This is a genomic window from Lonsdalea quercina subsp. quercina (assembly GCF_000688695.1).
Lineage (GTDB): Bacteria > Pseudomonadota > Gammaproteobacteria > Enterobacterales > Enterobacteriaceae > Lonsdalea > Lonsdalea quercina_D.
The window spans coordinates 57,672-279,081 of sequence record NZ_JIBQ01000010.1 but is presented as its reverse complement, the minus strand read 5'-3'; the positions used below and the strand labels follow the sequence as shown (position 1 = coordinate 279,081).

Here is a 221,410-nt window from a genome sequence, read left to right as displayed (position 1 = left end):
TGGGGGCGACAAGCGTTCGATATTCTGCCCAAAGCCCAAAGCCCAAAGCCCAAAGCCCAAAGCCCAAAGCCCAAAGCCCAAAGCCCAAAGCCCAAAGCCCAAAGTCGATTTGCTCCTTGCCCTTTGCCGACATCCGGCGTTGCCCGCCTATCTTCCGCTGTACTCCGCCTGTGTTCAGAAACCCAGCGCGTAGAGCCAGCAGGCGCTTTGTCCGCGGGTCTCCGCCCGTCTCCCGTCATTTATACTCCCCACTAGACGACCGGTCTATTTAATGTTACTTTCATGTTATGAATTCGATGAACAAAACAAAACAGACGCGTCAACAAATCCTCGATACCGGCCGCTTATTAGTGCTGCGGCAGGGTTTTGTCGGCGTCGGGCTTAAAGCGATTCTGGATGCCTGTCAGGTGCCCAAGGGATCGTTCTATCATTACTTTTCCTCCAAAGAGCAGTTCGGTTGTGAACTGCTGGCGGATTATGTCAATGAATATCAGCAGCGTCTGGATGCGCTATTCAGCGTAGCAACGGGAAGCGGTCGCGAGCGGTTAATGCGTTACTGGACCGCGTGGATCGACGATCCCTTGCTGGGCGGCTGGGCCGAACACTGTCTGGTAGTCAAGCTGGCTGCGGAGGTCGCCGACCTCTCCGAAGATATGCGGCTGATATTGTGCGATGGCGTGTCACATCTGGTGGCGCGTATCGCCGAGACGGTGGGCGAGGGGCAAGCGGACGGTTCGTTACGGTTGTCCCTGCCGCCTGCGGAAACCGCGCAAACGCTGTATCAGCTGTGGCTGGGCGCCGCGCTATTGTCCAAGCTGAGTAAGGACAAAGCACCGTTGCACCAGGCATTAATCACCACTGAACTACTACTTCCCCCCGCAGGGGGCCTTAAGGACGCCGAAACGGTTCTCGGCGTATCTTCATCCTCTTTTTAGGAGTCTTGTATGAACATTCTGATGGTATTAACGTCGCACGATCGTCTTGGCAATACCGGCAAGAAAACGGGTTTCTGGCTGGAAGAGTTTGCGGCCCCTTACTATGTCTTCAAGGATGCGGGTGCGGCTATCACTTTGGTGTCTCCGCTTGGCGGGCAGCCGCCGCTGGATCCGGTCAGCGACGCACCGGAAGCGCAAACTGCCGCGACTGAACGTTTTCGGCAGGATGCGGATGCTCAGAATGCGCTGAGCCATACGGCGAAACTGGCTGACGTCAATGTGGCCGACTTCGACGCGGTGTTCTATCCCGGCGGACATGGGCCGTTGTGGGATCTGGCGGAAAGCGCTGACTCCATCTCGCTGCTTGAAGCGTTCGATCGTGCCGGGAAACCACTGGGGCTGGTCTGCCATGCGCCAGGCGCATTGCGTCACGTCCGCGGCGCCGACGGCGAACCGCTGATTAAAGGACGCAAAGTGACCGGTTTCTCGAACAGCGAAGAAGCCGCGGTACAGCTGACTGAGGTGGTTCCGTTCCTGATTGAAGACGAATTTACGCAGCTGGGCGGACGCTATGAAAAAGGCGCCGACTGGCAGCCCCATATTGTGACCGACGGCCTTCTGACCACGGGTCAAAACCCGGCGAGTTCAGAAGGGGTCGCCCAGGCTCTGCTTAAGCAGCTGGCCTAACCCGCATTTCTATTTCGGAGTGAATCATGAGTTCTTCAGTTACTGCGGCCTCTTTGGCCGCCACCGTCGCAGACATGAAGCGTGCGCACGTGCAGGACGGGCCTGCCAGTAGTGAATTGCGCCGCGACCGCATTGAGCGCGCCATTCAGTTGCTGACCCGCCATCATCAGGAGCTGGAAGCGGCGGTTCGCGCCGACTACGGTCACCGGAGCCCTTATCAGACCATCATGGCGGATATTCTGGGGTCCGTGAACGCGCTGAACTACGCCCGTGAAAATCTGGCGCAGTGGATGCAGCCTGACGAACAGCCCGCCCCGGGGCCGGGTATGCATGCGCGGGTGCAATATCAACCGCTTGGGGTCGTCGGCATTATTAGTCCGTGGAACTTTCCGCTGAATTTGGCGTTTTGTCCGCTGGCGGGCGTCCTCGCCGCCGGTAACCGCGCGTTGATCAAGCCTTCTGAGCTCACGCCGCGCACGGCTGAACTGCTGGCGGACTTGGTCGCGCGTTACTTCGACCCGCTGGAAGTGACGACCGTGCTGGGCGATGCGGATGTCGGCAAGGCGTTTAGCGCGCAGGCCTTTGATCACCTGATCTTCACCGGCAGCACCAGCGTCGGCCGTCACGTCATGCGAGCGGCCGCGGAGAATCTGGTGCCTGTGACGCTGGAACTGGGCGGAAAGTCACCGGTGATGGTCGATACCGATGCCGATATCCAAACGGCGGCCGAGCGCGTGATGACGGTCAAGACGTTCAACGCCGGACAGATCTGCATGTCGCCGGACTATGTGCTGCTGCCTGAGTCCGCTCGCGATGCATTTGTGACCCATGCGCGTACCTTTATCGCTGAAACGTTCCCAACGTTGTCGGATAACCCCGATTACACCGGCATCATCAGCGATCGTCATTTCCAGCGGTTGCAGCAGCTGCTGACCGATGCGCGTGAAAAAGGGGCAACAATCATCGAACTTTCCGCTGAAGGTGAGTCGGGCGTCGCGCTTCCGCAGCGTAAACTATCGCCAACGGTGGTGCTGAACGTGACTGACGATATGTTGGTTATGCAGGAAGAAATTTTCGGGCCGATTCTACCGTTGAAAACCTACGCGAGTCCGGAAGAGGCTGTCGCCTACATCAACGCGCATCCGCGTCCGTTGGCGGCCTATTACTTTGGTCAGGACCCGGTGCGCCAACGTGAATTCAGCGAGCGCACGACGTCCGGCGCATTGGTGGTGAATGACATCATGACGCAGGCCACAATTGAGAGCGTGCCGTTCGGCGGCGTAGGCGCGTCCGGCATGGGCGCCTATCACGGCATCTACGGCTTCCGCCGCTTTAGTCATGCCAAAGCGGTGGTGGTGCAGAGCCCTGGCGGAGAATCCAACCTGCGGATGCGTGCGCCTTATGCGCCAAAAATGGCGGAGATTGAATCCGTACTGAAACCTTAACCGCTCGTTCAGCCTTCCCCGGGCCGTGGATGCACCGCGGCCCGCTTTCTCCAGTCATCACGTTTCACGCTCTGTAATGTGATGTCGCTACCGACAATGACCTTTCCCACCGCGCAGAATCCCGCGCGTTTCTTTCCTGTGCCGCCATGGCTTATTTGACCGTTGTGTGAAATGTGCCGTCGCGCGTATTCCTCCCGGAATTTACGTCTCGCAGGGATGTCTAAACGTGAGCTGATAATGCCGCGGTTTTGCTAAACACGGCTCGAGCAGTTGGAGCCACCGATATTCATTGATGTTGTCATGTTCTGACAGTGAAGGATAAAGCATTTATGGTGACCCGCTCGCGAGTGCTGTTTTTCGTCCGTTACGCGCACCCCAGGCATTGGCCGCTGTGGTTCGGTCTGGCGGTGTTGTATCTGTTGATTCAATTGCCTTATCCCCTGCTGGTGCGTCTTGGCGGCTGGTTGGGGCGGCGTTCTATGCGTTTTTTGAAACGACGGGTCAGCATTGCCCGGCGTAACCTCGAGTTGTGTTTCCCTGAGATTTCCGAGCACCAGAAACAGGTCAAATTGATCGAGCATTTTTCTTCGCTCGGCATCGCGCTGCTGGAAACGGGGATGGCTTGGTTTTGGCCGGATAAACGCATAAAAAAATGGTTCGACATCGTCGGGCTGGAACATCTGCATAATGCGCAGGATCGGGAAAAGGGCGTCATGGTGATCGGCGTACATTTTATGACGCTGGAGCTGCATTTTCGCATTCTCGGCCACTGCAAACCGATGGTGGTCATGTACCGTCCGCACAACAGCTCCATTCTGGAACGGGTGCAGAAGTGGGGGCGATCGCGGTCGGGGAATGTGCTGGTGAACCGCAAAAATCTGATCAGCATGGTACACACGCTTAAACACGGCGGCACCGTGTGGTTCGCGCCGGATCAGGATAACGGGCCGAAAGGCAGCGTATTCGTCCCATTTTTTGGTGTAGAGAAGGCGGCGACCTCAAACGGCACTTTCACCATCGCGCGTCTGGCTCAGCCGAAACTGGTGACGGCCGTTGTCATCCGCAAACCGGCGGGGCAGGGTTATCAGCTGGTGATTTCCCCGGCGCTAGAACACTATCCCTATGACGATAACCTGGCCGCTGCAGCCTATATCAATCGGGCTATAGAACGCGAAATCATGAAGGCGCCGGGCCAATATCTCTGGCTGCATCGCCGGTTTAAAACGCGTCCGGCGGGCGAGCCCTCTCTGTATCTCTAGTCATCCGATGCACGCGGGGCCTCAACAGCCTCGCGTCTCTCAGCCCCTGTCCTGGCAAGAATATCAGCCGTGATGTTTGATCACGTTAGGTCAATATGTCGTGAAGATATGCGGTGAAAGTGGAAATTTACCGTAAATACGCGACATCAACGGTGATATTCGCGGGATTGATTCAAAGATAAATCAATAAACTTCCATGAAGTGATGCCGATTAATGGGCGACGAGTTGGGATTTATCAAGGCCGGGGAAGTCAACATGAAGTCAATAAATAAAATGATACTAGCGATGGTTGTCGCTGGGATTATGGGGGGGATATTGATTTTGTTGCTCCTGAGCCAGCGGGTGATAGCAAAAAACGATCAAAAGAAATTGCAGGATTTTGCCGAAGCCATAATGAAGCGTTCCGATGACGTCGTCACTGAATCCAATACCGCGATTAATGAAGCCTACGCATTGAAGTATCCTCTCTGCTCTGAAGACGATTTATTTCAGCTTCGCTACATGGTTTATAAGTACCGCTATATTATCGACCTTGGCCGAATACGGAACGGCGAATTGTTATGTACCGCCGGGCGTGGCGTGCTGTCCTCGCCCATTACGCTACCAGAAACAGACGTTCAAAAAAGGGACGGCACCCAGCTTTGGACCGCCGTACGAGGCCTCTTTGATCCCCGCATTCAAACGGATATCGCCAGTCGCAAAAACGTCGTGGTATTCACGTCACCCGATGCCTTCCGTAGCTTTTCTTATCCGCTGCACGGGTATGGCGCGGTGTTAACGTCGGCGGATGATAGCCACGTTTTCCAGACTTTTGGCAGTACAAGCGTGACGCCGACCCGCTATGAAAGCTCCTGGCTCGCTCAATATCGCCAGTCTTACCTGTGCAGCAGACTGTATGAAATCTGTATTCATGCGCGGCTGAGCGCTTCCGGCGTTTTACAGATGCCGGCCTATATGATCTCTGCTATCTCGTTGCTGGGCGCTATATTAGGCGGCACGCTGACGTTAGTTATTTTTCTGCTGCTCGACATCAATCGTTCAATGACCAAACAGCTGCGTCTGGCCGTCAGCCGTAAAAAGCTTCATGTGAATTACCAGCCGATCATTTACCTTAATGATGAAAAAATCATTGGCGTTGAAGCGTTGGCCCGGTGGACAAATAAACACGGTCAGCTCGTGTCTCCCGACGTCTTTATCCCCTTAGCGGAAAAACAAGGGATCATCGGTGATATTACGCGGCATATTACCCAGCGCTCGGTTGCCGAGATGCAAAGCGTTTTATTGAATAACCCGGAGTTTTACCTCAGCATCAATCTGGATATCTCCGACGTTCTGGACACCGATTATCAGACGTACCTGAATGAGCAGGTCGCGCATTTTGGTGTGACGCCGAAACAAATTATTCTGGAGATCACGGAGCGTTCGACGGCCAATTATGCGACGTTGGCGAAAAGGTTATCCGAGCTGCGCACGCAGGGATATCGTATTGCCATCGACGATTTCGGTACGGGCTACTCTAATTTTTCGTATCTCTCCAGCCTGCCGTTTGATGCCTTGAAGATCGACCGAATGTTTACCGAAGCCATCGGCACCGACTCCGTCAACGCCCGCATGGTGGATTTATTGTTTACGATGACGTCCATGCTGAATACCTGCGTCATTGTCGAAGGGATCGAAACGGCCGAACAGGCCGCCTATGTCAAAGAACATTGCAAGGACGCCGTGGGACAAGGTTGGTACTACGGCCGACCTATGAGTGCGACACGGCTAAAAGCGTTGCTGTCGTAATGCGGCGGACGGGATGAATTCGTTACTGTATTTATTGAATGCAAACATCGGTGCAGTAAAAACAGTAAGCGGTCTAGGCGGAATAAGAGGCGTTGACGGTCGCAGTAAGGAAACGCAATGGCGATAAAATGCGCAAATTATCATAGTGAACTCTTCGTGAAATATGATCATGGCTGGATTCATCTCGCAATAATTATTTTCCACTCCCTCCGCCGCTATGAATAAATATCAATAATGCTTTAGGATGACTCGCTATGAAATATTTGGTAATATTTTTTAGCCAATTCTGGCTAAATATAAAATCAGTTAAAGAGTCATTTTCAAATGAAAAAATTAGCAGTCTTTGCTTTATCTGCAGCAATATTACTTTCTGGATGCGCCACTATTGTTGGAGAACGATCTCAGGTGGTCAACGTTGATAGTCATCCCTCTGGTGCAAAATTCTCGATACAGGATGAAACCGGGCAAGTTGTCGTCACCGGTAATACGCCTCAAAACGTGGTTTTGGATAAATCTAACGGACATTATTTTGGTGGTAAAAAATACCTGATTACGTTCACAAAAGATAGCTATCAGCCGCTGACCTTGCCCGTTCGATCATCTGCGAACGGGTGGTATATCGGCGGGAACCTGGTATTCGGCGGTCTTATCGGCTACTTACTGGTGGATCCTTTCAACGGCGGTATGTATACGCTTCACCCCAAAGCCGCCAATGCAATATTAACACCTCAAGCGCAATAACGTCTCTTTGCACTCTTGCGATAGGCTTCAATAATAATTTTTTAATAAGAGCAGCGGATAAACTGCTCTCCATTTATTTTGGGTAAATAACCATGAAAAGAGTATTTTTTCTATTTTTCGCATTGATATTGAGTGGATGTTCCAGACCGCACGGTCCTGCAGAATATATATTGGATCCGACTATCATCACGCCAAATAATCAGGTCGAACAGACCAAAGTGACCGTGACTCGAAATAAACAGTTTATCGGTAGCGGGAGCGGCGGTCTCTGTAAATTCGTGGTCGCTGTTGATGGTAAAGAGATTGCGCTGTTAAGACAAAATCAGTACGTCACGGCCTATTTGAATAACGGCTTGCACAAACTGAGAGTGAGCAACGAATGCTCAGTGGCGTCAATGGGTATGAGACGGACCGTGGATGTGCTTGCCGACGGCACCGAGCAGGAATATCTGACGGAAGTCGGTATCTGGGGCCAGTACCGGCTGTGGCGTACGCAGTAATTGCGATTGACCCAGCCTTGATAAGCAGGATGAGCCGGCGTAGCTTCGTGAGAGACGATGCGCCGGTTTTTTCTCCAGACTGACTTCGCGGGATTTTTATCACAGAAAGGACTGGGGATAACTGCTTGAATAATGGCGGAGAGAGAGGGATTTGAACCCTCGGAGGGATGACTCCCTCAACGGTTTTCGAGACCGTCCCGTTCAGCCGCTCCGGCATCTCTCCACGGAAGGGCGACTATGATGCCCGTTTTCGGCGCATTTTAACAGCCCCTATCCACGTCTTTAGACCTGAGTGACGACATAGCGAGCAATATGCATGAAGTGGCAATGGAAAACCTCATCGCCTTCGCCTGAAGAGGGGGCTGCGTGGCAGACTGCACTGTCTATCCCACTGTTGGCGCCGCTGGACGAACGCGAACGGCGCCAGCTGATTAACCTCGCGCAGCAGTTTCTGCGGCAAAAACGACTGGTGCCCTTGCAGCATGTTGAGCTGGATGCGTTGATGCAGCAACGCATCGCGCTGTTGTTTTGCCTCCCCGTGATGGAGCTCGGCATCCACTGGCTCGATAGCTTTCATGACGTCCTCATCTATCCTTCGCCGTTCATCGTGACGGACGAATGGGAGGACGATATTGGCCTGGTCCATTCGGGGGAGGTCGTGCAGTCAGGGCAAAGTTGGGAGCAGGGGCCCATCGTGCTCAACGGCCAGGATATCCAAGATTCCTTCGACCTGTCGGGATTCAATCTGGTGATCCACGAAGTCGCGCATAAGCTGGATCTGCGTGGCGGGCATGAAGTCAGCGGCGTTCCACCGCTTCCGCTGCGTGAAATGGCGCCGTGGGAGCAGGCGCTCCACGGGGCGATGAGCGAGTTGCAGGAGGAGATTGACCTGGTGGGAGAAGAGGGCGCCAGTATGGATCCCTATGCCGCGACCGATCCCGCGGAGTGTTTCGCCGTGCTGTCCGAGTATTTTTTTAGCGCGCCCGAACTGCTCTATGAGCGTTTCCCCGTGGTTTATGACGTGTTCACGCGGTTCTACCGACAGACGCCGCTGGAGCGCCTACAGCGCTGGCGAAAAGGGGCCGAAACCGCCTTATCGCACAACTCTTGAGCATAAAAGCGCGGAATTGAACAGAGGCTAAGCAGTTGGGATATAAACGCGATTTTGGCGTTGACAGCCCAGAGTGACCCAGATACTATGCGCCCCGTTCACACGATTCCTCTGTAGTTCAGTCGGTAGAACGGCGGACTGTTAATCCGTATGTCACTGGTTCGAGTCCAGTCAGAGGAGCCATATTTAGAAAAGCCCGCTTAAGGAAACTTAAGCGGGCTTTTTGCATTACATCAGGGGATGTTCCTTCCCTCAGCCTGGCAGGCTTTCAAAAACGGTCCCCCCGTTTGAAGGGGTTAGGTGAAGCCTGTTTCAGTGTTTATCTATTCCCATAAAAATATAGGGAAGATAGAGAATTACCAGCTCTTCACCGCAGCATTCTTCTCGGTGCATCCCGTGTAATAAATATCATTGTTCACCAGACGCGTTAACGAACAGTTTTTGGTTTTCCCGCTGATGGCCGCGTCAAAGGTAAACTTCTGGACCCCAGAACCGGTGATGCCTGTTTCGTTACCTTCATACTCTTGAATGTTGCTGATGGTGATCTTTTCTGGGGAGATATTCATAGACTCAGAGAAGCCTTTCTTAATCACTTCGTTAGAAGGTGGGGACTTCACTTTGTTGATGACATGCATGCCGACAGACGTACATCCCGATAATTGGATAACAAGAAACGTCACTGCGATATTTGAAAACATACAATTTCTTTTCATGAAATGAATTTCCCTTCTGAAACAATGAATTAAATTCACCTGGCGTTAATGCTTGAAGCAGCACAGGACAACGAAGGAAAACCACTCATTTTTGATTCTGTAAATCTAACGGCATACGTTTGAAATGTTACATAAGTGAAATAACTCGTAATACTTGATCAAACTCATCTATTTTTATTTTACTTTTAAGTGGGTTAATTCTGAAAATGAAGGACGGAATTTAAGCGTTCTTTCTCACTTGGAGCCGGTAGGTCAGGCTTCCCCTTCGCCGCATAGACAAAAACGACGTCGATATAACCTTATGTCTGGGGTCATTGCGGCAACCCGAGTCAGCGCTGGTAGAAAAACGTCTTTTTAAGGAAACTTTGACGTATTTTGAGGGCGAATTTGCCACGATATAGAACCTATGGATCCCACTTTTTGCCGCCTTTTACTGCCGTTTCAGGCTGTGCTAAACCGCGCTTTTTCACCGAAGGGCGTCTGCGCTAATGCTTGCTCACCGTTATCGGGCTTTGCCTCTTCGGGCCGGTCGTCTTGATCACGTTCTTACGTTCAAACAGGGACAAGACAGGTGACCAACGATCTCAATGCTGTTGCTAAACCACAGGAGCGTGGTTTCAGCATGAGAATATCTTTATGAATCAACGCAATTTTCTATGGAAGGTGCCGCGACCGGGCTGGACAAGAACGGCGTGATGGGATCGGACCATTGGAATGACGTCTATTCCCATGTCGATATCTTTTTTTTGATTAAGGGATGTTTCGATTCCTGAGTATTTTAACAAAATATTTTCGTTAATAACGACTAAGCATTATTAAACTCTGGCTTTATGCTCTCTTTGACGTTGAATAATTAGGATATAAATACAAACATCTTTGCCTTCTTTTTTGATTCATTTAAAAGTATGCTTCTATCGAAGCGAATATAGATTACTGTAGTCGTTTCAATCTATTATTCGCGTTGCTTTTTTTTCTTACTTAATATTAATCTATTTGGTTTCTTAATAAGAACTGGAGGTGGCAATAATAAGAAAATTAAGGAAAGTTTAGGGGAATATAACGGTCTTCCTATTATCGTTAGCGTCTATTACCGCTCTTCGCGCATTCGCAAAAGAAGAGAGGTTATGAATAAAACCAATCTTGCCTAATTATTTTTATAAATATTATTCAGTAAAGCATGAAAAGTGCTAAAAACGAGGAAAGTCTATGGAAGGAAAATCTCAGAAGACAGTGGCGGAAATCCTGGTCAGTCATTTAGAAACTGTGGGGGTAGATGTCGCCTTCGGTGTTTCAGGGGCTTATATATCCCCAGTGTGGAAGGCACTGTCAGAGTCTTCGATCAGAACCGTTCATTGCCGACATGAGACTGGCGCGACGTTTTGTGCTTCTGAATACAGCTTGTATCATCACAAGCCTGCCGCCGTCTTTACCACCGCGGGACCGGGTATCATCAACGCATTAACGGCAGCGCGCACGGCAAAGCTGGATGGCGCTAAAGTGATATTCATCGCCCCGATTACCACGGCGCAAAGTAACGGATTGTGGGGGTTGCAACAAACGACGGNAGAGGACGTCCTTGCCCTGCAAGGAGAAGGAATTTCGGGATACTTCGATCGTGTTGTGTGTGTCGATGAAAAAGCAAAATTGAGTGAAGCGCTCGACGCCATCAATCATTTCAACGTTTCTCAGGGCCACGTACTGGGAATTTTCATTCTTCCCAACATACAGAAGTCAGATATTGCAGAAGAGGAATACAGCGACAAATCATCCTATATTCCCTCACCGATCGGTCGCGAAGATAAGGACGCTCTGGATGCGCATCAGCAAGAAATAGCAGAGGTTCTGGCTGCGGGTGATGCCATTATCTGGAATGGCTTTGGTTGTCTCGACGCGTCGGATGTATTAACGCGACTCGCCATTGAAACCCAGACGGCGGTTATGTCTACGCCTCGCGGGAAAGGTATCTTCCCTGAAAACCATCCGTTATATATAGGCTCCACCGGTTTAGGGTGCGATGAGCCAGCACTTCTCTCTGCCATTAATAAACTGTCGTTGAAATCAATGGTTATTTTGGGGACGCGGTTGGGGGAATCCAGCGCGCATTATCTCCAAAATAAAATAAAAGGAATCAGAGTCTTTTATGTCAGCCTGGAAAATGCGGATATTAAAAATAACCTGCCTCCAGAAACTGAAATTATTCATGCCGAACTGACAACCTTTCTACAGGGCGTCTACGAGAAAATAAAAACGTTGCCTCTCGCTCAACGGTCAACCGCTCTTCCACCGCTCGAATCGTCTCAATGTGAAGTCCCGGTCAAGAGCAAGGATGGCGTGGTCAATCCAGTCGATGTCATGGCCGCCATTCAAAAAGTCGCGATTGATGAACACGACTGTCTGGTGGCGTCCGATGCCGGTAACTCGCACGTTTGGGCAAACCGATATTTGCAGTTTCAAAAGCCCAATCGTTATCGGGTCAATTCCGCGTTGGGAACCATGGGGCATTATGCCTGCGGCATTGTCGGGCTGGCGATGTCAGGAAAAGTCACCGTCGGCATCATCGGCGATGGTTCTATGCTGATGAATAACGAAATCAGTACCGCAGTGCATCACCGAGTCCCGGCGATTTGGGTGGTATTAAATGATGGCGGCTACAACATGTGCCGGCAGGGGTTGAACTCGGTCGGTTATCCGGCGCTGGACTGTGTGATTCCAAAGGTGGATTTCGCTATGTTCGCTCATGCGCTAGGGGCGAACGGTGTCAGCGTCACAAGTCGTGCCGAGTTGGAAAGCTCGCTACGTACGGCGATCAACCAAGCGGTTCCCACGGTCATTGATGTCCGCATAGACAGGGACGTGCTGCCGCCGGTATTGGGACGACAAAACGCCGTCAAATCGCTGTAAATCCGTTATCACCGTTGAGTTAAGCATCAAGCCTGCGGGTGTTCATTCCCGGGAGAGACTCAGGCTAGGGTTTATCCACAACTTCTTTGCGAAGAGAAGGGCGTAAATCCAGGGTGAAAGGTCTCACGGTTCTCTCTGAGGCGAGTTCAGGCGTTCATATTTACCCGCCTCGTGAGGACTCTTCGGGGGTGGCGGCTATCGTGCCCGAGGGCAGCCTATTACCTCATCTCTAGGTAATAGGCTTTCTTGGTTAGCGTCCTGTCTGCCGACGTCTCACTTCCTTGTTAACCTTCTATTCCAGACTGACCACCACCACGGATTTCGCGGGGATGGCGAGATTCAGTACCGACCCGTCGATTTTGCCGCCGTGAAAGACTGCGGGATGAATGGCTTCGGCCTGACCGGGGACGTTATGCGCATCCGACACCGTGCTGGTCAGCACCTCTCCCGACACTGTTTTGACGTTCAGTGCCCCCAGTTTGATGGCCAGATCGTAGCCCGCGTGCTGGTTCATATTCGCGACGCCGATGTATATTTTGCCGTCTTTCCCTCTGGCGGCGGAGACATTGAAGGCTGGGAACGTGTGCCCGCCATACGTCAGCCGAGGGGCTTTCACCGTTAGCGGGATGGCGGTGGAATCCTGGAATGGCACATACATTTTGTAGGCATAGTAGGTCGGCGTTAACGCGATTTTATCGCCTTCCGTCAGGATCATCGCCTGGAGCACGTTGATGGTCTGCGCGATGTTGGTCATCCGTACGCGGTCGGTATACTGGTGGAAAATGTTAAAGTTGGCGGCCGCCAAAATGCCGTCCCGCAGCGTATTCTGTTGGAAAAGATGGCCGTGATAGGTGCCGGGCTCGACGTTATACCAGGTCCCCCATTCGTCCACGAATAGGCCGATGCGTTTTTCCGGATCGCGCTTATCCATGACGGCGATATGCTGGCGCAGAATGTCATCCATGCGCAGCGTCTGTTGGAAAATGGCATTCCACTGTTCATCGGGGAAACCGGTGGCGGACGCCTGATTGCGGTTCTTCCAGTCGCCGGTGAGCACGGTATAGAAGTGCAGAGAAATGGCGTCCAGATGCGCGCTGGCGTTTTTCATGACCACGTCGGTCCAGTTCGTGTCGTCATTATTCGCGCCGGAGCCGACACGCATCGCCGTGTTGTCGTTATCGTTATGGAAGTTGGTGCCGTTTTTATGGAACAGCGCGCCAAAGCGGCGTAATTCGTTCGCATAGTATTCGGGCGTCATATTGCCGCCGCAGCCCCAGCTTTCATTGCCGATGCCGATAAACGGCACGTTAAAAGGCGCGTCCCGACCGTTAGCGCGTCGTTCGTCCGCCAGGCTATCCCGGTCTTTGGACGTGAGATATTCGATCCATTCGCGCATCTCCGTCGGCGTGGACGAGGCCACATTGACGGAAATATACGCCTCCGCACCGATCTGCTCGGCGAAATCGAAGAACTCATGCGTGCCGAACGCATTGGTCTCCGGCGCGCCGCCCCACCAGTTGTTCTTGCGCACCGGGCGTTTGTCGCGGGGACCGATGCCGTCGCGCCAGTGATATTCATCCGCAAAGCAGCCCCCAGGCCAGCGCACGACCGGCACTTTAATGGCTTTCAGCGCGGCGACTACATCGTTTCTGATGCCGCGCGTGTTGGGGATGGGGGAGTCGGGACCGACCCAGATGCCGTCATAAATGCCTCGTCCCAGATGCTCGGAAAACTGACCATAGAGGTAGCGAGAAATCGGCGGCCCGGGATGGTCGGCCTGCAACGTGGCTTCTATCCGGCTATTGTCGGCGGCGGACGGTGAGCCTAACGGTAGGGCCAGCGCGGCCAGAGTGACGCTCATTATTCCTGTGAACCTGATTTTTTTCATAGACACCTCGGTGATGGCGCAAAAAAAAAACCTGAACGGCCTCTCGTAAGAGGACCCTTCAGGTTTTGCCTGGCCGGCGGCCAGTGACAATCCAACGGTGATAGGGGGGAAGGCTACGTAAATTGCCGCGCCGCGGCTGTTAGACGGGTCACATTTCCACCGTTTCCGCAGGCGCGCCTGGTTTGTACCGTCGTCAACGGCGGTTAAAATTCATCTGCGGCGTCAGAAAGGCGCTGCGAAACCACAGTCGGAAGGCGTTCATCGACGGGGTGAAAATCGCGTCTTTACGCCACGCCAGCCCAACATTCATGGGATGCAGATTGTCGGTCAGCGCACGGGTTTCGATCCTTTTACCTTCCAGCGACCACGGACGATAGACCAGATCGGACAGGATGGCGACGCCCAGCCCGTCGGCTACCATGCTGCGCACGGCTTCGACGGAGCTGGTCCGCAGCATCACGTTGGGACGCTGCCCGCTTTCTTCCCAGTAACGCATTGCGCTATGGTCGGCTTCATCGACGGTCAGCATGATAAACGGCTCTCTGGCGACATCCGCGAGCGTGAGATGCGGTTTATCGCACAGTGGATGACGGCTGGGTAGCCAGAGACGGCGCTCGGAATTAAACAGCGTTTCCGAGGTGATGCCTGGGAGCGTCAGGTTAGCGGTTAGCACCAACGCGATATCCAGCGAGCCATCCAGCAGACCGCGCTCAATATCGATGCGCTCACGCTCGTAGAGATTAATATTCAGATGGGGGAAGGCGGAAGAGAGCCGCTGCAAATGATAGGGAAGAAAATACCCCATCACCGTGTAGGAGGCGGCCAGATTCAGCTGGCCGCAAATTTGGTCGTCCGTCGAGGGAATATGCAGCGCATCGTCCACGCTGCGCAGAATGGAGTAGGCATGGTGCAGAAAGTGGGTGCCGGTCTCCGTCAACGTCATGCCCCGCACCGAACGTCGGAACAGCGGCTTCCCCAACAGGCCTTCCAGCTCCTGAATGGCGCTTGTCACGCCCGACTGCGAGATATTCAGATGTATGGCGGCCTGTGATATTTGCCCCATTTCCGCCGTGGCGACGAAGTATCGAATCTGGCGTAGTGTCAACATGCTCTTCTCCGGTATGAGGGGCTGAAATCAGTCCGGCGTCGTCACCGGGATAGGGCTTCATTTAGCGATCTCTTTTTTCGATGGCTTGCTATCAGAAAATAATGCTATTCGTCTGTAAAAAACTTCCCCTATATTATTTTTAAATCAATGAGCTACCAATAATAAAATATTATGACAAAACACATCGATTTAAATTCTGATATGGGCGAAGACTTTGGGTCCTGGGTAATTAACGGCAATATCGATCAAGAAATTATGTCATTCATAAGTTCTGCCAATATTGCCGCCGGGTTTCATGCCGGCGATCCCACCGTGATGCGTAAAACCATCGAGATGGCGAAATATTACGGCGTCGCCATCGGCGCGCATCCCGGTTACCGCGATTTAATTGGTTTTGGCCGCCGACATATTGCCATGCAACCGGATGAATTAGTTAACGATATCGTTTATCAGCTGGGCGCATTGCGGGAATTGGCGCGGTTATATCAGATGGAGTTACAGCATATAAAACCGCACGGCGCGCTCTATATGCATTTGGCTAAAGAGGAGGCTTCAGCGCACTGCTTTGTTGACGCGCTGCATCGCATCGCGCCGGATTTGCTGCTGTATTGCATGCACGGCAGCGCCGTGTGGCGAGCGGCCCAGGCGTTACAACACCCTGTTATCTGTGAGTTTTATGCGGATCGTGACTATGACCTGAGCGGTTCTATCGTCTTTACCCGCCGGGTGGGCGCGCTGGACCCGGACGAGGTGGCGCAGAAGGTGCTGCGCGCGTGTCGGGACGGCGTCGTGCGTACCGTTGAGGGAGAAGATATTCCTATCGTTTTCGAGTCGGTCTGCATGCATAGCGATACGCCGGACGCGCAGACGTTGTTAAAGGCGACCTGCGAATTATTAACGGCGTCGTCTATTGAAATTACAGCACCAGAAAAGCAACGCCTGTTTTAAAAATAATAATGCCGTATCAGGAGTGATTAATATGAAAGAATATGAAGTTTATTCTCCTTTGCCGGGAGTTTTTTATCGGCAACCTGCGCCCGAAATGCCGCCTTTTACGGAAGAGGGCGATGATGTTCAGGAAGATACGGTAATTGGCCTGATTGAGGTAATGAAACAATTTACCGAAATGGTGGCGGGACATTCAGGAAAATTAATTAAATTCAACGTTGAAAGTGGCGATCCGATCGAACCCGGACAGGTTATAGCCATTATTAAAAGCGATCGCTAAATAAAAGTTTTTATTATCGCTGAGCGTTTATTCAATCACCGCGGAAGTGGAGATATTGATGCCGATAAATAAATTATTGATTGCCAACCGAGGGGAAATTGCCGTCAGGATTATTCGCGCCGCTCAGGCGCTGGGGATCCCAACGGTGGCGGCGTGCAGCGAGGCGGACGTTGCCTCGCTGCCGGCGCAACTGGCCGACGAATACCGCATCATCGGCGCGGCCAGGGCCGACCAGAGCTATCTGAATCCGCAGGCGGTGCTGCAAGCGGCGCGGGAGAGCGGCGCGGATGCCATCCATCCGGGGTATGGATTTTTGTCGGAAAACGCGGCGTTCGCCGCCGCCGTCGGGGAAGCTGGCATGATTTTCGTCGGGCCGACGGCGGCGGTGATCCGGTCGATGGGCGACAAGGCCGCCGCCCGTCGTACCGCGCAGGCGGCGGGCGTGCCGGTGGTGCCGGGATCGGAGCAGGACATCACCACGCTCGACGACGCATTGCAGGCCGCCGAGCGTATCGGCTATCCGTTGTTGATCAAAGCAGCGGCAGGCGGGGGCGGGCGAGGCATTCGCATCGTGCAGTCAAAGGAAGCGCTGCAAGCCGCTTTTCCGCTGGCGCAGCAGGAAGCCAAGGCCGCCTTTGGCTCTGGCCAGGTCTATCTGGAGCTGTTTATCGAACACGCCCGCCACATCGAAGTCCAAATCCTTGGCGACGGCGAACGGGTGGTACATCTGTTCGACCGGGAGTGCTCGCTGCAGCGGCGGCGCCAGAAACTCTTCGAGGAAGCGCCATCTCCCGCGTTGACCGACGCGCAGCGTCAGGCGCTGTGCGACAGCGCGGTGAAGCTGGCGCAGAGCCTGTCCTATCAGGGCGCGGGCACGCTGGAATATCTCTTCGATTCGGCCACCGGCCGCTTCTACTTCATTGAAATGAACACCCGCATTCAGGTTGAACACCCGGTGACGGAAATGGTCACGGGCGTCGATCTGGTGCAGTGGATGCTGCGTATCGCCGGGGGCGAAAAGCTGACTTTACGGCAGGAAGCGATCGCGCTGAACGGTTCGGCCTGCGAGATGCGCATCAATGCGGAAGATCCAGAACGCAATTTCTTCCCCTGTCCTGGCACGGTAACGGACGTCAATTGGCCGCAGGGCGCGTGCGTACGCATCGAAAGCCATTTGTTCGCCGGCTATCGTATCCCGCCGTATTACGACTCGCTGGTGGCGAAATTGGTCATCCACGGAGAGGACCGCGCACAGGCTTTGTCCCGCGCCGCCGCCGCGCTGGCGGATCTGCGCATCTCTGGTATCACCACCACCCAGTCGCTGCACCAATGGCTGTTGGCGGACTCGCGCCTGAAGGCGGCTGACTTTACCACGACGGCGCTGGAGCGCTGGTTGGCTGAACGGGCCGCCGCGGATGCTGCGGCCGCTCAGGAGATATGACATGACGACAAAAGCCATTCGTTACAGCTTTGGCGGCGACGAACATTTATTTGCGGAAATCGACGAAGCCATGTCGCTGGACGCATTCTTTCGCGGCATGGCGATCACGCGCGCGCTGGAGTCGCAGGCGCTGCCCGGCGTGCTGGATATCTGTCTGGCGAACGCGTCGTTTCAGGTGCGCTTCAATCCCGACATCATCGCGCCGGAGGCAGTGCTGGAGCAGGTGAAAAACGCCGAGGCGCAGGCCACCACCGGCACCTCGCTGTCGACGCGCATCGTCGAAATTCCGGTGCTTTACAACGACCCGTGGACGCACGAAACGCTCATGCGGTTTCGCGATCGTCATCAAGATCCGCAGGCGACCGATCTGGAGTATGCCGCCGCGATTAACGGCTATGCCGAGGTGGCGGATTTTATCGCCGCGCATAGCGGCACGCCGTGGTTTGTCTCGATGGTAGGGTTTGTGGCGGGGTTGCCCTTCATGTTCCAGATGGTGGAAGAAGCCAAACAGCTGGAAGTGCCTAAATATCTGCGCCCGCGCACCGACACGCCGCGCCAGTCGCTCGGTCACGGCGGCTGCTTCGGCTGCATCTATTCGGTGCGCGGCGCGGGCGGCTATCAGCTGTTCGGCGTCACGCCCGCGCCGATCTACGACCCAAGCCAGCGTCTCGACTATCTGCAAGCGTCGATGGTGTTCTTCCGCGCGGGCGATATCGTCCAGTTCCGGGCGATGGATCGCGCCGAATACGACCGCGCCGTGGCAGAGGTCGAAGCGGGGACGTTCAGCCTGCGTATCCGACCGGTGACTTTCGAACTGGAAAAATTCAGCGCGGATGCCGCGCACTACACCCACTATCTGCGGGAGGTGCTGTATGCCGATTAAGGTTATCAAGCCCGGACTGGCGACCTCGGTACAGGATACCGGTCGCGAGGGGTACTACCACCTCGGCATACCGCCTTCGGGCGGAATGGACAATTATGCCTTGCGCATGGCCAACCTGCTGGTGGGCAACAACGAGTCTGCCGCCGTACTGGAAATCACGTTGATCGGCCCAGAGCTGGCGTTCGGTAAAGAGGTCTTGGTGGCGGTCACGGGCGCGCGGATGACGCCTCGGCTGGACGGCGCGGAAATGCCGCTGGACACCGCTTTTCGAGTCAGACCCGGTCAGGTGCTCAAGTTTGATTTCGCCAAAGCGGGCTGTCGCAGCTATCTCGCCGTGGCGGGTGGCATCGACGTTCCGCTGGCGCTCGGCAGCCGCTCCACCTACACCCTGGGCGCGCTCGGCGGATGGGAAGGGCGGCGGTTGCAGGAGGGCGACCGGTTGCCAATCGGCGCACCGACCGGCGTGGGGGCTGAAGGCGCGCAGGCGCCCAAGGCGTTGTGTCCAAGCTTCGAAAAGGAGGTCACGCTGCGGCTGGTTCGCGGCCTCTACATTCACCGCCTGACTGATGAAGCGGCGGCACAGTTTTTCGCCGATACCTGGCGGGTCGGCACGGAGGCGGACCGCATTGGCTATCGACTGAAAGGCGGTAAACCGCTGGAGTACCTACCGCGTACGCCGCCGTTCGGCGCGGGTTCCGACCCGTCCAATATTGTTGACGCCTGCTATCCCATCGGTTCCGTACAGGTGCCGGGCGGGCTGGAGCCGATAATTTTGCTGCGCGACGCGGTTTCCGGCGGCGGTTATATGACGTTGGGAACGGTCATCAGCGCGGATCTGGATCGGGTGGCGCAGTTGCAGCCCCATCATCAGGTGCGATTCGTGCCGGTATCGTTGGAAGAGGCGCTCTCCGCCCGGCGGCAGTATCAGCAGCGGCTGGCGCAGTTAAGAGACTGGATTGGCCTTCAGACGGTCTGATCCCGCCCGGCGGCCTTCGCCGGTGACGGTAGCGTAGCCGTACTCATCGTCTTCTCACGGGCCATGCGGTATCGACCATCCGCATGGCGATGGGGGCTGTCTGCTACTCGCGGTTTATCGCTAAAACGTGGCCTTTTCCGATGTTCGTCGGTCAGGTGTGTTTTCCCTCTTTTGCACTCAGGAGTCCCCTATGGCAGATCTTTCCGATGTCAATCTGACCGCCCCGGAGACCGAGTCCGGCACGGTCTCCGCTAACGAGCGCATGGGCAAACTCTCGCTCACCATGGCGTGGTGGGCGGTATGCAGCGCGCTATTTTACATCGTGGTCGGCGCGTCGCTCGCACAGAGCTGGGGCGCGAAAAACGCCATTATCGGCATGGTGTTGTCGGTCGTTTGTTACGGCGTGGTGAATGGGATCATTAGCCGATTCGCGATAAAAACCGGGCTGTCCGTCTCCCTGTTTTCGCAGGCGCTGTTTGGTCGGCTCGGTTCATCGCTCGCCACGTTAATCTTCTTCTCTACGGCCATCTATTACGCTGTGTTCGAAGGGTCGGTCATCGCCTTCGCGCTGAACCACCTTTTTCCGGCGCTGCCTTATGCCGTCGCCGCGCTGGTGGTGGTGCTGTACAGCGTGCCGCTGATCTTCGGCAGCGTGCAGCACTGGCTGGACAAATTTAACGGCGTACTGCTGCCGTTTTACCTGCTTGGGCTGCTGCTGACCGTGGCGGTGTCTATTCAGCAAAACGGCTATAACCCGCAGTGGCTGGCGTTCGGTCCCGCCGATCCGCCGGCCTACGGCTGGTGGCACTGCTTCACCTACTACATGGGCGTGTGGATCCTGATGATGTATACCTTCGACTACGCCCGGTATGGCAAAGCGAAGGACGCAAGCTACCACGCGGGGATCAACTTCGGCATGCCGTTCTATCTCATCACCTTTTTGCTCAACGGCGTGGCGGGCATCTATCTGGTCAGCGGGTTTTCGGAAAGCGACGGACTCAGCGAAACCGGCGTGGTGGTGGCGATCCTCAACCTGCTGGGGCTGTGGGGACTGTTCTTCGTCTGGGTCACGCAAACCCGCATTAACACCGCCAACTATTTTCTGGCGACGGTCAATATGCAGGACTTTTTCCGGCTGTTGTTCCGGCTGCGCTTCCGGCGGATTATCTGGGCCTGTCTGGTCGGGGTGGTGGTCTATGTGCTGATGCTGGCGGATGTGTTTAGCTACATCTTGCAGGCGTTGGCCTGGCAGGGGATCTTCGTGGTGGCCTGGGTGGGCGTGGCGTTGAGCTACATCCTGACGTCCTCGCGTCAGGCGCTGGGCATCAACTATGAGCGCAACATTAACCTCTCAGGGTTGACTGCCTGGGGCGCGAGCGTCGCCGTCGGCATCCTGTTGATGTATGCGGACGCGGCATGGCAGTCCTGGTCTGCGCCCGCCACGTTCATTACCGCTTTCGTCTTGTACCGTCTTCTGCCCGCCGCGACGCCGCGCGCGGCCGCATGACCGCTCTGAGCCGTCGTCGACAGACGGCGGCGTTTCCCGCCCGCCCGCTTAAAGACACGCATTCGCACAATCCTGCGAGTTTAGAGACGCTGACTGACGTCCCGGCCGCGTCCATCCATCATCATTTCTTATTGCTAATCATCCGCTTGGCAGCGCTGTGGTCTCAACACGTCGCGCTGCAGACCGGTTTTTTTCATGTATTCACGAAAAAACGGCGTGAAATGTCTCGATATAAAACGCTTAAAAAATCGACACTCGCCATGTATTCAACCGGTCGCCCGGTTCAATGCCGCAGCATCTGCACCCAATCCAGCTAAATCGTAGTGATTTCGCGGCTATTGGCCGCACATTTGGCGCCTTTTCCCTGTATTGACTTGACCCGGTCATCGTGCTTTTTTTGAACCAATTACCAATTGGAGTGAACCAATGAGCGACATGGCCCGCGTCAAGAAAACGGAAAATTCACATTATGCGCTCGAGAAACTGCGTGAACTTCTGCGCGAGAGCGCATTGGAGCCTGATGGAAAACTGCCGACGGAGCGGGCGCTCTCTGAGCTGTGGGGCGTGGGACGACGCGAGGTGCGGCGCGCGCTGGAGGTGGTGGAAGCGGAGGGGCTAATCTGGCGTAAGCAGGGTTCCGGCACGTTTCTCGGACAAAAGCCGGACCATTGGGGAACCCACGCGGCCAACCTGATCGAAGGAACCAATTTCATGGAAATCATGGAGGTGCGGCTGCGCATCGAACCGCAGCTGGCGCAGTTGGCCGCGCTGCGCGCCAAGCCGTCGGACATCGAACGGATGCGGGCGCTGCGCGACAAAATTTACGAGCGCACCGACGCCGACTGGCGTGAGCTGTGGGATGGCTCTTTGCACCGGCTGATTGCGCAAAGCGCGGGCAACCAGCTGTTTCTCTCGTTGTTCGACGTGGTGAACCGCGTACGGCAGTACCCGGCCTGGCAGGCGCTACGCGCGTTGGCCCGCAGTCACAATGCGTCGCCCACCGACTCGCACAGCGATCATACGGAAATCATCGACGCGATTGCCGCCCACGACCCGGTGAGGGCGGGCGAGGCGATGCGCCAGCACCTGCTGACGCTGGAGGATAGGCTCATTCGCCATACCGCGCTCCGCGACGACGCGCCGGCCGACGCGGAAGCGCTCCGCCGCTAAATTTTTCCGCGGGCCAGCGCCGTCTGACCTGCATTCATTGCGCCGACTCTCGGCTTTTGCTATCGACCAGAGGAAACATGACATGAACCGACTTATCAAACAGACCGGGCTCTTGCTGGCCGGTGCAGTGATGGCGACGACGGCGCAGGCGGCAGAATTACGCATCGGCCTGCAAGACGACCCTGACGTACTGGACCCGGCCCAGTCGCGCACGTTTGTCGGGCGCATTATCTACACCAGCCTGTGCGATCGGCTGGTGGACGTCGACAACTCGCTGTCGATCGTTCCTCAACTGGCGACGCAGTGGTCGTGGGGCGACGGCGGCAAAACGCTGACGATGGATCTGCGCAAGGGCGTGGTGTTCCACGATGACACACCGTTTAACGCGGAAGCGGTGGTGTACAACATCCAACGTTACATGACGATGCCGGAGTCCCGCCGCAAAAGCGAGCTGGCCTCCGTCGCCCGCGTGGAGGCGATCGGCGAATATCAGGTGAAATTCACGCTGAAAAGCCCCGACGCCAGCCTGCTGGCTCAGCTGTCCGATCGCGCGGGCACGATGATCTCCCCGACGGCGGGCAAACGGCTCGGGGCCAATTTTGGTTCGGATCCCGTCTGCTCCGGCGCGTTTAAATTCGTGCAGCGCGTCCAGCAGGACCGCATCGTGCTGGAGAAATTTCCCCGCTACTGGAACGCCGGCAACATCTTTCTCGATAAGGTGACCTTCCTCCCCATCCCGGACACGACGGTACGGTTAGCCAACTTGCAGTCCGGCGAGCTGGATCTGGCCGAGCGTATCTCGGCGTCGGATGTCGCCGCCGTGCAGCAGAACCCGAACCTCAACTACGGCAAGGTCATCGGACCGGGCTATATGGCGCTGTACATCAATATTGGCAACGGACCGCAGGCCAACAACCCCTTCGGCAAGGACAAACGGCTGCGTCAGGCCTTCTCGCTCTCTATCGACCGTGAAGCCATCAATCAGGTGGTCTTCGAGGGCACGGCGCTCGCTGGCAATCAGCCGTGGCCGTCCACCAGCCCTTGGTATAACCAGCATCTGCCGGTCCCGGCGCGGGACGTGGCGAAAGCCAAGGCGCTGATGAAGGCGGCGGGCTATGAGAAATACGATATCGAACTCCAGCACGCCAACAACACCACGCAGACCCAGATGATGCAGGTGATCCAGTCCATGGCGGCCGAAGCGGGTTTCAACGTCAAACTGAAAGCGACCGAGTTCGCCACGCTGCTCTCCGAACAGACGGCGGGGAACTACGTGCTGTCGCGCTCCGACTGGTCCGGCCGTTCGGATCCGGACGGCAATATTCACCCGTTTGTGACCTGCGACGGCGGCATCAACGACACCAAATATTGCAATCCTGCGGTCGACAAGCTGCTGAACGAGGCGCGCGAATCCACGGATAATGCGGTGCGCAAAGCCCGGTACGACGCCGCCACCAAGATTCTGGACGACGATCTGCCGCTGATCTATCTCGGTCATCAGGCCTACCTCTATGCCTACTCCAAAAAAATCGCCGGATTTACGCCGTCCGCCGACGGCATGATCCGCCTGACGGGCGTCAAAAAAGGCAACTAATTCGGCGTGCGCTCGCCGGGGGGGAGGCACGTTATCCCCTCGGCGGACCCGGTTGAGGCACTCTTTAAATAAGGAAACGCGCGAATGCACATCTATATCGGCAAACGCCTGTTGGTGGCGATACCGACGCTCCTGATTATCTCCATTTTCGTTTTTTCGCTGCAAAAGCTGCTGCCGGGGGATCCGATCCTGGCGATGGCGGGCGAAGAGCGCGATCCGGCGGTGTTGGAGCTGCTGCGTGAAAAATATCGCATGAACGACCCGGTGGTGTATCAGTACTTCTACTGGCTCGGGGCCGTGGCCCAGGGCGACTTCGGGGTGTCGCTCCGCACCAATCAGCCGGTGCTGGATTTGATTGGCGAAAAACTCCCGGTCACGCTCCAACTGGCGGTAATGGCGATGTTTTTCGCGCTGATCATCGGTGTGCCGATCGGCATTCTGGCGGCGGTGAAGCAGAACACGACGCTGGATTATCTGGCTAACGTGGTGGCGTTGTCGGGGCTGTCGATCCCCAATTTCTGGCTCGGCATCATGCTGATTTTGCTGGTGTCCGTACAGTTAGGCTGGCTGCCTGCGTCGGGCTACGAATCGTTGTTCACCGATCCGCTGCGTTCCCTGCAAACCACGCTCATGCCAGCCTTCGTGCTCGGCACCGCGCTGGCGGCCACGTTGATGCGGCATACGCGCTCGGCGATGCTGTCGGTCATGAAAGCAGACTACATTCGCACGGCGCGCGCCAAAGGGCTATCCAACCGAGAAGTGGTGCTGAGCCACGCTTTCCGCAACGCGCTGTCGCCTATCATCACGCTCACGGCGCTGCTGTTCGGCGAACTGCTGGCGGGCGCGGTACTGACCGAACAGATTTTCACGATCCCCGGTTTCGGTAAGCTGATCGTCGATGCGGTCTTCAACCGCGACTATGCGGTGGTGCAGGGCGTGGTGCTGTGTACAGCGGTGGGCTTCATCGTCATGAATCTGCTGGCGGACGTCGCCGCCATGCTGCTGAATCCGCGAATGAGGAGCGCGCTATGAGCCTGACTGAACCCGTCGTCGTCGCGCCGCAGGCCGTGGCCGGAAACCGCGCTTGGAAGAAGATGAAGCGCAACCGCAGTTCGATCGCCGGTCTCATCATCATCGTCTTTTTCGCCCTGTTGGCGGTGCTGGCGCCGCTGCTGCCGCTGGCCGATCCGCTGGCGACCAGCTGGAGCGCCATCCGCAAGGCACCGTCGGCCGCGCACTGGCTGGGGACGGACGACATCGGCCGCGACGTGCTGTCGCGTATGGTGTGGGGCGCGCAGGCCTCGCTGATGGCAGGGGTGATCTCCGTTGCCATCGCCGTGCTGACCGGCGTCCCTTTCGGCCTGATTTCCGGCTACTTCGGCGGCTGGGTCGATCAGGTGATTTCCCGCGTGACCGAGGCGTTTCTGGCGATGCCTTTCCTGATTATGGCGATTGCGCTGGCGGCATTTCTCGGTCCGAGCCTGACGAATGCGATGATCGCCATCGGCCTGTCCGCAATGCCGATTTTTATTCGGCTGACGCGCTCGCAGGTGCTGGCGGTCAAAACCGAGGACTACATCGAAGGCGCGCGCTCCATCGGACTGGGCCACGGCGATATTCTGCTGCGTTACATCCTGCCGAATATCCTGCCGCCAATTATCGTTCAGGCGACGCTGACGGTGGCGNCGGCGATTATCGCGGAGGCCAGCCTGTCCTTCCTCGGCCTCGGCCAGCAGGCGCCTGCGCCCAGCTGGGGATCGATGCTGAATGTCGCCAAAAACTTTCTGACGCAGGCGCCCTGGATGGCGCTGTGGCCGGGGGCCGCCATCTTCCTGGTGGTGATTGGCTTTAACCTGCTGGGCGATGGCTTGCGAGATGCGCTCGACCCGCGTGAAAACTCATAACAGAAGGAGAGCGTCATGAACGCATTTACCACGCGTCCGGAGATTTTAGGCACTTTCGGGGTGGTCACGTCCACCCACTGGATCGCCTCGGCGGTGGGCATGAGCATTCTGGAAAAGGGCGGCAACGCGTTTGACGCGGCCGTCGCCACCGGCTTTGTGTTGCAGGTGGTCGAACCGCATCTGAATGGACCCGGCGGCGATATGCCCGCCGTCATCTATTCGCGCAAAAAGGACAAAGTCGAGGTGATCTGCGCGCAGGGTACTGCCCCGGCGGCGGCGACGCTTGAGCACTACACCGCCGAGGGGCTGGAGCTGATCCCCGGCGACGGCCTGCTGGCGACGGTGATCCCCGGCTCATTCGACGGCTGGATGCTGATGCTGCGCGACTACGGCACCCTGACCGTGCGTGAAGTGCTGGAACCGGCGATCGGCTATCTGGAGCTCGGTCATCCGTTGCTGCCGCGGGTGGCGGCGACCATCACCGATCTGGCCGAGTTCTTTCGCACGGAGTGGCCGACGTCGTATGACACGTGGCTGCCCGGCGGAACGGCGCCTGCCGCGCTGTCGAATTTCACCAATCCGGTGCTGGCCGAAACCTGGAAGCGCATTATTCGGGAGTCTGAAGCCCGGCCGGGACGCGAGGCGGGTATCGACGCGGCGCGAGATGCCTTCTATCGCGGTTTTGTCGCCGAGGCGATCGCGGACTATCTGCACTCGGCGGAAGTGATGGACGCCAGCGGCCATCGCCATAAAGGCGTATTGACCGCCGACGATATGGCGAACTGGCAGGCAACGGTTGAAGCGCCCACGATGTATGACTACCACGGCTGGACCGTCGCCAAAACCGGTCCTTGGGGGCAGGGGCCGGTGCTATTGCAGTCGCTGGCGCTGCTCAAGGGCATCGACATCGCCGCCATGGATCCGGCGGGGCCGGACTTTGTACATACGGTGGTGGAAGCCATGAAGCTGGCCTATGCGGACCGTGAAGTCTATTACGGCGACCCGAACTTTGCCGCGGTGCCGATGCAGACCTTGTTGTCCGACGGTTATAACGCCGATCGCCGCAAACTGATCGCCGCCGAGGCATCGCTGGCGCTGCGGCCGGGGCGTCTGCCGGGTTTCACCGATCAACACGATCTGACGCTGCGCATGCTCGCCGCGCAGCGCGGCAGCGGCGCCGTGTATGAACCGACCATGTCGCACCTGACCGAAAAACGGGGAGACACGGTGCATATCGACGTCATCGATCGCGAGGGCAATATGGTGTCGGTCACGCCGTCCGGCGGTTGGCTGCAGTCGTCGCCGGTGATCCCGGGGCTGGGCTTCTGCCTGAACTCCCGCGCGCAGATGTTCTGGCTAAAACCGGGCCTGCCGACATCGCTGGCGCCCGGCAAGCGTCCGCGCACCACGCTCACGCCGTCGATCGCCCTGTATGAAGGTCGGCCGACGCTGTCGTTCGGTACGCCGGGCGGCGACCAGCAGGATCAGTGGCAATTGGCGTTTTTCCTGCGTTACGCCCATTACGGATTGAACTTGCAGCAGGCCATCGACCTGCCGCTATTCCACNCCGCGCATTTCCCCGGCTCGTTCTACCCGCGCACGCGTCAGCCGGGCCACGTGATGATTGAAAGCAGTATCGGCGACGCCACGCTCTCGGCCCTTAAAGCGCGAGGTCATGACATTGTGGCGTCCGATCCCTGGACGATCGGTCGTTTAACGGCCGCGCGCCGGGACGAAGACGGGCTGCTGCGCGCCGCCGCCACGCCGCGTTTGATGCAAGCGTATGCGATAGGGCGATGAGGNGCGTCGCCCGGCGGCGTGAAAGGGAGCGAGACAATCGGGTCAATACGGTGTGCGGAGACGGCCGCCACTCACGGGGGAGACAGAACCATGAATGAGCAAAAACCGCTGCGGGAATGCGTACTTTCCGTACAGAATCTCACTACCTCTTTTCGGGTGGACGGCGTGTGGAAAACCGTCGTGCGTGGGATCTCCTTCGAGGTCAGAGCCGGTGAAACGGTCGCCGTCGTCGGCGAGAGCGGCTCCGGCAAAAGCGTCACTTCGCTGTCGGTGATGCGTCTGCTCGATCCGCGTTCGAGCCGTATCGAAGGCCGCATTTTGTTAAACGGAAAAGAGATTTTGTCGCTCCCGGAGAAGGCGATGCGCGCGGTGCGCGGCAACGACGCCGCGATGATTTTCCAGGAACCGATGACGTCGCTCAACCCGGTGTTCACCATCGGGCGGCAGATTTCGGAAGTATTGCGGCAGCACAAGGGCATGAGCAAGGTGGCCGCGCGGGCCGAAACGCTCCGGCTGCTGGACAAGGTGCGCATCCCCAATCCCGCCGCCCGGTTCGACGACTACCCACACCAGTTCTCGGGCGGTATGCGCCAGCGCGTCATGATTGCAATGGCGCTGGCCTCTAAGCCCAAACTGCTGATTGCCGATGAGCCGACGACCGCGCTCGACGTCACCATTCAGGGCCAGATTCTGGATCTGATCAAAACCCTGCAGGAAGAGGAGGGGATGGCGGTGCTGTTCATTACGCATGACATGGGCGTGGTGGCGGAAATTGCCGATCGGACGCTGGTGATGTTTCGGGGTGAACAGGTGGAAACGGGCGAGACGGCGGAGGTGTTCCGGCACGGCAAACATCCCTACACGCGCGCGCTGCTCGCCGCCGTCCCGACGCTGGGGTCGATGGTGGGGCAACCTTGGCCGCTGCGCTTTCCTCGTATCGACATGCAGAGCGGCGAAGTCCTTCCTGCGAATAACGTGTCCCACACGGTGGAGAGCGGCAAAACGCCGGTGCTGTCCGTAAAAAATCTGGTGACGCGGTTCACTCTGCGTTCAGGCCTGCTGGGGCGATCGAGCGGCGCCGTGCATGCGGTCGAGAATGTGTCGTTCGATCTGTTTCATGGCGAGACGCTGGCGCTGGTAGGCGAGTCCGGCTGCGGCAAATCGACGACCGGACGTTCTATCATTCGCCTGATCGAACCACAAAGCGGCGAAGTTCAGCTGGACGGTTACGATGTGCTCAACCTTGACGTCGTCGGTCTACGCACGATGCGCCGCAGCGCGCAGATGATTTTTCAGGATCCGTTCTCCAGCCTGAACCCGCGGATGACGGNGGGGGCGGCCGTCGCCGAGCCGATGATCAAACACCGGCTGGCCACGCCGTCCGAGGCGCGGCAGAAGGTGGCCAAACTGCTGGAGCAAGTGGGACTGTCGGCGTCCATGATGGATCGCTTCCCGCATGAATTTTCCGGCGGCCAGCGCCAGCGGGTGGCGATTGCCCGGGCGCTGGCGTTGAATCCCAAGGTCATCATTGCGGATGAAAGCGTCTCGGCGCTGGATGTGTCGATAAAAGCGCAGGTGTGTAATCTGCTGCTCGATTTGCAAGAGCAGTTCAATATCGCCTTTCTATTCATCTCCCACGATATGGCGGTGGTGGAGCGCGTCAGTCACCGGGTGGCGGTGATGCGTCTCGGGGAAATCGTCGAGATTGGGCCGCGCGAGGCGATCTTCGCCAACCCGCAGCATCCGTACACGCAGAAGCTGATTGCGGCAGTGCCGGTGCCAGATCCTGCGCGTCGCGGTATGCGGCGTAATGCGGCGATCGAAGAGTTGAAAAGCCCGGTGCGTCCTGTGGGCTATGTGCCGCCGCCGCGCGTATATCTCGAGGTCGGCCCCGGACATCGGGTGATGGCGTCTGACGCCTCGTGAGAGCGCGGCGACAGGTGAATCATGACCGCAAGACGTCGGCGGATCAGTTCAGCATCACGCCGCCGTCCATCCCCGCTGCTGTCCGGTGATGAAATCTTTTTTCATCAGGAACAAAGTGGCGGCCGCCAGCGCTTCAATTTCCGTCGTCCGCCCCTGCGGAATGAGGACAGCGAAGCGCTGACGCATCTGTTCCACGCTCTCTGCGGATTGGGCGCGCCAGAAGATCGTCGGGGTCCCTGTCGGCGTGACGGCGTTGACGCGGATTGCGGGCGAGAGTCAAATCGATAACGGCACTGCCGCCCATCATCACCCTCTATTTTTCGCGTAATTCACTCATATCTATGTCCTCGTTCAGGCATCCGGTTTGCCCATCGCGCTGAGATGGCCTGATAACATAAGGGAGAATGTTTGTTGTTCTCTTTTGAGCAAGTTACGTCTTTAGGCACGGGGTGGGAGCGGCTTTACACCCAGCTTGCCTTCAACGTAAGCGATAGGCGTGAACGGCAGGTCCTCTTAACAGGCTATTCTCGTCCATAAAAAAAGGCCCGGTTAGGGGCCTTTGTGCTTGCCGCGCTAAAGCGGCGAAGGTGACTTACTTACGGCCGAGTAAAAATCCCAGCACAATCCCGGTCGCGGCGGCAATCGCGACGCCTGCCATCGGGTTGGATTTAACCTGGCTTTTCACCACATCAGCCGCATCGCGTGCGGCATAGCTGGCCTGGGAAGCGTACTTTTTCGCCGCCCCTTTGAACTGATGCTCGTGTGAGTCAGTGGCCTCGCCGAAAGTTTCCTGAGCAGCGCCAGCCGCTTCGTTTACTTTATCTTCTGCTTTTCCGAACATACCAGCTCCTTTACTAATGGCTAAATGTCACACTAAGCGTAGCAAAGGCTGGCAGGAATGCTGGAAGGAAACATCTTAATTATCCTTTATCGCGTTTTTGACGCGGTTCAGGCTGATAATCGCAGTTCAGGGTATCCGTAAAGCACGCAATAACCGGGCATGGCATGCGCTGTGCCCGGTAGATCCGCGACCTAAAATTAATCACGGTGGCGACGGTCTAGCGCCAACTGGGGGGGATCTCAGGGAAGTTATCCGTCTGCCAGACGGCATGTTGCCAATACTCCTGGGCGATTTCTTCCGCCATCTGTTTATGCTCATGGAGAGACATGCGGAGGATGTCATCGACGCGGCGTCCCCGCTGACGCAGATAGCTAATAATGCAGCGATAGCCGTCAATGTCCGCCAACGTGTCACGGCACTCGGGGTGTGCCCATATCTGTACCATCTCATCCAGCAACGACTTCAGTCCGCCACCGGGGTAAAACATCTCCCATACGCGTTTTCTGGCGCGTTTCAGGAAATGCTCGGTGGAAGGCATGGGGATGGGCTCGAAAGACCAGTCGTACTGCTGGCCCCAGGCTTGGTGTTTGACCATTTCCTGCAATATGGAGACGGAGCCGCCCTCGAGAATAATCAGCGGATGGATCTTGGCGTAATGGTCCACCAGTAGATGCAGCCGTTCAACGGCCTGTGGCGCAGAGATGATGCTTTGTTCAATGGGGCGAGAGCTTAGGTAAACGCGCTCGGTGCCATGCAGCTCTTGTTCAGTCGGACGTCCGCTGCCCATCGTCACTTCAGGGCAGCATTGAATACGGTCAAGAACCAATACCGGCGCGCCGGTTTTTTCCGCCAGCGCCACCGATCTTGCGGTTTTCCCGGTACTTGTTGGTCCCCAGATGAGGTGTAAAGTGGTGTTCATGGCGGCATCCTCACTCATGATATTTAGAACAGCAGGTGGACATATAGCGGTTGATCACTTCTTTGACGTGGCTGAGCGCCCCCGTTTTCCAGTTATCCGAAATGGAGAGGCGGCTCTTATAATCAATTGCCCGGGAGGGAATACGCCACTCTATTTGTCCCTCAATGACGTTGATATGGGATTTGCTTTGGGGGGAAATAATACGTTCGATAATAAACACATGAATATTTCTGCGCATGAACGCTTTCATTCGTTGAATTCTGTCGCTGGCGCTGATGGCGGCGGAGTGGATTTGATGAGCAAATTTGAAAACGACATCATGAGGTTCAAGATTATCCACGGGTCCCTGATAATTTATAAAGAGACGCCGGTTACCGGTTGAGGAGATTAATAGTGGTGGAGGCGGCTCTTCGGACTGGAACATGGTGGATAAATAATAATTTATTGATGTGAATGCTATATCTTCGAAACTCAACAACTCCATAAGCGCGATTAGCTCAAAATCATCCGGACTGTTGATTGTGCTCGAATCGTCCGGTGGAATGACCGTTTCCATGTAGATGCAATCCTTTTATAGGAATAATGACTCGCTTTATTGATCGATACCTGACAAATATCGAGAGTGACTAAGCCATTTAGGAAGAGAATATAACGCCGATATTTCACCTATCGATAAGCGTGAGACGGCATGTGAAATGAAAATAAATCGTGTCGTAAGGGTGTCGCTATCGACCTACTGAGCTGCTGGGGCTTGGTATGCCTATAATGCGCCGTCGTTGCTCCAGCCGGTTCCTCGTGCTTCTGCGTCCTGTGGATCAAAACTCACGCCTCCTTGTCTATGTCGCCCCATGCATGACGGTTTAATTTTGTTAAACATATCAAGACTTGAAGAGCGATTCTATGTCTATACTCATTAGCGTTCGTAATCTTACGTATCTTCAATCTAAGGAGTCATGATGGACGTTACCAATCAAATAAGACCGTTCAAAACAATATCGTGGGGTAGCATTATCGGTGGCGTGGTCACGGTTCTCGCCGTGTCTATGCTGTTGTCGACGTTAGGCACCAGCATGGGCTTTGCTATTGTTGATCCCAATGCCGAAAATCCGACTAATGGTGCCGGTATGGCCTTTGGGTTGTGGACTGCGATTTCGATCGTCATCAGCCTGCTGGCCGGTGCTTTCGTGGCAGGTCGCCTGGCTGGCAACGATGGCATGATCCACGGTTTCCTGGTGTGGGCCACGTCGCTGATTGTCGCGGCGATCCTGGGCGCGATGCTGGTCGGCTCTGCTGTCCGCACGGCGGGTAACGTGTTGGGTTCAATCGCTTCTGCCTCCGGTTCGGTCATCTCCGGTGCTGGCAATATGCTGGGCCACGGCGCCGCAGGTCTGGGCGAAATGGGCAAATCCGCGTTCAATCAGTTCACCCTGAATACGGATGTTCAGTCCGATAAGGTGCAGGACAACGTTGCCGCCGCGCTGAAAAAATCCAACATCCCGACGCTGCAGCCGGACTATCTGAAACAGCAGATGATGGAAGCGAAAGACGAAATCACTCAGGCGGTGAAACAGTTGGCCACTGCGCCGAACAACAGCGATGCAGTGATCCAGGGGCTGACAGACAAACTCAAAGCGCGTGCGGACACGATTTCCAAAGGGATCAACCGCGACGACCTGAAGAAAGCACTGACTGAAAATACCTCGATGACGCCGCAAGAAGTGGATAAAACCGTCGACAATATGATTCAGGCCCGTGAAAAAGCGGCTCAGGAAGTGGACAAACGTCTGAGCCAGGCTCAGGCGCAGATCAATCAGGCTAAACAGCAGTACGCTGAATTCAAACAACAAGCAGCTGAAAAGGCAGCAGAGGCAGCCAGCATGATGGCTAAAGCCGCATTGTGGTCCTTCTTCGCACTGCTGGTCGGCGCAGTGGTTAGCGTTCTGGGCGGTCTGTGGGGCGTGAAAACCAACCTTAAACATACTGCCGCTTAACGAGGGCATTATCAGAGAATTGCCAAGCGCATTCCAAGTCTGACCTCTGTCCGCACGCTCTTTCACAGATCGTGCGGACATTTTTTTGTCTGGGCTGACGACTGATGAGGACGGCGAGTGTGGGTGGAAAAGTGAAAAAGGGGAGACAGGTCAATAGGGAGATAAGAAAGATAAGTTAAGGCCCCGAGAGGCCTTTCAATAGCGTTATTCGGCGTCCGTCTCGTCTCGGATATCGGTAGATGGCCCGTTTTTTTGCACGGATTCAATGCCTTTTTTCGCCCCTTGCTTAGAAGCGTACATCTCACTGGTGGCGATAGTCTCGCCATTAGAGGCAACTAGCTTGAAATAGTAGGGTTGCTCCGTTGTCTTCTTCGTTTTCTTGATAATGTAATAGCCCATTCATCCTCCTAAAATTTGGTCAAGAATGTACACCACTATTAACTATTGTTCGATTAGTCGGTTTTATCAATGCCAAAAGTAAATGTTTAGTAAAATTGATTGTTTACGGCGGTGTTTCATCGACAGGATTGTATTTGCGACTTTCATCCCCACCTCTATTTAAGCGATTATCACAGCCGGAGTGATTAGCTTCGGACTCTGCGCAAAGGGGGGGGAACGTGTCAGTGAGGAGTTCGACTGCGACCCAGTTTGAAAGGGGCAGTCAATAACCCGGGTGGGATCAATATTGAGCAGATTGAAATAACCCGGTCTTAGATTTACCGACAATTGGCATATTAACGCCGTGCGACTATGGTTACCTTGACTATCCTCGAATGGAGAAAGCGTATGGGATTCTGGAGAATTGTTTTTACGATTATTTTACCCCCGCTGGGCGTGCTGTTAGGCAAAGGGCTGGGTTGGGCTTTCATCATTAACATTATTCTGACGCTGCTGGGTTATATTCCAGGCCTGATTCACGCATTCTGGGTGCAGACCAAATCGGATGCATAAATAAAGGGTCCGCTAATCCAATTATCTTTTATCAGACGTGGCGTTGATGGCGCCACGTTCACTTCAATCCACGACACACATCGGCTATTTCCCTCAAGGTGATAAGGATTATTACCGCCTTCGTCATTATTTCACCGGTCGCTTCACTGTTTTATTCTCAGGAAGCGCGCGTTTTTTTGCTTTTACGGCGTCGCCGCCGCGTCAGTGAATGTAATGTTTTGTCTATTATCCCTTTCACCACCGACTAAAGCCTGTACCGGCGATTTTTACTGTGGTTAACTTTGCGAGTTTTTTCCCCTGTGGCGGGTCAGAGAGGCCTTATGGTGAATACCCAAGAGATGTCGGATACCTACCGCTTCCGCGCGCTATTGTTAATTAATCGAAAGGCCCGCAATGGCGATACCTCAATCGACGCTATTGCTCAATGGCTGCGCGATGAACACATCGATCCCGTTATCCCGAAAATGGACAAGCACAGCCGTTACTGGGATGTCATTCGCACGCATGCCGGTCATGTGGATATGGTCATTGTCGGGGGCGGCGACGGGACCCTGAACTCGACGGCTAACGCGCTGATGGAAACCGGTCTGCCGCTGGGAATTCTGCCGTTGGGAACGGCGAACGATCTGGCGAGAACGTTAGGGATCCCGCGCGATATCAAGCAGGCCGTGGAGGTTATCGCCCGCGGCGCGGTGCGCGCCATCGATCTGGGCGAGGTGAACGGTCATCCTTTCTTCAACGTCTCCAGCATTGGCTTTTCCGCCGCAATGGCGCGCGGACTGTCGGCCAAATCGAAAAAACGCTGGGGAACGGTGGGCTATGCGCTGGCGGCCATTCGACTCTTGAAACAGAGCCGGCCGTTTACGGTGGAGATCGACCACGACGGTCAGCGCGAACGGGTCAAAACCGTGCAGGTGTCCGTCGGCAATGGGCGTTTTTACGGCGGGGGGATGACGGTGGAGCAAAGCGCCAGACCGGACGATGGGCTGTTCGATGTCTACAGTCTCGAAATCGACCACTGGTGGGAGATGATTGCGCTGATCCCGTTTCTCCGCCGCGGCACCCATGGCCGCTGGCGTAAGGTCCGCGCTTTTTCGACCACCGCGCTGACGTTGCAGACGTCGCGGCCACACGATATCAATGCCGACGGAGAGATTGTCGGCACCACGCCCGCGAGATTCCGTATTCGCCGAAGCGCGGTGCGGGTATTTGCCCCGACGCCTGACGCGGGGCCGACGCCGTCGTCACCGAAGTGACGCGCCGCCCAAAAAAACAGGGACTGCCGTCGAGCGGGAGTCCCTGTTAACGATTGAAGGTGTGACTAGCCGTGGAGGCGGCGGGTGATGTCCGCCACTCGAGCGCCATACAGTTTGGCGGTTTCCAAATCGCCCGTCGGGATGGCGTCCGCACCCGCGTCCGCAGGAGACTGCACCAGCACGCCGACTGAGCCGCCGAGATGATTGACGTCGCTGCGAGTCGATGCTTGCGTATTAGCAGGCAGTAGTCCCAGACTGACCCAAATGCCGCCGTGCTGCGCGGCCAGCGTTTGCAGATAAATCAGGGTGACTTCCTTGTCGCCGTTCAGGCTGGCGCTATTGGTGATGCCGCCAAACACTTTGTTCTGCCAGCCGCGTTCAGCCCACACTTTGGATGACGCATCCGCAAATTTCTTAAACTGCCAGGCGACCGACCCCATATAGGTGGGGGTGCCGAAAATGATACCGTCGGCATTAGCCAGCGTCTGCCAGTCCGCCTCTTCGATTTCCCCGTTGTTGTCGATCGGAATCAACGTCGCTCCGGCGCTTTCCGCCACCACTTCAGCAACAAGCTTGGTGTGACCGTAGCCGGAAAAATAAACTACAGCGATCTTACTCATGTGTCTGCCTCTCTGTTTCAGTCAATGAAAATCAGAACGCGCACAGGCTTTGTATACGCAGGATGTTCGAAATGAACGTGTTGATACTAGTCCCCCCTCATAAACAACACAATCGGAGGGTTTTCGGTGACGTTCTGCCGACGATGGGAAGGAGAAAAGGGAAACATTGGGATGGCGGCGTTGAAAAGGGCCGCGGGCGTGAACGCCCGCGGCGCGCAGAACCGTTACTTAAAGATACGGAAACGATGGTCATCCGGGATAAACGTTTTGTCGCCCGCGGGCTGTTCGATAGCGCCGAAAGGCATCTCAGCTCGCAGGTGCCAGCTCTCCGGCAGGGACCAAGCGGTTTTGATATCGTCGTCGATCAACGGGTTGTAGTGTTGCAGCGATGCGCCGATGTGTTCCTGCGCCAGCGCCGACCACACGGCAAATTGCGCAATGCCGGTCGAGTGTTCAGACCAGACCGGGAAGTTGTCCGCGTAGGTGGCGAACTTCTTCTGCAACGCTTTCACCACCTCGGTGTCTTCGAAAAACAGAACCGTTCCGGCGCCTGCGGCGAACGAGGCCAATTTTTTTTCGGTTGGCTCAAAAGACTCGGCGGGCACAATCTTTTGCAACTGTCGTCGGGTGATGTCCCAGACGTTTCGATGCTGCTCGCCAAACAGAATCACGACCCGCGAGGTCTGCGAGTTGAAGGCGGATGGGCTAAGTTTGACGGCGTCCATGATGATGTGCGTGACCTGATCTTCCGACAAGGGAAGCGTAGGGCCGAGCGCGTAAATGGAGCGACGGGCCTTGATGGCCTCAAGAAATGCATTACTCATAGGTCATTCCTCTCTGCAAGGGACGAGTTCCCTTGATCTCTCTGGCGCCGCTGAATAGGGGTTGCGATGCGGGTCAGCGGCCGTGGGATAGATACCTGACTAATGATAGAAGATGTGTGCACCCTGTGAGGGCGCCACGGCGAAATTTTGTGGATCAACGGGGAAAAGAGGAAGACGGGCTGCCGCACACCTCGCAGGATGGATCTTTGGGTAGGGCCAGTTCGCGGAACTGTAGCGTCATGGCATCTACCATGATCAACTTTCCCGTGTTGAGGGTGCCGAAGTGGGTCAGTAATTTCAGGGTCTCCATCGCCTGAAGAGAGCCGACAATACCGACCAGCGGGGCCATGACGCCGCTTTCCACACAGGTGGGCGCGTTGTCGCCGAATAACCGACTGAGGCATTGATAGCAGGGGGCTTCCGGCTGGTAGGTGAAGACGGCGAGCTGTCCTTCCATACGAATGGCCGCGCCGGAGACGAGCGGCTTTTTCAGCCCGAAACAGAGTCTGTTGAGCTGGTTGCGGGTGGTCAGGTTATCGGTGCAGTCGACGACGACGTCGTGTGTGGCGATGCGCTCCTGTAGCGCGGGGTCGTCCAGGCGGGCGTCCACCGGCTCCACCGCGATGTGTGGATTGATGTCGTGTAGCTCGACGGCGGCAGAGGCGACTTTCGCCATACCGATTCGGTCGTCGCGATGCAGAATCTGCCGTTGCAGGTTCGAGAGCGAGACGGTATCGAAGTCGAGCAACGTCAGGTGCCCCACGCCCGCAGCGGCCAAATATTGCGCCGCCGCACAGCCCAGCCCCCCGAGACCAACGACGAGCACGCGGGCGTCTTTCAGCGCCTCCTGGCCGTCGAAGTCAAAGCCGCGCAGGACAATCTGCCGGTTGTAGCGCAGCGCTTCGGCATCCGTCAGCGTCGCCATCATGCCCCTCCCAGAAGAGGGCTGAACGGCTCAATCTCCACCCACTCGCCGGCGGCGACATGGCCGCGCTCGGCGTCGAGCACGATAAAGCAGTTTCCCTGACTGAATGAGCTGAACACATGCGAACCCTGATGACCGGTGCTGCGTACCTCGATGTCGCCGTCCGCGTTACGCGAGAAAATACCGCGCTGGAAATCGAGTCGACCGGGGGTCTTTTTCAGCGGAGTCGAGGTTTTGACCCGCATACGGGCCGGCAATCGCCATTGCGAATAGCCGTATAGCTTCGCCAGTAGCGGTTGCACCAACTGATAAAACGTCACGGCGGCAGAGACCGGATTCCCCGGCAGACCGCAAAACCAGGCGTGGGGGAGCTTGCCGAAGGCAAAGGGTTTACCCGGCTTGATCGCCAGCTTCCAGAAATGGATGTCGCCTAGCTCATCAAGCATCGACTTGGTGTAGTCAGCCTCTCCGACGGAGACGCCGCCGCTGCTGACGATGACGTCCGCGCAGGCATCGGCGTCGGTAAAGGCCTGACGCAGTGCCGCCGGGTCGTCTGGGATAATGCCGAGGTCGATCACGTCATAACCCAACTGTTCCAGCATCAATCGCACCGCGAAGCGGTTGGTATCGTAAATTTGCCCCGGCTGCAACGGTTGTCCTACGGGCTGTAGCTCGTCGCCGGTCGAAAACACGGCGACGCGTAGTCGGCGATAGGCGTTCACTTCCGCGATGCCGAGAGAAGCCAGCAGCGGCAGTTCGGCCGTTCCAAGCCGCGTACCTGGGCTCAGAACCGGCTCATTTTCGCGAATATCTTCCCCGGCGCGGCGAATATTTTGCCCCGGCGTGATCGGATGCATAAACCGTACGCCGGTGTCGGACACCTCCGTGTGTTCCTGCATCACAACGGCGGTCGCGCCCGAAGGAAGGGGGGCGCCGGTCATAATCCGAATACAGCTGCCGGCGGGCCAGTCGCCCTCGAACGGCGCGCCCGCGAAGGCTTTTCCTGCTACCGGCAGCGGGTGGCTGAAGTCCTCATCGCCGCGCACGGCATAGCCGTCCATCGCGGAGTTGTCGAAGTGGGGGACGTTGATCGGGGAGGTCAGCGGCGTTGCCGCGATGCGGCCATCGGCCTGATAAATCGAGACCGTCTCGGTATCCGCGATCGGCGTAATGAGCGCCAGCATGCGCTGTAGCGCTTGGTCGAGGGAAATAAGGCCGGATGTGTTCATGAATACTCCACAAAGGGTTGCGCCGCAGGCAGGATCGCAGGCGAAAACAGGGTTCCTATGCCATCATTATGTCAGAGAACGCCTGAGGGGAGAACGCGGTGGATGAGTGCGCGCCGCGCCGCAGGTTGAAAATGTGAACAAGGGGGCTTCTTTGGCCTTATAGCGCGAGAGCATGTGTAGTAACTTTTTGTTATAAAAGATCTTTTTATCAACTCGGCGAATGATTTGTGCTTTACATTGACGCCAGCGCTAAATATAGTCGAAAACCGATGAGGATCCCGTAACGACAGCGGCGGGAAGCGAGTTTTATGGGAGATTCACCGTACATGACACTGTCGTCTCAGATAGATCTATCACCTACCTCCGAGGCAGGCAGCGCAGGGACGCTGCCCCCACACCGCGTACTCGACGTTCGCGGGCTGGGCGTTAATTTCATGCAACATCAGCATCGGGTCGATGCGGTTCAAGACTTATCTTTCACCATCGATCGCGGCGAGACGCTGGCGATCGTCGGGGAGTCCGGCTCCGGCAAGTCGGTCACGTCACTGGCGTTAATGCGCCTGATCGAGCAGGCGGGCGGCGCATTCTCCGGCGGCGAACTGCTGTTCCGCCGTCGCGGCGGGCAGGTCGTCGACCTTCGTCAAATCCCCCAGTCCCAGATGCGGCATATTCGCGGCGCGGATATGGCGATGATTTTTCAGGAACCCATGACGTCCCTGAATCCGGTCTTTCCCGTCGGCGAACAAATCGCCGAGTCGGTACGTCTGCATCAGGGGCTGGACCATGCCAGCGCCCGACGTGAGGCCCTGCAAATGCTGGAGCGGGTGCGGATCCCGGAAGCCGCCAACGTTCTGAAGCGCTATCCGCATCAGCTCTCTGGCGGCATGCGCCAGCGCGTGATGATTGCGATGGCGCTCTCTTGCCGCCCGAAGCTATTGATTGCGGATGAGCCGACGACGGCGCTGGATGTGACCATTCAAGCGCAAATTCTCGCGTTAATTCGTTCGCTGCAGCGCGAGATGGAAATGGGGGTGATCTTCATCACTCACGATATGGGCGTGGTGGCCGAGATGGCGGACCGGGTGCTGGTCATGCACCGTGGCGTCTGCGTCGAATCCGGCGCTGTCGCGCCTTTGTTCTCCGCGCCGCAGGAGCCTTACACGCAGGCCTTGCTGGCCGCCGTTCCGCGCCTGGGCGCCATGAGCGGACACCCTTTCCCTCTGCCTTTCGATTTGCCGGGCCACTCGCAGGAAGTTGCCGCGGTTCCGCAGGACACCATTCCCGCTGGCGCGGCGCCGGTCCTGCAAGTTGAGAATCTGGTGACGCGATTCCCCCTTCGTTCAGGGATCTTGAACCGCATCACCCGTCAGGTTCATGCGGTAGAACATGTCAGCTTCGACCTTTATCCGGGCGAAACGCTGGCATTGGTGGGCGAGTCCGGTTGCGGCAAATCCACCACCGGCCGCTCGCTGCTGCGGCTGGTCGACAGTCAGGATGGCGTGATTACCTTTAGTGGACGGCGTATTAACCAGCTGAAAGGGGCCACGTTGCAGCATCTGCGGCGAGACATTCAGTTTATCTTTCAGGACCCGTACGCATCGCTGGACCCCCGTCAGACGGTGGGGTATTCCATCATGGAGCCGCTATTGGTGCACAAGGTCGCCCATCGGGCGGAGGCGGAGCAGCGCGTCGCCGCGTTGCTGGAGCGCGTGGGGCTGTCGGCGGAACATGCGCAGCGCTATCCCCACGAGTTTTCCGGCGGTCAGCGCCAGCGTATCTGCATCGCACGGGCGCTGGCGCTCAATCCTAAGGTGGTGATCGCGGACGAGTCCGTTTCGGCGTTGGATGTGTCCATTCAGGCGCAGATCGTCAATTTGATGATGGATATTCAGCGTGAATTCGGTACCGCATTTTTGTTTATTTCCCACGACATGGCCGTGGTAGAACGCATCAGCCATCGTGTGGCGGTGATGTATATGGGACAAACTGTCGAGATTGGCACGCGTCAGGACGTTTTCGAAAACCCGCAGCACCCCTACACGCGCAAGCTGATGGCGGCGGTGCCCAGCCCCGATCCTGCCCGACGTCATCAGGAACGGATGCTACAGATTGATGAAATACCCAGCCCGATCCGGGCATTGGGCGATGAGCCCGCGACGGCGCCGCTGGTGCAGGTGGGAGAGCGGCACTTCGTCGCCCGCCACCGCATCGCCGGCGCCTACTGATAGGGAACACAAGGAGAATGCACAACATGAAAACAGTTAAGACGCATCGCTGGCTGTTGGCCGCGGGCATCGCTGCTTCAATGACCGCCGCGCCGGTATGGGCGGCGAAGGACGCAGTCATCGCCGTCGCCTCCAACTTCACGACGCTCGATCCTTACGACGCTAACGACACGCTGTCTCAGACGGTGGCCAAGTCGTTCTATCAGGGGCTGTTCGGCTTTGATAAGGAGATGAAGCTGACCAACGTGCTGGCGGAGAGCTATCAGGCCAGCCCCGATGGCAAGGTGTATACCATCAAACTGCGACCGGGCGTGAAATTCCATGACGGTAGCGACTTCAACGCCGAAGCGGTGAAGGTCAACTTCGATCGCGCCAGTAATCCGGACAACCACCTGAAGCGTTACAACCTGTTCAAGAGTATCGCCAGCACTGAAGTGGTCGATCCGCTGACGGTGAAAATCACGCTGAAAACGCCGTTCTCCGCGTTCGTCAACAATCTGGCGCATCCTGCGGCGGTCATCATCTCGCCCGCGGCGCTGAAGCAGTACGGCAAAGAGATCGGCTTCCACCCGGTTGGGACGGGGCCCTACCGCTTTGTGACCTGGAATCAGACCGACTTTGTGAAGGTGGAAAAATTCGCCGGATACTGGCAGTCCGGTCTGCCGAAGTTGGACAGCATCACATGGCGTCCCATCGTCGATAACAATACGCGCGCGGCGCTGTTGCAGACCGGCGAGGCGCAGTTCGCCTATCCGATCCCCTTCGAGCAGGCCAAGCTGCTGGAAAAAGACAAGGACATCTCGCTGGTGGCGTCGCCGTCGATCCTGCATCGCTACATCAGCTTTAATGTGACGCAAAAGCCGTTCGACAATCCCAAAGTTCGTCAGGCGATCAACTACGCCATCAACAAGAATGCGTTAATCAAGGTCGCGTTTTCGGGCTATGCGGTGCCGTCCGAGGGACCGCTGCCCGCCGGCATCGACTATGCGGTGCAGTACAAGCCGTGGCCGTACGATCCGGCCAAGGCGCGTGAGCTGCTCAAAGAAGCCGGTTATCCCAACGGGTTCACCACCACGCTGTGGTCGTCGCATAACCACAGCACGGCGCAGAAGGTATTGCAGTTCACTCAGCAGCAGCTGGCGCAGGTGGGCATCAAGGTACAGGTGACCGCGATGGACGCCGGACAGCGCGCCGCGGAAGTGGAGGGCAAAGGGGTGAAAGAGAGCGGGGTCAGGATGTTCTACACCGGTTGGTCCGCTTCCACCGGCGAGGCCGACTGGGCGCTGAGCCCACTGTTCTCGACCGCCGCCTGGCCGCCCGCGCAGTTTAACACCGCGTTCTACAGCAACCCGGCGGTAGATGCCGATCTGACCAACGCGTTGAAAACGACAGATCGCGCCGAGAAGCAGAAACTCTATGCCGACGCGCAGGACAAAATCTGGGCCGATGCGCCCTGGGCGTTCCTGGTAACGGAAAAACTGGTGTCAGCCAATAGCAAGAAACTGACCGGCTTCTACATGATGCCGGACACCTCGTTCAGTTTTGATAACGCCGACCTGACTGAGTAATCAACCTGCGCCGCCGGCTTCAGACCGGCGGCTTTTCCGTCCGGCGTATCGGTCGGGCGGCGAAACACCGTATGTGGAAAGGCGTCAATGCTGAATTATTTTCTCAAACGTTTACTGGGACTCATCCCGACCTTATTCATCGTCATGGTGCTGGTGTTTCTGTTTGTTCACCTGCTGCCGGGCGATCCCGCGCGTCTGGTGGCCGGACAGGATGCGGATGCCGAAGTGGTGCAGATGGTGCGCCAGGAGCTGGGGCTGGATCGACCGCTGCCGCAGCAGTTTTTGCATTTTCTGGCTAATGTGCTGCAGGGGGATTTCGGCCACTCGATGGTGTCCAAACGGCCGGTCACGGAAGAGATCGCCACCCGCTTCATGCCGACATTTTGGCTGACGGTATGCAGCATGGCCTGGGCGACGCTATTTGGCATGAGCATGGGTATGGTTTCCGCCGTGTGGCGCAATCGCTGGCCGGACCGGGTCGGCATGACGCTGGCGGTATCGGGACTCTCTTTTCCGGCTTTCGCGCTGGGCATGTTATTGATGCAGGTTTTCTCGGTCCAACTCGGCTGGCTGCCGACCGTCGGGGCCGACAGCTGGCGGCACTATATCCTGCCCTCCATCACGCTGGGCGCGGCCGTGGCGGCGGTGATGGCCCGTTTTACCCGCGCGTCCTTCGTCGAGGTGATGCAGGAAGACTATATGCGCACCGCCCGCGCCAAAGGGGTGCGGGAGTCGCTGGTCATCGTTAAACACGGATTGCGCAATGCGCTGATCCCCGTCGTGACGATGATGGGTCTACAGTTCGGCTTCCTGCTGGGCGGCTCCATTGTGGTTGAAAAGGTCTTCAACTGGCCGGGACTGGGCCGATTATTGGTGGACGCCGTGGAGATGCGCGACTACCCCGTGATTCAGGCGGAAGTGCTGCTGTTTTCGCTGGAGTTTATTCTTATCAACCTATTGGTGGATATGCTGTATGCGGCCATCAATCCGGCCATTCGTTATCAGTGAGGGACAGAATGAAAAACTGGCGACGCAACGCCGTGATAGCGGCCATGCCGACGGCGACGGTGGGGAAAAACCGGACGCCGCTGCGGGAATTTTGGCGGCGCTTCTGTCAACAGCGGGTGGCGCTGGTCGCCGGCCTGTTTGTCGTGCTGCTGGTGCTGGTGGCGGTGTTCGCCCCATATCTGGCGCCGTTTGACGCGGAAAATTACTTTGACTACGACCGGTTGAACGAAGGGCCGTCGGCGCTGCACTGGCTGGGCGTCGATTCGCTGGGGCGGGATATTTTCAGCCGGATACTGCTGGGCGCGCGGATCTCGCTGGTGTCCGGCGTCTGTTCCGTCCTGGTCGGGATGGCGATCGGCACGGCGCTGGGGTTGCTGGCGGGGTACTACGAAGGCGTGTGGGACCGCCTCATCATGCGTATCTGCGATGTGTTGTTCGCTTTCCCAGGGATCCTGCTGGCGATTGCCGTCGTGGCGATCATGGGCAGCGGCATGGCGAACGTGGTGGTGGCGGTCGCGATATTCAGCATTCCGGCCTTTGCCCGTCTGGTACGCAGCAACACGCTGGTGTTAAAACACCAGACGTTCATTGAGTCGGCGCGCAGCATCGGGGCGTCCGATTGGACTATCGTACTGCGCCATATTCTGCCCGGCACCGTGTCGTCCATCGTCGTGTATTTCACCATGCGTATCGGGATGTCGATCATCGCCGCCGCGAGCCTGTCGTTTCTGGGGCTGGGCGCGCAGCCGCCGATGCCGGAGTGGGGGGCGATGCTTAACGAGGCGCGGTCGGATATGGTACTGGCGCCGCACGTGGCGATTTTCCCCAGCCTGGCGATCTTTCTGACGGTGCTGGCATTCAACCTGCTGGGCGACGGTTTGCGTGACGCGTTGGATCCGAAACTGAAGTCGTAGTCACGGCATTCAACGGTCTGCACCGGACTTGTACGTTGAAAAAAAGACGCCGCGTCGAACATGACGCGGCGTCTTTGTGTCTGGCGTCCGCGCGGCGAATGCGGCGCGGACAAGGTGAGATTAGAACGAGGTACGTTTGTACGTGCGGTACTGTGGGTGCCAGAAGTTGTGCTCGATCGCCTTGATCAGCGCTTCTTCGGAGGTCACTTCCGCTACGCCGTCTTCTTGCGCCATCTTGGCGACTTCCAGCGCAATGTGATGCGACACTTCCTGAATTTTCTCGATCTCCGGCAGCAGGCCGCCTTTGCCTTCGTTCGCCAACGGTGAACAGTCGGCCAGCGCGCGACTGGCTGCCATCAGCATACCGTCGGTGATGCGACGCGCGCCGCTTGCCAGCACGCCGAGACCGATGCCCGGGAAGATATAGGAGTTGTTGCACTGGGCGATCGGGTAGATCTCGCCTTTATGCGTGACGGGAGCGAACGGGCTGCCGGTCGCGACCAGCGCCGTACCGTCGGTCCAGTTGAAGATATCTTCCGGTCGGGCTTCCACGCGCGAGGTCGGGTTGGAGAGCGGCATAACGATAGGACGCGCGCAGTTGCTGTTCATCTCACGGATGATCTCTTCCGTGAACAGCCCCGGCTGGCCAGAGACTCCGATCAGCACGGTCGGCTTGGCGTTTTGCATCACTTCCAGCAGAGAAATCGCGTCGCTGCTGACATCCCAATGCGCGATTTTCTCGCTCTTCTGCACCAGCGGACTTTGGAAGTTGAGCAGGTTAGGCAGTTTATCGGTCAGCAGGCCGAAACGGTCGACCATGAAGACGCGTGACCGCGCTTCTTCATCGGTCAGGCCCTCGGCCACCATCTGGGCGATAATCTGCTCTGCGATGCCGCAACCGGCGGAGCCAGCGCCGAGGAAGGCCACGGTCTGGTCGCGCAGCTGGCTGCCGGCGGCACGGCTGGCGGCAATCAGGCTGCCCAGCGCCACGGCGGCGGTGCCCTGAATATCATCGTTGAAGCTGCAGATTTCATCCCGGTAGCGTTTCAGCAACGGCATGGCGTTGCCCTGCGCAAAGTCTTCAAACTGCAGCAGGACGTTCGGCCAGCGGCGTTTTACCGCCTGAATGAATTCGTCCACAAAGGCGTAGTACTCGTCGCCGGAAATACGCGGATGACGCCAGCCCATGTAGAGCGGATCGTTCAGCAACTGCTGGTTGTTGGTGCCGGCATCCAGCACGACCGGCAGCGTGTAGGCCGGGCTGATGCCGCCGCAGGCGGTGTACAGCGACAGCTTACCGATAGGAATCCCCATGCCGCCGATACCCTGATCGCCCAGACCCAGAATACGTTCGCCATCGGTCACTACGATGACTTTCACGTTCTGTTTCGTGGCATTCTGAAGCATATCGTCGATATGCTCACGGTTCGGGTAAGAGATGAACAGGCCGCGCGCGCGACGGTAGATATCGGAGAAATGTTCGCAGGCTTCGCCGACGGTTGGGGTGTAGATAATCGGCATCATCTCACTCAGGTGACCCTGCAGCAGTCGGTAGAACAGCGTCTCGTTGGTATCCTGAATGTTGCGCAGATAAACATGCTTTTCGATGTCGTTTTTGAAGCCTTCGTATTGACGCCAGGCGCGTTCGGCCTGTTCTTCAATGGTTTCGACCGCTTCCGGCAGCAGGCCGGTCAGGTTGAAATGGGATCGTTCTTCTTCGGTAAAGGCGCTGCCTTTGTTCAGTAGCGGAAATTCGAGAAGGATGGGTCCAGCATAAGGTATGTAGAGAGGGCGTTTACTTTCGTATTCTAATTCCATGACTTTTAGCTCTTTTTTTTAGGGGTAACAGAAATGGGTTCAGGTGCAGCAACGAAATGAAGTGTCTTTAAAATCTTAAAGAACCCACTGAATATGTACAGGCAATGTTAATTAAAATAATTACATATGACTTGCATTCAACTAAAAAGTGAGCAAGGTCACACCCTGTTTGGCCTTGGGCAACAATCACGTAATAACAACGTACCGTAAATCAACATCTCTCAAAGCCCCTAACATGGCCTGCGTGGCGCTCCACTGACTGATGACGGCCTGTTGACGTTCGACCAGCACCGCATGACGCAAATCTGCGGTTTTTTCCCCTGACAGATTCATCAGGTTCAGCGCCGCCTGTAGCGGCGGCAGGCTGGGGTTGAAGGCCGCATTTTCAGCGTAGCAGCCGGTGTAGATCGCGCCCGAGTACGTCTGCAGGGCGATGCCGCTGTAGGCCTCCGTATACGGCGCATGGCTGCGGTTGGCCGCCGCCAGCGCGGCCTGTACTAACGTGTCTTCGCTATACAATCTTAACCCGTGATGTACCTGGTCCATCAGCAGCGTGGCGACATTCAAATCTCGCGGGCCGAAGGCGTCGGGCAGATAGTGAGAAAGAGGCTGAGGCGAGCGTTCGGGCAGGCTGATACTCAGCGTCGCCGCGGAGTTCAGTTCGTTGATGAACTGACGGCAGTGGCCGCAGGGCGAATAGTTGACGGTCAGCGTGCGCAGTGCCCGCTCGTGACGGAGCCAGGCATGGGTGATAGCGCTTTGCTCTGCATGGACGCTTTGTTGCAGCGGCATGCCGGGAAATTCCATATTGGCGCCGAAATAGAGGTTGCCGCTGGCGCCCTGCGCGACCGCGCCGACCTGAAAATGCGAGATCGGCGCGTGGGCGCAGGCCGCCGCCAACGGAAGCAGCATCAGCGCGAGCTGTGTTTCATCAACTTGACCGGCGAGGCGGAGACGTCCAACGTCCGCGGCGGACAGCCATGCGGCGAAATCTCCCCGATTAAGCATCGGCGTGAGCACCGCCTGCATCGCGTCGGGCAACTGACTGAGTGCGGCGTGAAACCGTGATTGCATCTACGTCCCCCTTTTCATTCTTCTTTTTTCAAGCATAGCGGACAGCCGAAGTTGAATCGCATAAATGTGATCTTTAGCACAATGACATGAAACGGAATGAAAAGCTGAGTGACAATATTAATCAAAATATGACTCGCGTGAGCGCTCATCCGCACCAGCCGGAGAGCGCTCCTGTCTTTAGTGCGCCATCAGCAACAGCAGCGGGAAGACGAACGGGGCGAGCAGCGACGTCATAATGCCGCAGATCACCAATGCCAGCGAACTGAACGCGCCTTCCTGAAAGTCGACTTCCGCGCAGCGGGCGGTGCCCAGGGCGTGGGACGCGGTGCCCATCGAGAGTCCGCGCGCCGACTTCACCGTAATCTTGAGCCGATTGAGCAGGCTGTGTCCCATTACCGCGCCGAGGATCCCGACGAAAATCACGCAGACGGCGCTAATGGCGGGAATGCCGCCTATCGAGCTGGCGACCGCCATCGCGATGGGGGTGGTGACGGACTTCGGCAGGACCGACGCGGCGATTTCCGGCGTCGCGCCCAGCCACAGCGCCACCAGCGTGCCGCTGACGATCGCGGTCAGGCTGCCGACAAAGCAGACGGTAATAATGGATTTCCACCGGGCGCGAATTTGATGAATCTGCTCATAAAGTGGGAACGCCAGCGCGACCACGGCGGGCTGCAACAGGTTGTTCAGCACTTCGCTGCCTTTGAAATAGTGTTCATAAGGAATGCGTAGCAGCAGCAGGACGGGAATAATGATGAGCATGGACACCAGCAGCGGATTGAGCAGCGGCATGTTCAGTTTAATCGCCACCCGACGCGCGCCGAAGAACACCAGCAGCGTCAGCGGCAAGGACCACCATAAATAGGTCAGCATTGCTCTTTTTCCTTAGCTGCCCGCGGGGTTCCCGGCAGCGTCCTTTCCCTGTGCATGATCTGGGTGCAGTACCCAACAACCACCATCACTATCAGCGTGCTGATCAGGCAGGAGACGACGATGGGACCAAACTGGCTGCGCAATAGATCGAAATAGCTCATCACGCCGACGCCGATAGGGACGAACAGCAATGCCATATAGCGGATCAGCACGTGACAACCGGGTCGGACCCAGTCGGCGGGAAGGATTTGCGAAGAGAGCAGGGCGAAAAGGATCAGCATGCCAATGATGCTGCCGGGGATGGTGATAGGCAGTAACGCGGATATCGTATTGCCTGCGTAAAGGCACAGGTAAATCAATACGAAAGCGCGTAAATACTGCCAGCAGAGTGTGATCGTATTACGCATGGAAGGATTCCTGATTATCTGGGGGAATTTATGATAGCGCTAACCGAAAGCCGGTGCTACGGGTTGCGCAGCACCGTTTCCCCCATTGGGAAACCAAGGCGTTTTCGTCGCTAAACCGGGGTTTTGTCGAACAATTCACTCTGCGACAAGGCTTCGGCGATCGCATTCGTGAGTCGGGATAAGGATTCCGCTGAAATAATATACGGCGGCATGAGGTAGATCAGTTTGCCAAATGGCCGTATCCAGACACCTTTGTTAACAAAAAAGCGTTGCAGCCGCGCCATATTCACCGGCGCGACGGTCTCCACCACGCCGATGGCGCCCAAAACACGGACATCAGCAACGCGCGGAGAGGCGGCCAGAGGCAATAACTCAGCGCGCAGCTGCGCTTCAATCGCCGCGACCTGAGACGACCAATGTCCCTCTTCCAACAGCGCCAGGCTGGCGTTGGCGGCCGCACAGGCGAGCGGGTTCCCCATAAAGGTGGGTCCGTGCATAAAGCAGCCCGCCTCGCCGTCGCTGATGGTGTTGGCGATGTGTCGGGTGGCGAGCGTCGCGGACAGCGTCATATAGCCGCCGGTGAGGGCTTTACCGAGGCACAGAATATCCGGCGTGATGCCTGCATGTTCGCAGGCGAACAGTTTGCCGGTGCGGCCGAAGCCGGTGGCGATCTCATCGGCGATGAGCGGGATGCCGTACTGGTCGCACAGCTGTCGCACCCGGCGCAGATACTGGGGATGATAGAAGCGCATGCCGCCAGCGCCCTGCACGATCGGCTCCAGAATCACGGCCGCGATGCTCTCCGCATGCTGTTCAACGATCGCCGTCAGCGAATCGCCGTCTTCTTCCCGCCACGTTTCGCCAAAGCGACACTGCGGCGCATCCGCGAACAGATGCGGCGGTAAATACCCCTGATAGAGGCTGTGCATCGAATTCTGCGGATCGCACACCGACATCGCCCCCAGGGTATCGCCGTGATAGCCATGACGCAGCGTCACAAACTGACGACGCGACTGTCCCTGCGCCTGCCAATACTGCAACGCCATCTTCATGGCGACCTCGACCGCCACCGATCCGGAATCCGCCAGAAAAACGCACTCCAGCGCATCCGGCGTCATCGCCACCAGCCGTCGGCACAACGCGATGGCGGGCGCATGGGTGATGCCCCCGAACATGACGTGGGACATCTGGCCCAGCTGTTCCGTGACGGCCTGATTGATGCGGGGATGGTGATAGCCGTGGATCGCGGCCCACCAGGAGGACATGCCGTCTACCAGCTTGCGGCCGTCTTCCAGCTGCAGCTCCACGCCGTGTGCGGCGCTGACCGGATAGCAGGGCAGTGGCTGGGTCATGGACGTATACGGATGCCAGATATGGCGTTGGTCAAACTGGAGATCGTCTGGAGTGATCATAACTTGTCAACTAAATCTAATTCAATTTGGTTGACAGTATATCCCCATAAATTACACTGACGAAATCTTTTTCACCCGGAGTTGTAGTGATGTCAGAACGAGTTCAATGGACGTTGGAACAGGCGCAAGACCTGTTTAATAAGCCCTTTCTGGAGCTGATGTATGAGGCGCAGACCGTTCACCGGCAGCATTTCGATCCGCGCCAGGTTCAGGTCAGCACGCTGCTGTCTATCAAGACCGGCGCCTGCCCCGAAGACTGCAAATATTGCCCCCAGAGTTCCCGTTATCGTACCGGCATCGAAACCGAGCGTCTGATGCAGGTTGAGCAGGTAATGACCTCCGCCCGTCAGGCCAAGGCCGCAGGCTCGACCCGTTTCTGTATGGGCGCCGCCTGGAAAAACCCGCATGAGCGCGACATGCCCTATCTCGAAGAGATGGTGCGCGGCGTGAAAGCGCTGGGAATGGAAACCTGCATGACGTTGGGGACGCTACAGGGCGATCAGGCGGAGAGACTGGCGGAAGCGGGGCTGGATTTCTACAACCATAACCTCGATACCTCGCCGGAATTCTACGGCAGCATCATCACCNCCCGCACTTATCAGGAACGTCTGGATACGCTCGGCAAAGTGCGCGAAGCGGGGATCAAAGTCTGTTCCGGCGGGATCATCGGTCTGGGCGAAACGGTGCGCGACCGCGCCGGTCTGCTGGTGCAGCTGGCCAATCTGCCGACGCCGCCGGAGAGCGTGCCGATCAACATGCTGGTCAAGGTCAAAGGTACGCCGCTGGCCGAAAACGAGGACGTCGATCCGTTCGATTTCGTGCGTACCATCGCCATCGCCCGCATCATGATGCCGACGTCGCACGTCCGTCTGTCCGCCGGGCGCGAACAGATGAGCGAGCAGACGCAGGCCATGTGCTTTATGGCCGGGGCCAACTCGATTTTCTACGGCTGCAAGCTGTTGACGACCCCGAACCCGAAGGAAGACAAAGATCTGCAGCTGTTCCGCAAGCTGGGACTCAACCCGCAGCAGACCAGCACCGAGTACGGCGACAACCAACAGCAGCAACATCTGACCGAGCAGCTGATGAACGCCGACACCGAGCAGTTCTACAACGCGGCGGTCTAAATGGGCTGGCAGCAACGTATCGAACGGGCGCTGGCGCAGCGTCGCGAGGAGGGCGCCTACCGTCAGCGTCAGGTGAATGAAGGCGGCGGCGGGCGCTGGCTGGAGACCAACGGTCGCGGCTATCTGAATTTTTCCAGCAACGACTATCTTGGCATCAGCCAGCATCCCAGCATCGTGCGCGCATGGCAGCAGGGCGCCGAGCGTTTCGGCGTGGGCAGCGGCGGTTCGGGACATGTCACCGGCTACAGCGTCGCACACGAAGCGCTGGAGCGGCAGCTGGCGGACTGGCTCGGCTACGATCGCGCGCTGCTGTTCATCTCCGGCTATGCCGCCAATCAGGCGGTGATCGCCGCGCTGGCGGACGCGGGAGATCGCATTCTGGCGGACAAACTCAGCCATGCATCGCTCTTGGAGGCGTCCGCTTTGTCCCCGGCCACGTTGCGCCGTTTCCCGCATAATCAGCCGGAAGGGCTGGAACGCCTGTTGCGCGCGCCGTGCGACGGCCAGACGTTGGCGGTGACGGAAGGGATTTTCAGTATGGACGGCGATGCGGCGCCGCTGTCGGCACTCCAGGCGGCGTGTCGTCGGCACGGCGCCTGGCTGATGGTCGACGATGCTCACGGCATTGGCGTGCTGGGCGAACAGGGGCGCGGCAGCTGCTGGACTCAAGGCGTCCAGCCTGAGCTGTTGATCGTCACCTTTGGCAAGGCGTTCGGCGCCAGCGGAGCGGCGGTCCTCTGTCGCCACGACGTCGCGGAGTATCTGACCCAGTTTGCTCGCCATCTTATCTACAGCACTTCTATGCCGCCTGCGCAGGCCTGTGCATTGAGCGCGGCGCTGGAGGTGGTGCGCCACGGTGACGATCTGCGACAAAAACTGGCGGACAACATCGCCCGCTTTCGTCGCGGCGCCGCCGGGCTGGCTTATCAGTTGCAAACCTCCCAGAGCGCGATCCAACCGCTGATCGTCGGCGACAATCACCAGACGCTGGCGCTGTCTCAGACGCTGCGAGAGCAAGGGCTCTGGGTCGGCGCGATGCGACCGCCGACGGTGCCGCCGGGCACCTCTCGTCTGCGCATCACCCTGACGGCGGGTCATACGCCGCAGGATATCGACCGGCTGCTGGAGGTGTTGCATGACGCCGTCTGAGGCTCCTCACAAGCAGGCGATTGCGCGGGCGTTCGGCCGCGCCGCCACGCACTACGACCGTTTTTCCGAGTTGCAGCGAGAGAGCGGGGAGCGGCTGATGTCGTTGCTCGACGAACACGCCGGACAGGAACTGCTGGATGCAGGCTGCGGAACGGGCTATTTCAGCCGCCGCTGGCAGGCCCAGGGCAAAAGCGTTACCGCGCTGGATCTGTCGTCGCAGATGCTGGCGGAAGCGCGGCAGCGGGCGTCGGCATCACACTATGTGCTGGGCGATATCGAACATCTGCCGTTGCCGACAGCCAGTGTGGATCTGAGCTTCAGCAACCTGGCGATCCAGTGGTGCGACGATCTGTCTCGCGGACTGGGCGAGCTATACCGCGTGACGCGGCCCGGCGGGGCCGTCGCCTTCTGCACACTGGCTCAAGGTACGCTGGCGGAGCTGGAGAACGCATGGTTGCAGCTGGATGGCTCGCGCCGGGTCAACCGCTTCTTGACCGTGCCGGAGATCGAAGCCGCCTGTCAGCCCTACCGCCATCGGTTGGTTAGCGCGCCGATGACCTGCTATTTCCCCGACGTGCTGAGCCTGATGCGCTCGCTGAAAGGCGTGGGCGCGACCTGGCTGCACGAGGGGCGGCCTTCGCGCGCGATCAACCGGGAACGACTGCGGGCGCTGGCGGAAGTCTATCCGCGTGAGCCGCAGGGCTACCCTCTGACGTATCAACGAATTCTGGGAGTGATTGAACATGACTGAGCGCTGGTTCGTGACCGGCACGGACACCGACGTGGGGAAAACCGTCGCCAGCGCCGCGCTATTACAGGCGGCAGGACGCGCCGGGTATCTTACCGCGGGCTATAAGCCGGTGGCCTCCGGCTGCGAGATGACGCCGGAAGGGCTGCGCAATCGGGATGCGCTGTGGCTGCAAGCCAACAGTCGGCTGGCATTGGCCTATGACGAAGTCAATCCGCTGGCCTTCGCCGAGCCGACGTCGCCCCATATCATCAGCGCGGAAGAGGGACGTCCGATCGCGTTTAACGCCCTCAGCGCCGGTTTACACGCGTTGACGGCACGTTCGGAGTGGGTGCTGGTGGAAGGGGCCGGCGGGTGGTTCACGCCGCTTTCCGGCCGGCAGACCTATGCGGACTGGGTGGTGGAAGAACAACTGCCGGTCATTCTTGTGGTCGGCGTCAAGCTGGGTTGCATCAATCACGCCATGCTGACCGCGCAGGCCGTGCAGCAGGCCGGGCTGACGCTGGCGGGGTGGATAGCCAATGATGTCGCCCCTCCGGGGAAACGTCATCAGGAATATTTGCAGACGCTCCAGCAGTGCATTCCTGCGCCGATGCTGGGCGAAATTCCACATTTGACCCATCCTGAGCCGCGCCAAGATCTGGGACAGTATCTGAACCTGGCCGCGCTTCGGGTTTAATGGGCGACAAAATGGCTAGAGACGCTAAAAATTGATAGGAAAAATCATCTTGAAAAAAACTTTTTCATGGTGATTTTGAGTGCTTTTTTTGACGTTAATCAACACTCAAGCGCCTTTTTTCGCCTCGCCGGATCATCATTCCGTCAGAAAATAAACTTTAAAAAAATGATTGCGTCCCCATACCGTGAGTCGGGGTCGCTATCTCCAACTCAGGACCACCGGGCTCTTGTGGGAGTTATCCACCATTTCTGTGGATAACTGTGTGTATGAGGATTAGAAAAACTCATCCAGACGAGAGCTGGCGCGGGTTTTACTCGGGTTGACGGTATTCTCGGCTTTTTGCTCTACGCAATAAAAATCAATAAGTTAATTAAAATCAAGCGCCATTTATCGCGCCGCTGGCGAGTTGTGTAAATTCCGGTCAACGTTCAAGACATTCTTATGTCACTGCGGTGACAGCTGGGGATAAGATGCATTTTCGCGCTGGCTAAGGGCATCGCGATATGCTACTGCGGCACACCAAACTTGAGGCTGTGGTTATATCCAGTATCATGTGGCTGGCAATCAACCCGATCGCTTCCCATACTGAGGAAGTCGACATTGTGACCGACCGACGTTTTTTCATCTTCTCCAATCAGGTAGCCCAGCTCATGAGTAAAGAATTTAAACTGCATTCCGCCTACCAACCCGCAGGCGACCAACCGGAAGCGATCCGCAGGCTCAAGGAGGGGTTGGAAGACGGCCTGGCGCACCAGACGCTATTGGGTGTGACCGGTTCAGGCAAGACCTTCACCGTGGCTAACGTGATCGCCGATCTCAACCGGCCGACAATGGTGCTGGCGCCCAATAAAACCCTGGCGGCGCAGCTGTATGGCGAAATGAAGGAGTTCTTCCCTGAGAACGCTGTGGAATACTTCGTCTCTTACTATGACTACTATCAGCCGGAAGCCTACGTGCCGAGTTCAGACACGTTCATCGAAAAAGATGCGTCGGTAAACGAACATATCGAGCAGATGCGCCTCTCCGCCACTAAAGCGCTGCTGGAGCGGCGCGATGTCGTGGTGGTGGCTTCCGTCTCGGCCATCTATGGTCTGGGCGATAAAGCGCTGTATCTGAAAATGATTCTGCACCTCTCGCAGGGCATGTTGATCGGTCAGCGGGATATCTTGCGCCGGCTGGCGGAATTGCAGTACGCCCGCAACGATCAGGCTTTCCAGCGCGGCACCTTCCGGGTGCGTGGCGATGTCATCGATATCTATCCGGCGGAATCGGACGACGTGGCGCTGCGCGTCGAGTTGTTCGACGACGAAGTGGAACGACTGTCGCTGTTTGATTCCCTGACCGGGCAGATCATCAGCAACGTGCCGCGTTTTACCATCTATCCCAAGACGCACTACGTCACGCCGCGCGAGCGCATCTTGCAGGCGATGGAAGAGATCAAGGATGAGTTGGCCGACCGCCGCAAGGTGATGCTCGCCAATAACAAATTGCTGGAAGAGCAGCGCCTGATGCAGCGCACCACGTTCGATCTGGAGATGATGAACGAGCTGGGTTACTGCTCCGGCATTGAAAACTACTCCCGCTACCTGTCGGGTCGCGGCCCGGGCGAGCCGCCGCCGACGTTGTTCGACTATCTGCCGGCGGACGGTCTGTTGGTGATCGATGAATCCCACGTCACTATCCCGCAGCTGGGCGGGATGTATCGCGGCGACCGGGCGCGCAAGGAAACGCTGGTGGAGTACGGTTTCCGTCTGCCGTCGGCGCTGGACAACCGGCCGATGAAGTTTGAAGAGTTTGAGGCCCTCGCGCCGCAGAGCATCTATGTCTCGGCGACGCCGGGCAAGTACGAACTGGAGAAGTCCGGCGGCGAAGTCATCGATCAGGTCGTGCGTCCTACCGGTTTGCTGGACCCCATTATCGAAGTGCGGCCGGTGGCCACGCAGGTGGACGACCTCCTGTCGGAAATCCGCAAGCGCGTCGCCATCAACGAGCGCGTCTTGGTGACGACGCTGACCAAACGGATGGCGGAAGACCTGACGGAGTATCTGGAGGAGCACGGCGAGCGCGTGCGCTACCTGCACTCGGATATCGACACGGTAGAGCGGGTGGAGATCATCCGCGACCTGCGGCTTGGCGAATTCGACGTGCTGGTTGGGATCAACCTGCTGCGAGAAGGGCTGGATATGCCGGAGGTCTCGCTGGTGGCGATACTGGATGCGGACAAAGAGGGCTTCCTGCGTTCCGAACGGTCGCTGATCCAGACCATCGGTCGTGCGGCGCGTAACCTGAATGGTAAGGCGATTCTTTACGGCGACAAGATCACTCCGTCGATGGAGCGGGCGATCTCGGAAACGCAGCGACGCAGAGAAAAACAGCAGGAGTACAACGAGCAACACGGCATTGTGCCGCAGAAGCTCAATAAGAAAATCGGCGATATCCTGCAGATCGGCCAGTCGCCGAACAACAAAGGCAAGGGCCGAGGCCGTCAGGCCGCCGAGCCGGATGCCCGCTACGCGCTGTTGTCGCCGAAGGCGCTGGAGCAGAAAATCGCCGAGCTGGAGGCGCAAATGCTCAAGCACGCGCAAAATCTGGAGTTCGAGGAGGCCGCCAGCCTGCGAGACGAGGTTCAGGCGCTGCGGGCGCAGTTTATCGCCGCCTCTTAACGGCGGCATGATTCCTTCCCAAGTTAACAGGGCCCGCGATGGATAAGATGACGTCAGGTAGAGATGTGCTGTTTATCGCGGGCTTTGGTCCGATTACGACGTCGGCGCCGGACAGCGCCGCGCTTTACGTAGACACGCTGCAACTCTCTCCTAAAACCCTATCCCGATAACCCGGACTATCAGGTCACCAATGTGCTGGAAGGGGTGAAACACTTTGCCCTCTGGCCGTTGGCGCAGGCCAGTCAATCTTGCTTCGGCGACGAGCGCTGGCCTGAACAGTACCCCATTCCCCAGAGCTGGCTGGCGTTCGAGGTGAAGGATCTCGCCGCGGCCACGCTGCGGCTTAAACAGCAGGGAGTTCCACTGTTGGTGGACGAACGGCGGGAGCCTTGGCAACAGCGGGCGACGTGATTTCGCAGCCCGGTGGGTATGCTGGTGGGGCTCACCGTGACGCCGTGGCTGCGTCAGCCTGACGATATCGTAGGTTAACGTTTCCCCCTACTGCTCATTGGTTTGCATGCGCCGGGCGGCCTCCGCTTTCAGCGCGCTGCGGTCGATCTTGTTGGTGCCCGCCAGTGGAAAGCGGTCGAGCAGCCAGATACGGCGGGGATGCAGGTAGGCCGCGCCGTGCGTCAACGCAAAGGCCTTGAGCGACGCTTCGTCACACTGACGGCCCGGACGTAAAATGACCCAGGCGACCGGTTTGGCCCCTTTAATCTCATCCTCCACCGGCACCACGCAGGCCTGTTGCACGTCCGGGTGACGCTCCAGCAGCTGCTCCNCCTCGCTCGGATAGATATTTTCCCCTCCGCAGACAAACATATCGTCATGACGACCGACAAAGGTGTAAAAACCCGTCTCGTCGCGGCGGAATACGTCGCCGGTGCGGTAGTAGCCGTCCGGGGTGAACGGTGGGGTGATGTCCGGTCGCTGGTGGTAACCCTGCATCAACGCGGGACTGTTGATCTCCAACACGCCGTAGTCGGACAGCGCGCCATCCGCCGCCCTCAATCGTACTTGCACCTGTGGATGCGGGTAACCGGTCGCCAGCGGGGGCGGCTCCAGCCCTTCGGGATGCGGCCCGAAAACCACCGGGCCGCCCTCCGTCGTCCCATAGGCGTTGATGATGCGGGCGGTGGGCAGCAAACGGCGAATTTGCGCAAGCAGGCTGGCGCTGACCGGCGCCGATCCCATCCGCACCACCCGCACGCAGGTCAAATCGCTGTTCGCCAATAGCGCTTTTTCGCGCAGCATCATGGCGATCATCGGCGGCACGGCGGTCAGCCAGCTACAGCGGAAGTCGTGAATGGCGCGAATGTAGGCCGGGGCGGTGAACTGCGGCAGGATCACCGCGCTGACGCCGCTGGACAGAGACAACAAGATCAATGCCAGCGCATTCATATGGTAGAACGGCGCGGCGATCAGTAGCCGTTCATCCAGCAGTTCGCCCGCGTCACGGCGGGTCTGGACGACCCACAGATGACTGTCGTGCGTCAGACGCACGCCTTTGGGCATGCCGCTGGAGCCGGAGGTATACAGCAGCAGCGCCAGATCCTGCGGTCGCGCCTGATAGGGGGTTAATGGTCCGGGCTCGGCAAACGCGCGCAGCGCATCGTCGCTAAGAGCGATACGCGGCAGCGCGGGCGGAAGGCGGCCTCGCTGCGCATCGTCACCGAACGCCAGCACGGCGCCGCTGTCTCGCAGAATGGCGTGCAGGGTGTCGGTCGGCAGTTTGATATTAACCGGAACCGCCACCAGCCCGGCGCGCAGAATGCCAAGCAGCGCGGCGACGTAAGGCACGGAGTTCAGCGCCACTATCGCCACCCGGCTGCCGGGCTCGAACCCCCGCGCCAGCAGCGCGCGACCGATCGCGTCGGCCTGGTGATTAAGCTGCGCATAGCTGCAGGTGAGGGCGGGACCTTCTTCCTGCGGGGCAATGAGCGCCGGGAGCGGGCTGTCGCGCAAATCTGCATTCAGCGCGCCGAGGTTGCGATCGGTCATGGCAGAAACTCGAAGAGGTTGTTGAACATCGGGAGCGCGACGACAAGTCGCTCAGGCCGTTCGCTGACCGGCAGTCCGAGCGTCCGCGCGCTTGCGGCGATCTGCTTGCGATCGCCGCCGTGAAAGCGAAGCGCCGCGAACTGGCTGTCGCGCCCGGCGTCGAGGGCGATCAGGGAGGCGTAGCGCTGCGCGAAGGTGTCATGACTGAGAAACGCCAGCGAAAATCTGGGCGTTAGCGCACCCAGCGCCCGGTATTGCTGCGCCAGCGCGTCCGGATCGCGGCCAACCACGGTCAACTGCCCGATGCGCGCGACGCCGTTCGGATGCCGAAGCCAGTCGTCGCGCCAGACTAGCTCCGGCGTATGGTGCTGGCAGAAGTAGAGGCGTCCGGCGCTGAAGCGGCCAGCGGCGAGGTGCACAGTGCTGAAACGCGCGGCCTGCACGCGCCCGTCCAGCGTGACGGGGCGCGAGAAGTGGCTGACCGGCAGGGTGGCGAATCCCGCCTTCTGTAGCCTGGCGGCGCTGGCGTCGATGTCCTGGCTGCCAAACACCAGTCCGTCCAGACCGCCCGGCCCGTCCAACAGTTCCCGTCGTTGAGGCGGTTCGTCCGGCGGCAGACCGAGCACTTCCAGATAGTGTCCGTCGAACATCAGCAGATGGTTGATTGACCCCAGCGAGTGGCGGCCGCGCGGCGTAAGCGTGAAGCCCAACTGTTGCAGCAGGAACGCCGCGCGGTCGGTATCGAACCGCGCGNTGAGCACCACATGGTCAAGGGTAAGCGTCATCGTCAGCGCCTCACGCGGTCGCGGTGGAATACAGGCCGCGGCCGCTGGCCACCAGACGACCCTCGCTGTCGAACAGCTCGGCTTCGGCGCAGGAGACCTGTTTGCCGAGCTTGATCACCCGACCCCTGGCGCGCAGGTCGCCGCGCGCCGGGCGGTGATAGTCCACATGCAGGTTTAGCGTGGGCACGCCGCGACCGGTAAAGGCCACCAGCGCCCAGTCGGCGGTGAGGTCGACGAGGGCCGCCAGAATGCCGCCGTGGGTGTAGCCGCCCGCCGGATTCACAACCCACTCTTCACGCCAGCGCGCGGTGAGCTCAATCTCGCCGTCGCCGACGGCGATGACGCTCAGGCCGAGCCATTGATGGTAGGGCCCCGCCAGCAGGCGGGTCTGAACGTCGGCGAGCGTTAAGGGGGAAGAGGACTGCGTCATGGGCATTACCTTATTCGTTGGGGGACGCCCTCAGGGCGTGACGATAACCTTGCCGAGGACTTCGCGATCGCGGATCAGCCTTAGCCCTTCAGCCGCCTGTTCCAGCGGGACGATGCGGTCGATCAGCGGGTCAATATCGCCGCGCGCGACTTTATCGATGAGGGTGACCAAATCTTCTTGGTAGAAGCTGTTGGAGCCTTTGATGTTCAGCTCGAAGCTCCACACGTAGCGTAAATCCTCCTGCGGGTCGTATCCGGCGGTCGCACCGCAGACCAGCAGCAGGCCGCCGCGTTTCAGGCAGCGCAGCGACGGACGCCAGGTCTCTCCGCCGGTGAAGTTGATGACCACGTCCACGCCGCCTTCATAGGTGCGTCGCTGGGGCTTGCCGTAGGTGGCGATCGCCCAGCGGGAGAAGTCGGTTTCCCGATAATTCACGACGTGGTCGGCGCCCAGCGCCCGCAGCGCCTCGCCTTTTTCATCACTGCCCGCGCAGGCGATAACCTCCGCGCCCAGTTGTTTCGCCAGCACCACGCAAGCGGAGCCGACGCCGCCGCTGGCGCCGAGGATCAGCACACGGTCGCCCGCCTTGACGGTGTGGTGGGTGATCAGCATTCGATGCGCGGTGCCGTAGGCGACCGGCAGTGCCGCCGCCTGAGCGAAGCTGACGCGGTCGGGGAGGGCGATCAGCTGCGCGGCGTCGACCAGCGCATACTCGGCCATGCCGCCGTCGATCATTTCGCCCATCAGTCCGACGTTCGGTTTAAGCGGGTTGACCAGCACGCGGTCGCCCACGCGCCAGCTTTCGACGCCCTCGCCGATCTCGCTGATCGTGCCCGCCAGATCCAGACCGGGCACGACCGGCAGCGGTAGGGTGATCCCCGGCATGCCTTGTACGGTGAAGACATCGTGATAGTTGAACGACGAGGCGCCGACGCGCAGCACGACGTGGCCGGGTTGCGGCGTCGGCCGCGGATGCGTGTCGACGATCTGTAGCTGGTCGAGGTCGCCGTGCTGTGCCAGCACCAGCGCTTTCATGGTTTTGCTCACGGAGGGTCTCCTGTCGGCGGTTAGTTAGCCTGAGGGGCAAGGTTTTTTGACTGCTGATAAGGACCGGTCACAAACAGGTTGTCGTTCAACGCGCCCTTGATGGTGCCGCTTTCAAGGAACACCTTGTGCTGCAATTTCAGCGTGTCGATATCCGCCGGTTCGAACGACAGTCGGTTCATGCTCTGCCAGCGGCCGACGTAGACCTCGGCGTCTTTACGCGGCAGGTTGGCCTGGGTTTGCAGCAGCTGCGCCACCTGCTGCGGATGGTCCTGACCCCAGCTCAGCGTATCGCGCAGCGAGGCAATCACGCGGGCCACCGCCTCGGGATGCCGTTCGATAAATTCGCTGCGGACGGCGCCGACGCCGATGTAAGGCACGGCGTCGCTGTGCGTGATTTTTCGCCACTCGTCCGCAAAGCTGCCGAGCGACCGGGTATGCAGGTCGCCCAGTTGCCCAATCGTCACCGAACGCAGCGCGGCGGCATCCNCCTGTTTTTGCGACAGGAACTGCGCCAGACGTGATTCGTTGCCCCCGACCAGCGAGAAGTCCGCCGGTTTGATGCCGTAGTTGCGGCTGAGGATGGCGCTGGCGATCACCGCCACCGACGAGCCGGCGGGCGACATGCCGATCTTTTTGCCTTTCAACTGGTCAAGCGAACTGATGGGGGAGTCGGCAGGGACGACAAATTGCACGTCGGCGGGCTGCGTGGCGGCGAAAATCTTCACCGGCACACCCTCGGCGGCCGTGCTGAAAATCCCGGCCAGCGGCGCGCCGAAGGCCAGATCGATAGAGCCGGAGGCCAACGCTTTCACCGGCGCGTTCACGTCGGGAAAGTGAATGAACTCGGCGTCGATGCCGTGACGCGCCAGAAATTCAGTGCTTTCCAACACGGCGCCGTACCCGAGGCTGACGCCGCTGGTCCAGTAGCCGATGCGGACTTTCTCCGCCGCCGAGGCGGCCTGGGCGAACAGCGCCCCCGCGACCATCAGAGTCGCGACCACGTTCATTTTCATGATGTTATTCCCGGGTCAGTTTTTTCCAGCGGAACAAACGGCGTTCCAGCGGTTTAAGGATGCCCCCCTCGAGCAGCAGCATGAGAGAGACCAGCAGCACCGTCCAGGCGAAGACCTGATCGGTTTGTACCAGATCGCCCGCCTGACGCAGGCGGTAGCCGATGCCGTTCGACGCCCCCAGCGTCTCGGCTNCCAGCGAGACGCGCCAGCCGAAGCCGAAGGCCAGCCGCGCGCCGGAAAAGAAGTAGGGCAAGATCGTGGGCAGGTAAATTTTTAGCAGCGTCTGCCTGCGGTTCATGCGGAAACTGCGCGCCAGTTCGAGGTACTGCGACTCCACCGTTTGCGCGCCCTGCCAGACGTTAGTCAGGATCAGCGGCATCGCGGTCATGAACACCACGAACACCGTCGTCGCGTTGGAGATGCCAAACCAGATGATGGCGAAAATCGCCCAGATGGCCGAAGAGACGCTGTTGAAGACCGACAGCAGCGGCTCGAAGAACTGCGCCAGACGTCGACTTGCGCCGAGCGCCAACCCTAACGGCGTGCCGACCAGCGNCGCGAAACCAAAACCCATCGCCACGCGGGACAGCGTGATGCCGACATCCTCCGGTAGCGTGCCGTTCCGCCACAGTAGGGCGAGCGCCTGCGCGGTTTTTTCCGGACCCGGCAGGATGAAGGCGGGCAGTCGCAGCGCCACTAACCACCACGCCAGCAGAAACATCGCCAGCAGAATGACACGCTGTACTATCAGCGTGGACAGCGTACGCGTGGGCATCATGTCAGACCTCCATCCGCAGCAGGCGGACCTGTTCGCTGACCGCCTGACTGGTTGGCAGACGCGGACGCGACAGCGCAATGTGCTGAATGTGGTGGATGCGGCCGGGGTTGGGTTTGAATACCATGACCCGATTCGCCAGTACCACGGCTTCCTCGACCTCGTGCGTCACCAGCACGATAGCCATCTCGGTCAGGCGTTGGATCCGCAGGATTTCGTCGTGCATGGCGCTGCGTGTTTGCGGGTCCAGCTTGGAGAAGGGTTCGTCCATCAGCAGAATTTCCGGCTGCGTCACCAGACTGCGCGCCAGCGCCACCCGGCTGCGCATGCCGCCGGAGAGCTGATGGGGCCAGTAGCGGGCGAAGGCGGACAGCCCCACCAGCTCCAGCGCTTCGGTGACCCGCCGACGCCGTTCCTCCGGGCGGAGGCGCAGCGTTTCCAGGCCGAAATTCACGTTCTGCTGAACGGTGCGCCAGGGCAGCAGGCGATCTTCCTGAAACAGATAGCCGATGCGCTGCCAGTGCCGAAAGCGCGCGGCGGGTTCGCCCTGAATCGTCAGCGTGCCGCTGTCGGCATCCTCCAGCCCAGACAGAATGTTCAGGAGAGTGCTTTTCCCACAGCCGGAGGGGCCGAGCAGCGCCAGAATTTCTCCCTGACCGAGCGTCAGCGACACGTCGGACAGCACCGACAGTTCGCCGAAGGTTTTATAGATGCCTCGCGCCTCAAGCGGAGAGGCGAGCGCGATGTCGTGCCGTCTGGTGCTCATCACTGAAGTCTCCGTTCAAGGAGCGGCAGCACCGCGCCGTCGCGGCTTAGCGTGGCGTAGACTTTGTCCAGCGTCATCGCCTGGAAAGTTTCGATATGGCGGCGGGCGATCAGCTCCACCCGTTTGGCGTCGCCCTGACTAAACGCTTCGATCATCGCGTTGTGGTCGTGCTTGATTTCCGGCTTGGTGCCTTGCACGTTGAAGCCCAGCGCCACCAGCCGGGCCATTTCGTCCATCAGGCTCGATAGCATGGCGATCAAATGGTGGTTGCCGGAGGCCTGAGCGATGGTCAGGTGAAAGCGTTTGTTGGCGTTCATGAAGACGTCGATTTGTCGGGAGAGCGGCGCGCGGATCTCTTCCCGGCAGGCGGCTTCCAGACGGCGGAGTTCATCAATATCGACCCGGCCCACCGCCAGCCGGGCGGCCAGCGGCTCCAGTTGAGCGCGAATGGTGAAAATCTCCTCCACGTCTTGCACTGTGACCGGCGCAATCTGATACCCCTTACGCGGACGGGAGCGGATCAGGTTTTCGTGACACAGCCGCGCCAGCGCCACCCGGCAGGTACTCTTACCGATGTCGTAACGCGCCATCAGCGCCTGTTCGGTGATCATGGCGCCCGGCAGCAATTGGCAGCACAGCACATCGCGTCGGATACGCTCCCAAGCGCTATCGGCCTGAGATTGCGGTGCGCGGTCTTTCGCCTGCAATATCGCCATCTGGAGATCCTCAATGGACTCTGTGAGCGGCTCACAGAAAGGAGTTGGGACGCTTAATTGAGGGTCAGTCTATGAAGCGGAAAATAGAACCACCACTAAGAAATATGGCGATAGATATGCACATAACGTCTTAACTGAGCAGCCCAGATAAAGACCCGTTCGGAATCAACAGGACGCGCACAGCGGTCCGTCATCCGCAGAACCCGAGACGGTTTTGATACAGAAAAATAAGGGGTACGCGCTGAAAACAAGGGAAGCTCGGGGCAGTAAGACTGTCGCCGTCGGGATAACGGCGACCTTAATTCGTAGGGGGTGTTTGCGAAGACGGTGAGGAACGACCGTCAGGCGGTTTGGCGATGCAGATTCAAGGCCAGCTGCCGCTGCGTTTGAGCGATAGCTTCGCGCAGCAATTGTCGGTCATGGTGGTGTGGAACGTCAGCCGCCGCCAGCGGTTGCTGTATCACCAGGCGATCCGTCAGGGCCTCGGTGTTCATCTGTGGCGCCAGGATCACGGCGTCGATCATCCGGCGGCCGACTTTGCTCTCAATCATCTCAATCTGATGCGATATCGTGAGCTGCGAGGCCGCCGGGCTGAGTTCCTGATCCAGATTGGCGATATACACCATCGGCGCGTTGCTGTGGTAAAGCGCGACGGTCAGATCCTCCAGCAGCAGCAAGGGCATCAAACTGGTCAGGAAACTGCCGGGGCCGATGAGCAGTAAATCGGCGTTGGCGATGGCGTCCACCGCTTCACGCGTAGTGGTGACGGCGGGAAACAGACGCAGGTCCTGCGGCAACGTCGCCAACTGGTCGACGGCGACCTCCCCGTACACCGGCAGCCCCTGCGCGTCCGTCGCCAGCAGATCGGCGGACTGCTCGGACATCGGGATGAGTTCGGCGTCAATCTGCAGCAGGTTGCGGATGAGATTGATCGCCTCTAGCGGACGGACGCTGAGATTGTCCAGCGCCTTGAGCATCAGATTGCCCAGATTGTGTCCGGCCAGTTCGCCGCTGCCGCCGAAGCGGTATTCGAACATCGCGGATGCCGTGCTGGGCGTAGTGATCAGCTGATTGAGGCAATTGCGGGTATCGCCCCAGGCGATGCCGCCTTCGGAACGGCGGATACGCCCTGTCGAGCCGCCGTTATCGGTGGTGGTGACGATACCGGTCAGGCGCGAGCCGAGAAAAGAGAGTGAAGACATAACGCGTCCCAGACCGTGCCCCCCTCCTAAAGCCACCACGCGCTGGAGGTCGGTCAATGTGAGATTACGCATAGATGCCTCACCCAATAAAATAAATAAAAAAACGTAGCGGATATATATCACACTGCCCGCCGGTCGCGCATCACGCACGAGGCAAATCGTGCTGAAAAAGGGGAACGGCGCTGTTTCGCGTGAGCCGCCGCCCTGATGTCGCCAGAAAACCGGGCAAGCAACGAGGGGCGATCCCGACCGGTCAGGCCTCGTCGGCGAAATAGGTGAAAAATACGCTATATACAAACATATATACCGCATTTTCAGTGACTATTCGCCAATATTGGCGATAGACTCTATGCTGAAATCACGGTTTTTCTGACGCCCTCACCCACGGCGGCAGCGAGATCAAAACTCCTAGCCTGAATGCCTACGTTATGCCCGGTCGCGTAATAGGGCGCTCAGGCCGTGGCCCCCTCGGCCACCAGGGTGCGCGTAGAAATGCCCGCATCTCCCGTATTTGGAAAGGTGTTTATGGTGAATCAACTGACCGACGCGTTTGCGCGCAAGTTCTATTACCTGCGCCTGTCGATTACGGACGTCTGCAATTTTCGTTGCACCTACTGCCTGCCCGATGGCTACCGCCCCCAGGGCGCGACGCCGCGTCGCTTTCTGTCGCTGGATGAAATCCGCCGCGTCAGTCGGGCGTTTGCCGCAATGGGGACGGAAAAAGTGCGGCTGACGGGGGGCGAACCTTCGCTGCGCCGTGATTTTATCGACATCATTGCGGCCGTGCGGGAAAATCCGTCGATCCGAACCCTTGCCGTGACCACCAACGGCTATCGGCTCGCGCGTGAGGCAGCGCGTTGGCGCGAGGCCGGTCTGACCCACATTAACGTCAGCGTAGACAGCCTCGACCCACGACAATTTCACGCCATTACCGGACAGGACAAGTTCCGCGAGGTCATGGCGGGCATCGACGCCGCGTTTGCCGCAGGCTTCCCCAAGGTCAAAATCAACACGGTGCTGATGCGGGACGTCAACGACGGCAGCCTGAACACCTTTCTGGACTGGATTAAGCCGCGACCGATACAACTGCGCTTCATTGAGCTGATGGAAACCGGTGAAGGGCGCGATCTGTTCCGCCGTCACCACGTCTCCGGCCAGACGATCCGCGATCGGCTCTTGCAACAAGGCTGGCAGCCGCAGGCGCGTCAGCGCAGCGACGGGCCCGCCCAGACGTTCGCTCACCCTGACTATCAGGGGGAAGTGGGACTGATCATGCCGTATGAGAAAAACTTCTGCCAGAGCTGCAACCGGCTGCGCGTATCGGCGATAGGCAACCTTCATCTGTGCCTGTTCGGCGAACAGGGGATCCCGCTGCGGGATTTGCTGGCGGACGACAGCCAGCTGACGGCGCTGCAAGACCGCATCGCGGGCGGCCTGAGGCTGAAAAAAGAGACGCATTTTCTGCACGAAGGCGACAGCGGCATCACGCCCAATCTATCTTTTATTGGCGGGTGAAACCGTTTAGAACGAAGAAGTAAGGAGAGAGTATGAGTAAGCCCAGTCAAGAATTTATCCCGCTGCAGATTGCGGTAATGACCGTGTCTTCGCGTCGGACCGAAGCTGACGACACCTCCGGCGACTATTTGCGTGAAGCCGCACAGGAAGCGGGACACCACATCGTCGCCAGCGCCATCGTGCCGGAAAATCTGTATCAGATTCGCGCCCGGGTTTCTGACTGGATCGCCAGCGAGAACGTGCAGGTGGTGCTGATTAACGGCGGCACCGGGTTTACCGAGGGCGATAAAGTGCCGGAGGCCATCAGCGTACTGTTTGACCGTGAAATGGCCGGATTCGGCGAGCTGTTCCGCATGGTGTCGTATGAAGACATCGGAACCGCGACGGTGCAGTCGCGCGCGCTGGCGGGGCTGGCTAACGGCACCGTAATTTTTGCGATGCCCGGATCTACTCGCGCCTGCCGCACCGCCTGGGAACGCGTGCTTCAGGAGCAGTTAGACGCGCGCCAGAAGCCCTGCAATGTCCACCCACATCTGAAAAAATAACCCTCATCATGACGCAACTGACGCACATTAATGCCGCCGGCGAAGCGGCGATGGTGGATGTTTCCGCCAAGGCCGACACGGTACGCGAAGCGCGCGCTGAAGCTTTTGTAGAAATGGCCCCTGAAACGCTGGCCATGATTATCGAGGGCCGCCATCACAAGGGCGATGTGTTCGCCACGGCGCGCATCGCCGGTATTCAGGCGGCGAAACGGACCTGGGACCTGATCCCGCTGTGTCATCCTCTACTGCTGACCAAAGTTGCGGTAGAGCTGGAAGCGCAGCCGGCGAACCATCGCGTGCGCATCGAATCGTTGTGCCGTCTTACCGGCAAGACCGGCGTGGAGATGGAAGCGCTGACGGCCGCCTCCGTGGCGGCGCTCACCATTTACGATATGTGTAAGGCGGTGCAGAAAGACATGGTTATCGGCCCCGTGCGACTGCTGGCGAAAAGCGGCGGTAAATCCGGCGATTTTCGGGCGGAGGACGCATGATCACGGTCCTGTTTTTCGCTCAGGTACGGGAGCTGGTGGGGACGGATCGCGAGACGCTGCCAGCGACCTTCCCAACGGTTTCCGCGTTGCGGCAGGCGTTGTGCGAACGCGGTGACCGTTGGGCGTTGGCGCTGGAAGACGGCAAGCTGCTGGCGGCGGTGAATCAGACGCTGGTGGCGATGGACCATTCGCTGCGTGACGGCGACGAGGTCGCCTTTTTCCCGCCGGTGACGGGAGGATGAAAATGGAAGCCACCCGCATTCGGGTCGGAGAGGCGGCATTCAGCGTGGGCGACGAGTATGCCTGGCTGGCCGCCTGTGATGAAGATGGCGCGGTCGTCACTTTCACCGGCAAAGTGCGCAACCATAATCTGGGCGAGAACGTGAGCGCCCTGACGCTGGAACATTACCCCGGTATGACTGAAAAAGCGCTGGCGGAGATCGTCGAGGAAGCGCGTGAACGCTGGCCGCTGCAACGCATCAGCGTCGTTCATCGCATCGGCGCGCTCTATCCCGGCGATGAAATCGTGTTCGTGGGCGTGACGGGCGCGCACCGGGGAGCGGCATTCGACGCGGCTGAGTTCATCATGGACCAGCTGAAAACCCGCGCGCCATTCTGGAAGCGCGAGTCAACGGACGAAGGCGAGCGGTGGGNGGCCTCGCGGGACAGCGATCGTCTGGCCGCCAAACGCTGGACGCGGTGACAAGCCCATGTCGGCGGTAGGGGACCGGGCGGTTGCGCGCCGATTTTGTGGTAAACTTTAGGTCGGAGGGCAATTATTTGCCTGGGATCGTTTACTCAACACAAAGGAAGCATCATGGATCGATATCCACGTTCCAATGACTCGATTGTTCAGCGTGCCGGTACCGGTATGCAGACCTATATGGCGCAAGTTTATGGTTGGATGACCTGCGGCCTGCTGCTGACGGCGTTTGTCGCCTGGTATGCGGCGAATACGCCCGCCGTGCTGAAGCTGGTTTTCTCCAGTCAGATCACTTTTTACGGACTGATTATCGCGCAGCTGGGCCTGGTCTTCGTGATTTCCGGCATGGTGAACCGTCTTAGCGGAACGGTGGCGACTGGTCTGTTCATGCTCTACTCGGCGCTGACCGGATTAACGCTGTCCAGCATTTTCATCGTCTACAGCGGCGGCTCTATCGCCAGCACCTTCGTCATTAGCGCGGGGATGTTCGGTGCGATGAGCCTCTACGGCTATGTGACCAAACGTGACCTGAGCGGTTTCGGCAGCATTCTGTTCATGGGGCTGATCGGCATCCTGTTGGCGACGTTGGTCAACATCTGGCTGAAAAGCGATGCGCTGACCCGCGCCGTCACTTATATCGGCGTGATCGTGTTCGTCGGGCTGACCGCCTACGACACGCAGAAGCTGAAAAATATCGGCGAGCAGCTGTCCCCTGATGATAAAGACGGCTTCCGTAAATACGCCATCGTCGGCGCGCTGACGCTGTATCTGGACTTCATTAACCTGTTCCTGATGATGCTGCGTCTGCTGGGCAACCGCCGCTAACCGCACAGCGAATGAAAACATCAACAGGGAGCTTAGGCTCCCTGTTTTTTTGTGCGTAAGCCAGAGGTGGCGATACCGCTTAGCGCGTTTCTTCCGGCAGCTCCGCCAGCGCTTGCAGGTTCTTCGCCCGCAGTTTTCTGGCGCGGCCTTCCAGCCACAGGTAAGGGCCGAGCGCGACGATCAGCGGGGCGATGTAGTAGAGCGCTCGATAGGCCAGCAGCGCGGCGATAATCTCCCCGTGAGTGAACGGCCTGCCCGCCAACAGCGCCAGAAATATCGCTTCTAGCACGCCAATGCCCGCGGGGACATTGGCGACCAGACAGGCGATGCTGGCGATCAGCAGGACGCCGAAAACCATAATAAAATCGGCTTTTTGCGCCAGCAGCAGCCAGATGATCCCGCCCATAATCAGCCAGTTCAGCGACGAAACCAGCAGCTGTAGGAAAGCCATTTTCAGTGACGGCAGCGAGAACTTCATGCCGCGAAACGAAAGACGACGACGGTGAGAAAAGGCGCATGACCACAGATAGGCCACGATCACGAGTAGCAGCGTGTAGCCGATCAGACGGAGAGCGACGTCGCCAATCACCCAGTTCCCCGGCATATGCAACGGGCCGAAGGCGAATACGCCGCCTGCGAGCAGGATATAACCCAGCCAGTTGGTGGCGATGCTGAGGGAAAACATTTTCGTGATGGTGCTGCTTTTCAGTCCCAGCCGGGAGTAGAGCCGAAAGCGCATTCCTACGCCGCCGACCCACGCGCCAAGCGTGAAATTGAACGCGTAGCAAATCATGGATACCAGCAGTACCTGCAGGCGGGGAAGCGGGTGGCGGCAGTAGGCGCGCCCAAGCAGGTCGTAAACGCCGTACAGCAGATAGCTGATCGCCACCAGACCGGCGATGAGATAGACCACCTGACGGTTGTAGGCCAGGATCGCATGCAGTACCTCTGTCCAATCCACGTTCTGCGCAAAGATGACCAACAGCACGACGACCGCAATGAGAAACAGCGCGGCGATACTCTTCTTGAGTAGCGTTTTCTTTTTGCGGCGACTGACCTTCATGATCGAGTGATCTCCTGTTGGGGGGTTAGTTCTTTTGTCGTCGCCTCGGTCGGCGACGTCTCTTCCGGGCTGAGCAATTTGAGTCGCTGCGTATGTGCGGGCAGCCAGCCTATCCATGCTGGAAAATGGCGCAAAAAGTGAAACACCAGCACGTTCTGCATCAGCCGCCAGTAGGATCGCTTAGGCAACTGGTCTGCCTCGACGCGTAGAGAGTCCTGCGTCATCAGCTCTTGCAGATGTTCGCGTAGCTGTCGGTTAAAGGCCCGATCATGAATCATCAGGTTGGCCTCCAGATTCAAGGCCAGACTCAGTGGATCCAGATTGCTGGAGCCGACGGTGGTCCATTTATCGTCCTGCAACGCGATTTTGCCGTGTAACGGGCGGCGGCGATATTCGTAGATCTCCACGCCGGCGCGCAACAGGTAGTGATACAGCATGCGAGCGCCGACCAGGACGATCGGCATATCGGGCTGCCCCTGCACGATAAGGCGCACGCGCACGCCGCGGCGGGCGGCTTTACGCATCGATCGCAGCAGACGATAGCCGGGAAAAAAGTAGGCGTTGGCGATCACGACCTCTCGTTTGGCCTGACGCAACATCGAGAGATAATGTTTTTCGATGTCATCGCGGTGGGAGGCGTTGTCGCGATAGACGAACAGCGCCTGCGCGTCGCCCGGATTGCGGTTGCGGACGGGGCGCCGGAAGCGGCTTTGCCACCAGCGTTTCGGCGGCTCTTCATGGGTCAAAACGTCCATGACATAGCGATAAATGTCTTGCACCACCGGTCCTCGGACTTTGACGGCATAGTCCTGTTTGGCTTCCGGACCGGAGTTGCTCATATGGTCCTCGGCGTAGTTGATGCCGCCGACCCAGGCGGCCGCGCCATCGACCACGACGATTTTACGATGCAGGCGACGGAATAGATTGGTGCGCATGCCGAGCAGTCGCGGGCGAGGGTCATAGAAGCGGACGTGGACGCCCGCCGCAATCATTGGCGCCAGAAAGCCGGCGGACAGATCGTGCGAGCCAAATCCGTCCGCCAGAACATCCACGCTGACGCCGCGCTGTGCGGCCTCGGCCAGCACGTCGCGCAGCTCGGCGCCGATCTCATCCTCGAACCAGATGAAGGTTTCCAGTATCACGTGGCGCCGGGCCTGGCGAATAGCGGAAAAAACGCTGGGATAGAAAGCGTCGCCGTTGATCAGCAGCTCGAACTGATTGTCATCACGCCATCTCGCTTTCATCCATTTTTCTCCTGGTAGAGCTGGAAGGCAAACCGCCGAAAGCGGGGGATTGCCCGTGACAAAGTATAGACTTTGGCATAGACGACGTCCCCAGATCCATCCTAAATTCAGCAGGATCGGACGGTTTCCGGCGTATCGTCAGGTATCAGGAAGGGGGCGATAACCCAGTCGTCCGAGACGCGGAGGTCCGTGGCGGCATAAAGGGAAAATGGCGCGGATAGCCCGGGCGCAGATAGCGTTAATTGACAAAAAAACACGGCGGAGGGCCGGTTTTCCTCCTCAAAGTGTGATGCAGGTAGAAAAATCCCTGATAGTCATCATTTCCTGATACAATCATTGGCAGTTATGCACCGTAGTTTGTGCCCATTCATCTGGGTTAGCGCATCGCGTACGCACACCGGACGTCGCGCCGAAACCCATCTTGTTATCGCCCTGGAAACTACGCCGACGTTTGTCCGGTCAGGGTCGATCTGGAGTTGTTCTCAATATGTCTTTTGAATCTCTCGGCCTGAGCGCCGATATTTTACGTGCCGTGGAAGAGCAGGGTTATCGTGAGCCGACGCCGGTACAGAGCCAGGCGATCCCATTGGTATTAGCCGGCCGCGACCTGATGGCCAGCGCTCAGACCGGTACGGGCAAAACGGCGGGCTTTACGTTGCCGCTGCTACAGATGCTCAGCTCGAAACCAACGTCGAAAGGACGTCGCCCGGTTCGTGCGCTGATCCTGACGCCGACCCGTGAACTGGCGGCGCAGATTGGCGAAAATGTCCAGTCTTATAGCAAGTACCTGAGCCTGCGTTCGTTGGTCGTGTTCGGCGGCGTCAGCATCAACCCGCAAATGATGAAACTGCGCGGCGGCGTGGACATTCTGGTGGCGACTCCAGGTCGACTGCTGGATCTGGAACACCAGAATGCGGTAGACCTGTCTCAGGTCGAGGTTCTGGTACTGGACGAAGCCGACCGTATGCTGGATATGGGCTTCATCCACGACATTCGTCGCGTGCTGTCGAAATTGCCGACCCGACGTCAGAACCTGATGTTTTCCGCCACCTTCTCCGATGACATCAAGGGGTTGGCCAACTCTCTGCTGAACAACCCGGCCTCTGTGGAAGTGGTGCGTCGCAACACGCCGTCAGAACTGGTGACGCAGCATGTGCATATGGTCGACAAAAAACGCAAACGCGAACTGTTGTCTCAGCTGATTGGTCAAAACGAATGGCGTCAGGTGCTGGTCTTCACCCGTACCAAACATGGCGCCAACCATCTGGCTGAACAGCTGGAAAAAGACGGCATCACCGCCGCGGCGATCCACGGTAATAAGAGCCAGGGCGCACGTACCCGGGCGCTGGCTAACTTCAAAGATGGTTCCATTCGTGTGCTGGTCGCGACCGATATCGCGGCGCGTGGTCTCGATATTGACCATCTGCCGCACGTCGTGAACTACGAGCTGCCGAACGTGCCGGAAGATTACGTTCACCGTATCGGGCGTACCGGGCGTGCCGCCTCTACGGGTGAAGCGCTGTCGCTGGTCTGCGTGGACGAACACAAACTGCTGCGCGATATCGAACGCCTGCTGAAGCGTGAGATCCCGCGGATGGCTGTTCCGGGCTATGAGCCGGACCCGACTATCAAGGCCGATCCGATTCAGAATGGTCGTCAGGGCGGCCGCGGCGGTCGTCCGTCGTCGGCTCCGCGTGGCGGCGGCGGCGCTCGTCAGGGGAATCACCGCGGCGGCGCAGGTGAGGGCGGACGTCCTGCGCGTCAGGGCGCGCCTCGCTCCGGCGGCGCGCGTGACGGCCAGGCTCGTCGCGCTCGTCCGAACCACAAACCGGCGTCTAAGGCCTAGTTTGTGTGACAGGCGGCCCTCCGGGCCGCCTGTTCGTCCGTGCGTCTGTTCAATGCGCCGGGCGGGACGTCAGCGTCGTTTTACGGCGAGGACGATAAAACATCACCGCATTACCCGCCAGAATCAGTACCAGACCGATCACCGCATTCACTCGCCACTCATACCCTTCGAATATCGTCGAAAGCGATAGCGCCACCAGCGGGAACAATAGCGTGGCATACGCCGCCTGACTCGCGCCGATACGGCCCACCAGCAGGAAATAGGCCCCGAAGCCGATGACTGAGCCGACGACGGCCAGATAGCTCAGCGATCCCAGATAGCGCGCTGTCAATTCTGGCGTGAAGTCATAGCCCATTATCCCGCCGACCATCCCCACGGCTAACGCGCCGTAGCACATGCCCCAGCCGTTGGTCGCCATGATGTCGCGCCCCTGCCGCTGATGCTGAATGCTGATGATGTTACCCAGAGAAAAGCAGTAGGTCGCCAGCAGGCATAATCCAGCCCCCTGTAGTAAATGTGAACCGGCGTCGATCTGCGTCAGATCGTGCCAGAACAGCAAGACGATGCCCGCCAACCCAAGCGGCGCGGCCAGCCACACATTGCGCGTGAGTCTCTGCCCCAGCATCAGTCGGGCGTTAAATGCGTTGAACAACACCGCCATCGAGAAAATCACCGATTCGAGACCACTCGAAATCCAGACAATGGCGTGATAAAAACAGATCATGTTGATGCCGAAAACCGTCACGCCCTGCACCAGGCAGAGCAGGTGTCCGCGCCACGGCAGAGGCCGCAAACGGCCGGTCAGCTTGAGGAACGACAGCAGCAGCGCGGACGCGATGGCGAAGCGCCAAAACACCGATACTTCCGGAGCGACGCTTCCGTGCTGCAGGCTGATAGCCAGCCAGGTGGTTCCCCAGATCAGGACGACGAGTAAATAGAGCAGGATATTCATGATTGATTCTCTGTAGCGGCGAATACCATTCAGTATTCAGCAGGGCGCGATGGACGCGCTGTCACGGTTTTGCGCCGTTTACCATTAAATTGCGGTTTTCTTCAGAGGATATTATGGCGAGCTATGAGGCACTGGACGTTTTGCAGCACTACAAAACGCGTTTGCGGGATTCGGTGGATCTCAACAACGGCGTCTGTCTGGCGTCGTGGCAAAACTGCCATGACCGGGTCACGCTTGAAAATACCCATCATCACACCTTGAGCCTGTATATCGCCGGCGGCTATGAGTCCTACCATAAGCGGCCGGACGGCTGGTTCAACGGCGGCGGTCCGGATCGCTTTTGTCTGATGCCGAAACACAGCATTTCTACCTGGGATATCCGTAGCGATCTTCAGTTTGTTCACCTGTACTACACCGACGAGCATCTGCGTGAACTGGCCGAACAGATCTGGGATCGCAGCCCGGCGAGTCTGTTGCTGGAAGAGCGGGTATTCGGCGACGACCCGCAGATTGTGAGCCTGTATAGACATTTCCTGCTGCAGCACAGCTGGCAAGACGCGTCCGATAGACTCACGCTGACGACGGCCTCGACGCTGCTGATGACCCATGTGCTGCGGCGCTACACCCAGTTGCAGTGGGCGCTTCCGACGGTGCGCGGCGGACTGGCTCCGGTGGTTCGGCAACGTATTCGGGCGCTGATCGACGCGCGTCTGGCGGAACCGCTGACGCTGACGGAACTGGCCGCTGAAGCCGGGCTGAGCGAGTTTCACTTTGCGCGCATGTTTCGTCACAGCGAGGGAGTGGCGCCGCATCAGTTTGTGATGCAGGTCCGTCTCGAGCGAGCGCAGCGTCTGGTTCGCGATACCACGCTGCCGATGACGGATATCGCGCTGGCGTGCGGGTTCAGCTCCTCCAGCCACTTTAGTCAGCGATTTCGGGCCGCGTACGGCGTCACCCCTTCTGTGATGCGGCAAAGAGGCTGAGGGTGATAGCGGATGAGGGACTGCGTTTTCCGTTGCGTTGTCTTGTCCGCTGACAGTACCATTGCGGGCCGAAATTGATCTGAGCTGAATGATATCTATGCGTGTGCTGCTGGCCCCGATGGAAGGGGTGTTGGACTCTCTGGTCCGCGAACTCCTGACTGAAGTGAATGACTACGACCTGTGTATTACGGAATTCCTGCGCGTGGTCGATCAACGGCTGCCGGTCAAATCCTTTTATCGCCTGTGCCCTGAACTGCGTCATGCCAGCCGCACGCCGTCGGGCACGCGGGTGCGCGTTCAGCTGCTGGGGCAGTATCCGCAGTGGCTGGCCGAAAATGCGGCTCGCGCGGTGGAACTGGGCTCTTACGGCGTCGATCTGAACTGCGGCTGTCCGTCGAAACTGGTGAACGGCAGCGGCGGCGGCGCCACGTTGCTCAAAGATCCGGAACTGATTTATCAGGGCGTCAAAGCGATGCGCGCCGCAGTGCCGGAGACGATGCCGGTAACGGCGAAAGTCAGGCTGGGCTGGGCGTCGGATAGTCATCGCTTCGAAATCGCCGATGCCGTGCAGCAGGCGGGGGCCACCGAACTGGCGGTGCACGGGCGCACCAAAGAGGACGGCTATCGGGCGGAGCGCATCAACTGGAACGCCATCGGCGAGATCCGCCAGCGGCTGTCCATCCCGGTCATCGCCAACGGCGAAATCTGGGATTATGCCAGCGCGCAGGCCTGCATGCAGGCCACGGGATGCGATTCGGTGATGCTGGGCCGCGGAGCGTTGAACGTGCCGAATCTGAGCCGGGTGATCAAATATAACGAACCCCGGATGCCGTGGCCGGACGTGGTTCGGCTGCTGCAAAAGTACGTGCGGCTGGAAAAGCAGGGCGATACCGGTCTGTACCATGTCGCGCGTATCAAACAGTGGCTCGGCTACCTGCGCAAAGAGTATGACGAAGCTGCCGGACTGTTCGCCGAAGTCCGTGCGCTGACGTCCTCCGGCGCCATCGCCCGCGTGATCGACGCAGCGCATTAATCCTTCCTTGCCTGTCAGCGAGTCTTTTTCAACCGCCGTTGTGCGGGGTTTTACCCCGGAGTTGACTGCGCTTTGCCTTTTCTCTCGATAGGTCGTTCCACCCAGATCGTTATATCCAGACGTCATTAGCGCAAAGTCAGACTTTTGTTGATAATAGCCGCGACATTCATAGCGCGTACAAAAGCGCCATCACAGCAGCCTGTTTCCATGCCTTATTCAGCATGGAGGTCAGCGCGGCTTTTTTTCGTCAATAATTAGCCTGAAATAAGGCGTTTACGGTTATATACCGCTGTTATTCATGGCAATGCCGCAATGAACAAATTAATTAAAACATGTTTCTTTCTGGGAATGATTTTCTAGCCAGGATTGCCTGTAACGGAGGAAGCCAGTGATTGAACATTTCAGAGGAAAATATGAGGTTGCGTTAAAGTTCAATATTCAGGATATTGCGGCGTTTCGTGAACGCTTATTTAGCCACCATCCTGAATCTTTCGTTTTCGAAAATAAAGAAAGCGATATCTATTACGACACGGCGGAACAATCACTAAGTCGTAAAAATATCAGCATGTTATTACGATGTATGGTGCCTTCCGGCATCAAGCTGTGGATCGTCAGAGGCCCGCGCCCTGGCTGCAGCGAGACGGTCAACGTGGAGTCGTTTGAACGCACGGACAGTATGCTGAAAACACTTGGGTTTCAGCAGGTATTCGAAGTGAATAAAACGCGAAGTATTTATTTTTTAGATACTTTTCAAATCACGCTGGATTATATCGAATCGCTGGGTCATTACGTCGGAATATCCTGTATGACAGAGCACGAAGCGGAATTAGATCGTCTGGGCGAGAAATGTCAGGATTGTGCGCTGAGGTTGGGATTACTGCTGGATAATATTGAATATCGCTCTTACCGCCAATTATTGGGGCATTAGTTTGTCGGACTGAAAGCGCGCTGCTCTCATTCGAGCAGCGCGAGGTCTTTGGACAATCCCTTCACACGCTAGCCAGCATGATGAGAAATGCCGGACGCATCAGGAAGTCGGTTCGTCGCCGTAAAACAGTTTTCCAATGCGGATGATATCGCGACCCTGTGATTTACGGTGTTTATTGGCATCCCGCAGCGAATAAATGCAGCCGCAGTACTCTTGCTGGTAGAAGCGCTCCTGCTTGCTGATTTCGACCATGCGCGCCGAGCCGCCCTGTTTGCGCCAGTTGTAATCCCAGTACACCACGTCAGGGTATTTCTGCGCGGCATTAATGCCGCACTGGTTGACCTGCTGCATGTTTTTCCAGCGAGAGATGCCGAGAGAGCTGCTGATGGCGCGGAAGCCGTTTTCATGCGCGTACAGCGCCGCGCGTTCAAAACGCATATCAAAACACATCGTGCAGCGTTCGCCGCGTTCCGGTTCCCACTCCATGCCTTTCGCACGGTCAAACCAGTTATCCGCATCGTAGTCGGCGTCAACGAAAGGAACGCCGTGTTTTTCGGCGAAGCGGATGTTTTCCTCTTTGCGGATCAAGTACTCCCGCTGAGGATGAATATTCGGGTTGTAGAAAAAGATCGTGTAATCAATGCCGGAAGCGCTCAATGCCTCCATCACTTCGCCGGAGCAGGGGGCGCAGCAGGAGTGAAGCAGCAGCTTATCCGCCTCATTAGGCAGCTCCAGTTTCGGGCGTTGAAAGGTTTTGACGGGGTGCGCATTGGACATAAAGCAATCCACTAATAATGAGAAGAAATTAACCTTATTGAGATAAATTATTAACTATCGCAATAACAATTACAATCGATCGTCAGTGACGATCTCGGGCGAAAAATGAAGATGCCGCCGGGGCGACGTTTAGCCGGGCATGATGTTATCGGGATGCGTCCGGGCATGCCAGCGTAATCTGCCTCCGAATACGGCGAACTACCGCGCAACGGCCTGTCAAACTTTGTCACAAAGCTTTTACCGCTGTCCGGATGCGCAGGGTGAGGGCCGACACTATAATGCCCGGGTCGTCCCAAACCTTATCCGCCAAGTCAATTTATAAGCTACTGAATAATGAATAAAAAAATACAGCTTTCACTGTTAAGTCTGGTGCTGATGTCCGCATCGGTCTGGGTCGCCTCGCCGGTGGCGGCCAAAACGGTCGTCGCTTCATCGGCCGCCTCGCATCAGGAGATCGCGTCCGGCAGCGCGATGGTGGTCGATTTACTGAATAACAAAGTGTTGTATTCGAGTAACCCGGACGTCGTCGTGCCCATCGCGTCCGTCAGCAAACTGATGACGGCGCTGGTGGTGCTGGACGCCAATCAGCCGCTCGACGAAATGCTGACGGTGGATATCAGCCAAACAAAAGAGATGCAGGGGGTCTATTCCCGCGTGCGTCTCGGCAGCGAAGCGAGTCGTCATGACCTGCTGCTGCTGGCGCTGATGTCCTCCGAAAACCGGGCGGCCGCCACGCTGGCCCACCATTACCGCGGCGGTTATCAGGCGTTCATCACCGCCATGAACGCCAAAGCCCGCTCGCTGGGCATGATGCATACCTATTACGTGGAACCGACCGGGCTGTCGACGGAAAACGTGTCTACGGCGCGGGATCTGACCAAGCTGCTGGTGGCCAGCCGACAATATCCGATGCTGAGTCAGCTGAGCACCACGCACGAGAAAATGGTGACCTTCGCCCATCCTGCCTATACGCTGCCGTTCCGTAATACCAACCATCTGGTCTACCGTCCAGACTGGAATATCCAATTGACCAAGACCGGTTTTACGAATGAGGCGGGACACTGTCTGGTGATGAGGACGGTCATCAATCAACGGCCGGTCGCGCTGGTGGTACTGGATGCTTACGGTAAATATACCCACTTCGCCGATGCCAATCGGCTGCGCAACTGGCTGGAGAGCGGCAAGATCAGCCCAGTGCCGCCCGCCGCGTTGAGTTATAAGAAACAGAAGGCGATTGCACAAAATTCGTCGCAGCGTTCCTCTACGAACATTGCGCTAACGTCGGCGGAGTAGTTTCCGCCGGCCGTGCGGTTGACTCAGTCGGTCGTGCGTTCGTCCTGCTCCAGCTTGCCGTACTCCGCCCAGGTGGCCTCGTGCTGCGGCTCCCGCCAGGGTTCCAGTCGAGCCTGTTCCTGCCACTCTTGCAGGGCAGGCAGCGCCAGCAGGGTGGTGTAGTACTCCGCGGCCAGCGGCGTCAACGGCAGGCCGTAGGTCTGGATGCGAAAGACCACTGGCGCGTAAAACGCATCGACGGCGCTGAACTGCCCACCGGCCAGGAACGGTCCTTTGAACCGGGTCAATCCCTCTTCCCACAACTGATTCAGCCGCTCAATGTCGCGCTGCAGCGCTGGCGTGAACTCATGCAGTTTGACGCGAATGCCGCAGTTCATCCCGCAGACTTCGCGCAGGGTCGAAAATCCTGAATGCATTTCCGCGGCGGCGCACCGCGCCCATGCCCGAGCGGCGGCGTCTTCTGGCCACACGCCTTCATGCCGTTCCGCCAGATATTCCACGATCGCCAGAGAATCCCAAACGGTAAGTTCGCCATCGACGAGACAGGGCACTTTGCCCGATGGAGCAAAGGTCTTAAAGGCGGGCTGAGTGATGCCGGGGGAGAAAGGCACCAGCGTTTCCTCAAACGGAATATCCAGCTCTTGCAACAGCACCCACGGCCGTAGCGACCAGGACGAGTAGTTTTTATTGGCGATATACAGCTGATACATGACGGAACCTCACTAGCAGATAGCGTTCGGGTATAGGGTGTCACGGGTGGAAAATCACTATGCCTCACGACCGCAGACAACACAACGCGCCAATTTTCGTGTGCGCGGTATCACGCCAGTATCACCTGTTGGCAGCTCGCCTGCAGGGCGGAAAAGTCCCGGTTGAACTCGGCCGCGGCATCAGTCACCACCCTATCGATTTGTGACATCGGCGCATAAACCACACGGCTGGTGACCCCGATTTTGGTGTGATCGGCCAGGATGATGGAGGTCGTGGCATATTCGATCATCGCGCTGGCGATGGCCGCCTCGGTGTGGGAGAAGCTGCTGGCGCCAGCGGCGCTGGAGATGCCGACGGGCGACATCAGGGCGACGTCGGCCCGGTAGCGACGCAACTCGTTGGCCGTTTGCGCCCCGTTGGTGGCTTGAATGGCGGAGCCTACGTGACCGCCAAGTAGAATCACTTCGTGCAGCAGACGGTCCTCGGCTTCCTGCGCGGTCAGCTTGAGCGCGACGTTCAGGCTGTTGGTGATGATCGTCATCCCCGGCATGGAAAGCAGTTCGTCCGCGAGCAGCGTGGTGGTGCTTCCCGCATCGACAAAAATGGTTTGTCCCGGCTGAAGCTGCTGCACCGCAGCGCGGGCTATTGCCTGCTTCTCTTTTTCTCGCACCGTACGGCGTATCGATAACGGCGGCTCCGGCTCGGGACCGGTGGCGACGATCCCTCCGTGTACACGTCGCAGCATTCCCCGGGCTTCGAGTTTAAGAATGTCCCGCCGTACCGTTTCGCGCGAAACGCCGAGATGTTGAATAATCTGCTCTGTACTGACCCGGTTTAACGTCGACAGTAATGCACGGATACGGTGCAACCGCGTTTCTTCTAACATGAGATTCTTTTCCTGAGGGTAATACACCCACTAATGGTGTTGACAATGGGCGGCGAGCTTTCGCCATTGCGCCAGGTAAGCTGTACCAAACCTCGGATGATGCGCCAATCCGGCGGCCGCACAATATCACTCAAGGCGCATTTTGCACTCCCTTATTGCAGGGTTCCTGCGGTCTTTTTTGCGGGCAGGAGAAGACGCAATGTGGAGTTTGTCGAATAGGGTTGTGTGTTTTTGTGCATATTTGTGTGTTTCACTATGACGGCAACGCGGAGTGACGCCCCCGTGTATCAATCATATAGCCACATCGAATTCTACATGTTGATCCTGACTAAGGAAAAATGCACAAACTAAGCGTAGTTTTTCTCTGCTAAAAACTCAAAAACACGAACCAGGCGGCTGGTCGGTGTGCATTCGAGGGCACCAGAATAGTGCATATTTTTGCGTTTGTGTAATTTATTGCTTTTGGTATACAGTGGCCTCTACCGGATCGTTCAGTGCGGCTCTCCAGCGGGCGGCGTAGACCCGATCCACAGCTCATTTCTCAGGGGGAGTCTTTATGGCGACACGTTCAACCATCATGGATACCAACAGCTTTCGAGCAGAGCACGCCGATGCGCTGAGTCAGGATATCCGCCAACTTACCGACAAACGCAGCAAAGTGCTCGGTGAATCCTACCGCCTGTTCTACCGCAATCCGGTGCATTTGGTGCGCGGCGAGGGCCAATATCTGTGGGACGCGAGCGGCAAACAGTATCTGGATGTCTACAACAACGTCGCCAGCATCGGTCATTGTCATCCCGCCGTGATCGACGCGGTGCAACAGCAGATGAGCCAGCTTAATACCCATACCCGCTACCTGCACGAACGCATTCTGGATTACACCGAAGATCTGCTGACGACCTTGCCGCCTGAGATCACCAAAGCCATGTACATGTGTACCGGCTCGGAGGCCAACGATCTGGCGATCCGCGTGGCGCGCGCATACAGCGGCGGCACCGGCATCATTGTCAGTCAGGAGGCGTACCACGGCACCAGCGACCTGACTTCTGGCGCGTCTCCCGCGCTCGGCAGCGGACAGCCGCTGGCGGCCACCACGCGCCTTGTGCCTGCGCCGGACAGATACCGGGTGGCAGCGCCGGATCTCGGCGTCTGGTTCGCCAACGAAATTCAAAAACAGATCGATGACATGGCCGCGCATGGCATCAAATTCGCGGGCTTTCTGGCCGACTCCATCTTTTCATCGGACGGCGTATTGCCGGACCCGGTCGGTTTCCTGCAGCCGGCCATCGACGTCGTGCATGCCAACGGCGGTATTTTTATCGCGGATGAAGTCCAACCGGGTTTCGCCCGGACCGGCGACACGTTCTGGGGGTTCGCGCGTCACGGCGTCGTGCCGGATATTGTGACTATGGGGAAACCGATGGGGAACGGCATTCCTGTCTCGGGGCTGTTTGCGAAAGCCGATGTGCTGGCCGCCTTCAGCGATGAGATCCCGTATTTCAATACCTTCGGCGGCAATCCGGTATCGATGGCCGCCGCGCAGGCGGTATTAAAAGTGATTCGCGACGAAGGGTTGCAGGAGCACAGTAAAACCGTCGGCGCGCTTCTCAAGCAGGAGCTGGCTGCCTTGGCGCAGCGTCACGAGTGCGTCGGCGACGTGCGCGGCGCGGGGCTGTTCATCGGCTTTGAACTGGTCAGCGACCGGGAGAAGAAAACGGCGGATAAGCCACTGGCGCTGGCGGTGATTGAACACCTGCGGGAAGAGCGGGTGCTGACCTCCGTCGCCGGGCCTTACGGCAATGTCCTCAAGCTGCGTCCGCCGCTGGCATTCCAGACGCAGGACATTGACTGGCTGGTGGGGGCGCTGGATAAGGCGCTGACGCGCGCCCGTCGTTAACCGCCCGCGGTTTTATTCTCAGCCTGTCGCCCGGCGTCGGTCGGGCGACACACTTTCTTACGTTCTCCCCATTCATACTTTCCCGGTTATTACACGTTGTTTTTTCGGGTAAATTCTCCTATTTATCCGACAACCCGATAAAATTTCGTATTGAATTCCACTATGATTAAGCGCGGAAAAACCGCATTGTCCACAAGGTAGCTAGGTTGGAACATCGCCTCTGGTCGTTCGGGAGGAAAAGCCGATGACTCCTCTGTCCCCAACTGTATCCTGAGTTCTGGCACGCGTGACTGAAACGGGATTGATTAGGTCCGTAAACATAATGAAATGGCTGACTTCACTGACGATTGCAATAGGAATTGCTTGCCATCCTGCCGCCGCACAGACGACGGCGCTCACGACACCCCCAACCGCGTTAACCGCCTCTTCGCAACAGCGTGATGCCTACGTCAACGATCTGCTGAAGAAAATGACGCTGGAAGAGAAAATAGGTCAGCTCCGCTTAATCAGCGTCGGTAAGGATAATCCCAAGGCCGCCATTCGCGAGATGATCCGCAATGGCCAGGTCGGCGGGATCTTCAATACCGTGACTCGCCAGGATATCCGTGCGATGCAGGATCAGGTGATGCAGCTGAGTCGCCTCAAGATCCCGCTCTTTTTCGCCTATGACGTCGTGCACGGCCAGCGCACGATTTTCCCGATCGCATTGGGGCTGGCTTCTACCTGGGACGAGGCCGCCATCGCCTCGTCCGCGCGCGTTGCCGCCTATGAAGCGACCGAGGACGGCCTGAATATGACCTGGGCGCCGATGGTGGATATCACCCGCGATCCGCGCTGGGGACGCGTCTCTGAAGGGTTTGGCGAAGACACCTGGCTCACGGCCGACATCGCGCGGATCATGGTCAAAGCATTTCAGGGCGATGATCTCACGTCGCGCCACTCGCTGATGACCAGCGTCAAACATTTCGCGCTGTACGGCGCGGTGGAGGGCGGACGGGATTACAACACCGTCGACATGAGCCCGCAGCGCATGTTTCAGGACTATATGCCGCCCTACAAAGCGGCGATTGATGCCGGCAGCGGCGGCGTGATGGTCTCGCTGAACAGCATCAACGGCGTACCGGCGACGGCCAACCGCTGGCTGCTGAAAGAGTTACTGCGCGACCAGTGGCACTTCACGGGGATCGCCGTCAGCGACCACGGCGCGATTAAAGAGCTGATCAAACACGGCGTGGCGGCCGACCCGCGCGACGCTTCGCGCATTGCGTTGCAGTCCGGTATCGGCATGAGCATGAGCGATGAGTATTTCATCCGCTATCTGCCCGAACTGGTAAAAACGGGCGCGGTCAGCCAACGGGATATCGATGACGCCTGCCGTCAGGTACTGAACGTCAAATACGATATGGGGTTATTCCAAGATCCGTACCGCCATCTGGGCGCGGCGGAGTCTGACCCGCCGGACACCAACGCAGAAAGCCGTCTGCATCGGCTGGAAGCGCGTGACGTCGCGCGGAAAAGTCTGGTGCTGCTGAAAAACCGGCTCAACACGCTGCCGTTGGCGAAGGGCGGCACCATTGCGGTCATCGGGCCGCTGGCCGACAGCAAACGTGACATCATGGGCAGCTGGTCTGCCGCGGGCGTCGCCGCACAGTCAGTCACGGTGTATCAGGGAATGCGCAACGTCGTGGGCGACAGGGCGCGCTTGCTGTACGCCAAAGGCGCCAATGTGACGGACCATGCGGGGATCGTTCAGTATCTCAACCAATATGAAGCGGCGGTGAAAACGGATCCTCGTACTCCGCAGGTCATGCTGGATGAGGCGGNGCGGACGGCGGAGCAGGCCGATGTCGTCGTCGCCGTGGTCGGGGAAGCGCAAGGGATGGCGCATGAAGCCTCCAGCCGTGCCAATATCACGCTGCCGGACAGCCAAAAGACGCTGATCGACGCGTTGAAAAAGACCGGCAAACCGCTGGTGCTGGTGCTGATGAACGGGCGCCCATTGTCGCTGGTGCGCGAGGACCAGCAGGCGGATGCGCTGCTGGAAACCTGGTTCAGCGGCACCGAGGGAGGCAACGCCATCGCCGATGTGCTGTTCGGTGATTACAATCCGTCGGGCAAGCTGCCGATGTCGTTCCCGCGTTCGGTGGGGCAGATCCCGATTTACTACAATCACCTGCCGACGGGACGTCCCTATACCCCGGAAAATCCCGGCAAGTACACGTCCCACTATTATGATGAGGCCAACGGGCCGCTCTATCCCTTCGGCTATGGGCTGAGCTACACCACGTTTGACGTGTCCGACGTGCGGCTGTCTCGTCCGGTGATGCCGCGCAACGGCACCTTGACGGCTTCAGTCAGCGTGAAAAATACCGGTAAGCGCGCGGGGGAAACGGTCGTACAGCTTTATCTGCATGATGTCGTCGCTTCGATAAGCCGTCCGGTAAAAGAGCTGCGAGGCTATCGCAAGGTGATGTTGCAGCCGGGAGAGACGAAAACCGTCAGCTTTACGGTGACGCCGCAGGACCTGATGTTCTACAACATGCAGTTGCGACAGGTCGTCGAGCCAGGCGATGTCGATGTGATGATTGGTTTAGATTCTCAGCGGGTGAAAAGCCAACGCTTCAGGCTGTTGTAACGCTAGACACGGCGGCCGGGAATGGCAGCCATAAAAGAAACGGTTGCCCTGAATGCCTCGTTGGATTCAGGGCAACGTCGTGATGGAAGGAGGGGGAGCGAAACTCCCTTCGGTTGACCGTCAGGCGCCGGACGTGAGGACGATATAACCGACCAGCATGACCCCGCCAATCCCTCCCAGCGCACACAGCCCAAATACGCCGATTGCACACAGCTTGCTTAACTTCATCCGCTTATCCTTTTATGTGTCCTCTGCGATTATAGATTTTCAGCCCGGGGATACAAGCTGACGGCTTGTGGGGTCATCACGCGACATTTAGACAGCGGCGAGCGGTTTTACCTGAGCAGCAGGTACGCGCCCAACCCAAACAGCACGACGCCCGCGCCGCGTTCCAGCCAATGTATCGACCCCGCGAGACGACGTTGCAGCGATGGACGCGCAATCAGCATGGCGATAGACACATCCCATACCTGTACCATCAGCACCATCCACGTTCCGCTCATCGCCTGTTGTAGCCAGGTCGCCTGCGGGCCAAGCAGCGTCGTCATCAGGCTGAGGTAAAACAGCATATTTTTCGGATTCAGCAGGGCGGAGCCGAGACCCAGCGCCAGTTGTCTTAGCCATCCAGGGCATTGTGACGACGTGTTGCCGCGTGGCAAATCAACGTTGTTTTGAGAACGCATCAGATGAAAGCCAATCCACAGCAAATAGAGTGCGCCCGCCACTTCGACGATCCGAAACAGTGCGTGTGATTGCTGCAAGCCGGCCCAGCCCAGCGCCGCTAAAAGAATATAGAGGGCATTACCTGACGCAATGCCGACACAAATACCCACACTGCCGCGCAGTCGAAAGCGCATGGCGTAAGCCGTGATCAGGAAGAAGTCCGGACCGGGACTCAACAGCGCCATGAAGTGCGCCAGCGCCAGAGCGGGAAAATGGTCGGGAAACAGCGTGTTAATCATCGTGCGGACCGTGTTGAATCAAAAAGATGGCCAGTCTAGAACGCGGTCGCGACTATTTATTGTGAAAAATTGATCGCGCCTGCCGGTACTGGCCGGGCGTGGCGGCGGTGAAATTGACAAAGGTGCGGTGAAAGTGGCTTTGGTCGCTGAAACCGCAGGTATAGCCCGTATCCGCCAGCATCTCACCCTGTCGAATTAAGCGTTTGGCGTGCTCGATGCGGGCATTGTTGAGGTACGCCATCGGCGTCATACCGGTCTCCTGCCGAAATTGGCGCACCAGGGTTTCCGGGCGCATCGCCAGCTCGTGCGCGAGCACCGTCAGCGATGGCGCATCCTGAAGGTTTTCCATCAGGCGCTGCTGGACATGACGCGCGACGTTGGAACGCGAGGGCGCGTCGACATTCATCTCCCAGACCGAAGGGGGTTGAAACAGGGCGGCAAACAGGCGTAGCAGATCGCGTTCTACGTGCTCCAGCTCAGAAGCGTGAAGGCAGTGGACAATCTGCATAACATGTTGAAATAGCGATGAAGAGTGGTAAGTGACAATGTCACCATAGGGTAACTTTCGCAGGCCGGTGTTGCGCACGTGCTCGCGGTGACACCACGAGGCGTCGAGATACAGCATGTGATAGCTGCGCGACTGCCCCGGCAGCGGGTTACAGCTATGCGGCAGGCCCGGCGGAATGACGACAACGTCGCCCGCGTTGAGCAAATAAGTCTGTTCTCCCACGCGGCATTGTGTGCTGCCGTGTTCCAGACAGCCGACGGACAGCTGTGCATGGCTATGCACTTTATACGGCTGCTGGCTCTGCCAGGTGGAACGACATTCCAGAAACGGGAATTGGGGAGAAAACCAATAGCGCTGTTGCAGGGTTCGAATGGGGGACATGGCGGTCGGCAGGGAAAATGAATCGGCTCATCAACCTAATCCGTATTGGCGTTTTTGTCGAGCCGCGTCGCGGCATTACAGGCTGACGTAGGGGGGAGGTCTGTGGGACAATACGGGTCGAATGAAATCAGATGTTGAGCAGGCATGACCCTTTCCCCCGCAATCAAACAGCAGATAGGCCAGTGGTACAAGGCCTTGCAGGAACAGATCCCCGACTTCGTTTCTCGCCCGCCCCAGCGGCAGATGATCGCGGAGGTCGCGCGTACGTTGGCGGGCGATTACCCGCGTCATCTGGCGATAGAGGCGCCGACCGGCGTCGGTAAAACGTTGTCGTATCTGATCCCGGGTATTGCGGTGGGAAGAGCGGAGACGAAGACGCTGGTGGTCAGCACCGCCAACGTGGCGTTGCAGGATCAGATTTTCAGCAAAGACCTGCCGTTGCTGCGTAAATTTATCCCCGATCTGACCTTCACCGCCGCTTTCGGCCGAGGGCGCTACGTCTGCCCGCGCAACCTGTCCGTGCTGGCGACCGACGCTGAAGCGCAGGGCGATTTGCTGCTGTTTCTGGACGAAAAACAGGCGCCGTCCAGCCGTGAAGAACAGGAGACCTGCGCGCAGCTGGAGAAAGATCTGCACACCGGCAAGTGGGACGGCCTGCGTGACCACCACCAGAAAACGCTCAGCGATGGGCTGTGGCGTCGGCTCAGCACCGACAAGGCCAACTGCCTGGGACGCAACTGCCACTATTATCGCGATTGTCCTTTCTTTCTGGCCCGACGCGAGATTGAAGACGCGGATGTCGTGGTCACCAACCATGCGCTGGTGATGGCGGCGATGGAAAGCGATTCGGTCTTGCCGAGCGCCAAAAACCTGCTGCTGGTGCTGGACGAAGGCCACCATATTCCGGACGTCGCCCGCGACGCGCTGGAGATGTCGGGCGAGGTGACGATCGGCGCGGTGCAGCACCAGCTGGATCAGTTCATCCAGCAGATGGGTGTTTGCCTGGCGCAGTTCGCTCCCAAATCGCCGCCGCGACTGAGCCAGCCGGACCGGCTGGCCGAACACTGTGCCGAGATCCGGGAGCTGATCCAGTCTTTTGAGCGCATGAGCACGCTGTTTTTACCGGCTGCTTCGCCGTCGGCGGACTACCGCTTCCCGATGGGCAAGTTGCCGGATGAGATGCGTGAGCTTTGCTCCCGCCTGTTCAAACTCACGGATAGCCTGCGCGGGCTGACGGAGTACATGCTCAACGATCTGGCTGAAAAAACCGGCAAGCATGATGTCGTGCGACTGCATCAGACGATGCTGCGCATGAGTCGGCTGCTGGGTTACTTCGAGTCACAGAGCAAATTGTGGCGGCTCGCCGCGCTGGAACAGGCTTCACAGGCGCCGGTCTCTAAGTGGCTGGTGCGGGAAGTGCGCGACGGCCAGCTTCATCTCTACCTGCACTGCGCGGGCATCCGCGTCTCGGATCAGCTTGACCGCCTGCTGTGGCGTAACTTGTCTCACGTGGTGATCACCTCCGCCACGCTGCGTTCGCTGAACAGTTTCTCACGGTTGCAAGAACTGACGGGGCTGGGAGAGGACGACGGCGATACGTTCATCGCGCTGGATTCGCCCTTTAATCATCGTGATCAGGGCAAGCTGGTGATCCCCAAGATGAGCTATGAACCGTTGATGGCGCAGGAAGAGGATCATATTGCCGAAATGGCGCGTTTTTTCCGCGCCGAGCTAAAGCGCGACGCGCATAAAGGGATGCTGATGCTGTTTGCCAGCCAGCGTGCGATGCAGCAGTTTCTGACCCAGGTCGCCGATCTGCGGCTGATGCTGTTGGTACAGGGCGACAAGCCGCGTTATCGGCTGGTGGAACTCCATCGTCAACGGGTCGAAGAGGGTCAAACCAGCGTGTTGATCGGGCTGCAGTCCTTCTCCGAAGGGTTGGACCTGAAAGGTGAGCTGCTCTCGCAGGTGCATATTCACAAAATTGCGTTCCCGCCGATCGATAGCCCGGTGATCCTGACCGAAGGCGAATGGCTGAAAAGTCTGAAGCGGCACCCGTTCGTGGTACAGAGTCTGCCGAGCGCGTCATTCAGCCTGATCCAGCAGGTGGGGCGTCTGATTCGAAGCCATACCTGCTTCGGCGAAATCATCATCTACGATCGCCGCCTGTTGACCAAGGGCTACGGCGCTCAGCTGCTGGCCGCGCTGCCGGTCTTCCCTATCGAACAGCGGGATATGCCCGCGCCCTGATTTTCTCTGTCATCGCCGCCTGTCAGCCGCCGCGCACTCGAGCGTGCGTGGCGCGGCAAACGCTGCTCAACGCGGTCAAAACATGCTATTTTCGCTGCAATTGAGTCGTAACAACGCTGAGAAACGTCATGGATTACACCAAAATCATCAAAGAGGTCGGGCGCGGAAAAAATCATGCCCGCGACCTGGATCAGGAGACGGCGCGCGCACTCTATGAGGCGATGCTGAACGACGCCGTTCCAGAGCTGGAACTGGGCGGATTGCTGATCGCTTTTCGCATCAAAGGCGAAGCGGAAGCGGAAATGCGCGGTTTCTATCAGGCGATGACGGCACAGACGTTATCGCTGACGCCGCCTGTCGGTCGCCCGCTACCGGTCGTGATCCCCACCTACAACGGCGCTCGGCGACAGGCCAATCTGACCCCGCTGCTGGCGCTGTTGCTGCATAAGCTGGGCCTGCCGGTGGTGGTGCATGGAGTCAAAACCGATCCGACGCGCGTGACGACCTGTTCCATCCTGCAGGAGATGGGCATGGCGCCGGTGGAGTCTCAGGAGGCGGCGCAACGGCAGTTGGATCGCGGCGAGCTGGTTTTCCTGCCTATCGACGTGCTCTGCCCGCCGATGGCGCGGCAGCTGAACCTCCGCTGGCGGATGGGCGTGCGCAACAGCGCGCATACGCTGGCTAAAGTCGCCACGCCGTTTGCGCCCTCGGGTGCGCTGCGGCTGGCCAGCGTGTCACATCCTGAATATATCGCGCGCGTCGGAACGTTTTTTGAAGAAATCGACGGACGCGCGTTATTGATGCCTGGCACCGAGGGTGAAGTGTATGCCAATCCCCGGCGCTTCCCTGAAACCTATTTCATTCATCGCCAGCAGCAGCACCTGCTGCAAGCCCGTCAGGATATGCTCATCGAGCGGTCGGTATTGCCCGCCTCCTCCGATGCCGTCGCGACGGCGCAGTGGACGTCCGCCTGTCTGACAGGCGAGCAACCGGTGCCGCAAGCGATCATCATGCAGCTGGCCTGTTGCCTGGTCGGCTGCGGCGAAGCCGATTCACTGGCGCAGGGCGTTGACGAAGTCGTACGGCGGCTGGCGGTGTAAGCGTCGGTCGTGAACGGCTCGGGNCTTCGCGCCCGTGCCGNCGCCGTGTCCTATGCTTGAAAGATTCATTCCGAAGAGAACGGCCGTTTAATCACAGTGATTGGATGAGGGCGGCGCGGTAGCGAAAAGCGGCTGCCGCGCCTGAACCTACATTGACGTTAAGGAGCAGCCATGCAGCAGATAGTGGACTATTTCAACGCGCTGAATAGCGATTACCTCGCCGTCCATCAGGCGAAAGAAGACCTGTTTTGGCAGCTATATATGGGTATTGGCGACGATGAGGTGGCGGCGCGATTTTCCGCCGCAGAGAGCGCCTATAAGCGATTTATCGCCCAACCGCAGAAACTGGCGGAACTGCGTGAACAGATCTCGGCGCTGGAGGCGCTACCTGAATCAGCGCAGCAGCAGGCGCTGCTTCACGGACTGCAAGGGTGGTACCGCTTTTTTGACTGCAACGTGATTGAAGATCCGGAAGCCCAGTCGCTGATGGAGGCGCTGATCGCGGCGGAAAGCGATCTGTACGCGCGTCGTCAGACCTATCAACCTACTCACCTGAACGCCGACGGCGAACGTGTCGCCGCATCGCTGGGCGAGTTGCTGACCAATCAGGCGACGAACGATAACGAAAGTTATCGCCGCAGCTCGCAGGAGGCGCTGCGCGATCTGGAGCAGTGGCTGCTGAACAATGGGTTCCCTGAACTGGTCCGGCTGCGCAACCGCTTTGCCCGACAGATGGGCTATCGCAACTATTTCGACTACAAGGTGAACAAAACCGAGCGTATGACGCCGGAGCAGCTGTTCGCCATTCTCGACCGTTTCGAAGCCGAGACGCGTGACGCCAATCAGCGCAGTCTGGAGCAGCTGGCGGCGGAAAAGGGGGCGGAAGCGCTGTCGCCGTGGAACATTCGCTACGCCAGCGCGGGCGATGTGACACGTCAGCTGGATCCCTATTTCCCCTTCGCCGCTTCGCTGGCGCGTTGGGTCGACAGCTTCAAACGACTGCATATCGGTTTCAACGGCGCGGAGTTGAACCTCGACCTGCTGGTGCGAAAAGGCAAGTATGAGAACGGTTTTATGCATCAGCCTGTGCCGCCGTTCGTGAATCAGGGTCAGTGGATCCCGGCGCGCATCAACTTTACCAGCCTGGCGAAACCGGATCAGGTCGGCAGCGGGGCGCACGGTATCAACACGCTGTTTCATGAGGGCGGGCATGCCGCGCACTTCGCCAATATTCGCCAGAACGCGCCCTGTTTTGCGCAGGAGTATCCGCCCACGTCTATGGCGTATGCGGAAACTCAGTCCATGTTCTGCGATAGCCTGCTACAGGATGCGGACTGGCTGAAACGCTATGCCCGTAGCCGCAGCGGCGAGATGATCCCCGACGCGCTAATTCAGGAAGACATCCGCACGCGCCAACCGATGCGTGCCTTTAACGAGCGCCACATTCTGCTGGTGCCTTACTTCGAATGGCAGCTGTATCAGTGGGAAGATGCGCAGCTGACGCCGGAGGCCATCACCCGACTGGCGCGGGAAACGGAACAACGCATCATCGGCATTGAGGGCAGTCCGCGTCCGACCATGGCCATTCCGCATCTGCTGTCGATGGAGTCGGCGTGTTCGTATCAGGGCTATTTGCTGGCGCTGATGGCCGTCGAGCAGACGCGGGCCTTTTTCCTGCGTCGCGATGGCTACCTGACGGATAACCCGGCTATCGGCCCGGATCTGGCCCGCCATTACTGGCAGCCGGGCAACAGCGTCAGCCACGATGAGACACTGCGCAGCCTGACGGGCGAGGGATTCAATCCTGACTATCTGGCTCAGGCGTGCAACATGACGGTGGACCAGGCGTGGCAGGAGGCGCAGGAGATGATGACAACAGCTGCGGCGCGTCCGCAGCCAGCGGCGGATTTCGATTTGCAGGCGCATATTCGCGTCGTCGATGGCGAGCAGGTGCTGGCGGATAATCGCCAGGGCGATGCGGCGATGTGCCAGGCATTTGCCGCTGAAATTGAACGCGAGTACCCGGTCGTGAAATAACGGTCCACCCCGCGTTGCTATTGCCATCCTCCCCCGCGTCATTTCCGCCGTGTCGGCCAGCCTTTCATCCCGAAAGGCTGGCCTTTTTCTGAGATTTGTCNAAGCCGCGCCACGCGATGACGGCGTATCCGCAGAATGACGAAATGTCGGCCTTGTCACGGGACGGTCACATTGACGATCTAGGCTGTTTGCCATGTAAATTTTCTGCGCCGTTTTTCCCTATGCAGGGAAAGACGGACCGACCTTCTATCTGAAATTCAAGGAAATAACATGCGCTATTCTTCTCTCTTCGTCGCCGTCGGCTGTGCGTTAACGCTCTCTCAGGCGGCCGCCGCCTTACCTGAACCCACGCTGCATGTGGCGAAGACGGAGGTTCAATCCACCACCGCGGCCAACGCCAGCCTGGAATACGTCGCGCTCGAAAAGCGGGTTCAGACGCATTTGCAGGACATGCTGCGCGGCAACGCGCAGGCGCTGACTCGCACGCAGCTGGAGAGTGCGCAACAGCAGTCACCGCAGGCAGATACGGCGTGGCTGAAAGCCGCAGACTATGACTTCCAGAAGAATGCGCGGGAGCAGGACAGTATCAAATTGTTGTCGGCGTTCAACCTGCTGACGCCGACGTTGCTGCGTCAAAATCGCGCCACGGTAGAGCGAATCAATCAGGATGCCTCAGACGCGCTGCGCCAAAAGGCGCTGATCGATGCGGAGAACATCCGCTATTTTTACGCTCTGGCGGAAGCGCTTGGGCCGAGGCTAGGCAACGCCTTTATCGACGTTTATCAGCGTGGTGAAATGGGCAAGGCTGCGGCGTTGATCAAGGCCAGCGCCGTCAGCACGTCGCCGGCGAAACAGTTTTACCATTATCCACGCCCCTTTAAACAGCCGGGAAACGCGATCCATCTGGTGCCGGATACGGCAGTCGTCAATGATTCCGTACCCTACACCGCCTCGGGCGATGCGTTCCCGAGCGGCCACACCAACAGCGGCTACAACGATGCATTGCTGCTGGCGGAAATGTTGCCTGAGCGCTTCGTTCCGCTGATTGACCGTGCGGCAACCTACGGTTACTCCCGCGTTGTGCTGGGCGTGCATTATCCGCTGGATGTGATGGGCGGCCGTATGACGGCGGAGAATCAGATTGCCACGCTGATGAACGATCCGGAGTACAAGAAGCTGTTCACAGAGGCCAAAGCTCAGATGCGTACCGCGTTGGAACAGGCCTGTGGCATGAGCCTGGCGAAGTGCGCGCAGCCGCAGGGGAAAAATGATCCTTACACTCAACCCGCCATGCGTCAGTTCTACCGCTTCACGATGAGCTATGGGCTGCCCGCCGCCAAAGTGGCCGCGCGGCCGGTCAGCGTGCCAAAAGGCGCTGAAGTCCTGTTGGAAGGACCGTTGCCGGAGCTAAGCGCCGAGCAGCGTCGCGCGCTGATGGTAAAAACGGCGGAGGCGGATGGCTATCCGCTGTCGGGCAGCAGCGAGGGTAACTTCTGGCAGCGCTTGAACCTGCACGATGCCGTGCTGGCCAGCAAACAGAGATAAAATAGGGACGCCTGCGGCGCATAGACGTAGGGGATAAGCGAGATAAAGTCAGAACGTATCCGCGAGGATACGTTCTGTTTTTTTGGCGATTACGCCACGTGTTGCAGGAACTCGCGCAGACGTTCGCTGGGGGGATGACTGATCAACGCGTCCGGTTCGCCGTCTTCCGCGATACGGCCTTTATCGATGAAGATCAGGCGCGATGCGACTTTCTGAGCGAAACCGACTTCGTGGGTGACGATGACCATCGTCATACCTTCTTCCGCCAGATCTTTCATTACGGTCAGAACTTCGTGACGCAGCTCCGGGTCAAGCGCCGAGGTGGGCTCATCGAACAGCATCATCTTCGGTTTCACCGCCAGCGCACGTGCAATCGCCACGCGCTGCTGCTGACCGCCCGAGAGTTCGGAAGGGTAGTGATGCGCCCGTTCGGACAGCCCCACTTTTTCCAGCAACGCCATCGCCTGCTTCTCTGCCTCTTCCTTACTGGCGCCGCGGACGCGAATAGGACCGAAAGCCACGTTTTCCAGCGCGGTCATCTGTGGGAACAGATAGAACTGCTGAAAGACCATGCCGGCTTCCTGACGGATGAGGCGTTCATCCACTTTGGGATCGTTCACTTTCAGCCCGTCGACCACCAGCTCTCCGCTGGTAATCTCTTCGAGTTTGTTGATGCAGCGCAGCAGGGTGGACTTCCCAGAGCCGGAAGGGCCAATAATCACCACGACTTCGCCCTGATTAATTTTCAGGTCGATATCATGGAGAACCTGTGTTTGCCCATAGTGTTTAGAAACGTTTTTAAATTCAATCATATAATTTTAAGTCTTCTTTCCAGACGGCGCAGAAGGAAGCTCAGCACCAGCGTAATAACCAGATAAATCACGGCGACCGCACTCCAGATTTCCAGTGCGCGGAAGTTCCCGGCGATGATCTCCTGCCCCTGACGGGTCAGTTCAGCAACGCCGATGACGATAAACAGCGAAGTATCCTTGATGCTGATAATCCATTGGTTGCCCAACGGCGGCAGCATCCGGCGCAGCGCCAGAGGAGCAACGACATAGCGCAAGGTGTCGCGACGAGACAGACCCAGCGCCATACCGGCTTCCGAAAAGCCTTTATTGATCGATAAGACTGAACCGCGGGTGATCTCCGCGATATACGCGCCTGAGTTAATCATGATGGTGACGACGGCGGCGGCGAATGGGTCGATGCGAACCGAGGTCAGGATCATCGGCAATGCGAAGTAGATGAACATCACCTGTACGACAATCGGCGTACCGCGAATGATTTCGATAAACACCAGCGCGATACGGCTGGATATCCAGTTGCCGTAAACGCGCACGAACCCCGCGAATACGCCAATAATGACGCCACCCAGCAGACCCAATACTGAAATTAACAGGGTCATTTTGGCCCCTTCCATCAGAAGGGGCAGGGAAGGCCAAATGGCACTCCAATCAAACTGCATGAAATTTCTCCACAAACTAACGGCGATTATTTAGGTTCAGTACCGAACCATTTCTGATAGATAGCTGCATAGGTGCCGTTTTCACGCAGGGTTTTCAGCGCACCGTTCACCCGTTCGCGTAACTCGCTGTTTTTCGGGAAGGCGATGCCGTACTGCTGGGCTTTGATGGAGTCGCCGACGGCTTTGAACTGACCGTGGCCGGCGGTTTTGATGAAGTAGAGGATGTTGGGTGTGTCGTGCAGCACCGCATCGGCGCGATTCGTCGCCAACTCCATATAGGCGTTGTCGATGTTCGGGAACTGACGCAGGCTTTTGGTTTTGATATTGGCTTTCGCGTAGTCTACGGAGCCGGTGCCGCTCTTCACAGCGACAACTTTATCTGTCAAATCCTGCTCGCCTTTAATTTCTTGATTATCGGCTTTCACCATCACCAGCAAACCGCTGTCGTAGTAGCCGTCAGAGAAATCGATCGCCCGTTTACGTGCATCGGTGATGGTGATGCCGGCTAGCGCGACGTCGATATTGCGGGTCTGCAGCGCCGGAATAATACCGCTGAAATCCATTGGCTTTAGGGTGTAGTTCACATTTAACTGTTTGGCGATGGCGTCCCACAGGTCGATATCGAATCCAACGTATTTGTCGCCTTGCTTGAACTCGAAAGGTACAAACGCGGTATCGGTTGCTACGATCAGCGGCTTATCAGCCGAATGACTGCTGAAGCTACAGGCGAGCACAAGGGCGGCTACCGAAGCTTTGAGAAATGACTTCATTGGTTGTTTCCTATAAATACAGTTGTATTTCACTGTTTTTGAGGAGTAATGCTGTCGCTGCGAGCGGGATTCACACAGCGTCTACAGCAGGTTTTGGAGCGGTACCGCCTGTGTTTTTGTCACAGACGTTTTATGTGCACACTGCACCAATATGATTAACTTAATTGACTTGGAGTGACAACTGTTGATTCGCCTGTAGGCTAAATATTCGGGGTTTGAGGTTTTTTTTTGTACATCCTGACGAGAAATGCTTCAGGAAGCGAAAAGTCTGCGGGGCGGGGAAAAGGGTGTGACAGAAACAAGCAGACCGCCCATAGGGCGGTCTGCAACAGCATCATTAATCCTCAGGGATTATTCGATGTTGGATTCGATGAACCACAGGAATTTGTCCAGGTCACGCGAAGCGGCGGTCAGAATGTCAGCCGTATCTTCGTCTTCGGTCGAAACAATACCTTTACGGGTTTCGTTGGCGACGATACCGTAACGTTCCGCCAGCGCTTTCAGGTGGTCCTGAACGTTATGAATGTCGGTAGGGTAGCTTTTCAGCGACGTATTCGCGTTGATCGCCTGAGTAGTGCCCAGTGCGACGCCGCCCAGCTGTACGACACGTTCTGCGATGGTATCCAGATGGTCGACGATGGTGGTACGGAAAGTGTCCAGCATTTCGTGAACACCGATGAAGTTCGCGCCACGCATGTTCCAGTGGGCCTGTTTGGTGATCAGTGACAGGTCAGTAAAATCAACAACCAACTGGTTCAGCAGTTTGATGGTGGAAACTTTAATTTCGTCATCCTGATCGTTCAGCGTGTAACGGAGTTCTGAAGAGGTGGGTTTTACCAGTTTAGCTGTACGCATAAGTGTTGCCCTCTTAATTCATTAATCATTAGATTTGATGTTCAACGGAGGTAATTATAGCAGCTCCACCGAAAGCGGTTGGATAAATTTGCCTATCGAACAGATAGACACTAACGTTAAAGTTTAATGACATCAAAATGTTATCGCAAATTACTCGCATTATCATCAGCGGGGCGCCTAGCTAAACAGCCTGTTTTTCATCAGCTATTTTCTTTGTTGTTCTCGCACCCACGATGAAACAATGACTCAGGGTGAATCCTGAGCATGTCATTTCCGAAGCATCGTTTGTCATAAGCCGGTCCCTGTTATAAATAACCGTTTTCGTCTCGACAGTATGCTTTGCACAGTGGATGTATGCCCCTAAATAGAAATGACACTTCTACCGGTAAAAATTGAGTTTCCAATCCGACAACGGTTCAGGCCGATAACTCGAATAAGAGCGCCCTGACGAATTAATTTTGTAGAAAAATCGTACGCAATGTAACAGCAGGTTTTTGACCGATTGTCGAAGGGCTGGAGCCATGGTAATGATAACAAAACTCGCCTGCTGATTTTTTGACAGCATGACCTTAGGCTGTAGGAAAATATTTGGCATGTAGAACTTTGGGCAACTTTGTTTTGTTACCTGCTAGCATGAATTTAAAAACTTGCCAGTTTTAAGCCTTAATTTTTTTATAATTCTTTTCGTTGGCTATTCTTTTTTGTCGAAAAAGTCCCTTTCGGAAAGGGGCTGTATAAAGAATGAGCGTAAATAATTAAAAAAAGAGAACAAAATCATTAATGGATAAATTATTTGCTAATCATTTACCATTGCTGACTTTAATTTACGTAGTGTTTGTGTATTGGCGTCTTTTTTCGTGTGATGCGCATGAATCGGAATTTTCTGTATTTTTGATTCTTTGCGCTTTAAGTTTTTATGACAAGGTTTCTTTTGTTAACTCAATGAAATTGAAAGGGTTACCTAGTTTAAGAAAATCCTTGTTACATGTTTAACCCAATTGAAAAGTATTTGAGGCTCAGCAACAACGCGGATTTGTTGTTATATTTATAGCGCTTTAATATTCTTTCATAAGAGTGATTCGAGGCTGTATATGAAAAAAATTGCGTGTCTTTCAGCTTTGGCTTGTGTTTTAGCCGTAAGTGCCGGTTCTGCGATGGCTGGCGAGAGTACTGTATCTGTAGGTTATGCCCAGGGTGATGCTCAAGGCGTTATGAACAAGCTCCCGGGTTTCAACCTGAAATACCGTTATGAATTCGACAACTCCCCGCTGGGTGTGATCGGTTCATTCACCTACCTGCAAGATAGCCAGACCGTAAATAACGTCTACCAGAAAGGGACTTATTACGGCTTCAGCGCTGGTCCTGCTTTCCGCTTCAACGACTGGGCAAGCATCTACGGTGTTGTCGGTATGAGCAGCGGTAAGTACACCCACAACGCTGACAACGGTACTGCAAACGCTAAGAACGATGATGTTGGCGTTGTATACGGTGCCGGTCTGCAGTTCAACCCAATGCAGAACGTTGCGCTGGATGTAGGTTACGAACAGAGCCGTATCCGCAGTGTTGATGTTGGCAGCTGGAACGTTGGCGTAGGCTACCGTTTCTAATTCCATCAAGACGTTGACCTCTCTCGGGGTTTAACTGTGTCTGCAAAACCCGCTTCTCGGAGCGGGTTTTTTTATGCTTCGGTGTCATGGCCTTTTTCGCTTTTTGTCCGCTCACTATAGATATAGACCCCATCATCAGCGCTTCGTTCCGTTTATTTTGGCTTGTTTTGCCCAATCCTATTTCCTATCTCGTGAGGCAAGAAATCTGATGTGTCGTACACGTATCGTGCCGTCTGGCTGTTGCCTATACTGGTACTACGACCTGCTTCTTTCGGGAGAGCTTCATGCCTTTACCTCAATCTGTGACTCCGCAAATTGCGCAACAATTACTCAAGATGGGCGCGGTGCTGGTGGATATCCGTCTGGCCGACGAGTATGCGCGTGAACATATCCCCCACTCGGTGTCTTGTCCGATGGCATCACTGAATGTCGATAAGCTGCAAGAAGCCCTCTCCGGCGCGAATAGCGTGATTTTTTTGTGTCTTTCAGGGATGCGATCTTCTCAGCATCGCGCACAACTGGCTGAGGCGGCGGGAGTGGCCCAGACCTATCTGCTGTCCGGCGGATTACAGGCGTGGAAACGGGCGGGCTTACCCATTATGAAAGGTAAGCGACCGACGATCGATATCATGCGGCAAGTTCAAATCGTCGCGGGCGCCACGGTGTTGGCGGGGGTGATTTTGGGCCAGGCGATGCACCCGGCATTTTATTGGCTGGCGGGGTTCGTCGGGGCTGGACTACTGTTTTCTGGCGTTAGTGGCTATTGCAGTTTGGCGCGCGTTCTCATGCGCATGCCGTGGAATCGTGAACGTTAGACAGGGCCTGTGCATGCGGCTTGAATGAGGGGTAAACTCAGCCGTCATGCCATTGTTTTTGTGTATTTCACGAGGCGTTGTATTCGAGGTAACGTGTTGGAATGCAGAGAAAAAGAGAATAAAAATGGCGATCCTTCTAAAAGCTGTACTCGGCGCACTGGTTGTTGTGCTGATTGGACTGTTAGCAAAGACACGTAATTATTATATCGCCGGACTCGTGCCGCTCTTCCCTACCTTCGCCCTGATTGCTCACTATATTGTAGGCACCGAACGCGGGCTGGATGCGTTGCGATCGACCATCTTGTTTGGCATTTGGTCGGTTATCCCTTACCTGATTTATCTCATTTCGCTCTACTATTTCACGGATACGATGAAGTTGGCGCAGGCGCTAGCGGCCGCCGTGGTTTGCTGGTGTATTTCCGCGGCAGTATTGATCAAGATCTGGAGCTGGTATCACGGTTTGTAGCCCGTCAACAGAGCGATCGAGGGGAGGGGGGATTTCTACCACTCCCAGGGAAACCATTCAGAGGTCATCAAATACATGATGACTTCCGTTAAGACGACAATAGTCAGTAAAAGAATCAGTTTTTTTCTCCACAGCCAGTCGCTCAATGACATGATTGTTTACCTCTCTCTTCATCATGTTGTGCATTAAAACCGCGCTAGATCATGTATAGCGTATCAGATGACGTGCTTTTTGGAGCTAGTCTGTCCGCTATTTTCCTTTGTGTTGGCTAGCTGTTTCTTGATTATTGAGAAAAGAAAAGGTGTTTGACTGTCTAAATTAGAGGAACCCCGAAAAAGATTATTTTCGGGAATGAAATACGCGCTGTAAACAATCAATTGAAAATAACCCTTGCTTAACTTTTTAGTACATGCGTTAATGCACTCATCGGTTTGGCATACAGACCTTATGTAAAGCATTTTAGTAAAGCAGTTCTCAGTTCAAGCGTTATCCTATCTAGATACCTCTTTTCCGTGAGTCTTCTCCTAAGCGCCTATAAATAAATTCTGCTAACAGACCATGTTTGTCGCTCTAACGCGACCTCGAAAATAAAGGAAGTATCTATGTCTGATAAAATGACTGGTTTAGTAAAATGGTTCAACGCTGATAAAGGTTTTGGTTTCATCACTCCGAGCAATGGTAGCAAAGACGTGTTCGTTCACTTCTCTGCCATCCAGGGTGATAGCTTCAAGACCTTGAACGAAGGCCAGAAAGTTGAATTCTCCGTTGAAAACGGTGCAAAAGGTCCTTCAGCTGTCAACGTTGTCGCTGAATAATCTTTTCTGAATGTTGATGTTGGTTACGATAGCGAAGAAGGGAATACCCGGAGCAGTTAATCAGCATCATCTGAAATAATGAATAACGCATAAATATTAATAAAAATATTCCCAGCGTTATTGATTTATTTCACAAAAAACGCCTCATGTCTTCATTGATATGAGGCGTTTTTTTATGCTTGAGTCGGTGTGCTGATTATTTGGCATTTCTCGAATCGAGCGACGTCAATTATCCCCAGACGATCGCCGCCCAGCGGAACAACAGCAGAACGATAATAATCAGTATAAGTGTAAGAACCATCTTCCAGTGTTTCTTGGCGAATAATCGGGACACTCATCCTCCTGGGTTTCGATGGCGAAGAAGAGGCTCAATTCGAACTCTTTTGATAAATCTACACTCCATTTTAGCCATAATTTCATACCTCGATAGGCCTAAAGCGAAAATGACCCTGCGGGCTCTGGCGGTGAAGGTATAAGGATTGATGCAAAAAAGCTGAAATTTGAAGGTTGTTATCTCGCCGCTCATTATATGGGGGCTGGCCTTATGACATGCGCTATAGCAATCAGGATAAACTCACTTTCTCCCTGCTTATCAGTGCCGACCAAGGTTCAATTCCGGAGATGGTTGCGCCGTTGCGGCATTCTGCGGACGGTGTCACTGATAATTACAACCGCAGATTGCGGTAATTTATGGCTGATGAACTGGCGCACAGGCGTCAAGTGAGGCATTGGCTTTCGTTGTGTTAAGTTCGTCGGATAACTTCAACACGTGCCGGTGAGATGGATGGTAGATCAAGGGGGTCGATACACAGCAGATTCGTTAAAAGGCGGGTAAGCCATACGGGACAGCATCAAGAATGAGGGCTTCTGTTCCTAAGAGCACGGCATTTTTTCTGGGAGGGGATGCTATCAATGGATGAATGAAAAGCGCATCGCGGCTTTCCATTCATCAGCATCGATTACCACATCAAATCATCAGGCACTTTAAAGTCGGCGTACGGATCTTCTTCATCCTGCTCTTCCTGACTGAGCGCGCTATTCAACACGATGCTGTTCGCATCGCGCTGAGCAATTTTATCGGCCACGCTAGCGGGGATAATGGCATAGTCACTCTCGCCATTGTTATCTTTCACTAAACGAGCGATGGCAAGACGACCACTGATCAACTGAGTTTGCGTCAGCTTATCCACCACGATCTTCTTGATTAAATTACCATCTGTGAAATTGAAGCCAATATCGCCTCTTGAAATATTGATTCTGTTCATTTCAATTAGCTGTTTCACTTGAGCTTTATACTCTTTGGATAATGCAGCCTGTTTCTGCTGTTCGCTTAACTGCTTATCACGCTCGAGTTGCGCTTTTTTATTTTCTTCTACTGCCGCTCTTGCCTCACGCGCCTGAACTCGTGACTTTTTAGCCGTCCTTTGGACTTTGGCCATTTTTTTGCTGGTCACTAATCCCGCTTTCAGCATCTGTTCTTGTAAGGTGAGTTTGGTCATGTTCGTTTCTAAATCCGTTAAATAATATTGAGATTATACCTGTAATTTCGGAGGCTGTAACAGGTTGCAGGATACCATCCCCTCTGGCTTGAATTTCTAAGGAGCAATGAAGGCGGGCGGGGTCTAATAGCCCTTACGCCTTAACGGGGTGAAACGCAGAATACCCACTTGCAGGGTGCCCTGATGAGCACCGTAGGTTCAGGGAGGCGAAACCTTGATATGAGTCGCCTCTGTTGCGGCATACATTCGCCGAGAAAATGGCCGCCCAACGCGGTAAAAGCCTTTCCTTGACTGAAACTATGTGGGGGCTGTACTTGTAACCCTGCCGACGAGAACGCCGCTGAGGCTGTCAGTGATGCCGAAACGTTGTCTACGATTGACGCGGGATTTCGGCACAAAGGTTTAGACCTTAAGCAATTTCACCGTGGCGTCTATATCTATCTCATCTTCCGTGAAGATTAACGTTGAACCCTGGAAGGTGGTGATCGCGAGTTTTCTCAGCGAACGCATTTCACCCGGTTTAGCTTCTGTTTTCGGCCTGATACATCCCATCAGCGCACCGACAGACAACACCGTATTTTCTTTATCGATGCGGGTATCGGCCGGGACTTCTTCACTGTAAACCAGGAAAGACTTGATGGACGTGAGCTTCACTCGCTCGCCGGCGATATAGATATATTTGCTTTCCGGTATGACTTTTACCGCGTAGGCAGACAAACCCTTGTTGTTGGTGGTAGGTTCGAAAGTCACTGCTGCGTCTTTTTTGATGAGATCAGGGTTGGCGACTTTGATGACATGAAAATAACGGTTGTCCCCATTCTCATCTTGGATAAATCCAAAGCCTTTATCTTTAAACCAGGTTGTGATCGTCCCATTCATCGCCATTACCGCCTATTTGCTCGTTAATCTACGCTATTTTTGCAGCGCGCAGTGTAATGCACAATGACAACGCAGACTATGCCTTTGGCTCAAGTCTCAGTGATATATTTCTAATAGATAAAGGCATCAGCCACGGGAGATAGCGCGAGTCCACTGAGTTTGCACATTGACGGCTGGCTGGAACGAGGCCCCGGTGAGGCTAAACAGGTTGGCGGAGCGACTCAAGTAAAAGAGGGGGAGGGGAGAATGCACTGAAGGATAACAAGAAAAACCGCAATTAAGGCCTTAATCGGCGTCGGTTTTGCTTTAAAGAGCCCTGAGTATCGTTCTCAATCCTGTTCGGGCAGAGGTGCTGGACAGTTATCTCCATCATAAACGCATAAAACTATGCGCTCTTGTGCCCAAGCAATCGTCCGAGCTGACCGTGAAATGCATTAATGTTCCTCGAATCATGCAGTTAAGTCCCGCTGGCGGCAGCGCATCACTGTGGTTAAACTATGGCATTCGCTGTATCGGTCTCTCTGGGAAAACGAATAATTATTTTAAAAGGAATGAGTAATGATTAAGAAAGTTGTATTCGCCGCGATAGTTATCTTTTCGTCATCTGTTCCGGCGAAAACAATGAAAGACTTCTTTTCTGAACATCCTGCACTTTACGAAAATATATACACGAGGCAGGCCATCAAAGAGCAGGCGGATGGCCTGGCGGCTTTAGACGCAATGGGCGAGGATACGTCATTAACCTCATTATCTAAAAAACAAAGCCAGCTGATTCGTGATGAAGGTTATAACTATGCTGACTTGGCATTAAGAGATCTTGTGACTTATTGTGACGATCAAGATTTAGCAACGTTGCATCGTCTGAGAGAAAAGGAATGCGAAATTCTTGCCAGTGAATCGGATAAATAAGTCTCACATGCAACGCTCCTGATAAGCATTGTGTTAGTAAGAGAAAAATGATGTAAAGCCCACTAAGGTGGGCTTTACTGTATGAGTAATCTACCGTCGGTGCATCATCAACAGCTAAACGCTAGTCATATTTTGGAAGACTTCTTTTTCCTGTCAGATATATCGATCCCCAGTGCGTGGAATAAAAAAAACCGCCAAAGCGAGCCTTAATCTGAGGTAACAATTTTTTAGTCAATTATAGGCCTATGGCTCCAGCGCCTTACCCCCATGCTTAACCAAGATCGCGACTATATCATGATGGTTATTCGCTTCCGCTCTGACTAAAGGGCTATATCCCTCACCGTCGATGGCATTGACATCAGCGCCTCTCTTTAAAAGAAAGACCACGATTTCTTTGTTGCCAATCATACTGGCTAAATGCAGCGGTGTATAACCAACGCTATCTTTTGCTTTCACTAGCTCAGGGTTTTCATTCATCATTTGAATGGCCTCACTATTTTTATTCGACCAAATCAGATCGCCTAGATCTGAGCTGCCAGCCAAGCTCGAGAAAGAAAACAACATAGTGAAAATAAAAGATAAAACTAACCTCATGACGTGCTCCATATTTTGGTGATTCATCCATAAATAGAGTGCGAATAATACCAATCATATTAATAAGCGTGAACCTGTTAATTTAGACAGTAGTCATGCCGCTATTGAGATTCTGTCTATAACAAATTCGAGTAAAAACTTGTCTTAGTGCTGATATTCAATATGACGGGATCGATTTACAGCGGTACAAATAAATACTTTCAGCGCTTTATGTAGATTTAGATAATGGGTACGATGTTGGTAATGGGACACTAGTCTCACTGCAGGGCAATGCTTAGCTAACGAGACGTTATCTCCACAAATGTGTAATGACTCAATAATTCACGCTTAGATTAATTTTGATGTTCGCTAGCTTTATGTGAGTTTTATAATAAAGAATGAACAAGAAATCTATAATGTTCAGTAAAAATAGAGTGGATATGCGGTTTTTAAAATCCTTGGTGTTTGTCTGCTAAAATAAAAAATCGAAGTAGTTGTTATTTTGTGAGTTTGGTAATTGATAATGCCATTAATTAATCATCGATTAATTATTAATTTACTCCTGGTCCTTGAGTCTTGAAATAAAGATATAGGAGGTATTTATGCCATGCGAAAGCTATGTCCTAGGCTATTCAGAACGAGAAATGCAAAGGATCGCTTTTCAAGCCGGAATGCTTGACCCTATCACCAAGCGTATGTTGCAAGCCGCCGAAATTAAGGATGGACAAGATATCTTAGATATTGGTTGTGGTTCAGGGTATGTCAGTCAATTGGCAGCTAAATTGGTTGGCGACAGGGGTTCCGTCACTGGTATAGAACAAAGCGAAGCGGCACTAAACATTGCTCGCAGCACAAACCTGAACAATGTCTCGTTCGTACAAGGCCGTTTTGAAAAATATGAATTTGAAAAACAATTCGATATCGTGGTGGGGCGAACGGTTTTACTTTTTCAGGATGACATCATTTCTTTTCTCAGGAGAGCAGCGAAATGGGTCAAACCAGGTGGTTACCTGGCATTTCATGAAATCGATTCTGGTAGGCAATTTCAATCTAAGCCACCGGTGGCGCTTTGGGACCGGACGATGACAGAGCTTCTTCGCCGTTTAGAAAAAGGCTGTCCACAGTATGATATTGGACAACGTTTTGTTCAGGCATTTGATGAAGCCGGGCTGCCAACACCGAATGTCTCTTATTCTATCCCTGTCGCGGGGGGGCGTGCTGAAAATCTCTGTCTTTGGGCTGTTGAAACCTTATGCAGTTTATCCGACCAACCTGAGCGCATCGTGTTTTCAGATGGTGAGGTCATGGACCCTGCGAGGCTCGTGGCCTTGTTGCAGGAGGATATCTTCAACGCAAGATCACAAGTGGAGTTTTTAGGTCAAGCCTGTGCCTGGGTCAAAATCGAATAGAGGGAGCTGTCCAAATCACGATAGGTTATGGCTGCCGTGGATGTGTGCAGCCCAGGACAGTTCACCGGAATCACGTGTTCGTGCAGGCACAGGGCGTTTCAAAAAGGGCTCGATATGTATCGAGCCTGTTTATATTACGGAGTAGACACAGGGTTGGCGTATATAGCGATGCGCAAAACCCACGTCACAGACCTCACGAAATTAATGACGTAAGGCCTGTGTGACGATGGATGAATATATCTCTTTTTTGACGGCCTCTTTTTCATCAGGAAGCTATCCTGAATATTCATTCGGTGACTGACGCAGGGTATAAACAAGTGATTGGTTGAGTCGTATCGCTCTCTCGCAATACAGTGCGTTGTTTTTAGCCATGGCCAGCTCGGTTATCCGTCATCGCATGCAGTATTCACAGCACTCACTATTCTATTGTATTAGTCGTTTTTACTTTGAATTCATTCGCTGAAGCGGATACACACGCCCTCAAGGGTTCCTCCGCGGAAACCCTTGATGGGAATGCTGTACACATCTTTGCTTATCATCCTCTTCAAACTTGGAAATCATCTTGCTGTCGGTATTACCGTGGCGCTCTTCCGATACAGCTTGGTTGTCATGGGTAAAAAAGTCGCTAATGACAAAAGAAAGACATAAATAAATTCACATTCCCAGCGTTGATCATTTTCTTTGCTATTTCACTACCGGAAAACCCTGAACCACAATCGATAAAACCATCGTCCCTTCATTTGTATGCGACGGTCTACCTGCAATCACTCACCGTCCATACCCCTGAGTAGGCATTGCTCATTCATAACTCGTAATCCACACGGACTAACTTGTAAAACCAGAGGAGGATATCGCTTCGTTAGCGACATGGCTGTTTTCATTGCTATTGGGGGGGATGGCGTGCTGACAAAGACAAAGGCTGAGCATCGAAGGCTAAACCGTCAGTGAGTTTTTGCACCGTTAAATTTCAGGCGAAAAAAAACCAACCGTAAGAGGTTGGTTTTTCTGGGATTATTTGGTCGGCACGAGAGGATTCGAACCTCCGACCCCCGACACCCCATGACGGTGCGCTACCAAGCTGCGCTACGTGCCGACGTTGTGGAGGCACATATTACCGTTTCCAGATCTGATTGCAATAGCTGAACGTCACGACTGCTTTAGATTTAGGCAGTTAGTTGGCTATGAATCGCCTTTCGTCCGTCAACACTTGCAACAGCAGACCCAGCTGCGGTTTTTCCGACGTCAGCTCTCGGCCTTCCTGATCGAACGTCCGATAACTGCCGTGCGTCCCCAACAAAATGATCTGCTCCGGCGTCGTAATCGACAGCAAATCCTCGCTGCCGTTGGTCAGCCAGGCGTTTCGTCTTTCTGCCGTGAACAGGTCTTCGCCCTGAGAGAAATCTTTCGCTGGCGTCTGTACGTGCAGCAAACGCTGCATCAGCGTGGTCATGACGTCCTTATGGTCCGTCATTTTACTGATGGTCTGCGCTGGCGTACCCGGCCAGTGAACTACCAGCGGTACCTGATAAAGCGAACGCGCCATTGGTTTCGGCTCGTTGTCCATCAGGTTGGCGGGCGTGCTCTGAGCGGCGGTCACGACGACGACGGTGTTATCCAGCAGGTTTTTGTCGCGTAAGCCATCGAGCATCCGCGCAATCTGGCGATCCAGCGTCGCGTTATCCTGACGGTAGCGGCGCTGCTGCTCAGACGCAGATTGATTTGCGCCGACGTTGTGGTTCAGCTCGACATAGGAGAACCATTGGGCGCCTGACGGGTGTCCGTCCAGCCACTTCAGCCATTGGGTTGCGATGGCGTCGGCACTTTGCGCCGAAGCTACCGGCAACGAGAAGTCGGAGAGCAAGGCCTGTCGGTACAGCGGGCTGTTGAATCCGGTGGAAGAGAACAGGCTGAACTGGTAGCCCTGCTGTCCAAGCGCGCTAATGAGCGCAGACGGCTTACTGCTGGCGAGAATGCCGTCCATGTAGGTGCTGGAAATGCCGTAGAACAGATTGAGCAGCCCGGCATTCGGTTCGCTGCCCGCGCTGAGGTGATGGCTGAAGCGTACGTTCTCTTCTGCGAAACGCGCCAGATTCGGCATCGCCTGCGGCGTGTTTTCCGGCAAGCTGTCGACCACTACCAACAGCAGGTTGTAACCGCTGCCTGCGTCCCGGAAAGTGATGTCGTTGAGCGGATACTCGACGGACAACGCCTCAGGATTACCCTGCTGCGTCAGCCGACGCTGATACTCTTGCGCATCCAGCAGGCCATGTTTCTCCAGGAAACGGCGCGCCGTCATGGGATAGGAGAGCGGCAGATTAGAGCGCTGCATGGTGATCGGGCGATAGAAATTGGCATCCGCCCAGATGTACATCATGTGGGATGCGCAAAAAGCAGCAATGAATACCCCGGCCAGCGGTTTGCCGAAACTGCGCCGGTTGAGGCTGCGCAGCTTCTGCCAGCACCAGGTCCCGAACAGCATTTCCACCATAAAAATGATGGGGACGCTGATGAATAACAGCTGCCAGTCTCGGGCGGTTTCGCTCTGGTCTGGGTTGGTCACCAGCTCCCATACCGTCAGGTTGAGGTGCAGGTGAAAGCGCGTAAAGACGGCGGAGTCGACGATCAGCAGAGTCAGTCCTGCTGTCGCCACCGTGGCGGAGATCACCCGCAGCAGTCGCTGCGACATCACGAAGAACGTGAGGGGAAAGAGGATCAGCAGGTATATCGCGAATCCGATAAAACTGAAGTGGCCGAGCCAACTGACCAGCGCGTAAATGCGCCCGGTCAGCGAGGCAGGCCAGTCGGCAACCAACAGGTAGCGGCTACCCAGTCCCAGACTGAGGAGAATATTGAAAAGAGCAAACCAGTGTCCCCAACTAATCATCTGGGAGACTTTTTCGCGGTAGCGCGGGCGGTTGGTTACCATAAAGAGATCGACATCAATGTGTGTTGTCAGCTTTCACCGAAGACTGCAGCGCTTCGGCAAAGGAACGCGCCAGAATCTGACGTTGGGCCGGGGCGACGCTGGTATTCAGCAGGTTTGTGACCATATTTCCCAGCACCATCAAAGCAAGATCGGTTGGTGCGCGATGTTTTTCCAGAATATTGACCAAATCTGACAGCAGTTGTTCAACTTGTTCGTCACTATAACGGGATGATTGTGGCATAAAATGGTGATTCTCAGACGGTTAAAGTCGAACATATTACCGTATAGAGGCACCGTTTTCCGCACTTTTATTGCTTTAGGCAATGACAGTGACGGGACGATGCGACCACGGCGGATAAGGTTGCAGCAACTACGCTGAGGTGCTTGAATACGCACCTTGCTAAAAGGAGAGTCTAACATGAGTCTGGATATCGACCAGATTGCCCTGCATCAGTTAATCAAGCGCGATGAGCAAACGTTGGATTTAGTGCTCCGCGACTCGCTGCTGACCCCCAACGACGCCGTGAACGACATGATGGCCGAATTGCACCGGGTATACAGCGCCAAAAACAAAGCTTACGGTCTGTTTAACGAGCAAAGCGAGCTGGCGGATGCGCTGCGGGCCTGTCGCAAAGGCGATGAGGACTTCCTGGCATTTACCCGTGCGGCCACCGGCCGTTTGCGCGACGAACTGGCGAAGTACCCGTTCGCCGACGGCGGCATCGTGCTTTTTTGCCAGTATCGCTATTTGGCGGTGGAGTATCTGCTGGTGACTGTACTGAACAGTTGCAGCAGTCTGCGCGTCAACGAACAGCTGGATATCAGCAATACCCACTATCTGGACATCAATCACGCCGACATCGTGGCGCGCATCGATTTGACCGAATGGGATACCAATCCTGAGTCCACGCGCTATCTGACGTTCCTCAAAGGCCGCGTGGGACGTAAAGTCTCCGACTTCTTTATGGATTTTCTCGGCGCGGCGGAAGGGCTGGATACCAAGGCGCAGAACCGCGGTTTGCTGAAGGCGGTCGATGAATATTGCGCTGAAGCGGCGCTGGATAAGAATGAGCGTCAGGAATATCGTCAGCAGGTTTACAGCTACTGCAACGAACAGTTGCAGTCGGGGGAAGAGATCGCACTGTCCTCCCTGTCTCAGGAACTGCCGCCTCTGGGCGACAAAACGCTGGAAGCCTTCACGACAGAGCAGGGGTATGAGCTGGCGGACAGCTTCCCGGCCGATCGCAGTACGTTACGTCAGCTGACCAAGTTCGCCGGTAGCGGCGGTGGTCTGAGCCTCAATTTCGACGCGATGCTTTTGGGCGAACGCATCTTCTGGGATGCGGCGACCGACACGCTGACCATCAAAGGCACGCCACCGAACCTGCGTGACCAGCTGCAGCGACGACTGAGCGGCGGCGATCGCTAACGGAGCCGAACGGCGGCGGGGTGTGTTTCGACTTCGCCGACGAGACCTTTCGTCTTTCCTGAAGGCGCCGTTGCCCTCGGGTTCATCGACTGGCGCGGCGTCGCGCCTGGTCTTTTAATGGTATTTGTCACCCGGATGCAGACTGCCTTATGATGGCGGCTCTGCATCCGTTTTCATGGCGTGAGATTCCCGTGCAATCTAACTTCAATATGCTGCTGGCGGTGTACGATCGTGCCGCGTTGATGCTGATTTGCCTCTTTTTCCTGACCCGAACACGCCATTTCCGGCAGCTGTTGCAGCAGGATGAGCACTCGCCGTTCGACCTGTTTGTGGTTACGGCGATTTTTTCCATGTTCGCGCTGTTCAGCACCTGGTCGGGCATTAATGTCGATGGTTCGCTGGTGAACGTGCGCGTGGTGGCCGTGATGTCCGGGGGGATTCTGTTCGGCCCCTGGGTCGGGATCACCACGGGTATCATCGCCGGGTTACACCGCTACCTGATCGATATCCATGGCATTACGTCGGTGCCCTGTCTGGTGACCAGTATCGTGGCCGGTTTTATGTCCGCCTGGATCCACCAGCGTATTCCCCGCAACAAGCATTGGAGCATCGGTATCGTAGGCGGCATGCTGTGTGAAACGCTGACCATGCTGCTGGTGGTGCTGTGGACGCGGCCCATTGCGCTAGGATTAGACATCGTGGCTCATATCGCGATCCCGATGATTCTCGGCACCGTCAGCATTGGACTGATCGTGCTGCTGGTGCGCAGCGTAGAAGGGGAGAAAGAGGCCATCGCCGCCCGACAGGCCAAGCTGGCGCTGGATATTGCCAATAAAACGCTGCCGTTGTTCCGGCATGTGAATATCGAGTCGCTGCGCAAGGTGTGTGACATCATACGTACCGACATCAACGCGGACGCGGTGGCGATGACCAACACCCAGCAGGTGTTGACCTACGTCGGCTTCGGCGAGGAAAAGTATCACAGCGGCGATCGCGACCTTAGTCCGACCACGCTCCAAGCGCTGAAGAGTGGAAAAATCATCATCAAAAATAACGATGAGGCGCATCGAACGCCGGAAATCCACTCGATGATCGTCATTCCGCTGCGGGAAAAGGGCAAGGTGACGGGGACGTTGAAGATTTACTATCGCCACGCCTACCGCATCACCTGGTCATTGAAAGAGATGGCGATCGGCTTGTCGCAGATTATTTCCACGCAGTTGGAAGTGTCTCGCGCCGAGCAGCTAAGAGAAATGGCGGACAGGGCGGAGCTGAGAGCTCTACAGAGCAAAATCAACCCGCATTTTCTGTTCAACGCGCTGAATGCTATCTCCACATCCATTCGGCTAAATCCTGATACGGCGCGTCAGCTGATTATCAATTTGTCGCGCTATCTGCGCTACAACCTGGAGCGCAACGACGACGAGCTTATCGACATCAAAAGCGAGCTTTATCAGGTCAAAGATTACATCGCCATCGAGCAGGCGCGTTTCGGGGATAAGCTGACGGTGCTGTACGACATCGATGAGGACGTCAGTTGCCATATCCCTAGCCTGCTGATCCAGCCGCTGATCGAAAATGCCATCGTGCATGGTGTCCGCCCCTGTAAGGGCAATGGCGTGGTGGTGCTGAGTATCCAGGACGTGGGCGATCGTATTCGCGTTGCGGTGCGCGATACCGGCAGCGGCATCAGCGATGAAGTGATTGAACGGGTCGCCAAAAATGAAATGCCGGGTAATAAAATCGGGCTGCTCAATGTGCATCACCGTATCAAGCTGTTGTATGGCGAGGGTCTGCACATCCGGCAGTTGCATCCGGGTACGGAAATTGAGTTCTACATCAGTAAAAACGGGGCGTCGCTGCCGGAAAGCGCGGTAGCCTTCCCTCCCTGAGCTGAGTTAATCAGGATATTTTAGTGAAAGCGATTATTGTTGAAGACGAGTTTCTTGCCCAGCAAGAGCTAAGCTGGCTAATCAAAGAGCATAGTCAGATTGAAGTGGAGGGGGTCTTTGATGACGGCCTCGACGTGCTGAAATACCTTCAGCACCACAAGGTGGATGTTATCTTCCTCGACATCAATATTCCCTCGCTGGATGGGGTGCTGTTGGCGAAAAATATCAGTCAGTTCGCCCACAAACCGCTGATCGTCTTTATTACCGCCTATAAAAACCATGCGGTCGAAGCCTTTGAGCTGGAAGCGTTCGACTACATCTTGAAGCCCTATCACGAAACGCGCATCGTCAGCATGCTTCAGAAGCTTGAGACGGCGTGGCACCAGCAACAAACCACGACCGCCGTGGGCGGCGCAGGGCGGTCGGCGCCGATGACCATCAATCTGGTGAAAGATAAGCGCATTATCGTGACCAATATTCACGACATCTACTACGCGGAATCGCACGAAAAGCTGACGTTCGTCTACACCAAGCGGGACGAATATGTGATGTCGATGAACATCACCGAGTTCTGTAGCCGACTGCCCGAAGCTTATTTCTTTCGCTGCCATCGCTCTTACTGCGTCAACCTGAGTAAAATCCGCGAAATCGAGCCGTGGTTCAACAATACCTACATCCTCAAGCTCAGCGATTTAGATTTCCAGGTGCCCGTCAGCCGTGGCAAGGTCAAAGAGTTCCGGCAGTTGATGCGCCTTTAACGGCAGTTCATTCCCTCCAGACAGCAGTTCATGCCCTTACTAAACTCATGGATGAGCCCCTTCTTTATAATGGTGTCATTCAGCAGGTGCCTTTACCTGCTCATTTCAACACCAGAAAATTAATGAGGGATCCGGAATGAACGCCAAACCGGTAAATCGTGCAGTGATTGTGGTAGGGACTATCCTGGCGCAAATGGGNCTGGGGACTATTTATACCTGGAGCCTCTACAACCAGCCTTTGGTCGACAAATTTAACTGGTCGCTGGGCTCTGTCGCCACGACCTTCTCCATTACCAGCTTCTTCCTGGCTTTCGCCACCCTGTTTGCCGGCCGCATTCAGGAACGCATCGGCATTCGCAAACTGACGTTGATCTCCGGCCTGGTGCTGGGGCTGGCTCTGATGTGCAGCGCCTACGTCACCTCACTGACGGCGATCTGGCTGCTGGTCGGGGTCGTGGTCGGCTTCGCCGACGGTACGGCCTACATCACCACGTTGTCCAACCTGATCAAATGGTTCCCCAACCGTAAGGGCGTAATTGCCGGCGTCTCCGTGGGCGCTTACGGTACGGGCAGCCTGCTGTTCAAATACATCAACAGCGCACTGCTAGGCCATGTCGGCATCTCCCAGACGTTCTTCTGGTGGGGGATGATGGCGATGGCGTTGATCGTGACGGGATCTCTGTTGCTTAAAGAAGCACAGGTACAGCCTTCCGCGCCCAATGCGACTGGCGCAGGCAACATCAACTTTACCGTGAGTGAAATGCTGGCGGTCAAAGAGTCCTGGATGCTGTTTGTCGTATTCTTCACTGCCTGCATGAGCGGTCTGTATCTGATTGGTATCGCCAAAGATATCGGCGTACGCATGGTGGGCCTGGATGCGGTCACCGCTGCTAACGCCGTTTCCGCCATCGCGATCTGCAACACGGCGGGGCGTTTGATACTGGGATCGCTGTCCGACAAAGTCGGCCGCCTGCGGGTGATTAATTTCACGCTGCTGGTCACGGCGATCTCTGTCTCCGTCATGGCTTTCCTGCCGATGAACCACCTGACCTTCTTCCTGTGCACCGGCGCGGTCGCCTTCTGCTTCGGTGGTAACATCACGGTCTTCCCGGCGATCGTGGGCGACTTCTTCGGCCTGCGTCACCACAGCAAAAACTACGGGTTGATTTATCAGGGGTTTGGTCTGGGCGCGTTGTCTGGTTCCTTCATCGCCGCGCAGCTGGGAGGATTCCAGAGCACCTTCATCGCTATCACCGTGCTGTCGGTCATCTCTCTGCTGATTACGCTGGTGATCAGACCGCCTAAGTCAACGCCTTCGCAGTCAGCCAAGCTGGTGACGCAGAGCAGCAACGCCTAACTCACCTACGTCGTCCCACTTTCTTAAAAGCCTCCGTCCGGAGGCTTTTTTTGTTTCTGATTTCCCACATGCTTGAGACGAATTTCAGCCCGCCTTAGGGCGGCTACGGCGTATGGCGGGTTGTCAGGGCATACAAAGCGGCGCGGAGAGAGGAGGAGGAGGAGGTCAGGTGCGGCGCGTTAGCGTGCGCGGTGAGAGGGAGATCACGGGGGAGGGAAGCTGAGCTTAGGCCATAAAAAAACGCCGCGAGGCGGCGTTTTTTATCCGCTGAGACAGCGGGATGACTCGAGACGTAATTAAACGCGAACGAAGTCGATGTGAGTCAGTTTAGGTTTGTACACGTGACGCTGCACAGCCTGAACCTTCACTTTAGTTTCTTTGCCATCGATAACCAGAGTCAGAGCTTCGGTGTAGAACGGCTCGCCCGTACGCTCTTCCAGGTTTTTAACCGGATCGTGATCCAGTTCGATAGCGATCGGCGCTTCCGTACCACCGTAAACGATAGCGGGGAATTTGCCGGCGATGCGCAGGCGGCGGCTCGCACCCTTACCCTGCTCTTTACGAACTTCTGCGTTGATAGTAATCATTGCTTTCTCTACTTATATAAAAGTGATCCTGCTACAGGCGACCCAGCAACAGGTTGGATGATTCTGCTCATGCCGAAGCAAAAGCGGGCGGAATTCTAGCGGAATCTGGCGCTCCGGGCAAATAAAACCGCTGCGTACTCAGCCGCGTAGCTCATTGGCGCGTCGGTAGCGGCCCTGATAATCGAACAATTTTTCACGGATTTGCCAGAATTTTCCCTGCTGGCGGGCGACAACGAAGTCGGGCGCGCGCAGTCGCTCCTGTTGTTGCAGGATGTCGGCGCTGGTTTTCCACGCGAAAGGAACGCCAGGGGCGCGTTGATGCACGCGCAGGAATAGATACTCAAAGGCGCTCCGTTGCGCGGGCGTATGTAGCCGGAAGCGTTCGTTGACCTCTGCGCCGTCCTCATCATGGTAGGTGATGCGTAGCCAGTCGCCCTTGCTATCTTGACCAGGCGTCAGGCTCATGCCGCTGCAGCGCAGCACGAGGGCGTCGCGGAGCTTTAGCGCGGCTTTGAGCATATCGTCCGGGTCGACCAGCACGGCGTCGCACTGGTGGCAGCGACGGGCGGCAATGTCGTTTTCGGCGCCGCAGTGCGGGCAGCTCTTGAAGCGGAAGCGATAATCGCACTGCTCGCGTCGGCCATCGTCCTCTTCGGTAAATCCCTGACAGCGGCGACCGAAATGTTCAATTACCGTACCGTCTTCCGTACATTTTCCCCAGAACAGGTTGGCAAAGCCGCACTGTGGGCAGAAGACTTGCACCGGCTGACTGTCCGCGTGCGACTTGCTGGCGCCGACTTCCGGTGTGTAGAGGTCGAAGGGATTGCCCGCGTAGTCCAGAATCAGGCAGTCGGTTTTGCCGGGCGAGAGACGCAGGCCGCGCCCGACGATTTGCTGATACAGGCTGACGGATTCGGTGGGGCGCAGAATGGCGATAAGATCGACATGAGGCGCGTCAAAACCCGTGGTCAGCACGGACACGTTAACCAGATAGCGTAACTGCTGCTGTTTGAACGCCGCAATCAAAGCATCGCGGTCTCCAGGCGGCGTTTCGCCGCTGATGAGCGCGGCTTCGCCCTCTGGCAACAGGCCGGTGATTTCGGTCGCATGTTCCACCGTGGCGGCGAAGATCATCACCCCCTTGCGGTCGGCGCCGTAATCCTGAATCTGACGGATAATTTGCGGGGTGACGCGCTTCTGACGTTTCAGTTCCCGGTTTAGATCGGCCTCGCTGAACAGACCGTGACTCTGGACTTTCAGTTTGCTGAAGTCGTACTGAATGACCGGCATATCCAGTCGTTCAGGCGGCACTAAAAAGCCGTGTTTGATCATATATCGCAGCGGCAGCTCGTAGATGCAGTCACGAAATAGGCAGTTCTCGTCTCCCCGCACCATCCCATGATAGTGGTATTGATAGATCCACCCCTTGCCGAGCCGATAGGGCGTTGCGGTGAGACCCAGCAGCCGCAGCCGGGGATTAACGGTTTGCAAATGGCGCAATATCTGGCGGTATTGACTGTCGTCGGCGTCCCCGATGCGGTGACACTCGTCGACGATCAGCAGCGAAAACGCCTGATCGAAATGCGCGAGGTGGCGTGCGACGGACTGAACGCTACCGAAGACGACTTTGCCCTGGCTTTGACGTTGACGCAGTCCGGCGGAAAAAATATCGGCTTCCAGCCCCAGCGCCCGGTACTTGGCGTGGTTTTGCTCCACCAGCTCTTTGACGTGAGCCAACACCAGCACGCGTCCGCGAGCGAGTCGCGCCAGCTCGGCAATCACCAGGCTTTTGCCTGCCCCGGTAGGAAGGACGATCACTGCGGGTGATGCGTGATGACGGAAGTAGTCCAGCGTGGCGTCGACGGCTTCGCGCTGGTAGGGACGTAGGGTAAACGACACCATTAGCGATAGCGAAGACGAGTTAAATGCAGGATGGACTTGCGTTCTTCTGCGGGGGCATTAAGACGAACGCGCTGACTGGAAACGGCGGCAAGGGGAGATAACTCAAGGGTTGCCGCGATGGAGCGCCTGGTTGCAATCAGCATTTGTAGTACTTCATGACGCTGAATTGATGACATAATAAGGCTCCTTTGGAATATGCTCACGGCCGTGTAGAGGGGTTACGCCGCTTGGACAGGGGCGAAATTGCTTCTATTATGCCTATTACTCAGGAGAGGAGCGAGCAACGGTAGGCGTTGAGTCGGTTGGCCTGCAACATTCGCAGTCCACGCGGCGAACTCAGCGACACGATGGATAGCTCCTGCACGCAGGGCCAAGCCCTGACCAGCCACATATGCAATATAGGCAGTAAACCGTTAATGCGATTGGACAAATTTTTATCTCAGCAGTTAGGACTCAGCCGTTCTCTGGTCGCGCGTGAACTGCGCGCGCAGCGGGTGACGGTCGATGGCGAAATTGTTAAAACCGGCGCTTTCAAGCTGTTGCCGGACCAGGTCGTCGAGTTTGACGGTCGTCCCCTCGAGCAGCAGCACGGGCCGCGATATTTCATGCTGCATAAGCCGCAGGGCTATGTTTGCTCTACCGACGATCCGGACCACCCGACTATCCTATACTTTATGGATGAGCCGATGGCGCACAAGTTACACGCCGCAGGCCGTCTGGATATCGATACCAGCGGACTGGTGCTGTTGACGGACGACGGGCAGTGGTCTCATCGCATCACCTCGCCCAAACATCACTGTGAGAAAACCTATCTTGTGACGCTGGAACAGCCGCTACAGCCAGAGACGGCCGCGCAGTTCGCCGCTGGGATCCAGCTGAATAATGAAAAAAGTCTGACGTTGCCCGCAAGGCTGGAGCAGGTCGACGACCAGCAGGTGCGGTTGACCATCAGCGAAGGGCGCTACCATCAGGTGAAACGAATGTTCGCCGCGGTGGGTAACCACGTTGTGGCGCTTCATCGGGAGCGTATTGGCGGCATCGTCCTGGATGACGCGCTGGATGAGGGGGAGTACCGTCCTCTCACGCCGGAAGAAGTGGCCAGCGTCGGGCTTTAATCGTCTCTTGGCCGGGGCGTCGTCGGTATAGGGGGTCCCTCAGACCCGCGTTTCATCAATCGTCGCGTTCGTCAGTACGGCGGGTGAGGTGAAAGAGTGCGGGGACTGGCGTTTCGTCGTCGTGGGATCGTGTTGTCTATCAGGAGAATGATTTTCAGTGCAAGCTCAACTACCTTCCCGCGTTGGCCTGATCGTCATTCTGGGCCTGATCTCTATGCTGATGCCGCTGGCGATCGACATGTATCTGCCGGCGCTCCCGGTCATCGCCAAAGAGTTCGACGTCGAAGCCGGACGCGTGCAGATGACGCTCAGCGCCTACATCTTCGGCTTCGCCATCGGCCAGATTTTCTACGGACCGATGTCGGACAGCGTCGGACGACGCCCGGTGATCCTCGGGGGCGTGATCATGTTTACGATCGCAGCCGTCGCCTGCGCGCTGTCGCAAACGGTGGAGCAGCTGGTGGCGATGCGTTTTCTCCACGGCCTGTCCGCCGCATCCGCCAGCGTGGTCATCAATGCGCTGATGCGGGATCTGTTCTCCAAAGAAGAGTTCTCGCGGATGATGTCGTTTGTCATTTTGGTCATGACCGTCGCTCCACTGCTGGCGCCTATTTTGGGCGGGGCCCTGCTGTTTTGGTTGAACTGGCACGCCATCTTCTGGACGATTGCCGCTGCATCGCTTCTCACCTCTGTGCTGGTCTGGAAATACGTGCGCGAGTCGCTGCCGCCCGAACGCCGACAGCGGTTCAATCTGCAAACGACGCTAAACAACTTTGTGCTGCTGTTCCGCCATCGCCGGGTAATGAGTTATATGCTTGCCAGCGGCTTGTCGTTCGCCGGCATGTTCTCGTTTCTCAGCGCCGGACCGTTCGTGTACATCGATTTGAACGGCGTGTCGCCGCAGAATTTTGGCTACTATTTCGCGCTTAACATCATCTTTCTGTTCCTGATGACATTATTGAACAGCCGCATTGTGTCGAAAATGGGCGCGTTATTCATGTTCCGACTGGGTATTTTGATTCAGTTTGTCATGGGGATTTTTCTGGTGGCGGTATGTGCCCTGCATCTGGGATTTCTGCCGCTGGTCGTCGGCGTGGCCATCTACGTCGGCTGTGTGGCGACGGTCGCGTCGAATGCGCTGGCGGTGGTGTTGGGCGATTTTCCGCATATGGCGGGAACCGCCTCGTCCATCGCGGGTACGCTGCGCTTCGGGTTGGGATCGCTGGTCGGTTTTTCGTTGTCGGTGGCAGCGTTCCATACCGCCTGGCCGATGGTGATTAGCATGGTGCTGTGCTCCGCCGGCGCGTTGGCGCTCTATTTCTACGCCAACCGTCCCCGTCGCGCCTAAGCCGATGGCACAGTGCCACAACAAAGAAACATAAATGTTCCTTAATTGTGAATATTTTGCTCTAAAAAGTGAATGATATGAAAATAACGGTTGAGAAATCGGGGGTAAAAGGTTACATATAACAAAAATTACCCCTCATTCGTGATCGCCTTAACAAAATATAACCGTCAGAATGGGTTATCACGAACAGGTCGCCGGGTGGTTTTACCGCCACGGGCGCCATAGCGCAGGGCTGATGCCAGGCAAGAAGCACGCGTCAAAAACGTTTTTATTGTGTTGTTATTTTGTAAATTTGCATTTTTGCTTAACCGAGGAAAACAGCTGTGAATAGTCTTCAACTTTCGGTGGTTCATCGTTTGCCGCAAAGTTACCGTTGGTTAACCGGTTGCACGGGTATCCGCGTGGAACCGATCCCCCTCAACGGCAGCGAAGATGACGATAACCTCATCGGATTCAAGATGTTAAGTCATGATGAAGAAGATGCCCGCCGTATTATGCCGCAGCTGAAACGATCGCTCGACGAAATCCAGGTGGAGTGCAGCGTGCTGGAATGGGAAGGAGAGACTTGCCTGTTTTTGCACCGTCAAGATGAAAGCGCCGCCTTGTGCCGGCTGAAAAATTTGGGCGTGGCGATTGCCGAGCCTATTAGCGCGCGATATCCCTTCTGAACGGCAACCCGCAGGTCGGGTTGCTCTCACATCGATAATTGCAGTAACTCACGCGTATAGGGTTGCTGCGGCTGGGTAAACACGTCTCGGCAGTCTCCCTGCTCCACGACATTCCCCTGTTGCAGCACGATGACTTGATGGCATAGCGTGCGTACCACCTGCAGATCGTGACTTATAAACACATAGGCTAGCCCATGTTTGCGCTGCAGCGCCTGCAACAGCGTCAATATCTGCGCCTGTACGGTACGGTCTAGCGATGAAGTCGGCTCGTCTAAAATCAGCAGCTCGGGTTTCAGGATCAGCGCGCGGGCGATGGCGATGCGCTGGCGTTGGCCGCCGGAGAACTCGGATGGGTAGCGATGGCGGCTGTCGGGGGCGAGTCCCACCTCCTGAAGCGTGGCAATGACCTTTGCTTCGCGCTCTGCGGGCGTCATTTTGGCATGCACCGTCAGCCCCTCGGCGATGATCTGTTCCACGTTCAGGCGCGGGTTGAGCGAGGAGTTCGGATCCTGAAACACCACCTGTATGCGTCGCCGTATCGGCAGCATCTGACGGCGACCAAACTGATGAAGCGGCTGACCGTCGAACCAAATTTCACCTTGAGAAGCCAGCAGCCTCAGCAACGCCAGCCCTGTCGTGCTTTTGCCGGAGCCGGATTCGCCGACCAATCCCAGGCTTTCGCCCCGTCGCAGCGTGAAGCTGATGTCTTTCACCACCTTTTTTTCCGCTGATTGACGTCCCAGCAACCCGCGTTTGACCGGGAAGCTGACGCTCAGATGCTTTACCGTCAACAGCGGGGCGTCTTCGGCCTTTAGCGTAGGTGGCGAACCGGTCGGCTCGGCATCCAGCAGGCGCCGCGTGTAGGGATGCTGGGGAGACGTCAGCAGCGCGCTGGCCTGATTCAGTTCCACGCATTTGCCGCTTTGCATGACGGCGATGTTGTCTGCCAGTCGCCGGACAATATTCAGGTTGTGCGTGATGAACAGCAGGCTCATCCCGAGCTCCTGTTTCAACTCGGCCAGAAGTGTCAGGATTTGCGCCTGTACGGAGACATCCAGCGCCGTGGTCGGTTCGTCGGCAATCAACAGGTCGGGCTGAGTGAGCAGCGCCATGGCGATCATGATGCGCTGACGTTCTCCGCCCGAAAGCTGATGCGGGTAGTCCGCCAGACGGGATTTAGCCTGCCTGATACCGACGCGTTCCAGACACTCGACGATCTCGCCGCGCGCGGCTTCCCGGCGCATGCCCCGGTGCAATGACAGCACCTCCGCCAGCTGTTTTTCCACATTTTGCAACGGATTGAGCGAAACCATTGGCTCCTGAAAAATCATGGCGATGCGATTGCCGCGCAGCCGCCTCAGCATCTCTTCCTGCGCATGCAGCAGGGATTGGCCCTCGAATAGGATTTCGCCCTGAGGATAGCGTGTCGGCGGGGAAGGCAGCAGGCGTAAAATAGACAGCGCCGTTACGCTTTTCCCCGAACCGGATTCACCGACCAGCGCGAGCGTTTCGCCCGCGTGGATATCGAAAGAGACGCCGTCCACCACGCGCCTTTCCGTGTCACCGTGCTGAAAGGCGATGCTGAGATCCTTGATCTGTAACAGGGGAGTCGTGGTCATATCAATACACCTTGCTCGGGTCGAAGGCGTCGCGCACCGCTTCGCCGATAAAGATAAGGAGTGAAAGGACGATCGCCATCACCATGAAAATGGTGATCCCCAGCCACGGCGCTTGCAGGTTATTCTTGCCCTCCAGCAGCAGTCCGCCCAGCGACGGCGACCCCATCGGCAGGCCGAAGCCCAGAAAGTCCAGCGACGTCAGCGTGATAATGGAGCCGCACAGGATAAACGGAAGATAGGTGAGCGTCGCCACCATCGCGTTGGGCAACATACAGCGGAAGATAATCATGATGTCGCTAACGCCCATGGCCTGAGCCGCGCGAATGTAGTCGAAGTTGCGGGTGCGCAGGAACTCCGCCCGCACCACGCCGACTAGCGTCATCCACCCGAACAGTACGGTGATCGCCAGCAGCCACCAGAACGTGGGCTGAAGCACGCTGGAAAGCAGAATAATCAAAAACAGCGTTGGCATTCCCGACCAGACTTCAATAAAGCGTTGTCCCCACAGATCAAGCCGCCCGCCGTAGTAGCCCTGTGTCGCACCCACGACAATGCCGATAAGAGAGGACAGCAGCGTGAGTGACAGGCCGAACAGGAGCGATAGACGAAAGCCGTACAGTACCTGGGCCAAAACGTCCTTGCCCTGACTGTCGGTGCCGAGCAGGTTGTCCCAGGACGGCGGCGAAGGGAATGCCGTGGTCGTGGCGTAATTGATGGTGTCGTAGTGATAACGGATCGGCGGCCAAATCGCCCAGCCGTGATCTTCCAGCCGTTTGACTAGATACGGGTCGCGATAGTCTGCCGTAGTGGCGAACTGGCCGCCAAAAGTGGTTTCGCTGTAGTTCGCCATGAAAGGAACATAAAAATGACCGTCATAACGCACCAGCAGCGGCGCATCGTTGGCGATCAGCTCGGAAAACAGCGTCACGATGAAGAAGACCAGAAAAATCCACAGAGACCAGTAGCCCCGGCGGTTGTGTCGGAAACGCGCCCAGCGGGCCTGGTTAGGAGGGCTAAGTCGGCTCATTGGCGCTCCTCGAAATCAATACGCGGATCGACCAGCGTATAGGTCATATCGCTGATGATATTCAGCAACAATCCGACGATTGTAAAAATATACAGCGTGCCGAACATGACGGGATAATCGCGTTGCAAAGTCGCGTCATACCCTAACAGCCCCAGCCCGTTGAGCGAGAACATCACTTCGATGAGCAGCGAGCCGGTAAAAAACATGCTGATAAAGGTGGCCGGGAAACCGGCGATGACCAGCAGCATGGCGTTTCGGAACACGTGACGGTACAGAATACTTTTCTCGTTCAATCCCTTGGCGCGAGCCGTGACGACGTACTGCTTGCGGATCTCATCCAGAAAGGCGTTTTTGGTCAGCATCGTCAGCGTGGCGAAGCCGCCGATCACCAGTGCCAATACCGGCAGCGTGATATGCCACAGATAGTCGGTTATTTTGCCGTACCAAGGCAGGGTATCGAAGTGGCTGGAGACCAGCCCGCGTAGCGGGAACCAGTCCAGGTAGCTGCCGCCTGCGAAGAGCACGATCAGCAGGATAGCGAACAAAAACGCTGGGATGGCGTAGCCGACAACGATGAGCGTGCTGCTCCAGGTATCGAAGGTTGAGCCGTCCCGAACCGCCTTTTTAATCCCCAACGGTATCGAGACCAGATAGATAATCAGCGTGCTCCAGAGTCCCAGCGAGATGGACACCGGCATGCGATCCTTGATGAGGCCAATCACCGACTCGCCGCGAAACAGACTGTCGCCGAAGTCGAAACGCACGTAGTCCCAGAGCATCTTGAAATAGCGTTCGTGCAGCGGTTTGTCGAAGCCATAGCGCTGAGTGATTTCCTGTATCACTTCCGGATCCAGCCCCCGACCGCCGCGGTAGGTATTCTCTACCGAGGGTTTGCCGCTGGGACTATTGGCATTGCCGGTGCTGCCGTAGCCGCTCAGTTGCCCCATCTCAATCGCGGCGATAGCCTGGTCGACCGGTCCGCCGGGGGCGATTTGCACGATAAAAAAATTGAGGGTGATGATCGCCCACAGCGTTGGGATCACGAAGAGCAGTCGTCGTAACAGGTAAGTTCCCATATCCAGTCCTTATTGCCGTTCGTCCGGGAGGGTGGCGGCTTTGTCGGCGTCGTACCACCAGCTATCAAATCCCAGCGCGTACGTGGGGCGCACGGCGGGCATGCCGAACTTATTCCAGTAGGCAAAGCGGTCGTGATTGCTGAACCACATGGGGATCATGAACTGGTGCCAGGTCACCACCCGGTCTAACGCGCGCCCTAGCGGCAGCAACGCTGACTTATCGCCCTGATGACGGATAATTTCGTCTATCAGGCGATCGATGGCGGGATCCTGAACGCCGGCGGTGTTGTAGCTTGAGTCGAGATACTTGCTGCTCCAGCTCATCGCCAGATTGGCGCTGGGGTAAGGTTCGGTGACATAGGGTCGCGACAGCATATCGAAATCCCGTTTACGCAGGCGGTTATTGAACTGCGGCGCATCCACCATTCGCACCGTCATATCGATACCAAGTCGCTTCAGGCTATGCTGAAAAGGCAGCACGAACTGGGCGTTGCCTGCGTTGGAAATCAGCAGTTCAAACCGAAAGGGCCGGCCGGTCTGCACGTTAACCAGCGTATTGTTTTTCAGCTCCCAGCCAGCCTGTTTCAGCAACTCGAGCGCCTGTAGCAGGTGAGTACGGTCATAACCGTTGCCGTCAGATGCCGGCGGACGGTAAGCGGGGCCAAAGACTTCCGCGGGAATGCGATCTTTCAACGGCGTCAGCCACTGCAGCTCGCTGGCGCTCGGGCTTCCCGTCGCCGCGTACTCTGTGTTTTGAAACAGACTGTTGGCGCGCTGATAGCTGTTATAGAACAGCGCTTTGTTCATCCAGTTGAAATCAAACGCCAGCGTTAGTGCTCGACGCACCCGTCGATCCTGAAACAGCGGTCTTGTGGTGTTGAATACCAGCCATCGCGTCGACTGCGCCGCCGTGTTCAGCTCGTCTTTTTTGACGATATAACCTCTGGAAAAGTTGCCGCCCTGATACAACGTCGTCCACTGTTTGGGCGAGGTTTCGATGCGCATATCGAAAGCGCCGGCTTTGAAGGCTTCCAGAGCCACGCTTTCATCCAGATAGTAGTCGTAGCGAATAGAGTCGAAGTTATACAGCCCTTTATTGACCGGCAGGTCGGCGGCCCAATAATCCTTCACGCGGGAATATACGATGTATTGGCCGATATGATAGTCGGAAATCCGGTAAGCGCCGCCCGCCAGAGGAGGGCGTGTCAGCGGCTCATTAAACTTGTGATGTACCCAGAACGCTTTCGGAATAACGGGCAGCGTGAGCAGCCCGATCATTTTGTCTTTATCCGGCGCGCCGAAGTCGAACCGCACGGTATGAGGGGTGAGGGCGCGGGCGGTGGTGCCTTTGTAATACACGCGGAACTGCGGCACGCCCTGGGCCATAAAGGTACTGAAGGTGAAGGCGACGTCTGAGGCGGTGACCGGCGATCCATCGTGAAAGCGGGCTCGAGGGTTCAGGTCGACTTCCAGCCAACGATAGTCGCTGGCGTAGCGGGCGCCGTTGGCAATCAGCGGGTAATAGCTGCCGGACTCATCATCGGAGTTAACGTACAGCGAATCATAAAGCGCTTCGGTTCTGACCGCGGGCAAGCCACGTGAGGCGAACCGGTTGAAATTATCAAACGAGCCTAATGCGCTGAGGGTGATGTGTCCGCCTTTCGGGGCGTCGGGATTGGCGTAGTCGAAATGGGTGAAGTTTTTTTCGTACTTCGGTGCGTCCAACATGGTGAAAGCAAAAGGTTGTTGCAGCGTCTCAGCCAGCCCCGATAGCGGGGACGCGATAAACAGTAAGGTGAAGGCGACGGATTTAAACATCGGGGCAGCTGACTCCTGAATAGCGTCGTTCAAGTAATGCTGGCCAACGTGTTGATATGGCGTGTTGCGTTGCCATGTGAAAAGCGATGGCGCTAAGCATAAAGAGGCATTTTAGCGTATTCCCCCCTGCGTTGGCAGGAGCCGGTGCGCGCCAATAAAAAACGCCGCGATAAATGTGCGGCGTTTCAGACTTCGTTTGGTCGGCATCAACAGGGAATAAAAAGGATCAGCTGTGCGGACCCTGCGCGAGTACCCGACGCCCTTCCTGATAACGGTGTTTCCAGTAGGTTTCGTCCAGATTGGAGATGGTGACGCCGCTGCTGGTTGACGCGTGGACAAACTGCTGGCCGCCGAGATAGATGCCGACATGGCGTCCTGTCGAACCGGCGCGGAACAGGACCAGATCGCCAGGGCGTAATTTATTACGTTGGATTTTTTTACCGACTTCCTGTTGCTCGTAGCTGGAGCGGGGAAGGTCCATGCCAAATTGTTCGCGGAATGTGCGCTGAACAAAGGCGGAACAGTCGATGCCTTTCTTGGTCTGACCGCCTAAGCGGTAACGGACGCCTTTCCAACTTGCGTACTGGTCAAGCAACTTGGTTTTAACTTCCACGTTCTGGACCATCGCTTCGAATTCAGCCTGAGAGGCTTGTAGTGAAGGATCACCATTAACCACACGCCTATCAGTCTGAGAATTTAATGCTGTATCACTGTGATTGCTGCTGCAGGCGGTGAGCATAATTGCCACCGCGACGGCAGGCACTGCCCGCCAGATGTATCTCAGCGCCGGTTGAGATTTGACCATTGTTGTTATATTCCCTTCGTGTCCTTAGCGAACGAAACGATCGCTATATGCTGTATTTGCCAAACGAAATAAGACTCAGGAATCGTTATTTAGGGACAACAACCGGATCGCCAAACCGTGCTGAGCAGCACTTTTTTCTATAGCAACAGAATCTATAGCGTTTCGCGCGTGGCGGACAATCGTTCATAAATAACAGATTTTGTCGAGACTACCGGAATGAAAAAAATATTGCGAGTACTTTCCCTCCTTTTATTTATATGAATTCGTGATGAAATTTTACAAAGAGCTCATATAAATCACTGCGGAACGGAATAATGATAGCAGAACAAGGTATTTACAGATAAAAACGTGGGGAAAAGAAGGGAGAACCGCAGCCAAAAAACAGAATATCCGGCTGCGGCGAAGCTTTACTGCGGGCGGTATTGACCGGGAAGTCGACGGTTGAGGGCATTAAGCAACGCGTCGCTGGCGGGCGTCAGCAGCCACCAGCTTAATCCCACCAGCACGACGGACAGTGAGCCGACGGCGATATCCGTGAACCAGTGAGCGCCAATCATCACGCGCGGCAGTGAAAAGACAACAGCAATCAGCACGCCAATGAAAAAGGCTTTAACGCCGAAGTAGCGCAGCATAAAGGCGGCGAAAATCATCAGCATCATACCGTGGTCGCCGGGGAAGCTGTCGCGAGAGGCGTCTTTGGTCGGGATGCCGGTGAGCTCGCCAACGCGGTTGATGTTCTCGAAGAACAGGGACGGGCTGGCGTGCTGCACCGGCAGCAGATGACCGAGCTGGTTAAGCACCACGGCGGTGAACAGCATGACGATCCCCAGGATCAGCAGGCGACGGCGCTCGACAGGGGCGGCCTTGAGATAAAAACTCAGATATAGCGCACCCATCGCCAACAGTGAGCAGCCGTCAAACGCACGGTTGTTTGTCATCGCGACCAGCATCAGGAATGCGTGGTTGGTCGCCAGGTGCTGATTAAAATAAAAGAAAATAGACTCGTCTATGGCAAACCAGAAGCCGTGATTGGCCGGTAAATACCAAGAAAGAAATAACGCAATGCCGATTACGTTAAATAAAAGAATCACAGGAATATTTCGTTTGGACATAGGAACTGCTCAATTAAAAAAGAATAAAAAATAATTTATCGTATTGTGGTGATTCGAACTTGCAGCAACGTGCGCTGTAGTGAATTCCACTCTGCTTCGGTCTCGTTGATAATCTCAATACGACTATCGGGAGGGGGGGCCGAGCGCGTTTCGATATGAAGATCGTTGCCCTGACGGTTGACCACCAGCGTCCCTTCCGGAATACGCAGCACCCCTTTGACACGGCTCACCGGGGACAAACGCGCCCAGTCCAACAGCTTCGCCGTGTCGAACACGGTCTCGGCGTCGAATATCCAGCCACAGGAATGATATCCCTGTCCGTGATTAAGCGCACGTCTCCAGGTCGTCTGCCCGTCTAGACTCAGTGCCGCCAGCCCGTTGCGCACCGGTTCGCTAGGGTGGTGATGGCGGGTGGACGGCAGGTCGGCGCCGCGTTCACCCGGCAGATCCAGCAGTGCAGCATCAATGTTTCCCTGACTCACCGAAAGGAGCCTGCGCGCTTGCCCAACCTCGTTGTACCAGCGGCTTAACGCCTCGCGGTCGCCATCGTCGTAGGTTTCCTGCTTGTTGGCGATAATGACATCCGCCGCGGCCAACTGGTCGCGGAAGTTTTCGTTTTCCGTGTAGCGCGGCTCCGCCAATTGTCGCGCATCCAGGACGCACAGCGTAGCCTTCACGGTCAGCCAGGGCAGGTAGGTCGATGAACGCAGCAACGACAAAATTTGCTTCGGATGCCCGAGTCCGGTGGGCTCGATCAGCAGACGATGCGGTTTCTTCTGCTGAAGTAGCATGTTCAGCCCGACCTGCATCGGCAAGCCGTTAACGCAACACAGGCAACCGCCGGGGATCTCTTTCAGCACAGCACCGCGATCAGCCAGTAAAGCGCCGTCGATGCCTATTTCGCCGAATTCATTGACCAGTACGGCCCAGACTTCATCAGCCGGTTTCTGAGACAACAGATGGAGCAAGGTGGTGGTTTTGCCGCTGCCGAGGAAGCCGGTAATCACGTTGACTTGGGTTAGCACAGGCGTCTCCCGGAGAAATCAGTGAAACAACACGCCCGGCGGGAACCGGGCGCGGGCACAGTCAGTATTACTCGGCGCGGCCCATGTAACGGCGCTCCGGAATATGAATACGAATTTTTTCACCGGCGCTGAGGTACTCCGGCACCTGGATCACCAGACCGGTGTTCAGCGTGGCCGGTTTGTTGCGAGCGCTGGCGGAAGCGCCTTTAATGCCGGGCGCGGTGTCGACAATTTCCAGATCGACCGTCTGAGGCAGTTCTAGCGCCAGAATCTGTCCATCCATCGTCAGTACCTGAATGCCGGGCATGCCGCCTTCAGGAATAAACAGCAGCTCATCTTCGATCTGCTCTTTTTTGAAATTGTACGGCGTGTAGTCTTCATCATCCATAAAGACATATTCGTCGCCATCAATATAAGAGAAGGTCACCTGACGGCGGGACAGCGTGATGGTGTCGAGGATATCGTCGCCTTTGAAGCGCTCTTCGACTTTCAGTCCGGTACGAACGTCGGAAAAACGCATTTTGTACAGCGTACTGGCGCCGCGGGCGCTCGGACTTTGAATATCGATATCTTTGACCAGCAGCAGTTTACCGTTGTAGTTAACGGCCATACCGCGTTTGATTTCGTTAGCTCTTGCCATGGAAGACATACCTTGTGAAGGGTGAGATAAATTTTTGTGGCGCCAAGTTACTCGCGCGGCCGGATTCAGGCAAGCAGGAATTACGTCACACGGCGTCAACGCGTAGAAAAGCGGTAGTGTTTGACTGTGAGGGCTGATAAGGTCCGCCTTTGTGCCCCTGCACCTCAACGCCCACAGGAATATCGTGATGGACTGTCGTCCCGACTGCGGCGCTTGCTGCATTGCACCTTCAATATCGAGTCCGCTCCCCGATATGCCTGAGGGAAAGCCCGCCAATACGCCTTGCATTCATTTGGACGAGCGAATGCGCTGCGGCATTTTCCATTCTCCGCTTCGGCCTGCCGTGTGCGCCAGCCTGCAGCCCCGGCGGGATATGTGTGGCGAACACCGGGATGAGGCGCTCATCTATCTTATCCAGTTGGAAAACGCGACGGCGCCCTGAAGGTTTGTCGTCAGTCAGACATCCTTAATGCGCCACATGCAGTAGCCTGCGGCCAGACTCAGGCCGATCGCAAAGATGAATCCCGCATGATAGCTCCAGATCTCCGCTACCAGTCCGCCCAGAGAACCCGAAATGATCCAGCCGACGCGGGACGTATTCGAAAACAGCGTCGTGGCTGCCCCCGCCTGACCCGGCATCAAATCCTGAAAATAGAGCATACCGATACCGGCCAAAATGCCGATGAACACGGCGTTCAGCAACTGCAACGCCATCAGCGCCCACGGAGAGTCCAGCAGACACAACCCGAGATAAAACAGCAGGCCGGCGGCAATAGCCAGCCGCATTAAATAGCGCTTGCCAAGACGCCGGGCGAGATAACCCGAAATCAGCATCGCCGGAATCTCCAGCCCTGCCGCCGTTCCCATCATCACGCCCGCCAGCTTGTCTTCCAGCTTCAGCTCTTGCACTAAATAAAGCGGCATATTGATGAGGTAAATGCCATTGCAGGTCCACATGAGCGTACAGGCGGCGCAGAGCAGCAGCGTATCGCGACGGTGACGGCGCGGCGGATGCAGCGTTTCGGCGGTTTTGACGCCGGGATGCTTCGGCATGGAAGGCAACAGCAGTCCGACCAACAGCGCGCACAGCAGGAACACGCCGGTCGCGGCCATATACATCGCGGGGAAGCCCAGACCCAGCGCCAACGCGAAAGCGATAGGCGGACCGACGACCCAGGAAAGCGAGATCTGCGCGCGCATCACGGAACTGAACATCGCGGCTTCGCGTCCTGCACGGTCGGAATATTCACGCGCCAGCGCGAACAGCTGCGGATTGGCCGTCGAGCCGAAGCTGGAAAGGAATACGCCCACCAACAACAGCACCGCATAGTTTCTATTCCAGGCAAACAACAGGCAGGCCAGCGCGCCGAACAGGCAGCAGGCCACGATCAGCCGCTTGCGATCGCCGCGCTTGTCGGAGTAACTGGCCAGGAGTTGGCTGACGATAATACCGATGACCGCATTGCCGGTGTAAAACAGCCCCACCAGCACCGGACGGGCGTGGACTTCCGTGGAAAGGAACAGGCTGAGGGTGGGGAGCTGTAAGGCTCCGGCGATACCCGAGAGAAACGCAATCAGCAGAAAAGCTGACGCGGTAATGTCGGGCAGTCGTCGCGATGTACCGGCTGATGTCTGCATGAGGGTCTTGCGGAGTAAAAATTAGACAGAGCGCCGTATTCTACGCCTGCGTGACGTGAAAGGGTAAACCGTATTGTTCCTTTTTCTTCAGCATGTTTTCAGCTGGCATCCCGCTGAAACTGAACTATAACCTTGTTGATGCGAAAATGTGCGTGACCTCTAAGAATCACACTGAGTTTTATGGACAATGCTTGCATAGATATTGGGAAAGACGCAGTATTTTTGAAACGTTTCAGTTGCGTGTTTTATGAAACGATTTTTATCACTCGGCCATTTTTTTCCCATAAAAGCTGAAACGATTCAAGTTTGGCAGGAGAGGAGAGCTATGTTCCAGTTGTCACAGCAAGATATTCATATAGGGGCGACCGCCGGCGACAAGCAGGAGGCCATCAAGCAAGTGGCCGCCGCGCTGACTGAAGCCGGTTGCGTCAGCGAAGGGTATGTTGAAGGAATGCTACAGCGTGAACTGCAAACCTCTACTTATCTGGGAAACGGTATCGCTATACCGCATGGAACGACGGATACGCGCGACCTGGTACGCAAAACGGGCGTTCAGGTGTTTCAGTTTCCTAAAGGGATTACCTGGGGAGACAACCAAACAGCTTACGTTGTGTTGGGGATCGCGGCACGCTCGGACGAACACCTGGCGCTGCTGCGTCAGCTGACGCACGTTTTGAGCGACGACAGCGTGGCTGAACGTCTGGCGACGACCACATCGACGGAAGCGTTGCGTAGTTTGCTGATGGGCGAACAACAGGCCGCGGAGTTCCGCTTCGACGCCTCGCTGATTTCCCTGAATGTGGCGACGGACAATCTGATCACATTGCAGGCGCTGAACGCGGGCAAACTGCAGCAGATCGGCGCCGTCGATGCCCGTTTCGTCAGTGATGTGGTGGCCAGCAAGCCGCTGCATTTAGGCCACGGCATCTGGGTCAGCGACAGTCAGGAAGGCAATCTGATCAGTGCGCTGGCGGTCAGTCGTCCGATCGATCCGTTCGTCGTCGATGACGAAAAAGTGGCGATGCTGCTGACGATGTCAGCCGTCGACGATCAAGTGAATGCGCCGATTGATTACCTGAGCAAGTTGCTGAGCGCGGGTAAATCCGACAGCCTGCTCAGCGCCGATGCGCCGACGCTGCTGACCTTGTTATCCAGCGAAGCGGCGGAAGAAAGCAACGCGCTGGTGGCGGAGTTCGTTATTCGTAACGAGCACGGCCTGCATGCCCGTCCCGGCGCCATGCTGGTCAACGTCATCAAACAATTTACGAGTGAAATCACCGTCGCCAACCTCGACGGGACGGGCAAACCGGCCAACGGCCGCAGCCTGATGAAAGTGGTGGCGCTGGGCGTGAAGTCCGGCCATCGTTTACGTTTTACGGCCAATGGCAGCGATGCGGAAGCCGCGTTGAAAGCCATTGGTGAAGCTATTGCATCCGGATTAGGGGAGGGAGCATGAGCAGGAGAGTCGCGACCATTACGCTGAATCCGGCTTACGATTTGGTGGGGTACTGCCCGCAGGTCGAACGTGGTGAAGTCAACTTGGTTCAAACCGCAGGTCTGCACGCCGCGGGTAAAGGGATAAATGTCGCCAAGGTGCTAAAGGACCTGGGGATTGATGTCACGGTGGGCGGATTCCTGGGAAAAGATAACCAGGATGGGTTTCAGCAGCTGTTCAGCGAGCTGGGGATCGCCAACCGTTTTCAGGTGGTCAACGGCCGCACGCGCATCAACGTTAAGCTGACGGAGCAGGATGGGGACGTCACCGACCTGAACTTCTCGGGCTTCGAAGTGACGCCGCAAGATTGGCAGCGCTTCGTTAACGATTCGCTGAGCTGGCTGGGGCAATTCGACATGGTGGCGGTTAGCGGAAGTCTGCCGGCGGGCGTCGATCCCGACGCTTTCACCGATTGGATGACTCGCCTGCGCAGCCAATGTCCGTGCATCATTTTCGACAGCAGCCGCGAAGCGCTGGTGGCGGGTCTGAAAGCGTCGCCGTGGTTGGTCAAACCTAACCGCCGCGAACTGGAAATCTGGGCGGGCCGTAAGCTGCCGACGCTGGACGATGTGGTCGATGCCGCGCACGCGCTGCGCGAACAGGGCATTGCGCACGTGGTCATTTCCCTGGGCGCGGAAGGCGCGCTGTGGGTCAATGCTTCCGGCGCCTGGCTGGCCAAGCCGCCGGCTTGCGATGTGATCAGTACCGTCGGTGCGGGCGACTCGATGGTCGGCGGCCTGATTTACGGCTTGCTGATGCGCGAGTCCAGCGAACACACGCTGCGTCTGGCGACGGCGGTGGCGGCACTGGCGGTCAGCCAGAGCAACGTTGGCGTGACGGATCGGCCGCAGCTTGCGGCGATGATGGCCCGCGTTGATCTGAAACCTTTCAATTAACAGCAGGAGAAGCACAATGAAAACGCTGCTGATATTCGATAAGTCATTAGGAAGAGTCAAAAGCAGATTAGTGCACAACCAGCTTGGCGCCGCGGCGTCGAAAGCGGGACTCGCGCTGACGGAACAGCCAGCCGAGGCAGAGCTGGTCATCGTGTTCGGCGGCCAACAGGCAGACAGCGCGCTGAACGGGAAAAACGTGTTTTTCGCCGATGTCACACAGGCGCTGAGTCAGCCGGAGGCGTTGCTGGAAAAAGCCAAGTCGGAGGCCGCGCCTTATCAGGCGAGCGCCGCGGCAACGACGAAGGCGCCATCCACCGCTGCATCGAACGGCGTGACCCGCGTGGTCGCCGTCACCGCGTGTCCGACCGGCGTCGCTCATACGTTTATGGCGGCGGAAGCCATCGAAACGGAAGCGAAGAAGCGCGGCTGGTGGGTCAAAGTCGAAACGCGCGGCTCCGTGGGCGCGGGCAACCCTATCACGCCGGAAGAAGTTGAGCAGGCGGATGTGGTGATCGTCGCCGCCGATATCGAAGTCGACCTGAGCAAGTTCGCTGGCAAGAAGATGTATCGCACCTCGACCGGTCTGGCGCTGAAGAAAACCTCGCAGGAGCTGGATAAAGCGTTGGCGGAAGCGACCGTCTATCAACCGTCCGGGCAGTCCAGCGCGCCGGCGGCCGGGGGTAAAAAAGGCGGNACGGGTCCTTACAGCCACCTGCTGACCGGGGTGTCTTACATGCTGCCAATGGTGGTGGCTGGCGGGTTGTGTATCGCTCTGTCGTTCGTGTTCGGCATCGAGGCGTTCAAGCAGGAAGGGACGTTGGCCGCGGCGCTGATGAAGATCGGGGGCGGTTCCGCCTTCGCGCTGATGGTGCCGATGCTGGCTGGTTATATCGCCTTTTCCATCGCGGACCGCCCGGGGCTGACGCCGGGCCTGGTTGGCGGGATGCTGGCCGTGAGCACCGGCGCAGGATTTATCGGTGGGATCATCGCCGGGTTCCTGGCGGGGTATCTGGCTCGCGCCATCAATAATCATGTCAAGCTGCCGCAAAGTCTCACCGCGCTGAAGCCCATACTGATTATTCCGCTGATTGCGACGCTGATTACCGGCTTGATCATGATTTATGTGGTCGGCACACCCGTCGCCAAAATCCTGACGGGGCTGACTTCCTGGCTGCAGTCAATGGGCACGGCCAACGCGGTCATTCTCGGCGCGGTGCTGGGCGGCATGATGTGTACGGATATGGGCGGACCGGTGAACAAGGTGGCCTACGTATTCGGTACCACGCTGCTCAGTAGCCAGGTTTATGCGCCGATGGCGGCCGTTATGGCTGGCGGGATGGTGCCGCCGCTGGCGATGGGACTGGCAACACTGCTGGCGGGCAAGAAATTCACCCCGCCAGAGCGCGAAGGCGGCAAGGCTGCGCTGGTGCTGGGCATGTGCTTCATTTCCGAAGGTGCTATCCCTTATGCTGCGCGTGACCCGATGCGCGTACTGCCGTGCTGTATTATCGGCGGCGCATTGACCGGCGCGCTGTCCATGGCGGTGGGCGCTAAGCTGATGGCTCCGCACGGTGGTCTGTTCGTCCTGTTGATTCCGGGGGCGATTACACCGGTTATCGGTTACCTGCTCGCTATCATCGCGGGTACGGTGGTCAGCGGTGTGCTGTACGCGCTGCTGAAGCGGCCGGAACCTACCGCCGCAGTTCCGGCGCAGAGCGAGCACATCTGAGTTAGGCCTAAGAGATAACAAGAATGTTGATGATAAACGCCAGTCTACGGACTGGCGTTTTTTTATGGGGAAACGGCGAGTGAGGATGCCATTCGTCGCGCAGGACGGCGGATAGGCGGCCTCATCTTGCGATGAGTCCACGGTTGAGGGGGCAGAGCTTAGCGTTCAACGCGCTGCTGGGACTTCAGCCATGCAATTTCATCCGGCCAGATATCGGGATTCACCGTTTCCAGAATCAGGGGAATACCGTCGAATCGCGGATCGCGCATGATGTGGCTGAAAACCGTTTTGCCGATGTTACCTTCGCCCAGACTGTGGTGGCGGTCGACGCGACTATTGAATTCGCTTTTGGCGTCGTTGAGATGCATGCCGCGCAAATACTGGAAACCAACCACTTTTTCCAGCTCATCAAAGGTGCGCTGGCAATCTTCTTCCGTACGCAGGTCGTAGCCGGCGGCAAAGGCGTGGCAGGTATCAATGCAATAACCGACTCGGCTTTTGTCTTCGACCTGATCGATGATTTCGGCCAGATGCTCGAATCGAAAACCGAGGTTGCTGCCTTGTCCCGCCGTATTTTCAATCACGGCGGTGACCCCTTCAGTGACCTCCAGCGCCATGTTGATGGACTCGGCGATGCGCGAAAGGCAGCGGCTTTCGTCAATTTGCTGCAGATGGCTGCCGGGATGAAAGTTCAGCAACGTCAGCCCCAGTTCCTGACAGCGACTCAGCTCGTCGATGAACGCGGCACGTGACTTTTCCAGCGCCTCCTCAACGGGGTGACCCAGGTTAATCAGATAGCTGTCGTGGGGCAGGATCTGGGCCGGGGTGTAATGATATTGCTCACAGGCGGACTTGAAGCGGTCGATCACGTCCGGGGTTAACGGCGCGGCGCGCCACTGACGCTGGTTTTTAGTAAACAGCGCGAATGCCGTTGCTTCGATCTCGTGTGCGCGGATGACGGCTTGATCAACGCCGCCTGCGGCGCTGACGTGAGCACCTACGTATTTCATTCTTTTCTCCTTTATGTCGGAACGCCCCGACGGGATAGAGACTGCGGGGCGTCGCCTGGCGAGCGCATTATGACATTATCGCCACCGGGGACGGCAAGTCCGGCGTGTCCGAATCAGGAAAACAGATGCATCACGCCCAGATTGATCGCGCCGCCCCCGACTATCAGCCAGATAAACAGCAGCAATGCCAGCAGCACCGGCTTGATGCCTGCCTGTCTGAGCATCTGGACGCGGGTGGCGATCCCCAGCGCGACCATCGCCATCGTCAGCAGCATTCCGTCGAGCTTGACCAGCGTGTGCACCCAGCTGACGGGCAGCAGGGACAGCGAGTTAAACCCCGCCACCAAAATAAACACGACGGCAAACCAGGGAAACAGCATGGGTACGGTTTCCTCCGCATCGACGCCGGCGGGGCGCTGCCGTTTCAGCCATAGGCCGAGCAGGAACAGGAAGGGCGCCAACATCATCACGCGCAGCATTTTGGCGATGACCGCCATGCTTTCTGCTTCGTTATTAATAGCATGGCCTGCAGCGACCACCTGCGCAACCTCATGCAGCGTCGACCCGATATAGACGCCGAACGTCTGTGGCGTAAACAGCACGGCATGGCTGAATGGGAGATGCGCGAAGACCCAGGGGTAAAGAAACATGGCCGTCGTGCCGAATATCACCACGGTGGCAACCGCGACGGCGACTTTATCCGCGTTGGCTTTTAGCACGGGGGCGGTCGCCAATACCGCCGCCGCGCCGCAGATGCTGCTGCCCGCGCCGACGAGCAATACCGTCTGCGTATCCAGTTTGAACCAGCGGCGGCCCAGCCAGCAGGCTAAGAGCAGCGTAGATGACAAGGTGAGGACGTCGATCATCAGCCCGCGAGGCCCGATGGCGGCGATTTGCACGACACTGAGTTTGAATCCATAAAGCACGATCCCAAGACGTAGCAAATGATGTTTCGTCCACTGTACGCCCGCGTCGCACGGCGCCTGCACCCACGGATAGAGCGTATTGCCCAGCACCATCCCCAGAAGGATCGCCAGCGTCAGGGAGCCAAGCCCCCATCGGCTGACTGCGGGGAGATCCGCCAGCCACAGGACGGCCAGCGAGATCAGACCTATCGCGAGAATGCCCGGCAAGCGCTGTTGCGCGGTAAAAGTGGCGGGAACAGCCCGAAGGCGGGTCAGGAAAATCTGCATAGCATGTACCTTGTGACGGGATCTCTTGGGGTCACAGCCTATGCGCCGCGTGCTTAAAATAGAAATTGATTATATATTTATAACCTATGAGTATTAACGATAAGAGCCCACTATGCACATCACCTTACGTCAGCTTGAAGTCTTTACCGAAGTTTTAAAGACGGGGTCGACAACGCAGGCTTCCGTCGCGCTGGCGTTGTCGCAATCGGCCGTCAGCGCGGCGCTGTCCGATTTGGAAGGGCATCTGGGCGTACAGCTTTTTGACCGGGTCGGCAAGCGGCTGGTCGTCAATGAACACGGACGATTGCTGTTTCCAAAGGCATTGGCGCTGCTGGAACAGTCTTCGGAGATCGAACAGCTGTTTCGCCGTGACGTCGGCGCCCTACGCATTTACGCCAGTAGTACCATCGGCAACTATCTGATGCCGGCGATCATCGCCCGCTATCGCCGCGATGCGCCTGACACGCCGCTGGAGTTGCAGGTCGGCAACACGCAGGACGTCGTGAATGCGGTGTCGCAGTTCAGTGTGGACCTCGGGTTGATCGAAGGGCCGTGCCATCATCCGGACCTGATCACGCAGGCCTGGGTCGAGGATGAACTGGTCGTGTTCTGTGCCGCAGACAGCCCGCTGGCCGGGCAGGGGCCGGTGACATTAGAGGCGCTCGCGGATGCGCCGTGGATTCTGCGCGAGCAGGGCTCGGGAACGCGTGAAGTGCTTGACCATCTGCTGCTGGACCGACTGCCGCATTTCCAGCTGATGATGGAGCTGGGCAATTCGGAGGCGATCAAACACGCGGTGCGCTACGGTATGGGGATCAGCTGCCTGTCCCGTCATGTGATCGCCGATCAGTTGGCATCCGGCGCGCTGGTGGAGCTGGAGGTGCCGCTGCACAATCTTAATCGCACGCTATATCTGGTCCACCATCGGCAAAAGCATCTGTCCAACGTGTTGTGCCGTTTTCTGGAGTATTGTCGCCAGCCGGTCTGCGAAGCGTAAATCGCCGCTATCCGCTTTTTAATAAGTGGACGGCTAATGATTATCTCCAGAGGGTATAAATAGCTGTTCCTTATAATCAGGAGCGGGTTATTAACCTCTCTTATGATTGGCGATTCCAGCTACCCAGCCGGGGGGTATTTGTTACAATCCGGCCCTCAATTTTATCGGCCAAGCGGAATCAAGATGGCTCAAAACGATACTCAGACCCCACCACAAGGGGGCAGAACGCTACGCCGTGAACTCAAGGCACGGCATCTTACAATGATCGCCATTGGCGGCTCGATCGGGACAGGACTTTTTGTGGCCTCCGGGGCCACCGTGGCGCAGGCCGGACCGGGCGGTGCGCTGTTGTCTTATGTGCTCATCGGTTTGATGGTCTACTTCCTGATGACCAGCCTCGGTGAACTGGCGGCCTTCATGCCGGTCTCCGGCTCTTTCTCGACCTATGGCTCACGCTATGTGGAAGAGGGATTCGGCTTCGCGCTGGGTTGGAACTACTGGTACAACTGGGCGGTGACCATTGCCGTCGATCTCGTTGCGGCGCAGCTGGTGATGGGGTACTGGTATCCCGATGTGCCGGGCTGGATTTGGAGCGCCCTGTTCCTGACCGTGATCTTTCTGCTGAACTACATCTCCGTCAAAGGGTTTGGCGAAGCGGAGTATTGGTTCTCCCTCATCAAAGTCGTCACCGTGCTGGTGTTTATCGGCGTGGGCGTGCTGATGATTGTCGGTATCCTGAGAGGGGGAGAGCACGCGGGCCTGCATAACTGGGAAATTGGCGATGCGCCGTTTGCGGGCGGTTTCTCGGCGATGATTGGCGTTGCGATGATCGTGGGCTTCTCCTTCCAAGGGACGGAGCTGATTGGGATTGCAGCGGGTGAATCCAAAGACCCGCAGAAAAATATTCCTCGCGCTATCCGTCAGGTGTTCTGGCGCATCCTGCTGTTCTATGTGTTCGCCATCCTGATCATCAGCCTGATTATTCCTTACACCGATCCGAACCTACTGCGTACCGATGTCAAAGACATCAGCGTCAGTCCGTTCACGCTGGTCTTCCAGAACGCGGGCCTGCTGTCTGCCGCCGCGGTGATGAACGCTGTCATATTGACGGCCGTGCTATCCGCGGGCAACTCCGGTATGTATGCCTCGACGCGGATGCTGTTCACGCTGGCACAGGAAGGCAAAGCGCCAGCGATTTTCGGTCGACTGTCTCGTGGCGGCGTGCCGCGCAATGCGCTGTATGCGACAACCGCGGTGGCCGCACTGTGTTTCCTGACCTCCATGTTCGGTAATCAGACGGTCTATCTGTGGTTGTTGAACACCTCGGGGATGACCGGCTTTATCGCCTGGCTCGGCATCGCCATCAGCCACTATCGGTTCCGTCGTGGTTACATCAAGCAGGGTGGCGATTTAACGGCATTACCCTACCTTTCCAGCTTCTTCCCACTGGGGCCGATCTTCGCCTTTGTGCTGTGCTTGATTATCACATTGGGACAGAACTATCAGGCGTTCCTGGCGGACAAGATTGACTGGTACGGTGTCGCGGCGACCTACATTGGTATTCCGTTGTTCCTGTTGATCTGGCTCAGCTACAAGTGGGTAAAACGGACGCGCTTTGTGAAATACGCAGATATGGTTTTTCCGCGCTATAAGTAACCCCGTCAGGGAACATGACTGAAAAAGCCGGTCGCACGCTTCGTGTTGACCGGTTTTTTTTATGGGCGTTGAGGTGGCGTCGGCGTCGGCGTAAGAAAGGGGGGGGGGGCTGTCTGCGGACACTCAGTACAGGATGGTCGAAAGAAGGGAGGAGCAACTCCGGCCCGCGGGGAGCCGGAGAGGGGAAGAGCGTGAGCCGTCAGACGGCGGGATGGCTTTCCGGACGGGTACGGCGATAGTACGTGTAAAGAATCCACGCCAGGGGCAGTAACGCCAGCGGCGCCGCCACATACCCGATCGTACTCATGCCCAAATAGAGGCTGACTTTACTGCCGAGCAGGGCGCCGGCGCCAATGCCCAGGTTATACAGGCCCGAGAAGATGGACATTGCTACGTCGCTGGCATCGGGCGCGAGGCTCAGAACGTTGGTCTGCATCGCCAGACCAATCCCCATGACCGCCATGCCCCACACCATGCACAAAATGATCATGCTGGATTCGTAGCCGGCGGCAGGCAGCAGCAGCACCAGCGAAAGCACCAGCAGTCCAATCGCGCTGAGCAGAAAACCGGTCGGGTGATTGTCGCTGTAGCGGCTATACAGCACGCTGCCGAGAATGCCCGCAGCCCCGAATAGCAGCAGGATCAGCGTGGTGAAGTTTTCCGACTGACCGGCCACATTCTGGATAAACGGCTCAATATAGCTGTAAGCCGTGAAGTGCGCGGTGACCAGAATGACGATTAGCACATATACCGTCACCAGCTCCGGACGCTTGAACAGCATGGGAACGCTGGCCAGCGAGCCAGAGTGTTCGCTCGGCAGACGCGGCAACAGGCGCGCCAGCAGGATCAGCGAAATCGTGGCGCCGACCGCAATCACCATGAAGGTCACGCGCCAGCCCAGCAGCTGACCAACGACGCGACCCATCGGCAGGCCCAGCACCATCGCCAGCGCCGTACCGGTGGCGAGCATACTCAATGCGGCCGCACGTTTCCCCGGCGGCGCCATGCGGATCGCCAGCGAGGCGGTAATCGACCAGAACACCGAGTGCGCCAGCGCCACACCGGCGCGGGAGATCACTAGCACGGTGAAGTTCCAGGCCATCGCCGACAGCACATGGCTAGCGATAAACAGGCAAAAGACGCCGATCAGCAGCTTGCGCCGTTCGATACCGCTGGTCAGCAGCATGCAGATCAAGGACGCCAGAGTGACAATCCAGGCGTAAATGGTAATCATCAGCCCGACTTCTTCTGTCTTCATGGCAAAACTCTGCGCAATGCCGCTGAGAAGTCCGACCGGAATAAACTCGGTGGTATTAAAAATAAACGCAGCAACGGATAGCGTAATGACACGCATCCAGGCTGTGGAGCGTGATGGAGCGGCGGATTCCATAAATGTTTCTCGAAAATTAATAAGGACGGACGCGCTTATTTTAGACAAAGAGGTAAAGGAATACGATGTAGTTCACAATTTTGTATGAACTTTTTTAAGCGAAATGTGTGCTTTATAACGAGAATTTAACCGGTTTGTGCAATAACAGGCGTGGTCACCGGCGTATCAATCGGAAAAGGCTTTCGATACGCCGGTGAACGGCTTAGCGTTTTTGGAAGTAGGTCATCGCCAACGCGGCGGCGAGCACCAGCCCCTTAATGATGTCCATGGCGTAATAAGGCACGGATAACATGACTAAACCATTCTGCAATACGCCCAGCAGTACGGCGCCGACCAGCGTGCCCAGTGCGTTCGGTTTGCCGGAACCGGCCAGCGAAAAGCCGATATAGGCGGCGGCCACGGCATCCATCAGATAGCCGCCACCGGCATTGACCTGAGAGGAACCGATGCGCGACGCCAGCAAGATACCGCCCAGTGCGGCCAGCAGGGAGGAAAATACATAGGCCATGACCCGGTAACGCGCGGTGCGAATACCGGCGAGGCGCGCGGCTTCGGGATTACCGCCGATGGCGTACATCCGGCGGCCGTGTTTGGTCAATGAGAGGAACAGTTGTACGACGACGGTGACCACCAGCATGATTACGACGATGGTCGGCACCTGCCCGAGAGTGGAGAAAAACTCCGGGATCAGACCTTCCGCCATTTCCCCGCTGGGTAAGACCATGTTTTGGGTGATTGAGCCGCCGTAGCTGTAGGTCATCGCGACACCTTGAATCACGAACAGACTCGCCAGGGTCGCCAGCATGTCTGGAATGCGCAGAATGACGATCAGGAAGGCGTTGAACAATCCCACCAGCATGCACAATGCCAGCGTCAGCAAAATAGCGCCCGTTGTGCCAAAGCCGTACCAGACGAATAGCGAAACCACCAGCGCATTAGCCAGTGAGGCCGTCGATCCCACAGACAGGTCGAAGCCGCCGACGGACAGAGACAGCGAAACGCCGATCGCGATCACCGTCACAATGGCGATGGACCGCAGGATGTTAATGATGTTGTACGGGTCGAGAAAATTATCTGATGCCAGTCCGAACAGCACCACCAGCGCGACAACGGTCAGCAGCATGCCCCATTTGTACAGGAAATCGAACAGACGATGAAAAACAGGGAGAGCCCCGTTAGATGAATGTGGCTGACTCACGCAGGAGTTCCTCCGGTTGAATACAATAAAAGAGTTTCTTCGTCCGTCGTCGCGGCGTCCAGTTCCGCTACGATACGGCCATCCCACAGGACGCAGATGCGATCGCACAGCCCCACCAGTTCGGAAAATTCGCCCGAGGCGTAAATAATGCCTTTCCCCTGACGCGACAGCTCGCCCATCAAACCAAACAAATCCTGCTTGGCTTTGATGTCCACGCCTTTGGTCGGTTCGTCGAAAATCAGCACCTGCATATCACTGCGCATCCATTTACCGATGGCGACCTTTTGCTGGTTGCCGCCGGATAATCGACGAATGGTCTGCTGTGGCCCCCGGGTACGGATGTCGAGCTGCCGGATCAATGTTTTCGCCCAGGCGGCGGCCTGACGTCCACTGAACACGCCCCAGCGGGAAAAGCTGTCGCTGGCGGCGATACTCAGGTTCATGGACACGGTTTCATCAATAAAAATGCCTTCTTTACGGCGTTCTTCCGGCACCAGTGCGATCCCGGCGGCGACGGCGTGGGCAGGCGTACGGGGTCTCCAGGGCTTTCCCCGATATTCTCCGGCGTTGATGCGACTCCGGCTCGCGCCAAATAGCGCCTTGCACAGTTCGGTCTTTCCTGCGCCCGCCAGACCGGCGATCCCCAGAATTTCGCCTTTGCGCAGCGTCAGAGAGATATTCTGCAGCAACGTGTCGTCATGCAGGCCTTCAACGCGCAACAGCGTCTCGTTGTGCATCACCGGTGAGCGTGGCGGGAAGATGTCGGTTAACTGATGACCGAGCATATTTTCAACGATCTGTTCGCTGCTCAACCCCTGCATCGGCGTACGGCTGACGAATTCGCCGTCGCGCAGAACGGTGAGCGTATCGCAAATCGCTTTCAGCTCGTGGATGCGGTGGGAGATGAACACGATGCCGATGCCTTCCGCCTGCAGGCGACGCACAACGGCAAAGAGTCGTTCGCTCTCTTCCTGGTCCAGCGGCGCCGTCGGTTCGTCGAGGATCAGAAAACGGCAGTCGTGCGACAGCGCGCGCGCCAGCAGCACCTGCTGTTTTTCCGCCAGCGAACAGTGCTCCATACGGCGACGCACGTCGAGGTTTATTCCCAGTTGAGCCAGCAAGGCAGCGGCTTGACGGCGAATGTGCGGCCAGTTCAGGCCGTGGCCGTTTTGCGCCAGCGTGTCCAGCATGATGTTTTCGGCGACCGAGAGCGTCGGCACTAGCGCCGCATCGACTTCCTGCTGAACCAGATGAATGCCGTACCGCTTAGCATCACGCGGGGAGTGGATAGAGAGGGTTTCGCCGTCCAGCAAAATGTTGCCGGTATAGCGGTCGTGCGACCCGGACAGAATCGCCATCAGGGTGGATTTTCCGGCGCCGTTAGCGCCGGTCAGAGCGTGGATAGAACCGCCCTCCAGGGCAAACTGCACCTGTTTTAACGCCGGGAAACCGGCGAAGGAGATGGAAATGTCGCGCATTTCCAAACGTGAACGGTGGGCAATGGACATAACTACGGCAACTCGTCTCGGCGATAAGGGATAGTGGCGTTAGCCGGCTGAAAATTAACACACTTTTTTGAGATAAAGAATGCAGAATAGTGGGGATTCGCGCCGCGTTTGAAAATGAAAAAGCATAACTTAAGCAAAAAAGTGATTAAGAATAGGGCCTGATGATTTTAAGATGCGTTGACGGTCTGACGACAAAAACCGCCATCGGGGTGAACGCTCCTGCCGCAATAAAAGGCCAACACGTTGTAACGCAAGGAATAATCGATAATGAGCACAACACCTATCCGCGTCCAGGTTGGGCCGGCGAATTACTTTTCCTTTCCAGGGGCTATCGACAAACTGACTGAATTCTATCCTGCGCCGATGCTTGAACGAGCGCTATGGATCCACGGCGCGCGCGCGCTGGATGCAGCGAAGCCATACCTGCCCGCGGCGTTTTCAGCAGAAGGCGCAAAGCGGGGATGCTTCGCCGCGCACTGCAGCGAAAGCGAAGTCGAGCGATGGGTCACTCTGGCGGGCGACGATCGTTCCGTGGTCATCGGCGTTGGCGGCGGGGCGGTGCTGGATACCGCCAAAGTGGTGGCGCGTCGTCTGGGCGTTCCGCTGGTGGCGATCCCGACCATCGCGGCGACCTGCGCGGCGTGGACGCCGCTATCCGTCTGGTATAACGACGAGGGACAGGCGTTACGGTTCGAAATTTTCGAAGACGCGAACCATATGGTGTTGGTGGAGCCGCGCATCATCCTGTCTGCCCCGGTGGACTATCTGCTGGCCGGTATCGGCGATACGCTCGCCAAGTGGTACGAAGCCGTGGTGCTAAGCCCCCGCCCGGAAACGCTGCCGCTGACCGTTCGGCTGGGCTTGCAGACGGCATTGGACATTCGCAACGTGTTGCTGCGACAAAGCGAAGCCGCGCTGAAAGCGGTTGAATCGGGAACGATCACTCAGGACTTTTTGGATGTGGTTGAAGCGATTATCGCCGGTGGCGGCATGGTCGGCGGTCTGGGCGAGCGTTACACCCGCGTGGCGGCGGCGCATGCGGTGCATAACGGTCTGACGGTGTTGCCGCATACAGAACGTTTTCTCCATGGCACCAAGGTGGCCTACGGCATTCTGGTGCAGTGCGCGCTGCTGGAAGATACCGATGCGCTGCTTGAGCTCAGCGCAGCGTTTCGTCTAATGGGGTTGCCCACTACGCTGGCCGATCTGGCGATAGACATCAACGACTCGGCGGCGATGAATGCAATTGTCGCTCGTACTCTACAACCGGGTGAATCCATCCACTATGTTCCGGTGGCGCTGGATGAGGTCCGGCTGATGACGGCGTTCAGGCAGGTGGAGTCCGTAAACGAGTAAGATAATGAAGACAGGGCGGTTTTCCGCCCTGAATGATTACTGCAATTTTTCGTAGGGAAATGAATTTTTGATGTAGCGAGTGTAATAGCTGCCTTTCGCGTTCGAGGCGAGCAGCTCTTCATAGATCATGCGCGCGACGCCTTGATACTGGTACAGGCTTCCATTCAGGAATTCGATTTCAAGGATGCTGGTCTCAGCATCGTAGCCGACGGCAAACAGATCGGCGGATGAAACACGCTTACGTTGCAAATTGGTCACTCCCTGTTAGCTGTGCAGCATTACCGCCGGAAACTGCAGGCGTTCTGCAATGCTGTGACTGTGTGTATCTTGTTTTGTCTACGGGATGGACATGCAAGGCAGGGCGCTGAAATCCGTAAAATCGGCCTGACGCCGCCAAACCTCAAAATGATAAGCCCTGCCTGTGCCCATGCAGGTATTAAACCCCTCTCACCTTATTGCTGCAAGAATTTCCCGTGGAAACGCAGGTGATCTTCGATGAAGCTGGCGATGAAAAAATAGCTGTGATCATAGCCCGGCTGCATGCGCAGCGTCAGCGGCCACCGTCGCTGGCGGGCGATCGCTTCCAGCGCCTGCGGCTGTAGCTGCTCAGGCAGGAACGGGTCGTCCTCGCCCTGATCGATCAGTATCGGCAGCGGATGCTCGCTGGCGGCCAACAGGTGGCAACTGTCGTAGTCGCGCCACCGCTTTTCGTCCTGACCCAGATAGGCGCTGAAGGCTTTGCGCCCCCAGGGCACCGCGCTGGGGTTGACGATAGGCGCGAAAGCCGACGCCGAACGATAGCGTCCCGGATGGCGCAGCGCGAGCATCAGCGCGCCGTGGCCGCCCATCGAATGACCGCTGATGGACTGACGGTCGCTGACCTTCACATGCTGTTGAACCAGCGCCGGCAGTTCGTCACTGAGGTAGTCGAACATTCGGTAGTGCGATGCCCACGGCGCTTCGGTCGCGTTAACGTAAAAACCTGCGCCCTGACCCAAATCGTACCCGCTGTCGTCGGCGACCGCCTCGCCACGCGGGCTGGTATCCGGGATGACCAGCGCCAATCCCAGCTCGGCCGCGACGCGCTGCGCACCGGATTTGACCGCGAAGTTCTCATCGGTGCAGGTCAGCCCGGAGAGCCAGTACAGAACTGGCGGCGGCGTTTTATCCGCCGTCGGCGGCAGGTAAAGACTGAACGTCATATCGCACTGCAGTACGGCAGAGGTATGGCGAAAGCGCTGTTGCCAGCCGCCGAACAGGCGATGTTGCTCCAGAAGTTCCAGTGGCGCAGTCATGACAGGGCGACCTCAGCTTAGTTGAAGTGAATCACGGTACGGATGGACTTACCTTCGTGCATCAAGTCGAAGGCGTCGTTGATGTCTTCCAGCTTCATCGTGTGGGTGATGAAGTCGGTCAGCGGGAATTCGCCATCCAGATAGCGTTGCACGATGTCCGGCAGCTGACTGCGGCCTTTCACCCCACCGAAGGCGGAACCACGCCATACGCGACCGGTCACCAGTTGGAACGGACGGGTTGAGATCTCTTCGCCCGCGCCTGCGACGCCGATGATCACAGACTCGCCCCAGCCTTTATGGCAGCACTCCAGCGCCGAACGCATGACGTTGACGTTGCCAATGCACTCGAAGGAGAAATCGACGCCGCCGTCGGTCATCTCGACGATGACGTCCTGAATCGGCTTGTCATACTCTTTCGGGTTCACCAGATCCGTTGCGCCCAGTTTACGCGCCAGCTCGAACTTGCTGGTATTGATGTCGATGCCGATGATACGTCCTGCGCCGGCCATTTTCGCCCCGATAATCGCAGAAAGTCCGATGCCGCCCAGACCGAATACCGCCACGGTGTCGCCCGGCTGAACTTTCGCCGTGTTGGTGACGGCGCCCATGCCGGTTGTGACACCACAACCCAGCAGGCAGACTTCTTCCAGCGGGGCTTCAGGGCTGATTTTCGCCAGCGAAATTTCCGGAACCACGGTGTGTTCGGCGAAAGTCGATGTTCCCATGTAATGGAAAATGGGCTGGCCGTCTTTCGAGAAGCGGGTGGTGCCGTCAGGCATCAGGCCTTTGCCCTGCGTGGTGCGGATTGCCTGACACAGGNTGGTTTTGCCCGAACGACAGAACTTACATTCGCCGCATTCCGGCGTGTAGAGCGGAATGACGTGATCGCCGACGGCGACGCTGGTGACGCCTTCGCCCACGGCTTCGACGATCCCTGCGCCTTCATGACCAAGGATCGCCGGGAACACGCCTTCGGGATCTTTACCGGACAGGGTATAGGCGTCCGTGTGGCAGACGCCGCTGGCGATGATGCGTACCAGGACTTCGCCTTTTTGCGGCGGCATCAAATCGACTTCTTCAATGGACAATGGCTGGTTGGGGCCCCAGGCGACGGCGGCACGGGTTTTAATGGTTTGCATGGTGAATTCCTGTATCAATGACTCGCGGTAATTTCACGGGGTCGTTATGGGTCACGATGAGGTCGCCCTGCGACCTCGCGAAAAGGCTTATTATGAGAATCGTTCAATCATCAGTTTTTTCAAGGCTTCGACGTTGGGACCGAAAGCATCCCGACGCCAGACCAGCTCGACGGCGATATCGGCGACCGTCTCAGGCAGCGAATGGACCTGAACCTGGCTGCCGCCGGGGATCGCGGTCAATACAGACTGAGGCAGAAATGCCGCGCCGGTCCCGCCGGCGACGCTCGCCACCAGCATGCTAAGCGAGTTCACCGTGCTCCACGGGCCTGATAGCGTGCTCTGACCGCGACTCCAGTCGGTGAGGCGAGACCGGTAATCGCTGGCATCGGCGGCTTGCAGGATCACAGCCCCGTCCAAATCTTTGGCCTGATTCACAGCAGGATGCTGGCGAGAGGTAATGAGCACCAGGCGATCGCTGACTATCCGACAGTGGTGCAGCGCCTCGTTGTCGATAGGACAACTGACCAACGCGGCGGCCAGATCGCCGTGACTCACTTCATCCAATAACTGTGATCCGGCGGCGCATTTCAGCGTGATCGCTACCTGCGGGAATCGAGAGTGAAATTGCGCCAACAGCTCGGGCAACCACAGCAGGGCGGCGGTTTCTTCCGTGCCCAGCATTAACTGTCCTCCCGGCGCGCCACTGTGGCTCATCGTTAACGCTTCATCGCTTAACGCGAGGATTTTGCGGGCGTATCCCAGAAAATTGTGTCCGGCTGGCGATAGCCGCAGGCGTTGTTTTTCACGGATGAACAGATCTGTACCGAGTTCCAACTCCAACTGACGTAACCGCGTTGTCAGATTGGAAGGAACCCGCTGGAGTTGCTCGGCGGCGCGAGCCATGGAGCCGCTATCGGCAACCAGACAAAACATGCGGAGTTGGGTTAGGTCCATCTTCTCTATTCGTGAATAAGTGTATCTGTTTAGTTTTGATAAACTGAATAGTATAGATTGATTTACATAGTTGCAATGTTTCTTAACTAAATGGGATACATTGCCCAAATTCGAGGCGGGAGGCAAACGGTGAGAAAGAGGATGTCACATCATTACATTTAAATATATAAATGTGTTAGGGTAGAGAACTCCTTCATTGATATTGGAAAAAAATGATGTCTGAACACTCACTGTTTACCCCCCTGACCCTGGGGGATTTCACGCTCCGTAACCGTATTGCCCTGCCGCCGTTGACCCGCTCCCGCAGCACCCAGCCGGGCGATATCCCCAACGATCTGATGGCGACCTACTATCGCCAGCGCGCCACCGCCGGTTTTATGGTGACGGAAGGCAGCCAGATTGAACCACAGGGGCAGGGCTATGCCTGGACGCCGGGTATTTATAATGCGGAGCAGGTGGCGGGCTGGCGTAAAGTGACCGACGCGGTACATGAAGAGGGCGGCGTGATTTTTTGCCAGCTCTGGCACGTGGGTCGCGTTTCGCATACCTCGCTGCAGCCGGGCGACGCAGCCCCGGTCGCGCCGTCTGCGCTGCGCGCCGAAAACGTCAAAGTCTTTATTGAAACCGGGCCGGGTACCGGCACCCTGGCGGACCCCAGTATGCCTCGTGCCCTGTCGACGGATGAAGTGAAGGCGCTGGTGCAGCAGTATCGCAAGGCGGCGGAAAATGCGCGGGACGCGGGCTTTGACGGCGTCGAACTGCATGCCGCCAACGGTTATCTGATCAACCAGTTTATCTCTCACCATACCAACCAACGTACCGATGAGTACGGCGGTTCGCTGACTAACCGTCTGCGATTCCTGAAAGAAGTGACCGAAGCCGTCATCGACGTTTTCGGCGCATCGCGTGTCGGTGTCCGTTTCGCGCCGCTGTTTGAAACAACCGACGAAGAGCGCGTTTATCTGGGGCTGGTGGAAAGCGATCCGCACCACACCTACGTCATGGCGGCTGCCATGTTGCAGTCGATGGGGATCGCCTATCTGTCTATCGCCGAAGCCGACTGGGAGAATAATCCCGAGCTGCCGGAAACGTTCCGTCAGGCGCTGCGTGAGACCTTTAAGGGCGTCATCATGTATGCAGGGAAATACACCCAAGAAAAAGCGGAACGCATGCTGGCGAAGGGATACGGCGATCTGTTCGGCTTCGGTCGTACCTTTATCGCCAACCCGGATTTACCGCACCGTATCCGGCATGGCTTGGCGTTAAACGCCGTTGACGCAGGCACGCTATATGGCGGAACGGATAAAGGTTATATTGACTATCCGTCGAGCTAAGAGTAATTAAGCGGGCGGCATCTGTTGAGATGCCGCTGACTATGACTACAAGGTGAATGATTTATGGGCTTAAACGAGGCGCTTAAAGCTTTTTCTCATCCTACGCGCAGAGCCATTCTGGTCTGGCTGAAAGACCCCGATACCGCTTTCGCCGATGAGACGCAGCTCTACGACTATCAGCGCTATGGCGTCTGCGCGAGCCTGATTCAGAGAAAAGCGGGCTTATCGCAGCCAGCGACCTCGCTATGCCTCAAAAGCCTGCAGGAATTGGGCGTGGTTGAAGCGACCAAAGTCGGCATATGGACCTACTACAAACGTAACGAAAGCCGTATATCCGACATTATGACGGCGTTGATCGACGATCTGGGCGTGACCCTTGCGGACGACGAGCCCACGCGTTAATCCTCTCCTTTCAAACACCCTTCACTTTATTTTCGCCATCACAGAGCGCGGTCTTTATTTCAATGACCGTGGGTCAAGGATTAAGTCAATGCGCCGGGTTTGAGCGCGCCACGACTTAATTAATAAGGCGAGAAAAAATAATCCCTTTGATGCAGCGGGCCGTAGCGCGTTAATCCTAATAGGAAGGTTATGAATATCCGTAACGGGAGTGATTATCTTTACCTATTTTAACAATCTTCGATCCTGTGGATTTAACGTACGCATAATAAGGGTAATGCATAAAAATATAACTTTAATCCAAGACGGGTAAGAAATTATCCTTTCATTTCAATAAATAATAAATATTTATTTTTTCACTAACGAATAAAAACAGTATTAAACTCGCCGTTTAAGCAGGGGGCCTTTACCCATTGATGTCTACCGCCGTTTGTTTTGTCATTTTTCACAATACTATCAAAAATAATAACTAACCTAATCGCTAGGCCGATATATACTAGCCGCGCCATTTGTTAATTGCGTGGTCCAGATATTGAAAAATGGAACGGCCAGGCGATCTCGCCGGCCCGCGACAACATACAGCACCTGTCATTCCTTTTAATAAAAGAACGATTTTACAGATTAATAGTCCGTGTTGTTTATCAGTACGGGCATGAAATCGTTAGTAAAACATACGGAGTTTATTTATGAGCTTTCTGAAGAATGTCACTATCAGGGCTATGATGTTAATCATACTTGGCATATTCCTTGTCCTTTGGGTCGGCGTATCTTTATTTACCGTTTCTGAATTTAATAAGATGGAGTCACTGCTCCAGGTCAATCAGTCGCAGAAAAAAAGTTATCTGTTACTGGTGAAAGGGGGCGATCAATATTTTCGTGCCGTGACGCGTATGCTGAGAAGCGCTGATTATGTGCAGCTGGGTGATGCGGCAACCGCGAAAACCCTGCTGGATTCAGCCGGCGCTGCCATAAAAAGCACCCAGGGTGCGCTGGACCAGTTCCGCCAAAGCGATCCGCTTGACGTGGACCCCGCGTTGTTTACTCAGACCGTATCTACTTGGTCTTCACTTATCGAGTCTGGAATTAACCCTATGTTCGCCGCATTGCAGGCTGGCCGTATCGACGAATTCCGGCAGATTTACCGCGTGACGTATCCTTCCCTGAGCGTCAGCTTTGCGGCTAATTCGGATCACTTTGCCGAGGTGTTGCAGGCCAACCGAGCTATCGACGACGTTCATGCGATGACCTCAATGAACAAACGCATACTGATCGTGACGATGGTGCTGGGCCTGATCATTCTGATTACCAGCGACCGTTATCTGGTCAACTATCTGGTGAAACCGATTAATCAACTGAAGTCGCACCTTGAACGTTTGAGCGAAGGTCAGCTGAGCCACCATTTGACTGAGTTTGGCCGCAACTGCGCCGGTCAGCTGTTCCCGCACGTAACCTTTTTGCAAAACAGCCTGCGGTCGACGGTGAGCACTATCCGCGATAGCGCCTTCTCCATTCATCAAGGCTCCAGCGAGATCCGCATGGGCAACAACGATCTGTCCGCGCGTACCGAACAGCAGGCCGCCGCGTTGCAGGAAACGGCAGCCAGCATGGAAGAGCTCAGTTCGACCGTGAAAATGAACGCTGAAAACGTCCATCAGGCCAGCAAATTGGCGCAAGAAGCGTCTATCGTCGCGCGCAAAGGCGGCGAGATCACGGATGAAGTCGTGGGCACGATGGATGACATTACGACCAGTTCCCGGAAGATTGCGGATATCACCAGCGTCATCAACGGCATCGCGTTCCAGACCAATATTCTGGCGTTGAATGCGGCGGTCGAAGCGGCCAGAGCCGGTGAACAAGGGCGTGGTTTCGCCGTGGTGGCAGGGGAAGTCCGCAATCTGGCGCAGCGCAGCGCTCAGGCGGCGAAAGAGATTGAAAGTCTGATCGCCGAATCGGTATCGCGTGTCGATATCGGTTCCAGCCAGGTGAAGAAAGCCGGCGAAGCGATGGGCACCATTATCACCTCGATTACGCACGTAAACGATCTGATTGGGGAAATCGCCTCGGCTTCGGACGAGCAGAGCCGAGGTATCGAGCAGGTCGGCACGGCGGTGACGCAAATGGACGGAGTGACTCAGCAGAATGCCGCGCTGGTGCAGGAAGCTTCCGCCGCCGCAGGATCTCTGGAAGAACAGGCGCGTCATCTGACCGATGCCGTTGCGGTCTTCAAACTGGATAACGAAGAGCGTCCGGCCTCGGGTCGCACGCCAAACGGTCAGGAGCTAAAACGCCCAGCGCTGAGCCAAATGCCGGCGTTGGTCGCCGCGCCCATCGCCAGCAAGACGCAAAACAGTCATGACAACTGGGAACAATTTTAATTTTCGTTGTTAATTTGCATCGTTAAGCGCACTGGTTTTGCCGGTGCGTTTTTTATTCCCCTTTCTCTCTCAACGCGTGCCCTATAACGACAATGGTCAGAATCGGTATGGCCCAAAATAGCCGTTCTTCTCGGCTCTCTTCGCGGGTCTCATTTTCTCTTTAGATAAAAGCGTGGCTCTGAATACCCCTTTTTATATCCGTGCCTATACTTAGGGCATTAAAACCCGGCAGGTGTCTGGGACGGTCGCCTACTCGCCGTTCATGCCTGACTGTATTTCTCTGGCGGGTTTTAAAATCAGCAAGTTAAGGCGAGCAACAGGGCAAAGTTTTGCGCGTCTTAACAGGGTTCATCATCGCGGTACATACGTTTATCGAAAAGAAAGAATATTGTTCGCGTCAGGGCGCGGACCTATTAAAGACTCTCATGGGGTGGGATATGCATTTTCTGAGAAACATCAGCATACATGCAATGGTATTAGCCATTGTAGGCACACTGATCGTGATATGGGGTATTGCGTCCGGATACAGTATTTATTCTCTGAATCAGGCGACGAATTTACTGACGCAGGGCGAAGAACAGAAAAAAGACTACTCCTTTTTGATTTACGGCAATGACCAGTATTTCCGCGCCGTGATCCGTCTCGAACGCGCGATGGATTATCTGCAGGATAACGATCAGGTTAACGCCAAGAAAACGATGGATATGGCGCAGGCCGCTATCCAGAATACGAAAACAGCGCTTGAGAACTTTAAAAATTCCGAACACATCGGGATTGAACCCACCACGTCAAGCAGAGTTTATACCAGCTGGGAAAAGGTGATCACGGATGCGGTAGACCCAATGAATGCCGCGCTGCAGCGTAATGACCTCGCGAGTTTTCGCACGCTGTTCCGCGAAGTTTTTCCGCCGATGGCCTGGACGTTCGGCGATGAGCTCAAAAAATACAGCGACGAAATGTCGGCCTCCAAAATCATTCCTTCTATCAATGAACATAATGCCCGTAACCGCAATACGATCATCATCGTGCTACTGGCCGGGATCATGGTGCTGGTCTTTACCGAATATTACCTGCGCAACTATCTGGTAAAACCGATCGCGGTCATCAAATCGCATCTGGCTCAGCTGACGGCAGGACGTCTGGGTTGCGAACTGATTGAGTTCGGACGCAACTGCGCCGGTCGATTGATCCCGGACATCAAGCTATTGCAGTCGCGACTGCGCGATACCGTGACCGCCATTCGCGACACCACGCGTTCCATTGACCACGGGACATCGGAAATCAAGGTGGGAAGCGAGGACCTGTCTCGGCGTACAGAGCAACAGGCGGCGGCGTTGCAGGAGACGGCCGCCAGCATGGAACAGCTGAGTTCGACCGTGAAACACAATGCGGACAATGTGCATCAGGCGCGTCTTCTGGCGCAGGATGCCGCGGGCGTGGCCAAGAAAGGGGGAGAAATCAGCAGCAACGTTGCCAAGACCATGGCAAAAATCACCTCCAGCTCCAGTAAGATCTCAGACATCACCAACGTGATTAACGGCATTGCGTTCCAGACCAACATTCTGGCGTTGAATGCGGCGGTGGAAGCCGCGCGCGGCGGCGAGCAGGGACGGGGATTCGCCGTAGTAGCGAGTGAGGTTCGCAGTCTCGCGCAGCGCAGCGCCCAGGCCGCGAAGGAGATCGCGGAGTTAATCGCAGAGTCGGAAGTGAATGTGCAGGTGGGCGATAAGCAGGTGCAGCAGTCTGCCGAAGCGATGGAAACCATCATCACGGCGATTGCCCACGTCAGCGATCTGATCGGCGAAATCAACGCCGCCACCGACGAGCAAACCCAGGGGATTACTCAGGTCGGCCAGGCCGTACATGAACTGGACGGCGTGACGCAACAAAATGCCGCGCTGGTGCAAGAGTCGACGGCGGCCGTCGCGCAGTTGGATCAGCAGTCGCACGAACTGGCGAACGTCGTGGCTCTCTTCCAGTTGGAAGATGACAACTGCCCAATCACGACCACGCGAATCCCGGCGGTGAAACAGAAACCGACGCCGGCCGTGAAACTTCTGCCTGCCACGCGGGCGAACAACAATGACGGTTGGGAAAAATTCTAAACGTCTCGCACCCGGTTATTCGGCTATTTACAACGAGCCGGATAACCGCTGCTCCCCATGTCGGCGGTCGTCATCTTTCATCACTTGCAGCAATTTCATCAATCACGATACACAATCACTGGATCATCGCCGAACTCTCCATTAGGCTGTGTCCCTCGTTAAATTGCGCGGATTCGCGCAGGGTGCATCCGTCAGTGGCACTGTATTGATTTCATGTGTGCAGTCGTCAATTCCACGGCCTGTTGCGGGCAACGCCTGAAGACGGTATGGCGCCGCATTAAGTTACCCCTGCTGGAGAACGATAATGTCATCACCTTTGACCCAAGAAGCCGCCCTGGTACATGAGGCGCTGCTGGCGCGCGGACTGGAAACGCCGCTGCGCGGGGAAATGCTGGACCGGGAGACCCGGAAAAGCCGCATCGCGGAACACATGACGGAAATCATGAATCTGCTCAGTCTGGATTTGACGGACGACAGCCTGACGGAAACGCCGCACCGTATCGCCAAGATGTACGTCGAAGAGATTTTCGCTGGCCTGGATTACACCAACTTCCCCAAAATCACCATCATTCAAAACAAAATGAAGGTGGATGAGATGGTGACGGTGCGCGATATCACGCTGACCAGCACCTGCGAGCATCACTTTGTGACCATCGACGGCAAGGCGACAGTCGCCTATATCCCTAAGGATGGCGTCATCGGCCTGTCCAAGATCAACCGCATTGTGCAATTTTTCTCCCAGCGTCCGCAGGTGCAGGAGCGTCTGACCCAGCAGATTCTAGTCGCACTGCAAACGCTGTTGGGCACCAATAACGTCGCCGTCTCTATCGATGCGGTGCATTACTGCGTCAAAGCGCGTGGTATTCGCGACGCTACCAGCGCCACCACCACCACGTCGCTGGGCGGTCTGTTCAAGTCCAGCCAGAATACGCGTCAGGAGTTCCTGCGCGCAGTGCGTCATCACAACTAAAGGTTCGCACGATCAAACTCACCGGCGTCTGTGCAAAGACGCCGGTTTTTTGCGCGCCTCACGCCGTTTTTGTCCTGTCGTTTGCGCTATCTCTTTGCCCGTGGCGGTAAAAGCGTAGGTTTTTAGACTCTCAGTCATTACAATTTACGGACCGAACAACACCCGTATTTACTTAGACTGCGAGCTACCTTTACGCCTATGGTCACTCCATCCCGAGTACAACCCCGCATTGCCACGTTGGATTTTGTCCGCGGTGTGGCGTTGCTTGGCATTCTGCTGATGAACGTTTCCGCCTTTGGTTTGCCCGAAGCCGCCTACCTTAATCCCGCCTATCACGGTCTGCCCTCTGTGCGCGACGCCTGGACCTGGGCGATCATGGATATTTTTGTGCAGGGGAAATTTCTGACCATGTTCGCCTTGCTGTTCGGCGCGAGCTTGCAGCTTTTACAGCCGAGAGGGCGGAGTTGGATCCACGCACGACTGTTCTGGCTGATGATCTTCGGCCTGATTCACAGCCTTTTCTTCTGGGATGGCGACATTCTGCTGGATTATGGGCTGATTGGTCTGGTGTGTTGCGGCATGCTGCGGATGGCTGACAGCCCCAGAATGCTGCTGCGCGCAGGGACGATCATGTATCTGGCGGGGATCGCCATACTGGTGGTTTTGAGTCAGCTGCTGAGCCAAACTGGCGGCCGATTTTGGCAGCCAGGTCCAGCCGATCTCGCCTATGAGGCGCACTGGCTGGTGACCGGCGGCCCGGAAGCCTGGAGCAATCGGCTCTCAATGTTGAGTCAAAGTCTGTTATCGATGGGCGTGCAGTACGGTTGGCTGCTCTGCGGGGCGATGCTGCTTGGCGGCGCGCTGATGCGCAGCGGGTGGCTCAAGGGCGAATTCAGCCTGAGCCACTATCGTAAAGTCGCGCTGGTGCTGCTGGTCCCCGCGCTGATCATCGACGGTGTGGGCGTGGCGGCGCAGTGGCATTTGAACTGGGAGTATCGCTGGTGCGGACTGTTGTTGCAGATCCCCGGCGAACTGAGCGCGCCGCTGCAAGCCATTGGCTATCTGGCGCTGTGCTATGGTTACTGGCCGACGCTGCGGCACTGGCGTCTGACGCAGTGGATTAGCGATATCGGACGGATGGCGCTAAGCAGCTATCTGCTGCAAACGCTGATCTGCACCACGCTGTTCTACAGGCTGGGTTGGTTCATGAAACTCGACCGGCTGGCGCTATTGGCGTTGGTGCCGCCGATGTGGATCGTCAATCTACTGTTTGCGCATTACTGGCTGCGGGTCTTCCGGCAGGGGCCGATGGAGTGGTTGTGGCGTCGCCTGACGCGGTTTGTCGCGGGCAAGCCTGATGTGGCTATCAGCGAATAAACTCGGTTTGATCATGGATGGAACGTGTCGGCGGATTTCTTGCCGACCGTTTCCGTATTGTCAGCCGGCAGATATTCGGGCGGCACGGCCGGATAGCCGGGCTCATCGGCAGAGATCGTATGCGGAGCGGGGATCGGGATCATCGGACCGAGAAACCGCGGTTCGCGCTTCAAAATATACAGATCGAACAACGTGCCCAGACGGGCGCCGAACTCCCGAATTCTCACCATCCAAATATCCTTAGGCGACGGCACCGCGTAGCACTGGGCCTGAATACCCAAATGCAGCGCAATAAACAGCGCGCGCTCACAGTGGAAGCGTTGGGTGATGATGGTGAAGTCGTTGGTGTCGAACACTTTGCGGGTGCGAACAATCGAGTCCAGCGTGCGGAAACCCGCGTAGTCGAGCACGATATCCATCGGCGCAACGCCTGCGGAAATGAGATCGCGCCGCATCGTCATCGGCTCGTTGTAGCTTTGCTGCGCGTTGTCGCCGCTGAGGAGCAGATAGCTGACTTTCCCGCTGTTATAGGCATTGAGCGCGCCCTGAATGCGGAACAGATAATATTGGTTAACGCCGCCTGCGCGGTAGTATTTTGCCGTACCCAGTACGACGCCGACGGGGCGGGCGGGTAGGTCTTTCAGGTCGTCGAAAATGTAGGGGGCGGTGCGCCAGCTGATGCAGCGGTCAAGCAGAAATGCGCCTCCTGCCAGCACCAGGATGCTGGTGAAAAGACCAAATGTCAGGCGTTTCCACATGCGTCTGCCTTACTCAGCACGAATCAAATCATGCGGCAAGGCTACTTTACCTGCCGGGCTCGCGCAAGGCGAAGCGTCCCGGGGGAACGCTTAATGATGAATTTTAGTGCAAGGGATCAATCAATAGGACAAAAACACCGGGGACGGGAGGAACAGTATTCCCCGGTGCGGCTTTATCAGACCCGGCTGCCCCACAGGTCATATTCGTCGGCGTGTTCGATTTTCACCGTAACGAGATCGCCCGGCTTGAGGCGCGTTTCGCCATTCAGATAGACCGCGCCGTCGATTTCCGGGGCGTCGGCCATGCTGCGGCCGATGGCGCCTTCTTCATCCACCTCGTCGATCAACACCGGCAGTTCCAACCCGATTTTCGCCTGCAGGCGCTGCGCGGAAATCTGCTGCTGTAACTGCATGAAGCGGTGGTAGCGCTCCTCTTTAATCTCTTCCGGCACGGGGTCGGGCAGTGTATTGGCGGTGGCGCCTTCCACCGGACTGAACTTGAAGCAGCCCACGCGATCCAGCTGCGCTTCTTTCAGGAAGTCCAACAGCATCTGAAAGTCCTCTTCCGTTTCGCCGGGGAACCCAACGATGAAGGTTGAGCGCAGCGTCAGCGTTGGGCAGATTTCGCGCCAGCGTTTGATGCGCTCCAGCGTGCGCTCAACCGCGCCGGGGCGCTTCATCAGCTTGAGAACCTTCGGACTGGCGTGCTGCAGCGGAATATCGAGATACGGCAGAATTTTGCCTTCCGCCATCAGCGGGATCACCTCGTCGACATGTGGGTAAGGGTAGACGTAGTGCAGGCGGACCCATATCCCAAGCGTCGCCAACTGCTCGCACAGGCTGACCATGCTGGACTTGACCGGCTGACCGTTCCAGAAACCGGTGCGGTGTTTGATGTCGGTGCCGTAGGCGGAGGTATCCTGCGAAATGACCAGCAGTTCTTTCACGCCGGCGTCGGCCAGACGCTTGGCTTCATCCAGTACGGAGCCGACCGGACGGCTATCCAGTTTTCCGCGCATCGAGGGGATGATGCAGAAGGTGCAGCGATGATCGCAGCCTTCGGAGATCTTAAGGTAGGCATAGTGACGCGGCGTCAGCTTCACGCCGGATTCCGGCACCAGGCTGGTGAACGGGTTGTGTTCCGGCTGTGGAACATAATGATGGACGTGCGACAGCACCTGCTCGTAGCTGTGCGGCCCGCTGATCTCCAGCACGTTGGGATGCACTTCGCGGATTTGATTCTCTTTGGCGCCGAGACAGCCGGTGACGATGACTTTACCGTTTTCATTGAGCGCTTCGCCGATGGTTTCCAGCGACTCCTGAACGGCGCTGTCGATGAAGCCGCAGGTGTTGACGATCACCAGATCGGCGTCGTGATAGCTCGGCACGACCTGATACCCTTCGGTGCGCAGCTCCGTGAGGATGCGTTCGGAGTCCACCAGGTTTTTGGGGCAGCCCAGGCTGACAAAACCAATTTTATTGCCCTGCGGCTTGTCGCCGCCATTCTTTTGCCGGGCCAGCGTTTTCTCCGGGGCCGCCAGCGTGGTGGTCTGCGAAGGATCGAAGGTGTTAACAGTCATAGCGTCTCATACATCGGGTTGTACGGGAAAAGTCGGCGGATTATACCTGAATCAACGGCAGGAAACAGATCCGGCCGCCAATCTTGACGGCGGATTGGGGCGTTTAGCTGAGGGGGATCATGACGTTGTTTTTGAACGCCGGACGCGTCGTCAATTGCTGGTACCAGCGCTCCAGATGGGGACGAGGCTGGCGNGTGATGGGCATGTTGAACCAGCCGTAGGCGATGCAGCCCAGCGGGATATCGCCGACGCCGAAGTGCTCTCCGGATAACCAGGGCTGAGTCGCCAGCGCGCTATCGGCGATGCTCAGCAGCGATTCGCAGCGATCGATATGGGTTTCCACGGTGACCTTATCGCGCTGGGCGGGAGGCGTGCGGATCATATTGATGAAGACGGGGCCAAAAAACGCCGCAAAAGAAATCGCCCAGTCCATCCATTTTTCCGCTCCCGCTCGCGCTTTCGGGTCGGCCAGATAGAGAGAACCTTGTCCATACTGTGCCGCCAGATAACGCACGATGCTGTTGGACTCCCACAGGACCAACGCCTCGTCCCGCAGACAGGGAACGAGCCCGTTGGGATTGAGTGCCAGATAATCGGGGTCGTGATTACCCCCGAAATCTCCGCCCAGGGGAATATGCTGGTACGTCAGCCCCAGCTCCTCTGCGCACCAGAGTACCTTCTTCACGTTCGTCGAGTTCTCGCGTCCCCACAGGGTTAGCATTGTGTTTATCCTTCTGTTACGTTTTGACCATCAAGGTCGATGAGACCAGGTGCCCGAGCGCGCCAAAAAAGGGCCCCTCGTTGTACCGATATAATCATAGGGTTTTTTATTATTTATTTATGACGCTGATTCCCCTAATAATCATGATAACCAACGACAACAATGATCAGACAGGAAGGGTATTATGACATTTTCTCATTCTATGCGAGCGACGTTTGCCGCCGCGCTGTTGGCCTCGGGTATTCACGGCGCTTTCGCGCAGAGTGACGCACACACCATCGTATTCGGCGTCGCGCCGGGTCCTTATGGCGATATGGTTAAACAGGCCATCAAACCGGAGCTGACGCAGAAAGGCTACAAAGTCGTGGTGCGCGAATTCAGCGACTACGTGCAGCCCAACCTCGCGTTGTCGAACGGCAGCATCGACGCCAACCTGTTTCAGCATACGCTATATCTGGACAAGTTCGCGGCGGATAAAGGTCTGAAACTGACCCGCCTAATTGCGGTGCCGACTGCCAGCATGGGGTTCTATTCGCGCAAAATCACCTCGCTGGACCAACTGAAGAAAGGCGACATCGTGACGTTATCTAACGATCCCACCAACCTGGCGCGTAGCCTGCGTTTCCTGCAAACGCTGGGACTGATTACCATCAAGCCGGATATCGATCCGACCAAAGCGTCGGAAAAAGACATTGTGGGCAACCCGCGTGGGCTGGTGTTCAAACCGCTTGAAGCCGCTCAGCTGCCGCGCACGCTGGATAGCGTGACGGCCTCGTTGATCAACGGTAACTTCGCCATTTCCGCCGGACTGAAACTTTCTTCCGCGCTGAAGCTGGAAACGCTGGATGAGAATCTCAAGAACGTCATTGCCGTCCGGACGGCGGATGTGGACAAGCCGTTCGTGAAGGACATCAAAGCCGCCGTCGAGTCGCCGGCATATGCGGCCGTGATCGACAATCCGGCGACGATGTTCAGTCAGTTCCAGAAACCGGAATGGATGCATGCGCAGACGCCAGCGCCGACGACCGCCCCATAACGGTCTGGCCGCGTCACCTTTTATAGAGCCGGTCAATGACCGGCTTTCTGTTGTTCCGTTATTCGGTCGGGAGTGCGCGAACCATGATTCGCATAGACAATGTCAGCGTTGACTTTCCTCATGGAAAACAACGAGAAACTAAAGCGGTGGATAATGTTTCACTGCATATCCGCCGGGGCGATGTGTATGGCATCGTCGGGGCGAGCGGGGCGGGGAAAAGTACTTTGCTGCGCACCATCAACCTGTTGCAGCGCCCGACCTCGGGCCATGTCAGCGTGAACGGCGTGCGTATAAGCGACCTTCGCGGCGCCAGGCTGCGACACTGTCGGCAAAAAGTCGGCATGATTTTCCAGCATTTTAATCTGATGCAGACGCGCACGGTTGCGCAAAATGTCGCTTTCAGCCTGAAATCAGCGGGCAAGTCCGGGGCGGAGATTGAGCGGCGGGTGCCGGAGATTCTGGCGCTGGTCGGGCTGGCGGACAAGGCTCAAGCCTACCCCGCGCAGCTCAGCGGCGGCCAGAAGCAGCGTGTCGGCATCGCGCGGGCCATCGCCAACCATCCGGAAGTGCTGCTGTGTGATGAGCCAACCTCGGCGTTGGATTTGGAAACCGCTGCCGCGATCCTCGCGTTGCTGAAAGAGATCAATCTGAAGCTCGGGATCACCATCGTGCTGATTTCTCATGAAATGAGCGTCATCAAGATGATCTGTAATCGCGTCGCGGTGATGACCGGCGGGCGCGTGGTGGAAGAGGGCGACGTGTTCGATATTTTCGCCACCCCGCAGCATGATTTCACTCGTCAGCTGGTGGCGCATACGCTGAATCTGGAACTGCCTAGCCGGTTGAAAGAGGATTTGCGGGGGACGCTGCTGAAGATCCTGTTCGTCGGCGACTCCGCCGAACAGCCGGTCCTGTCGGACGTCGCGACGCGCTTCGGCGTGTCCGTGAATATTCTGCACGGCAAAATCGAGTATATCGGTAATCGGGCGCTGGGGATCCTGGTGGCGCTACTGACGCACGCGACGGACCCCTCGCAGGTGACGGCCGCCGTCGAATATATCCGCCATAAAACCGCTAACGTGGAGGTGTTGCATGGATGAGTTGTGGGGTGATCTGATTGCCGCATTCGGTGAAACGTTCCAGATGGTAGGCATTTCTACTTTCTTCGCTGTGATCGGCGGCCTGCCGCTTGGGCTGTTGATCTACGTCACTGACCGGCATCTTTTCTGGGAGAACCGCTTTTTCTATCTGCTCAGCACCGTTTTGGTGAACATCATTCGTTCTATCCCGTTCGTCATTTTGCTGGTGCTACTGCTGCCGTTGACGCAGATCCTGCTCGGCAACACCATCGGTCCTATTGCGGCCTCGGTGCCGATGTCCGTCGCCGCTATCGCTTTTTATGCGCGACTGGTGGACAGCGCGTTGCGCGAAGTCGACCCGGGAATAGTGGAAGCCGCGGAGGCGTTCGGCGCCAGTCCGATGCGCATTATCGGCACGGTGTTGCTGCCGGAGGCTCGCTCCGGACTGTTGCGCGGTCTGACGATTACGCTGGTCAGCCTGATCGGCTACTCGGCGATGGCGGGCATCGTCGGCGGCGGCGGTGTGGGGGATCTGGCGATCCGCTTCGGCTATTACCGTTATGAAACTCAGGTCATGATCGTGACGGTCATTGCGCTGGTGATTCTGGTGCAGATTGTACAAACGCTAGGCGACTGGCTGGCAAAACGCGCCGATAAACGCGAACGCCGCTGATCGCCTTCAAGCGCTTTTCTCACTGCCCAATGGCGGCGGTGGGAAAGGCGTGACGAGCGACTTCCCGCTTTTTCCACTGACACCCTCGCTATTTCATCGCATCCACGCTCTTTCCAAGGTTTGAGTAACTTTACACATTGAGACGTTTTATTACGGCACGTGAACGGCTACTTTTGAGTGTGTCAGAATATGTCTGCAAAGAGTTCCTCTCCGTAGTTAACGACGTAAGGACAGAGCGGTTAAACGATGAAAATAATGAAGCGTTTTCCCCACTTACAGGCTGGTGTCGCCAGCCTGCTCTTCGTAACGGTATTCCCCGCCGCCGCGGAACAAGCGCCTCCCGCGCCTCAGATCGAGGCGAAAGCCTACATCCTGATGGACTTCCACAGCGGCCAGGTGCTGGCCGAATCCCAGGCGGATGAACGGCTCGATCCCGCGAGTCTGACCAAGATCATGGCCAGCTACGTGATCGGGCAGGCGGTGAAAGCCGGCAAAATCAAAACGACCGATGTGGTGACCGTCGGAAAAGATGCCTGGGCAACCGGTAATCCCGCTCTGCGCGGTTCCTCGTTGATGTTCCTGAAACCCGGCGATCAGATTGCGGTTTCAGAACTGAATAAAGGCATCGTCATTCAGTCCGGCAACGATGCCAGCATCGCGCTGGCGGACTATGTGGCGGGCAGTCAGGACGCATTCGTGGGACTGATGAATCAGTACGTCAAAGTACTGGGGTTGACCAATACGCATTTTCTGACGGTTCACGGGCTGGATGCCGAGGGGCAGTACAGCACCGCGCGCGATATGGCGCTTCTTAGCCGGGCGCTGATCCGCGATGTGCCTGACGAGTATGCATTACACAAAGAGAAGTCTTTCACCTTTAACAATATCCGTCAGATGAACCGGAATCGCCTGCTGTGGAGTAGCAACCTGGCCGTGGACGGGGTGAAGACCGGACATACCAGCGGCGCAGGCCATAATCTGGTGGCTTCCGCCACGCAAGGAGAGATGCGCCTGATTTCCGTGGTGCTGGGCGCACCGACCGATGCTATACGCTTTCGCGAAAGTGAAAAGCTGCTGACCTGGGGATTTCGATTCTACGACACGGTCACACCCGTGCGCAGCGATACGGTGCTGACCACGCAACGTGTGTGGTTCGGCGAGAGTGCGCAGGCGCGTTTAAGCGTGGCTGAAGACGCCGCGCTCAGCATTCCCAAAGGACAGAGCAAAAATCTGCGGGCCAGCTATACGATCAGCGCACCACCGCTGACGGCGCCGCTGAAAAAAGGGCAGGCCGTCGGGACGGTGGATTTTCAGCTTGAGGGTAAATCCATCGCTCAGCGTCCGCTGGTGGCGATGGACGACGTGCCGGAAGCGGGGTTCTTTAGCCGCATGTGGGATGCGGTGCTGATGAAGCTGAATCAGTGGTTTGGCGGCCTGTTGGGGTAAGCATCTCATCTGGCGTTTCCGGCCGCGGCGGGGTGAGCAGTTGAATGCCCTGTTCGGCGCAGTAGCTGATGTAGTCGGTGGCCGGTAAACGGTCGCTGACCACTATATTGAAGAGCGTCAGTTCGCCGATGCGGGCCGGGCTGCGTTTGTCGAATTTGCTGTTGTCGACGACCAGAACATTGCGCTGACTCGCTGATAACGCGCGGTGTTTTATCGCCAGTTCGGCGACGTCGAGACAGGTCGCGCCTACCTGAAGATCAATCCCTTCCGCGGAGATAAAGGCGACATGCGGGCAGAGATGGTCCATGTCGTACTGGTGGCCTATCGGGGTAAACAGGGCTTTGCTCGCGTTGAACAGTCCGCCCAGCAAGATCGCCTGACACAGGGGCTTATTTTGCAGCGCCATAAAGGTGTTGAGCGAGTAGCAGACGCCGGTGAAGCAGATATCGTCCGGGATCGCTTCGATGATGAAGCTGGTCGTGGTGCCGCAGTCGAAAAAGACGATGTCGTTGGCTTCGACCAGCTGCGCCGCACATTCACCGGTCTGGCGTTTCTCTTCCACCTGACACTGTTCCCGATCGGCAATGAGATAACCGCCGACATTGTGGCTCCGAGGATCGCTGACCACATAGCCGCCCAGCAACATCACGCTGGTCTCCTCACTGTTGAGGTCGCGCCTCACGGTCATCTCAGAAACGCCCAGCAACAGTGCTGCCTCTTTGAGGTGCATTTTGTCGGTTTTCTTCAAGGCGCGTGCCAGTGTGTTTAGCCGTTCGATGCGGCGCATTACCATGATGATCCCCAGTAAATAAAGTCAAAATAAAAAGTGCAGTGCGAAAGGTGTCCGCCTCCTTGTTAACGACAGCCCCGTCGACAGCGATAGGCTGACGCCAACGCGAGGTTGTCCAAGTTCAGAGGTCTAAAAGGTGGCGCACAGCGTGTTCTGTGTACCGTGCCAGAGTGCGGTCGACCGCAGCCTGAAGCAGCAGGAACAGCCATGTTCATGCGGGAAATAGCCTGAGCCGGTGAGTCGGCAGACGGGACAGTAATATAGCGGTTTAGATAACGGTGGTGCAAACAGACATTAAGAAACTAATGGAATAGGTATTTAAATAAGTATAACTAATTACAAAATAGGGTAATTAGCCTCCTATCAAAGTCGCGCGCAAGTGTATCAAGCCGCAAAGATCATGACTGGCGAATCGCCTTCCTCCGGGCGATGAAAGTGACGCGGTGTCACTTATCAGGCGCAATGCGCGGAAGATAAACGGAGAAGCTTATCTGCCGCGCTGCGCTTTCGAACAATCTCTGTTTGCTCTCGTCAACATCCCGCTATAGCGGTAGCTCCGGCCAAATGATGACAATAAGCGAACCCGCCAGTGTCAGGAGAACATTGGCGATGGCGTACGTGCCGGCATAGCCAAGCGCCGGAATATTGCTGCGCGCGGCATCGCTGATGATATCCATCGCAGGGGCGCAGGTACGAGCACCCATGATGGCCCCGAACAGCAGCGCACGGTTCATGCGGAGAATATAGGCGCCAAACAGGAAACAGATAAACACCGGCACCAGACTGACCAGCAGTCCTGACAGCAGCATTTGCAAACCAATGGCGCCCAGACTGCTGTTGATGGTGCCGCCCGCGCTGAGACCCACGCCAGCCATGAAGACCATCAGCCCGAACTCCTTCACCATATTTAACGCGCCCTGCGGGATATAGCCGAAAGTGGGGTGGTTGGCTCGTAAAAAGCCCAGCATGATCCCCGCGAACAGCAGCCCGGCGGCGTTGCCGACGCCGAACGAAAAGTGGCTGAACTGGAACGAGATCAGCCCGATCATAATGCCGATAATAAAGAAGGCGCAAAAGGCGAGCAGATCGGTGAGCTGACTGTGGATGGAGATAAACCCGATGCGGTCTGCAATGCTTTTCACCCGTCGGGTGTCGCCGCTGACCTGCAAAACATCGCCTTTATTCAGTACCACGCCATCGTCAATCGGCATTTCAATCTGGCTACGGACGATGCGGTTGAGAAAGCAGCCGTGATCGGTCAGCTTGAGCTGGCTGAGACGCTTGCCGACGGCGTTATGGTTTTTCACCACGATCTCTTCAGTGACGATGCGCATATCCAGCAGATCACGGTCGAAGACCTCTTTGCCGTCGCGAAAGTTGGGGTTAAGCCGGGCGTGAGCGTCTGGGTAACCGACCAGCGAAATTTCGTCGCCCAGTTGCAGCACGGCATCGCCGTCCGGGCTGGCCAGAATCCCGTTACGCCGAATACGTTCGATATAGCAACCGGTTTGCCGGTAGATGCCTAACTCTCGCAGATTTTTGCCGTCGGCCCAGGCCACCAGCTCCGGCCCGACGCGATAGGCGCGGATAATCGGCAGATAAATCTTGCGTTGACTGTCGGCGTCCAGACCGCGCTCCCGCGCGATTTGCTGGGCGCTGGTCGGCAGATCCTGATGTTGCAGTTTAGGTAAGTAGCGCGCGCCGAAGATCAGGCTGACCAGGCCGATGAGATAGGTCAGGGCATAGCCCAGGCTGAGGTGTTCCTGTTCGATGCCGAGCATGGGCGTGGCCCCGAACGCGTTCCTGAGCGTATCGCCTGCGCCGACCAGTACCGGCGTCGAGGTCATGGAACCTGCCAGCATCCCGGCGGTTAGTCCGATCCCCCAGCCGAAAACCTTACCTAATATCAGAGCAAGTACTAATGCGCTGCCGACCATAACCAGAGCCAGCATCAGATAGTTTTTGCCGTCGCGGAAAAAAATTGAAAAGAAGTTGGGGCCAGCTTCGACGCCTACACAAAAAATAAACAACATGAATCCCAGGCTGAGCGCTTCGGCATTAATGGTGAAATGTTGTTGGCCCAGAAACAATGAGACCACTAAAACTCCAATAGAATTACCGAGTTGTACGGAACCTAGCCTTAACTTCCCCAAACAAAGACCCAAACACAGAACGACGAACAGCAGCAGAATGTAATTCCCGTTTAACAAATCAGCGACGTTTATATTCATGGGATGCAACTTATTTTTTACTATTAAGTTCTTGATATAAAAGTAATTTAGGCTAAATTTACTCCATCACAAGGACGCTGGCGTCGACAGCAGAGTTGCATGAAATGAAGGGAATCAGCCGTGTCTGTAACGATTGGTGTGGCGGTCGCTATTCTAGAAGTTTATTTGCGTTACAACCAGCTGTGTATGCAGATAAAACGCGCCAAGAGCACCGTCTTGGCACATCAGGGAAATACCATGATTGGTGGCCTGTGCTGTATGACGAGGTCGGAAGGTATTGTCACCTGTTTATAGTGAGAAGACGAAGCATGGCAAACAATAAAGGTTGGGTTGGGATAATTAGTTGTCTTGTATTGTTTACACTGGTTTTTCTCAGTCAGAAGATGATGTCGTTCAAAGTGACGACGGTACAGGGAGGGAATGGCGAGCCAGGCATGTTGCTGTTTCTATTGCCGGGTATGATCTCCAGCTATCTGACGGGTTGCGACAGAATGCGCTATACCTTGATTGGCGCCTTGACCGCAGTTCCCCTTTGTCTGTGGCTGCTGCGTGCAGGCCACGCATCTTGTGGATCGTTCTGGCAAGACCTGGCGTATGTGGTGGTGTCGGTTTTCTGGACTTTACTGGGAGGGTTGCTGCTGCTGTTTCTGAGGGCGGTAGTCCGTCATTTCTTTCGCTAACAACACGCGAGGTTCGTCTTACGTCAAAAGTGCGAAGTCGCGCGTTTTGACTGCTCGAACATCATAAAAAAGGCGCGGGAAGCGCCTTCTGTTGGTTTAATGTTCATTAAGTGACGCTGTCACTTAAACAGATTCAGATGCTCTTTCGCATAAGCTTCGAAATCCGTGCAGCCGCCGATGTGCTGCTCATCCAGGAAAATCTGCGGAACGGTCTCCACGGGTTTGCCGACGGTTTTCGACAGGTCTGCTTTCGTGATCCCTTCTTCCTGAATATCCACGTAGCGATAGCTGAAGTCATCGCGCTGAGCGGTCAGTTTTTCCGCCAGTTCTTTGGCGCGTACGCAATAGGGGCAACCCGGACGTCCGAAAATTACAGCAAACATGCTTACTCCTTCATTAAAACTTAAATTTAGCCAACTCACCTACTATGCCCGCTCGACGACACAATAAAAAGCAGTCATTGCCTGTCGTATTGATTCTCTGCGGCTATCAGTACCGCACGCATGACGTTGTGAGTCGGGCGGACTGTCTTATAATTGTGGGCTAAGCGACGCTTGCTGTCGCCTCCGCATCCGTTGATTGTCGCGCCTCTCGCTGACCCTCGGCGCGACAGCCATTTTCATTACGCGTAAGGATCGCCATCGTGACACCGACTATCGATGTACTTTGTCATCACCGCTCCATTCGTCAATTTACCGACCAACCGCTGACGGAAGAGCAGCGTCAGGCCATTTTTCAGTCCGCTCGAAGCGCTTCGACCTCCAGCCTATTGCAATGCAGCTCCATCATTCGTATTACCGATAACGCGTCGCGCCAGGCGCTGGTCACATTGAGCGGCGGCCAGGCGTACGTGGCGCAGGCGCCGGAGTTCTGGGTTTTTTGCGCGGACTTCAACCGACACCTGCAAATCTTCCCGGAGGCGGAAGTGGGGCTGGCGGAGCAACTGTTGCTGGGCTGTATCGACACGGCCATGATGGCGCAGAACGCGCTGGTCGCGGCGGAATCGCTTGGACTGGGCGGCGTGTATATCGGCGGGATCCGCAACCACATCGCCGAGGTAACGGATTTGCTGGAACTGCCTGAGCAGGTGCTGCCTCTGTTCGGTCTGTGTCTGGGCCATCCGGCCGATCAGCCGGATCAAAAACCGCGACTGCCCGCCGAGTTGGTGATCCACGAAAATACCTACAAGCCGATGGACAAAGCCGTGCTGGCGCACTATGACCAGCATCTGACGGAGTATTATCAGCACCGCAACAGCAATCAACGTAGCGGCAATTGGAGCGACCATATCAGAACGGCGCTGGCGAAAGAGCAACGTCCTTTCATTCTCGATTATCTGCATCGTCAGGGGTGGATTAAACGCTGACGGCGAGCCGCGTTCGGTCTTTTCACTGGCGAGGATGACCCTTCAAGCATGTCAAGCATGAACTGGCCGTTCAGACGGCAAAAACAGGGGGACTCGGCGGCGTCGCTATTGATATACTAGACTCGCGTTCGGGCACCGTGTCAGGCAGCGAAGGTACGATGGCGTTCAAGCCGTTTTGCGCCATCGCCGTTGTCCGACAGCGTTGTGGTTGTTCGTCACTCCCCGCAAGCTTATGCGAATGCTTTGAGATGTCGCCGCTGCTTCCACCTGCGGGACAATTATTTCGGGTAAGGCCGCACTAACGCCTTGCGGGCCGGTGTTTTTTTTCACTGATGGGTAAGTAATGAGGCAAGTTTATATGGATTCAATCATCGTCCCTGATTTGAATGTGCTACGGCGGTGGCTGGATCAACTGGGCATCATTTATTTCGAATGTGACTCTTGTGAGGCGCTGCATTTACCACACATGCAAAATTTCGACGGCATATTTGATGCCAAGGTCGATATCGTCGACAAAGTCATCGTGTTTTCCGCGTTGGCGGAAGTGAAGCCGACCGCGCTTATCCCGCTGGTGGGAGACCTGAGCCAGACCAACGCCAGTTCTCTTACGGCCAAGGTATTTCTGGATATTCAGGACGATAACCTGCCTAAGCTGATCGCTTGCCAGACCTTCAGCGCGGGCGCGGGCATCAGTCTGGAGCAGTTCCGCTATTTCATGCAGCAGGCCGAAGAGCAGACATCGATGGTGATTATGGAAGCTGGTGCCAATAATCTGCTGTTTATCGGCGATGAAGAAGAGAGTCCTGCTAGTCGCGTTATCGCGCCCAGCCTTCATTGATCGTGTTATTAATCAGTAAATACCATCGCATTTTCTTATTTTTGTCCCTCAAGATTTTATTTTAGTTTTTTCGCCTATTTGCCATATATTCCACGGCATTTAGGCGACATTGGGCGTGTAGTATCAACCAAATACCAGTAAATCATTCATAAACCCCGGTTTTATCTCCCCTCTATGGTGCCTCCAGTTCAGTACGGTTATGCTTTAAAGCGGTAGTTATGCATGAGGTCCGCCGTGTTCCGACGGTCAGTCGCTATACTGAATTCTGACGCAAGTCGATGAAAACACATTGCGAATGCTGCCCTGGTCGACACACTCGCGTTATCGATTGATACACAGTTAATCCTAATTTATCCCCTGAGATGGAGGAATGAACGGATGTTCACCCAACGTAAAAAATGGTTATCGGGTGTGGTTGCCAGCGTGCTGATGGCTGCGTCCGTCACCGCATTGGCGGAAGATAAAACGCTGCATGTGTACAACTGGTCTGACTATATCGCGCCGGACACCCTGCAGAACTTCCAGAAAGAGTCGGGCATCAAGGTTGTTTATGATGTGTTTGACTCCAACGAGCTGCTGGAAGGCAAATTGATGGCGGGCAGCACCGGATTCGATCTGGTCGTACCTTCGGCCAGCTTTCTGGAGCGTCAGCTCAGCGCAGGTATTTTCCAGCCGCTCGATAAGAGCAGACTGCCAAACTACCAGAACCTCGATCCTGAGCTGATGAAACTGATTGAGCCTCACGATCCAGGTCATAAATATGCGGTGCCGTATCTGTGGGCGACCACCGGGATCGGGTACAACGTCGACAAGGTCAAAGCGGTGCTGGGCAAAGACGCTCCGCTGGATAGCTGGGATCTGGTGCTAAAACCTGAGAATCTGGAAAAGCTGAAAAGTTGCGGCGTCTCCTTCCTCGACGCGCCGGCGGAAATCTATGCGACCGTGCTGAACTATCAGGGTAAAGATCCTAACAGCACCCAAGAGAGCGACTACACCCAATCCGCCAACGATCTGCTGCTGAAACTGCGCCCGAGCATCCGCTACTTCCACTCCTCGCAATACATCAACGATCTGGCTAACGGCGATATTTGCGTCGCTATCGGCTGGGCAGGGGATGTCATGCAGGCGTCGAATCGCGCCAAAGAGGCGAAGAATGGCGTCAATATCGGCTACAGCATTCCGAAAGAGGGCGCACTGGCCTTCTTTGACGTGCTGGCGATCCCGAAAGATGCCAAGAATCTGGATGAAGCCTATGCGTTCCTTAACTACCTGTTGAAACCGGACGTGATCGCAGGCGTGACTAATTACGTCTACTACGCTAACCCGAACAAGGCCTCTTTGCCGCTGGTGAAAGACGACGTTAAAAACAACCCTGGCATTTACCCCCCGGCCGACGTTCGCGCCAAGCTGTTTACGTTGAAAGTTCAGTCCCCGAAAATCGATCGCGTGATCACCCGTTCGTGGACCAAGGTCAAAAGCGGAAAATAACGTCCCTGTTGACCTCGGCAATCAGGCGGCGACGTTCGCCTGATTGCCCCTTCATCTGTCGCAGTCAGGTGACTGTGATGTATCTTGCTTCTGCCGGAGAGCACTATTTTGAACGAAGCGATTTCCCGCCCTCAGCCTAAGACCCAAAAGGCGGCCACTCCGTTGCTGGAGGTCCGCAATCTGACCAAATCCTACGACGGACAACTGGCCGTCGATGACGTTAGCCTGACCATCTATAAGGGTGAACTCTTCGCTCTCCTCGGTGCGTCCGGCTGCGGTAAATCCACGCTGCTGCGCATGCTGGCCGGTTTCGAACGGCCGACGCAGGGGCAAATTATGTTGGACGGTCAGGACTTGTCGTTAGTGCCGCCCTATCTACGTCCCATCAACATGATGTTCCAGTCCTACGCGCTGTTCCCTCACATGTCCGTGGAGAAGAACATCGCCTTCGGCCTCAAGCAGGACAAGTTGTCGCGCGGCGAAATTAAAGATCGCGTGGCGGAAATGCTCTCGCTCGTCCACATGCAGGAGTTCGCCAACCGTAAGCCGCACCAGCTTTCCGGCGGTCAGCGTCAGCGCGTCGCACTCGCGCGAAGTCTGGCGAAACGCCCCAAGCTGCTGCTGTTGGATGAACCTATGGGCGCGCTGGATAAAAAGCTGCGCGATCGAATGCAGCTGGAAGTCGTGGATATTCTGGAACGGGTCGGCGTCACCTGCGTAATGGTCACGCACGATCAGGAAGAAGCGATGACGATGGCGGGACGGATCGCAATCATGAACCGCGGAAAATTCGTGCAGATCGGCGAGCCGGAAGAGATTTACGAGAATCCGACCACCCGGTTCAGCGCGGAGTTTATCGGCTCGGTGAACATGTTCGAAGGGCTGTTGCAGGAACGTCAGGACGATGCGTTCATCGTACAGAGTCCGGGGCTGGTGCATCCGCTCAAGGTGGCTTCCGACGTCTCGGTGGTCGACGGCGTACCGGTGTCCATCGCGTTGCGCCCCGAAAAAATCATGCTATGCGAAAACGTGCCGGAAGACGGCTGCAACTTTGCGGTGGGAGAGGTGGTGCACATCGCTTATCTTGGCGATTTGTCGATCTATCATGTTCGCCTTCAAAGCGGGCAGGTCCTCAGTGCACAGTTGCAGAACGCCTACCGCTATCGCAAAAATGCGCCGACGTGGGGCGACGAAGTGCGGTTGTGCTGGGATGCGGACAGCTGTGTGGTGCTGACGGTGTAGCAAGGGGAGCACACATCAATGACGATCTTATCTGAACAACATCAGACAACGGAGAAAACCGTCGGTCTGCTCAGGCGCTGGCGGATGCTGTATGGCCACAAGGTGGTGATCGCGCTGCCGTATTTATGGCTCCTGTGTCTGTTCATGCTGCCTTTCCTGATTGTCTTCAAAATCAGTCTGGCGGAAATGGCGCGTACGGTGCCGCCGTATACGGACCTGATGACGTGGGTCGATGGCACGTTGAATATTGCGCTGAACATCGGTAACTATTTGCAGTTGCTGTCCGATCCGCTCTACATCGAAGCTTATCTCCAGTCGCTGCAGGTCGCGGCGATTTCGACGCTGCTGTGTCTGCTCCTCGGCTATCCGCTGGCCTGGGCGGTCGCCCACAGCAAGCCGTCTACCCGCAATATTCTCTTGCTGCTGGTGATCCTGCCGTCGTGGACGTCGTTCCTGATCCGGGTTTATGCGTGGATGGGGATCCTCAAAGAAAACGGCATCCTGAACAATTTCCTGATATGGCTGGGCGTCATCGACAGTCCGCTGACGATCCTGCACACCAATCTGGCGGTCTATATTGGGGTGGTGTACTCCTATTTGCCGTTTATGGTGTTGCCGATTTACACCGCGCTGACGCGTCTGGACTATTCGCTGGTGGAAGCGTCGCTGGATCTCGGCGCTCGGCCGTTCAAAACGTTCTTCAGCGTGATCGTGCCGCTGACCAAGGGCGGTATTATCGCCGGTTCGATGCTGGTATTTATCCCGACCGTCGGAGAGTACGTCATCCCGGAACTGCTGGGCGGGCCCGACAGCATCATGATCGGTCGTATCCTGTGGCAGGAATTCTTCAACAACCGCGACTGGCCGGTGGCGTCCGCGGTGGCCACGGTGATGCTGCTTCTGCTGATCGTCCCCATCATCTGGTTCCATAAACACCAAAACAAAGCGGCGGAGGATCAGGCATGAATGATTTACCGGCAGTGCGATCCCCCTGGCGTATAGTGATTCTGGTGCTGGGATTCACCTTCCTGTATGCGCCGATGCTGATGCTGGTGGTCTACTCGTTCAACAGTTCTCGTCTGGTGACGGTGTGGGCCGGATGGTCCACGCAGTGGTATACGGCGCTGTTCCATGACTCGGCGATGATTAGTGCGGTTGTGCTCAGCCTGACGATTGCGGCGGCATCGGCGACGATGGCCGTCGTTATTGGGACGATGGCGTCGCTGGTGATGGTGCGTTTCGGCAGTTTCCGGGGTTCGAACGGCTTCGCCTTCATGCTGACCGCGCCGCTGGTGATGCCCGACGTAATCACCGGGCTGTCGCTGCTGCTGCTGTTCGTCGCGCTGGGGCATGCCATTGGCTGGCCGGCGGAACGCGGTATGCTGACCATCTGGCTGGCCCATGTCACCTTCTGCTCGGCTTATGTGACGGTGGTGGTGAGCGCGCGCCTGCGTGAGCTGGACCATTCGATTGAAGAAGCGGCGATGGATTTGGGCGCAACGCCGCTCAAAGTGTTTTTTATCATCACCGTGCCGATGATTGCCCCCGCGCTGGTCTCCGGCTGGCTGCTGGCGTTCACGCTGTCTCTGGACGATCTGGTGATCGCCAGTTTTGTCTCAGGACCCGGTGCAACCACGCTGCCTATGCTAGTCTTCTCCAGCGTGAGGATGGGCGTTAATCCTCAGATTAATGCACTGGCTTCGCTGATACTCTTGGTGGTCGGCATTATTGGTATTATCGCGTGGTGGTTTATGGCACGGGCGGAAAAACAGCGGCAACGTGATATGCAAAAAGCGCGTCAGGGCTGAGCGGCATACTGCGAGTGAGCGCCAATCCGGCCGTCATCATAACGCCACCTTGATTTGAGGTGGCGTTATTGTTTATGGGGAGGAGAGTCTTATTCTGTCTATAAAAAAGGATGCGTTGCGACTGTACCGACGCGGCACACCTGTCGCGGTGATGGTGGCGGGAACCGGTATTATCGCCACCCGCTGCGTGGGTCTGGCATTGGTGATTGGCGAGCTGGGGCTGGACGGCTTCGGCGGCTGGCTAAGCGACAGCGCCGCGCAATGGGATACTACGCTGCTGATGTTGGCGGCGTGGTTGCTGTTTTGTCTCGAGGTCCGCTGCGGTTTTGCGGTGCTGTATGGACGCGACTGGGGACGCTGGTGCTATCTGGCTTGCCAATGTCTGACGATGCTCTACATTCTCATCGCATCGGTGGCGAATGTGCTGCCGCCTATTTTTTATCTGAGCGCCGATGATGAAATGGGCGTGCTTCAACAGCTGTTGGAGCACAAGGCGGCGGATGTGGTCATGCTGCTGCTCCTGTTTGTCCCCCGGCGCAGCCAGCGCTTTTTTATGCGTCACAAATAATCTTTCGCCCAAGGGGGTGCTACAATTCGCCTCCTTTGGTTTCTTAACAGGTTTCAGATTTACCGTGATGCATTGCGCCCGCTACAACGACGGCACCTGCCGTTCCTGCCAATGGTTGGAAAAAGAGTATCCGCAGCAGTTGGAAGACAAACAGCAGCACCTTAACGAACTGCTGACAGACCATCCAGTTCGTCAGTGGCTGCCCGCGTTTCCTTCGCCGCATAGCGCCTTTCGCAATAAAGCTAAGATGGTGGTGAGCGGCAGCGTCGAGCGTCCGCTGTTGGGTGTACTGCATCGCGACGGCACCCCCGTTGACCTGTGCGACTGTCCGCTATATCCCGACAGTTTCCAGCCTGTCTTTACGGTACTGAAAACGTTTATCGCGCGGGCGGGATTAACGCCTTATCAGGTGGCTCGTCGGCGCGGTGAGCTGAAATATCTGCTGCTGACGGAAAGTCGGTTGAACGGGCATTTTATGCTGCGGTTTGTTTTACGCTCGGATACCAAGCTGAACCAACTGCGCACGGCCCTGCCGTGGCTGCAGGAACAGCTGCCGCAGCTGGCGGTGATCTCCGCCAACATCCAGCCCGTGCATCAGGCGATCATGGAAGGGGAGCAAGAAATTCCGCTCAGCCGCCAGCAGGTGCTGGAGGAAGCGTTTAATCAGATACCGCTCGGCATCCGTCCGCAAAGTTTCTTCCAGACCAACCCTGATGTGGCGGCTTCGCTATACGACACCGCCCGGCGCTGGGTACAAACGCTGCCGGTCCGCAGCCTGTGGGATCTGTTCTGCGGCGTGGGCGGATTTGGACTTCACTGCGCGACGCCGGAGATGACGTTGACCGGTATTGAAATCAGCGCCGAGGCTATCGCCTGCGCGCGACGCTCCGCTGAGCAGATTGGGCTGAATAAAGTGCACTTTGAGGCGCTGGACTCGACGCGGTTTGCCACCGGAGAAGGCGCGGTGCCGGATTTGGTGATTGTGAATCCGCCTCGTCGCGGCATTGGGGACAATCTTTGTCAGTATCTGAGTCGGATGGCGCCGCCGTACATCCTGTACTCCAGCTGTAATGCTCAAAGCATGGCGAAGGATATGTCGCGGCTCGCGGGCTATCGCGCTGAGCAAATCCAGCTGTTCGATATGTTTCCGCATACCGCGCACTATGAAGTGCTGACCTTGCTGAAACGGGAAGCGTAAATTCAGTGCAGGGCGTCAGCCCGGGAATAATGTCGATGGTAAACGTCGGCGAGTGGAGACGGGCAGGCGAGGTAAAGCATACAAAAGGAGAGCGGTGGTGAATGGGGCGGGGTGAAGTCGGGCCGCACCGCAGCCCGATGACGTTAGCGAGTGTTCGACTTACTGCGCCGGGAACCACTTATCGCTAATCGTTTTATAAGTGCCGTTCGCCTTCACATCGCTCAGCGCCTGATTCAATTTCGCCAGCAAGGCGGTGTTGTCCGGACGTACGGCAATCCCCAGACCGATGCCGAAGTAGGCCGGGTCGGTGATTTTTTCACCCACAGTTCCCAGTTCAGGATTGTTTTTCAACCATTCATTGACGACCGCGGTATCACCGAATACCCCATCGATACGGCCGTTTTTAAGGTCAATGATGGCATTTTGGTAACTATCGTAAGACACCGTCTGTATCTCAGGATGCTTCTCGTTGAGGTATTTCTGATGAGTGGTGCCGTTTTCCATACCGATACGCTTGCCCTTGAGATCGGCAAATGTAGCGAATTTCCCTTTCTGCGAGATCACAATGGCGGAGTTGGCATAGTAAGGTTGTGAAAATGCGACCTGCTTGCTGCGTTCCGGTGTGATGTCCATACCGGAAATGACAGCGTCGTAACGACGGAATTTCAGTGCCGGGATGAGGCTGTCGAAAGCCTGATTGGTGAAAGTACATGTCGCCTTCATTTGCTCGCACATCGCCTTGGCCAGATCGATATCGAAGCCGGCAATCTGATTATTCGCATCCATGAATTCGAACGGCGGATAAGTCGCCGACGAGGCAAACCGAATGCTGTCTGCTGCCGTCGCGCCAAAGGTCATTCCCGCCAACAGCGTGGCAAGTACCAATTTCTTCATTGTGTTCACTCCAGATCGTTATTGTTAGACGAAATCACGGTCCGCCCTAGAGGCTTACCTTGCCATTGAGTGAATTTATATGCAAACAAAACAACTATAAATTCAATAATGCACAGGACATAAATGGTATTACAGGATAGGAGCGCTCACCGATAAGCGACGTATTCCACTCATCGCAGTGGGCATACTGAGTGCATAAAAAAGCCCGAGAGAGTCGGGCTCTTTCGGGCTGGCAAATCACGATTGTGCGTCGTTACGCATCGTGACTTTCAAAGGCCAGAGCCCTGCGTTCAACCATCCGCAGAATTAACGTTAGCAGACCATTCACACAAAGGTAAACGATGCCGGCCGCGCCGAACACCAAAACGTCATAAGTCCGGCCATACAGCTGTTGTCCGTAGCCCATCACATCCATTAGCGTAATTGTGTAGGCGAGGGACGTTCCTTTAAACACCAGCACGACTTCGTTCGAGTAGGACGACAGCGCGCGTTTGAAGGCGAAAGGCAGCAGAATGCGCAGCGTCTGGCGTTTGTTCATCCCGAGGGCTGCGCAGGACTGCCATTGACCGTCCGGAATAGCGCGCACCGCGCCATAAAACAGCTGAGTGGTGTAGGCGGCGCTATTAAGCGCCAGCGCGATCATGGCGCACAACCACGGCTGAGAGAACAGCGACCACAGCCAGGGGATCTGCTTAATGGCGTCGAACTGGCCCGGACCATAGTAGATCAGGAAGATCTGCACCAGCAGCGGGGTGCCGGTAAACAACGTAATGTAAGCGCGGGAGACCGTGGAGAGCAGCGGCGTCTTCAGCGTCAGCACGATAGTTAGCAGCAGCGACAAAAACAGCGCCACAATCAGCGCGGCGACCGTCAGCGTGATGCTGGTATGCAGCCCTTTGAGCAGCTCAGGAATATAGTCAAGCATCAGGAGGGCCTCCGTTCGAAGCGAGTCGCGCGGATTTCAATACGTTTGAGGACCCACTGGCTCAACAGGGTGATAACCAGATAAATGGCTGCCGCCATCATGTACCAGGTGAAGGGCTCCTGCGTACGCGTTGCAATGCTTTTGGTCTGCAGCATGAGATCGTTGACGCTGATGAGCGAGACCAGCGCCGTGTCTTTCAGCAGCACCAGCCACTGGTTTCCCAGCCCCGGCAGCGCATGGCGCCACATCTGCGGCATGATGAGACGGCGGAAGATCGCGCCTTTCGTCATTCCCAGCGCCTGCCCGGCCTCCCACTGACCGCGCGGAACCGATTTCAACGCGCCGCGCAGCGTCTGGGACGCATAGGCGGCGTACAGCAGGGCCAGTGCGATCACGCCACACAGGAACGGGCTGACCTCAAATGTTTCAATATCCAACTGCACCGGGATTTGGAACAGATACAAATTAATGCTGAATCCGTCCGCCAGAATCAGCAGCAGCTGGGAAGAGCCGAAGTAGATAAACAGCACGACCAGAATTTCCGGCAGGCCGCGCAGCAAAGTCACCAATGCGGTGCCGCAGGCGCTGACGATTTTCCAACGCGCCGTTTCCCACAGGGCAAACAGCATCGCCAAAATCAGGCCTAAAAACAGGGCGCAAAGGGCAAGGCCGACGGTCATTCCGGCGGCGCTGGCTAAAGGGTGTAATTCAATCATCGGATATCAGACTATTGCTGGAACCATTTTTGATAAAGGGCCTGGTAAGTCCCATCCTGTTTGATGCTGTTCAGCGCGTCATTGAATTTCTGCAGCAGCGCATCATTATGCAAACGAACGGCGATGCCCAGACCGGCGCCAAAGTACGCTTTGTCCGTCACCTTATCGCCGACGACGGCCAGATTGGGGTTCTGCTTCAGCCATTCGTTGACCACGGCGGTATCCCCGAATACGGCAGAAACACGGCCGTTTTTCAGATCCAGCACCGCATTCTGATAGCTGTCATAAGGCACGACGGTGATGTCCTGATGCGTTTCCAGCAGGTACTTCTGATGGGTGGTGCCATTCTGCACGCCAACGCGTTTGCCATTCAGCGCGGAAACATCCTTCACGCTGTCTTTCTGTGCGATGAACAGTGCGGAGTTGTCATAGTAGGGTTGGGTAAAGTTGACCTGACGCTGACGCTCGGGTGTGATATCCATGCCAGCGATGACGGCATCGAAGCGACGGAATTTCAGGCCCGGTATCAGGCTGTCGAACGACTGATTGTTGAACGTGCAGGTCGCTTCCATTTTCTGACACAGAGCTTTAGCCAAATCGATGTCAAATCCCTGAATCTGGTTATCCGCACCGACAAATTCGAAGGGGGGATAAGAGGCTTCAGTGGCGAAACGCAGGGTGTTTGCTGCGCTGGCTGACAGGCTCACTCCGGCAAGCAGCGCGGCCACAAATACCTTTTTCATAGGGCTTTCCTGAATCATCAGTGTGATAGGTAGCTGGCAAACTCTTGGGTTTGCGGCTGGGTGAAGTGCGTGGCGTCGCCATGCTCCACAACGCGTCCGTCTTCCATATACACTACGCGGCTGGCGGTTTTACGCGCGAAATCGACCTCATGCGTGACGATGACCTGGGTGATGCCGGTTTGGCTCAGCTCCTGAATGATGCCCACGACCTGTGCGGTGATCTCCGGGTCCAGCGCCGCGGTGGGTTCATCAAACAGCAGGACCTGAGGTTCCATCATCAGCGCACGGGCAATCGCGACACGCTGCTGCTGCCCGCCCGAAAGATGCAGCGGATAGCGGTCGGCGAAGTCGTTCAGGCGCAGGCGTTTCAGCAGCTTTTCAGCACGAGCGTGAGCCTCCTGACGGCCTAAACCCAGCACGCGGCAAGGCGCTTCGACCAGGTTCTGCTGCACCGTGAGATGCGGCCACAGGTTATATTGCTGAAACACCATCCCTACGTTCTGGCGGAGTTCGCGAATCGCGTCGTCGCCCGGCGTACGGGTGAAGTCAAACTGGTTACCGGCGATAGACAACGAACCGGAACGCGGCATCTCCAGCAAGTTTAGCACTCGCAGAAGGGAGCTTTTTCCCGCGCCGCTGGGACCTAGCAGGACCAGCGTTTCACCGGCCGGGCAGTCAAGGGTGACATCGAACAGCGCCTGATGCGCGCCGTAGAAACAGTTAATGCTGTTTAGTTGAATACTCATGCGCAAGAATTGAATAGACATTGATGCCGCAAATGGTAACGTTGGCAGAATAGTTATGCAATCGCCACGGGTTAAAATTTGCAGACAGGCGTTTTATTGCCCACTTAACAGCATAAAATAACGATATCCCGTCCTCATCTCCTGATTTCTCAGGTGATAAACTCACCCAATAAACGATTTTTATCGCCGGCTTGATCTTCAACAGGAAAACAGCGGTGGATCCGCCGAAGGGATCACTGCGCCAGCAGGCTATACTTTTGTCTCGGATTTAGCGCAGACGGCGTCACTTTTTTATTGTCACTGCGCGAACATCCTAACGATGTATTCGACGACTCATCCGCATTTCTCAAGGAGATTGCCATGCAACTGTCTACAACCCCCACGCTGGAAGGCTTTGTGATTACCGAATACTGCGGCGTGGTCGCGGGCGAAGCGATACTCGGCGCGAACATCTTCCGGGATTTTTTCGCCGGGATCCGGGATATCGTCGGCGGCCGTTCAGGCGCTTACGAGAAAGAATTGCGGCGCGCGCGCCAGATAGCGTTCAAAGAGCTGGAAGAACAGGCGGCCGAATTAGGCGCCAATGCCGTGGTGGGCATCGATATTGATTATGAAACCGTCGGCAAGGACAGCAGTATGCTGATGGTCACCATCAGCGGCACTGCCGTCAAAGTCAGCCGCTGACGGTTGCGAGCTCATGCGTCGTGTGCTGTTTTTCGGTTTACTGGCGCTGCTGGCCGGATGCCGGGCGCCCGTCACGGCCGTGCCAGCAGCGCACATTGGCCAAGACTACCAACTGTCTACGGCGGATGTGTCGCGCAATCAGACCTCCCGCGTCAAACTACTGGTGATTCACTATACCGCGGAGGACTTCGCCAACTCGCTGCGACTTCTGACGCGGGGCGAGGTCAGCGCGCACTATCTGATCCCCGAAAAGCCGCCGCTTAGCGCGGGCGTCCCTGTGGCATGGCAGCTGGTGCCGGAGTCTCAGTCCGCATGGCATGCCGGGATCAGCTATTGGCGTGGTGGGGTTCAACTGAATGCTGTCTCCGTGGGGATCGAGCTGGAGAATCAAGGTTATCGTTGTGCGCTATTAGGGGGATGCCGATGGGCGCCGTATCCGCCGGAGCAGGTGACGCTACTGACGCATCTGGCGCGGGATATCCTGGAACGCCACCAGATTGCGCCTCAAAATGTGGTCGCCCACAGCGATATCGCACCGCAACGAAAGGTTGATCCCGGGCCGTTATTCCCCTGGAAAGCGCTGGCGGAGGCCGGTATCGGCGCCTGGCCTGATGCGGACAGGGTAGGGTTTTATCTGGCGGGCCGCGCGCTGGATGAGCCGGTCGCAGTTCGCCCGCTGTTGGATAAGCTGGCTCGCTATGGCTACGAGGTCAGTGATTCGATGACGGCGCAACAGCAACAGCGTGTGATTGCGGCATTTCAGATGCATTTTCGCCCCCAACGCTACGACGGTGTTGCCGATGCGGAAACCGAAGCTATCGTCGATTCGCTGCTGGAGAAATACGGGGGTCAGTAGTGGAAGTTCACCCGCTCCGTTGGCTCAGGCGACGAATAGCGCGATCAGAACTGGCGACAGTAGGCTCAGTATGAAACCGTGCACGATGGCGGGCGGAACCATATCGACGCCGCCGCTGCGTTGCAGTACCGGCAGGGTGAAGTCCATCGAGGTGGCGCCGCACAGGCCCAGTGCGCTGGCGCGCCGGGATTGAATCAGGCTCGGGATCAGCATGATGGCGATCAGTTCCCGCGCCAAATCGTTAAAGAACGCCGCGCTGCCGATGACCGGACCGTAGGCGTCGGTCATCAAAATGCCCGACAGTGAGTACCAGCCATAGCCGGAAGCCATCGCCAGACCGGTTTTTAAAGGCAGGTCGAGCAGCAACGAAGCCAGCGCGCCGCCGCACAACGCGCTGACGGCCACGACACCGGCGATAATCGTGCCGCGACGGTTGATAACGATTTGCCGCAAGGTCATACCGCTGTTGCGCAGTTGGATCCCAACCAGGCACAGCAGCACAAGCAGCGCGTATTCTCCGCCCGAGGCGGCGAACTTCAAGAACGGCCATTGGCTCAGTCCCAGCAGGAACCCCGCGAACACCACCCCGCAGAGCTGCAGCGACTCCAGCATCATTTTTAGTCGGGAAGGGATCTCCTCATGGGAAACCGCCGTGGACGTCCAGGCGCTGCGTTTTTCCAGCAGCCACAGCGCCAGCAGATTCGCCGCGATAATGCAGGCGGTGCAGACGGCGGCATAGTGCAGTACGGCAAGCAGGTTGCTGCCCAGATTCTCCAGAAAGGCCAGACTGATGCCCATCAGGAACAGGATTACATATACCATCCAGCTTAGTAGCCGGTTCACGCCTTGCAGTAGGGTTTTATTGCGCACAGGGATCAGATAGCCGAGTACCAGCGGCAGCAGAATAATCAGTAATCCTGAATACATGGTATAGATTTTCCTTGGGAGAGTGGCGTGGTTTGGCTAGCGTGATAAGTTGTAATTGTGTGATTTTAAATAAAAAACAAAAATGGGTAAAGCAGTGATGATGGGGGGGACTTGACCCTGTCGGCGGTTTGTCTCCATGCTGATAATGACGTAACCAATGAGGAGTGGCGGATGTATCTGGAAGGCGTTGATATCCTTGGTTTCCGGGGGATTAACCGGCTGTCTCTGGCGCTGGATGAAAATACGGTCCTGATTGGCGAGAATGCCTGGGGGAAATCCAGCTTGCTTGATGCGCTCTCTCTGCTGCTGTCGCCCGCGCCGACGCTCTACCATTTTCAGTTCGACGACTTCCATTTCACCCCAGGCGACGAAACCAGCCGCGAAAATCATCTGCAGGTCATTTTCACCTTTCGCGAAACTGATGTCGGTCATCATCAATCCACGCGCTACCGTCAGCTGTCGCCTTTGTTTATCCACGGCGAAGATCGCCTGAAACGCATTGTTTATCGGCTGGAAGGTGAGGTCGATGAGTCGAAAGCGGTCAAGACCAGGCGCAGTTTTCTGGATGAGCATGGGCGAGCGCGTTCTCTGCCGAATATTGATGCGCTGGCGCAGGCGCTGATTCGTCTTCATCCGGTGCTCAGGCTGCGGGATGCGCGTTTTATGCGGCGGCAGCCCTCGCCGTCGATCGAACCGGCGGTCGAGCACGGAGAGCTTCTGGCACAGCAGTTTGAAACGCTGGTGGAGGCGTTGGGGCAGAACCCTAATCGCATGACCAACCGTGAACTGCATCAAGGCGTGGCGATTATGCGTCAGCTGGTCGAGCACTATTTTTCTGAGCAGAATGCGGCGCCCAGCGAACGTCATCAGCGACATGCGCGTCTGGGCGGCGGCCGCTCATGGCGAGCGCTCGATACCCTCAACCGCATGATGGTCGGTCCTAATAGCCGTAATCATCGCATCATTTTGCTCAGCCTGTTCGTGACGCTGCTACAAGCGAAAGGTGCGGTGAGGCTCGACCCGGAGGCCCGTCCGCTGTTGTTGATAGAAGATCCGGAAACCCGTCTGCATCCGATTATGCTTTCCGTCGCCTGGGGCCTGTTAAGCCAACTGCCGCTCCAGAAAATGACCACGACCAACTCCGGCGAATTACTGTCGCTGGTGCCGGTAGAACAGCTGTGCCGCTTGGTGCGAAATGCCACCAAAGTGGCAACCTATCGCCTTGGCCCACAAGGCATGTCGGTAGAAGACGCGCGCCGTATTGCCTTCCACATTCGCATCAACCGCCCCGCGTCGCTGTTTGCCCGCTGTTGGCTGCTGGTCGAAGGGGAAACCGAAGTCTGGATGATTGGCGAGCTGGCGCGTCAATGCGGTCACCGTTTCGGCGCGGAGGGCGTGAAGGTGGTTGAGTTCGCGCAGGCCGGGCTGAGGCCGCTGCTCAAATTCGCCCAGCGCATGGGAATCGAATGGCATGTGCTGGTTGACGGCGATGACGCTGGTAAAAAGTATGCCGCGACGACTCGAAGTCTGCTGGTGGATCAGCATGAACATGAACGCGATCATTTGACGGTGCTGCCGGCGCGAGATATGGAATATTTCATGTATAAGAGCGGCTTCGCTCAGGTTTATCACCGCGTCGCGCAGTTGCCGGATAATGTGCCGCTGTCGCCAGCCAAAGTTATCACCAAAGCCATTCATCGTACTTCCAAGCCGGATCTCGCCATAGAAGTGGCCATGGAAGCGGCGGCAGGCGGCGAAGAGGCTATTCCGCCGCTGATTCGTCATATGTTTTCACGTGTACTGTGGCTGGCGCGGGTGCGGGCTGATTAGCGACGACAGATGACAAGAGGGCGGTCGACAGGCTTTACCCTCTTAATAAAACTTTTATTTCACGCACTCGTCCCTATTTTCCTCTCCTGAAGAGGCCACGTTTCATTATTGGTTATCTCTCATCAAGCACGAATGAAATTTTTACAGAACAAGGTAAAATTATTATAATCGCGCCGCTTTTTGTTGTTTCTGGTTTATATGAAACCTCAATTTTACTGCAGCAATAAAATAAGGATATGTTTTTAATGGAAAAGGCAAAGGCGATACTCTCTTCTCGACCCATTTTTATTTCTCGCCCAGGCATTGCCAGCAGTTTAGGCGCTTTTATTGTGGCTTTGTTAATGTTATGTGTCGCATTGGCGTTCGCTAAAAGTGAAGTGCCTGATATTTATCGCGACTACATTATCAATAAAAGCCCGTTGATCATTGAGGATGCCGGTATTTCCCAGGGTAAATGCCGAATGAAATATAGCATCACGATCTGCTCTGCGGATGTGGAGTACAAATATAAGAATGAAGTCCATGCCTCAGAGATAAATATCATGTTTCTGGATACTTCGCGCGGCAATTACATGACGGATGTCGTCATCTCGTCCGAGCATCCGGAAATGGCGACGCTGACACTGGGATTGGACAAGTTGAATAACCGAATCATCGCCGCCGGCGGACTTATCGGCGCTTTGCTTATTCTGGCGGCGCTGTCATTTAATAACAGCGTGAAATTTTTTCGCGCTGGGCGTAAAGCGAAATGCCTGTCGGAATTAACGCTCGTTCCTGTCGAACTCACCGACATCAGAAAATCGTTTTTCATGCGCGTGCAGCCGTATACCTATATCGGCGAAGATAAAAAGAAAATCAAACTAGCTAGTCTGCTGAAACGCAATGAACAGCCCATTTATTTGGATGAGAGCATGAAACAGGGATGGGCGGTACTTATCAAAGAGGCCAATATTCCTATTTTGTTAGACGATCGTTTGATGCGACTGGAACTCAGCGATGAAGAGCGAGAATCGCTTCGCACCGCATTCGAACTCTGATCGCGAGCGCGTCACACCGTCATCTTCGCCACGGTGTGAGTGAGAATGGTCACCGGGTTAAAATTCATTAACCTGCGCAGTAGATAAGATAAAAAGGCTGGCCACCTTGGTGACCAGCCTTGCAGGCAGATTTAGCGCCGACAACGCGCCATCATCGGTCAGTTGTCAGGCCACCGGCTCGTCAATGAACGGCACGATCAGGCTGGCGTGATTGCCTTTTGGTCCCTGGTGCACACTGTAATTTACCACCTGGCCCGCTTTCAGAGTGCGGTAGCCGTCCATCTGAATGGTGGAGTAGTGTGCGAAAATGTCTTCCCCTCCGCCCTCTGGGCAAATAAAACCAAAGCCTTTGGCGTTATTGAACCATTTAACAGTACCCGTCTCCATACATCTCCATCCTTCGTAAGCGTATTTTTACGGTGGGGTTATTGGTTAAGGTAAAATCAAATTGATTAAAACTTCATCAATCACACTAAGACTCTATTAAAATTGCCTGGGTCGTCAAGCACGATGGATTGGGCGGCGCGTCGGCATCGCCAAACTTTGATATGGATAACGGAATGGTGGGGAAGATTACGCCTATCGCAGAAATGGGTTGATGTCCTTTTGTTGCCGGGTGATTTTGGTCCGGCAATGGTAAAATAAAAAACAGACGTGCTACTGTTAAGTACAGTGGACCAGGGCAAGATACAGTTAAGATTTGGAAAAACGATGGGAAATCATAGTACGTGGTCGCACACTGAGGACCAGACCAAGGCTCGCCATGCCGAAGCATTGCAGCCGCCGTCCATGTATAACGTTGTGCTCAACAACGACGATTACACGCCGATGGAATTTGTTATTGACGTACTGCAAAAGTTTTTTTCTTATGATATCGAACGTGCAACGCAACTGATGCTTACGGTTCATTACCAGGGAAAGGCGATCTGCGGCGTATACAGCGCTGAAGTGGCAGAAACCAAAGCCGATCAGGTTAATCGTTATGCTAAAGATAACGAGCATCCGTTGCTATGTACGCTGGAAAAAGCCTGATTTAAGGCAATATATTGGGGGAGGTGCCTATGCTCAATCAAGAACTGGAACTCAGTCTCAACATGGCTTTCGCCAGAGCGCGTGAGCACCGTCACGAGTTTATGACCGTGGAGCATTTGCTGCTGGCTTTGCTCAGCAATACCTCCGCACGTGAAGCACTGGAGGCCTGCACGGTCGATCTGGATGCTTTACGTCAGGAACTGGAAACCTTCATCGAACAGACAACGCCAACGCTGCCTGAGAGNGAAGCGGAACGCGATACGCAGCCGACGCTGAGCTTTCAACGTGTGCTGCAGCGTGCGGTATTCCACGTACAGTCCTCCGGGCACAGCGAAGTCTCCGGCGCCAATGTGCTGGTCGCCATTTTCAGCGAACAGGAATCGCAGGCCGCCTATCTGCTGCGTAAGCACGATGTCAGCCGCCTTGATGTGGTGAATTTCATTTCCCATGGTACGCGCAAAGAAGAGTCCGGGCCGTCGGTCAGCCAGGAAAATCCGGTTAACGAAGAGCAGGCTGGAGGGGAGGAGCGTATGGAGAATTTCACCACCAACCTTAATCAACTGGCCCGCGTGGGCGGTATCGACCCGCTTATTGGTCGCGACCGAGAACTGGAACGCACGGTTCAGGTGCTGTGCCGCCGTCGCAAAAACAACCCGCTGTTGGTCGGTGAATCCGGCGTCGGTAAAACGGCCATCGCCGAAGGTCTGGCCTGGCGTATCGTTCAGGGCGATGTTCCGGAAGTGATCGCCGACTGTACCATCTACTCTCTGGATATTGGTTCGCTGCTCGCCGGCACCAAATACCGCGGTGATTTCGAGAAGCGCTTTAAGGCGCTCCTGAAACAGCTGGAGCAGGATCAAACCAGCATCCTGTTTATCGATGAGATTCATACCATCATCGGCGCAGGCGCCGCCTCAGGCGGTCAGGTCGATGCGGCGAACCTGATCAAGCCGCTGCTGTCGAGCGGTAAAATCCGCGTCATCGGCTCCACGACTTATCAGGAGTTCAGTAACATCTTTGAAAAGGACAGGGCGCTGGCGCGTCGCTTCCAGAAGATCGACATTACTGAACCGAGTGTCGAAGAGACGGTGCAGATCATCAACGGTCTGAAACCGAAATATGAAGCTCACCATGATGTGCGTTACACCGCGAAAGCCGTGCGCGCCGCCGTTGAGCTGGCGGTGAAATATATCAATGACCGTCATCTGCCGGACAAAGCGATCGACGTGATCGATGAAGCCGGCGCGCGTAGCCGACTGATGCCGGTCAGTAAACGCAAGAAAACCGTCAACGTCGCGGATATCGAGTCGGTCGTGGCGCGTATCGCTCGGATCCCAGAGAAGAGTGTGTCCGCCAGTGACCGTGATGTGCTGAAAAACCTGGGCGACCGCCTGAAAATGCTGGTATTTGGCCAGGATAAAGCCATTGAAGCGCTGACCGAGGCCATCAAGATGAGTCGTGCCGGACTGGGTCATGAACGCAAACCGGTGGGTTCGTTCCTGTTTGCCGGGCCGACGGGGGTGGGTAAAACTGAAGTCACGGTGCAGTTGGCGAAAGCCATGGACATCGAACTGCTGCGCTTTGATATGTCCGAATACATGGAGCGTCATACGGTGAGTCGCTTAATCGGCGCGCCTCCGGGCTATGTCGGCTACGATCAGGGCGGGCTGCTGACGGATGCGGTGATCAAACATCCGCATGCTGTCCTGTTGCTCGATGAGATCGAAAAAGCGCATCCCGATGTGTTTAACCTGCTGCTGCAGGTGATGGATAACGGCACCCTGACGGACAACAACGGTCGTAAGGCTGATTTCCGTAATGTCATTCTGGTCATGACGACTAACGCCGGGATTCGTGAAACTCAGCGTAAATCTATCGGGCTGATCCAGCAGGATAACAGCAGCGATGCGATGGAAGAGATTAAGAAGGTGTTTACGCCGGAATTCCGTAACCGTCTGGACGGCATCATCTGGTTCAACCATCTTTCTACCGAAGTGATTCAGCAGGTGGTGGATAAATTCATCGTTGAACTGCAGGCGCAGCTGGATGCCAAAGGCGTATCGTTGGAAGTCAGCGAGGATGCGCGTGATTGGCTGGCTGAGAAAGGGTACGACAAGGCGATGGGCGCGCGGCCGATGGCGCGGATTATCCAGGAGAATCTCAAGAAACCATTGGNCAACGAATTGCTCTTTGGCTCGCTGGTAGAAGGGGGATCCGTCACCGTGGAACTCGATTCCACGACGCAGCAGCTGAGCTATAGCTTCCACAGCGCGCAGAAACGCAAAACTGAAGGCGCGGTATCATCCTAAGCACACGGTATCGCTAACCTTAACGTCAAGGGCATCCGAATGGATGCCCTTGTTTTTTATAAAAGAGGTCAATGAGCTCATTGAAAGCGAAGCCAGCGAGGCGTTTTAATCGTCTTGGTCCTGTTGGGGCGGATAGAGACTCAACAGTTTGAGGGTGACGCCATTCGTCCAGCCGAAACCGTCTTGCAGTTCGTACTCCCCGCCGCCGCCGCCGCCAAGTTCGCCGGTTTCAACCGCATATTTCTCCACCAACTTATGCTCGCGTTCGTAGGTATGCCGAACGCTGTTCAGAAAGCGGACTGCGATCTCTTCGGCGAGCGGCTCTTGCTGATAATAGCGTAGCCCTTCCACTGCGACCCACTGCAAGGGCGCCCACGCGTTCGGCGCGTCCCACTGCTGGTGAGAGTGCAGAGTGGTCGTAACCATCCCGCCTTCCTGTACCAGCTCGTTACGGACCGCCTGGGCAGTCTCTTGAGCGTAATTCAGTGGGGCCGCCTGGACATACAGCGGAAACAGTGTTGCCGCCGTCAACTGCTGGCTCACTTTGCCTTGGCGCCAATCGTAATCCGCGTAGTATCGCTTTTCCGCGTTCCAAAAGTAGCGATTAAGCGCCTGTTTACGCTTGTCGGCGCGGAGGGCGTAACGATCGGCGTCGGCCATCTTGTTGGCTAAGCGACTGGCCTTCGACAGCACCATTTCATTGTGATAGAGCAACGCATTCAGGTCGACCGGCAGGATATCGGTAGTATGGATCGTCGACAGCTTCATCGGGTCTTTCAACCAGCGCGAGCTGAAGTCCCATCCCGAGGCTGCTCCCGCACGTAGATCGCGGTATAACTGTGGTCGCTCGCTTTCCGGCACCTGGCTGGCGGTGGTGACGTCGTCGAGCCAGGATTCGGTCCTGGGCACGTTGCGATCGTCCCAGTAGCGGTTCAGCACATCGTCGCCGAGGCGGACGACGCGTTTGTCAGCCTGCCCGGGCTGCAAGCTGTTTTCGCCGTCCATCCAGTACTGATATTCCCGCTTCATCTGCGGCAGATAGGTCACCAGCAGATTGTCGCCGTCATGCTTTGCCAGCAGCTCTACCATTTTGGTGAAGAAAGGGGGCTGTGAACGGCTCAGGTAATAGGTGCGATTGCCGTTGGGTATGTGTCCGTAGCGGTCGATCTGGTAGGCAAAGTTTTGCACCATGTTGCGGATGAGACCCCACTGGTCGCTTTCCGCAAGGCCTAGCATGGTGAAATAGCTGTCCCAGTAATAGACTTCACGAAAGCGTCCGCCCGGCACAACATAGGCGTTGGGCAGCGGCAGGAGCGAGTCCCAGCGAGTCATGTCGGGTGTACTGCGCGTGAGGTGTGGCCACAGATCGATGATATGCTCCCGCAGCGTTTGGCCGCCGGGTGGAATATAGCCCTTACCGTCCGCAGGAATGGTGAAGTTATGCAGGACAAAATGCTGCAGATCAAAATTGTTGAGCCGACGCTGCATATAGTAATCCGCCATGATGGCCGAGGGCGAGTACCGGGGAACCGCGTCAACAAACGTTTTTTGATCCGGAAACATTTTCGATTTCTGCACCGCTTCGAAAAGCGGCCCCATCGTGATATCCGGCGGAGCCGTGGCGATACGCTGCGCCTGTGGGGCTTCTGCGTGGGCGTTCTTCATCGCCAGAACGGGAAAAGCCAAGATTGTGGTTATCTGTAAAATAATCAAAAACGGATATGTCCTCATTGCCTGGAGGGTTAACATCGCTGGTTCTACTCCTCTATTATGTGCAAACTGAGCAATAAAAAAGCAACAATTTTGTAAATATTGCTCAATGCAATTATCTTAGGGCAAATAGATATATGGGACGTCAATCGAGGCATGAACTGCAGAGAGGGTCACAGGCTGAGATGTGAAATATGTGAAGGCGGGCACAAAAAGCAAAAGCCCTGACCGCAAGCGGAAAGGGCAGGAGGGCGAACATCCTCGTGGGATCGCGTTAAGCGATGGCGGGCCTGTTAGCGGCTACGGAAGACAATGCGGCCTTTGCTCAGGTCGTACGGGGTCAGCTCCACTGTGACTTTGTCACCCGTCAGGATGCGGATATAGTTTTTACGCATTTTACCGGAGATATGAGCGGTAACCACGTGCCCGTTTTCCAATTCAACGCGGAACATGGTGTTGGGCAGCGTATCCAGTACGGTGCCTTGCATTTCAATATTGTCTTCTTTGGCCATCGAATCCTCTAGGTTTTACTACCTTAGTTTTTAACCGGCAAGATAATGCCGAAAAACCCACATTATGTAAAGAAGCGTTGCGACTCAGCGCTTGATTAATTCGTCATAGGTGGGTCGTTTAGTTAGGCGAGCGGCAGCGTTTGTCTCTGCCAGCACGGTTCACCCAGCGTAATGGGTCGCAGTTGGGAAAGGTGTTGCAGGAACTCCCGGCGCGGTATTTCTGTCGCTCCCAGCGATGCCGTGTGCTCGTTTAATATCTGGCAGTCAATCAGTTGTCCGCCGTGGCGAACAAAGTGGCGCAAAAACGCCAGTAAACCGCACTTCGAAGCATTGTCTGCGCGGCTGAACATTGACTCGCCGCAGAACAAGGCGCCTTGAGAAATGCCGTACAGACCGCCGATCAGCCTGTCATTATGCCACACTTCCACCGATTGCGCCTGTCCTGCCTGATGCAGCTGGCAATAAGCGTCAATAATGTCATCGTCGATCCAGGTGCCTTCTTCCCGGTCGTTGGCGCAAGCCGTAATGACATCGGAAAAGGCCTGATTCAACGTGACGTGATATTCGGTCTTACGGATGAATTTTTTCATACTGCGACTGAGATGAAATGCCTCAGGAAACAGCACGGCGCGCGGGTCGGGCGACCACCACAAGACGGGATCTCCCGGCGAGTACCAGGGGAAGATGCCGTGCTGATAAGCCGCCATTAATCGTGACGGCGCCAGATCCCCCCCGAATGCCAGCAGGCCGTTAGGATCGTTCAACGCCATCTCCGGATCGGGAAACTGCACGGAGAAGGGCGACAGCTCAAACAGTTGCATGACTGGCCTCAGTTAAAGGTGTTGATGAAACTGCCAATAGCGGCCTCGCTGAGCCATCAGCGTCTGGTGGTCGCCTTGTTCGACTATCTGTCCGCCGTCCATAACGCACAGGCGGTCCATGCTTTCTAAACCGCGTAGACGATGGGTGATGACCAGCAGCGTTTTATCTTTGCAGTGCTCACGCAGGAGCTGAAGCATTCGCTGTTCAGTTTCGGCGTCCAACCCCTCGGTGGGTTCGTCGAGCAGAATCAGCGGTGCAGGATGTAACAAAGCGCGTGCCAGACCGATTCGGCGCTGTTCGCCGCCGGACAGTTGTCGGCCGCCTTCACCCAGCCAGGCATTCAGCCCCTCTTGCTCCAACAGGTGCGCCAGCCCCACCTGTTGCAGGACTTGAGTCAGCACCTTGTCACTGGCCTCCGGCGCGGCCAGCCGCAGATTCTGACGAAGCGTGTCACTGAAGAGATGTACCCGTTGAGGAACGACGCTCATCATGCTGCGTAGGTTCTCTTCGGACCAGGCAGATAACGGTGAACCGTTCAGGCTAATTGCGCCCTCGCGACAGTCCCAGGCACGGGTGAGCAATTGCAATAGCGTGGATTTACCGCATCCGGTTTTGCCCAACAGCGCGATGTGCTCGCCGGGTTGAAGACTTAGCGAAATATGCTGAAGCACCGGCAGAGGCTGGTCCGGATAGGTAAAACTCACCTTGTCTAACGTTAACGCGGCGTGAGAAGCGGGGGCAGGCCCTTCAGCAGTGAATACGACGGCAGGCGTCAGCTTCATCAACTGGTCGACTCGAACGGCGGACGCAGCGACCTGTCCGATATGTTGGAAGGCGTTTGCGACCGGGCCTAAGGCTTCGAAGGCGGCCAGCGAGGCGAAAACAAACAAGGCGATCAGCGCGCCCGGCTGCGTATCGCCGCCGACGCCGTTGGCCGCCATCCACAGGATCAGCGTGACGGTGAGCCCGCTGCTCAGGATGATGAGGGATTGCGATAGCGCGCTGAGCGTCGCCTGCTGACGTTGCCGCGATAACCAGCGGTTTTCCAGTTGATCCAGTCGATGCCGGAAAGAGACTAACGAGCCGAAGATGGTCAGTTCGGCCTGCCCCTGTAGCCAGGCGGTCAACTGCAGGCGGTATTGCGCGCGTAACTGCGTCAGCGCTTCGCCAATTGGCTGGCCTGTTCGGTAAAACACCGGCGGCATGATGACCAAGAGCAATAGCATGATGGTCGCCAGCGTCATCGCCAACGTGCTATCCAGCCAGCTAAGACCAAAGGCTACTGCCACGATAACGACGAGCGCGCTGAGCAGCGGGGAGATCACACGCAGATACAAATGGTCCAGCGTGTCGACATCCGCCACCAAGCGGTTAAGCAGGTCTGCCTGTCTGAAACGGCTGAGTCCGCCGGGGGAGAGCGGCAGAATGCGGCTAAAGGTATACACGCGCAGATGCAGCAGTACGCGGAAGGTGGCGTCGTGGCTGACCAGTCGTTCGAAGTAGCGGCTCACCGTGCGTGTAATCGCCGCGCCGCGGACGCCAGCGGCGGGTAGCATGTAGTTAAAGGTATAAAGTCCTGCGAGTCCGGCCAGCGCCGAGCCGGCAAGGAACCAACCGGAGAGCGTCAGTAGTCCGATACTGGCGAGCAGGGTAACGATGGCAAGCACCACTCCCAAACTAAGCCGCCAAAAGTAGCGGCGATAAAGCCCCAGAAAAGGCATCAATATCCGGATGACCTGTATTTTCTTCATCTCAGAGCGCTCCTCGGCGTTGTGCCATCAAATCCGCAAAAGGCCCCGGCGACGCGCTGAGCTCACTGAAATGACCTTGCTGTACCAGACGTCCCGCTGCCATCACCCACACCTCATCATAGCTACTGGCCTCATCGAGCTGATGTGTGATCAGCAGGGTTGTCTGTCGCGCTGCGGCAGCACTTAGTGCATTCATCACCCGTTGTTCGCTATGTGCATCCAGGCTGGCCGTGGGCTCGTCCAGCAACAGTAAATGGCTGGGGCGGAGCAGGGCTCTTGCCACCGCGACACGCTGAGCCTGCCCGACGGAGAGGCGCGCTGCGCCATCGCCCAGTACGGTATCTAGCCCTTGCGGGAGCGAAGGCAGGAATTCGTGGACATAGGCGCTTTCTACCGCCGTCTGAAGCGTCTGTTCATCAGCTTCGGGATGGCCTAGCAGGATATTCTGCCGCAGGGTCTGTTCCGGCAGATGCGGATTCTGACCTACCCAGCTCAGTTGCTTGCGCCAGGCATCGGGGACAATGGTGTTCAGCTCCACATTATTGACGGTCAGAGAGCCACGATACGGCAGGAATCCGAGTAACACATTCAGCAGCGACGTTTTGCCTGCGCCGCTCGCGCCGACCAATGCGATCCGCTGCCCGGCCGTAATGGTGAACGACAGCGGTCCGGCAAGTACGGCTCCGGTCGGGGTAAGAATTGTTAGATCTCTGGCAACTAATTCCAGCGATTCGACGCTATCAAAATTCGTCTGGCCGCCACCGACGCTCTCACCCTCTTCGGACAGGAAGGTGAACAGAGTTTCCGCGGCGCCGACGGCTTGGGCTTTAGCGTGGTAGAACGTTCCCAAGTCGCGCAGTGGCTGAAAGAACTCAGGCGCAAGGATCAGAACCAAAAAACCGGCAAACAAGGTGACGCCAGTCCCGTAATGACCAAAGTTGAGCTCTCCCAAATAAGAAAAACCGAAATAGACCGCGACGATGGCGATGGAAATCGACGCGAAGAACTCCAGTACGCCGGAAGAGAGGAAGGCCATTCGCAACACTTCCATCGTACGGCGGCGAAAGTCTTCGGAGGCTTGACGGATGTGATCGGTTTCGGCCTGACCGCGGAAGAATAACCGCAGGGTTTCCAGTCCCCGCAGGCGATCCAGGAAGTGACCGCTTAGGCGTTCCAACGCCAGAAAATTGCGGCGGTTGGCTTCTGCTGCGCCCATGCCGACCATCGCCATAAAAATCGGGATCAACGGGGCGGTCAAGAACAGGATCAGTCCCGCCGCCCAGTTAATGGGAAAGACGAAGAGGAGGATCAGGAGCGGCATCAGCGCCGCCAAATACATTTGCGGCAGATAGCGGGCATAGTAATCCTGCATGTCGTCGACCTGCTCCAGAATAAGCGATGCCCAGCTTCCAGCCGGTTTACCCTGAATCCAGGCCGGTCCCAACTGCTGCAAGCGATCCAGCACCTGGCTGCGTATCTGTCGGCGGATGACCTCGCCGCAGCGGAACCCGACGCGCTCCCGTATCCAGCTCATAATAGCGCGTAGACAAAATGTGGCAGCCAACAACGAAAACGGCGCGAATAACTCTTCGCGCGGGGTGTGATCGATGATGAGCGCCTGCAGGAGTGCGGCGAGCAGCCAGGCTTGAGCGATGATGAGCAGACCGCTCACCAGCCCTAACAGAAGCGAAAGGCGCAACCAGCGTTGTGCCAACCGGCTTTGCTGTTTCAGCCAGCGGGTGAGTTCTTGTTGTCGGGAATTTTTCATCAGATGCCGATTGTCTTCTTATGGGAGTATTGCGAAATAACGCTTGTATAACCGCGGGTTAACATTTATTCGGGCGTTCGGTCAGATTGGCGTCATGTTACCTTGACGAGAAGGCCATGCAAACGAAAAGAGGAGGTAAATGGGGGTGGGCGATCAATTTTTACAAATCGTGAAAGAAAAGCCTGAGGGAGCGAAAACCCCCTCAGACAGTGACGATCAGCTGTTGCCCAGACCATCCAGATAGCGCTCGGCATCTAACGCTGCCATACATCCCGTTCCGGCAGAGGTGATCGCCTGACGGTAGATATGATCCATGACGTCACCCGCAGCAAACACGCCGGGAATGCTGGTCTGCGTCGCGTTGCCGTGAATGCCGGATTGCACCTTGATATAACCGTTTTCCAGCGCGAGCTGGTTATCGAAAATAGCGGTGTTCGGGCTGTGCCCGATGGCGATGAAGGCACCGGCGACTTCCAGCGTTTCCGTCGCGTCACTGTGGGTATCGCGCAGACGAACGCCGGTGACGCCCATCTCGTCGCCCAGTACCTCATCCAGCGTACGGTCGGTGTGCAGCACGATGTTGCCGCTAGCGACTTTCTCGTTCAAACGGTCAATCAGAATTTTTTCTGAACGGAAAGTATCGCGGCGATGAATCAGGTGAACTTCAGAGGCGATATTGGACAGATACAGCGCTTCCTCTACAGCCGTGTTGCCGCCGCCGACGACCGCGACCTTCTGGTTACGATAAAAGAATCCATCGCAAGTTGCGCAGGCGGAAACGCCTTTGCCTTTAAATGCTTCTTCAGAAGGCAACCCCAGATAACGTGCGGAGGCACCCGTGGCGATGATCAAGGCGTCGCAGGTGTACTCATCGCTGTCGCCGAACAGGCGGAATGGACGGGTCTGCAGGTCGACGCGGTTGATGTGGTCAAAGACGATTTCCGTATTGAACTTGGCGGCATGAGCGTGCATACGCTCCATCAGCGCCGGACCGGTCAGGTCATCGGCATCGCCCGGCCAGTTTTCAACTTCCGTCGTAGTGGTCAGCTGACCGCCTTTTTCCATCCCGGTAATCAACAGCGGATTCAGGTTGGCGCGCGCAGCATAGACCGCGGCGGTGTATCCGGCGGGGCCGGAGCCCAGAATTAACAGTTTGCGGTGTTTGGCTGTACCCATGAGTTCCTTAACTCCAGTGGAGGGACGATAGGGCGATTGTAAGGAAATTACCGGCCTAAAAAAAGCGTCGGCGAATGTTGTTAACTATTTATCTTATCGTTAACAACCATTGAAAAAAGTGAAACAGGGCTGGTGCTGGGATGTAACGCGGTAACGTGCGGTCGGTAAAAAAGCATCAAAACGCTGCCCGACAGCGTTTCTAGGATTTGGATCTGGCAGTTTCTTCTGATTTTAATTGTTTTGCTTTGACAATCGGCTGCGCTTTTGCGAAAACATCCTATGAAGAGGAAATTTTTTGTATGTGAATAGTTGAATGCTCGGCTTTTTATCCGTTTTTGCATTGTTTAATTGACAGGCGACAGCATAGCTCATGCACCTGTTTGTCGTACGCGAGATGCGGAATAAACAGACGTGACTTTTGATGTACAAAATAGACAGGGGTCTTCTTTAGGGGCAACTCTGGCACATTGAAGTGGGCCAGAGGGAGCGATGAGCAGGGAAGAGTGAAGAGAGACAATAATAATGGTAGACACAAAAAAACGTCCGGGAAAAGATCTTGATCGTATCGATCGCAATATCCTGAACGAATTGCAAAAAGATGGTCGTATCTCCAACGTGGAGCTTTCCAAGCGGGTTGGTCTATCGCCTACGCCGTGTCTGGAACGTGTTAGACGTCTGGAGAGACAGGGTTTTATCAATGGTTATACGGCGTTACTCAATCCGCATTATCTGGATGCTTCGCTTCTGGTATTTGTGGAGATTACGCTGAACCGTGGCGCGCCGGATGTATTTGAACAGTTCAATACTGCGGTACAGAAGCTGGAAGAAATTCAGGAATGTCATCTGGTTTCCGGGGATTTTGACTATCTGCTTAAAACCCGCGTGCCGGACATGTCTGCCTACCGTAAACTGCTGGGGGAAACGCTGCTGCGTCTGCCTGGCGTTAACGACACCCGCACCTATGTGGTGATGGAAGAAGTTAAGCAGAGCAACCGGCTGGTCATCAAGACCCGCTGACGTATGGGTGCAAAGCCCGGCAAATTCAGCTACACTCCTGTGAATTTATACAGCTACAGCGCCGGGACTTTCTCGGCGTTTTGTCATGACTCCTTTACCGGAACCTGGAGAAACGCTTGAGCCAGGAATACACTGAAGATAAAGAAATTACGCTGGAAAAACTCAGCGCGGGGCGGCGTTTAATAGAGGCGTTGCTTGTCGTTGCAGGGCTGTTCGCCTGTTACCTGGCCGCTGCGTTGCTGAGCTTCAGCCCGTCCGACCCGAGCTGGTCTCAGACCGCCTGGCATGAACCCATTCACAACCTGGGCGGTGGCGTTGGCGCCTGGATGGCCGATACGCTGTTTTTCGTTTTTGGCGTACTGGCTTACGCCATTCCCCCCGTGATGATCTCGCTGTGCTGGCTAATTTTCCGTCAGCGAAACCGTCAGCATGCGCTCGACTATTTCACCTTTTCTCTACGTCTGATTGGCGCTCTGGCGCTCATCCTGACCTCGTGTGGTCTGGCTGCCGTCAATGTGGACGATCTGTACTATTTTGCCTCCGGCGGCGTGCTCGGCAGCTTGCTCAGCAGCGCCATGATTCCGCGATTCAACAGCGTCGGCTCAACGCTAATTCTGTTATGCGTTTGGGCGGCCGGTCTGACGTTATTCACCGGCTGGTCGTGGCTGACGATCGCGGAGAAAATCGGGGCTGCGGTGATGGGCTGCCTGACCTTCTTCTCTAACCGTGGACGCCGTGATGACGCTATCGACGAAGAGGAACTGGCGCACGACGCGGAGCATGAAACCGCAGTAACGCCCTCTGTCTCGCTTCGAGAACATGAGGTGGATGAAGATGATGTGCTGCTGGCTGCCCCAGCCGTACCCAGTGCTCAGCCAGTGGCCGCTGAAGAGCAGGCGTCTTTGCCACCCTCTGCCGAGCCCGTAATAGAGGACGTTGCGGAGGACATGTCTGCGACCGAGACACCAGCCGACAACGTCACGGCTCCGACTTCGCCGATTGACAGCCAGAAGGTTGTCACCGTTCCGATGGAAACGGATAAGCACGTCAGCGAAACGGAAAAAAGCGAAGTGCCTCCGCTGTATTCTTTCGACGTGCCTGAGTCACCGGCTGCTGAGCCTCTGACCGAAAACCCGGCGCATCACGCTCCGCCAGTTGACCGGGTTCCCCCCGTGCCGTCGACGCCAGTAACGCCGGTTGCGGCAACGGCAGCGGCAACGGTATCAACAAGTCAGGCGACCTCTTCGCTGCCGTTTACACCGGCGGTGTCAGCGAATGACATCAATCCGCAGATCAAGCAGGGGGTAGGGCCGGAATTGCCGCGTCCGAATCCTGTGCGTATTCCCACGCGGCGTGAGCTGGCTTCATACGGGATCAAGCTGCCTTCGCAGCGTCTTGCGGAACAGCAGGAGCGAGAAGCTCAACGTCAAGCGCAGCCGAATGGCATCGACGAGCCTGTGGAGAGTATCGAAGCAGATCAAGAGGACGATGCGTTGCTGCATCAGCTCGCTCAGGACTTCGCTGAGCAGCAACAGGAACGTTACGGTCACGACACATTGAATGATGGGCCGGAAGAGCGCTCCGCTGAGCCGGCAGCGCCATCGTCGCAAGCATCTCAGCCGCCTCGCTCTACGAATGTTCCGCCGTTAGACAGTGTTTTCGCTATTTCTCCGCTGGCTGACCTGGTTGACGATACGCCAAGCGAGCCATTATTTACTTTATCTCCTGAGGAAGAGGCGGCCGCGGCCGTTGAGCATCATGCCTCGCAAAGCGCGGTTACGCCTTCTGTTCAGCCCGCGGCGACGGCATCAACACCCGCACCTGCAGCGGCGGACAATAAGGACGACGATTCTTCTCCGTCTATCATGGATAGCCTGATCCACCCGTTCCTGATGCGTAACGACCAGCCGTTACAGAAACCGACCACGCCGTTCCCTTCTTTCGACCTGCTGACTCCGCCATCAGGCAATGAAGACCCGGTGGATGATTTCGCCCTGGAACAGACGGCAAGACTCATTGAAGCGCGTTTAGCGGATTATCGCGTCAAGGCGACAGTCGTGGATTATCATCCCGGCCCGGTCATCACGCGCTTCGATCTGGATCTGGCGCCTGGCGTAAAAGCGGCGCGAATTTCTAACCTTGCTAAGGACTTGGCCCGTTCACTCTCCGTGGTGGCCGTGCGTATTGTCGAAGTGATCCCCGGCAAACCCTATGTGGGCCTGGAGTTGCCTAACAAACGTCGCCAGACCGTCTTCCTGCGAGAAGTTCTGGATTGCGACCGTTTCCGCGACAATCCGTCGCCGCTGTCGGTCGTTTTAGGCAAGGATATCGCGGGCCAGCCGGTGGTGGCCGACCTGGCTAAAATGCCGCATTTGCTGGTGGCGGGGACGACCGGTTCCGGTAAATCCGTCGGCGTAAACGCCATGATCATCAGCATGTTGTACAAAGCATCGCCGAAAGATGTTCGTTTCATCATGATTGACCCCAAAATGTTGGAGCTGTCGGTCTACGAAGGTATCCCGCACCTGCTGACTGAAGTCGTAACGGACATGAAGGATGCGGCGAACGCGCTTCGTTGGTGCGTCGGCGAAATGGAACGGCGGTATAAGCTGATGTCGGCGCTGGGCGTGCGTAACCTGAGCGGTTACAACGAGCGTGTCGAGCAGGCAGAGTCTATGGGACGACCCATTCCCGATCCGTTCTGGAAGCCGGGCGACAGCATGGAAACACAGCCGCCGATGCTGGAAAAACTGCCTTACATCGTGGTGATGGTGGATGAATTCGCCGATCTGATGATGGCGGTGGGTAAAAAGGTGGAAGAGCTGATCGCGCGTCTGGCGCAGAAGGCGCGTGCCGCAGGTATTCATTTGGTTCTGGCGACGCAGCGCCCGTCGGTGGATGTTATCACCGGGCTGATTAAGGCCAACATTCCAACGCGTATCGCGTTTACCGTTTCCAGCAAGATCGACTCAAGAACGATCCTCGATCAGGGCGGAGCGGAATCCCTGCTGGGTATGGGCGACATGTTGTATATGGCGCCCAACTCTTCGATACCTGTGCGTGTGCATGGCGCATTCGTTCGAGATCAGGAAGTGCATGCCGTCGTCCAGGACTGGAAAGCTCGCGGTCGCCCTGAATACATCGACAGCATCGTTAAAGGCGGTGATGAGGGCGAAGGCGGTAGTCTGGGTCTGGATGGGGATGAAGAGCTCGACCCATTGTTCGACCAGGCGGTGGCTTTTGTGGTGGAAAAACGCCGCGCGTCGATTTCCGGTGTACAGCGTCAGTTCCGCATAGGCTACAACCGAGCGGCGCGTCTTGTTGAACAGATGGAGGCGCAGGGCATTGTCAGCTCCCCGGGGCACAACGGCAATCGCGAAGTGCTCGCTCCTCCGCCCATGGAATAACACTTGGACCGAAACGGCTATCGTCTGTGCAAAGATGCGTAAAGCCCAACATTACAGACAACGACGGCTGTTTCGGTTTACCTCGCTGATCTACAGTGAGGGAGTACACTCGGCGGTTGTCTAATACAGCCGCTGACCGATGCCATCAGGATAGTAAAAGGATCTTCTTATGATAAAAAAATGGTTAATGACCGGTTGTTTGCTGTCGAGCATGGTATCCGGCGTCGTTCATGCGGACGCCTCCAGCGATTTGCAAAGTCGTCTGAGCAAAGTTAATAGTTTCCATGCCAGTTTTTCACAAAAGGTGACGGGCAACGATGGTTCTGCGGTGCAAGATGGTGAAGGCGAACTCTGGGTCCAGCGTCCGAATCTGTTTAATTGGAAAACGACTTCGCCTGATGAAAGCGTACTGATTTCCGACGGCAAGACATTGTGGTTCTATAACCCGTTTGTGGAGCAGGTCACCGCGACTTGGGTGAAAGATGCGACGGGGAATACGCCGTTTATCCTGATTACGCGTAACAGCCCGAGCGACTGGAAAAACTACCATGTGACGCAGAAAGGCGATGAGTTTGAGCTGATGCCGAAGTCCGCCAGTGGCAATCTTCGTCAATTTTCAATTAGCGTAACCAGTAATGGCACAATCAAAGGCTTTACCGCCACCGAACAGGATGGTCAGCGTAGTAGCTACGTGCTTAAAGATCAGCAAAACGGAGCGGTAGACGCGGCAAAATTCACCTTTACACCGCCCAAAGGGGTTGCGGTGGACGACCAACGTCAGTGAGGCGTCTGTGAGTAATCTGTCACTCGACTTTTCCCAGAATGAATTTCAGCCCCTGGCCGCGCGTATGCGGCCAGTCACGTTAGCGCAGTATATCGGTCAGCAGCATTTACTTGGGCCGGGCAAACCGTTGCCGCGCGCGATTGAGTCCGGCCAGCTTCACTCGATGATTCTGTGGGGTCCTCCGGGAACAGGAAAAACCACGCTGGCGGAATTAATCGGTCGTTACGGGGATGCCGATGTAGAGCGTATTTCGGCAGTGACGTCAGGCATCAAGGAAATTCGCGAAGCGATTGAGCGCGCGCGGCATAATCGTGATGCTGGGCGCCGGACCATCCTTTTCGTGGACGAAGTACACCGGTTCAATAAAAGCCAACAGGATGCTTTTCTCCCTCATATCGAGGACGGTACGATCACCTTCATCGGCGCGACCACCGAGAACCCGTCGTTCGAGCTGAATTCGGCATTGTTATCCCGCGCCCGCGTCTATTTATTAAAAGCGCTGACGGCGGAGGATATCGAAGTGGTCTTGACGCAAGCGCTGCAGGATAGCGAGCGTGGACTGGGTAAACAGCATATCGTCTTGCCGGACGAGACGAGACGCCTCCTGTCTGAACTGGTGAGCGGAGATGCCCGGCGCGCTTTGAATTTGTTGGAAATGATGTCGGATATGGCGGAAGTCGACGCCGCCGGTGAGCGTCATCTGACACCCGATTTGCTTAACGAGGTTGCGGGTGAACGCAGCGCCCGTTTTGATAACAAAGGCGACCGCTATTACGACCTCATCTCCGCATTGCATAAGTCAGTGCGGGGCTCCGCGCCGGATGCGGCGCTTTACTGGTATGCCCGAATTATCACGGCGGGCGGCGATCCGCTGTATGTCGCCCGGCGGTTGCTGGCGATCGCATCGGAAGATGTGGGTAATGCCGACCCTCGCGGTATGCAGGTCGCGATTGCCGCGTGGGACTGCTTTACCCGCGTGGGACCGGCCGAAGGGGAGAGGGCGATCGCTCAGGCTATCGTCTATCTGGCCTGCGCGCCGAAAAGCAATGCCGTCTATACGGCATTCAAGGCGGCCATGCGCGATGCTCGTGAAAAGCCGGATTTCGATGTGCCTGACCATTTACGCAATGCGCCCACCGCGCTCATGAAAGAGATGGGGCTTGGTGCCGAGTATCGCTATGCACACGATGAACCCAATGGTTATGCGGCAGGTGAGAACTATTTTCCCTCGGAAATGGCGGCTACGCAGTATTATCATCCAACCTCTCGCGGCTTAGAGGGGAAGATCGGTGAAAAGCTCGCCTGGCTGGCCTCTCAGGATCAAAATAGCCCGACAAAACGCTACCGCTAGCCTACCCGTTGCGGTAAGGTTACAGCCGATAATTTTCTGCTACAGGGACCTTTGCAGGCCCGCTGTTATATCTCTTCCATCAATAAAAAGCACAGGACTAGCATGCTTGATCCCAATTTACTGCGTAATGAGCTAGACGCAGTTGCCGAAAAACTACTGGCTCGTCGAGGTTTTACTCTGGACGTTGAGGCGCTGCGCGCACAAGAAGCGCGTCGCAAAACGCTACAGGTCGAAACGGAAAGTTTGCTGGCAGAACGTAACTCCCGATCGAAAGAGATCGGCGCGGCTAAAGCACGTGGTGAAGACATTGAACCGCTGCGCCGTGAAGTTAACGCATTGGGTGAGAAGCTGGAATCTGCGAAAAAAGAACTCGATCAACTTCAGAACGCGATTCGCGAACTGTCTTTGACGATCCCGAATTTGCCAGATGACTGCGTGCCGTTGGGCAAAGACGAGACCGAAAATCAGGAAATCAGCCGCTGGGGCGAGCCGCGTCAGTTGGACTTTGAACCTCGCGATCACGTCGATCTGGGCGAGCTCAACAATGGCTTGAGCATGGCCGACGGCGTGAAGCTGACCGGTTCACGCTTCTCTGTTATGCGCGGACAGATTGCGCGTATGCACCGCGCGCTGGCTCAATTCATGCTGGACCAGCATACCGAGCAGCATGGTTACCTGGAAGCCTATGTCCCGTATCTGGTTAATCAGGACTCTCTGTATGGTACCGGGCAGCTGCCTAAGTTCGGGGAAGATCTGTTCCATACCAAGCCGTTGTCCGAAGAAGCGGATAGCAGCAATTATGCTTTGATCCCGACGGCGGAAGTGCCGCTGACCAATCTGGTGCGTAACGAGATCCTGGATGAAGAGTCCTTACCGATCAAAATGACGGCGCATACGCCGTGCTTCCGATCTGAAGCGGGTTCCTACGGACGTGATACGCGCGGTCTGATTCGCGTTCATCAGTTCGACAAAGTCGAAATGGTGCAGATTGTGCGCCCGGAAGACTCCATGCAGGCGTTGGAAGAGTTGACCGGACACGCGGAAAAAATCCTGCAACTGCTGAAACTGCCTTATCGTAAAGTCCTGCTGTGCACGGGCGATATGGGCTTCGGCTCCTGCAAGACCTACGATCTGGAAGTGTGGCTGCCTGCGCAGAACNCCTATCGTGAAATCTCTTCGTGCTCCAACATGTGGGATTTCCAGGCGCGTCGCATGCAGGCTCGCTGCCGCAGCAAAGGTGAGAAGAAACCCCGTCTGGTTCACACACTGAACGGCTCTGGTCTGGCCGTAGGGCGTGCGCTTGTCGCCGTGATGGAAAACTATCAGCAGGCTGATGGCCGCATTGAAGTGCCGGAAGTGCTGCGTCCTTATATGAACGGACTGGAATTTATCGGCTAAGCAGTTTTAGCTCAGAAAAGCGCTCTCAGGGGCGCTTTTTTTATGCCTGAAGTTGCGCGTTTCCAACAATGTGGGGTGGTGGCTCCCGTAATAAGACTTGTAGTAAGACCCAGTCTGACGTCCACGGTCATGGGGCATAGGAAAGGCCTATTACCTTAAAAAATACCGCCAGCCGAGATTCGATAAGGCGTGATGGGCCCACGCTGTATAAGGCCATGAACAAATCGTGCGGTCACTCTCTCAACACAGATTGACTTTAACTTTGCCGGTGGCATGATGCGCGCAAAATATCTTCTCTCATGGTCGTCGACCCATGTTCACCTATACGCGCCCGGTCATTTTGCTGCTTAGCGGTCTCCTGCTGCTAACGGTCTGCATTGCTGTGCTCAATACGCTCGTTCCCCTTTGGTTGAATGCTCAACAGCTGTCTGTATGGCAAGTCGGGCTAGTGGGTTCCTCTTACTTCAGTGGCAACCTGATTGGCACGTTGTTGGCCGGAGCCTTGATCCACCGTTTTGGATTTAACCGCTCTTATTACCTCGCCGCAATCCTGCTGGCTATCGCCACCGCAGCCTTAGCATTGTCGGTCGATTTCTGGAGCTGGTTGTTGTGGCGCTTCATTGCGGGCGTGGGTTGCGCCTTAATATGGGTTGTCGTGGAAAGCGCGCTGCTTTGCAGCGGTCACGCCACTCACCGTGGGCAACTGCTGGCGGCGTACATGATGGCGTATTATCTGGGGAGCGTCGTGGGTCAACTCCTGCTGAGCATGGTCCAAACCGATGTGTTCAGCGTTTTGCCGTGGGCTGTGACGCTGGTCGTACTCAGCGTATTACCGATGCTGTTTGCCCGCCTTTCCCCGCCACAAATCATGACGCACAAGGTGAATGTCTGGCAGATGTTACGTTACCGTGCGGCCCGTTTAGGCATTAACGGCTGTGTAATTTCCGGCATCATCTTGGGATCAATGTATGGTCTGATGCCGCTCTATCTTGCCCATCAGGGAATGAGTGACGCTCAGGTCGGTTACTGGATGGCATTGCTGATTAGCGCCGGTATTTTTGGACAATGGCCGGTAGGCAAAATGGCGGATCGCTATGGTCGTCTGATGGTGCTGAGAGTGCTGGTGTTCGCGGTGATTATCGGCTGTATCATGATGCTGGGCTTCAGTCGCTATGCGATGGTGCCGGCGTTATTCATTCTGGGTTGCGCGGCATTTACGCTCTATCCTGTGGCTATGTCTTGGGCCTGTGAGAAAGTGGTGGCGGGAGAGTTGGTGGCGATGAATCAGGCATTGTTGCTGAGCTACACGATTGGCAGTCTGACGGGACCGAGTTTGGCGGCGATGCTGATGCAGTCATACTCCGATAAATTGCTGTTCGTCCTGATTGGCGCCATTGCTTTCTGTTATCTGGTCATGCTGCTAAGAAAGGCCAATCATCAACATCCCAATCCACTGGCAGCGGCTTGATGTTTAAATCAATAAGCCGGTCATAGGCTGACCGGCTTGCGATAAAGGTTCAATAAGCGACGTGGTGGCCGTAGCTTTCAAGAATGGATTTAACGCGGTTCATCGTTTCGGCCTTCGGTGGTTTAACGCCATCTAACTGGTATTCCTCACCCATAGCGACCCATTTGTGTTTACCCAATTCGTGGTAGGGCAGGAGTTCGATCTTCTCGATATTGCCCATCTCTTGGGTGAATTCCCCCAGCATATGCGCTGACTTGTCGTCGTCGGACCAACCGGGCACGACCACATATCGAATCCATGTTCTCTGGTTACGTTTGGCGAGGTAGCGTGCGAATTCCAGCGTACGATGATTGGAAACGCCGACCAGATTTTGGTGGATGGTATCGTCAAGCTGTTTCAAATCCAGCATCACCAAATCGGTGGCATCCAGCAGTTCGTCGATAACCGGATCATAACGGCGAACAAATCCATTGGTATCGAGACAGGTGTTAATCCCCTGTTCCTGACAGGCGCGGAACCAATCGCGAACGAATTCCGCTTGCAGAATGGCTTCTCCACCGGAGGCCGTCACGCCGCCGCCGGAAGCATTCATGTAATGACGATAGGTGACCACCTCTTTCATCAGCTCTTCTACCGTAATCTCTTTGCCGCCGTGGGTATCCCAGGTGTCACGGTTGTGGCAGTAGAGACAGCGCATCAAACATCCCTGGAAGAAGACGATGAAGCGAATGCCTGGACCGTCGACGGTTCCACAGGATTCGAAAGAGTGAATACGACCAATTACTGACATTGCGAGGTTTCTCCGGGTTGGGCCGAACAATAGCGGCCAGCTGGGGCGCAGAATGACGTCATTGTGTATGGAATACATCATGATGACGCTGCGTCGAATCTGTTTTGGCAGCCCTCAGATAAACGGTCACAGCGGGCTGACAAAACAGGCTCTGGATACTCCGGCGAAGCGGTGAAAAAAGGCCCCACAGAGTGGAGCCTTTATTTTACGCCTTTTCAGGCAGACATGATAATCAGATGGACTGCGTGAAAGTACGCGTAATCACGTCCTGCTGCTGTTCTTTGGTCAGCGAGTTAAAGCGCACTGCGTAACCAGAAACACGGATGGTCAACTGCGGATATTTTTCCGGGTTTTCCATGGCGTCGAGCAACATTTCACGGTTCATCACGTTCACGTTCAGGTGCTGACCACCTTCTACGTTGTTGGATGCTTCGTGGTGGAAGTAACCGTCCATCAGGCCGGCCAGGTTGGCTTTACGAACATCGTCGTCTTTACCCAGAGCGTTCGGCACGATAGAGAAGGTGTAAGAAATACCATCTTTCGCGTAAGCAAACGGCAGTTTAGCGACAGAGGTCAGAGAGGCTACAGCCCCTTTCTGATCACGGCCGTGCATCGGGTTAGCACCTGGTCCGAACGGCGCGCCAGCGCGACGACCATCCGGAGTGTTACCGGTTTTCTTACCGTATACCACGTTGGACGTGATGGTCAGTACTGACTGAGTCGGTACTGCATTGCGGTAAGTGTTCAGCTTCTGAATTTTCTTCATGAAGCGTTCAACCAGGTCACAGGCCAAGTCATCAACACGCGGGTCGTTGTTACCGAACTGCGGGTATTCGCCTTCGATGTCAAAGTCGATAGCCAAGCCGTCTTCGTCACGGACTGGTTTCACTTTGGCGTATTTGATGGCGGACAGGGAGTCAGCCGCAACAGACAGACCGGCGATGCCGCATGCCATGGTGCGATACACATCACGGTCGTGCAGCGCCATCAGAGAGGCTTCGTAGCTGTACTTGTCATGCATGTAGTGAATGATGTTCAGCGCGGTGACGTACTGTTTAGCCAGCCAGTCCATGAAGTGATCCATGCGTTCCATGACTTCGTCGAAGTTCAGGGTTTCGCTCATGATCGGTGCAGATTTCGGGCCTACCTGCATCTTCATTTTTTCGTCCATACCGCCGTTGATAGCATACAGCATGGTTTTCGCCAGGTTGGCACGAGCGCCGAAGAACTGCATTTGTTTGCCCACAACCATCGGGCTAACGCAACAGGCAATGGCGTAGTCGTCATTGTCAAAGTCAGGGCGCATCAGATCATCATTCTCATACTGCAGAGAAGAGGTATCGATGGAGACTTTAGCCGCGTATTTTTTGAAGTTTGACGGCAGTTTTTCAGACCACAGGATGGTCATGTTCGGTTCCGGAGACGGCCCCATGGTGTACAGGGTGTTCAGGAAACGGAAGCTGGTTTTGGTGACCAGCGTACGGCCATCCAGGCCCATACCGGCCAGAGATTCAGTCGCCCAGATCGGGTCGCCGGAGAACAGCTCATCGTATTCAGGGGTACGCAGGAAGCGAACCATACGCAGTTTCATGACCAGGTGGTCGATCAGTTCCTGAGCGTCCTGTTCAGTGATTTTGCCCGCTTTCAGGTCACGTTCGATGAAGATATCCAGGAAGGTAGAAACACGACCGAAGGACATCGCGGCGCCGTTCTGAGACTTAACGGCAGCCAGGTAACCGAAGTAGGTCCACTGAACGGCTTCCTGAGCGGTCGTTGCCGGAGCAGAGATATCGCAACCATATTTGGCTGCCATTTCTTTGATCTGTCCCAGAGCGCGATGCTGTTCAGCGATTTCTTCACGCAGACGGATAGTTGCTTCCAGATCTTCGCCGTTTTCCAGTTTGCTCTGCAGAGAGCTGAACTGTGCGAATTTCTCTTTCATCAGGTAGTCGATACCGTACAGCGCAACGCGACGGTAGTCACCGATGATACGGCCACGGCCATACGCATCCGGCAGACCGGTCAGAACACCGGATTTACGGCAACGCAGGATGTCCGGGGTATAAACGTCAAACACGCCCTGGTTGTGAGTTTTGCGGTATTCGGTGAAGATTTTTTTCAGTTCCGGATCCAGCTCGCGGTTATACGCTTTGCAAGAACCTTCAACCATCTTGATGCCGCCGAAGGGGATAAGCGCGCGTTTCAGCGGAGCATCAGTTTGCAGACCAACCACTTTTTCAAGGTTGTTATCGATGTAGCCCGCATCATGCGAGGTAATGGTGGCAGCAAGATCGGTATCGAAATCAACAGGCGCATGAGTGCGGTTTTCCTGTTTGATGCCTTCCATGACTTTATCCCACAGTGCGCTGGTCGCAGGAGTAGCGCCCGCCAGGAAAGACTCATCGCCTTCATACGGCGTGTAGTTTTTCTGGATGAAGTCGCGAACATTGACTTCATTCTGCCATTCACCTTTGCTAAAACCATGCCATGCGTTGGCTAATTTTTCATTCAGATCGGTCATTTTACACCTACCTTTTATATGGATTTTTAAAACCCGATGTTGCGGCCGATAACACCCTAGTGCTTGTTTCCACCGCGCAAATAAATAACCCAATAAGTTAAGCCTACCAACAACCCGCCCCCAATGATGTTGCCGATAGTGACCGGGATCAGATTATCGACGATAAAATTGTGGATGGTCAGGTGTTCGAATTGGCTCGGCGCCATCCCGATGGCATGCCAGAACTCTTCCGAAGCGAAGTTTTTAATCACAATACCCATGGGAATCATGAACATGTTTGCAATGCTATGCTCAAAGCCGCTGGCCACGAACATGGCTACCGGCAAAACCATGACCAGACATTTGTCGAGCAGGGTACGGCCGGAGTAACTCATCCAGACGGCCAGACAGACCATCAGATTTGCCAGAATGCCGAGGCTCAGCGCTTCAGTGAACGTGTGCTCCAGCTTGTGATTCGCTGTCTGCAAAACATTCAAGCCCCATGCGCCGTTAGCGACCATGTGCTCGCCCGAGAACCAAATCAGCGCGACAAAAATCAGCGCTCCCACCAGGTTCCCAAAATAGACGTTCACCCAGTTACAGCCTAACTGACGCCAGGTAATGCGGTCGCTGGCCTTAGCCACAAGAATCAATACGGTGGACGTAAATAAATCAGCGCCACACACCACCACCAGCATCAGCCCCAGAGAGAAGCAGATACCGCCGACCAGCTTGGCCATGCCGAAAGGCATAGAGGCTGACCCTGTCGTGGCAGTGATGTAGAAGACAAATGCGATGGAGATGAAAACTCCCGCACATATCGCGAGGGAAAATGTAGTAAGCGGTTTTTTTGTCGCTTTATAGACACCTGCATCTTCCGCAACTTTTGCCATTGCTGCCGGTAGTAGCAGAGTAAAGGGGTTGTCAGCTTTCACACTAACTCTCTCTTAAAGTTTATCAGCGCAGTGATATTAACAAAGCACATTAATGCGAAATTTGATATGGATCATAATGGCGGGTACTTGATAGGTCTTGGACCATCCAAAATGAGACAATATTTAGGTTAACCGAATGAATTTTAACGAAAAAATATTTTTTAAAAAATATAGAAAACGTTTAAGCGGAAGCGCTGTAATAGGTGTTTTTTATTAAAAAACGGCACTTATATTATAATTATAGCGGTTAAACTCATCGCCACTAGTCGAAACTTAACCAAGTAGTAACATCGAAATTAATATCCATAATTAAATTAAGGTGTTAGGAAAAAATAACCCTAAATTTAGTCTGGAATCATATAGGCTGACGAAAAACGGAAACCGGGGGCGAACAGCCGCGGGGAGTGTAAAGCATTGTCGCAGCGATGGGAATCCATCAGCGTGTAAATATATACCCCACTAATAAAAAACGGGATCATGGTGAGATACGGCAAGCACAAGCTTGCCGTATTGATAGGAGGGTTAGGATTGCCAGTGCTTACGTTTGGCCTGTTGCAGCTTTTCATAGGCCGCCAGCAGAGACTGGTGAGCGGGCAAAGCGGTCAGAGAAGCATCGACAGAGAACAGCTTGTAGAAGCAGGATTCGCCTGCGATGGCCGCGCTGGCTTCTTCAACAATATTTTGGCCGTACATCTTGACCAACGCATCGTAATACTGCGCAGCCTCTCTTTCCGGTTCCAGCGCCAATTCCAGCAGGGTCTGCAGGCAGCGATAGTAGTTGCTGTGTTCATGACTGAAGACGGACTGGTTGAAGTCCTGGGACCACTCGACCCAGCTTAGCGCCTGTTCCAGATCGCCGCCCGCCAAGGCCAGCATGGATTTAAGTTCACCGACACGCAGCGTGAACCAGCCGTTGTCTTTGCCGGTCGCGATACCTAACAGTTCGCGTACGCGGGTGAAGTCGTCCAGCCCTTCGTCGTCGAGTTGTTGCAATAGCGCCAGATACTCTTCCTGTTCAAATTGGCTGTCAGGTAAAGCCAGCAAGGTTTCGCGCAGGTGCGCCCCCATGCTGTTGTTGGCCAGCAACAGGTCTTCGGCAGGATAAATGTCGGACATGCCCGGCACCAAAATACGGCAGGCGTAAACCGAGAGATGCTCATAATCAGCGATATACACCTCTGCGTCTTCCGTGCGGAAGATGTCCATCAGCGTCGCGAATTCCTGCTCGGTCGTACCGCTGAAATCCCAGTCGCTAAAGGCGTAATCGGACTCGTCTTTGAAAAGATCCCAGGAGATCAAACCGCTGGAGTCGATAAAGTGCGTCTCCAAGTTTGTGTGTTCGGCGACTTCATCATTGTCGAACGTCGGCGGGGTAAAGACATCCAGATCTTTCAGCCCGCGTCCCTGCAATAGCTCCGTCACGGTGCGCTCCAGTGCGACGCCGAAGTCAGGGTGCGCGCCGAATGAAGCGAAGCAAGTGCCATTGGCCGGGTTGAACAACACCACGCAGATCACCGGGTACTTCCCGCCCAGAGAGGCGTCAAAGGCGAAAATTGGAAAGCCTTCCTGTTCTAGTGTGGTGATGGCTTCGACGACGCCGGGATAGCGAGACAGCACATCCGCTGGAATTTTCGGCAGGCTAATGGCTTCCGCGATGATTCTGTTCTTAACATAGCGCTCGAACACTTCGGACAGTCCCTGAACGCGCGCTTCGTTAGCGCTGTTACCAGCGGACATCCCGTTAGAAACATAAAGATTGCCGATAATGTTGACCGGAATATAAACCGTCTGTAGATCGGACTGGCGCGTGAAAGGCAGCGCGCAGATTCCGCGTTCGGCGTTGCCGGACTGCAGATCGATCAGATCGCTCGCGGCCAGTTCCTGTTCAGGATTGTAGAACGCGTGCAGCCGCTCATCGAGGATGCCGACGGGCAGCGTATCGTCCTCTGGCAGGGCGAACCATTTTTCGTCCGGGTAATGGACGAAGTCGCCGTGAGCGATGGTTTGGCCCAGATAGAAATCGGCGAAGAAGTAGTTGGTGGACAGACGCTCGAAATATTCGCCAAGTGCGGAAGCCAATGCCGCTTTTTTCGTTGCGCCTTTACCGTTGGTAAAGCATAACGCGCAATCACGGTCGCGGATATGGACAGACCAGACGTTAGGCACCGGATTCAGCCATGAGGCTTCTTCGATGTTGAACCCCAGGTCTTGGAGCTGTCGTTGAAAACGGGCGATGGAGTCTTCCAGGGCGGCGTCTTTGCCTGGGATAAACGTTTGGGTCATGTTGCTCACTCGGTTGTTTTTTTGCAAAAAAGGCATGATACGGACTTTTATGCGCCGACTCTATTTATTCTCTGTAACAGGCGGGCAACAGGTGGAAGGACGGCGTTGGCTCTTGGTTGGCAACGTTTTCGGCAACCGGGGTGAATAAGCGTTGCAGGCGCGAATAACGAGTGATAAAACCAATAACCAAGCAAAACCAGCGACGACTCAGGTCGCCATTTTTTTTATATTTTAGACAGAGTGTGGTGAGGGGAAATGACTCAGGTTTTTAATTTTAGCGCCGGTCCGGCGATGCTGCCGACCGATGTATTGCGTCAAGCGCAACAGGAATTGTGTAACTGGCAGGGGCTGGGGACGTCAGTGATGGAAATCAGCCATCGCAGCAAAGAATTTATCCGGGTCGCTACTGAGTCAGAACAGGATCTGCGCGATCTCCTCAATATCCCCTCCAACTATAAAGTCCTTTTCTGCCACGGCGGGGCGCGTGCGCAATTTGCGGCGGTGCCGATGAACCTGTTGGGCGACAATAACAAAGCTGACTATATCGACGGCGGTTATTGGGCTCACAGCGCCATTAATGAAGCGCAGAAATATGGCACGCCCAACGTCATCGACGTGAAAACGCGTGTGGATGGCCTGCGGGCAGTAAAACCAATGCGCGAGTGGGCGCTGTCGGACGATGCCGCATTTGTTCATTACTGCCCGAATGAAACCATCGACGGCATGGCCATCGAAGAGCAGCCTGAATTCGGCGACAAAGTTGTGGTGGCCGACTACTCCTCAAGCATTCTGTCCCGCGCCATTGATGTCGCTCGCTACGGCGTAATCTATGCCGGCGCACAGAAAAACATCGGTCCTGCTGGCCTGACGCTGGTGATTGTACGTGACGACTTGCTGGGTAAATCCCGCCGGGAATTACCGTCTATGCTGGATTACAAAATTCTGGCCGACAACGATTCCATGTACAATACGCCGCCGACATTTGCCTGGTATCTCTCCGGGCTGGTGTTCAAATGGCTTAAAGCGCAGGGCGGGCTGGTCGAGATGGAGAAGAAAAATCAGGCCAAGGCCGAGCTGCTTTACTCCGCCATCGATCGCAGTGATTTCTACAGCAACGATGTAGCGGCATCCAACCGCTCCCGCATGAATGTGCCTTTCCTGCTGGCGGATGCCGCGCTGGACAGCGTATTCCTGCAGGAAGCGCAGAGCGCTGGCCTGCATGCGTTGAAAGGGCACCGGGCCGTTGGCGGCATGCGTGCATCCATCTATAATGCGATGCCCCTGGAAGGTGTGAAGGCCCTGACCGAGTTTATGGCTGACTTCGAACGTCGCCACGGCTGATCGCCGTATCATGCGGCCGTGGTCGCCCTATTTAAAAGCCCGGTCCGATGCCGGGTTTTTTATATCACTATTTTGGAGACAACAATTCACATGCAGGAATCCCTGACCCTACAACCCGTAAAACGCGTCAACGGCACGATCAATCTGCCTGGCTCGAAAAGCGTATCCAACCGCGCGCTGCTGCTGGCGGCGTTGGCGGAAGGCACGACGCGCTTAACCAATCTGCTGGATAGCGACGATGTTCGCCACATGTTGAACGCTCTCAAGGCGCTGGGCGTCAGCTATCAATTGTCCGCAGACCGGACTCAGTGCGATATCGTGGGGCTAGGCCATCCGTTTCACGTCAGCGAGCCGATTGAATTGTTCCTGGGAAATGCCGGAACCGCGATGCGTCCACTGGCTGCCGCGCTGTGCTTGACGGAAGGGGATGTCGTCCTGACGGGTGAACCGCGTATGAAAGAGCGTCCTATCGGTCACCTGGTCGACTCATTGCGTCAGGGCGGCGCGCGGATCGACTATCTGGAGCAGGAAAACTATCCTCCGCTGCGTTTGCACGGTGGTTTCCAGGGCGGTGATATCACCGTGGATGGAAGCGTCTCCAGTCAATTCCTGACGGCGTTGCTGATGATGTCCCCGCTGGCGCCTAAAGACACGCGCATCAGCATCAAGGGCGACTTGGTGTCCAAACCGTACATCGACATCACCTTGCATATGATGGAAACGTTCGGCATTTTCGTTGAAAACAAAGGGTATCAGACGTTCCAAATCGCGGGGCGGCAGCGCTATCGCTCGCCGGGCGATTATTTAGTCGAAGGAGACGCGTCCTCTGCATCTTATTTCCTGGCTGCGGGCGCTATCCGGGGCGGGGTGGTGCGAGTAACCGGCGTAGGTCGTAACAGCGTTCAAGGCGATGTGCGCTTTGCCGATGTGCTGGAAAAAATGGGCGCGATTATTCGTTGGGGCGATGACTACATCGAATGCGAGCGTAACGTGCTGCACGCCATCGACATGGACATGAACCATATTCCCGACGCGGCCATGACCATCGCTACTGCGGCCATGTTTGCAGAGGGAGGCACTACCACGCTGCGCAATATCTACAACTGGCGCGTTAAGGAGACCGATCGTTTAGCCGCGATGGCAACCGAGCTGCGTAAAGCGGGCGCGGAAGTAGAAGAAGGGCATGACTATATCCGCATCACTCCGCCGAAACAGCTGACGTCAGCTGAAATCGGTACGTATAACGATCACCGCATGGCGATGTGTTTCTCGTTATTGGCATTATCTGACACGCCGGTGACGATCCTCGACCCTAAATGCACGGCGAAAACCTTTCCCGACTACTTTGAGCAATTGGCAAGATTGAGTCAGTTTGCTTAATGCCTGTGATTTCAGGGAGGATGCGCACCTCCCTGAACAGTTTTATCCGCTATTTGTATAAGAACTCGCCGGATATTCAGTAGGTATAAGTCTTTTATTTAATGTTTATTGCTATGTCGGCGTATAATAGCTGACTTTATTGTCTACAATGGCACGAAGATTTTCCCTGTGTGAAGGAGAAGAACATGGCGGTGACTGCACCGGTAATTACGGTTGACGGGCCGAGTGGCGCGGGTAAAGGCACGCTATGCAAGGCATTAGCGGAAGCGTTGCACTGGAATCTGTTGGATTCCGGCGCTATCTATCGCGTACTGGCGCTCGCGGCGCTGCATCACCAGGTGGATATCCACTCTGAAGAAGCGCTGGTGCCGCTGGCGACGCACCTTGATGTCCGTTTTGTTCCTGAAGACGGGCAGTTGAAAGTGGTGCTGGAAGGCGAAGACGTTAGTCTGGAAATCCGCACAGAAGAAGTCGGCAACACGGCGTCACAGACGGCCGCGTTCCCCCGTGTACGTGAGGCGTTACTGCGGCGTCAACGCGCTTTTCGCGAGGCGCCTGGCTTGATTGCCGATGGTCGGGATATGGGAACCGTCGTCTTTCCCGATGCGGCCGTGAAGATTTTTCTCGACGCCAGTGCGGAAGAGCGCGCACAACGCCGCATGCTGCAGTTGCAGGCGAAGGGCTTTAGTGTTAACTTTGAACGTCTTTTATCCGAGATTAAAGAACGCGACGATCGCGATCGTAATCGAGCCGTAGCACCGTTGGTGCCGGCGCCGGAAGCTCTGGTGCTGGACTCGACCGAGATGTCGCTAGATGAAGTGGTTGAAAGGGCGCTGGCTTATGTAAGTCAAAAGCTGGGTCCGGCAAACCAATAAATAATCCCACCTCGCTGTAAGGATGCGTAGCGAGGTATGTGAAACAGCCCCATCGAGCAGGATGCCAGATGGACGTTAAATTAAGAAACCCTAAGATTATCAACATGACTGAATCTTTTGCTCAACTCTTTGAAGAATCCCTGAAAGAAATCGAAACCCGTCCGGGTTCCATCGTTCGCGGTGTTGTTGTTGCTATCGACAAAGATGTCGTACTGGTTGACGCCGGTCTGAAATCTGAGTCCGCCATCCCGGCTGAGCAGTTCAAGAACGCGCAGGGCGAAATTGAAATTCAGGTTGGCGATGAAGTTGACGTTGCACTGGACGCTGTCGAAGACGGCTTCGGCGAAACGCTGCTGTCCCGTGAAAAAGCTAAGCGTCACGAAGCATGGCTGATGCTGGAAAAAGCTTACGAAGAAGCTGCGACTGTTACCGGTGTTATCAACGGTAAAGTTAAAGGCGGTTTCACCGTTGAGCTGAACGGTATTCGTGCGTTCCTGCCGGGTTCCCTGGTAGACGTGCGTCCGGTACGCGACACGCTGCACCTGGAAGGCAAAGAGCTTGAGTTCAAAGTGATCAAGCTGGACCAGAAACGTAACAACGTTGTGGTTTCCCGCCGTGCAGTTATCGAATCCGAAAACAGCGCAGAGCGCGATCAGCTGCTGGAAAACCTGCAGGAAGGCATGGAAGTTAAAGGTATCGTTAAGAACCTCACTGACTACGGTGCATTCGTTGATCTGGGCGGCGTTGACGGCCTGCTGCACATCACTGACATGGCTTGGAAACGCGTTAAGCATCCGAGCGAAATCGTCAACGTTGGCGATGAAATCAATGTCAAGGTGCTGAAATTCGACCGCGAACGTACCCGTGTATCTCTGGGTCTGAAACAGCTGGGCGAAGATCCTTGGGTTGCTATCGCTAAACGTTACCCGGAAAGCACTCGTCTGACCGGTCGCGTAACCAACCTGACTGACTACGGCTGCTTCGTTGAAATCGAAGAAGGCGTTGAAGGTCTGGTTCACGTTTCCGAAATGGATTGGACCAACAAAAACATCCATCCGTCCAAAGTGGTTAACGTGGGCGACGTGGTTGAAGTTATGGTTCTGGATATCGATGAAGAACGTCGTCGTATCTCCCTGGGCCTGAAACAGTGCAAATCCAACCCGTGGCAGCAGTTCGCTGAAACCCACAACAAGGGTGACCGCGTAGAAGGTAAGATCAAGTCTATCACTGACTTCGGTATCTTCATCGGTCTGGACGGCGGCATTGACGGTCTGGTTCACCTGTCCGACATCTCCTGGAACGTAGCTGGCGAAGAAGCTGTTCGCGAGTACAAGAAAGGCGACGAAATCGCTGCCGTTGTCCTGCAGGTTGATGCAGAGCGTGAGCGCATCTCCCTGGGCGTTAAACAGCTGGCTGAAGATCCGTTCAACAACTACCTGTCTATGAACAAGAAAGGTGCGATTGTTACGGGTAAAGTTACTGCCGTTGACGCCAAAGGTGCTACAGTTGAATTAGCTGATGGCGTTGAAGGTTACCTGCGTGCTTCTGAAGCCGCGCGTGACCGCGTTGAAGACGCAACTCTGGTTCTGAGCGTTGGCGATTCCGTCGAAGCTAAGTACACCGGTGTTGACCGTAAGAACCGCGTAGTTAGCCTGTCTGTTCGTGCTAAAGACGAAGCTGACGAGAAAGATGCAATCGCTTCTGTTAACAACAAACAGGACGAAAGCAACTTCTCCAATGCAATGGCTGAAGCTTTCAAAGCAGCTAAAGGCGAGTAATCACGGTGGACCGGGCGACAGTATGCCGCCCGGTCTCAAACGGTAGTAAGTTACTATGGTGTTATCTGACCATATACTTGGAGGAACTATGACCAAGTCTGAGCTTATTGAAAGACTTGCTGGACAGCAATCTCATATCCCGGCCAAGTTAGTCGAGGATGCAGTTAAAGAGATGCTCGAGCAGATGGCGAGTACGCTGGCAGAAGGCGATCGTATTGAGATCCGTGGGTTCGGCAGTTTCTCACTTCACTACCGTGCACCGCGTGTTGGACGTAACCCGAAGACGGGTGAGAAAGTGGAACTTGAAGGTAAATATGTTCCTCATTTCAAACCTGGCAAGGAACTGCGCGATCGTGCAAATATCTACGGCTGAACGACAGCGGTAGATTAGCATCTTGCGCGGTATCACGTGCAACAGACTGCTGAGTAAGAAATTTTAAAAGGCGCCCCCATAAAGGGCGCCTTTTTTCTGTCTGCGATTTGGCCAACTAATTTGCCTCTAAGATATGAAAATTGAGGCGCATGCAGGCGAACAGGACATAGCTATATGCGGGGTGAATAAAACAGTTAGCCACTCAGTCGTCATAGGCAAAATTCTCTAGTGTGGTGGTTAGCTAGAAATTTGTCTGTGTGAATCGGAGCCTCGGCAAGACTATGCGTGGCGGCACGTTTGCTTCTCAATTAGCCATGGAATAGGTGCGATTGCCTTGGTTGAATCTATTGGTCATCACTGATTGTCAGAAGTATCCCGAGGAAGACTCAGGCGATATGACCCGCAGTGGCAACGCCAGGCGGCGTGGTAGTGGGGTGGCTCCTTTTTGCGAACCGTAGAGTGGAAAAATCAAAGGAAAGTGGCGGCGGCGCAGAAAGGTCGGTGCAGTGTTCCGAGGCATCATAAAAAAGATATGCGGCGTTTTTTTTGAGGTATCAAAGGATGCGAGAAGGGTAAGTAGACCTGAGCATTAAACAGCCGTTAGAAATGCTGATGAGCAGGGCATGACGCACATGTTGTATGCCGTGAACCTGAATATATGCGACAGGGGTGAAACATCGAGGTCAGTCTCGGGGCGCATGATAAGGCGCATCAACACGGTTTGGTTGACGACTAGACAGCGGCGGGGGACGCCAGCGGGGGTATGAACTCGGGTTTCAATATGTGGCCACCCCAGTGAACTCAAGGGTGACCACGTTCATGAGGCGATTACTGGGTATGACGTTGTTGCAGACGGCCGATAATGGTTGCCAGATCCAAATCCTGATCCTGAAGCAGTACCAGCAGGTGATACATCAGATCGGAAGCTTCGTTAGTCAACTCCTCCCTGTCATGCACGGTTGCAGCCAGCGCGGTCTCCAATCCCTCTTCGCCGACTTTTTGCGCAATACGCTTCGTGCCGCTGGCATAGAGCCGTGCGGTGTAGGAGCTCTCAGGATCGGCGGACTTGCGGCTTGCCAGCAGCTGTTCCAGCTCAAACAGGAACTGCCATTGACTGGCGGCCGGTGAGAAGCAGCTGCTTGTGCCGGTATGGCAGGTAGGGCCAACCGGATTGACCAGAACCAGCAGAGTGTCGTTATCGCAGTCCGGCGTAATGGAGACGACGTTCAGGACATTGCCTGAGGTCTCTCCTTTGGTCCAAAGTCGGTTTTTGGTGCGAGAGAAAAAGGTTACTTTTCCTGTTTCTTCGGTCGCCTGCAGCGCTTCCGCATTCATATAGCCCAGCATCAGTACTTCGCCGGAAACAGCATGTTGTACGACAGCTGGCAGCATGCCGTTGGTTTTTTCCCAGTCTAACTGGCTTCTTTGTTGTTCGGTTAACACACCCGGATCTCCACGCCTTGTTGCTTGAGGAACTGTTTCAGTTCACCAATATTAATAATTTGTTTATGAAAGACCGATGCCGCCAGCGCGCCATCGACGCGTGCATTCTGAAATGCTTCCAGGAAATGCTCGCGAGTACCGGCGCCGCCGGAGGCGATCAATGGCACCTGACAGACGTCTCGTACCTGCCGCAGCTGTTCTAAATCGTAGCCGTTGCGGACTCCGTCCTGGTTCATCATGTTGAGAACAATTTCACCTGCGCCGAGCTTCTGAACTTCCTGAACCCAGTCCAGCGTTTCCCACTGCGTGACGCGGGTGCGATTTTCGTCGCCGGTGTATTGGTTGACATGATAACGCCCGGTGTCGGCATCATGCCAGGTATCAATCCCCACCACGATGCATTGAACGCCGAAGCGGTCGGCCAATCGGGAAATCAACGTCGGGTCGGCTAGCGCCGGCGAGTTGATGGAAATTTTATCCGCGCCGAACGACAGAATCTGAGCCGCTTCCTCCAGACTTTTAATACCGCCGGCCACGCAGAAGGGGATATCGATCACTTCCGCCACGCGCGAGACCCAGGTTTTATCCACAA

General features: G+C 56.2%; 196 protein-coding genes, 3 tRNA genes, 2 pseudogenes and 1 riboswitch (1 of these 202 running past the window's edge). Of the genes and pseudogenes, 108 read left to right on the top strand and 93 right to left on the bottom strand.

Annotation, left to right across the window (positions count from 1 at the left end; genetic code table 11):
* Positions 1-296 precede the first annotated feature (296 nt).
* The 7 genes from SB13_RS12180 to SB13_RS12150 all read left to right on the top strand — a co-directional run bounded on the left by SB13_RS12180 (position 297) and on the right by SB13_RS12150 (position 7,356).
* Entirely contained in the window at positions 297-935 is a 639-nt protein-coding gene (locus tag SB13_RS12180) for a TetR/AcrR family transcriptional regulator (protein WP_235202407.1), read from the top strand.
* Between the two features lie 9 nt (positions 936-944).
* Positions 945-1,622 (top strand): type 1 glutamine amidotransferase domain-containing protein, encoded by a 678-nt coding sequence (locus SB13_RS12175; protein ID WP_026740623.1) that lies wholly within the window; start codon positions 945-947, stop codon positions 1,620-1,622.
* 26 nt (positions 1,623-1,648) lie between these two features.
* Complete coding sequence (locus SB13_RS12170) at positions 1,649-3,067, top strand: coniferyl aldehyde dehydrogenase (RefSeq protein WP_026740622.1); 1,419 nt, start codon at positions 1,649-1,651, stop codon at positions 3,065-3,067.
* Between the two features lie 329 nt (positions 3,068-3,396).
* On the top strand, positions 3,397-4,326 hold the full coding sequence (gene lpxL, locus SB13_RS12165; protein WP_026740621.1) for an LpxL/LpxP family Kdo(2)-lipid IV(A) lauroyl/palmitoleoyl acyltransferase: 930 nt from the start codon (positions 3,397-3,399) through the stop codon (positions 4,324-4,326).
* A 256-nt stretch (positions 4,327-4,582) separates the two neighbouring features.
* Positions 4,583-6,115, top strand: coding sequence for an EAL domain-containing protein (locus SB13_RS12160; RefSeq protein ID WP_160168641.1), 1,533 nt, complete (start codon positions 4,583-4,585; stop codon positions 6,113-6,115).
* A gap of 324 nt (positions 6,116-6,439) precedes the next feature.
* The gene (locus tag SB13_RS12155) at positions 6,440-6,856 is read left to right on the top strand and encodes a hypothetical protein (RefSeq protein ID WP_026740620.1); all 417 of its coding nucleotides are present in this window, start codon (positions 6,440-6,442) and stop codon (positions 6,854-6,856) included.
* Positions 6,857-7,026: 170 nt separating this feature from the next.
* Positions 7,027-7,356, top strand: a complete 330-nt coding sequence (locus SB13_RS12150) for a hypothetical protein (RefSeq protein WP_235202406.1) — start codon at positions 7,027-7,029, stop codon at positions 7,354-7,356.
* A gap of 133 nt (positions 7,357-7,489) precedes the next feature.
* On the opposite strand, the gene SB13_RS12145 is transcribed toward SB13_RS12150, so the two are convergent.
* A tRNA-Ser gene (locus SB13_RS12145) sits at positions 7,490-7,579 on the bottom strand.
* 93 nt (positions 7,580-7,672) lie between these two features.
* Here SB13_RS12145 and mtfA point away from each other — a divergent pair.
* Together mtfA and SB13_RS12135 are read left to right on the top strand one after the other, a co-directional pair.
* Positions 7,673-8,467: a DgsA anti-repressor MtfA gene (mtfA, locus tag SB13_RS12140; protein WP_036150591.1), complete on the top strand. Its 795-nt coding sequence runs from the start codon at positions 7,673-7,675 to the stop codon at positions 8,465-8,467.
* Between the two features lie 107 nt (positions 8,468-8,574).
* Positions 8,575-8,650, top strand: a tRNA-Asn gene (locus SB13_RS12135).
* A 173-nt stretch (positions 8,651-8,823) separates the two neighbouring features.
* Here the strand turns inward: SB13_RS12135 and SB13_RS12130 are convergent.
* Positions 8,824-9,165: a hypothetical protein gene (locus tag SB13_RS12130; RefSeq protein ID WP_026740617.1), complete on the bottom strand. Its 342-nt coding sequence runs from the start codon at positions 9,163-9,165 to the stop codon at positions 8,824-8,826.
* 1,221 nt (positions 9,166-10,386) lie between these two features.
* Here SB13_RS12130 and SB13_RS12125 point away from each other — a divergent pair.
* Entirely contained in the window at positions 10,387-12,081 is a 1,695-nt protein-coding gene (locus tag SB13_RS12125) for a thiamine pyrophosphate-binding protein (RefSeq protein ID WP_072000250.1), read from the top strand.
* A gap of 292 nt (positions 12,082-12,373) precedes the next feature.
* Here the strand turns inward: SB13_RS12125 and SB13_RS12120 are convergent, their stop codons facing one another.
* Both SB13_RS12120 and SB13_RS12115 read right to left on the bottom strand, forming a co-directional pair.
* Positions 12,374-13,942 carry an alpha-N-arabinofuranosidase gene (locus SB13_RS12120; RefSeq protein WP_036151697.1) on the bottom strand — a complete coding sequence of 523 codons (1,569 nt, stop codon included), beginning with the start codon at positions 13,940-13,942 and terminating at the stop codon, positions 12,374-12,376.
* A gap of 220 nt (positions 13,943-14,162) precedes the next feature.
* Positions 14,163-15,077 (bottom strand): LysR family transcriptional regulator, encoded by a 915-nt coding sequence (locus SB13_RS12115; protein ID WP_026740614.1) that lies wholly within the window; start codon positions 15,075-15,077, stop codon positions 14,163-14,165.
* Positions 15,078-15,248: 171 nt separating this feature from the next.
* On the opposite strand from SB13_RS12115, the gene SB13_RS12110 reads away from it, so the two are divergent.
* From SB13_RS12110 to SB13_RS12050, 12 genes are all read left to right on the top strand, one after another.
* Positions 15,249-16,025, top strand: a complete 777-nt coding sequence (locus tag SB13_RS12110; RefSeq protein ID WP_026740613.1) for a 5-oxoprolinase subunit PxpA — start codon at positions 15,249-15,251, stop codon at positions 16,023-16,025.
* A 31-nt stretch (positions 16,026-16,056) separates the two neighbouring features.
* Positions 16,057-16,305 (top strand): acetyl-CoA carboxylase, encoded by a 249-nt coding sequence (locus SB13_RS12105; protein WP_026740612.1) that lies wholly within the window; start codon positions 16,057-16,059, stop codon positions 16,303-16,305.
* Between the two features lie 52 nt (positions 16,306-16,357).
* Entirely contained in the window at positions 16,358-17,746 is a 1,389-nt protein-coding gene (locus SB13_RS12100; RefSeq protein ID WP_152545934.1) for an acetyl-CoA carboxylase biotin carboxylase subunit, read from the top strand.
* 1 nt (position 17,747) lies between these two features.
* Complete coding sequence (locus tag SB13_RS12095) at positions 17,748-18,629, top strand: 5-oxoprolinase subunit B family protein (protein ID WP_026740610.1); 882 nt, start codon at positions 17,748-17,750, stop codon at positions 18,627-18,629.
* Positions 18,619-19,605 (top strand): 5-oxoprolinase subunit C family protein, encoded by a 987-nt coding sequence (locus SB13_RS12090; protein ID WP_026740609.1) that lies wholly within the window; start codon positions 18,619-18,621, stop codon positions 19,603-19,605. The genes SB13_RS12095 and SB13_RS12090 overlap by 11 nt, the downstream gene beginning before the upstream one ends.
* A 190-nt stretch (positions 19,606-19,795) precedes the next feature.
* A complete protein-coding gene (locus SB13_RS12085; RefSeq protein ID WP_026740608.1) occupies positions 19,796-21,112 on the top strand; it encodes a purine-cytosine permease family protein in 1,317 nt (438 codons plus the stop codon).
* Between the two features lie 426 nt (positions 21,113-21,538).
* The gene (locus tag SB13_RS12075) at positions 21,539-22,282 is read left to right on the top strand and encodes a FadR/GntR family transcriptional regulator (RefSeq protein ID WP_200872300.1); all 744 of its coding nucleotides are present in this window, start codon (positions 21,539-21,541) and stop codon (positions 22,280-22,282) included.
* Positions 22,283-22,364: 82 nt separating this feature from the next.
* Positions 22,365-23,876, top strand: a complete 1,512-nt coding sequence (locus SB13_RS12070) for an ABC transporter substrate-binding protein (protein WP_026740605.1) — start codon at positions 22,365-22,367, stop codon at positions 23,874-23,876.
* 84 nt (positions 23,877-23,960) lie between these two features.
* Positions 23,961-24,908, top strand: a complete 948-nt coding sequence (locus SB13_RS12065; RefSeq protein WP_026740604.1) for an ABC transporter permease — start codon at positions 23,961-23,963, stop codon at positions 24,906-24,908.
* Positions 24,905-25,780: an ABC transporter permease gene (locus SB13_RS12060; RefSeq protein ID WP_026740603.1), complete on the top strand. Its 876-nt coding sequence runs from the start codon at positions 24,905-24,907 to the stop codon at positions 25,778-25,780. Before SB13_RS12065 ends, SB13_RS12060 begins: the two co-directional genes overlap by 4 nt.
* A gap of 15 nt (positions 25,781-25,795) precedes the next feature.
* Positions 25,796-27,580, top strand: coding sequence for a gamma-glutamyltransferase family protein (locus SB13_RS12055; protein ID WP_026740602.1), 1,785 nt, complete (start codon positions 25,796-25,798; stop codon positions 27,578-27,580).
* A gap of 90 nt (positions 27,581-27,670) precedes the next feature.
* Entirely contained in the window at positions 27,671-29,506 is a 1,836-nt protein-coding gene (locus tag SB13_RS12050; protein ID WP_026740601.1) for an ABC transporter ATP-binding protein, read from the top strand.
* A 54-nt stretch (positions 29,507-29,560) separates the two neighbouring features.
* On the opposite strand, the gene SB13_RS17395 is transcribed toward SB13_RS12050, so the two are convergent.
* From SB13_RS17395 to SB13_RS12035, 4 genes are all read right to left on the bottom strand, one after another.
* Positions 29,561-29,731, bottom strand: coding sequence for a hypothetical protein (locus SB13_RS17395; protein ID WP_235202409.1), 171 nt, complete (start codon positions 29,729-29,731; stop codon positions 29,561-29,563).
* A gap of 367 nt (positions 29,732-30,098) precedes the next feature.
* A complete protein-coding gene (locus SB13_RS12045; RefSeq protein WP_026740600.1) occupies positions 30,099-30,347 on the bottom strand; it encodes a DUF883 family protein in 249 nt (82 codons plus the stop codon).
* A 217-nt stretch (positions 30,348-30,564) separates the two neighbouring features.
* A complete protein-coding gene (locus SB13_RS12040) occupies positions 30,565-31,266 on the bottom strand; it encodes an isopentenyl transferase family protein (RefSeq protein WP_026740599.1) in 702 nt (233 codons plus the stop codon).
* A 10-nt stretch (positions 31,267-31,276) separates the two neighbouring features.
* Positions 31,277-31,822 carry a hypothetical protein gene (locus SB13_RS12035; RefSeq protein WP_026740598.1) on the bottom strand — a complete coding sequence of 182 codons (546 nt, stop codon included), beginning with the start codon at positions 31,820-31,822 and terminating at the stop codon, positions 31,277-31,279.
* 400 nt (positions 31,823-32,222) lie between these two features.
* Here SB13_RS12035 and SB13_RS12030 point away from each other — a divergent pair, with 400 nt between their 5' ends.
* Entirely contained in the window at positions 32,223-33,257 is a 1,035-nt protein-coding gene (locus SB13_RS12030) for a hypothetical protein (RefSeq protein ID WP_026740597.1), read from the top strand.
* Positions 33,258-33,461: 204 nt separating this feature from the next.
* Here the strand turns inward: SB13_RS12030 and SB13_RS12025 are convergent, their stop codons facing one another.
* The gene (locus SB13_RS12025; RefSeq protein WP_026740596.1) at positions 33,462-33,656 is read right to left on the bottom strand and encodes a YegP family protein; all 195 of its coding nucleotides are present in this window, start codon (positions 33,654-33,656) and stop codon (positions 33,462-33,464) included.
* Between the two features lie 387 nt (positions 33,657-34,043).
* Between SB13_RS12025 and SB13_RS17390 the strand changes: the two genes are divergently transcribed.
* Positions 34,044-34,208 (top strand): YqaE/Pmp3 family membrane protein, encoded by a 165-nt coding sequence (locus SB13_RS17390; protein ID WP_036150603.1) that lies wholly within the window; start codon positions 34,044-34,046, stop codon positions 34,206-34,208.
* A 320-nt stretch (positions 34,209-34,528) separates the two neighbouring features.
* Entirely contained in the window at positions 34,529-35,464 is a 936-nt protein-coding gene (locus SB13_RS12015; protein WP_235202405.1) for a lipid kinase, read from the top strand.
* 65 nt (positions 35,465-35,529) lie between these two features.
* Here SB13_RS12015 and SB13_RS12010 read toward each other — a convergent pair whose 3' ends face one another.
* The 4 genes from SB13_RS12010 to moeA form a co-directional block, all read right to left on the bottom strand.
* Complete coding sequence (locus SB13_RS12010; protein ID WP_026740594.1) at positions 35,530-36,084, bottom strand: flavodoxin family protein; 555 nt, start codon at positions 36,082-36,084, stop codon at positions 35,530-35,532.
* Between the two features lie 224 nt (positions 36,085-36,308).
* Positions 36,309-36,908 (bottom strand): nitroreductase family protein, encoded by a 600-nt coding sequence (locus tag SB13_RS12005; RefSeq protein ID WP_026740593.1) that lies wholly within the window; start codon positions 36,906-36,908, stop codon positions 36,309-36,311.
* 154 nt (positions 36,909-37,062) lie between these two features.
* The gene (gene moeB, locus SB13_RS12000; protein WP_027064101.1) at positions 37,063-37,836 is read right to left on the bottom strand and encodes a molybdopterin-synthase adenylyltransferase MoeB; all 774 of its coding nucleotides are present in this window, start codon (positions 37,834-37,836) and stop codon (positions 37,063-37,065) included.
* Positions 37,833-39,062 (bottom strand): molybdopterin molybdotransferase MoeA, encoded by a 1,230-nt coding sequence (gene moeA / locus SB13_RS11995; protein ID WP_026740591.1) that lies wholly within the window; start codon positions 39,060-39,062, stop codon positions 37,833-37,835. Before moeA ends, moeB begins: the two co-directional genes overlap by 4 nt.
* A 326-nt stretch (positions 39,063-39,388) precedes the next feature.
* Between moeA and SB13_RS11990 the strand changes: the two genes are divergently transcribed.
* The 4 genes from SB13_RS11990 to gsiD all read left to right on the top strand — a co-directional run bounded on the left by SB13_RS11990 (position 39,389) and on the right by gsiD (position 44,777).
* Positions 39,389-41,287 (top strand): dipeptide ABC transporter ATP-binding protein, encoded by a 1,899-nt coding sequence (locus tag SB13_RS11990; RefSeq protein WP_026740590.1) that lies wholly within the window; start codon positions 39,389-39,391, stop codon positions 41,285-41,287.
* Between the two features lie 26 nt (positions 41,288-41,313).
* The gene (gene gsiB / locus SB13_RS11985; protein ID WP_026740589.1) at positions 41,314-42,855 is read left to right on the top strand and encodes a glutathione ABC transporter substrate-binding protein GsiB; all 1,542 of its coding nucleotides are present in this window, start codon (positions 41,314-41,316) and stop codon (positions 42,853-42,855) included.
* Between the two features lie 87 nt (positions 42,856-42,942).
* Positions 42,943-43,863, top strand: a complete 921-nt coding sequence (gene gsiC, locus SB13_RS11980) for a glutathione ABC transporter permease GsiC (protein ID WP_026740588.1) — start codon at positions 42,943-42,945, stop codon at positions 43,861-43,863.
* 8 nt (positions 43,864-43,871) lie between these two features.
* A complete protein-coding gene (gsiD, locus tag SB13_RS11975) occupies positions 43,872-44,777 on the top strand; it encodes a glutathione ABC transporter permease GsiD (RefSeq protein ID WP_026740587.1) in 906 nt (301 codons plus the stop codon).
* Between the two features lie 120 nt (positions 44,778-44,897).
* On the opposite strand, the gene SB13_RS11970 is transcribed toward gsiD, so the two are convergent.
* From SB13_RS11970 to bioA, 5 genes are all read right to left on the bottom strand, one after another.
* On the bottom strand, positions 44,898-46,595 hold the full coding sequence (locus tag SB13_RS11970; RefSeq protein ID WP_026740586.1) for an NAD-dependent malic enzyme: 1,698 nt from the start codon (positions 46,593-46,595) through the stop codon (positions 44,898-44,900).
* Between the two features lie 186 nt (positions 46,596-46,781).
* A complete protein-coding gene (gene cdd / locus SB13_RS11965) occupies positions 46,782-47,669 on the bottom strand; it encodes a cytidine deaminase (RefSeq protein WP_026740585.1) in 888 nt (295 codons plus the stop codon).
* A 177-nt stretch (positions 47,670-47,846) separates the two neighbouring features.
* The gene (locus SB13_RS11960; protein WP_026740584.1) at positions 47,847-48,542 is read right to left on the bottom strand and encodes a CidB/LrgB family autolysis modulator; all 696 of its coding nucleotides are present in this window, start codon (positions 48,540-48,542) and stop codon (positions 47,847-47,849) included.
* Positions 48,536-48,949 carry a CidA/LrgA family protein gene (locus tag SB13_RS11955; RefSeq protein ID WP_026740583.1) on the bottom strand — a complete coding sequence of 138 codons (414 nt, stop codon included), beginning with the start codon at positions 48,947-48,949 and terminating at the stop codon, positions 48,536-48,538. The genes SB13_RS11960 and SB13_RS11955 overlap by 7 nt, the downstream gene beginning before the upstream one ends.
* A 110-nt stretch (positions 48,950-49,059) precedes the next feature.
* On the bottom strand, positions 49,060-50,361 hold the full coding sequence (gene bioA / locus SB13_RS11950; RefSeq protein ID WP_036150608.1) for an adenosylmethionine--8-amino-7-oxononanoate transaminase: 1,302 nt from the start codon (positions 50,359-50,361) through the stop codon (positions 49,060-49,062).
* A gap of 89 nt (positions 50,362-50,450) precedes the next feature.
* Here bioA and bioB point away from each other — a divergent pair, with 89 nt between their 5' ends.
* The 6 genes and pseudogenes from bioB (at position 50,451) to SB13_RS11920 (ending at position 57,138) form a co-directional block, all read left to right on the top strand.
* Entirely contained in the window at positions 50,451-51,488 is a 1,038-nt protein-coding gene (bioB, locus tag SB13_RS11945) for a biotin synthase BioB (protein WP_026740581.1), read from the top strand.
* Positions 51,489-52,637, top strand: a complete 1,149-nt coding sequence (gene bioF / locus SB13_RS11940; RefSeq protein WP_026740580.1) for an 8-amino-7-oxononanoate synthase — start codon at positions 51,489-51,491, stop codon at positions 52,635-52,637.
* The gene (gene bioC / locus SB13_RS11935; RefSeq protein WP_026740579.1) at positions 52,624-53,388 is read left to right on the top strand and encodes a malonyl-ACP O-methyltransferase BioC; all 765 of its coding nucleotides are present in this window, start codon (positions 52,624-52,626) and stop codon (positions 53,386-53,388) included. The genes bioF and bioC overlap by 14 nt, the downstream gene beginning before the upstream one ends.
* The gene (gene bioD / locus SB13_RS11930; RefSeq protein ID WP_026740578.1) at positions 53,381-54,064 is read left to right on the top strand and encodes a dethiobiotin synthase; all 684 of its coding nucleotides are present in this window, start codon (positions 53,381-53,383) and stop codon (positions 54,062-54,064) included. Before bioC ends, bioD begins: the two co-directional genes overlap by 8 nt.
* Positions 54,065-54,714: 650 nt before the next feature.
* Positions 54,715-56,727: an excinuclease ABC subunit UvrB gene (gene uvrB / locus SB13_RS11925; RefSeq protein WP_026740577.1), complete on the top strand. Its 2,013-nt coding sequence runs from the start codon at positions 54,715-54,717 to the stop codon at positions 56,725-56,727.
* Between the two features lie 38 nt (positions 56,728-56,765).
* A pseudogene (locus tag SB13_RS11920) lies at positions 56,766-57,138 on the top strand (VOC family protein).
* 87 nt (positions 57,139-57,225) lie between these two features.
* Here the strand turns inward: SB13_RS11920 and SB13_RS11915 are convergent.
* The 9 genes from SB13_RS11915 to yvcK form a co-directional block, all read right to left on the bottom strand.
* A complete protein-coding gene (locus SB13_RS11915; RefSeq protein WP_026740576.1) occupies positions 57,226-58,728 on the bottom strand; it encodes a class I adenylate-forming enzyme family protein in 1,503 nt (500 codons plus the stop codon).
* Entirely contained in the window at positions 58,725-59,513 is a 789-nt protein-coding gene (locus SB13_RS11910) for a VOC family protein (RefSeq protein ID WP_026740575.1), read from the bottom strand. Before SB13_RS11910 ends, SB13_RS11915 begins: the two co-directional genes overlap by 4 nt.
* A 10-nt stretch (positions 59,514-59,523) precedes the next feature.
* Positions 59,524-59,943, bottom strand: a complete 420-nt coding sequence (locus tag SB13_RS11905; RefSeq protein ID WP_026740574.1) for a PaaI family thioesterase — start codon at positions 59,941-59,943, stop codon at positions 59,524-59,526.
* Positions 59,944-59,973: 30 nt separating this feature from the next.
* Positions 59,974-60,990, bottom strand: a complete 1,017-nt coding sequence (locus tag SB13_RS11900; RefSeq protein ID WP_026740573.1) for a quinone oxidoreductase family protein — start codon at positions 60,988-60,990, stop codon at positions 59,974-59,976.
* A 20-nt stretch (positions 60,991-61,010) separates the two neighbouring features.
* On the bottom strand, positions 61,011-61,976 hold the full coding sequence (locus SB13_RS11895; protein WP_463605559.1) for an ABC transporter substrate-binding protein: 966 nt from the start codon (positions 61,974-61,976) through the stop codon (positions 61,011-61,013).
* A gap of 31 nt (positions 61,977-62,007) precedes the next feature.
* A complete protein-coding gene (locus SB13_RS11890; protein WP_463605558.1) occupies positions 62,008-62,577 on the bottom strand; it encodes an ABC transporter permease in 570 nt (189 codons plus the stop codon).
* Positions 62,578-62,782: 205 nt separating this feature from the next.
* Positions 62,783-63,544 carry an ABC transporter ATP-binding protein gene (locus SB13_RS11885; protein WP_026740570.1) on the bottom strand — a complete coding sequence of 254 codons (762 nt, stop codon included), beginning with the start codon at positions 63,542-63,544 and terminating at the stop codon, positions 62,783-62,785.
* Positions 63,544-64,260, bottom strand: a complete 717-nt coding sequence (locus SB13_RS11880; RefSeq protein ID WP_026740569.1) for a GntR family transcriptional regulator — start codon at positions 64,258-64,260, stop codon at positions 63,544-63,546. Before SB13_RS11880 ends, SB13_RS11885 begins: the two co-directional genes overlap by 1 nt.
* Positions 64,261-64,601: 341 nt before the next feature.
* A complete protein-coding gene (gene yvcK, locus SB13_RS11875) occupies positions 64,602-65,534 on the bottom strand; it encodes a uridine diphosphate-N-acetylglucosamine-binding protein YvcK (protein WP_026740568.1) in 933 nt (310 codons plus the stop codon).
* Positions 65,535-65,855: 321 nt separating this feature from the next.
* A riboswitch (molybdenum cofactor riboswitch) is annotated at positions 65,856-66,000 on the top strand.
* Between yvcK and moaA the strand changes: the two genes are divergently transcribed.
* From moaA to SB13_RS11845, 6 genes are all read left to right on the top strand, one after another.
* Complete coding sequence (moaA, locus tag SB13_RS11870) at positions 65,988-66,977, top strand: GTP 3',8-cyclase MoaA (protein WP_026740567.1); 990 nt, start codon at positions 65,988-65,990, stop codon at positions 66,975-66,977. Its footprint overlaps the riboswitch before it by 13 nt.
* A gap of 32 nt (positions 66,978-67,009) precedes the next feature.
* On the top strand, positions 67,010-67,522 hold the full coding sequence (moaB, locus tag SB13_RS11865; RefSeq protein WP_026740566.1) for a molybdenum cofactor biosynthesis protein B: 513 nt from the start codon (positions 67,010-67,012) through the stop codon (positions 67,520-67,522).
* Positions 67,523-67,530: 8 nt separating this feature from the next.
* Complete coding sequence (moaC, locus tag SB13_RS11860) at positions 67,531-68,013, top strand: cyclic pyranopterin monophosphate synthase MoaC (protein WP_026740565.1); 483 nt, start codon at positions 67,531-67,533, stop codon at positions 68,011-68,013.
* Entirely contained in the window at positions 68,010-68,255 is a 246-nt protein-coding gene (gene moaD / locus SB13_RS11855) for a molybdopterin synthase sulfur carrier subunit (protein WP_026740564.1), read from the top strand. Before moaC ends, moaD begins: the two co-directional genes overlap by 4 nt.
* Before the next feature lie 2 nt (positions 68,256-68,257).
* Entirely contained in the window at positions 68,258-68,716 is a 459-nt protein-coding gene (gene moaE, locus SB13_RS11850) for a molybdopterin synthase catalytic subunit MoaE (protein ID WP_026740563.1), read from the top strand.
* A 114-nt stretch (positions 68,717-68,830) separates the two neighbouring features.
* A complete protein-coding gene (locus SB13_RS11845) occupies positions 68,831-69,541 on the top strand; it encodes a Bax inhibitor-1/YccA family protein (RefSeq protein ID WP_026740562.1) in 711 nt (236 codons plus the stop codon).
* 79 nt (positions 69,542-69,620) lie between these two features.
* On the opposite strand, the gene SB13_RS11840 is transcribed toward SB13_RS11845, so the two are convergent.
* Both SB13_RS11840 and clsB read right to left on the bottom strand, forming a co-directional pair.
* The gene (locus SB13_RS11840) at positions 69,621-70,604 is read right to left on the bottom strand and encodes a lysylphosphatidylglycerol synthase domain-containing protein (RefSeq protein WP_026740561.1); all 984 of its coding nucleotides are present in this window, start codon (positions 70,602-70,604) and stop codon (positions 69,621-69,623) included.
* The gene (clsB, locus tag SB13_RS11835; RefSeq protein WP_026740560.1) at positions 70,601-71,848 is read right to left on the bottom strand and encodes a cardiolipin synthase ClsB; all 1,248 of its coding nucleotides are present in this window, start codon (positions 71,846-71,848) and stop codon (positions 70,601-70,603) included. The genes SB13_RS11840 and clsB overlap by 4 nt, the downstream gene beginning before the upstream one ends.
* Before the next feature lie 487 nt (positions 71,849-72,335).
* Between clsB and rhlE the strand changes: the two genes are divergently transcribed.
* Complete coding sequence (gene rhlE, locus SB13_RS11830) at positions 72,336-73,694, top strand: ATP-dependent RNA helicase RhlE (RefSeq protein ID WP_026740559.1); 1,359 nt, start codon at positions 72,336-72,338, stop codon at positions 73,692-73,694.
* A gap of 49 nt (positions 73,695-73,743) precedes the next feature.
* On the opposite strand, the gene SB13_RS11825 is transcribed toward rhlE, so the two are convergent.
* On the bottom strand, positions 73,744-74,646 hold the full coding sequence (locus SB13_RS11825) for a DMT family transporter (RefSeq protein ID WP_026740558.1): 903 nt from the start codon (positions 74,644-74,646) through the stop codon (positions 73,744-73,746).
* A 113-nt stretch (positions 74,647-74,759) separates the two neighbouring features.
* Between SB13_RS11825 and SB13_RS11820 the strand changes: the two genes are divergently transcribed.
* From SB13_RS11820 to cyaB, 3 genes are all read left to right on the top strand, one after another.
* Positions 74,760-75,629: a helix-turn-helix domain-containing protein gene (locus tag SB13_RS11820; protein ID WP_026740557.1), complete on the top strand. Its 870-nt coding sequence runs from the start codon at positions 74,760-74,762 to the stop codon at positions 75,627-75,629.
* Positions 75,630-75,726: 97 nt separating this feature from the next.
* The gene (gene dusC, locus SB13_RS11815; protein WP_026740556.1) at positions 75,727-76,662 is read left to right on the top strand and encodes a tRNA dihydrouridine(16) synthase DusC; all 936 of its coding nucleotides are present in this window, start codon (positions 75,727-75,729) and stop codon (positions 76,660-76,662) included.
* 388 nt (positions 76,663-77,050) lie between these two features.
* Complete coding sequence (gene cyaB, locus SB13_RS11810; protein WP_026740555.1) at positions 77,051-77,590, top strand: class IV adenylate cyclase; 540 nt, start codon at positions 77,051-77,053, stop codon at positions 77,588-77,590.
* 99 nt (positions 77,591-77,689) lie between these two features.
* On the opposite strand, the gene SB13_RS11805 is transcribed toward cyaB, so the two are convergent.
* Positions 77,690-78,367, bottom strand: coding sequence for an epoxyqueuosine reductase QueH (locus SB13_RS11805; RefSeq protein ID WP_026740554.1), 678 nt, complete (start codon positions 78,365-78,367; stop codon positions 77,690-77,692).
* A gap of 333 nt (positions 78,368-78,700) precedes the next feature.
* On the opposite strand from SB13_RS11805, the gene pbpG reads away from it, so the two are divergent.
* A complete protein-coding gene (pbpG, locus tag SB13_RS11800) occupies positions 78,701-79,660 on the top strand; it encodes a D-alanyl-D-alanine endopeptidase (RefSeq protein ID WP_026740553.1) in 960 nt (319 codons plus the stop codon).
* Positions 79,661-79,683: 23 nt separating this feature from the next.
* Here pbpG and SB13_RS11795 read toward each other — a convergent pair whose 3' ends face one another.
* Together SB13_RS11795 and SB13_RS11790 are read right to left on the bottom strand one after the other, a co-directional pair.
* Positions 79,684-80,370, bottom strand: a complete 687-nt coding sequence (locus SB13_RS11795; RefSeq protein WP_026740552.1) for a glutathione S-transferase family protein — start codon at positions 80,368-80,370, stop codon at positions 79,684-79,686.
* 110 nt (positions 80,371-80,480) lie between these two features.
* Positions 80,481-81,257 (bottom strand): DeoR/GlpR family DNA-binding transcription regulator, encoded by a 777-nt coding sequence (locus SB13_RS11790; protein WP_026740551.1) that lies wholly within the window; start codon positions 81,255-81,257, stop codon positions 80,481-80,483.
* 556 nt (positions 81,258-81,813) lie between these two features.
* Between SB13_RS11790 and SB13_RS11785 the strand changes: the two genes are divergently transcribed.
* Both SB13_RS11785 and bglX read left to right on the top strand, forming a co-directional pair.
* Positions 81,814-83,154, top strand: a complete 1,341-nt coding sequence (locus SB13_RS11785) for an aspartate aminotransferase family protein (protein WP_026740550.1) — start codon at positions 81,814-81,816, stop codon at positions 83,152-83,154.
* Between the two features lie 322 nt (positions 83,155-83,476).
* Positions 83,477-85,789 carry a beta-glucosidase BglX gene (bglX, locus tag SB13_RS11780; RefSeq protein WP_026740549.1) on the top strand — a complete coding sequence of 771 codons (2,313 nt, stop codon included), beginning with the start codon at positions 83,477-83,479 and terminating at the stop codon, positions 85,787-85,789.
* A gap of 120 nt (positions 85,790-85,909) precedes the next feature.
* Here bglX and SB13_RS18045 read toward each other — a convergent pair whose 3' ends face one another.
* The 3 genes from SB13_RS18045 to SB13_RS11765 all read right to left on the bottom strand — a co-directional run bounded on the left by SB13_RS18045 (position 85,910) and on the right by SB13_RS11765 (position 87,640).
* Positions 85,910-86,017 carry a membrane protein gene (locus tag SB13_RS18045; protein WP_026740548.1) on the bottom strand — a complete coding sequence of 36 codons (108 nt, stop codon included), beginning with the start codon at positions 86,015-86,017 and terminating at the stop codon, positions 85,910-85,912.
* 107 nt (positions 86,018-86,124) lie between these two features.
* Positions 86,125-86,751, bottom strand: coding sequence for a LysE family translocator (locus SB13_RS11770; RefSeq protein ID WP_026740547.1), 627 nt, complete (start codon positions 86,749-86,751; stop codon positions 86,125-86,127).
* Positions 86,752-86,803: 52 nt separating this feature from the next.
* Entirely contained in the window at positions 86,804-87,640 is an 837-nt protein-coding gene (locus SB13_RS11765; RefSeq protein ID WP_026740546.1) for an AraC family transcriptional regulator, read from the bottom strand.
* A gap of 144 nt (positions 87,641-87,784) precedes the next feature.
* Between SB13_RS11765 and dinG the strand changes: the two genes are divergently transcribed.
* The 4 genes from dinG (at position 87,785) to SB13_RS11745 (ending at position 94,572) form a co-directional block, all read left to right on the top strand.
* Positions 87,785-89,890: an ATP-dependent DNA helicase DinG gene (dinG, locus tag SB13_RS11760; RefSeq protein WP_026740545.1), complete on the top strand. Its 2,106-nt coding sequence runs from the start codon at positions 87,785-87,787 to the stop codon at positions 89,888-89,890.
* A 128-nt stretch (positions 89,891-90,018) separates the two neighbouring features.
* Positions 90,019-90,990, top strand: a complete 972-nt coding sequence (gene ybiB / locus SB13_RS11755) for a DNA-binding protein YbiB (protein ID WP_026740544.1) — start codon at positions 90,019-90,021, stop codon at positions 90,988-90,990.
* Between the two features lie 171 nt (positions 90,991-91,161).
* Positions 91,162-93,027, top strand: a complete 1,866-nt coding sequence (locus SB13_RS11750) for a M3 family metallopeptidase (RefSeq protein WP_026740543.1) — start codon at positions 91,162-91,164, stop codon at positions 93,025-93,027.
* 270 nt (positions 93,028-93,297) lie between these two features.
* On the top strand, positions 93,298-94,572 hold the full coding sequence (locus tag SB13_RS11745) for an acid phosphatase (RefSeq protein ID WP_026740542.1): 1,275 nt from the start codon (positions 93,298-93,300) through the stop codon (positions 94,570-94,572).
* Between the two features lie 89 nt (positions 94,573-94,661).
* On the opposite strand, the gene glnQ is transcribed toward SB13_RS11745, so the two are convergent.
* The 4 genes from glnQ to dps all read right to left on the bottom strand — a co-directional run bounded on the left by glnQ (position 94,662) and on the right by dps (position 97,665).
* Positions 94,662-95,384, bottom strand: a complete 723-nt coding sequence (gene glnQ / locus SB13_RS11740; protein WP_026740541.1) for a glutamine ABC transporter ATP-binding protein GlnQ — start codon at positions 95,382-95,384, stop codon at positions 94,662-94,664.
* The gene (gene glnP, locus SB13_RS11735; RefSeq protein ID WP_026740540.1) at positions 95,381-96,040 is read right to left on the bottom strand and encodes a glutamine ABC transporter permease GlnP; all 660 of its coding nucleotides are present in this window, start codon (positions 96,038-96,040) and stop codon (positions 95,381-95,383) included. The genes glnQ and glnP overlap by 4 nt, the downstream gene beginning before the upstream one ends.
* A 26-nt stretch (positions 96,041-96,066) precedes the next feature.
* Positions 96,067-96,810 (bottom strand): glutamine ABC transporter substrate-binding protein GlnH, encoded by a 744-nt coding sequence (gene glnH / locus SB13_RS11730; protein WP_026740539.1) that lies wholly within the window; start codon positions 96,808-96,810, stop codon positions 96,067-96,069.
* A 351-nt stretch (positions 96,811-97,161) separates the two neighbouring features.
* Positions 97,162-97,665 carry a DNA starvation/stationary phase protection protein Dps gene (gene dps / locus SB13_RS11725; RefSeq protein ID WP_026740538.1) on the bottom strand — a complete coding sequence of 168 codons (504 nt, stop codon included), beginning with the start codon at positions 97,663-97,665 and terminating at the stop codon, positions 97,162-97,164.
* Positions 97,666-98,756: 1,091 nt separating this feature from the next.
* Here dps and ompX point away from each other — a divergent pair.
* The 4 genes from ompX to cspE all read left to right on the top strand — a co-directional run bounded on the left by ompX (position 98,757) and on the right by cspE (position 101,368).
* Complete coding sequence (ompX, locus tag SB13_RS11720; RefSeq protein WP_026740537.1) at positions 98,757-99,272, top strand: outer membrane protein OmpX; 516 nt, start codon at positions 98,757-98,759, stop codon at positions 99,270-99,272.
* A 284-nt stretch (positions 99,273-99,556) separates the two neighbouring features.
* The gene (locus SB13_RS11715; protein WP_026740536.1) at positions 99,557-100,087 is read left to right on the top strand and encodes a rhodanese family protein; all 531 of its coding nucleotides are present in this window, start codon (positions 99,557-99,559) and stop codon (positions 100,085-100,087) included.
* Positions 100,088-100,211: 124 nt separating this feature from the next.
* A complete protein-coding gene (locus tag SB13_RS11710) occupies positions 100,212-100,553 on the top strand; it encodes a GlpM family protein (protein WP_026740535.1) in 342 nt (113 codons plus the stop codon).
* Between the two features lie 602 nt (positions 100,554-101,155).
* A complete protein-coding gene (gene cspE / locus SB13_RS11705) occupies positions 101,156-101,368 on the top strand; it encodes a transcription antiterminator/RNA stability regulator CspE (protein WP_026740534.1) in 213 nt (70 codons plus the stop codon).
* A gap of 229 nt (positions 101,369-101,597) precedes the next feature.
* Here the strand turns inward: cspE and yniD are convergent, their stop codons facing one another.
* The 3 genes from yniD to SB13_RS11695 form a co-directional block, all read right to left on the bottom strand.
* Positions 101,598-101,702, bottom strand: a complete 105-nt coding sequence (gene yniD, locus SB13_RS18125) for a small membrane protein YniD (RefSeq protein ID WP_327062251.1) — start codon at positions 101,700-101,702, stop codon at positions 101,598-101,600.
* 625 nt (positions 101,703-102,327) lie between these two features.
* A complete protein-coding gene (locus tag SB13_RS11700; RefSeq protein WP_026740533.1) occupies positions 102,328-102,867 on the bottom strand; it encodes a DUF2058 domain-containing protein in 540 nt (179 codons plus the stop codon).
* 402 nt (positions 102,868-103,269) lie between these two features.
* A complete protein-coding gene (locus tag SB13_RS11695) occupies positions 103,270-103,752 on the bottom strand; it encodes a cold-shock protein (protein ID WP_026740532.1) in 483 nt (160 codons plus the stop codon).
* A gap of 552 nt (positions 103,753-104,304) precedes the next feature.
* Between SB13_RS11695 and SB13_RS11690 the strand changes: the two genes are divergently transcribed.
* Positions 104,305-104,655 carry a hypothetical protein gene (locus SB13_RS11690; RefSeq protein ID WP_026740531.1) on the top strand — a complete coding sequence of 117 codons (351 nt, stop codon included), beginning with the start codon at positions 104,305-104,307 and terminating at the stop codon, positions 104,653-104,655.
* Between the two features lie 243 nt (positions 104,656-104,898).
* On the opposite strand, the gene SB13_RS11685 is transcribed toward SB13_RS11690, so the two are convergent.
* Entirely contained in the window at positions 104,899-105,249 is a 351-nt protein-coding gene (locus SB13_RS11685) for an ankyrin repeat domain-containing protein (protein WP_026740530.1), read from the bottom strand.
* 581 nt (positions 105,250-105,830) lie between these two features.
* On the opposite strand from SB13_RS11685, the gene SB13_RS11680 reads away from it, so the two are divergent.
* On the top strand, positions 105,831-106,637 hold the full coding sequence (locus SB13_RS11680) for a class I SAM-dependent methyltransferase (protein ID WP_026740529.1): 807 nt from the start codon (positions 105,831-105,833) through the stop codon (positions 106,635-106,637).
* Positions 106,638-107,653: 1,016 nt separating this feature from the next.
* On the opposite strand, the gene SB13_RS11675 is transcribed toward SB13_RS11680, so the two are convergent.
* The 3 genes from SB13_RS11675 to SB13_RS11665 form a co-directional block, all read right to left on the bottom strand.
* Positions 107,654-107,730, bottom strand: a tRNA-Pro gene (locus tag SB13_RS11675).
* Between the two features lie 78 nt (positions 107,731-107,808).
* On the bottom strand, positions 107,809-109,563 hold the full coding sequence (gene yejM / locus SB13_RS11670) for an LPS biosynthesis-modulating metalloenzyme YejM (protein ID WP_026740528.1): 1,755 nt from the start codon (positions 109,561-109,563) through the stop codon (positions 107,809-107,811).
* Between the two features lie 13 nt (positions 109,564-109,576).
* A complete protein-coding gene (locus tag SB13_RS11665; RefSeq protein WP_026740527.1) occupies positions 109,577-109,804 on the bottom strand; it encodes a YejL family protein in 228 nt (75 codons plus the stop codon).
* A 177-nt stretch (positions 109,805-109,981) separates the two neighbouring features.
* Between SB13_RS11665 and yejK the strand changes: the two genes are divergently transcribed.
* From yejK to SB13_RS11645, 4 genes are all read left to right on the top strand, one after another.
* A complete protein-coding gene (gene yejK / locus SB13_RS11660; RefSeq protein ID WP_026740526.1) occupies positions 109,982-110,992 on the top strand; it encodes a nucleoid-associated protein YejK in 1,011 nt (336 codons plus the stop codon).
* Positions 110,993-111,183: 191 nt separating this feature from the next.
* A complete protein-coding gene (locus SB13_RS11655; protein ID WP_026740525.1) occupies positions 111,184-112,884 on the top strand; it encodes a sensor histidine kinase in 1,701 nt (566 codons plus the stop codon).
* A gap of 23 nt (positions 112,885-112,907) precedes the next feature.
* Complete coding sequence (locus SB13_RS11650) at positions 112,908-113,642, top strand: LytR/AlgR family response regulator transcription factor (RefSeq protein ID WP_026740524.1); 735 nt, start codon at positions 112,908-112,910, stop codon at positions 113,640-113,642.
* A gap of 136 nt (positions 113,643-113,778) precedes the next feature.
* The gene (locus SB13_RS11645; RefSeq protein WP_026740523.1) at positions 113,779-114,999 is read left to right on the top strand and encodes an L-lactate MFS transporter; all 1,221 of its coding nucleotides are present in this window, start codon (positions 113,779-113,781) and stop codon (positions 114,997-114,999) included.
* Between the two features lie 296 nt (positions 115,000-115,295).
* Here SB13_RS11645 and rplY read toward each other — a convergent pair whose 3' ends face one another.
* From rplY to SB13_RS17890, 3 genes are all read right to left on the bottom strand, one after another.
* A complete protein-coding gene (gene rplY / locus SB13_RS11640; RefSeq protein ID WP_026740522.1) occupies positions 115,296-115,586 on the bottom strand; it encodes a 50S ribosomal protein L25 in 291 nt (96 codons plus the stop codon).
* 138 nt (positions 115,587-115,724) lie between these two features.
* The gene (locus SB13_RS11635; RefSeq protein ID WP_026740521.1) at positions 115,725-117,485 is read right to left on the bottom strand and encodes a DEAD/DEAH box helicase; all 1,761 of its coding nucleotides are present in this window, start codon (positions 117,483-117,485) and stop codon (positions 115,725-115,727) included.
* Between the two features lie 2 nt (positions 117,486-117,487).
* Positions 117,488-117,664: a hypothetical protein gene (locus SB13_RS17890; RefSeq protein WP_160168639.1), complete on the bottom strand. Its 177-nt coding sequence runs from the start codon at positions 117,662-117,664 to the stop codon at positions 117,488-117,490.
* A 240-nt stretch (positions 117,665-117,904) separates the two neighbouring features.
* On the opposite strand from SB13_RS17890, the gene rsuA reads away from it, so the two are divergent.
* The 3 genes from rsuA (at position 117,905) to SB13_RS11620 (ending at position 120,619) form a co-directional block, all read left to right on the top strand.
* Complete coding sequence (rsuA, locus tag SB13_RS11630) at positions 117,905-118,603, top strand: 16S rRNA pseudouridine(516) synthase RsuA (RefSeq protein WP_026740520.1); 699 nt, start codon at positions 117,905-117,907, stop codon at positions 118,601-118,603.
* 157 nt (positions 118,604-118,760) lie between these two features.
* On the top strand, positions 118,761-119,951 hold the full coding sequence (locus SB13_RS11625; protein ID WP_026740519.1) for a Bcr/CflA family multidrug efflux MFS transporter: 1,191 nt from the start codon (positions 118,761-118,763) through the stop codon (positions 119,949-119,951).
* 323 nt (positions 119,952-120,274) lie between these two features.
* Positions 120,275-120,619 (top strand): YejG family protein, encoded by a 345-nt coding sequence (locus tag SB13_RS11620; protein ID WP_026740518.1) that lies wholly within the window; start codon positions 120,275-120,277, stop codon positions 120,617-120,619.
* A 26-nt stretch (positions 120,620-120,645) separates the two neighbouring features.
* Here the strand turns inward: SB13_RS11620 and yejF are convergent, their stop codons facing one another.
* The 8 genes from yejF to yeiP all read right to left on the bottom strand — a co-directional run bounded on the left by yejF (position 120,646) and on the right by yeiP (position 129,741).
* The gene (gene yejF / locus SB13_RS11615; RefSeq protein WP_026740517.1) at positions 120,646-122,238 is read right to left on the bottom strand and encodes a microcin C ABC transporter ATP-binding protein YejF; all 1,593 of its coding nucleotides are present in this window, start codon (positions 122,236-122,238) and stop codon (positions 120,646-120,648) included.
* 1 nt (position 122,239) lies between these two features.
* A complete protein-coding gene (locus SB13_RS11610) occupies positions 122,240-123,265 on the bottom strand; it encodes an ABC transporter permease (RefSeq protein ID WP_026740516.1) in 1,026 nt (341 codons plus the stop codon).
* Positions 123,262-124,341 (bottom strand): microcin C ABC transporter permease YejB, encoded by a 1,080-nt coding sequence (locus SB13_RS11605; RefSeq protein ID WP_026740515.1) that lies wholly within the window; start codon positions 124,339-124,341, stop codon positions 123,262-123,264. The genes SB13_RS11610 and SB13_RS11605 overlap by 4 nt, the downstream gene beginning before the upstream one ends.
* A 9-nt stretch (positions 124,342-124,350) precedes the next feature.
* A complete protein-coding gene (locus tag SB13_RS11600) occupies positions 124,351-126,159 on the bottom strand; it encodes an extracellular solute-binding protein (protein ID WP_026740514.1) in 1,809 nt (602 codons plus the stop codon).
* Between the two features lie 226 nt (positions 126,160-126,385).
* Positions 126,386-126,964 (bottom strand): bifunctional murein DD-endopeptidase/murein LD-carboxypeptidase, encoded by a 579-nt coding sequence (mepS, locus tag SB13_RS11595; RefSeq protein ID WP_026740513.1) that lies wholly within the window; start codon positions 126,962-126,964, stop codon positions 126,386-126,388.
* A gap of 407 nt (positions 126,965-127,371) precedes the next feature.
* Positions 127,372-128,076 carry a phosphatase PAP2 family protein gene (locus SB13_RS11590; protein ID WP_026740512.1) on the bottom strand — a complete coding sequence of 235 codons (705 nt, stop codon included), beginning with the start codon at positions 128,074-128,076 and terminating at the stop codon, positions 127,372-127,374.
* A gap of 35 nt (positions 128,077-128,111) precedes the next feature.
* Positions 128,112-129,101 carry a CobW family GTP-binding protein gene (locus SB13_RS11585; RefSeq protein ID WP_026740511.1) on the bottom strand — a complete coding sequence of 330 codons (990 nt, stop codon included), beginning with the start codon at positions 129,099-129,101 and terminating at the stop codon, positions 128,112-128,114.
* A 67-nt stretch (positions 129,102-129,168) separates the two neighbouring features.
* A complete protein-coding gene (gene yeiP / locus SB13_RS11580; RefSeq protein WP_026740510.1) occupies positions 129,169-129,741 on the bottom strand; it encodes an elongation factor P-like protein YeiP in 573 nt (190 codons plus the stop codon).
* A 187-nt stretch (positions 129,742-129,928) separates the two neighbouring features.
* Here yeiP and SB13_RS17385 point away from each other — a divergent pair, with 187 nt between their 5' ends.
* Entirely contained in the window at positions 129,929-130,183 is a 255-nt protein-coding gene (locus SB13_RS17385) for a YkgJ family cysteine cluster protein (protein WP_072000249.1), read from the top strand.
* A 14-nt stretch (positions 130,184-130,197) separates the two neighbouring features.
* Here the strand turns inward: SB13_RS17385 and SB13_RS11575 are convergent, their stop codons facing one another.
* Positions 130,198-131,379, bottom strand: coding sequence for a sugar efflux transporter (locus SB13_RS11575; RefSeq protein ID WP_026740509.1), 1,182 nt, complete (start codon positions 131,377-131,379; stop codon positions 130,198-130,200).
* Positions 131,380-131,704: 325 nt separating this feature from the next.
* On the opposite strand from SB13_RS11575, the gene fruB reads away from it, so the two are divergent.
* From fruB to fruA, 3 genes are read left to right on the top strand one after another with little or no spacing between them, the layout of a single operon-like run.
* Positions 131,705-132,835: a fused PTS fructose transporter subunit IIA/HPr protein gene (gene fruB / locus SB13_RS11570; RefSeq protein WP_026740508.1), complete on the top strand. Its 1,131-nt coding sequence runs from the start codon at positions 131,705-131,707 to the stop codon at positions 132,833-132,835.
* Positions 132,832-133,770, top strand: coding sequence for a 1-phosphofructokinase (gene fruK / locus SB13_RS11565; RefSeq protein ID WP_026740507.1), 939 nt, complete (start codon positions 132,832-132,834; stop codon positions 133,768-133,770). The genes fruB and fruK overlap by 4 nt, the downstream gene beginning before the upstream one ends.
* 16 nt (positions 133,771-133,786) lie before the next feature.
* Positions 133,787-135,499, top strand: a complete 1,713-nt coding sequence (gene fruA, locus SB13_RS11560) for a PTS fructose transporter subunit IIBC (protein WP_026740506.1) — start codon at positions 133,787-133,789, stop codon at positions 135,497-135,499.
* Positions 135,500-135,657: 158 nt separating this feature from the next.
* Here fruA and nfo read toward each other — a convergent pair whose 3' ends face one another.
* Together nfo and SB13_RS11550 are read right to left on the bottom strand one after the other, a co-directional pair.
* Positions 135,658-136,509 (bottom strand): deoxyribonuclease IV, encoded by an 852-nt coding sequence (gene nfo, locus SB13_RS11555; protein WP_026740505.1) that lies wholly within the window; start codon positions 136,507-136,509, stop codon positions 135,658-135,660.
* A gap of 113 nt (positions 136,510-136,622) precedes the next feature.
* Positions 136,623-137,702, bottom strand: coding sequence for a YeiH family protein (locus tag SB13_RS11550; protein WP_026740504.1), 1,080 nt, complete (start codon positions 137,700-137,702; stop codon positions 136,623-136,625).
* Between the two features lie 112 nt (positions 137,703-137,814).
* Here SB13_RS11550 and yieE point away from each other — a divergent pair, with 112 nt between their 5' ends.
* Both yieE and SB13_RS11540 read left to right on the top strand, forming a co-directional pair.
* Positions 137,815-138,699 carry a DNA-binding transcriptional regulator YeiE gene (gene yieE / locus SB13_RS11545; protein WP_026740503.1) on the top strand — a complete coding sequence of 295 codons (885 nt, stop codon included), beginning with the start codon at positions 137,815-137,817 and terminating at the stop codon, positions 138,697-138,699.
* Positions 138,700-138,882: 183 nt separating this feature from the next.
* A complete protein-coding gene (locus SB13_RS11540) occupies positions 138,883-140,355 on the top strand; it encodes an amino acid permease (RefSeq protein ID WP_026740502.1) in 1,473 nt (490 codons plus the stop codon).
* 199 nt (positions 140,356-140,554) lie between these two features.
* Here SB13_RS11540 and SB13_RS11535 read toward each other — a convergent pair whose 3' ends face one another.
* The 3 genes from SB13_RS11535 to SB13_RS11525 form a co-directional block, all read right to left on the bottom strand.
* Positions 140,555-141,745 carry a sugar transporter gene (locus tag SB13_RS11535; protein WP_026740501.1) on the bottom strand — a complete coding sequence of 397 codons (1,191 nt, stop codon included), beginning with the start codon at positions 141,743-141,745 and terminating at the stop codon, positions 140,555-140,557.
* A gap of 202 nt (positions 141,746-141,947) precedes the next feature.
* Positions 141,948-142,943, bottom strand: a complete 996-nt coding sequence (locus SB13_RS11530) for an ABC transporter permease (protein ID WP_026740500.1) — start codon at positions 142,941-142,943, stop codon at positions 141,948-141,950.
* Positions 142,940-144,451 carry a sugar ABC transporter ATP-binding protein gene (locus tag SB13_RS11525; RefSeq protein ID WP_026740499.1) on the bottom strand — a complete coding sequence of 504 codons (1,512 nt, stop codon included), beginning with the start codon at positions 144,449-144,451 and terminating at the stop codon, positions 142,940-142,942. The genes SB13_RS11530 and SB13_RS11525 overlap by 4 nt, the downstream gene beginning before the upstream one ends.
* A 267-nt stretch (positions 144,452-144,718) precedes the next feature.
* Between SB13_RS11525 and SB13_RS11520 the strand changes: the two genes are divergently transcribed.
* Entirely contained in the window at positions 144,719-145,807 is a 1,089-nt protein-coding gene (locus tag SB13_RS11520; protein WP_026740498.1) for an oxidoreductase, read from the top strand.
* A 36-nt stretch (positions 145,808-145,843) separates the two neighbouring features.
* On the opposite strand, the gene SB13_RS11515 is transcribed toward SB13_RS11520, so the two are convergent.
* The 4 genes from SB13_RS11515 to SB13_RS11500 form a co-directional block, all read right to left on the bottom strand.
* Positions 145,844-146,056 carry a KTSC domain-containing protein gene (locus SB13_RS11515; RefSeq protein ID WP_026740497.1) on the bottom strand — a complete coding sequence of 71 codons (213 nt, stop codon included), beginning with the start codon at positions 146,054-146,056 and terminating at the stop codon, positions 145,844-145,846.
* A gap of 203 nt (positions 146,057-146,259) precedes the next feature.
* Entirely contained in the window at positions 146,260-147,102 is an 843-nt protein-coding gene (fghA, locus tag SB13_RS11510) for an S-formylglutathione hydrolase (protein ID WP_026740496.1), read from the bottom strand.
* A 17-nt stretch (positions 147,103-147,119) separates the two neighbouring features.
* Positions 147,120-148,241: an S-(hydroxymethyl)glutathione dehydrogenase/class III alcohol dehydrogenase gene (locus tag SB13_RS11505; protein WP_026740495.1), complete on the bottom strand. Its 1,122-nt coding sequence runs from the start codon at positions 148,239-148,241 to the stop codon at positions 147,120-147,122.
* 90 nt (positions 148,242-148,331) lie between these two features.
* Complete coding sequence (locus SB13_RS11500) at positions 148,332-149,195, bottom strand: LysR family transcriptional regulator (RefSeq protein WP_026740494.1); 864 nt, start codon at positions 149,193-149,195, stop codon at positions 148,332-148,334.
* A 215-nt stretch (positions 149,196-149,410) separates the two neighbouring features.
* Here SB13_RS11500 and SB13_RS11495 point away from each other — a divergent pair, with 215 nt between their 5' ends.
* From SB13_RS11495 to yeiB, 6 genes are all read left to right on the top strand, one after another.
* Entirely contained in the window at positions 149,411-150,529 is a 1,119-nt protein-coding gene (locus SB13_RS11495) for an alkene reductase (protein ID WP_026740493.1), read from the top strand.
* A 63-nt stretch (positions 150,530-150,592) separates the two neighbouring features.
* The gene (locus tag SB13_RS11490) at positions 150,593-150,931 is read left to right on the top strand and encodes an ArsR/SmtB family transcription factor (RefSeq protein ID WP_026740492.1); all 339 of its coding nucleotides are present in this window, start codon (positions 150,593-150,595) and stop codon (positions 150,929-150,931) included.
* A 683-nt stretch (positions 150,932-151,614) separates the two neighbouring features.
* Positions 151,615-153,303, top strand: coding sequence for a methyl-accepting chemotaxis protein (locus SB13_RS11485; RefSeq protein WP_026740491.1), 1,689 nt, complete (start codon positions 151,615-151,617; stop codon positions 153,301-153,303).
* A gap of 437 nt (positions 153,304-153,740) precedes the next feature.
* Positions 153,741-155,408, top strand: a complete 1,668-nt coding sequence (locus tag SB13_RS11480) for a methyl-accepting chemotaxis protein (protein WP_026740490.1) — start codon at positions 153,741-153,743, stop codon at positions 155,406-155,408.
* A 304-nt stretch (positions 155,409-155,712) separates the two neighbouring features.
* Positions 155,713-156,378, top strand: coding sequence for a GTP cyclohydrolase I FolE (folE, locus tag SB13_RS11475; protein WP_026740489.1), 666 nt, complete (start codon positions 155,713-155,715; stop codon positions 156,376-156,378).
* Between the two features lie 198 nt (positions 156,379-156,576).
* Positions 156,577-157,755 (top strand): DUF418 domain-containing protein YeiB, encoded by a 1,179-nt coding sequence (yeiB, locus tag SB13_RS11470; protein ID WP_026740488.1) that lies wholly within the window; start codon positions 156,577-156,579, stop codon positions 157,753-157,755.
* Positions 157,756-157,766: 11 nt separating this feature from the next.
* Here the strand turns inward: yeiB and sanA are convergent, their stop codons facing one another.
* The 3 genes from sanA to SB13_RS11455 form a co-directional block, all read right to left on the bottom strand.
* The gene (gene sanA, locus SB13_RS11465; protein ID WP_051616525.1) at positions 157,767-158,513 is read right to left on the bottom strand and encodes an outer membrane permeability protein SanA; all 747 of its coding nucleotides are present in this window, start codon (positions 158,511-158,513) and stop codon (positions 157,767-157,769) included.
* Positions 158,514-158,689: 176 nt separating this feature from the next.
* Positions 158,690-160,093 carry a 30S ribosomal protein S12 methylthiotransferase RimO gene (gene rimO / locus SB13_RS11460; RefSeq protein ID WP_235202403.1) on the bottom strand — a complete coding sequence of 468 codons (1,404 nt, stop codon included), beginning with the start codon at positions 160,091-160,093 and terminating at the stop codon, positions 158,690-158,692.
* A 103-nt stretch (positions 160,094-160,196) separates the two neighbouring features.
* Entirely contained in the window at positions 160,197-160,814 is a 618-nt protein-coding gene (locus tag SB13_RS11455) for a glutathione S-transferase family protein (RefSeq protein WP_026740486.1), read from the bottom strand.
* Between the two features lie 184 nt (positions 160,815-160,998).
* Here SB13_RS11455 and SB13_RS11450 point away from each other — a divergent pair, with 184 nt between their 5' ends.
* The 4 genes from SB13_RS11450 to SB13_RS11435 all read left to right on the top strand — a co-directional run bounded on the left by SB13_RS11450 (position 160,999) and on the right by SB13_RS11435 (position 165,048).
* Positions 160,999-161,850 carry a MetQ/NlpA family ABC transporter substrate-binding protein gene (locus SB13_RS11450; protein ID WP_026740485.1) on the top strand — a complete coding sequence of 284 codons (852 nt, stop codon included), beginning with the start codon at positions 160,999-161,001 and terminating at the stop codon, positions 161,848-161,850.
* Between the two features lie 83 nt (positions 161,851-161,933).
* The gene (locus tag SB13_RS11445) at positions 161,934-162,950 is read left to right on the top strand and encodes a methionine ABC transporter ATP-binding protein (RefSeq protein ID WP_026740484.1); all 1,017 of its coding nucleotides are present in this window, start codon (positions 161,934-161,936) and stop codon (positions 162,948-162,950) included.
* Positions 162,943-163,602: a methionine ABC transporter permease gene (locus SB13_RS11440; protein WP_026740483.1), complete on the top strand. Its 660-nt coding sequence runs from the start codon at positions 162,943-162,945 to the stop codon at positions 163,600-163,602. Before SB13_RS11445 ends, SB13_RS11440 begins: the two co-directional genes overlap by 8 nt.
* A 255-nt stretch (positions 163,603-163,857) precedes the next feature.
* The gene (locus SB13_RS11435; RefSeq protein WP_026740482.1) at positions 163,858-165,048 is read left to right on the top strand and encodes a serine hydrolase; all 1,191 of its coding nucleotides are present in this window, start codon (positions 163,858-163,860) and stop codon (positions 165,046-165,048) included.
* On the opposite strand, the gene deoR is transcribed toward SB13_RS11435, so the two are convergent.
* Together deoR and SB13_RS11425 are read right to left on the bottom strand one after the other, a co-directional pair.
* Complete coding sequence (gene deoR / locus SB13_RS11430; protein ID WP_072000248.1) at positions 164,984-165,841, bottom strand: DNA-binding transcriptional repressor DeoR; 858 nt, start codon at positions 165,839-165,841, stop codon at positions 164,984-164,986. The genes SB13_RS11435 and deoR overlap by 65 nt on opposite strands.
* Before the next feature lie 539 nt (positions 165,842-166,380).
* Positions 166,381-168,069: an aspartate:alanine antiporter gene (locus SB13_RS11425; protein ID WP_026740481.1), complete on the bottom strand. Its 1,689-nt coding sequence runs from the start codon at positions 168,067-168,069 to the stop codon at positions 166,381-166,383.
* Positions 168,070-168,173: 104 nt separating this feature from the next.
* On the opposite strand from SB13_RS11425, the gene ybjM reads away from it, so the two are divergent.
* Entirely contained in the window at positions 168,174-168,749 is a 576-nt protein-coding gene (gene ybjM / locus SB13_RS18175) for an inner membrane protein YbjM (protein WP_394296374.1), read from the top strand.
* 119 nt (positions 168,750-168,868) lie between these two features.
* Here the strand turns inward: ybjM and SB13_RS11415 are convergent, their stop codons facing one another.
* A complete protein-coding gene (locus SB13_RS11415) occupies positions 168,869-169,132 on the bottom strand; it encodes a GrxA family glutaredoxin (RefSeq protein ID WP_026740479.1) in 264 nt (87 codons plus the stop codon).
* Between the two features lie 260 nt (positions 169,133-169,392).
* Here SB13_RS11415 and nfsA point away from each other — a divergent pair, with 260 nt between their 5' ends.
* The 8 genes and pseudogenes from nfsA to rlmC all read left to right on the top strand — a co-directional run bounded on the left by nfsA (position 169,393) and on the right by rlmC (position 177,257).
* On the top strand, positions 169,393-170,115 hold the full coding sequence (gene nfsA, locus SB13_RS11410) for an oxygen-insensitive NADPH nitroreductase (RefSeq protein WP_026740478.1): 723 nt from the start codon (positions 169,393-169,395) through the stop codon (positions 170,113-170,115).
* A 358-nt stretch (positions 170,116-170,473) separates the two neighbouring features.
* The gene (locus SB13_RS11405) at positions 170,474-170,953 is read left to right on the top strand and encodes a type III secretion system chaperone family protein (RefSeq protein WP_026740477.1); all 480 of its coding nucleotides are present in this window, start codon (positions 170,474-170,476) and stop codon (positions 170,951-170,953) included.
* Between the two features lie 378 nt (positions 170,954-171,331).
* Entirely contained in the window at positions 171,332-172,441 is a 1,110-nt protein-coding gene (potF, locus tag SB13_RS11400; protein ID WP_026740476.1) for a spermidine/putrescine ABC transporter substrate-binding protein PotF, read from the top strand.
* Between the two features lie 108 nt (positions 172,442-172,549).
* Positions 172,550-173,683 (top strand): putrescine ABC transporter ATP-binding subunit PotG, encoded by a 1,134-nt coding sequence (potG, locus tag SB13_RS11395; RefSeq protein ID WP_026740475.1) that lies wholly within the window; start codon positions 172,550-172,552, stop codon positions 173,681-173,683.
* Positions 173,684-173,701: 18 nt separating this feature from the next.
* Positions 173,702-174,631: pseudogene (gene potH, locus SB13_RS11390) on the top strand (putrescine ABC transporter permease PotH); the annotation flags it as partial.
* Between the two features lie 14 nt (positions 174,632-174,645).
* On the top strand, positions 174,646-175,491 hold the full coding sequence (potI, locus tag SB13_RS11385) for a putrescine ABC transporter permease PotI (protein WP_026740473.1): 846 nt from the start codon (positions 174,646-174,648) through the stop codon (positions 175,489-175,491).
* Between the two features lie 115 nt (positions 175,492-175,606).
* Positions 175,607-176,059, top strand: coding sequence for a YbjO family protein (locus tag SB13_RS11380; RefSeq protein ID WP_036150614.1), 453 nt, complete (start codon positions 175,607-175,609; stop codon positions 176,057-176,059).
* Positions 176,060-176,126: 67 nt separating this feature from the next.
* Positions 176,127-177,257 (top strand): 23S rRNA (uracil(747)-C(5))-methyltransferase RlmC, encoded by a 1,131-nt coding sequence (gene rlmC, locus SB13_RS11375; RefSeq protein ID WP_026740471.1) that lies wholly within the window; start codon positions 176,127-176,129, stop codon positions 177,255-177,257.
* A gap of 159 nt (positions 177,258-177,416) precedes the next feature.
* On the opposite strand, the gene artJ (SB13_RS11370) is transcribed toward rlmC, so the two are convergent.
* From artJ (SB13_RS11370) to artP, 5 genes are all read right to left on the bottom strand, one after another.
* The gene (gene artJ, locus SB13_RS11370) at positions 177,417-178,151 is read right to left on the bottom strand and encodes an arginine ABC transporter substrate-binding protein (RefSeq protein WP_026740470.1); all 735 of its coding nucleotides are present in this window, start codon (positions 178,149-178,151) and stop codon (positions 177,417-177,419) included.
* Positions 178,152-178,404: 253 nt separating this feature from the next.
* A complete protein-coding gene (gene artM / locus SB13_RS11365) occupies positions 178,405-179,076 on the bottom strand; it encodes an arginine ABC transporter permease ArtM (RefSeq protein WP_026740469.1) in 672 nt (223 codons plus the stop codon).
* Positions 179,076-179,792, bottom strand: coding sequence for an arginine ABC transporter permease ArtQ (artQ, locus tag SB13_RS11360; protein ID WP_026740468.1), 717 nt, complete (start codon positions 179,790-179,792; stop codon positions 179,076-179,078). The genes artM and artQ overlap by 1 nt, the downstream gene beginning before the upstream one ends.
* Positions 179,793-179,803: 11 nt before the next feature.
* Complete coding sequence (artJ, locus tag SB13_RS11355) at positions 179,804-180,535, bottom strand: arginine ABC transporter substrate-binding protein (RefSeq protein WP_026740467.1); 732 nt, start codon at positions 180,533-180,535, stop codon at positions 179,804-179,806.
* Positions 180,536-180,552: 17 nt separating this feature from the next.
* The gene (gene artP / locus SB13_RS11350; protein ID WP_200872302.1) at positions 180,553-181,281 is read right to left on the bottom strand and encodes an arginine ABC transporter ATP-binding protein ArtP; all 729 of its coding nucleotides are present in this window, start codon (positions 181,279-181,281) and stop codon (positions 180,553-180,555) included.
* Positions 181,282-181,641: 360 nt separating this feature from the next.
* Between artP and SB13_RS11345 the strand changes: the two genes are divergently transcribed.
* Positions 181,642-181,965, top strand: a complete 324-nt coding sequence (locus SB13_RS11345) for a heavy metal-binding domain-containing protein (protein WP_026740465.1) — start codon at positions 181,642-181,644, stop codon at positions 181,963-181,965.
* 13 nt (positions 181,966-181,978) lie between these two features.
* On the top strand, positions 181,979-182,821 hold the full coding sequence (locus SB13_RS11340) for an N-acetylmuramoyl-L-alanine amidase (protein WP_026740464.1): 843 nt from the start codon (positions 181,979-181,981) through the stop codon (positions 182,819-182,821).
* A 24-nt stretch (positions 182,822-182,845) separates the two neighbouring features.
* Here the strand turns inward: SB13_RS11340 and SB13_RS11335 are convergent, their stop codons facing one another.
* The gene (locus SB13_RS11335; protein WP_026740463.1) at positions 182,846-183,748 is read right to left on the bottom strand and encodes a LysO family transporter; all 903 of its coding nucleotides are present in this window, start codon (positions 183,746-183,748) and stop codon (positions 182,846-182,848) included.
* Between the two features lie 171 nt (positions 183,749-183,919).
* Between SB13_RS11335 and SB13_RS11330 the strand changes: the two genes are divergently transcribed.
* Positions 183,920-185,578 (top strand): ATP-dependent nuclease, encoded by a 1,659-nt coding sequence (locus SB13_RS11330; RefSeq protein WP_026740462.1) that lies wholly within the window; start codon positions 183,920-183,922, stop codon positions 185,576-185,578.
* Positions 185,579-185,823: 245 nt separating this feature from the next.
* The gene (locus SB13_RS11325) at positions 185,824-186,615 is read left to right on the top strand and encodes a hypothetical protein (RefSeq protein WP_026740461.1); all 792 of its coding nucleotides are present in this window, start codon (positions 185,824-185,826) and stop codon (positions 186,613-186,615) included.
* Positions 186,616-186,780: 165 nt separating this feature from the next.
* Here the strand turns inward: SB13_RS11325 and cspD are convergent, their stop codons facing one another.
* A complete protein-coding gene (gene cspD / locus SB13_RS11320) occupies positions 186,781-187,002 on the bottom strand; it encodes a cold shock-like protein CspD (protein ID WP_026740460.1) in 222 nt (73 codons plus the stop codon).
* Between the two features lie 324 nt (positions 187,003-187,326).
* Here cspD and clpS point away from each other — a divergent pair, with 324 nt between their 5' ends.
* Together clpS and clpA are read left to right on the top strand one after the other, a co-directional pair.
* Entirely contained in the window at positions 187,327-187,647 is a 321-nt protein-coding gene (gene clpS / locus SB13_RS11315) for an ATP-dependent Clp protease adapter ClpS (RefSeq protein WP_026740459.1), read from the top strand.
* Between the two features lie 29 nt (positions 187,648-187,676).
* Complete coding sequence (gene clpA / locus SB13_RS11310) at positions 187,677-189,956, top strand: ATP-dependent Clp protease ATP-binding subunit ClpA (RefSeq protein WP_026740458.1); 2,280 nt, start codon at positions 187,677-187,679, stop codon at positions 189,954-189,956.
* 105 nt (positions 189,957-190,061) lie between these two features.
* On the opposite strand, the gene treA is transcribed toward clpA, so the two are convergent.
* From treA to trxB, 6 genes are all read right to left on the bottom strand, one after another.
* Positions 190,062-191,705 carry an alpha,alpha-trehalase TreA gene (gene treA, locus SB13_RS11305; protein WP_051616526.1) on the bottom strand — a complete coding sequence of 548 codons (1,644 nt, stop codon included), beginning with the start codon at positions 191,703-191,705 and terminating at the stop codon, positions 190,062-190,064.
* A 254-nt stretch (positions 191,706-191,959) separates the two neighbouring features.
* The gene (infA, locus tag SB13_RS11300; RefSeq protein WP_002211347.1) at positions 191,960-192,178 is read right to left on the bottom strand and encodes a translation initiation factor IF-1; all 219 of its coding nucleotides are present in this window, start codon (positions 192,176-192,178) and stop codon (positions 191,960-191,962) included.
* 122 nt (positions 192,179-192,300) lie between these two features.
* Positions 192,301-192,999: a leucyl/phenylalanyl-tRNA--protein transferase gene (gene aat / locus SB13_RS11295; protein ID WP_026740457.1), complete on the bottom strand. Its 699-nt coding sequence runs from the start codon at positions 192,997-192,999 to the stop codon at positions 192,301-192,303.
* Positions 193,000-193,011: 12 nt separating this feature from the next.
* The gene (gene cydC, locus SB13_RS11290) at positions 193,012-194,751 is read right to left on the bottom strand and encodes a heme ABC transporter ATP-binding protein/permease CydC (protein WP_026740456.1); all 1,740 of its coding nucleotides are present in this window, start codon (positions 194,749-194,751) and stop codon (positions 193,012-193,014) included.
* A gap of 1 nt (position 194,752) precedes the next feature.
* The gene (gene cydD / locus SB13_RS11285) at positions 194,753-196,519 is read right to left on the bottom strand and encodes a heme ABC transporter permease/ATP-binding protein CydD (RefSeq protein WP_026740455.1); all 1,767 of its coding nucleotides are present in this window, start codon (positions 196,517-196,519) and stop codon (positions 194,753-194,755) included.
* Between the two features lie 216 nt (positions 196,520-196,735).
* A complete protein-coding gene (gene trxB, locus SB13_RS11280; protein ID WP_026740454.1) occupies positions 196,736-197,695 on the bottom strand; it encodes a thioredoxin-disulfide reductase in 960 nt (319 codons plus the stop codon).
* 522 nt (positions 197,696-198,217) lie between these two features.
* Here trxB and lrp point away from each other — a divergent pair.
* The 6 genes from lrp (at position 198,218) to SB13_RS11250 (ending at position 207,120) form a co-directional block, all read left to right on the top strand.
* Positions 198,218-198,712, top strand: a complete 495-nt coding sequence (gene lrp, locus SB13_RS11275; RefSeq protein ID WP_011094192.1) for a leucine-responsive transcriptional regulator Lrp — start codon at positions 198,218-198,220, stop codon at positions 198,710-198,712.
* Between the two features lie 116 nt (positions 198,713-198,828).
* Positions 198,829-202,119, top strand: coding sequence for a DNA translocase FtsK (locus SB13_RS11270; RefSeq protein ID WP_026740453.1), 3,291 nt, complete (start codon positions 198,829-198,831; stop codon positions 202,117-202,119).
* A 172-nt stretch (positions 202,120-202,291) separates the two neighbouring features.
* Positions 202,292-202,903, top strand: coding sequence for an outer membrane lipoprotein periplasmic chaperone LolA (lolA, locus tag SB13_RS11265; protein WP_026740452.1), 612 nt, complete (start codon positions 202,292-202,294; stop codon positions 202,901-202,903).
* A gap of 7 nt (positions 202,904-202,910) precedes the next feature.
* Entirely contained in the window at positions 202,911-204,254 is a 1,344-nt protein-coding gene (locus SB13_RS11260) for a replication-associated recombination protein A (RefSeq protein ID WP_026740451.1), read from the top strand.
* A 102-nt stretch (positions 204,255-204,356) separates the two neighbouring features.
* A complete protein-coding gene (gene serS, locus SB13_RS11255) occupies positions 204,357-205,652 on the top strand; it encodes a serine--tRNA ligase (RefSeq protein ID WP_026740450.1) in 1,296 nt (431 codons plus the stop codon).
* 313 nt (positions 205,653-205,965) lie between these two features.
* On the top strand, positions 205,966-207,120 hold the full coding sequence (locus SB13_RS11250; protein ID WP_026740449.1) for an MFS transporter: 1,155 nt from the start codon (positions 205,966-205,968) through the stop codon (positions 207,118-207,120).
* A 49-nt stretch (positions 207,121-207,169) separates the two neighbouring features.
* Here SB13_RS11250 and pflA read toward each other — a convergent pair whose 3' ends face one another.
* The 4 genes from pflA to ycaO all read right to left on the bottom strand — a co-directional run bounded on the left by pflA (position 207,170) and on the right by ycaO (position 213,628).
* Entirely contained in the window at positions 207,170-207,910 is a 741-nt protein-coding gene (gene pflA, locus SB13_RS11245) for a pyruvate formate lyase 1-activating protein (RefSeq protein WP_036150629.1), read from the bottom strand.
* A gap of 232 nt (positions 207,911-208,142) precedes the next feature.
* Positions 208,143-210,431, bottom strand: coding sequence for a formate C-acetyltransferase (gene pflB, locus SB13_RS11240; RefSeq protein ID WP_026740447.1), 2,289 nt, complete (start codon positions 210,429-210,431; stop codon positions 208,143-208,145).
* A 56-nt stretch (positions 210,432-210,487) separates the two neighbouring features.
* On the bottom strand, positions 210,488-211,345 hold the full coding sequence (focA, locus tag SB13_RS11235; protein ID WP_036150632.1) for a formate transporter FocA: 858 nt from the start codon (positions 211,343-211,345) through the stop codon (positions 210,488-210,490).
* Positions 211,346-211,867: 522 nt separating this feature from the next.
* Complete coding sequence (gene ycaO, locus SB13_RS11230; RefSeq protein ID WP_026740445.1) at positions 211,868-213,628, bottom strand: 30S ribosomal protein S12 methylthiotransferase accessory factor YcaO; 1,761 nt, start codon at positions 213,626-213,628, stop codon at positions 211,868-211,870.
* Between the two features lie 255 nt (positions 213,629-213,883).
* Between ycaO and serC the strand changes: the two genes are divergently transcribed.
* The 5 genes from serC to ihfB all read left to right on the top strand — a co-directional run bounded on the left by serC (position 213,884) and on the right by ihfB (position 219,375).
* Positions 213,884-214,969, top strand: a complete 1,086-nt coding sequence (gene serC, locus SB13_RS11225) for a 3-phosphoserine/phosphohydroxythreonine transaminase (RefSeq protein WP_026740444.1) — start codon at positions 213,884-213,886, stop codon at positions 214,967-214,969.
* Positions 214,970-215,059: 90 nt separating this feature from the next.
* A complete protein-coding gene (gene aroA, locus SB13_RS11220; RefSeq protein WP_026740443.1) occupies positions 215,060-216,349 on the top strand; it encodes a 3-phosphoshikimate 1-carboxyvinyltransferase in 1,290 nt (429 codons plus the stop codon).
* Between the two features lie 185 nt (positions 216,350-216,534).
* Complete coding sequence (cmk, locus tag SB13_RS11215; RefSeq protein ID WP_026740442.1) at positions 216,535-217,224, top strand: (d)CMP kinase; 690 nt, start codon at positions 216,535-216,537, stop codon at positions 217,222-217,224.
* A gap of 104 nt (positions 217,225-217,328) precedes the next feature.
* Positions 217,329-219,002 carry a 30S ribosomal protein S1 gene (gene rpsA, locus SB13_RS11210; RefSeq protein WP_026740441.1) on the top strand — a complete coding sequence of 558 codons (1,674 nt, stop codon included), beginning with the start codon at positions 217,329-217,331 and terminating at the stop codon, positions 219,000-219,002.
* An 88-nt stretch (positions 219,003-219,090) separates the two neighbouring features.
* A complete protein-coding gene (gene ihfB / locus SB13_RS11205; RefSeq protein WP_026740440.1) occupies positions 219,091-219,375 on the top strand; it encodes an integration host factor subunit beta in 285 nt (94 codons plus the stop codon).
* Between the two features lie 828 nt (positions 219,376-220,203).
* Here ihfB and hisIE read toward each other — a convergent pair.
* Positions 220,204-220,818, bottom strand: a complete 615-nt coding sequence (gene hisIE, locus SB13_RS11200) for a bifunctional phosphoribosyl-AMP cyclohydrolase/phosphoribosyl-ATP diphosphatase HisIE (RefSeq protein ID WP_026740439.1) — start codon at positions 220,816-220,818, stop codon at positions 220,204-220,206.
* Positions 220,812-221,410, bottom strand: the 3' portion of a protein-coding gene (gene hisF, locus SB13_RS11195; protein WP_026740438.1) for an imidazole glycerol phosphate synthase subunit HisF. It continues 178 nt past the right edge of the window; the window shows 599 of its 777 coding nt (coding positions 179-777); the start codon falls outside the window, past its right edge — the gene reads right to left on this strand; the stop codon is at positions 220,812-220,814. Before hisF ends, hisIE begins: the two co-directional genes overlap by 7 nt.

Coding starts and splice junctions, on each gene's coding strand:
- SB13_RS11770 (WP_026740547.1), bottom strand. CDS start 86,751: ATGATTAACACGCTGTTTCCCGACCATTTTCCCGCTCTGGCGCTGGCG.
- SB13_RS18045 (WP_026740548.1), bottom strand. CDS start 86,017: ATGAAGTTAAGCAAGCTGTGTGCAATCGGCGTATTTGGGCTGTGTGCG.
- aat (WP_026740457.1), bottom strand. CDS start 192,999: ATGCAACTGTTTGAGCTGTCGCCCTTCTCCGTGCAGTTTCCCGATCCG.
- moaB (WP_026740566.1), top strand. CDS start 67,010: ATGAGTAAGCCCAGTCAAGAATTTATCCCGCTGCAGATTGCGGTAATG.
- SB13_RS11435 (WP_026740482.1), top strand. CDS start 163,858: ATGAAGCGTTTTCCCCACTTACAGGCTGGTGTCGCCAGCCTGCTCTTC.
- lrp (WP_011094192.1), top strand. CDS start 198,218: ATGGTAGACACAAAAAAACGTCCGGGAAAAGATCTTGATCGTATCGAT.
- fruB (WP_026740508.1), top strand. CDS start 131,705: ATGTTCCAGTTGTCACAGCAAGATATTCATATAGGGGCGACCGCCGGC.
- moeB (WP_027064101.1), bottom strand. CDS start 37,836: ATGATGGCGACGCTGACGGATGCCGAAGCGCTGCGCTACAACCGGCAG.
- yejF (WP_026740517.1), bottom strand. CDS start 122,238: ATGACCACGACTCCCCTGTTACAGATCAAGGATCTCAGCATCGCCTTT.
- ycaO (WP_026740445.1), bottom strand. CDS start 213,628: ATGACCCAAACGTTTATCCCAGGCAAAGACGCCGCCCTGGAAGACTCC.
- SB13_RS11520 (WP_026740498.1), top strand. CDS start 144,719: ATGAGCACAACACCTATCCGCGTCCAGGTTGGGCCGGCGAATTACTTT.
- SB13_RS17390 (WP_036150603.1), top strand. CDS start 34,044: ATGGGATTCTGGAGAATTGTTTTTACGATTATTTTACCCCCGCTGGGC.
- gsiC (WP_026740588.1), top strand. CDS start 42,943: ATGCTGAATTATTTTCTCAAACGTTTACTGGGACTCATCCCGACCTTA.
- SB13_RS12120 (WP_036151697.1), bottom strand. CDS start 13,942: ATGAGCGTCACTCTGGCCGCGCTGGCCCTACCGTTAGGCTCACCGTCC.
- ihfB (WP_026740440.1), top strand. CDS start 219,091: ATGACCAAGTCTGAGCTTATTGAAAGACTTGCTGGACAGCAATCTCAT.
- yieE (WP_026740503.1), top strand. CDS start 137,815: ATGCACATCACCTTACGTCAGCTTGAAGTCTTTACCGAAGTTTTAAAG.
- moaD (WP_026740564.1), top strand. CDS start 68,010: ATGATCACGGTCCTGTTTTTCGCTCAGGTACGGGAGCTGGTGGGGACG.
- SB13_RS11605 (WP_026740515.1), bottom strand. CDS start 124,341: ATGGGAACTTACCTGTTACGACGACTGCTCTTCGTGATCCCAACGCTG.
- cydC (WP_026740456.1), bottom strand. CDS start 194,751: ATGAAGAAAATACAGGTCATCCGGATATTGATGCCTTTTCTGGGGCTT.
- SB13_RS17385 (WP_072000249.1), top strand. CDS start 129,929: ATGGACTGTCGTCCCGACTGCGGCGCTTGCTGCATTGCACCTTCAATA.
- yvcK (WP_026740568.1), bottom strand. CDS start 65,534: ATGCGTAATCTCACATTGACCGACCTCCAGCGCGTGGTGGCTTTAGGA.
- SB13_RS12130 (WP_026740617.1), bottom strand. CDS start 9,165: ATGTTTTCAAATATCGCAGTGACGTTTCTTGTTATCCAATTATCGGGA.
- mtfA (WP_036150591.1), top strand. CDS start 7,673: ATGAAGTGGCAATGGAAAACCTCATCGCCTTCGCCTGAAGAGGGGGCT.
- SB13_RS12180 (WP_235202407.1), top strand. CDS start 297: ATGAACAAAACAAAACAGACGCGTCAACAAATCCTCGATACCGGCCGC.
- cmk (WP_026740442.1), top strand. CDS start 216,535: ATGGCGGTGACTGCACCGGTAATTACGGTTGACGGGCCGAGTGGCGCG.
- SB13_RS11425 (WP_026740481.1), bottom strand. CDS start 168,069: ATGAATATAAACGTCGCTGATTTGTTAAACGGGAATTACATTCTGCTG.
- SB13_RS11825 (WP_026740558.1), bottom strand. CDS start 74,646: ATGAATATCCTGCTCTATTTACTCGTCGTCCTGATCTGGGGAACCACC.
- folE (WP_026740489.1), top strand. CDS start 155,713: ATGTCATCACCTTTGACCCAAGAAGCCGCCCTGGTACATGAGGCGCTG.
- trxB (WP_026740454.1), bottom strand. CDS start 197,695: ATGGGTACAGCCAAACACCGCAAACTGTTAATTCTGGGCTCCGGCCCC.
- SB13_RS12170 (WP_026740622.1), top strand. CDS start 1,649: ATGAGTTCTTCAGTTACTGCGGCCTCTTTGGCCGCCACCGTCGCAGAC.
- SB13_RS12085 (WP_026740608.1), top strand. CDS start 19,796: ATGGCAGATCTTTCCGATGTCAATCTGACCGCCCCGGAGACCGAGTCC.
- pflA (WP_036150629.1), bottom strand. CDS start 207,910: ATGTCAGTAATTGGTCGTATTCACTCTTTCGAATCCTGTGGAACCGTC.
- fruK (WP_026740507.1), top strand. CDS start 132,832: ATGAGCAGGAGAGTCGCGACCATTACGCTGAATCCGGCTTACGATTTG.
- SB13_RS17890 (WP_160168639.1), bottom strand. CDS start 117,664: ATGTCATCAATTCAGCGTCATGAAGTACTACAAATGCTGATTGCAACC.
- SB13_RS12075 (WP_200872300.1), top strand. CDS start 21,539: ATGAGCGACATGGCCCGCGTCAAGAAAACGGAAAATTCACATTATGCG.
- ompX (WP_026740537.1), top strand. CDS start 98,757: ATGAAAAAAATTGCGTGTCTTTCAGCTTTGGCTTGTGTTTTAGCCGTA.
- rlmC (WP_026740471.1), top strand. CDS start 176,127: ATGCATTGCGCCCGCTACAACGACGGCACCTGCCGTTCCTGCCAATGG.
- yeiB (WP_026740488.1), top strand. CDS start 156,577: ATGGTCACTCCATCCCGAGTACAACCCCGCATTGCCACGTTGGATTTT.
- SB13_RS11685 (WP_026740530.1), bottom strand. CDS start 105,249: ATGAGGTTAGTTTTATCTTTTATTTTCACTATGTTGTTTTCTTTCTCG.
- rplY (WP_026740522.1), bottom strand. CDS start 115,586: ATGATTACTATCAACGCAGAAGTTCGTAAAGAGCAGGGTAAGGGTGCG.
- glnQ (WP_026740541.1), bottom strand. CDS start 95,384: ATGATTGAATTTAAAAACGTTTCTAAACACTATGGGCAAACACAGGTT.
- rpsA (WP_026740441.1), top strand. CDS start 217,329: ATGACTGAATCTTTTGCTCAACTCTTTGAAGAATCCCTGAAAGAAATC.
- clsB (WP_026740560.1), bottom strand. CDS start 71,848: ATGAAAGCGAGATGGCGTGATGACAATCAGTTCGAGCTGCTGATCAAC.
- SB13_RS12090 (WP_026740609.1), top strand. CDS start 18,619: ATGCCGATTAAGGTTATCAAGCCCGGACTGGCGACCTCGGTACAGGAT.
- aroA (WP_026740443.1), top strand. CDS start 215,060: ATGCAGGAATCCCTGACCCTACAACCCGTAAAACGCGTCAACGGCACG.
- SB13_RS11955 (WP_026740583.1), bottom strand. CDS start 48,949: ATGCGTAATACGATCACACTCTGCTGGCAGTATTTACGCGCTTTCGTA.
- SB13_RS11745 (WP_026740542.1), top strand. CDS start 93,298: ATGCGCTATTCTTCTCTCTTCGTCGCCGTCGGCTGTGCGTTAACGCTC.
- lpxL (WP_026740621.1), top strand. CDS start 3,397: ATGGTGACCCGCTCGCGAGTGCTGTTTTTCGTCCGTTACGCGCACCCC.
- SB13_RS12095 (WP_026740610.1), top strand. CDS start 17,748: ATGACGACAAAAGCCATTCGTTACAGCTTTGGCGGCGACGAACATTTA.
- bioF (WP_026740580.1), top strand. CDS start 51,489: ATGGGCTGGCAGCAACGTATCGAACGGGCGCTGGCGCAGCGTCGCGAG.
- bioC (WP_026740579.1), top strand. CDS start 52,624: ATGACGCCGTCTGAGGCTCCTCACAAGCAGGCGATTGCGCGGGCGTTC.
- SB13_RS11710 (WP_026740535.1), top strand. CDS start 100,212: ATGGCGATCCTTCTAAAAGCTGTACTCGGCGCACTGGTTGTTGTGCTG.
- SB13_RS12110 (WP_026740613.1), top strand. CDS start 15,249: ATGACAAAACACATCGATTTAAATTCTGATATGGGCGAAGACTTTGGG.
- gsiB (WP_026740589.1), top strand. CDS start 41,314: ATGAAAACAGTTAAGACGCATCGCTGGCTGTTGGCCGCGGGCATCGCT.
- SB13_RS11715 (WP_026740536.1), top strand. CDS start 99,557: ATGCCTTTACCTCAATCTGTGACTCCGCAAATTGCGCAACAATTACTC.
- yejM (WP_026740528.1), bottom strand. CDS start 109,563: ATGGTAACCAACCGCCCGCGCTACCGCGAAAAAGTCTCCCAGATGATT.
- SB13_RS11440 (WP_026740483.1), top strand. CDS start 162,943: ATGGATGAGTTGTGGGGTGATCTGATTGCCGCATTCGGTGAAACGTTC.
- SB13_RS12040 (WP_026740599.1), bottom strand. CDS start 31,266: ATGAACACCACTTTACACCTCATCTGGGGACCAACAAGTACCGGGAAA.
- SB13_RS12045 (WP_026740600.1), bottom strand. CDS start 30,347: ATGTTCGGAAAAGCAGAAGATAAAGTAAACGAAGCGGCTGGCGCTGCT.
- artM (WP_026740469.1), bottom strand. CDS start 179,076: ATGCTTGACTATATTCCTGAGCTGCTCAAAGGGCTGCATACCAGCATC.
- SB13_RS11905 (WP_026740574.1), bottom strand. CDS start 59,943: ATGACGCAGTCCTCTTCCCCCTTAACGCTCGCCGACGTTCAGACCCGC.
- rhlE (WP_026740559.1), top strand. CDS start 72,336: ATGTCTTTTGAATCTCTCGGCCTGAGCGCCGATATTTTACGTGCCGTG.
- moaC (WP_026740565.1), top strand. CDS start 67,531: ATGACGCAACTGACGCACATTAATGCCGCCGGCGAAGCGGCGATGGTG.
- SB13_RS11340 (WP_026740464.1), top strand. CDS start 181,979: ATGCGTCGTGTGCTGTTTTTCGGTTTACTGGCGCTGCTGGCCGGATGC.
- SB13_RS11525 (WP_026740499.1), bottom strand. CDS start 144,451: ATGTCCATTGCCCACCGTTCACGTTTGGAAATGCGCGACATTTCCATC.
- SB13_RS12070 (WP_026740605.1), top strand. CDS start 22,365: ATGAACCGACTTATCAAACAGACCGGGCTCTTGCTGGCCGGTGCAGTG.
- potF (WP_026740476.1), top strand. CDS start 171,332: ATGTTCACCCAACGTAAAAAATGGTTATCGGGTGTGGTTGCCAGCGTG.
- serC (WP_026740444.1), top strand. CDS start 213,884: ATGACTCAGGTTTTTAATTTTAGCGCCGGTCCGGCGATGCTGCCGACC.
- ybiB (WP_026740544.1), top strand. CDS start 90,019: ATGGATTACACCAAAATCATCAAAGAGGTCGGGCGCGGAAAAAATCAT.
- SB13_RS11990 (WP_026740590.1), top strand. CDS start 39,389: ATGACACTGTCGTCTCAGATAGATCTATCACCTACCTCCGAGGCAGGC.
- cspE (WP_026740534.1), top strand. CDS start 101,156: ATGTCTGATAAAATGACTGGTTTAGTAAAATGGTTCAACGCTGATAAA.
- cdd (WP_026740585.1), bottom strand. CDS start 47,669: ATGCAATCACGGTTTCACGCCGCACTCAGTCAGTTGCCCGACGCGATG.
- glnP (WP_026740540.1), bottom strand. CDS start 96,040: ATGCAGTTTGATTGGAGTGCCATTTGGCCTTCCCTGCCCCTTCTGATG.
- cspD (WP_026740460.1), bottom strand. CDS start 187,002: ATGGAGACGGGTACTGTTAAATGGTTCAATAACGCCAAAGGCTTTGGT.
- potI (WP_026740473.1), top strand. CDS start 174,646: ATGAATGATTTACCGGCAGTGCGATCCCCCTGGCGTATAGTGATTCTG.
- infA (WP_002211347.1), bottom strand. CDS start 192,178: ATGGCCAAAGAAGACAATATTGAAATGCAAGGCACCGTACTGGATACG.
- SB13_RS12025 (WP_026740596.1), bottom strand. CDS start 33,656: ATGGGCTATTACATTATCAAGAAAACGAAGAAGACAACGGAGCAACCC.
- SB13_RS11485 (WP_026740491.1), top strand. CDS start 151,615: ATGAGCTTTCTGAAGAATGTCACTATCAGGGCTATGATGTTAATCATA.
- artJ (WP_026740470.1), bottom strand. CDS start 178,151: ATGAAGAAATTGGTACTTGCCACGCTGTTGGCGGGAATGACCTTTGGC.
- artJ (WP_026740467.1), bottom strand. CDS start 180,535: ATGAAAAAGGTATTTGTGGCCGCGCTGCTTGCCGGAGTGAGCCTGTCA.
- SB13_RS11785 (WP_026740550.1), top strand. CDS start 81,814: ATGGCGACACGTTCAACCATCATGGATACCAACAGCTTTCGAGCAGAG.
- SB13_RS11500 (WP_026740494.1), bottom strand. CDS start 149,195: ATGGACCTAACCCAACTCCGCATGTTTTGTCTGGTTGCCGATAGCGGC.
- gsiD (WP_026740587.1), top strand. CDS start 43,872: ATGAAAAACTGGCGACGCAACGCCGTGATAGCGGCCATGCCGACGGCG.
- SB13_RS12035 (WP_026740598.1), bottom strand. CDS start 31,822: ATGGAAACGGTCATTCCACCGGACGATTCGAGCACAATCAACAGTCCG.
- SB13_RS11325 (WP_026740461.1), top strand. CDS start 185,824: ATGGAAAAGGCAAAGGCGATACTCTCTTCTCGACCCATTTTTATTTCT.
- yeiP (WP_026740510.1), bottom strand. CDS start 129,741: ATGGCAAGAGCTAACGAAATCAAACGCGGTATGGCCGTTAACTACAAC.
- SB13_RS11415 (WP_026740479.1), bottom strand. CDS start 169,132: ATGTTTGCTGTAATTTTCGGACGTCCGGGTTGCCCCTATTGCGTACGC.
- SB13_RS11590 (WP_026740512.1), bottom strand. CDS start 128,076: ATGTCCAAACGAAATATTCCTGTGATTCTTTTATTTAACGTAATCGGC.
- SB13_RS12010 (WP_026740594.1), bottom strand. CDS start 36,084: ATGAGTAAGATCGCTGTAGTTTATTTTTCCGGCTACGGTCACACCAAG.
- artP (WP_200872302.1), bottom strand. CDS start 181,281: ATGAGTATTCAACTAAACAGCATTAACTGTTTCTACGGCGCGCATCAG.
- yejK (WP_026740526.1), top strand. CDS start 109,982: ATGAGTCTGGATATCGACCAGATTGCCCTGCATCAGTTAATCAAGCGC.
- SB13_RS11490 (WP_026740492.1), top strand. CDS start 150,593: ATGGGCTTAAACGAGGCGCTTAAAGCTTTTTCTCATCCTACGCGCAGA.
- SB13_RS11345 (WP_026740465.1), top strand. CDS start 181,642: ATGCAACTGTCTACAACCCCCACGCTGGAAGGCTTTGTGATTACCGAA.
- deoR (WP_072000248.1), bottom strand. CDS start 165,841: ATGGTAATGCGCCGCATCGAACGGCTAAACACACTGGCACGCGCCTTG.
- cydD (WP_026740455.1), bottom strand. CDS start 196,519: ATGAAAAATTCCCGACAACAAGAACTCACCCGCTGGCTGAAACAGCAA.
- SB13_RS11885 (WP_026740570.1), bottom strand. CDS start 63,544: ATGAGCACCAGACGGCACGACATCGCGCTCGCCTCTCCGCTTGAGGCG.
- SB13_RS11600 (WP_026740514.1), bottom strand. CDS start 126,159: ATGTTTAAATCCGTCGCCTTCACCTTACTGTTTATCGCGTCCCCGCTA.
- uvrB (WP_026740577.1), top strand. CDS start 54,715: ATGAGTAAAGAATTTAAACTGCATTCCGCCTACCAACCCGCAGGCGAC.
- mepS (WP_026740513.1), bottom strand. CDS start 126,964: ATGGTCAAATCTCAACCGGCGCTGAGATACATCTGGCGGGCAGTGCCT.
- treA (WP_051616526.1), bottom strand. CDS start 191,705: ATGTTAACCCTCCAGGCAATGAGGACATATCCGTTTTTGATTATTTTA.
- bioA (WP_036150608.1), bottom strand. CDS start 50,361: ATGATCACTCCAGACGATCTCCAGTTTGACCAACGCCATATCTGGCAT.
- SB13_RS11330 (WP_026740462.1), top strand. CDS start 183,920: ATGTATCTGGAAGGCGTTGATATCCTTGGTTTCCGGGGGATTAACCGG.
- SB13_RS12015 (WP_235202405.1), top strand. CDS start 34,529: ATGGTGAATACCCAAGAGATGTCGGATACCTACCGCTTCCGCGCGCTA.
- SB13_RS12005 (WP_026740593.1), bottom strand. CDS start 36,908: ATGAGTAATGCATTTCTTGAGGCCATCAAGGCCCGTCGCTCCATTTAC.
- rsuA (WP_026740520.1), top strand. CDS start 117,905: ATGCGATTGGACAAATTTTTATCTCAGCAGTTAGGACTCAGCCGTTCT.
- SB13_RS12115 (WP_026740614.1), bottom strand. CDS start 15,077: ATGTTGACACTACGCCAGATTCGATACTTCGTCGCCACGGCGGAAATG.
- SB13_RS11700 (WP_026740533.1), bottom strand. CDS start 102,867: ATGACCAAACTCACCTTACAAGAACAGATGCTGAAAGCGGGATTAGTG.
- SB13_RS11880 (WP_026740569.1), bottom strand. CDS start 64,260: ATGGCGATATTGCAGGCGAAAGACCGCGCACCGCAATCTCAGGCCGAT.
- SB13_RS11695 (WP_026740532.1), bottom strand. CDS start 103,752: ATGGCGATGAATGGGACGATCACAACCTGGTTTAAAGATAAAGGCTTT.
- bioD (WP_026740578.1), top strand. CDS start 53,381: ATGACTGAGCGCTGGTTCGTGACCGGCACGGACACCGACGTGGGGAAA.
- SB13_RS11845 (WP_026740562.1), top strand. CDS start 68,831: ATGGATCGATATCCACGTTCCAATGACTCGATTGTTCAGCGTGCCGGT.
- dusC (WP_026740556.1), top strand. CDS start 75,727: ATGCGTGTGCTGCTGGCCCCGATGGAAGGGGTGTTGGACTCTCTGGTC.
- SB13_RS11765 (WP_026740546.1), bottom strand. CDS start 87,640: ATGTCCCCCATTCGAACCCTGCAACAGCGCTATTGGTTTTCTCCCCAA.
- glnH (WP_026740539.1), bottom strand. CDS start 96,810: ATGAAGTCATTTCTCAAAGCTTCGGTAGCCGCCCTTGTGCTCGCCTGT.
- rimO (WP_235202403.1), bottom strand. CDS start 160,093: ATGACTGTTAACACCTTCGATCCTTCGCAGACCACCACGCTGGCGGCC.
- SB13_RS11665 (WP_026740527.1), bottom strand. CDS start 109,804: ATGCCACAATCATCCCGTTATAGTGACGAACAAGTTGAACAACTGCTG.
- SB13_RS12175 (WP_026740623.1), top strand. CDS start 945: ATGAACATTCTGATGGTATTAACGTCGCACGATCGTCTTGGCAATACC.
- clpS (WP_026740459.1), top strand. CDS start 187,327: ATGGGAAATCATAGTACGTGGTCGCACACTGAGGACCAGACCAAGGCT.
- SB13_RS12065 (WP_026740604.1), top strand. CDS start 23,961: ATGCACATCTATATCGGCAAACGCCTGTTGGTGGCGATACCGACGCTC.
- SB13_RS12105 (WP_026740612.1), top strand. CDS start 16,057: ATGAAAGAATATGAAGTTTATTCTCCTTTGCCGGGAGTTTTTTATCGG.
- SB13_RS11840 (WP_026740561.1), bottom strand. CDS start 70,604: ATGAAGGTCAGTCGCCGCAAAAAGAAAACGCTACTCAAGAAGAGTATC.
- SB13_RS11480 (WP_026740490.1), top strand. CDS start 153,741: ATGCATTTTCTGAGAAACATCAGCATACATGCAATGGTATTAGCCATT.
- SB13_RS11445 (WP_026740484.1), top strand. CDS start 161,934: ATGATTCGCATAGACAATGTCAGCGTTGACTTTCCTCATGGAAAACAA.
- dinG (WP_026740545.1), top strand. CDS start 87,785: ATGACCCTTTCCCCCGCAATCAAACAGCAGATAGGCCAGTGGTACAAG.
- moaA (WP_026740567.1), top strand. CDS start 65,988: ATGGTGAATCAACTGACCGACGCGTTTGCGCGCAAGTTCTATTACCTG.
- artQ (WP_026740468.1), bottom strand. CDS start 179,792: ATGATTGAATTACACCCTTTAGCCAGCGCCGCCGGAATGACCGTCGGC.
- SB13_RS11790 (WP_026740551.1), bottom strand. CDS start 81,257: ATGTTAGAAGAAACGCGGTTGCACCGTATCCGTGCATTACTGTCGACG.
- SB13_RS11750 (WP_026740543.1), top strand. CDS start 91,162: ATGCAGCAGATAGTGGACTATTTCAACGCGCTGAATAGCGATTACCTC.
- SB13_RS11535 (WP_026740501.1), bottom strand. CDS start 141,745: ATGGAATCCGCCGCTCCATCACGCTCCACAGCCTGGATGCGTGTCATT.
- SB13_RS11960 (WP_026740584.1), bottom strand. CDS start 48,542: ATGCTGACCTATTTATGGTGGTCCTTGCCGCTGACGCTGCTGGTGTTC.
- nfo (WP_026740505.1), bottom strand. CDS start 136,509: ATGAAATACGTAGGTGCTCACGTCAGCGCCGCAGGCGGCGTTGATCAA.
- SB13_RS12155 (WP_026740620.1), top strand. CDS start 6,440: ATGAAAAAATTAGCAGTCTTTGCTTTATCTGCAGCAATATTACTTTCT.
- SB13_RS11250 (WP_026740449.1), top strand. CDS start 205,966: ATGTTCACCTATACGCGCCCGGTCATTTTGCTGCTTAGCGGTCTCCTG.
- SB13_RS11795 (WP_026740552.1), bottom strand. CDS start 80,370: ATGTATCAGCTGTATATCGCCAATAAAAACTACTCGTCCTGGTCGCTA.
- pbpG (WP_026740553.1), top strand. CDS start 78,701: ATGAATAAAAAAATACAGCTTTCACTGTTAAGTCTGGTGCTGATGTCC.
- SB13_RS11550 (WP_026740504.1), bottom strand. CDS start 137,702: ATGCAGATTTTCCTGACCCGCCTTCGGGCTGTTCCCGCCACTTTTACC.
- SB13_RS12160 (WP_160168641.1), top strand. CDS start 4,583: ATGAAGTCAATAAATAAAATGATACTAGCGATGGTTGTCGCTGGGATT.
- SB13_RS11575 (WP_026740509.1), bottom strand. CDS start 131,379: ATGCAGACATCAGCCGGTACATCGCGACGACTGCCCGACATTACCGCG.
- SB13_RS11805 (WP_026740554.1), bottom strand. CDS start 78,367: ATGTCCAATGCGCACCCCGTCAAAACCTTTCAACGCCCGAAACTGGAG.
- dps (WP_026740538.1), bottom strand. CDS start 97,665: ATGCGTACAGCTAAACTGGTAAAACCCACCTCTTCAGAACTCCGTTAC.
- SB13_RS11405 (WP_026740477.1), top strand. CDS start 170,474: ATGGATTCAATCATCGTCCCTGATTTGAATGTGCTACGGCGGTGGCTG.
- SB13_RS12030 (WP_026740597.1), top strand. CDS start 32,223: ATGGACGTTACCAATCAAATAAGACCGTTCAAAACAATATCGTGGGGT.
- sanA (WP_051616525.1), bottom strand. CDS start 158,513: ATGTGGAAACGCCTGACATTTGGTCTTTTCACCAGCATCCTGGTGCTG.
- SB13_RS11690 (WP_026740531.1), top strand. CDS start 104,305: ATGATTAAGAAAGTTGTATTCGCCGCGATAGTTATCTTTTCGTCATCT.
- SB13_RS11680 (WP_026740529.1), top strand. CDS start 105,831: ATGCCATGCGAAAGCTATGTCCTAGGCTATTCAGAACGAGAAATGCAA.
- fghA (WP_026740496.1), bottom strand. CDS start 147,102: ATGACTGCGCCACTGGAACTTCTGGAGCAACATCGCCTGTTCGGCGGC.
- pflB (WP_026740447.1), bottom strand. CDS start 210,431: ATGACCGATCTGAATGAAAAATTAGCCAACGCATGGCATGGTTTTAGC.
- SB13_RS11970 (WP_026740586.1), bottom strand. CDS start 46,595: ATGGAATTAGAATACGAAAGTAAACGCCCTCTCTACATACCTTATGCT.
- ybjM (WP_394296374.1), top strand. CDS start 168,174: ATGAAGGGAATCAGCCGTGTCTGTAACGATTGGTGTGGCGGTCGCTAT.
- SB13_RS11335 (WP_026740463.1), bottom strand. CDS start 183,748: ATGTATTCAGGATTACTGATTATTCTGCTGCCGCTGGTACTCGGCTAT.
- SB13_RS11450 (WP_026740485.1), top strand. CDS start 160,999: ATGACATTTTCTCATTCTATGCGAGCGACGTTTGCCGCCGCGCTGTTG.
- SB13_RS11610 (WP_026740516.1), bottom strand. CDS start 123,265: ATGAGCCGACTTAGCCCTCCTAACCAGGCCCGCTGGGCGCGTTTCCGA.
- SB13_RS11495 (WP_026740493.1), top strand. CDS start 149,411: ATGTCTGAACACTCACTGTTTACCCCCCTGACCCTGGGGGATTTCACG.
- SB13_RS11540 (WP_026740502.1), top strand. CDS start 138,883: ATGGCTCAAAACGATACTCAGACCCCACCACAAGGGGGCAGAACGCTA.
- moeA (WP_026740591.1), bottom strand. CDS start 39,062: ATGAACACATCCGGCCTTATTTCCCTCGACCAAGCGCTACAGCGCATG.
- SB13_RS11820 (WP_026740557.1), top strand. CDS start 74,760: ATGGCGAGCTATGAGGCACTGGACGTTTTGCAGCACTACAAAACGCGT.